Source organism: Syntrophotalea acetylenica (genome assembly GCF_001888165.1).
In the GTDB taxonomy this organism is placed as follows: Bacteria; Desulfobacterota; Desulfuromonadia; order Desulfuromonadales; family Syntrophotaleaceae; genus Syntrophotalea; species Syntrophotalea acetylenica.
In genome coordinates this window covers 519,044-749,262 of sequence record NZ_CP015455.1, presented here as the reverse complement: position 1 = coordinate 749,262, position 230,219 = coordinate 519,044, and the positions used below count along the sequence as shown (strand labels likewise).

The 230,219-nt window shown below is 58.9% G+C and carries 214 protein-coding genes, 1 tRNA gene, 4 pseudogenes and 1 riboswitch (1 of these 220 cut by a window edge); of the genes and pseudogenes, 110 read left to right on the top strand and 109 right to left on the bottom strand.

Annotated features, from left to right (window positions below; translation table 11 throughout):
* Together pgi and ispG are read right to left on the bottom strand one after the other, a co-directional pair.
* A protein-coding gene (gene pgi, locus A6070_RS03475) for a glucose-6-phosphate isomerase (protein ID WP_072287081.1) crosses the window boundary here: on the bottom strand, positions 1 to 479 show its start. 1,195 nt of this gene lie to the left of the window's left edge; 479 of the gene's 1,674 nt are visible here — the first part of the coding sequence; it begins with the start codon at positions 477 to 479; the stop codon falls past the left edge of the window.
* A 175-nt stretch (positions 480 to 654) separates the two neighbouring features.
* Positions 655 to 1,737, bottom strand: coding sequence for a flavodoxin-dependent (E)-4-hydroxy-3-methylbut-2-enyl-diphosphate synthase (ispG, locus tag A6070_RS03470; RefSeq protein ID WP_072287080.1), 1,083 nt, complete (start codon positions 1,735 to 1,737; stop codon positions 655 to 657).
* Between the two features lie 253 nt (positions 1,738 to 1,990).
* Here ispG and rlmD point away from each other — a divergent pair, with 253 nt between their 5' ends.
* Positions 1,991 to 3,406: a 23S rRNA (uracil(1939)-C(5))-methyltransferase RlmD gene (gene rlmD, locus A6070_RS03465; RefSeq protein WP_072287079.1), complete on the top strand. Its 1,416-nt coding sequence runs from the start codon at positions 1,991 to 1,993 to the stop codon at positions 3,404 to 3,406.
* A gap of 82 nt (positions 3,407 to 3,488) precedes the next feature.
* Here the strand turns inward: rlmD and A6070_RS03460 are convergent, their stop codons facing one another.
* Positions 3,489 to 3,689: a cold-shock protein gene (locus A6070_RS03460; RefSeq protein WP_072287078.1), complete on the bottom strand. Its 201-nt coding sequence runs from the start codon at positions 3,687 to 3,689 to the stop codon at positions 3,489 to 3,491.
* Between the two features lie 211 nt (positions 3,690 to 3,900).
* A complete protein-coding gene (locus tag A6070_RS03455; RefSeq protein ID WP_072287077.1) occupies positions 3,901 to 5,598 on the bottom strand; it encodes a DUF6178 family protein in 1,698 nt (565 codons plus the stop codon).
* Between the two features lie 441 nt (positions 5,599 to 6,039).
* On the opposite strand from A6070_RS03455, the gene A6070_RS03445 reads away from it, so the two are divergent.
* Positions 6,040 to 7,323, top strand: coding sequence for an OmpA family protein (locus tag A6070_RS03445; RefSeq protein ID WP_072287075.1), 1,284 nt, complete (start codon positions 6,040 to 6,042; stop codon positions 7,321 to 7,323).
* A gap of 91 nt (positions 7,324 to 7,414) precedes the next feature.
* Here A6070_RS03445 and xthA read toward each other — a convergent pair whose 3' ends face one another.
* From xthA to mnmM, 3 genes are all read right to left on the bottom strand, one after another.
* Positions 7,415 to 8,242, bottom strand: a complete 828-nt coding sequence (xthA, locus tag A6070_RS03440) for an exodeoxyribonuclease III (RefSeq protein ID WP_072287074.1) — start codon at positions 8,240 to 8,242, stop codon at positions 7,415 to 7,417.
* A gap of 65 nt (positions 8,243 to 8,307) precedes the next feature.
* Positions 8,308 to 10,098, bottom strand: a complete 1,791-nt coding sequence (gene recQ, locus A6070_RS03435; RefSeq protein WP_072287073.1) for a DNA helicase RecQ — start codon at positions 10,096 to 10,098, stop codon at positions 8,308 to 8,310.
* 82 nt (positions 10,099 to 10,180) lie between these two features.
* Positions 10,181 to 10,807, bottom strand: a complete 627-nt coding sequence (gene mnmM / locus A6070_RS03430; RefSeq protein WP_158514016.1) for a tRNA 5-(aminomethyl)-2-thiouridylate-methyltransferase MnmM — start codon at positions 10,805 to 10,807, stop codon at positions 10,181 to 10,183.
* 210 nt (positions 10,808 to 11,017) lie between these two features.
* Between mnmM and rpoH the strand changes: the two genes are divergently transcribed.
* From rpoH to A6070_RS03415, 3 genes are all read left to right on the top strand, one after another.
* Positions 11,018 to 11,878 carry an RNA polymerase sigma factor RpoH gene (gene rpoH / locus A6070_RS03425; RefSeq protein ID WP_072287072.1) on the top strand — a complete coding sequence of 287 codons (861 nt, stop codon included), beginning with the start codon at positions 11,018 to 11,020 and terminating at the stop codon, positions 11,876 to 11,878.
* A 226-nt stretch (positions 11,879 to 12,104) separates the two neighbouring features.
* Complete coding sequence (locus tag A6070_RS03420; protein WP_072287071.1) at positions 12,105 to 12,842, top strand: outer membrane protein assembly factor BamD; 738 nt, start codon at positions 12,105 to 12,107, stop codon at positions 12,840 to 12,842.
* A gap of 181 nt (positions 12,843 to 13,023) precedes the next feature.
* A complete protein-coding gene (locus tag A6070_RS03415; RefSeq protein WP_072287070.1) occupies positions 13,024 to 14,583 on the top strand; it encodes an acetyl-CoA hydrolase/transferase C-terminal domain-containing protein in 1,560 nt (519 codons plus the stop codon).
* Positions 14,584 to 14,671: 88 nt separating this feature from the next.
* On the opposite strand, the gene A6070_RS03410 is transcribed toward A6070_RS03415, so the two are convergent.
* Together A6070_RS03410 and A6070_RS03405 are read right to left on the bottom strand one after the other, a co-directional pair.
* Positions 14,672 to 14,881, bottom strand: coding sequence for a hypothetical protein (locus A6070_RS03410; RefSeq protein WP_072287069.1), 210 nt, complete (start codon positions 14,879 to 14,881; stop codon positions 14,672 to 14,674).
* Between the two features lie 105 nt (positions 14,882 to 14,986).
* The gene (locus tag A6070_RS03405) at positions 14,987 to 15,793 is read right to left on the bottom strand and encodes an amino acid kinase family protein (RefSeq protein ID WP_072287068.1); all 807 of its coding nucleotides are present in this window, start codon (positions 15,791 to 15,793) and stop codon (positions 14,987 to 14,989) included.
* Positions 15,794 to 16,974: 1,181 nt separating this feature from the next.
* On the opposite strand from A6070_RS03405, the gene A6070_RS03400 reads away from it, so the two are divergent.
* A complete protein-coding gene (locus A6070_RS03400) occupies positions 16,975 to 18,105 on the top strand; it encodes a KamA family radical SAM protein (protein ID WP_072287067.1) in 1,131 nt (376 codons plus the stop codon).
* 20 nt (positions 18,106 to 18,125) lie between these two features.
* On the opposite strand, the gene A6070_RS03395 is transcribed toward A6070_RS03400, so the two are convergent.
* The 12 genes and pseudogenes from A6070_RS03395 to A6070_RS15935 form a co-directional block, all read right to left on the bottom strand.
* Positions 18,126 to 19,370 (bottom strand): NAD(P)/FAD-dependent oxidoreductase, encoded by a 1,245-nt coding sequence (locus tag A6070_RS03395; RefSeq protein ID WP_072287066.1) that lies wholly within the window; start codon positions 19,368 to 19,370, stop codon positions 18,126 to 18,128.
* A gap of 239 nt (positions 19,371 to 19,609) precedes the next feature.
* Entirely contained in the window at positions 19,610 to 20,380 is a 771-nt protein-coding gene (locus tag A6070_RS03390) for an energy transducer TonB (RefSeq protein ID WP_072287065.1), read from the bottom strand.
* Positions 20,377 to 20,778, bottom strand: coding sequence for an ExbD/TolR family protein (locus tag A6070_RS03385; protein ID WP_072287064.1), 402 nt, complete (start codon positions 20,776 to 20,778; stop codon positions 20,377 to 20,379). Before A6070_RS03385 ends, A6070_RS03390 begins: the two co-directional genes overlap by 4 nt.
* Entirely contained in the window at positions 20,778 to 21,482 is a 705-nt protein-coding gene (locus tag A6070_RS03380) for a MotA/TolQ/ExbB proton channel family protein (protein ID WP_072287063.1), read from the bottom strand. Before A6070_RS03380 ends, A6070_RS03385 begins: the two co-directional genes overlap by 1 nt.
* Before the next feature lie 5 nt (positions 21,483 to 21,487).
* Positions 21,488 to 22,303, bottom strand: a complete 816-nt coding sequence (locus A6070_RS03375) for a hypothetical protein (protein WP_072287062.1) — start codon at positions 22,301 to 22,303, stop codon at positions 21,488 to 21,490.
* A gap of 27 nt (positions 22,304 to 22,330) precedes the next feature.
* Positions 22,331 to 22,537: a hypothetical protein gene (locus tag A6070_RS03370; RefSeq protein WP_072287061.1), complete on the bottom strand. Its 207-nt coding sequence runs from the start codon at positions 22,535 to 22,537 to the stop codon at positions 22,331 to 22,333.
* Between the two features lie 24 nt (positions 22,538 to 22,561).
* A complete protein-coding gene (locus tag A6070_RS03365) occupies positions 22,562 to 23,308 on the bottom strand; it encodes a hypothetical protein (protein WP_072287060.1) in 747 nt (248 codons plus the stop codon).
* Between the two features lie 78 nt (positions 23,309 to 23,386).
* Positions 23,387 to 23,941: a hypothetical protein gene (locus tag A6070_RS03360; protein ID WP_072287059.1), complete on the bottom strand. Its 555-nt coding sequence runs from the start codon at positions 23,939 to 23,941 to the stop codon at positions 23,387 to 23,389.
* A gap of 12 nt (positions 23,942 to 23,953) precedes the next feature.
* Positions 23,954 to 24,655: an energy-coupling factor transporter transmembrane component T family protein gene (locus A6070_RS03355; protein WP_158514015.1), complete on the bottom strand. Its 702-nt coding sequence runs from the start codon at positions 24,653 to 24,655 to the stop codon at positions 23,954 to 23,956.
* On the bottom strand, positions 24,642 to 26,012 hold the full coding sequence (locus tag A6070_RS03350) for an ABC transporter ATP-binding protein (protein ID WP_072287057.1): 1,371 nt from the start codon (positions 26,010 to 26,012) through the stop codon (positions 24,642 to 24,644). The genes A6070_RS03355 and A6070_RS03350 overlap by 14 nt, the downstream gene beginning before the upstream one ends.
* Before the next feature lie 351 nt (positions 26,013 to 26,363).
* Positions 26,364 to 27,146 (bottom strand): TonB-dependent receptor domain-containing protein, encoded by a 783-nt coding sequence (locus tag A6070_RS03345; RefSeq protein WP_236718918.1) that lies wholly within the window; start codon positions 27,144 to 27,146, stop codon positions 26,364 to 26,366.
* A gap of 740 nt (positions 27,147 to 27,886) precedes the next feature.
* A pseudogene (locus A6070_RS15935) lies at positions 27,887 to 28,279 on the bottom strand (TonB-dependent receptor plug domain-containing protein); the annotation flags it as partial.
* Positions 28,280 to 28,651: 372 nt separating this feature from the next.
* Here A6070_RS15935 and A6070_RS03335 point away from each other — a divergent pair.
* The 11 genes from A6070_RS03335 to A6070_RS03285 all read left to right on the top strand — a co-directional run bounded on the left by A6070_RS03335 (position 28,652) and on the right by A6070_RS03285 (position 39,878).
* The gene (locus A6070_RS03335) at positions 28,652 to 29,746 is read left to right on the top strand and encodes an AAA family ATPase (protein ID WP_072287055.1); all 1,095 of its coding nucleotides are present in this window, start codon (positions 28,652 to 28,654) and stop codon (positions 29,744 to 29,746) included.
* 153 nt (positions 29,747 to 29,899) lie between these two features.
* A complete protein-coding gene (gene larB, locus A6070_RS03330; protein WP_072287054.1) occupies positions 29,900 to 30,658 on the top strand; it encodes a nickel pincer cofactor biosynthesis protein LarB in 759 nt (252 codons plus the stop codon).
* Positions 30,655 to 31,839, top strand: a complete 1,185-nt coding sequence (gene larC / locus A6070_RS03325) for a nickel pincer cofactor biosynthesis protein LarC (RefSeq protein ID WP_072287053.1) — start codon at positions 30,655 to 30,657, stop codon at positions 31,837 to 31,839. Before larB ends, larC begins: the two co-directional genes overlap by 4 nt.
* Positions 31,840 to 31,842: 3 nt before the next feature.
* The gene (locus tag A6070_RS03320) at positions 31,843 to 32,295 is read left to right on the top strand and encodes a phosphatidylglycerophosphatase A family protein (RefSeq protein WP_072287052.1); all 453 of its coding nucleotides are present in this window, start codon (positions 31,843 to 31,845) and stop codon (positions 32,293 to 32,295) included.
* Positions 32,296 to 32,362: 67 nt separating this feature from the next.
* Positions 32,363 to 33,595, top strand: coding sequence for a competence/damage-inducible protein A (locus tag A6070_RS03315; RefSeq protein ID WP_072288119.1), 1,233 nt, complete (start codon positions 32,363 to 32,365; stop codon positions 33,593 to 33,595).
* An 8-nt stretch (positions 33,596 to 33,603) separates the two neighbouring features.
* Positions 33,604 to 34,164, top strand: a complete 561-nt coding sequence (thpR, locus tag A6070_RS03310) for an RNA 2',3'-cyclic phosphodiesterase (protein WP_072287051.1) — start codon at positions 33,604 to 33,606, stop codon at positions 34,162 to 34,164.
* A 48-nt stretch (positions 34,165 to 34,212) separates the two neighbouring features.
* Positions 34,213 to 35,238: a recombinase RecA gene (recA, locus tag A6070_RS03305; protein ID WP_072287050.1), complete on the top strand. Its 1,026-nt coding sequence runs from the start codon at positions 34,213 to 34,215 to the stop codon at positions 35,236 to 35,238.
* Position 35,239: 1 nt separating this feature from the next.
* On the top strand, positions 35,240 to 36,406 hold the full coding sequence (locus A6070_RS03300; protein ID WP_072287049.1) for a type IV pilus twitching motility protein PilT: 1,167 nt from the start codon (positions 35,240 to 35,242) through the stop codon (positions 36,404 to 36,406).
* Entirely contained in the window at positions 36,390 to 36,851 is a 462-nt protein-coding gene (locus A6070_RS03295; RefSeq protein WP_072287048.1) for a regulatory protein RecX, read from the top strand. The genes A6070_RS03300 and A6070_RS03295 overlap by 17 nt, the downstream gene beginning before the upstream one ends.
* Before the next feature lie 10 nt (positions 36,852 to 36,861).
* A complete protein-coding gene (alaS, locus tag A6070_RS03290) occupies positions 36,862 to 39,510 on the top strand; it encodes an alanine--tRNA ligase (protein ID WP_072287047.1) in 2,649 nt (882 codons plus the stop codon).
* Positions 39,511 to 39,533: 23 nt separating this feature from the next.
* Positions 39,534 to 39,878 carry a cupin domain-containing protein gene (locus tag A6070_RS03285; protein WP_072287046.1) on the top strand — a complete coding sequence of 115 codons (345 nt, stop codon included), beginning with the start codon at positions 39,534 to 39,536 and terminating at the stop codon, positions 39,876 to 39,878.
* Between the two features lie 116 nt (positions 39,879 to 39,994).
* Here the strand turns inward: A6070_RS03285 and A6070_RS03280 are convergent, their stop codons facing one another.
* From A6070_RS03280 to A6070_RS15535, 4 genes are all read right to left on the bottom strand, one after another.
* The gene (locus A6070_RS03280) at positions 39,995 to 41,809 is read right to left on the bottom strand and encodes an ABC transporter ATP-binding protein (protein ID WP_072287045.1); all 1,815 of its coding nucleotides are present in this window, start codon (positions 41,807 to 41,809) and stop codon (positions 39,995 to 39,997) included.
* Positions 41,810 to 41,919: 110 nt separating this feature from the next.
* Positions 41,920 to 43,053, bottom strand: a complete 1,134-nt coding sequence (locus tag A6070_RS03275) for a CXXX repeat peptide maturase (protein WP_083558694.1) — start codon at positions 43,051 to 43,053, stop codon at positions 41,920 to 41,922.
* Positions 43,044 to 44,207, bottom strand: coding sequence for a radical SAM peptide maturase, CXXX-repeat target family (locus tag A6070_RS03270; RefSeq protein ID WP_072287043.1), 1,164 nt, complete (start codon positions 44,205 to 44,207; stop codon positions 43,044 to 43,046). The genes A6070_RS03275 and A6070_RS03270 overlap by 10 nt, the downstream gene beginning before the upstream one ends.
* A gap of 152 nt (positions 44,208 to 44,359) precedes the next feature.
* Positions 44,360 to 44,530, bottom strand: coding sequence for a hypothetical protein (locus A6070_RS15535; protein ID WP_158515866.1), 171 nt, complete (start codon positions 44,528 to 44,530; stop codon positions 44,360 to 44,362).
* A gap of 346 nt (positions 44,531 to 44,876) precedes the next feature.
* On the opposite strand from A6070_RS15535, the gene hslV reads away from it, so the two are divergent.
* From hslV to A6070_RS03170, 19 genes are all read left to right on the top strand, one after another.
* The gene (gene hslV / locus A6070_RS03265) at positions 44,877 to 45,410 is read left to right on the top strand and encodes an ATP-dependent protease subunit HslV (protein WP_072287041.1); all 534 of its coding nucleotides are present in this window, start codon (positions 44,877 to 44,879) and stop codon (positions 45,408 to 45,410) included.
* Complete coding sequence (gene hslU, locus A6070_RS03260; RefSeq protein WP_072287040.1) at positions 45,407 to 46,744, top strand: ATP-dependent protease ATPase subunit HslU; 1,338 nt, start codon at positions 45,407 to 45,409, stop codon at positions 46,742 to 46,744. Before hslV ends, hslU begins: the two co-directional genes overlap by 4 nt.
* Before the next feature lie 90 nt (positions 46,745 to 46,834).
* Entirely contained in the window at positions 46,835 to 47,725 is an 891-nt protein-coding gene (gene argB, locus A6070_RS03255; protein WP_072287039.1) for an acetylglutamate kinase, read from the top strand.
* On the top strand, positions 47,722 to 48,912 hold the full coding sequence (locus A6070_RS03250) for an acetylornithine transaminase (RefSeq protein WP_072287038.1): 1,191 nt from the start codon (positions 47,722 to 47,724) through the stop codon (positions 48,910 to 48,912). The genes argB and A6070_RS03250 overlap by 4 nt, the downstream gene beginning before the upstream one ends.
* A 51-nt stretch (positions 48,913 to 48,963) precedes the next feature.
* Positions 48,964 to 49,872 carry an ornithine carbamoyltransferase gene (gene argF, locus A6070_RS03245; protein WP_072287037.1) on the top strand — a complete coding sequence of 303 codons (909 nt, stop codon included), beginning with the start codon at positions 48,964 to 48,966 and terminating at the stop codon, positions 49,870 to 49,872.
* 17 nt (positions 49,873 to 49,889) lie between these two features.
* Complete coding sequence (locus A6070_RS15075) at positions 49,890 to 50,618, top strand: RDD family protein (protein WP_158514014.1); 729 nt, start codon at positions 49,890 to 49,892, stop codon at positions 50,616 to 50,618.
* 102 nt (positions 50,619 to 50,720) lie between these two features.
* Positions 50,721 to 51,941, top strand: a complete 1,221-nt coding sequence (locus A6070_RS03230) for an argininosuccinate synthase (protein WP_072287036.1) — start codon at positions 50,721 to 50,723, stop codon at positions 51,939 to 51,941.
* Positions 51,942 to 52,124: 183 nt separating this feature from the next.
* A complete protein-coding gene (argH, locus tag A6070_RS03225) occupies positions 52,125 to 53,510 on the top strand; it encodes an argininosuccinate lyase (protein WP_072287035.1) in 1,386 nt (461 codons plus the stop codon).
* Positions 53,511 to 53,512: 2 nt separating this feature from the next.
* Positions 53,513 to 54,298 carry a fibronectin type III domain-containing protein gene (locus tag A6070_RS03220; protein ID WP_072287034.1) on the top strand — a complete coding sequence of 262 codons (786 nt, stop codon included), beginning with the start codon at positions 53,513 to 53,515 and terminating at the stop codon, positions 54,296 to 54,298.
* Positions 54,299 to 54,391: 93 nt separating this feature from the next.
* Positions 54,392 to 55,645, top strand: a complete 1,254-nt coding sequence (gene lysA, locus A6070_RS03215) for a diaminopimelate decarboxylase (RefSeq protein ID WP_072287033.1) — start codon at positions 54,392 to 54,394, stop codon at positions 55,643 to 55,645.
* A 71-nt stretch (positions 55,646 to 55,716) separates the two neighbouring features.
* Positions 55,717 to 56,598: a 4-hydroxy-tetrahydrodipicolinate synthase gene (dapA, locus tag A6070_RS03210; RefSeq protein ID WP_072288117.1), complete on the top strand. Its 882-nt coding sequence runs from the start codon at positions 55,717 to 55,719 to the stop codon at positions 56,596 to 56,598.
* A 12-nt stretch (positions 56,599 to 56,610) separates the two neighbouring features.
* Positions 56,611 to 57,414 carry a 4-hydroxy-tetrahydrodipicolinate reductase gene (gene dapB / locus A6070_RS03205; protein ID WP_072287032.1) on the top strand — a complete coding sequence of 268 codons (804 nt, stop codon included), beginning with the start codon at positions 56,611 to 56,613 and terminating at the stop codon, positions 57,412 to 57,414.
* A gap of 184 nt (positions 57,415 to 57,598) precedes the next feature.
* On the top strand, positions 57,599 to 58,831 hold the full coding sequence (locus tag A6070_RS03200) for an LL-diaminopimelate aminotransferase (RefSeq protein WP_072287031.1): 1,233 nt from the start codon (positions 57,599 to 57,601) through the stop codon (positions 58,829 to 58,831).
* A 395-nt stretch (positions 58,832 to 59,226) separates the two neighbouring features.
* Entirely contained in the window at positions 59,227 to 60,321 is a 1,095-nt protein-coding gene (gene yedE, locus A6070_RS03195) for a YedE family putative selenium transporter (protein WP_072287030.1), read from the top strand.
* A 10-nt stretch (positions 60,322 to 60,331) separates the two neighbouring features.
* Positions 60,332 to 60,550, top strand: coding sequence for a sulfurtransferase TusA family protein (locus A6070_RS03190; protein ID WP_072287029.1), 219 nt, complete (start codon positions 60,332 to 60,334; stop codon positions 60,548 to 60,550).
* Between the two features lie 4 nt (positions 60,551 to 60,554).
* On the top strand, positions 60,555 to 61,115 hold the full coding sequence (locus tag A6070_RS03185; RefSeq protein WP_072287028.1) for a DUF3343 domain-containing protein: 561 nt from the start codon (positions 60,555 to 60,557) through the stop codon (positions 61,113 to 61,115).
* Complete coding sequence (locus tag A6070_RS03180) at positions 61,103 to 61,972, top strand: NAD(P)H-hydrate dehydratase (RefSeq protein ID WP_072287027.1); 870 nt, start codon at positions 61,103 to 61,105, stop codon at positions 61,970 to 61,972. Before A6070_RS03185 ends, A6070_RS03180 begins: the two co-directional genes overlap by 13 nt.
* Positions 61,972 to 63,039 (top strand): selenide, water dikinase SelD, encoded by a 1,068-nt coding sequence (selD, locus tag A6070_RS03175; RefSeq protein ID WP_083558690.1) that lies wholly within the window; start codon positions 61,972 to 61,974, stop codon positions 63,037 to 63,039. Before A6070_RS03180 ends, selD begins: the two co-directional genes overlap by 1 nt.
* A gap of 121 nt (positions 63,040 to 63,160) precedes the next feature.
* On the top strand, positions 63,161 to 63,502 hold the full coding sequence (locus A6070_RS03170; RefSeq protein WP_072287026.1) for an ArsR/SmtB family transcription factor: 342 nt from the start codon (positions 63,161 to 63,163) through the stop codon (positions 63,500 to 63,502).
* Between the two features lie 60 nt (positions 63,503 to 63,562).
* Here A6070_RS03170 and A6070_RS03165 read toward each other — a convergent pair whose 3' ends face one another.
* Positions 63,563 to 63,949, bottom strand: a complete 387-nt coding sequence (locus tag A6070_RS03165) for a hypothetical protein (RefSeq protein ID WP_072501949.1) — start codon at positions 63,947 to 63,949, stop codon at positions 63,563 to 63,565.
* Positions 63,950 to 64,149: 200 nt separating this feature from the next.
* Between A6070_RS03165 and cysK the strand changes: the two genes are divergently transcribed.
* The 4 genes from cysK (at position 64,150) to A6070_RS15525 (ending at position 66,948) form a co-directional block, all read left to right on the top strand.
* Positions 64,150 to 65,070, top strand: a complete 921-nt coding sequence (cysK, locus tag A6070_RS03160) for a cysteine synthase A (protein ID WP_072287024.1) — start codon at positions 64,150 to 64,152, stop codon at positions 65,068 to 65,070.
* A gap of 15 nt (positions 65,071 to 65,085) precedes the next feature.
* Positions 65,086 to 65,919, top strand: coding sequence for an ATP-dependent sacrificial sulfur transferase LarE (larE, locus tag A6070_RS03155; protein ID WP_072287023.1), 834 nt, complete (start codon positions 65,086 to 65,088; stop codon positions 65,917 to 65,919).
* 94 nt (positions 65,920 to 66,013) lie between these two features.
* Positions 66,014 to 66,442, top strand: a complete 429-nt coding sequence (locus A6070_RS15530) for a hypothetical protein (RefSeq protein ID WP_072287022.1) — start codon at positions 66,014 to 66,016, stop codon at positions 66,440 to 66,442.
* Entirely contained in the window at positions 66,439 to 66,948 is a 510-nt protein-coding gene (locus A6070_RS15525; RefSeq protein ID WP_072287021.1) for a thermonuclease family protein, read from the top strand. Before A6070_RS15530 ends, A6070_RS15525 begins: the two co-directional genes overlap by 4 nt.
* 25 nt (positions 66,949 to 66,973) lie before the next feature.
* Here A6070_RS15525 and A6070_RS03140 read toward each other — a convergent pair whose 3' ends face one another.
* Both A6070_RS03140 and ppsA read right to left on the bottom strand, forming a co-directional pair.
* Complete coding sequence (locus tag A6070_RS03140; protein WP_072287020.1) at positions 66,974 to 67,561, bottom strand: DUF2179 domain-containing protein; 588 nt, start codon at positions 67,559 to 67,561, stop codon at positions 66,974 to 66,976.
* 181 nt (positions 67,562 to 67,742) lie between these two features.
* Positions 67,743 to 70,149 (bottom strand): annotated as a pseudogene (ppsA, locus tag A6070_RS16665) (phosphoenolpyruvate synthase).
* A gap of 288 nt (positions 70,150 to 70,437) precedes the next feature.
* Between ppsA and A6070_RS03130 the strand changes: the two are divergent.
* Positions 70,438 to 71,511: a lytic murein transglycosylase gene (locus tag A6070_RS03130; RefSeq protein WP_072287018.1), complete on the top strand. Its 1,074-nt coding sequence runs from the start codon at positions 70,438 to 70,440 to the stop codon at positions 71,509 to 71,511.
* Positions 71,512 to 71,546: 35 nt separating this feature from the next.
* Here A6070_RS03130 and A6070_RS03125 read toward each other — a convergent pair whose 3' ends face one another.
* The 3 genes from A6070_RS03125 to lat all read right to left on the bottom strand — a co-directional run bounded on the left by A6070_RS03125 (position 71,547) and on the right by lat (position 74,793).
* Entirely contained in the window at positions 71,547 to 72,353 is an 807-nt protein-coding gene (locus A6070_RS03125; RefSeq protein ID WP_072287017.1) for a pyruvate, water dikinase regulatory protein, read from the bottom strand.
* Between the two features lie 26 nt (positions 72,354 to 72,379).
* On the bottom strand, positions 72,380 to 73,168 hold the full coding sequence (locus A6070_RS03120) for an inositol monophosphatase family protein (protein WP_072287016.1): 789 nt from the start codon (positions 73,166 to 73,168) through the stop codon (positions 72,380 to 72,382).
* A gap of 263 nt (positions 73,169 to 73,431) precedes the next feature.
* A complete protein-coding gene (lat, locus tag A6070_RS03115) occupies positions 73,432 to 74,793 on the bottom strand; it encodes an L-lysine 6-transaminase (protein WP_072287015.1) in 1,362 nt (453 codons plus the stop codon).
* 335 nt (positions 74,794 to 75,128) lie between these two features.
* Between lat and A6070_RS03110 the strand changes: the two genes are divergently transcribed.
* A complete protein-coding gene (locus A6070_RS03110) occupies positions 75,129 to 76,268 on the top strand; it encodes a mechanosensitive ion channel family protein (protein WP_072287014.1) in 1,140 nt (379 codons plus the stop codon).
* A gap of 21 nt (positions 76,269 to 76,289) precedes the next feature.
* On the opposite strand, the gene A6070_RS03105 is transcribed toward A6070_RS03110, so the two are convergent.
* A complete protein-coding gene (locus tag A6070_RS03105; protein ID WP_083558685.1) occupies positions 76,290 to 76,628 on the bottom strand; it encodes a DUF4911 domain-containing protein in 339 nt (112 codons plus the stop codon).
* A 306-nt stretch (positions 76,629 to 76,934) separates the two neighbouring features.
* Here A6070_RS03105 and A6070_RS03100 point away from each other — a divergent pair, with 306 nt between their 5' ends.
* Entirely contained in the window at positions 76,935 to 77,549 is a 615-nt protein-coding gene (locus tag A6070_RS03100) for a LysE family translocator (protein ID WP_072287012.1), read from the top strand.
* Between the two features lie 104 nt (positions 77,550 to 77,653).
* On the opposite strand, the gene A6070_RS03095 is transcribed toward A6070_RS03100, so the two are convergent.
* Entirely contained in the window at positions 77,654 to 78,943 is a 1,290-nt protein-coding gene (locus A6070_RS03095; RefSeq protein WP_072287011.1) for a DEAD/DEAH box helicase, read from the bottom strand.
* A 408-nt stretch (positions 78,944 to 79,351) separates the two neighbouring features.
* Between A6070_RS03095 and A6070_RS03090 the strand changes: the two genes are divergently transcribed.
* The 3 genes from A6070_RS03090 to A6070_RS15520 all read left to right on the top strand — a co-directional run bounded on the left by A6070_RS03090 (position 79,352) and on the right by A6070_RS15520 (position 82,756).
* A complete protein-coding gene (locus A6070_RS03090; RefSeq protein ID WP_072287010.1) occupies positions 79,352 to 81,388 on the top strand; it encodes a sensor domain-containing diguanylate cyclase in 2,037 nt (678 codons plus the stop codon).
* A 347-nt stretch (positions 81,389 to 81,735) separates the two neighbouring features.
* Positions 81,736 to 82,116: a hypothetical protein gene (locus A6070_RS03085; protein ID WP_072287009.1), complete on the top strand. Its 381-nt coding sequence runs from the start codon at positions 81,736 to 81,738 to the stop codon at positions 82,114 to 82,116.
* 463 nt (positions 82,117 to 82,579) lie between these two features.
* The gene (locus A6070_RS15520; protein WP_158514013.1) at positions 82,580 to 82,756 is read left to right on the top strand and encodes a hypothetical protein; all 177 of its coding nucleotides are present in this window, start codon (positions 82,580 to 82,582) and stop codon (positions 82,754 to 82,756) included.
* A gap of 188 nt (positions 82,757 to 82,944) precedes the next feature.
* On the opposite strand, the gene A6070_RS03080 is transcribed toward A6070_RS15520, so the two are convergent.
* On the bottom strand, positions 82,945 to 83,421 hold the full coding sequence (locus tag A6070_RS03080; protein ID WP_072287008.1) for a chemotaxis protein CheX: 477 nt from the start codon (positions 83,419 to 83,421) through the stop codon (positions 82,945 to 82,947).
* A gap of 390 nt (positions 83,422 to 83,811) precedes the next feature.
* Here A6070_RS03080 and A6070_RS16660 point away from each other — a divergent pair, with 390 nt between their 5' ends.
* From A6070_RS16660 to malQ, 11 genes are all read left to right on the top strand, one after another.
* Entirely contained in the window at positions 83,812 to 84,084 is a 273-nt protein-coding gene (locus A6070_RS16660) for a DUF3795 domain-containing protein (protein WP_072287007.1), read from the top strand.
* Positions 84,085 to 84,219: 135 nt separating this feature from the next.
* Positions 84,220 to 85,914: a DUF2339 domain-containing protein gene (locus tag A6070_RS03070; RefSeq protein ID WP_072287006.1), complete on the top strand. Its 1,695-nt coding sequence runs from the start codon at positions 84,220 to 84,222 to the stop codon at positions 85,912 to 85,914.
* A gap of 152 nt (positions 85,915 to 86,066) precedes the next feature.
* Positions 86,067 to 86,576, top strand: a complete 510-nt coding sequence (locus A6070_RS03065) for a DUF1847 domain-containing protein (protein WP_072287005.1) — start codon at positions 86,067 to 86,069, stop codon at positions 86,574 to 86,576.
* A 55-nt stretch (positions 86,577 to 86,631) separates the two neighbouring features.
* Positions 86,632 to 87,030 (top strand): hypothetical protein, encoded by a 399-nt coding sequence (locus A6070_RS03060; protein ID WP_072287004.1) that lies wholly within the window; start codon positions 86,632 to 86,634, stop codon positions 87,028 to 87,030.
* Between the two features lie 88 nt (positions 87,031 to 87,118).
* Complete coding sequence (locus tag A6070_RS03055) at positions 87,119 to 87,751, top strand: MBL fold metallo-hydrolase (protein ID WP_072287003.1); 633 nt, start codon at positions 87,119 to 87,121, stop codon at positions 87,749 to 87,751.
* A complete protein-coding gene (locus A6070_RS03050; RefSeq protein WP_083558683.1) occupies positions 87,748 to 88,458 on the top strand; it encodes an HAD family hydrolase in 711 nt (236 codons plus the stop codon). The genes A6070_RS03055 and A6070_RS03050 overlap by 4 nt, the downstream gene beginning before the upstream one ends.
* A 128-nt stretch (positions 88,459 to 88,586) precedes the next feature.
* Positions 88,587 to 90,164, top strand: coding sequence for a bifunctional ADP-dependent NAD(P)H-hydrate dehydratase/NAD(P)H-hydrate epimerase (locus A6070_RS03045; RefSeq protein ID WP_072287002.1), 1,578 nt, complete (start codon positions 88,587 to 88,589; stop codon positions 90,162 to 90,164).
* 62 nt (positions 90,165 to 90,226) lie between these two features.
* Positions 90,227 to 90,442, top strand: a complete 216-nt coding sequence (locus tag A6070_RS03040) for a LapA family protein (protein WP_072287001.1) — start codon at positions 90,227 to 90,229, stop codon at positions 90,440 to 90,442.
* Between the two features lie 90 nt (positions 90,443 to 90,532).
* Positions 90,533 to 91,795: an acetate kinase gene (locus A6070_RS03035; protein ID WP_072287000.1), complete on the top strand. Its 1,263-nt coding sequence runs from the start codon at positions 90,533 to 90,535 to the stop codon at positions 91,793 to 91,795.
* Between the two features lie 149 nt (positions 91,796 to 91,944).
* Entirely contained in the window at positions 91,945 to 92,382 is a 438-nt protein-coding gene (locus A6070_RS03030) for a DUF5661 family protein (RefSeq protein ID WP_072286999.1), read from the top strand.
* Complete coding sequence (gene malQ / locus A6070_RS03025) at positions 92,382 to 93,932, top strand: 4-alpha-glucanotransferase (RefSeq protein WP_235605400.1); 1,551 nt, start codon at positions 92,382 to 92,384, stop codon at positions 93,930 to 93,932. Before A6070_RS03030 ends, malQ begins: the two co-directional genes overlap by 1 nt.
* 5 nt (positions 93,933 to 93,937) lie before the next feature.
* Here malQ and uvrC read toward each other — a convergent pair whose 3' ends face one another.
* Positions 93,938 to 95,770 carry an excinuclease ABC subunit UvrC gene (uvrC, locus tag A6070_RS03020; protein ID WP_072288114.1) on the bottom strand — a complete coding sequence of 611 codons (1,833 nt, stop codon included), beginning with the start codon at positions 95,768 to 95,770 and terminating at the stop codon, positions 93,938 to 93,940.
* 250 nt (positions 95,771 to 96,020) lie between these two features.
* On the opposite strand from uvrC, the gene A6070_RS03015 reads away from it, so the two are divergent.
* Complete coding sequence (locus A6070_RS03015; RefSeq protein ID WP_072286998.1) at positions 96,021 to 96,611, top strand: acetate uptake transporter; 591 nt, start codon at positions 96,021 to 96,023, stop codon at positions 96,609 to 96,611.
* Positions 96,612 to 96,726: 115 nt separating this feature from the next.
* On the opposite strand, the gene A6070_RS03010 is transcribed toward A6070_RS03015, so the two are convergent.
* Positions 96,727 to 97,029, bottom strand: a complete 303-nt coding sequence (locus tag A6070_RS03010; RefSeq protein WP_072286997.1) for a hypothetical protein — start codon at positions 97,027 to 97,029, stop codon at positions 96,727 to 96,729.
* Between the two features lie 42 nt (positions 97,030 to 97,071).
* Positions 97,072 to 97,634, bottom strand: a pseudogene (locus A6070_RS03005) (elongation factor P).
* A gap of 202 nt (positions 97,635 to 97,836) precedes the next feature.
* Here A6070_RS03005 and A6070_RS03000 point away from each other — a divergent pair.
* The 3 genes from A6070_RS03000 (at position 97,837) to A6070_RS02990 (ending at position 101,793) form a co-directional block, all read left to right on the top strand.
* The gene (locus tag A6070_RS03000; RefSeq protein ID WP_072286995.1) at positions 97,837 to 99,738 is read left to right on the top strand and encodes a GIDE domain-containing protein; all 1,902 of its coding nucleotides are present in this window, start codon (positions 97,837 to 97,839) and stop codon (positions 99,736 to 99,738) included.
* A 25-nt stretch (positions 99,739 to 99,763) separates the two neighbouring features.
* The gene (locus A6070_RS02995) at positions 99,764 to 100,333 is read left to right on the top strand and encodes a LemA family protein (protein ID WP_072286994.1); all 570 of its coding nucleotides are present in this window, start codon (positions 99,764 to 99,766) and stop codon (positions 100,331 to 100,333) included.
* A 272-nt stretch (positions 100,334 to 100,605) separates the two neighbouring features.
* Positions 100,606 to 101,793, top strand: a complete 1,188-nt coding sequence (locus A6070_RS02990; protein ID WP_072286993.1) for an OmpA family protein — start codon at positions 100,606 to 100,608, stop codon at positions 101,791 to 101,793.
* 331 nt (positions 101,794 to 102,124) lie between these two features.
* On the opposite strand, the gene A6070_RS02985 is transcribed toward A6070_RS02990, so the two are convergent.
* The 5 genes from A6070_RS02985 to A6070_RS02965 form a co-directional block, all read right to left on the bottom strand.
* On the bottom strand, positions 102,125 to 103,549 hold the full coding sequence (locus A6070_RS02985; protein WP_072286992.1) for a ferredoxin reductase family protein: 1,425 nt from the start codon (positions 103,547 to 103,549) through the stop codon (positions 102,125 to 102,127).
* Positions 103,550 to 103,750: 201 nt separating this feature from the next.
* Entirely contained in the window at positions 103,751 to 105,337 is a 1,587-nt protein-coding gene (locus A6070_RS02980; RefSeq protein WP_072286991.1) for a peptide chain release factor 3, read from the bottom strand.
* A 121-nt stretch (positions 105,338 to 105,458) separates the two neighbouring features.
* The gene (locus tag A6070_RS02975) at positions 105,459 to 106,205 is read right to left on the bottom strand and encodes a DUF4197 domain-containing protein (RefSeq protein ID WP_072286990.1); all 747 of its coding nucleotides are present in this window, start codon (positions 106,203 to 106,205) and stop codon (positions 105,459 to 105,461) included.
* A gap of 99 nt (positions 106,206 to 106,304) precedes the next feature.
* Positions 106,305 to 107,555 carry a diguanylate cyclase gene (locus A6070_RS02970; RefSeq protein ID WP_072286989.1) on the bottom strand — a complete coding sequence of 417 codons (1,251 nt, stop codon included), beginning with the start codon at positions 107,553 to 107,555 and terminating at the stop codon, positions 106,305 to 106,307.
* A 278-nt stretch (positions 107,556 to 107,833) separates the two neighbouring features.
* Positions 107,834 to 108,586, bottom strand: coding sequence for an RNA methyltransferase (locus A6070_RS02965; protein WP_072288113.1), 753 nt, complete (start codon positions 108,584 to 108,586; stop codon positions 107,834 to 107,836).
* 286 nt (positions 108,587 to 108,872) lie between these two features.
* Between A6070_RS02965 and A6070_RS02960 the strand changes: the two genes are divergently transcribed.
* Both A6070_RS02960 and A6070_RS02955 read left to right on the top strand, forming a co-directional pair.
* Positions 108,873 to 109,949: an isocitrate/isopropylmalate family dehydrogenase gene (locus A6070_RS02960; protein ID WP_072286988.1), complete on the top strand. Its 1,077-nt coding sequence runs from the start codon at positions 108,873 to 108,875 to the stop codon at positions 109,947 to 109,949.
* A gap of 75 nt (positions 109,950 to 110,024) precedes the next feature.
* Positions 110,025 to 110,537 carry a peptidylprolyl isomerase gene (locus tag A6070_RS02955; RefSeq protein WP_083558679.1) on the top strand — a complete coding sequence of 171 codons (513 nt, stop codon included), beginning with the start codon at positions 110,025 to 110,027 and terminating at the stop codon, positions 110,535 to 110,537.
* Between the two features lie 53 nt (positions 110,538 to 110,590).
* Here A6070_RS02955 and A6070_RS02950 read toward each other — a convergent pair whose 3' ends face one another.
* The 10 genes from A6070_RS02950 to A6070_RS02900 form a co-directional block, all read right to left on the bottom strand.
* Positions 110,591 to 111,493, bottom strand: a complete 903-nt coding sequence (locus tag A6070_RS02950) for a hypothetical protein (protein ID WP_072286987.1) — start codon at positions 111,491 to 111,493, stop codon at positions 110,591 to 110,593.
* 188 nt (positions 111,494 to 111,681) lie between these two features.
* Positions 111,682 to 112,191, bottom strand: coding sequence for a signal peptidase II (lspA, locus tag A6070_RS02945; RefSeq protein WP_072286986.1), 510 nt, complete (start codon positions 112,189 to 112,191; stop codon positions 111,682 to 111,684).
* Positions 112,188 to 114,971 (bottom strand): isoleucine--tRNA ligase, encoded by a 2,784-nt coding sequence (ileS, locus tag A6070_RS02940; protein WP_072286985.1) that lies wholly within the window; start codon positions 114,969 to 114,971, stop codon positions 112,188 to 112,190. Before ileS ends, lspA begins: the two co-directional genes overlap by 4 nt.
* 293 nt (positions 114,972 to 115,264) lie before the next feature.
* On the bottom strand, positions 115,265 to 115,423 hold the full coding sequence (locus A6070_RS02935) for a plasmid mobilization protein (protein ID WP_072286984.1): 159 nt from the start codon (positions 115,421 to 115,423) through the stop codon (positions 115,265 to 115,267).
* A gap of 523 nt (positions 115,424 to 115,946) precedes the next feature.
* Complete coding sequence (locus tag A6070_RS02930) at positions 115,947 to 117,263, bottom strand: SH3 domain-containing C40 family peptidase (protein WP_158514012.1); 1,317 nt, start codon at positions 117,261 to 117,263, stop codon at positions 115,947 to 115,949.
* Between the two features lie 50 nt (positions 117,264 to 117,313).
* On the bottom strand, positions 117,314 to 118,816 hold the full coding sequence (locus A6070_RS02925; RefSeq protein WP_072286982.1) for an FAD-dependent oxidoreductase: 1,503 nt from the start codon (positions 118,814 to 118,816) through the stop codon (positions 117,314 to 117,316).
* Between the two features lie 608 nt (positions 118,817 to 119,424).
* Positions 119,425 to 120,297: a bifunctional 5,10-methylenetetrahydrofolate dehydrogenase/5,10-methenyltetrahydrofolate cyclohydrolase gene (locus tag A6070_RS02915; protein ID WP_083558677.1), complete on the bottom strand. Its 873-nt coding sequence runs from the start codon at positions 120,295 to 120,297 to the stop codon at positions 119,425 to 119,427.
* A 132-nt stretch (positions 120,298 to 120,429) separates the two neighbouring features.
* Complete coding sequence (locus tag A6070_RS02910) at positions 120,430 to 121,398, bottom strand: D-2-hydroxyacid dehydrogenase (protein ID WP_072286979.1); 969 nt, start codon at positions 121,396 to 121,398, stop codon at positions 120,430 to 120,432.
* Positions 121,395 to 122,042, bottom strand: a complete 648-nt coding sequence (locus A6070_RS02905; RefSeq protein WP_072286978.1) for a flavodoxin family protein — start codon at positions 122,040 to 122,042, stop codon at positions 121,395 to 121,397. The genes A6070_RS02910 and A6070_RS02905 overlap by 4 nt, the downstream gene beginning before the upstream one ends.
* Before the next feature lie 288 nt (positions 122,043 to 122,330).
* On the bottom strand, positions 122,331 to 123,170 hold the full coding sequence (locus tag A6070_RS02900; RefSeq protein WP_072286977.1) for an HAD family hydrolase: 840 nt from the start codon (positions 123,168 to 123,170) through the stop codon (positions 122,331 to 122,333).
* Positions 123,171 to 123,656: 486 nt separating this feature from the next.
* On the opposite strand from A6070_RS02900, the gene A6070_RS02895 reads away from it, so the two are divergent.
* Positions 123,657 to 125,846, top strand: coding sequence for a methyl-accepting chemotaxis protein (locus tag A6070_RS02895; RefSeq protein WP_072286976.1), 2,190 nt, complete (start codon positions 123,657 to 123,659; stop codon positions 125,844 to 125,846).
* Between the two features lie 27 nt (positions 125,847 to 125,873).
* Here the strand turns inward: A6070_RS02895 and A6070_RS02890 are convergent, their stop codons facing one another.
* Entirely contained in the window at positions 125,874 to 127,058 is a 1,185-nt protein-coding gene (locus A6070_RS02890; protein ID WP_072286975.1) for an MFS transporter, read from the bottom strand.
* A gap of 380 nt (positions 127,059 to 127,438) precedes the next feature.
* Here A6070_RS02890 and A6070_RS02885 point away from each other — a divergent pair, with 380 nt between their 5' ends.
* Positions 127,439 to 128,257, top strand: coding sequence for a mechanosensitive ion channel family protein (locus A6070_RS02885; protein WP_145926408.1), 819 nt, complete (start codon positions 127,439 to 127,441; stop codon positions 128,255 to 128,257).
* A 48-nt stretch (positions 128,258 to 128,305) separates the two neighbouring features.
* On the opposite strand, the gene hrpB is transcribed toward A6070_RS02885, so the two are convergent.
* Positions 128,306 to 130,813: an ATP-dependent helicase HrpB gene (gene hrpB, locus A6070_RS02880; protein ID WP_330220598.1), complete on the bottom strand. Its 2,508-nt coding sequence runs from the start codon at positions 130,811 to 130,813 to the stop codon at positions 128,306 to 128,308.
* A gap of 139 nt (positions 130,814 to 130,952) precedes the next feature.
* On the bottom strand, positions 130,953 to 132,095 hold the full coding sequence (locus A6070_RS02875; protein ID WP_235605399.1) for a M20/M25/M40 family metallo-hydrolase: 1,143 nt from the start codon (positions 132,093 to 132,095) through the stop codon (positions 130,953 to 130,955).
* 337 nt (positions 132,096 to 132,432) lie between these two features.
* Between A6070_RS02875 and A6070_RS02870 the strand changes: the two genes are divergently transcribed.
* The 8 genes from A6070_RS02870 (at position 132,433) to A6070_RS02835 (ending at position 139,308) form a co-directional block, all read left to right on the top strand.
* A complete protein-coding gene (locus tag A6070_RS02870; RefSeq protein ID WP_072501948.1) occupies positions 132,433 to 133,695 on the top strand; it encodes a M23 family metallopeptidase in 1,263 nt (420 codons plus the stop codon).
* A gap of 47 nt (positions 133,696 to 133,742) precedes the next feature.
* Entirely contained in the window at positions 133,743 to 134,342 is a 600-nt protein-coding gene (locus A6070_RS02865) for an acyl carrier protein phosphodiesterase (RefSeq protein ID WP_072286972.1), read from the top strand.
* 237 nt (positions 134,343 to 134,579) lie between these two features.
* Positions 134,580 to 135,923: an FIST signal transduction protein gene (locus A6070_RS02860; RefSeq protein ID WP_072286971.1), complete on the top strand. Its 1,344-nt coding sequence runs from the start codon at positions 134,580 to 134,582 to the stop codon at positions 135,921 to 135,923.
* Between the two features lie 65 nt (positions 135,924 to 135,988).
* Positions 135,989 to 136,765, top strand: a complete 777-nt coding sequence (locus A6070_RS02855; protein WP_072286970.1) for a DUF4388 domain-containing protein — start codon at positions 135,989 to 135,991, stop codon at positions 136,763 to 136,765.
* A 9-nt stretch (positions 136,766 to 136,774) separates the two neighbouring features.
* Positions 136,775 to 137,290 (top strand): 4-vinyl reductase, encoded by a 516-nt coding sequence (locus A6070_RS02850; protein WP_072286969.1) that lies wholly within the window; start codon positions 136,775 to 136,777, stop codon positions 137,288 to 137,290.
* Between the two features lie 19 nt (positions 137,291 to 137,309).
* On the top strand, positions 137,310 to 137,888 hold the full coding sequence (locus A6070_RS02845) for a hypothetical protein (protein ID WP_072286968.1): 579 nt from the start codon (positions 137,310 to 137,312) through the stop codon (positions 137,886 to 137,888).
* 39 nt (positions 137,889 to 137,927) lie between these two features.
* Positions 137,928 to 138,743, top strand: coding sequence for a ParA family protein (locus A6070_RS02840; protein WP_072286967.1), 816 nt, complete (start codon positions 137,928 to 137,930; stop codon positions 138,741 to 138,743).
* Complete coding sequence (locus A6070_RS02835) at positions 138,715 to 139,308, top strand: hypothetical protein (RefSeq protein ID WP_072286966.1); 594 nt, start codon at positions 138,715 to 138,717, stop codon at positions 139,306 to 139,308. The genes A6070_RS02840 and A6070_RS02835 overlap by 29 nt, the downstream gene beginning before the upstream one ends.
* A 118-nt stretch (positions 139,309 to 139,426) precedes the next feature.
* Here the strand turns inward: A6070_RS02835 and A6070_RS02830 are convergent, their stop codons facing one another.
* The 5 genes from A6070_RS02830 to A6070_RS02810 form a co-directional block, all read right to left on the bottom strand.
* Positions 139,427 to 141,103 carry a PocR ligand-binding domain-containing protein gene (locus A6070_RS02830; RefSeq protein ID WP_072286965.1) on the bottom strand — a complete coding sequence of 559 codons (1,677 nt, stop codon included), beginning with the start codon at positions 141,101 to 141,103 and terminating at the stop codon, positions 139,427 to 139,429.
* A gap of 96 nt (positions 141,104 to 141,199) precedes the next feature.
* Complete coding sequence (locus tag A6070_RS02825; RefSeq protein WP_072286964.1) at positions 141,200 to 141,622, bottom strand: response regulator; 423 nt, start codon at positions 141,620 to 141,622, stop codon at positions 141,200 to 141,202.
* A 127-nt stretch (positions 141,623 to 141,749) separates the two neighbouring features.
* Positions 141,750 to 142,397: a response regulator gene (locus A6070_RS02820; protein WP_072286963.1), complete on the bottom strand. Its 648-nt coding sequence runs from the start codon at positions 142,395 to 142,397 to the stop codon at positions 141,750 to 141,752.
* 747 nt (positions 142,398 to 143,144) lie between these two features.
* On the bottom strand, positions 143,145 to 144,116 hold the full coding sequence (locus tag A6070_RS02815; RefSeq protein WP_072286962.1) for a glycyl-radical enzyme activating protein: 972 nt from the start codon (positions 144,114 to 144,116) through the stop codon (positions 143,145 to 143,147).
* Positions 144,117 to 144,264: 148 nt separating this feature from the next.
* The gene (locus tag A6070_RS02810) at positions 144,265 to 146,667 is read right to left on the bottom strand and encodes a glycyl radical protein (protein WP_072286961.1); all 2,403 of its coding nucleotides are present in this window, start codon (positions 146,665 to 146,667) and stop codon (positions 144,265 to 144,267) included.
* A 760-nt stretch (positions 146,668 to 147,427) separates the two neighbouring features.
* Between A6070_RS02810 and A6070_RS02800 the strand changes: the two genes are divergently transcribed.
* The 4 genes from A6070_RS02800 to A6070_RS02785 all read left to right on the top strand — a co-directional run bounded on the left by A6070_RS02800 (position 147,428) and on the right by A6070_RS02785 (position 150,184).
* Positions 147,428 to 147,712: a hypothetical protein gene (locus A6070_RS02800; protein ID WP_072286959.1), complete on the top strand. Its 285-nt coding sequence runs from the start codon at positions 147,428 to 147,430 to the stop codon at positions 147,710 to 147,712.
* Positions 147,713 to 147,722: 10 nt separating this feature from the next.
* Positions 147,723 to 148,082 (top strand): sulfite exporter TauE/SafE family protein, encoded by a 360-nt coding sequence (locus A6070_RS02795; protein ID WP_072286958.1) that lies wholly within the window; start codon positions 147,723 to 147,725, stop codon positions 148,080 to 148,082.
* 76 nt (positions 148,083 to 148,158) lie between these two features.
* Positions 148,159 to 149,286 carry a metallophosphoesterase gene (locus A6070_RS02790; protein ID WP_072286957.1) on the top strand — a complete coding sequence of 376 codons (1,128 nt, stop codon included), beginning with the start codon at positions 148,159 to 148,161 and terminating at the stop codon, positions 149,284 to 149,286.
* Positions 149,287 to 149,467: 181 nt separating this feature from the next.
* Positions 149,468 to 150,184: a lytic transglycosylase domain-containing protein gene (locus tag A6070_RS02785; RefSeq protein ID WP_072286956.1), complete on the top strand. Its 717-nt coding sequence runs from the start codon at positions 149,468 to 149,470 to the stop codon at positions 150,182 to 150,184.
* A gap of 9 nt (positions 150,185 to 150,193) precedes the next feature.
* Here the strand turns inward: A6070_RS02785 and A6070_RS02780 are convergent, their stop codons facing one another.
* Entirely contained in the window at positions 150,194 to 151,966 is a 1,773-nt protein-coding gene (locus tag A6070_RS02780) for a B12-binding domain-containing radical SAM protein (RefSeq protein WP_072286955.1), read from the bottom strand.
* A gap of 197 nt (positions 151,967 to 152,163) precedes the next feature.
* Here A6070_RS02780 and mscL point away from each other — a divergent pair, with 197 nt between their 5' ends.
* From mscL to A6070_RS02760, 4 genes are all read left to right on the top strand, one after another.
* Positions 152,164 to 152,568, top strand: coding sequence for a large-conductance mechanosensitive channel protein MscL (mscL, locus tag A6070_RS02775; RefSeq protein WP_072286954.1), 405 nt, complete (start codon positions 152,164 to 152,166; stop codon positions 152,566 to 152,568).
* A gap of 385 nt (positions 152,569 to 152,953) precedes the next feature.
* Positions 152,954 to 153,517: an elongation factor P gene (gene efp, locus A6070_RS02770; protein WP_072286953.1), complete on the top strand. Its 564-nt coding sequence runs from the start codon at positions 152,954 to 152,956 to the stop codon at positions 153,515 to 153,517.
* A gap of 6 nt (positions 153,518 to 153,523) precedes the next feature.
* Entirely contained in the window at positions 153,524 to 154,435 is a 912-nt protein-coding gene (epmA, locus tag A6070_RS02765) for an EF-P lysine aminoacylase EpmA (protein ID WP_072286952.1), read from the top strand.
* A gap of 229 nt (positions 154,436 to 154,664) precedes the next feature.
* Positions 154,665 to 155,405, top strand: coding sequence for a FadR/GntR family transcriptional regulator (locus A6070_RS02760; RefSeq protein WP_072286951.1), 741 nt, complete (start codon positions 154,665 to 154,667; stop codon positions 155,403 to 155,405).
* A 99-nt stretch (positions 155,406 to 155,504) separates the two neighbouring features.
* Here A6070_RS02760 and gltA read toward each other — a convergent pair whose 3' ends face one another.
* The 10 genes from gltA to A6070_RS02720 form a co-directional block, all read right to left on the bottom strand.
* A complete protein-coding gene (gene gltA / locus A6070_RS02755) occupies positions 155,505 to 156,905 on the bottom strand; it encodes an NADPH-dependent glutamate synthase (RefSeq protein WP_072286950.1) in 1,401 nt (466 codons plus the stop codon).
* A 17-nt stretch (positions 156,906 to 156,922) separates the two neighbouring features.
* Positions 156,923 to 157,780 carry a sulfide/dihydroorotate dehydrogenase-like FAD/NAD-binding protein gene (locus tag A6070_RS02750; protein WP_072286949.1) on the bottom strand — a complete coding sequence of 286 codons (858 nt, stop codon included), beginning with the start codon at positions 157,778 to 157,780 and terminating at the stop codon, positions 156,923 to 156,925.
* 141 nt (positions 157,781 to 157,921) lie between these two features.
* Positions 157,922 to 158,089: a hypothetical protein gene (locus A6070_RS15515; RefSeq protein WP_158514011.1), complete on the bottom strand. Its 168-nt coding sequence runs from the start codon at positions 158,087 to 158,089 to the stop codon at positions 157,922 to 157,924.
* Positions 158,090 to 158,188: 99 nt separating this feature from the next.
* On the bottom strand, positions 158,189 to 159,736 hold the full coding sequence (locus A6070_RS02745; protein ID WP_072286948.1) for a CoA-acylating methylmalonate-semialdehyde dehydrogenase: 1,548 nt from the start codon (positions 159,734 to 159,736) through the stop codon (positions 158,189 to 158,191).
* Positions 159,737 to 159,865: 129 nt separating this feature from the next.
* Complete coding sequence (locus A6070_RS02740; RefSeq protein WP_072286947.1) at positions 159,866 to 161,029, bottom strand: iron-containing alcohol dehydrogenase; 1,164 nt, start codon at positions 161,027 to 161,029, stop codon at positions 159,866 to 159,868.
* A 287-nt stretch (positions 161,030 to 161,316) separates the two neighbouring features.
* The gene (locus A6070_RS02735) at positions 161,317 to 161,598 is read right to left on the bottom strand and encodes a carboxymuconolactone decarboxylase family protein (RefSeq protein WP_201257946.1); all 282 of its coding nucleotides are present in this window, start codon (positions 161,596 to 161,598) and stop codon (positions 161,317 to 161,319) included.
* Complete coding sequence (locus A6070_RS02730) at positions 161,585 to 161,923, bottom strand: DUF190 domain-containing protein (protein ID WP_072286946.1); 339 nt, start codon at positions 161,921 to 161,923, stop codon at positions 161,585 to 161,587. Before A6070_RS02730 ends, A6070_RS02735 begins: the two co-directional genes overlap by 14 nt.
* A gap of 56 nt (positions 161,924 to 161,979) precedes the next feature.
* Positions 161,980 to 162,615, bottom strand: a complete 636-nt coding sequence (locus tag A6070_RS15930; RefSeq protein WP_236718906.1) for a hypothetical protein — start codon at positions 162,613 to 162,615, stop codon at positions 161,980 to 161,982.
* A complete protein-coding gene (locus A6070_RS15925; RefSeq protein ID WP_236718905.1) occupies positions 162,594 to 162,971 on the bottom strand; it encodes a hypothetical protein in 378 nt (125 codons plus the stop codon). The genes A6070_RS15930 and A6070_RS15925 overlap by 22 nt, the downstream gene beginning before the upstream one ends.
* A gap of 165 nt (positions 162,972 to 163,136) precedes the next feature.
* Positions 163,137 to 164,288, bottom strand: a complete 1,152-nt coding sequence (locus tag A6070_RS02720; protein ID WP_083558668.1) for an iron-containing alcohol dehydrogenase — start codon at positions 164,286 to 164,288, stop codon at positions 163,137 to 163,139.
* 727 nt (positions 164,289 to 165,015) lie between these two features.
* Between A6070_RS02720 and A6070_RS02715 the strand changes: the two genes are divergently transcribed.
* Entirely contained in the window at positions 165,016 to 166,257 is a 1,242-nt protein-coding gene (locus A6070_RS02715) for a porin family protein (protein WP_072286943.1), read from the top strand.
* Positions 166,258 to 166,546: 289 nt separating this feature from the next.
* On the opposite strand, the gene thiF is transcribed toward A6070_RS02715, so the two are convergent.
* Complete coding sequence (gene thiF / locus A6070_RS02710; RefSeq protein WP_072286942.1) at positions 166,547 to 167,176, bottom strand: sulfur carrier protein ThiS adenylyltransferase ThiF; 630 nt, start codon at positions 167,174 to 167,176, stop codon at positions 166,547 to 166,549.
* Between thiF and A6070_RS15285 the strand changes: the two genes are divergently transcribed.
* Positions 167,171 to 167,641 (top strand): hypothetical protein, encoded by a 471-nt coding sequence (locus tag A6070_RS15285; RefSeq protein ID WP_072286941.1) that lies wholly within the window; start codon positions 167,171 to 167,173, stop codon positions 167,639 to 167,641. The genes thiF and A6070_RS15285 overlap by 6 nt on opposite strands.
* 1 nt (position 167,642) lies before the next feature.
* Here the strand turns inward: A6070_RS15285 and A6070_RS02700 are convergent, their stop codons facing one another.
* Both A6070_RS02700 and A6070_RS02695 read right to left on the bottom strand, forming a co-directional pair.
* Entirely contained in the window at positions 167,643 to 167,846 is a 204-nt protein-coding gene (locus A6070_RS02700) for a ubiquitin family protein (protein WP_072286940.1), read from the bottom strand.
* A gap of 67 nt (positions 167,847 to 167,913) precedes the next feature.
* Positions 167,914 to 169,800 (bottom strand): aldehyde ferredoxin oxidoreductase family protein, encoded by a 1,887-nt coding sequence (locus tag A6070_RS02695; RefSeq protein ID WP_072286939.1) that lies wholly within the window; start codon positions 169,798 to 169,800, stop codon positions 167,914 to 167,916.
* Between the two features lie 31 nt (positions 169,801 to 169,831).
* A riboswitch (molybdenum cofactor riboswitch) is annotated at positions 169,832 to 169,950 on the bottom strand.
* A gap of 231 nt (positions 169,951 to 170,181) precedes the next feature.
* Between A6070_RS02695 and A6070_RS02690 the strand changes: the two genes are divergently transcribed.
* The 3 genes from A6070_RS02690 (at position 170,182) to A6070_RS02680 (ending at position 171,609) form a co-directional block, all read left to right on the top strand.
* A complete protein-coding gene (locus A6070_RS02690) occupies positions 170,182 to 170,652 on the top strand; it encodes an acyl-CoA thioesterase (RefSeq protein WP_072286938.1) in 471 nt (156 codons plus the stop codon).
* 160 nt (positions 170,653 to 170,812) lie between these two features.
* Positions 170,813 to 171,163 (top strand): hypothetical protein, encoded by a 351-nt coding sequence (locus tag A6070_RS15770; protein ID WP_072286937.1) that lies wholly within the window; start codon positions 170,813 to 170,815, stop codon positions 171,161 to 171,163.
* 122 nt (positions 171,164 to 171,285) lie between these two features.
* Positions 171,286 to 171,609 (top strand): RNA recognition motif domain-containing protein, encoded by a 324-nt coding sequence (locus tag A6070_RS02680; RefSeq protein ID WP_072286936.1) that lies wholly within the window; start codon positions 171,286 to 171,288, stop codon positions 171,607 to 171,609.
* Between the two features lie 87 nt (positions 171,610 to 171,696).
* On the opposite strand, the gene ilvC is transcribed toward A6070_RS02680, so the two are convergent.
* Entirely contained in the window at positions 171,697 to 173,169 is a 1,473-nt protein-coding gene (gene ilvC / locus A6070_RS02675) for a ketol-acid reductoisomerase (RefSeq protein WP_072286935.1), read from the bottom strand.
* Between the two features lie 136 nt (positions 173,170 to 173,305).
* Between ilvC and ilvY the strand changes: the two genes are divergently transcribed.
* Positions 173,306 to 174,205, top strand: a complete 900-nt coding sequence (gene ilvY / locus A6070_RS02670; RefSeq protein WP_072286934.1) for an HTH-type transcriptional activator IlvY — start codon at positions 173,306 to 173,308, stop codon at positions 174,203 to 174,205.
* A 6-nt stretch (positions 174,206 to 174,211) separates the two neighbouring features.
* Here the strand turns inward: ilvY and A6070_RS02665 are convergent, their stop codons facing one another.
* The 6 genes from A6070_RS02665 to A6070_RS02640 form a co-directional block, all read right to left on the bottom strand.
* A complete protein-coding gene (locus A6070_RS02665) occupies positions 174,212 to 175,255 on the bottom strand; it encodes a KamA family radical SAM protein (RefSeq protein ID WP_072286933.1) in 1,044 nt (347 codons plus the stop codon).
* 136 nt (positions 175,256 to 175,391) lie between these two features.
* Positions 175,392 to 176,288, bottom strand: a complete 897-nt coding sequence (locus tag A6070_RS15920; RefSeq protein ID WP_236718904.1) for a B12-binding domain-containing radical SAM protein — start codon at positions 176,286 to 176,288, stop codon at positions 175,392 to 175,394.
* Between the two features lie 62 nt (positions 176,289 to 176,350).
* On the bottom strand, positions 176,351 to 176,971 hold the full coding sequence (locus A6070_RS15915; protein ID WP_072501941.1) for a hypothetical protein: 621 nt from the start codon (positions 176,969 to 176,971) through the stop codon (positions 176,351 to 176,353).
* Between the two features lie 3 nt (positions 176,972 to 176,974).
* On the bottom strand, positions 176,975 to 177,397 hold the full coding sequence (locus tag A6070_RS02650) for a MauE/DoxX family redox-associated membrane protein (protein WP_072286931.1): 423 nt from the start codon (positions 177,395 to 177,397) through the stop codon (positions 176,975 to 176,977).
* Positions 177,394 to 177,900, bottom strand: coding sequence for a rhodanese-like domain-containing protein (locus A6070_RS02645; RefSeq protein ID WP_072286930.1), 507 nt, complete (start codon positions 177,898 to 177,900; stop codon positions 177,394 to 177,396). Before A6070_RS02645 ends, A6070_RS02650 begins: the two co-directional genes overlap by 4 nt.
* Positions 177,893 to 178,108: a SlyX family protein gene (locus A6070_RS02640; RefSeq protein ID WP_158514010.1), complete on the bottom strand. Its 216-nt coding sequence runs from the start codon at positions 178,106 to 178,108 to the stop codon at positions 177,893 to 177,895. The genes A6070_RS02645 and A6070_RS02640 overlap by 8 nt, the downstream gene beginning before the upstream one ends.
* 280 nt (positions 178,109 to 178,388) lie before the next feature.
* Between A6070_RS02640 and A6070_RS02635 the strand changes: the two genes are divergently transcribed.
* A complete protein-coding gene (locus tag A6070_RS02635; protein ID WP_072286928.1) occupies positions 178,389 to 179,219 on the top strand; it encodes a potassium channel family protein in 831 nt (276 codons plus the stop codon).
* Between the two features lie 21 nt (positions 179,220 to 179,240).
* Here A6070_RS02635 and A6070_RS02630 read toward each other — a convergent pair whose 3' ends face one another.
* Positions 179,241 to 179,564, bottom strand: coding sequence for a peptide chain release factor family protein (locus tag A6070_RS02630; RefSeq protein WP_072286927.1), 324 nt, complete (start codon positions 179,562 to 179,564; stop codon positions 179,241 to 179,243).
* 63 nt (positions 179,565 to 179,627) lie between these two features.
* On the opposite strand from A6070_RS02630, the gene A6070_RS16425 reads away from it, so the two are divergent.
* From A6070_RS16425 to gcvH, 7 genes are all read left to right on the top strand, one after another.
* Complete coding sequence (locus A6070_RS16425) at positions 179,628 to 179,792, top strand: ACT domain-containing protein (RefSeq protein ID WP_330220597.1); 165 nt, start codon at positions 179,628 to 179,630, stop codon at positions 179,790 to 179,792.
* 116 nt (positions 179,793 to 179,908) lie between these two features.
* Entirely contained in the window at positions 179,909 to 180,166 is a 258-nt protein-coding gene (locus A6070_RS16420; protein ID WP_330220596.1) for an ACT domain-containing protein, read from the top strand.
* 4 nt (positions 180,167 to 180,170) lie between these two features.
* Positions 180,171 to 180,674: a peptide deformylase gene (gene def / locus A6070_RS02620; protein ID WP_072286925.1), complete on the top strand. Its 504-nt coding sequence runs from the start codon at positions 180,171 to 180,173 to the stop codon at positions 180,672 to 180,674.
* A gap of 154 nt (positions 180,675 to 180,828) precedes the next feature.
* On the top strand, positions 180,829 to 181,266 hold the full coding sequence (gene cdd, locus A6070_RS02615; protein ID WP_072286924.1) for a cytidine deaminase: 438 nt from the start codon (positions 180,829 to 180,831) through the stop codon (positions 181,264 to 181,266).
* 8 nt (positions 181,267 to 181,274) lie between these two features.
* Positions 181,275 to 182,066 (top strand): nucleoside phosphorylase, encoded by a 792-nt coding sequence (locus A6070_RS02610; protein ID WP_072286923.1) that lies wholly within the window; start codon positions 181,275 to 181,277, stop codon positions 182,064 to 182,066.
* Positions 182,067 to 182,184: 118 nt separating this feature from the next.
* A complete protein-coding gene (locus A6070_RS02605; RefSeq protein ID WP_072286922.1) occupies positions 182,185 to 182,442 on the top strand; it encodes an FmdB family zinc ribbon protein in 258 nt (85 codons plus the stop codon).
* Between the two features lie 418 nt (positions 182,443 to 182,860).
* Entirely contained in the window at positions 182,861 to 183,247 is a 387-nt protein-coding gene (gene gcvH / locus A6070_RS02600) for a glycine cleavage system protein GcvH (RefSeq protein WP_072286921.1), read from the top strand.
* A 52-nt stretch (positions 183,248 to 183,299) separates the two neighbouring features.
* Here the strand turns inward: gcvH and A6070_RS02595 are convergent, their stop codons facing one another.
* Positions 183,300 to 184,118 carry an energy transducer TonB gene (locus A6070_RS02595; protein WP_072286920.1) on the bottom strand — a complete coding sequence of 273 codons (819 nt, stop codon included), beginning with the start codon at positions 184,116 to 184,118 and terminating at the stop codon, positions 183,300 to 183,302.
* 204 nt (positions 184,119 to 184,322) lie between these two features.
* Between A6070_RS02595 and pta the strand changes: the two genes are divergently transcribed.
* Positions 184,323 to 185,324: a phosphate acetyltransferase gene (gene pta / locus A6070_RS02590; protein WP_072286919.1), complete on the top strand. Its 1,002-nt coding sequence runs from the start codon at positions 184,323 to 184,325 to the stop codon at positions 185,322 to 185,324.
* Positions 185,325 to 185,405: 81 nt separating this feature from the next.
* Here the strand turns inward: pta and A6070_RS02585 are convergent, their stop codons facing one another.
* Positions 185,406 to 186,671 (bottom strand): acetate kinase, encoded by a 1,266-nt coding sequence (locus tag A6070_RS02585; RefSeq protein WP_072286918.1) that lies wholly within the window; start codon positions 186,669 to 186,671, stop codon positions 185,406 to 185,408.
* A gap of 240 nt (positions 186,672 to 186,911) precedes the next feature.
* On the opposite strand from A6070_RS02585, the gene A6070_RS02580 reads away from it, so the two are divergent.
* Both A6070_RS02580 and tatA read left to right on the top strand, forming a co-directional pair.
* Positions 186,912 to 187,082 (top strand): DUF362 domain-containing protein, encoded by a 171-nt coding sequence (locus A6070_RS02580; protein ID WP_072286917.1) that lies wholly within the window; start codon positions 186,912 to 186,914, stop codon positions 187,080 to 187,082.
* Between the two features lie 104 nt (positions 187,083 to 187,186).
* Positions 187,187 to 187,378, top strand: a complete 192-nt coding sequence (gene tatA, locus A6070_RS02575) for a twin-arginine translocase TatA/TatE family subunit (RefSeq protein WP_072286916.1) — start codon at positions 187,187 to 187,189, stop codon at positions 187,376 to 187,378.
* Positions 187,379 to 187,435: 57 nt separating this feature from the next.
* On the opposite strand, the gene A6070_RS15680 is transcribed toward tatA, so the two are convergent.
* On the bottom strand, positions 187,436 to 188,665 hold the full coding sequence (locus A6070_RS15680) for a DUF3426 domain-containing protein (RefSeq protein WP_072286915.1): 1,230 nt from the start codon (positions 188,663 to 188,665) through the stop codon (positions 187,436 to 187,438).
* Positions 188,662 to 189,213, bottom strand: a complete 552-nt coding sequence (gene hpt, locus A6070_RS02565) for a hypoxanthine phosphoribosyltransferase (RefSeq protein ID WP_072286914.1) — start codon at positions 189,211 to 189,213, stop codon at positions 188,662 to 188,664. The genes A6070_RS15680 and hpt overlap by 4 nt, the downstream gene beginning before the upstream one ends.
* Positions 189,214 to 189,434: 221 nt before the next feature.
* On the opposite strand from hpt, the gene A6070_RS02560 reads away from it, so the two are divergent.
* Complete coding sequence (locus tag A6070_RS02560) at positions 189,435 to 190,133, top strand: DUF1573 domain-containing protein (RefSeq protein WP_072286913.1); 699 nt, start codon at positions 189,435 to 189,437, stop codon at positions 190,131 to 190,133.
* Positions 190,134 to 190,263: 130 nt separating this feature from the next.
* Positions 190,264 to 190,340 (top strand) — tRNA-Arg (locus A6070_RS02555).
* 72 nt (positions 190,341 to 190,412) lie between these two features.
* Here the strand turns inward: A6070_RS02555 and A6070_RS02550 are convergent.
* The 3 genes from A6070_RS02550 to mrcB form a co-directional block, all read right to left on the bottom strand.
* On the bottom strand, positions 190,413 to 191,375 hold the full coding sequence (locus A6070_RS02550; RefSeq protein WP_083558659.1) for a damage-control phosphatase ARMT1 family protein: 963 nt from the start codon (positions 191,373 to 191,375) through the stop codon (positions 190,413 to 190,415).
* A gap of 68 nt (positions 191,376 to 191,443) precedes the next feature.
* Positions 191,444 to 191,857: a tetratricopeptide repeat protein gene (locus A6070_RS02545; protein WP_072286912.1), complete on the bottom strand. Its 414-nt coding sequence runs from the start codon at positions 191,855 to 191,857 to the stop codon at positions 191,444 to 191,446.
* Positions 191,854 to 194,151, bottom strand: coding sequence for a penicillin-binding protein 1B (gene mrcB, locus A6070_RS02540; protein WP_072286911.1), 2,298 nt, complete (start codon positions 194,149 to 194,151; stop codon positions 191,854 to 191,856). Before mrcB ends, A6070_RS02545 begins: the two co-directional genes overlap by 4 nt.
* Before the next feature lie 252 nt (positions 194,152 to 194,403).
* Here mrcB and A6070_RS02535 point away from each other — a divergent pair, with 252 nt between their 5' ends.
* The 3 genes from A6070_RS02535 (at position 194,404) to A6070_RS02525 (ending at position 200,509) form a co-directional block, all read left to right on the top strand.
* The gene (locus A6070_RS02535; RefSeq protein WP_072286910.1) at positions 194,404 to 197,961 is read left to right on the top strand and encodes an EAL domain-containing protein; all 3,558 of its coding nucleotides are present in this window, start codon (positions 194,404 to 194,406) and stop codon (positions 197,959 to 197,961) included.
* Positions 197,962 to 198,150: 189 nt separating this feature from the next.
* Entirely contained in the window at positions 198,151 to 199,824 is a 1,674-nt protein-coding gene (locus A6070_RS02530) for a Na/Pi cotransporter family protein (protein ID WP_072286909.1), read from the top strand.
* A 16-nt stretch (positions 199,825 to 199,840) separates the two neighbouring features.
* Positions 199,841 to 200,509, top strand: coding sequence for a Crp/Fnr family transcriptional regulator (locus A6070_RS02525; RefSeq protein WP_072286908.1), 669 nt, complete (start codon positions 199,841 to 199,843; stop codon positions 200,507 to 200,509).
* A gap of 24 nt (positions 200,510 to 200,533) precedes the next feature.
* Here A6070_RS02525 and A6070_RS15510 read toward each other — a convergent pair whose 3' ends face one another.
* The 17 genes from A6070_RS15510 to A6070_RS02450 form a co-directional block, all read right to left on the bottom strand.
* A complete protein-coding gene (locus A6070_RS15510) occupies positions 200,534 to 200,671 on the bottom strand; it encodes a hypothetical protein (RefSeq protein WP_158514009.1) in 138 nt (45 codons plus the stop codon).
* A 73-nt stretch (positions 200,672 to 200,744) separates the two neighbouring features.
* Positions 200,745 to 201,221 carry an EAL domain-containing protein gene (locus tag A6070_RS16265; protein ID WP_083558655.1) on the bottom strand — a complete coding sequence of 159 codons (477 nt, stop codon included), beginning with the start codon at positions 201,219 to 201,221 and terminating at the stop codon, positions 200,745 to 200,747.
* Positions 201,181 to 202,896 carry a putative bifunctional diguanylate cyclase/phosphodiesterase gene (locus A6070_RS16260; RefSeq protein ID WP_083568943.1) on the bottom strand — a complete coding sequence of 572 codons (1,716 nt, stop codon included), beginning with the start codon at positions 202,894 to 202,896 and terminating at the stop codon, positions 201,181 to 201,183. The genes A6070_RS16265 and A6070_RS16260 overlap by 41 nt, the downstream gene beginning before the upstream one ends.
* An 89-nt stretch (positions 202,897 to 202,985) precedes the next feature.
* Positions 202,986 to 203,636: an endonuclease III domain-containing protein gene (locus A6070_RS02515; RefSeq protein ID WP_072286907.1), complete on the bottom strand. Its 651-nt coding sequence runs from the start codon at positions 203,634 to 203,636 to the stop codon at positions 202,986 to 202,988.
* 42 nt (positions 203,637 to 203,678) lie between these two features.
* Positions 203,679 to 204,422 carry a ComF family protein gene (locus A6070_RS02510; RefSeq protein WP_072286906.1) on the bottom strand — a complete coding sequence of 248 codons (744 nt, stop codon included), beginning with the start codon at positions 204,420 to 204,422 and terminating at the stop codon, positions 203,679 to 203,681.
* A gap of 27 nt (positions 204,423 to 204,449) precedes the next feature.
* A complete protein-coding gene (gene gpmI, locus A6070_RS02505) occupies positions 204,450 to 205,979 on the bottom strand; it encodes a 2,3-bisphosphoglycerate-independent phosphoglycerate mutase (protein WP_072288109.1) in 1,530 nt (509 codons plus the stop codon).
* An 8-nt stretch (positions 205,980 to 205,987) separates the two neighbouring features.
* Complete coding sequence (locus tag A6070_RS02500; protein ID WP_072286905.1) at positions 205,988 to 207,343, bottom strand: lipopolysaccharide assembly protein LapA domain-containing protein; 1,356 nt, start codon at positions 207,341 to 207,343, stop codon at positions 205,988 to 205,990.
* A gap of 54 nt (positions 207,344 to 207,397) precedes the next feature.
* Positions 207,398 to 207,868: a 23S rRNA (pseudouridine(1915)-N(3))-methyltransferase RlmH gene (locus A6070_RS02495; RefSeq protein ID WP_072286904.1), complete on the bottom strand. Its 471-nt coding sequence runs from the start codon at positions 207,866 to 207,868 to the stop codon at positions 207,398 to 207,400.
* On the bottom strand, positions 207,865 to 208,224 hold the full coding sequence (gene rsfS, locus A6070_RS02490; RefSeq protein ID WP_072286903.1) for a ribosome silencing factor: 360 nt from the start codon (positions 208,222 to 208,224) through the stop codon (positions 207,865 to 207,867). The genes A6070_RS02495 and rsfS overlap by 4 nt, the downstream gene beginning before the upstream one ends.
* 4 nt (positions 208,225 to 208,228) lie before the next feature.
* On the bottom strand, positions 208,229 to 208,885 hold the full coding sequence (gene nadD, locus A6070_RS02485) for a nicotinate-nucleotide adenylyltransferase (protein WP_072286902.1): 657 nt from the start codon (positions 208,883 to 208,885) through the stop codon (positions 208,229 to 208,231).
* A 137-nt stretch (positions 208,886 to 209,022) separates the two neighbouring features.
* The gene (locus A6070_RS02480; RefSeq protein WP_268807480.1) at positions 209,023 to 210,369 is read right to left on the bottom strand and encodes a glutamate-5-semialdehyde dehydrogenase; all 1,347 of its coding nucleotides are present in this window, start codon (positions 210,367 to 210,369) and stop codon (positions 209,023 to 209,025) included.
* On the bottom strand, positions 210,326 to 211,447 hold the full coding sequence (gene proB, locus A6070_RS02475) for a glutamate 5-kinase (protein WP_072286900.1): 1,122 nt from the start codon (positions 211,445 to 211,447) through the stop codon (positions 210,326 to 210,328). The genes A6070_RS02480 and proB overlap by 44 nt, the downstream gene beginning before the upstream one ends.
* A 145-nt stretch (positions 211,448 to 211,592) precedes the next feature.
* On the bottom strand, positions 211,593 to 212,660 hold the full coding sequence (obgE, locus tag A6070_RS02470) for a GTPase ObgE (protein WP_072286899.1): 1,068 nt from the start codon (positions 212,658 to 212,660) through the stop codon (positions 211,593 to 211,595).
* 221 nt (positions 212,661 to 212,881) lie between these two features.
* On the bottom strand, positions 212,882 to 213,136 hold the full coding sequence (gene rpmA / locus A6070_RS02465; RefSeq protein WP_072286898.1) for a 50S ribosomal protein L27: 255 nt from the start codon (positions 213,134 to 213,136) through the stop codon (positions 212,882 to 212,884).
* 15 nt (positions 213,137 to 213,151) lie between these two features.
* The gene (rplU, locus tag A6070_RS02460; protein WP_072286897.1) at positions 213,152 to 213,460 is read right to left on the bottom strand and encodes a 50S ribosomal protein L21; all 309 of its coding nucleotides are present in this window, start codon (positions 213,458 to 213,460) and stop codon (positions 213,152 to 213,154) included.
* Between the two features lie 98 nt (positions 213,461 to 213,558).
* The gene (locus A6070_RS02455; RefSeq protein WP_072286896.1) at positions 213,559 to 215,070 is read right to left on the bottom strand and encodes an Rne/Rng family ribonuclease; all 1,512 of its coding nucleotides are present in this window, start codon (positions 215,068 to 215,070) and stop codon (positions 213,559 to 213,561) included.
* A 183-nt stretch (positions 215,071 to 215,253) separates the two neighbouring features.
* On the bottom strand, positions 215,254 to 217,785 hold the full coding sequence (locus tag A6070_RS02450; RefSeq protein ID WP_072286895.1) for a TIGR03960 family B12-binding radical SAM protein: 2,532 nt from the start codon (positions 217,783 to 217,785) through the stop codon (positions 215,254 to 215,256).
* A gap of 203 nt (positions 217,786 to 217,988) precedes the next feature.
* Here A6070_RS02450 and A6070_RS02445 point away from each other — a divergent pair, with 203 nt between their 5' ends.
* The 7 genes from A6070_RS02445 (at position 217,989) to A6070_RS02415 (ending at position 227,774) form a co-directional block, all read left to right on the top strand.
* On the top strand, positions 217,989 to 218,711 hold the full coding sequence (locus A6070_RS02445) for a phosphatase (RefSeq protein WP_072286894.1): 723 nt from the start codon (positions 217,989 to 217,991) through the stop codon (positions 218,709 to 218,711).
* Positions 218,712 to 218,835: 124 nt separating this feature from the next.
* Positions 218,836 to 219,900, top strand: a complete 1,065-nt coding sequence (locus A6070_RS02440) for a branched-chain amino acid aminotransferase (protein WP_072286893.1) — start codon at positions 218,836 to 218,838, stop codon at positions 219,898 to 219,900.
* 335 nt (positions 219,901 to 220,235) lie between these two features.
* Positions 220,236 to 221,510: an ammonium transporter gene (locus tag A6070_RS02435; RefSeq protein WP_162493576.1), complete on the top strand. Its 1,275-nt coding sequence runs from the start codon at positions 220,236 to 220,238 to the stop codon at positions 221,508 to 221,510.
* Between the two features lie 316 nt (positions 221,511 to 221,826).
* Positions 221,827 to 222,933, top strand: a complete 1,107-nt coding sequence (locus tag A6070_RS02430) for a class II glutamine amidotransferase (RefSeq protein WP_072286891.1) — start codon at positions 221,827 to 221,829, stop codon at positions 222,931 to 222,933.
* Positions 222,921 to 224,564 (top strand): glutamate synthase-related protein, encoded by a 1,644-nt coding sequence (locus A6070_RS02425; protein WP_072286890.1) that lies wholly within the window; start codon positions 222,921 to 222,923, stop codon positions 224,562 to 224,564. Before A6070_RS02430 ends, A6070_RS02425 begins: the two co-directional genes overlap by 13 nt.
* 14 nt (positions 224,565 to 224,578) lie before the next feature.
* Positions 224,579 to 226,894: an FAD-dependent oxidoreductase gene (locus A6070_RS02420; protein ID WP_072286889.1), complete on the top strand. Its 2,316-nt coding sequence runs from the start codon at positions 224,579 to 224,581 to the stop codon at positions 226,892 to 226,894.
* Between the two features lie 193 nt (positions 226,895 to 227,087).
* A complete protein-coding gene (locus A6070_RS02415; protein WP_072286888.1) occupies positions 227,088 to 227,774 on the top strand; it encodes an FKBP-type peptidyl-prolyl cis-trans isomerase in 687 nt (228 codons plus the stop codon).
* 65 nt (positions 227,775 to 227,839) lie between these two features.
* Here A6070_RS02415 and A6070_RS02410 read toward each other — a convergent pair.
* The 3 genes and pseudogenes from A6070_RS02410 to A6070_RS02400 all read right to left on the bottom strand — a co-directional run bounded on the left by A6070_RS02410 (position 227,840) and on the right by A6070_RS02400 (position 230,163).
* Positions 227,840 to 228,822: pseudogene (locus A6070_RS02410) on the bottom strand (serine/threonine protein kinase).
* Between the two features lie 399 nt (positions 228,823 to 229,221).
* A complete protein-coding gene (locus A6070_RS02405) occupies positions 229,222 to 229,668 on the bottom strand; it encodes a cupin domain-containing protein (RefSeq protein WP_407703134.1) in 447 nt (148 codons plus the stop codon).
* Between the two features lie 60 nt (positions 229,669 to 229,728).
* Positions 229,729 to 230,163 (bottom strand): integrase core domain-containing protein, encoded by a 435-nt coding sequence (locus A6070_RS02400; RefSeq protein WP_072286887.1) that lies wholly within the window; start codon positions 230,161 to 230,163, stop codon positions 229,729 to 229,731.
* Between the last annotated feature and the right edge of the window lie 56 nt (positions 230,164 to 230,219).

Genomic DNA, 230,219 nt, shown 5'->3' with positions numbered 1-230,219 from the left:
ATCATGCGAGGGCCGAGATCCGATCCGCCGATGCCGATATTCACCACGTCACGGATCCGCTCGCCGGAAAAACCGCGCCATGCGCCGCTGTGCACCCCTTCGACGAAGCTTCGCATCTGCGTCAACACCGCGTTGACGGCCGGCATGACATCCTCGCCATCGACCTTCATGGGGCGGTTGGACCGATTGCGCAGCGCCACGTGCAGAGCCGCGCGCCCTTCAGTGCAGTTGACCGCCTCTCCGGCGAACATGCCTTCGATACGGTCCGCGAGTCCACACTCCCGCGCCAGATCGCATAACAGTTCGAGGGTCTGATCGGTGATGCGATTTTTGGAGAAATCGAACAGCAGATCCTCGAACTGCAGCGAAAAACGCTGCATCCGCCGATCGTCGCGGTCAAAAAGATCGCGCATGTGGCTACCGGAAACCTGCCGGTGATGTTCCTGCAAGCGTTGCCATGCCCTGGTCTGGGTCAGCACGGTACCTCCTGTGTCCAAAGTTGATCGGTTTTGCCGCGCAAGGCGTTTCGGCTCGAACCTTCGGCGCATGCCGTTTCGGTTTATCCTTTTGCAGACGATGCCGTCACCTGCTTTCGCCCCAATGAAAACACAAAAAAGGCCGATTTCCAGTCACTGCGAAAATCGGCCCGCGGTTTTATCTTTTTTCCGGTCCTCCCGGTGGCTCCTCCTCGACCAGCTTCCAGGCTTCAGCCACCAGGGCATCGGCCAGCTCGCCTTGGGGAACCTTGCGCAGCACTTTACCACGCCGGAAAAGGATCCCCTGTCCCTTGCCTCCGGCAATGCCGAGATCGGCTTCGCGGGCCTCGCCGGGACCATTGACAACACACCCCATGACCGCCACGGTAATAGCCAGCGGCAGGTCCTTCAGTCGTTGTTCGACTTCTTCCGCCACCGAAATCAGATCGATCTGACACCGCCCGCAGGTGGGGCAGCTGACAAATACCGGGCCGCGCTGCCGCAGCTGGAGGGACTTGAGTATCTCCCAGCCGACGCGCACCTCTTCCACCGGATCACCGGTCAGGGATACGCGCAGGGTATCGCCGATACCGTCGTACAGCAGCGCGCCGAGGCCCACTGCGCTTTTAATGGTTCCGGCCCAGGTGGTGCCGGCTTCGGTGATGCCGATATGCAGAGGATAATCGACCTGCACGGCCAGCAGGCGGTAAGCCTCCACCGTGCGCCGGATATCCGATGCCTTGAGGCTGACCTTGATTTCCCCGTAACCGAGATCTTCCAGAATGCGAATATGTCCCAGAGCGCTTTCCACCATTGCCTCGGCGGTAGGATGACCGTAGCGCTCCAGCAGATCCTTTTCCAGAGAGCCGGCATTGACGCCGATACGAATCGGCACACGGCGCTCGGCGCAGGCCCTGACCACTTCCTCGACCTTCCAGCGCGCTCCGATGTTGCCAGGATTGAGACGCAAACCATCGACGCCTCCCTGCAGGGCCATCATGGCCAGCCGATAATCAAAATGGATATCGGCAATCATCGGCATGGCGCAATCGGCACGGATGGCGGCCAGCGCCAGCGCGGCCTGTTCGTCGGGAACCGCACAGCGCACAATCTCGCAGCCTGCCGCGGCCAGCCTTTCAATCTGCGCCAGGGTCGCGGCAACATCGCTTGTCGGGGTACTGCACATCGACTGAACGGAAACCGGTGCGTCGCCGCCAATGGCGACACTGCCCAGTTGCATCGGCCGGGAAATTCGTCTCATAGGTTCTGCTCCTGGAAAAACGGTATCGGATGGCATCCGGCTGGCTGTTAAAAACCGGCCAGCGGAACCCAAAAAGAAGTGCCCGGAAGCATCGGAGGACAAGCCAGCGCCGGCAGCAACACCGGGTCGCCGCCAGCGAGTTTACGACCCGCCATCAGTGAAGTCAAGCCGCCAAAAGAGACGTTGACAGCGGTGTGGTTACGATTTAAGGTGCCGTCACACTAGATACAAGCATTCTGAAAGCAGGTAAACCATGTCCAGACAAACGGAAAATCAGCCGGCCGCGGGCCGTCAGAGAAGAAAGACTTCCTGCGGGCTCGTTGAAATCGACATCGAGCGTCTCAACAGCGACGGCCTCGGCGTCGCCCGGCGCCAGGGCAAGGAAGTGCTGGTAGCGGGCGCCCTTCCGGGCGAGCGGGTCGCCATAAGCATCGAACATGAAGGCCAGCGCCGTGAGGTCGGCCGCCTGCAACGCATTCTCGAGCCGAGCCCGATGCGTCGGCCATCGCCGTGCAAATCCCTGAGCGCATGCCAGGGATGCTCTCTGATGTCCATGCACTATCCGCAACAGTTGCGGTTCAAGCAGGATAAAGTTCAGGAAGCCTTCGGCAGGGTCCCCGAGCTGAAGGATGTCGCAATCCAGCCGGTGCTCGGTGCCGACCAACCGCTCGGTTATCGCACCAGCGTCAAGCTGGCTCTCGGCCGGCACAAGGGCCGCATCGTCATCGGACTGTACCGGCGCGGCAGCCATGATGTGGTGGACACAGGCGCCTGCCCGCTGCATCATCCCCTGATCAACCGCATTGTCGAAGTGGTGCGGGATGAAATTGCCCGTCAGGATATCTATCTTTACAACCCTGTCAGCCGGCGCGGCCTGTTGCGCTATCTGCTGATCAAGGTCAGTCCCGCAAACGGCAAGGCAATGGTAACCTTCGTAACCTCTCAAAAGGACTTCAAACGCATTCCGATCCTTGCCAAGTGGGTGATGCGCAAGGTTCCGCAAATCGTATCCGTGCAACAGAACGTGAATGCCTCCGGCGGCAACGTCATCCTGGGACGGGAAACCCTGCGCATGATCGGGCAGCCCGATCTGTTCGACCAGGTTGGCGACATCCGTCTGCGCATATCCCCGACCTCCTTTTTCCAGGTCAACCATGCGCAGGCCGCGCGCATTTATTCCCTGGTGCGACAGTGGGCGGCCCTGCGGGATAACGAATACGCCCTCGACCTTTACTGCGGCATCGGAGGCATCGCCCTGCATCTGGCCCGGGATGCCGGACAGGTCGTCGGCATTGAAATGGTCGAGGAAGCCGTCCGCAACGCCCAGCAGAATGCCGTACTGAACCAGCTCGGCAACTGCCGCTTCCTGGCCGGCGATACGGCCCATTTGCTGGAGGACCTGGCCACCAGCATCCCGCAACCGGCGGTCGCCGTTCTCAACCCCCCGCGCGGCGGCTGTCAGACCGAAGTGCTGCAGGCCGTTGCCAGCCTGCAACCCAGGGTCATGATCTACGTTTCGTGCAACCCGGAGACCCTCGCCCGGGACCTTGCCGAGCTGATACGGCTTGGTTACCGCTGTGACGCGGTACAGCCCGTCGACATGTTTCCCCAGACCGCGCATATCGAAACCGTGGTCCGCCTGAGCCGCGGGGGCCATTCACAAAAATAAAAGGGCCAAAAGGCTCCGTGCATTGCCGGCGGAGCCCTTTGGCCCTTTTTAAAAGCAAAAAAGGTTAAAAGCAAAAAAGCCGTTACAGCTTGATCACATTGCTGGCCTGGGGGCCTTTCTGGCTTTCGACAACATCAAACTGGACCTGCTGACCCTGGGAGAGGCTTTTAAAGCCTTCGGCCTGAATAACGGAAAAATGCACGAAAACATCCGGACCGTTTTTCTGTTCGATAAAGCCGAATCCCTTGGCATCATTGAACCACTTCACCACACCTTGAGCCATTGTCGTCTCTCCTTTGATCTAGCGCTTGCGCAGTCTCTCGCCAGATTCCGCCGGCATCGCCACGGAACCGTCATGCCTGCCGCCAGGCCAACCTCACGCAATGGGCAGCATGACCTGAATTTTATTAATACGACTTCACTAACATAACCCCTGCGCAAAATCAAGCTCCCTTTTACCCGCAGGCGGGGCCGCCGAAAATACCGCGGGCACCTCAGGACAGGCGCACCAGCAAGCCGTCGAGAAACCGCGCATCCAGCCTTTCGGGCAGCAACGGGCAAAGAGTATCGTTCCAGCAATGCAGACAGGCTTCCACGAAAGGCCATGCATCCGGCTCCATTTTGCCGATCCAGGTTCGGATCTCCTCCCGCAAAACATTGTTCAAAGTCTTGTCCTTGCACACCTGATAGTGCAGGCCAGCGAGTTCCCTGGCGGGAAGCGGCGTTATGTCAAAGGGCCGTCCCGACAACCGATTGGCCACGGCGGTAAGGAAGAAGTGCCGTAAACCGACCCCCTGAAACTGATCCGGCTGGCAGCCACAAAGGTCGAGGTCATCAGGCGCAGGCAAGCGGAAAGGAAAATGCTCCTCGAACAGACGGCGCGCCGCTTCGATGCTGGCCAGAGTCTCTGCCACACGCTCCACATCGGACAGATCGCGGAAAGATCGTGTCCCTCCCGCGCCAGGAGTATCGAGTGCCAGAGGGTAGAGGGGACGCACCGCTGAAAGAGCCTCCGACAGCATTGCCCATACACCATCCAGCCAGGGGCCGAGGGAGGATGAGCGCAAACGGCGGGCCCGCTGCTGCAAGGACAGCGTGAGGCTGTAACCCAGCTGAAAAAGCGGCTGCAGATAAGAATTTTCGAGAAGTTGGGCCGCCCGCTCCGCATCGTTGTGGCAGAGGTGTTCAAGCGCCAGGTTGAGATAGCCGTAAACCTTGTCCATGGCCGTTTTCAAGGCATCCCGATCACCGCAATCAATTCTGTCGGCCACCATCATCTTGTTGGCCAGATAGACAAGATCCCAACCGGTTGCCGCGCCGATCCCCATGGACAAAACCCGGCCCAGCAAATCCCCGCGCCGCACTATACTTAAAGCAAACCCTGGCGCCGGAGCTGTCCCGTCCACGGTTGCATGGCGGCGATAACTGGCCGCCTCGAAGGTAGCCGGATCAAGGGGAGCGTAAATTTCGGCCGCCTGCAGCGCGTCGGGAAAGCCGAGATCCTGCAGACGCTCACAGCGCCCCTGGTAAGCATTTTCCTCCAGACTGGAAAGCAGCTCCCAGCGCAGGGCCTCCATCAGATGCATGTAAAAGGCCGAGTCGAGTCGATAAAGACAATCAAGAATGCTGGACACCAGGCGCGCGTACTTCTGCTGCAGGAAGTCCACTTCGTAGCTACCGACACATTTGGACAGGTCCGGCGGATTGTCTTCATCGTGAAATGCTTCCGGCCCTCGCAGCACACGCACGAATTTTGCCATAATCAGTACCAGCAATTCAAAATCGATTGCAGCAGCGGCCGTCAGTACGGCTTCCTCGCCTTCGGTCATGGCAAGCGCCAGCCATTGCAAGGCCTCGGGAGCGTCGATGCGATCGCCTTTCCAGCAGTCGAGATCGATAAACGCCGTCAGCTGTTCTCCGGATGACATGGCCACAAGCTCGGGAACCTCGTCGCGCCCCAACTCCTTGATGGTCAAAAACAGATCCTGTGACGCCAGCGAATGTGTCAGGTCGCGACCATCCGCCGCATCGAGAATCATGCGATAACGCATGGAAGCGTCGGCAAGGCGCAGTTGTTCCCGCTGCTGCTCAAGCGACAACGCATGAAAAGCCTGCCCATGCAAATGCAACGCGGAAGACTCGCCCGGTGCCAGATCCTTTTTCCCACCGGCGGGGGGGTGTTTTATGGTCATAAAAACTCCTTGTAACCTGGTTTTCATCCGGAAACAGCACTGAATTCATCCGGAAATGGCGATCAATTTAATGCAGCCCCAGGCTGCGGTCAAGAGATAGAAGGCATGGCAATCCTGGCGCAACCACACCAGGAAACCCCTTGTTGTGTACTCCACCGAAACGCACAACGAAACCTGAACGGATGAACATTTCACTTTCCGGACGCATGGCTTTGATGATATCCTGAGTGCGGTTTACTTGCGCTTGTGCCGCGTCGGACCATCCGCACTGCAGGGATTTTGTCATCCGGGGGAGCCTGACGGCAGTTTCCCATTGAAGGTGCTTGGATTTTCACCGAGTTTCATCCTTGAATTAAAAGCACGAAATGTTAATATGTTGAAATCATTCCATTCATCGTTTCGCGGATTACTTTCCCGTTGCCTGACATCGGGAGGGCTTCTATGAAAAAAACGTTTCTCTACACTCTTTCGGGCCTTCTGTGCGCGGCCCTGCTCTGCTTGCCGCCCCTGTCCGGCCTCGCGGCTGCCCGCGCCAGAAAAACCTTTACCGTCAGTCCCATGCTTGGAGGGTATATATTCGAAGGCGACCAGCCTTATGACGATGCGCTGACCTACAGCCTCGGCTTGGGCTACAACCTGACGAACAGCTGGAGCACCGAGTTTGTGCTCAACTATTTTAACGCCGACCTCGGCCATGATCAAAGCGGCAATGCCGACGGGCTGGCATATCGCCTCGACGCTCTGTACCATTTCATGCCGGAAAGCAGCCTCGTGCCTTATCTTGCCGGAGGCCTTGGCGGCACGACTCTCAATCCGGACCACGGCGGCAGCGAAACCGATTTTCTGCTCAACTACGGCATCGGCCTGAAATATTTCTTTACCGACAGCCTGGCGCTACGGGGCGACCTGCGCCATGTGTTCGCCTTTGGCGACCCGGAAAACAACTTCATCTATTCAGCCGGACTTACCTACCTGTTCGGCAATCAGCAGAAGCCCCCGGTGAGAACCACGCCCAAGGACAGCGACAAAGACGGCGTCATCGATGCCAATGACGCCTGCCCCGACACCCCCCTGGGGGTGCCGGTCGACAGGCTCGGCTGCCCCCTGGACGGCGACGCTGACGGGGTCCCCGATTACCGCGACAAATGCCCCAGGACCCCAAGATCGGCCAGCGTCAACCGGCAGGGCTGCCCATCGGACAAAGATGGCGACGGCGTGCCCGATTCCCTCGACAGATGCCCCGGAACGCCGCAGGGATTGCCCGTCGATGAAAAAGGATGCAGCGCCGACAGCGACGGCGATGGCATCGCCGATGCCAACGATAGATGCCCCGGCACCACGACTGGCCTGATGGTCGACAAACACGGCTGCGCCGCCTCCATGACGCTGGCCATCGAGTTCGAAACCGGCAAAGCCGACATCGCGCCCCGTTACCATGCCGAACTCAAACGCGGCGCCGCATTTATCCGCAAGCACCCCGGTGCGCGCATCCTCATCGCCGGGCACACGGATTCGCGCGCCTCGGCGGCCTACAATCTCACCCTGTCGCAGCGCCGCGCCGACAGCGTACGCAAATACCTGATTGAAAAGTTCAGTGTCCAGCCCTCTCGCCTCGTTGCCAGGGGCTTCGGTGAAAGCCTTCCTGTCGCCGACAACGCCACCGCCAGGGGACGACAACGCAACCGGCGGGTCGAGCTGAGCGTTTACGCAACGACCAAAAAGTAATTCGACCCTTCGGGTTACATGCACTCGCCAGGTATGGCCTGCCCGGCTCTGGGCACCCAGCATTTGCGACAAACAACAGGAACCGGACGGTTCACCCCGCAAGGCTGATATCGATATCGGCCCACACGGGGCAATGATCGGACGGTTTGTCCATGGCGCGGATCTCGTAATCGATGCCGGCGGCACTGCATTTCTCGATCAAACCGCCACCGGCGAGAACCAGATCGATGCGTAACCCCCGTCGCGGATCTCTTTCAAAACCGCGGCTGCGGTAATCGAACCAGCTGAAACAATCCGTCAGCGAGCCATGACAGCTGCGAAAGGTATCAGCCAGCCCAAGGTCGAGCAGGCGCTGCAACCAATCCCGCTCTTCAGGCAGGAAGCTGCATTTACCGGTGCGCAGCCAGCGCCGGACGTTATCCTCGCCGATGCCCACATCAGCATCCGCCGGCGCAACATTGGCGTCTCCCATGAGAATCAGCGCATCGCGCGCTTCAAACCTGTCGTGCAGATACTGGTACAGCTCAAGATAGAATCGCTGCTTGGCAGTGAACTTGACAGCGTTGTGGCGCGACTCTCCCTGGGGAAAATAGGCGCTGAACACCCACACCGGAGCACCGCCACCCGTGTCATAGGCGGCACCGACAAGGCGTCGCTGGCTGTCAGCGGCATCGCCCGGCAAACCCTTGACTACTTCGACCGGAACCTGACGGGACATCAGGGCAACGCCGTAATGGCTCTTCTGCCCATGATATGTTACGTGATAACCCATTTCGCGGATGGCCTCGACGGGGAAATCCCCGTCCGGCACCTTGGTTTCCTGCAGGCCGATAATATCGGGCGCATGTTTTTCGATCACGGCCTGCAACTGGTGAAGGCGGGCGCGAATTCCGTTGACATTGAACGAAACAATTTTCATTTTTCATATCCCTTCAAGCGCCTGCCTTCTCCCAACGCGGAATCCGCCTTGTCCGGCGGCATGCCTCAATAATCGATGAGCAACGCCAGAAAATCCTCGCCATAGCGCTCCAGCTTGCGTTGACCGACACCGTTGACGCTCAGCAACCCTGCCGCATCCCGCGGCCGTCTGGCGGCCATTTCCGCAAGCGTGGCATCCGAAAACACGACGAAAGGGGGCACCTGCTCACGATCGGCCAGCCGCTTGCGCAATGTGCGCAAGGCTTCAAACAAGCCTTCATCGTAGGACCAGCCCGCGGCATTGCGCGGTGCGGCACTGCGGACCGCACGCACCCTGATTCGCGGCCTGGCCAACCGCAGCGAGGTCTCTCCGCGCAGCAACGGCCGTGCTTTTTCAGTCAAACGCAATATGGAGTAATTGCCTACGTCCTGATACAGGTAACCGTGATGCACCAACTGCCGCAGCAGGCTGCCCCAAACGTCCCGGCTGACATCGGCGCCGATGCCGTAGGTCGACAGCCGGTCGTGCCCAAGTCGCTTGATACGATCGCTGTCGGCACCGCGCAGCACGTCGATAACATGCCCGGCACCAAAACGCTGCCCGACGCGGTACACACAGGACAGGGCTTTGCGCGCGTCCTCGGTGGCGTCGTAGGATTCCGGGGGCTGAAGACAAATATCACAGTTGCCGCAATCTTCCGTCGTCTGCTCCCCGAAATACCCCAGCAGCACGCGGCGCCGGCAGGTAAGCGCTTCGGCGAACGCCGCCATGGCGTTGAGCTTGTGCAGTTCGATGCGGTTCTGTTCCTCGTTGCCGCCTTTTTCGATCAGGCCCCGGCACAATGCCACATCCCCGTAACCAAACAACAGCAGAGCCTCCGCCGGCAGGCCATCGCGCCCGGCGCGCCCGGTTTCCTGATAATAGCCTTCGATATTCTTGGGCATGTCGTAATGCACCACGAAGCGAACATTCGATTTGTCGATACCCATGCCAAACGCCACCGTTGCCACCACAACCTGCAGTTCGTCCCGCAGGAACAGCTCCTGCACACGGTTTCTTTCGCCATCCGCCAGGCCGGCATGATATGGCGCTGCCGAGATCCCCGCATCGCATAAACGGGTGGCCACTTCCTCCACCCGCTTGCGGCTCAGCGCGTAGACAATTCCGGCCTCACCGCCGTGCGCGGCAAGAAAGGTCGCCAGTTGCCGGGCCGGCTGGTGCTTTTCCAGCACCGTATATCGAATGTTGGGACGATCGAAGCTGGTGATGAAGCTATCCTCACGGGACAGCCCGAGACCCGCCAGGATATCCTGGCGGGTCTGTGCATCGGCAGTCGCGGTCAGGGCGACGAGAGGAACCTCGGGAAAATGCCGGCGCAGCTGGCCCAGTTGAATATACTCCGGCCTGAAATCGTGCCCCCACTGGGAAATGCAATGCGCCTCGTCGACGGCGAACAGCGCGACATCGATATCCGCCAGTCTCTCCAGAAAACCGGACCCCATCAGGCGCTCCGGGGCGATATACAACAGTTCGAGGCGCCCCCCGTGCAGATCGGCCAGCACCCGGCGGGCCTCCGCGGAGGCAAGGGAGGAGTTGTAGTAGGCGGCGCGGACACCATTAACGCGCAACGCATCGACCTGATCTTTCATCAGGGATATCAGCGGCGACACGACAATGGCGACCCCCTTGCGCATCAACGCCGGCAGCTGGTAGCAGAGAGACTTCCCTCCGCCGGTCGGCATCAGCACAAAGGCATCCCGACCGGCAACGAGCCGGCGGATGATCTCTTCCTGCAGGGGGCGAAAGGACTGAAAACCGAAAACGCGCCTCAAAATATCCAGCGGATCGGGGTACATGGCAAACCTTTGATTTATGAAGTAAGTTCCTTTGTGCAGTGAGCAGGCCGGCCGCTCGTCGTCCAATGCAGGCGCTACGGCATCAGGCGCCGCCGGTTCTTTTTTCAGCCACCAGCAAAAAGGGGGCATGGCAACGGTTGATGTTGCGAAGATTCAGCCCCACCCACCGATGGGGATCGAGGCCGGCGAAAAAATCCTGTACGGCCCGGCTTTCCTCCTCGCCGCCACCATGACCCGGATAAGCGGTCACGACCAGGCGCCCGCCGGCCGCCAGGCATGCTGCCGCCGCTTGCAGGGCCGCCAAGGTGGTTTCCCGGCGGGTCACCAAAGCGTGGTCTCCGCCCGGCAAATAGCCGAGATTGGCAACCACGGCCAGCGGTTCTTCCCGCAATACCGAGGACAGGCGCGAGTGGCAGCCTTCCACCAGAAACACACCGGCCGATGCCCTTTCAACAAGCGTGGCAGGGGTCTGACAGGCCACAAACGCCCCCGCGCTACGTAACCGCCTGGCGGTATTTTCCAGCGCCCGCTTTTGCAGGTCGAATGCCACGACCGTTCCCCCGGGGCCCACTTTTTGCCAGAGATACAGGGTGTCGTGTCCATTGCCGGCGGTAAGATCAACGGCCAACCCGCCCGCAACCAGCGCGGGCTGCAGCAGCAGCCGTGCCCAGCGGGTCATTTCCGTAAATTGTTTTAAAGCGGATTCCATGCTTTTCGCCTTTTCACGTTTCCCTGGCAACCAGACAGGGGCCATTATGGGGCGGCGCCCCCTCCCTGTCAACTCGCTCGGCCCCGACGGCTTTTTCGGCAGGACTTCCCGCACACCGGGCTTGAACCCGAAGCCGGAATCTGTTATAAAATTAGCACTCACAACCTTGGAGTGCTAACAATTGTTCCTGCCTTTCAGGAGATGGATAGCATGAGTAATTTGTCGCTGCCGATCCCTTCAGACAACCTGTCTCTCTATATCGCCCAGATCCGCCAGTTCGATCTGCTGTCCCGGGACGAGGAGTTCCGTCTGGCCTGCGCCTATCGCAAGAATGAGGACATCCAAGCCGCCCAGCGCCTGATTTGCGCCAATCTGCGTTTCGTGGTCAAAATCGCCCACGAATATCGCGGCTACGGACTGAAGCTGCTGGACCTCATCCAGGAAGGCAATATCGGCCTGATGAAAGCCCTGAAGAAATATGAACCGGAACGCGGCCTGCGCTTTATCACCTATGCTGTCTGGTGGATCAGAGCCTACATCCACAACTTCATCATCCGCAACTGGTCGCTGGTCAAAATCGGCACCACCCAGGCACAGAAGAAGCTGTTCTTCAAGCTCAACCAGGCGCGCAGCGCCATACGACGCCTGACCGGCAATGAGGACACTCAAACCATTGCCGAACAGCTCAACGTCCGCGATGAGGAGGTCGAGGAGATGGGCCGCCGCATGGCCGGCCGCGACACCTCCCTGGATGTCAACCTGGTGGAGGGCGAAGATTTCAGCCTGCTCGACGCCCTGGCGGACGATCGGGAAAACCAGGAGGAACAGCTCATCAGATATCAGGAAAACCGCCTCGCAAAGTCCCGGGTACATAACGCCATGGAACTGTTGAACGAAAGGGAACGGCGCATCGTGAAGGAGCGTATCCTCAAGGATGAACCAAGCACCCTGCAGGCACTGGCGGACGACTACGGCATCAGCCGCGAGAGAGTCCGGCAACTGGAAAAAAATGCCCTCGAAAAAATCCGCAAAGCCTTGACGGCAACCGCCCAATGTCTGCAGACCGAGTGAAGGCAATGGTAGCCCGGCAGTCTGGCTTGCCCTGCTGCACGATTGACAAATACGGGCAAATCCCTTACCTTTAGCGGGTTTGATAGCCTGTCAGAAACATCAGGCATCACGCGGGCCATGCCAGGGATACGGCGTCCCGATTTTTAACGCTTGCATATCCACCCCGTATCCCTGTCGTGTCGCGCATTCTATCCCCCGACAGCCCTTAAGGCGGAGGACAACACCCATGAAGTCGCTTATCTTCTCCCTGTCCGCCCTGTGCCTGCTGGCAGCCTGCTCGACGGCCAAGCTGCCCGAACCGCAGACCGCCGAAGAATATTTCCTTCGCGGAGAGCAGGCTTTTGCCGGCAAGGAATATACGGCTGCCATCGAGGCCTATCAAAAGGCCATGGAAATTTACGAAACAGCAGAACTGAACCGGCGCGCCGAACTACGCATAGCCGATGCCCACTTCGCCAGCAAGGACTATGTCGAGGCGTCGGCCGGATACGAAAATTATCTGAAGCGCCACCCCGGAACAGAGCAATCGGCCCGTGTCATGTTCCAGCTTGGAGAATCCTACTTCAACCAGATTCTGGCCATCGACCGCGACCAGACGGCCACACGCAACGCATTGATAACCTTTGAAAGCCTTATCAAGCTATACCCGACGGCTCCCGAAAGCGCTACCGCTCCCGAACGGATCAAGGCCTGTCGCAATCACCTGGCGGCCAACCAGCTGTATATCGGCCTGTTTTACTACAAGACCGACGAGCACCGGGCCGCCATCGGCAGATTCAGCCAGACGCTGGACACCTTCCCCGACAGCCCGGACAAGGACCAGGTCTACTACTACCTGGGGAGCACTTTTCTGAAAAACGGCCACCCCAACCTTGCCGTCACGACTTTCGAACAGCTTATCGCCGAATTTCCGCGCAGCCCCCTGGCTGTGAAGGCGAAAGCCATTTTGCGCGAAAAATTCTGAGAACCGCCGCCCGCTGTCCATCAGGCCAACGCCGCGGCCAAGGCTACCGGAACAGGGCAAATCCCGCCGGCATTGAAGCTTCCACCATGACCAACCCAACGGGCCGGCCAGCATTGCCGGTCCGTTGCAGCGTGGGCCTGCGCCGACACGCCGGCAAAGGCCTTTTATGAAGGAGCCAACCATGTCCATTCTGGATGATCGCATCGCTTGCCCGCATCTGCGCGAGCGCATCAAAACCACCCGGGAAGTCCTGCCGTACTTCAAAGATGGCATGACCCTCGGCTGGTCCGGGTTCACCCCCGTGGGCTACCCCAAGGCCATTCCCAAGGCGCTGGCGGACCATGTCGAAAAAAACGGCCTGCAGGGAAAAATGCGTTTCAACCTGCTTATCGGAGCATCCGTCGGCACCGAAACCGAGGACCGCTGGGCTTCTTTGGACATGATCGCCAGACGCTGGCCCTACCAGAGCGGCAAAAACATCCAGAAAGGGATCAACTCCGGCCGCATCCGCATGCAGGACAAACACCTGTCCATGTTCGCGCAGGATCTGCTCTACGGTTTTTACACCAAGGATTTCGGTGGCAGCCTTGACCTGGGAATTGTCGAAGCAAGCGCCATCAAGGAAGACGGCAGCATCATTCTGGCCGGCTCGGTCGGCATCGCCGGGGAGATCATCCATACCGCAAAGCACCTGATTATCGAGCTGAACACCACCATCCCCTCCTATGAGGGCCTGCACGACATCGTCCTGCCCGAACCGCCGCCCCACCGCCGACCGCACATGATCTGCAAGGTCAACGACCGTATCGGCACCACCTACGTCCCCTGCGACACCGACAAGATTCTCGCCATCGTGGAATCGCGGGAACCCGACAAAGGCCGCGCGCTGGGCGCCACCGACGAGATTTCCGAACGTATCGCCGGACATATCCTCGATTTCTTCCAGGCGGAAGTCAAGGCAGGACGGCTGCCCATCAACCTTTTGCCGCTGCAATCGGGAGTCGGCAACATCGCCAACGCCGTGGTTGGCGGACTGGTCAATGGACCCTTCTGCAACCTTTCGGTCTATACCGAAGTCCTGCAGGATACCATGCTCGACTTTTTCGACTCGGGCAAACTGGAGTATGCTTCGGCAACATCCCTGTCCTTCTCGGCGGAGGGATTTGAGCGGTTTTACAAAAAATGGGACGACTACACCCGCAGGATCGTGCTGCGACCCCAGCAGATCGCCAACAACCCCGAGATGATCCGGCGTTTGGGCGTCATCGCCATGAACACCCCCGTCGAGTTCGATATCTACGCCCACGCCAACTCGACCCTGGTCGGTGGCACGCGCATGATCAACGGCATCGGCGGTTCCGGCGACTTTTTACGCAACGCCTTTTTGTCGATCATGCACTCTCCCTCCGTACGCCCGACCAAAAGCGACCCCACGGGCATTACCTGCGTGGTGCCGATGGTACCCCACGTCGATCATACCGAACACGATCTCGATGTGCTGGTAACCGAACAAGGGCTGGCCGATCTGCGCGGCCTCTGCCCCCGCGATCGCGCACAGCTCATCATCAACAAATGCTCACATCCGGCCTATCGCCCCCTGCTGCAGGAGTATCTCGACCGGGCCACCCATGAATGCCTCGCCCGCGGCGCCGGCCACGAACCGCACCTGCTCGACCGGGTATTCCGCATGCAGCAGCATCTTGCGACCCACGGCAGCATGAAAATCGGCTCCTGGGACTGATCCCTTGCCGATTTTGTGATCAAGCGGAATGAAAAAAGCTCCTGGCCTTGCGGACAGGAGCTTTTTTCATAAGCATTCTATTTCGGGATCATTCATCTTCATCCGTGTGCTTGCTGCCACGGGGCAGCGCCACCAGCTCCGCGCCGGTAGCTTCCGCAATGGCTTTCATCTCACTCATGCGCAGATGCTTGCCGAACACCTTGAGGTTGAGATCCGCCACAGCCACCAGCACATAGCGGGGTTGCTTGGCACCATCGACGACCTTGCGACGCTCACGATAAAAAATCTTGCCACTCATAACTGTCTCCCTTCGTTGGTATACCGCACTCCGATAGCGGTAGATACATGATAGTTCATTGCTACCATAAATTGCAGGCAGACAGCAATAGCCAGCATCCGTTTTTCAGGCGCGAATGACGGTTCCGACCTTTTCGCCGCGCAGGGCCCTGGTTACATTGCCGGGCTTGTGGCCATTGACAATGCGTACTTCCTTGAGACTATTGGCATCGCGCAACAGATAGAGAAGCTTGCTTTCAAGAACCATATCTTCCATTTCCATGGCCAGCAGTTCGTCGACGGTAATATCCTCGATCAGTTCAGCATCGGGATTGACCGTCGGGTTCTCGGTAAACAAACCGTCGACATTTTTAACCAGGATGCAGCTTTTGGCACCGAGAACCTCCGCCATCAAAAACGCGCCCGTATCGGTCCGGTGTGGAGGGATCAAACCACTCTCCGGTGGATGTTCGAACAGGCCATAGGGCGGCGTGCCATGGGTTACGGGTAAAAAGCCGAGCTTAAGCAGCATGGGCAAATCGAGGATATCGTCGCTGTCCACGTGGGTCCCGCCCCATTTTGACAGCAGCAAAGCCACCATCTCCGCATTCTGTTCGCTGATTTTTCCGGCCAGCCTGGCCAGTACGCCGGTAGGCATGCCCAGGTCAATACCCACATCGAGAATGTGCCGTACCCGAACCCCGCCGCCGGTCACCACCAGCATCTTGTGATGACTGGCCTGCTCACCGACCTCTTCCAGCAGAGGCATAACCACCTTGCGACCGAAATCGATGGTACCGTGGCCACCAATTTTTACCACCTGCAGATCCGGAATCAATCGAAGCGGTTTTATGTCGGCATGCTTTTGCATGAGCCCCTTGCGAACCAGCGTCTCCCCCTGCAGTTTGTTATACACTTCGTGGCGACCTGCCATATCTCGTTTCCTCCTTCCAAATGTTTAATTGAAGTAAGTCTTTCCTGCCATCGCCAGGCAATCCTGCCGGCATCCTACTGAACATCGCGCCGCGTGCCGCCCGTATCAAGCCAGTTGAAACACGCGGTATCCGGACTATAACAAGGACCCGCTCAACCAACAATGCTATTCGACCTGCAACTTACCGGTTACTGAACAACTCATCCCTGACGGACGCGATTGGCAGGCAAAAATTACGACCTATGATGGACAGCATTTTTCAAGGCCTTGCCACACATGTCACACATGAGATCCTGAATAAGCACCGGAGCACCGCAGGGTGGATTGTTGGACTGGCCATAAAAAAAGCCAGCGCATCCAATATGCGCTGGCCAGTTGGCCGTAGGCAACGACCGGATACCAGGAGGAGGAGGAGAAAAGGCCACACTCGAAAAGTGGCCAGGGAGGATTAAGAGAAAACAGGCTCACGAAACGCACATCACAGCCTGGCAACTCCAGATGCTGCATATTATCACTTAATGTTTTTTTTGGTCAATTATTTTAAAAAAAATAATTCAAATAACTAATAGTTACCAGAAATAACGATAAATCCTGACTATCATCATTTTTTAAGCGGCCAAACCGTCCTTCCTCTGGTTACCACGCTATTGCCTCCTGAAAAACGCCATGCGATCCGGCAGGATTCCAAAATTACACAACCGCCTTAAAAATAACCCATAATTTTTGTTATAAAACGGCTTTATATCTGCTAAACCAGAGGCTCGAAAAAATATTCTGATTTATCAATATCTATTTCTTAAAATCGTGTTCTATTTTTAGTTTTTCCATAATGATTGCCCAAATCCATAAACCGTGTTATACTGTGTAAAAAACCGTCGATACTCAGCCGCATGTTTTCCGACGCACAATACAGCGAACCAACCGCCACAGGCTGTAAAAAGCCTCTAGAAATACTTCGTTTTCTCTCTTTTAGCAGAGCAGCAGTCCCCCATATGCCGGCCTGCTGTGAACAAAGCTGGGCGAGCAACATCGAGGACTGCTTTACAGGCCTCTGATTTTGCAAATAAGGCGCAAGCGTCTTTTCAGCCACCCGACTACAGAGCCGCATGAACTTCATGTCTCATCGCGCTCAGGGCAAACTTGCCCCACAGCCGCTGGCGAAAGCGGGATAGGAGGACACCATGGGTTACAGAAAATACATCACCCGCATTGACCAGATCCCCGAACTGGACAACCTGAACGAACAACAGAAACAGACGCTCAATTCGGTCGTCAAACGCTATGCGTTCCGCACCAACGAATATTATCAATCCCTTATCGACTGGGAAGATCCCGATGACCCCATCCGCAGGATCGTTATACCCAGCGCCGACGAACTGGAGCCCTGGGGCAAACTCGACGCCTCCGGCGAGTCCCGTTACGCCAGGGCGCCGGGACTCGAACACAAGTATGCCGACACGGCGGTGTTGCTCGTGAGTGACGTCTGCGGCGCCCTGTGCCGTTTCTGCTTTCGCAAGCGACTGTTCATGGACGACAACCAGGAAGTATCCCGAGACGTTTCCGCGGGTCTGGCCTACATACGCCGACACCCGGAAATCAACAACGTTCTCGTCACCGGCGGCGACCCGTTGCTGCTGTCAACCCGCCGCCTCACGGAAATCGTCGAGCAGCTTCGTGCCATCGACCATGTGCGCATCATCCGCATCGGCAGCAAAATGCCCGCCTTTAATCCGTTTCGGATTCTGGACGACCCCGACCTGTTGCGCATGTTCAAAACCCACAGCCGGCCAGATCGGCGCATTTATCTGATGGCGCAGTTCAACCATCCCCGGGAACTGACCGAGGAAGCACGTCGTGCCCTGGACATGGTCCAGCAAAGCGGAGTCTGCATAATGCACCAGACCCCGATGATTCGCGGTGTCAATGACGACCCCACGACCCTGGGCGAACTGTTCAATGAACTGTCCTACCTCGGCGTCGCCCCGTATTACCTTTTTCAATGCCGCCCCACCGAAGGTAACGCCGCTTATACCGTACCAATCGAAGAGGGCTACCAGATTTTCGCCGAAGCCCTGAAAACCTGCTCCGGGCTGGCGCGCCGCTGCCGCTACACCATGTCGCATGCCACCGGCAAGATCGAAGTGGCGGGATTGACCGCAGAGCGCATCTTCTTCCGCTTTCATCGCCCTGCCGACTCCGAACAGAGCCTTTCCAACCTGCTGGTCTGCGCCCGCAACCCCAAAGCCTGCTGGCTGGACGATTACGCGGAAGCAAAATCCCCCCTCCGGCTGGCAAGAAACTCATTTCACTGAAAACACCAGGGGCCGTCGGCTCAGAATCTGAATGATCGCCATACCCCGCGCCAGGAAAAAACCTGCGCGGGGTCGACTTTTTCTTGCAAAATGCCCTGCAATGCGTTGTAGAGATAAGGGCTGTTGTGGATACGGCCGGCAACAAAATCAACCAGGGCAGGAGAAAGAAACCACCTGCGGGTGCGGTTAAAATCCCCGTAGCGCAAACCGGCAAGCTGGCCCAAATAAACGGGCATACGCTGCAAACAGGTGACGTCCCCTCTGAGCAGGCAGCGATGCGCCAGCCTCGCGGCGAGGATTCCGCTCTGCATTGCCTTGCCGATGCCTTCTCCCGTATAAGGTGATGTCGTACCGACCATTTCCCCAATGCCAAGATAAGGCCCCCGGGCCATCGGCAGGACTTGTCTCCAGCCGCTGCGCAGAAGCGCCCCCTGCCATGGAGTTTCAACCTGCCCTTGCGCAAGCAGGCGCCGGGTCAGAGGGAAATCCCGCAAAAAGGATGCGAATACCCTTTTGAGATTAATGCGCTTGTTGCGCCTCCCCTGCATGAACAGGCCGCAACCAACATTGAACAGTCCCTGCCCCACGGGGAAAATCCAGGCATAACCCGGCAGAACCGCTGCTTCGCAAGCAATCACCAGTTGATCGAGGGGCAGCGACGAACGCACATAGCAGCGCAGAGCCGCGCCGGTCAATGCCGCGGCCGTCCCCAACCCGGCCTGCCGCGCCAAATCCAGCCGGGTGCCGGTGGCCAGCAGACAACAAGCGGCGGCATGACGCCGCCCCCCCTCTCGAAACACGACCTCGGCGGCACCGTCGGGCCTGTGTCCCAACAACCGCACGGTACCGCGCACAAAAGTCACCCCTGCGGCCGCCGCTCTGCGCACGAGCAAGGCATCATAGATTTCACGCCGCACCGTGAGGTAGTCTGCAGGCATATCGATGCGCACCCGGGACGGGCTGAAAATACTCAGGCTGGCGCAGCGATGTCCGACGGCTTCAACCTCCTCGCACATCCCGAAACGCCGCAAAAGACGCATCGCTGCCGGTGTCAAGCCGTCTCCGCAGACCTTTTCCCGGGGAAACCACTGCCGGTCGCAAAGCAAAACCCGATGCCCAAGGGAGGCGAGTTCCATGGCGGCGACGCTACCGCCGGGACCGCCTCCGACAACAATCACGTCCCAGTGGCCGTCGGGCAGGTCTTCAACCGCTAACTGTCCGACAGAAAACCTTCCCTGCAAAAAAGCGTCTGCTTCGTTCGCCATGCCCCTCCCCTTGCCTGGACCTCTGGCGGATGCCTTCGGTATGCTGCAAGCATACGGGAAAAATGGCCGGATTGCCTCGAAAAGAGAAAAAAAGTCGCTTGCGTCCCGGTTGCGATCGCAAACGACTGTAGCAGAATTTATTCGTTGCCCGGAGCCATCACGCAGAGGGATTCCAGCCACGATCGCAACGGCAAAACCCGATGCAACCCGCCCGGCACCAGGCCAAACCCTGGTGCCGATTACCGGAGATAAAACTTCACCGGTATTTCAATCGCCCTCATTTCACTCGGATCGAGAGGGAATCGGGGATAGGGAGCGCCCCGTGAAACGGCACGAACCGCAGCATCGTCCAACTGCCGGTAGCCCGAACTTCGGCTGACTACCGGTTCGGCGACCAGTTCTCCTGAAGGAGTCAGCCGGAAGGAGACAACCGCGGTGCCTTCCTGGCGTCGCTGCTGCGCCATCTGCGGATAACGTTTTGCCGCGTCGACCCTGGCCCTGATGGCCTGCAGATATCCGGCCAGAGCCGAGCCGGAGCCGCCCCCCCTGCGTCCCCGACCGCCTCCGGCCAAACCGGCACCGCCACCTCCGGAACCGGAGGCCGAACCAGCTCCGCCATCACCGCCCCCGCCAACTCCGGTCGTCATTGCGACGCTGGGGGGGCCGGGCAAAGCGCCGACTTCCGCTGGTGGAAAATCGCCATCGGCTACCGGAAGGGATGGAGCCGGCGCCTGAGCAGGCATGGCCACGACAGGAGCCGGCCTGGGTAATTTGCGCGGAGCCGCAGCGGGGGTCGGTATAGATGCGAGACTGGGCATTTCCGGCCCGGCAGCAGGCAAAGGGGCGGCAACGTCCGGAGGCATGATCGGCATCGCGACTCCCTCGAGGTCAACCTCGATACGATTGACCCGCCGCACAGGGGTGATCATGCCGATGGCAAGAGCCAGGACCATGCCAACATGCACCCCGACGGAGACCATCATGGCCACCCATGTGCGACTGAATTTCACGATGCCCCCGCCTCTTCGAGGGTAGCCACCACGATACGGTTGGCGCCCGCCTTTTTAACCCGCTCCATTACCGAGACAGCGGTCTGCAGCGGCACATCACGGTCACCGCGGATAACGACGATGGTGTCCGGTTTGAGCCTCCCCCGCAAGGTCTCCTCGACCCTGGCCAGCGGCAGTTGTTGCCCGGCGATGAAATAGCGGCCGTCACGGGTAATGGCCACGGCCACCTCATCCTTTTCGCGAACCGTGGTACTGGCCGCGGAAGGCAGTCGGACTCCGATACCGTCTTCCTCGATAAAGTGGGTGGTCAGAAGAAAAAAAACCAGCAGCAAAAAGACGATGTCGATCAGTGGGGTCAGGTTCAGCCCTGTCGTCTGAGAGCGCACCGGGATCTCCATTACCCGACCTCCCTGCCGCTACCGTTGATGGATTGCACCCGGACGGTGTTCTTATTCTCCCCGGCGGCGAGAATGCCGGCATCTTCAAGAGCGTCGAGGAAAATGCCCGTCTCCTCCTTCATATCGGCCACTGTCGCATGCACCCGGCCCTGCAGATAGTTGTGCGCGACCATGGCAGGGATAGCGACTCCCAACCCCAGGGCGGTGGTCAGCATGGCCTCCCATATCCCGCCGGCCAGAACCGATGCATCGACCTTTCCGCCAAGGTTTTCAATGGCCTTGAAGGCCTTGATCATGCCGGTTACGGTTCCGAGCAGGCCAAGCAAGGGTGAAATGCTGGCGATGAGAAACAGGGTCGGCAGAAAACGCTCCATGCCGCGCACTTCCCGCGCCGCCACATGGCTGAAGGTTTTCTCAAGTTCGGTACGGGTCGAAGCGCCGCCCTTGCCTGCCAGTCGCGCAAGAACCTCGACCATGGCCACTGCCCAGGGATGACGTTCCTGTCTGGCCAACGCCGCGGCCTCGTCAAAACTGCCTTCCTGGGCCCGCTTGCGCAGTCGATGATACAGGCGGCCGTCCCGCAGGCGCAACGAGCGGAAAGCCAGCGCCCTCTCGACAATAATGAACAGGGCGATCACCGAACAGAAGATGATCATGAGTCCGATCGGACCCGCTTTTTCCAGAAAAGCCAACCAGTTCTGCATGACATTCACTCCTTGAGGCGCCCGCTGCGCAGATCGAACTCGCCGTCACCGTCCAGATCTTCTTCACGGCTGACCATCCGCCCGTCGGGCGCGTAACGCTCACGAATTTCAGGCTTTCCATTAAGATCCGCATCCACCGTCTGGATTACGGAGCCATCCTTGCGATAAACACGCAGCCTTTCCATGCGGCCGTCTCCGTCACTGTCCTCTTGCTGCCGAAGCGGCTTGCCGGCCTCATCGAAAAACCATTTACGGTGCACCTTCCCGGAACGCCCCAGATCCTCGGATCGCTCCAGGCGTCCCTGACGGTAATACTCCCGGCGATCGGTACGGCCGTCTTTGTCGGTATCGAGTTCGGCCCGTGCCAGTTTCCCGTTCTGGTAAAACCAGGTCCCGCGATTTTTTTCAACCTGCCGCAACACGCCCTTTTCATAGCGCCAGGTGATTTCGGGCTTGCCGTCGCGATCCTTGTCCCTGGCAACCTTGACAATGACGCCTTTCGGATCAAACCAGGTGGTCTGGATCGGCCCCTTGCCCCGATCCTCCACAAGACGGGCGGAACCATCCTTCTGCCAGTCATAGCGGCGTTCATGAATGCCGTCGCCATCGCGGTCCTCACGGCGGGACAGGCGCCGTCCGGCATACTGCTCTTCGGCCTCGAACCTGCCGTCACGATCGGCATCCAGCAGCACCCGCTTCAGGTTACCGGCGGCGTCGTAATAGGCCTTCTGCCCCGGGCTCTCGCGCGTCCACTCTTCGGCCCGCGCCAGGCCGCCGCCAAAAACCAGGCACAGGACAAGCATCACAAAAATTTTGTTCATTTCCCCCCCATGCGTCTGACGACACGGTCAGGAAGCGGGCGCAAGACACAAAAAGGATGCCCGCGTCCAGCGCCGCAATCGGCAGTTATAACAGGAGCGTTCCTCGTCGGCCGTCCACTCGTCCTCGACATCGGCACAAAAGCGGACGCAGGCCCGCGCTGTGGCGGCAGCCAGCCCGTAGGCCTCATGGCCATGCCGGAATTCCCGTTCACCCTGCGTGTTGATCAACCACATGCTGCCTCCTGCCCTGAGAAATTTTCAGAATTTTTTCAATTGATGCCGCGGCGTGGTGCGCCACCGAACCCCTTCGGCGCAGGTCTCCCGTTCGGGCGAAACCATCAGATAGGTACCACCGTCAATCAGCACAGCCTTGGGTTTGTCATCGACCGCGACCATTTGCTCCGGCCCCAGAATCGCCCCGTCCATGGTGCGAACACCCTGTAGCGGGACCTGACTGAGAATCTCGCCTACCGTCGCCCATCCTTCACGGGTGCGAATATCCAGCCACCCCTTCAGTCGCCCGTCGTTGCCACCGAGCCGCAGGCCGATGCCGGCAAGAGCTCCGACCACTCCCTGTCCGGTGCCGCCATGTTCGGAGAGATGCACGCCCAACTGACCCGCCAGTTCATAGGCCATCTGTTTGTTCAGGACTTCTTCCTTGGCTTTGCGGCCAAACGTCACAACCGCATCCTGGTCCGGCAACTGATCCACAACGGCGACACACAATCCCGGATCGGATCCGGGCGCGCTTTCCCGCTCAAGGTAGTCGCTCGCGTAGTCGATGAGCGGCTGCAGATATTCCGGAGCGATATCCGCCTCGAAACACATGGAACTGTTGTGCGAGGTATAGGGTACATCGGGATGCACCAGCAGTTGGTGCCGGGTCACGAACAGACTCTGTCCCCATCGGCGGTTCTGAAGTTCTTCGGCAAGTTCGGTCGCCAGATCACCGGTACCGCGCGATTCGAGGTTATCGGTATCATCGATACATACCAGAATTTTCATGGTTCACACTCCCCGCGGCTATCAGCCGCCATATCTTCTCTGAAACGTTGCCGTTCGGGCAACGGAACACACAACGGACTAACGCACGACGCCGTAGGCCCTGAGCCGCCGCACGACCATCGGAATCATCAAACCGGCCGCCACGCCAAAAATGATGGCGCCCCCTGCTTCCAGGAGGGAACGCTGCAGATTCACCACGTGGTCCATGCCGATCATCCTGTTGATGGCATACACGGTAAAAAACTTGGTGGATGCCGCGGCGGCCGCTACCAGGGCGCACAGCAGATAACTGCCGAACAGTCCCGGCAGGAGCAGGGCGGCCAGATCGATCACGAGCCCGGCCAGCACATACTTGACGATAATGAAGGGACCGACCTTGGCGAAGCCGAGAAACATGGCCGCGGTTCCGGCCAGCAACCCGGTGAAACTTGCCCCGTAGCGACAGGAAGTGCTGCCGCGACCCAGCATCAGGAAAAAAATCTTGGTAATCATGGCATGCCCGGATACATGCAGGTGCAGTCGCAGGAGCATACGCACCAGTACTGCGAATACGGCACAGAAACCAAGGAACAGCGCATCCTTGAGGGGCAGATGCAAGCTATTGGACAAACGCGCGGCAAGTTGCTTCATCATGCAACAAGACTCCTAGTCCCCGGGCCAGCAGGTGCGCCGGGAGTAAAGCCCGAAATCCCGGGCGCGGGCGGCCAGGGCGATATTCCCTGCCAAAGCCATCCCCTGTACAACGGCCGGCACCACGACACAATGCACCAGATCCGGCCAGTTCCATGGTTTCAGCAGGTCTCGCGGCAAAATCCTGGCGCCGCGCAACACCTGCCCTTCGTAGATATCCCGAAACTCTTCCAGCAAATGCGGGGCGAACTTGAGACAGGTAGCCAGCACGAAGGAAACATGCCCCGGCATGACGCGGTTCATGGCGCGGACGATCTTGGTCTGGGATGTGGTCTTGGCGAATATCATGGTCGGCCAGAAGGCCAGAAAAAGTTGCCAGGAGATCAATAGACCGTCCCAAATGCCCTCCAGGGATCCGAAGCGGATAATATACAAAATGACGATGGTAGAGCTCTGCAAGACAAAATAGCGCCCCTGCCGCCACCATGACACACCCTGCGGGCGAAGCAGTAAAAACACCACGGCGTTGGCGGCAGTAAGAGCGCCGAGAAAAACCCCGCTGCGCGCCACGAAAGCTACACAGGAAAGGGTCAACGCCAGCAGCATCTTGACCCCTACCGGCAGCGAGATCCCCTTGCCAGGCTCAGCGGGTCCATCATCACGGCGATGGCCCTGGGCCAAGGCCGTATGCAATCGGGAGAAACTATCGCCAGCCAATGCGTCCCCCCTCGATATGCAGGTGCCCGTCGGCCAGACCCGGAACCTGCTCCGGATCATGGGAGGTGATCACCAGGGTAACACCGCGTTCCCGGCTCCAGCTGTCCAGAACGTCCATGACATCCCGCTGTCGGGCACCGTCGAGACCGGCGAAGGGATCATCCAGAAAAAGCATCTCTGGAGCGGGCGCCAAAACCGAAGCGATGGCGACCAGGTGTTTCTGCCCATAACTGAGTTTATGCGGCGAAGCATCGATAAGATGTTCGATGCCACACAAGCGCAGGGTTTCCTCGATACGGGCGGCCCGATCCGCCGCCGGCCAGCCAAACCGCTTGAGAGGAAAGGCAATCTCCTCGCGCACGGTATTTTCAAAAATCTGTTTTTGGGGGTTCTGGAACAGGCAGCCAAGTCGCCGGCGCAACAAACGGGGTTCCGGTTCGCCATCGAAGATGCGTATGCTGCCACGACCTGGCTTGAGGAAACCGGCCAGCACCCGCAGCAAGGTGGTCTTGCCCGTGCCGTTCATGCCGGTGACGACCACGCACTGTCCCCGGTGGATATCAAAGCAGACATCTTTCCAGACCGGTACCGTTCCATGTCCCGAAAAAGACAGATCCCGCACCTGCAAAAGAGCCGGCGCATCGGCAAAATCCGTCCCAGCCTGGCCAGCCGAAATCGCGGGCGGCGCTTCAGGCGCCTGCCAGCGCCCCGGGAAGAGCCTTCCGTTGCCGTCCATCTGCCAGAAACGATCCACCACCTCGAGCAACGGACCGGGGCGGTGCTCGCACAACACGACTGCAACCCCGCGGGCCTTCAAATCGGACAGGACCCGGCAAAGAGCCGCCAGACCCTGCGGATCGAGTTGCGCAGCCGGTTCATCGAGTATCAGCAGTTGCGGCTCCATGACCAGCAACGCGGCCACCAGCAAACGGTATTTCTGCCCCATGGACAGCATGGCGACGGGATAATCGAGCGGCTTGCACAGATCGACCAGGGAAAGCGCGGCCTCCACGCGCGCCGGCATAGCTTGCGGATCAACGCAGAGATTCTCCAGACCAAAAGCGACTTCAGCACCAACGGTCGTTGCCAGAAGCTGGGTTTCGGGATTCTGCAGAACCAGTCCGACGCGAACCTCTCTAGTGTCGGGCGTTCCGAAGCGGTCGATCGTCCCGGAACAGTCCACACTGTCCAGCAGTCCCTTCAGCGCCAGCGCCACGGTGGTTTTACCGGACCCGGTCGGTCCGGTCAGGCAATAACAGCACCCGGCTTCGATCTCCAGGTTGACGTCCTGCAAAACAGCTGTGCCGGTGCCTGGATAAGCGTAGGAAAAATTCTGCAACTGCAACAGCACAACCATCCTCGTTGATCCCGCCTTCGAGCCCAAAAAGCGTTTCTTCCGGCACATCGCTACCCGTAGCCCGGGCGGAGGGGGATCTTCAATACGTTATTAATGGCGGACTATATCGAACCTCTAGGAGCAAGTCAAACACTTCCCCACGAACAAGCGCTTACCCGCAAACACAAGCATCCGGACATCAGGTATCCACAGCTGGCGCGAGACGCCCCTCCTATGCCCGGCATGGTTTCATCATAACCGGAAACGGCATTTCAAATCCATCTCGCCCCGAGACAACAGTCGGCCGGCACCCCGAGGGTGCCGGCCGACTGTTGTCACCAACAAATACAGGATTCAAAAACTTCCTGATGATCAGAACTTCCAGGTCACCCCGCCGTACATGGCACGGCCGGCATGGGGAATGCCATAGCTGGTCACGTAATCCGCATCAAAGGCATTGTGGATGCCGAAATACAGATCCAGCGCGTTCGCCACTTTTTTGCTGAGCCGGAAATCGAACACCAGGTATTCCGGTATGCGCTTTTTGATCGTAACATCATCGTTGTAGGTATAGGCGTTGGCCACCCACATGGCGCTGCCGTAAACACTCATGTTCCAGGGCAGCTGGTAGGCCGCTTCCAGCACCACCTTGTGTTCGGGTCTATTCTGAAGCTGGTCGCGGTTGCTGTCGGAACTTTTATCCTCGCTGTGCAGGTAGGAATAACTGGCACGCAGCAACAATTCGTCGAAATAACGGTTTTCGGCCGCCACTTCCACGCCGTAGAATTCGTATTTTTCGTAGTTTTGCACCTGAACTTCGCCATCGGGCCGTTCAATGAAATCCTCAATGTCCATATAAAAACCGGTCAGTGAAACCGTGGTGGCGGCAGGCAGGTCCTGCTCGAAGCCGACTTCGGTGTTCCAGGTCACCTCGGCATCCAGATCCAGATTGCCCCGTTCCGGATCATACAGATCGCGCAGGGTCGGGAAGCGGATCTTGCGGGCATGGGAGGCCTTCAGGCGGGTTCCGTCGAAAAGGTCGTAGCGCAGACCGACAAGGTAGGTGTAGTCCCCATCGGACTTGTCCGCCCGGTCCTGCCAGTGGTAACCGCCCCCAGCACCAGACCGAGTTTGGGCAGCGGAGTGACCTCGTATTCGAATGTCGTGGCATACAGCTGAAAGTTACCGGAAGCATCCACCGTCGAAAGCCTGCCGCGGTTGTTGACGGAAAAACCCAGGGCTTCATAGTCGTTGTTTTCGTACATAACACCCAGGGTCGCGACACCATATCGCTGCATGTCGTAACGCAGCTGGCCATTGATCCCGGAAATCTGGGTTTCGGCATCGGTGCGGGAGGTCCCCGGCGCCCCGGCGCCCTGCGTCTCGTAATCCGAGAGGTAGCGGTTTTCAAGGGTGTTTAGCTTGTTGTAGTAGGCCCAGCCCTTGAAGCTCAGGGGTCCCTTGAAATCGTGATCCAGCGCCAACTGCGCGTTGAACCCTTCGTCCTCCTCACGCTCGTAGCGCAGGTTGGGGGCAAAATCATCCTCCACGGCTACCGGAGGCTTGCCAAAATCACTCTTGAGATAATTTACCGTCATCCCGATCAGGGTGGCGTCGGTGGGAGCGAAACCGATATTGGCGAACAGATTGTCCCGCTCGTAATCGCTGTTTTCCCGCTCACCGCCATCCTCGGTGCTGCTCGGCGAAAAATGATCGGAAAGTTCCCAGTAGTCCCTTTCATAGAGGCTGCCGCTGACAAACACATCATACCGGTCCGCACCGTAGCCAGCGGTGGCGCGCAGCAGTTGCGTATCGCCTTCGGCAAGTTCAACCCCGGCGGAACCATGGGCTCCCCTGGCGCCTTTCTTGGTGATAACATTGATAACCCCGGCGTTGCCGCCGGCGCCGTAGAGGGACGAAGCGCCGCCGGTGGTGACCACGATCTCGGCGATATTTTCCACCGAGATCAGGTTCGGCGCAAACTGGCCATCGGAGGTGGCGTTGAAGGGGGTACCGTTGAGCAGCAACTTGACATGCCGGGTGCGCAATCCGCGGATATCGATGCGCGGCGTACCGTCACCGCCGACACGGACCGTCACCCCCGGCAGCAGATTGATCGCCTCATCCAGGGTGCGCACACCACGCTTCTGGATTTCTTCGGCGGTCACCTTGTGCGTAACACCCACCGATTCGACAACCGAAGCCTCACCGGACACGACAACCTCGCCGAGCCGGTACACCTCTTCGTCAGCTGTCGCGGCCTGTAAATTCGCCGCACCACCGGCCATCATGGCCCCGACCAACATCGCGGCCAACCGTACTTTGATTGACTTCATTTCCGAGTTCCTCCATCTCCAATTAAATGAGTTCTACCCGACATGGTTCGCCAGAAAACAGGGATTAACCCTATAAAAATAAGAACTTTTTCGCGAAACGCTATCGTTTCGGCAATATAGCGAAGCCTCCACAGCGTTGTCAACTCGTTTACCAAACGATTCCTGACAAAAAACCTGTTTTTTGGAGATTGTTACGCTTTATTTGGGAAAAACCGAACATACGTATTTTTAGTTTTTGAAAGCATCCAGTCCGTATCCTATAATGGGTCACCGCGATGACAGCATCAGCATGGCACCCATTCACCGCAGGGTCAGGAGCTCACCGTGACCAAAAAGATTTTCGTTGCCGCCACCGGCCAGGAATGCGGCAAAACCACCACCAGTATTTCCCTGCTGCACATGGCACGTAAAAAATACCGGCGGATCGGTTTCATCAAGCCGCTGGGCCCCAAACCTACCATTTACAAGGGACGCTGGGTCGATCTGGACGCGGCCCTGATCGCGGAAATCTTCAATCTCGATGAGGATCTCGATTTGATGTCGCCGGTCGTGCTGCAGCCCGAATCGACCCGGCATCTGCTGGATGGCAAGATTTCCGCCGACTCTTTGAAAGATAAAATCGTCGAAGCTGCCGCGGAACTTGCTAAGCGTTGCGACTTTCTGGTGATCGAAGGCGCCGGCCATGTCGGCGTCGGTTCCGTCGCGCAACTCAGCAACCCGGACATGGCGCGGCTGCTGGACGCCCCGATGCTGATGGTCACGAATGCCGGCATCGGCAAGGTCATCGACAACGTACATCTCAACCACGCCCTTTGCCTGCAAAAGCAGGCCGACCTGCGCCTGATACTGGTCAACAAGCTGCTTCGCCCCAAACGTGAGACGGCCCTGAAATATCTGAATATCGCCTTCAGGGATATGCCGTTTCAAATCATGGGCGGATTCAACTACTCGCCCATCCTCGCCAATCCGACGGTCAAACACATCGCCAATCTGCTGAACGCATTCCTCAGGGGAAACCAGGACGCCGCCCAGCACATCATCCACCATGTACATCTCGGCGCGGCCTCCACCCAGCGCGTTTCCGACCTGCTGCAGGAATCGACCCTGATCATTGTCACCAGCACCCGCAACGAATTGCTGGTCACCCTGGCGGCCCTTTACAACATACCGGAATACCAATCCAAAATCGTCGCTCTGGTAATTCCCGGCCTCTATCCCATATCCAAAGTCACCCAGCAGATCCTCGACCGCAGCAACATCCCTTACATGCGGGTGGAAAAGCTCAGCAGCGCCGAAGTCTTCTCGGCCATCGCCAACGACACGGCCAAAATCCACCCCGAGGACAAGGAAAAAATCAGCCTGCTGCAGAAACTCGCCGAAACCGCCATTGATTTCGATGCGATCGATGGGTTGTTCTGACTCCTGCTCCAGGCGCTGTGTCACCGAAGCAGCATGGTCGGCCATGCATTTCCAAATCCTTGCGCGACCCCTCACCGAACAACATTTATCCTTTGTTTTTGCGGTCTGAATTGTTATCGTTTGGGTCTTCCATTCGCGCAAGGACAAACACCCATGGATCCCGATCGTCTAAAAACCTGCCTGATGGCCATCCGCTCCGGCGAACTGTCGGTCGCAGATGGCCTTGACCGACTGACCACCCTGCCCTTCGAGGATGTCGGCGATGCCCTTGTCGATCATCACCGGGGGCTGCGTCAGGGAGCGCCGGAGGTTGTTTTCGGCGAGGGGAAAACCTCCGATCAGATCCTGCGCATTGCCGAGGGGCTTCTCAATGCTGGCAGCAATATGCTGGCAACCCGCCTCGATGCCGACAAGGCTTCGGCTCTGATGAAAGTTTTCCCGGACGCCGAATACGATCCACTGGGGCGCACCCTGACCATCGTCCGCCATCCGCCACAGAGCACGGGGCTCGGCACTGTCCTGGTGGTCTGCGCTGGCACTTCCGATCTGCCGGTTGCACGGGAGGCGGCCACCACTGCGCGCATGTTCGGCAATGCGGTGGAAGAGTTGGTCGATGTCGGCGTTGCCGGCCTGCACCGGCTGCTGGCGCACCTCGACCGACTGCGCAGTGCCTCGGTAATCATTGCCGTGGCCGGCATGGAGGGCGCACTGCCCTCGGTGATCGGCGGGCTGGTGGCCGCGCCGGTCATCGCGGTGCCCACATCCGTCGGCTACGGCGCTGCCCTCGGCGGTGTAGCGGCGCTGCTTGGCATGCTCAATTCCTGCGCGGGAGGTATCACCGTGGTCAACATCGACAACGGTTACGGCGCTGCCTGCGCCGCAAACCGCATCAACCGGAGGCCTCAGCCATGAGCGTATTGTTCCTCGACACCTTCGCCGGCATCTCCGGCGACATGTTCCTCGGCATGCTGATCGACCTGGGCGTACCGCTGGAGGTCATTACCGCCGGACTGGAAAAACTCCCCGTTACAGGTTACCGGTTGCGTCAGGAACGCACCGAACGCCAGCACATCGGCGCCTGCAAAATCGTGGTTGAACACGCGGAACAGCATCATCACCGCACCTGGCGGCAAATCGACGCCATGCTCGCCGACTGTCCGCTAAATCCAGCCGTTATCGGCCTCGCACGCCGCATATTCCGCCGCATCGGCGAGGCCGAAGCCAAAATTCATGACCGCCCCCTTGAAGAAGTACATTTCCACGAAGTCGGCGCCGTCGATTCCATCGTCGACATCGTCGGCGCCGCCATCGGCCTGCATCACCTGAGTCCGGCGCGCGTCATCTGTGCCCCGTTGCCCCTGACCCGCGGCACCGTGGATTGCGCCCACGGCAGTTTTCCACTGCCCGCTCCGGCGACCCTGGAGATCCTGCGGGGGCTGCCCACGGTGGGCGATGCAGCCACCGTGGAACTGGTCACGCCGACCGGCGCCGCCATCGCTGCCGAGATCGCCCGCTTCGGCGACCTTCCGGCGATGACCCTCGATCGTGTCGGCTACGGATCCGGCGACCGGCAGTTGAGCGATCGGCCCAACCTGCTGCGCGGCCTGCTGGGCGTTGCCGACGATCCCTGGGAAGGGGAAACGGACCGCGTGGCAACCCTCGAATGTCACCTGGACGACGCCAACCCCGAGTGGCTCGGCGCCCTCATGGAGCGGTTGCTGAAAGCCGGAGCCCTGGATGTGGGCTTCGCGCCGCTGCAAATGAAAAAAAACCGCCCCGGGGTCCGCCTCACGGTGGTGGCCGAACCCCACAGCGCCGCGATGCTTGCCCGCCACATCCTGCGCGAGAGTACCGCTGGAGGGGTCCGCTGCCTGGAAAGCCGCCGTTTCAAGCTGCGCCGCGATATCCGTAGTGTAAACACGCCGCTTGGCGAGGTCCTGGTCAAGCTGTTTTACGATGGGCAGTGCCTGGTGCGGTTGTCTCCCGAATTCGAAAGCTGTCGGGATCTGGCGGACCGCAGCGGCCGGTCCCTGCCCGAGATCTACCGCCTCGCGGAGCGGTCCGCGGAGGACCTTTTCCCCGTGAAAGGCTGAAGCATGCGTCGTTTTATCCTGTTTTTCGCCAGCAATGCCGGTCTCGGCTATGCTCCCGTCGCATCGGGCACCTTTGGCACCCTGGCCGGCGTCCTGGTTTTCTACCTGCTGGCTCCGCTGCCGGCCGCCATCTACCTGATGAGCTGGGCTGCCCTGCTGTTTCTGTCCTTCTGGATCTGCGACGCCGCCGGTATCATTTACGGGCAGGCAGACGACGGCCGCATCGTCATTGACGAGCTCGTCGGGTATCTGGCGACGGTCGCCCTGCTGCCCTTCTCCTGGCGAAACGCATTGCTCGGATTTGTCTTTTTTCGCCTGTTCGATATCGTCAAACCGCCGCCGGCACGGCAGATCGACCGGCACATGAAAAATGGCATCGGCGTGGTGCTGGATGACGTGGTCGCCGGCCTCTACGGCGCTCTGGCGCTACGACTGGCTTTGAACTGGCTGCCCTGAAAGCTTGCCGGCAAGGAATGCCGCTTAACACACCCAACACGCAACCCCTGGAGCAGTTGTCATGAGTCTGAATATCGCGGTACTGACGACCGGCGACGAGCTGGTCAATGGGGAAATGTCCGACACCAACACCGCCCGTATCGCCCAGCTTCTGGGAGCCTGGGGCTACGCGGTCAGGGAATCCCGCGCGGTCGGTGACGACGAGGCGGAAATCGAAGCGGCCCTGCACGACATGACCGCCAGACGCGAAGTGATTATCGGCACCGGCGGTCTGGGCCCCACCGACGATGATCTCACCGCGCGCGTGGCCGCCCGAACCTTCGGACGGCGGCTGGTGCTCAATGAGGAAGCCCTGGCGCAGATCCGCCGTTTTTTCGAGCAGAAAAACAGGGAGATGCATCCGCGCAACGAAAAACAGGCACTGCTGCCGCAAAAATCCGTCATCCTTCCCAACCGCCTCGGCACCGCACCGGGTTTTTACCTGCGCCACGGCAACTGCGACCTGTTTTTCCTGCCCGGGGTGCCCCGCGAGATGATCGCCATGCTCGAGGAGCAGGTGCTGCCCCGCCTGCAGGAGCGCAGCGGCGGCAGCACCCCCCTGCAGGAACGCATCCTGAAGGTTTTTGGCCTGTCCGAGCCAAAGATCGAGGAACTCTTCGTCCAGGCCCCGCTGGCGCAGGGTGTACAACTGGCCTACGGCGTCGACTTCCCCTTCGTGCATGTCAAGTTGCGCGCCAGTGGCAGTGAAGCCGGTGAACAGCTCGACCGGGCCGAACTGCATGCCCGCAAATTACTGGAACCCTTTGTATTCGCCGTTGGCAAGGAAACCCTGGCGGCCAACGTCGCGCGCATGCTGACCGACGCCAACCTTACACTGGCCCTGGCCGAATCCTGCACCGGCGGCCTGGTCAGCCAGATGCTTACCGACATTCCAGGCGCGTCACGCTTTCTGGAGCGGGGTGCGGTGACCTACTCCAACAGCGCCAAACGGGATTGGCTGCAGGTGCCGGACGAGATTCTGCGCCAGGACGGCGCCGTCAGCCGCGCCTGCGCCCGGGCCATGGCCCGGGGCATAAGACACAGCGCCGGCACCGATCTGGGACTGGCCGTTACCGGTATTGCCGGGCCCGATGGCGGCACCCCGGAAAAACCGGTCGGCACGGTTTTCCTGGCCCTGAGCGCTGCGGATCAGGAGCGGGTGCAAGGCTACCGTTTCAGTGGCGACCGCGAGCAGATCCGGCGCATCTCGGCTTGTATGGCCCTGGAATGGCTGCGGCGCTACCTCGCCGGCGAAAGCTGAAATCCGGCATGCAAACGCTTCGCGCCTTTATTGCCATGCCCCTGGAAGGCACGGTTTTCGACAGGATTGTGAATCTGCAGCGGGAACTTGCCACCCGGCTGCCGATGGTGCGTTGGGTGTCGCCCGAAACCCTGCACCTCACACTGGCCTTTCTGGGTGATATCCCCGAAGAATCGCTTGAAAAAATCGGCACGTCTATGCTATCGATAGGAGATATTTTCGCCCCTGCCGAGGTGCGGATCGGCGGGCTCGGAGCTTTCCCGGATCTGAAACGCCCCAGGGTTGTCTGGCTGGGACTGCAAGGCGACGAGGCGCTGCGCAATCTGCATACGGCTGTCACCGGCATGTTAAGCCGGTTGCAGATGCCGCCGGACGACAAGCCCTTCAGGCCTCACCTGACCCTGGGACGCTGCCGTCAGCCTGACCCGGCCATCGGCCGGCAACTGGCTCCCTTCCTGGACAGGCAATGCGGCCAGCTGCGGTTGACCCGCCTGATATTGTACGAAAGCCGCCTGACGCCACGGGGCGCGATACATCTGCCACGCCGCGAAACGCCGCTGCGGGGTTGAAGGCGCCCGCGAAATGCAAACACATCACCCTTGGAGGATATCCGGATCATGACGACCGACAATCGAGAACGTGCCATCGACCTGGCCATGAGCCAGATCGAAAAACAGTTCGGCAAGGGCAGCATCATGCGCCTCGGCGAGGACGCCGTCGTGCCGGACGTCGCCACCATTCCGACCGGAGCCCTGAGTCTCGATATCGCCCTGGGAGTTGGCGGCATACCGCGCGGTCGCGTTATTGAAATCTACGGCCCGGAATCCTCGGGCAAAACCACCCTGGCGCTGCATATCGTGGCCGAGGCACAGAAAAAAGGCGGCATCGCCGCTTTCGTCGATGCCGAGCACGCCCTGGATATCCACTATGCCCGCAAGCTTGGCGTCCGCACCGATGATCTGCTGGTATCCCAGCCAGATACCGGCGAACAGGCGCTGGAGATCACCGAGGTGCTGGTGCGCAGCGGCGCCATCGACGTGCTGGTGATCGACTCCGTAGCCGCCCTGGTGCCGCGCGCCGAAATCGAAGGCGAAATGGGCGACGCCCACGTCGGCCTGCAGGCGCGCCTCATGTCCCAGGCTCTGCGCAAATTGACCGGCACCATCAGCAAATCCAACTGCTGCGTGATCTTCATCAATCAGATTCGCATGAAAATCGGCGTCATGTTCGGCAATCCCGAAACCACCACCGGCGGCAACGCGCTTAAATTCTATTCCTCGGTACGCATGGACATCCGCAAGATCGCCACCCTCAAGCAGGGCCAGGACGTCATCGGCAGCCGCACCCGGGTCAAGGTGGTCAAGAACAAGGTCGCGCCGCCCTTCAAGGAAGCCGAGTTCGATATCATGTACGGTCAGGGCATTTCCCGTGAAGGCGACGTCCTCGACCTCGGCGCCGATGCCGATATCGTCGAAAAAAGCGGCGCCTGGTATTCCTTTTCCGGAGAACGTATCGGACAGGGTCGTGAAAATGCCAAACAGTTTCTGCGTGAACACCCGGAAACCTGCCAGGCCATTGAAGAACGTCTGCTGCAACATTTCGGCCTGAAACCGGCCGACGTCGCCGCCGAAGAGGCCCAATGACATGGAACTGAACAACATACTGGCCGTCGCCCTTAAAGCCAAAGCCTCGGATATCCACATCAAGTCGGGCCTGCCTCCCATCTACCGCATCGATGGCGCCCTGCGGCCGTTGCCCAAGGCCGACCGGCTCGATGCCGATGGCGTGCGCAACATGGCCTACGGCATCATGAACAAGCACCGCCAGGAACACTTCGAAAAGCATCATGAAGTCGACATGGCCTACGGTGTCGCCGGGCTGGGGCGCTTCCGCGTCAACATCTTCTCCCAGCGCGGCAGCATCAGCATGGTGTTCCGCGTCATCCCCTTCTCCTGCCCGGCTATCGACGACCTGTATCTGCCGCCGGTCATCAAGAAGATCGCCATGGAATCGCGCGGCATGGTGCTGGTCACCGGCGCCACCGGTTCGGGCAAGTCGACCACCCTGGCAGCGATGATCGACTATATCAACACCCAGCGCACCGAGCACATCATCACCGTCGAAGACCCCATCGAGTTTCTGCATCGCGACAAGAAGTGCATCGTCAACCAGCGCGAGGTCGGCAGCGATACCGACAGCTTTGCGGCGGCCCTCAAACACGCGCTGCGACAGGATCCCGACGTCATTCTGGTTGGTGAAATGCGCGACCTGGAGACCGTCGAAACCGCCCTGCACGCCGCGGAAACCGGCCACCTGGTACTGGCCACCCTGCACACCATCGACGCGCCGGAGTCAATCAACCGCATCGTGTCGGTCTTTCCGCCTCACCAGCATCGCCAGATCCGGGCCCAGCTTTCGGGAATCCTCAAGGCCGTCATATCCCAGCGCCTGGTGCCGCGCGCCGACGGCAAGGGACGTGTGCCCGCGGTGGAAGTCATGATCTCCACCGCCCGAACCCGCGACCTGATCGACGACAAGGAAAAAACCAAGCTGCTGCGCGACGCCATCCAGCAGGGATTCGTCGCCTACGGCATGCAGACCTTCGACCAGTCCCTGATGTCCCTGTACCGCAATGAACTGATCACCTTCGAGGAAGCGGTGCGTCAGAGTTCCAATCCTGACGACTTCAAGCTCAAGGCTTCCGGGATCTCCTCGGCTTCGGACCTGAGCTGGGACGACTTTGACAAAAAGGAAGAAAAGCAGCAAGAGGACGAGCAGGACATCATTCGCAGCCATGGCAGCTCAACCTGACGCCTGGAGTTGCGCCTTGCGGCTGCTGTCGCGGCGGGAGCTTTCCGAGGCAGGATTGCAGGAGAGATTGCGGCGCAGGGGGTTTGGCGAAGAGGAAATCACGCAGACCCTGACGCGCTGCCGCGAATACAGGTATGTCGACGATGAACGATTTGCGCGCCTGCGCGCCCGCCAGCTGCTGTCCGCCGGACGCGCCGTCGGCCCCGCCCTGCTGATCGACCTGAAACAACAACGTATCGGCGAAACCGTCGCCCGCGAGGTTATCGCCGCATTGGAGGAGGAATTCAGCCAGGCAGAAATACTCCAGGAACTCTGCCAGCGCCGTTTTCCCGATTTCGACTACCGAACAGCCGATGACCGGACCCGCCGCAGGGTCTTCAACTACCTGCGACGGCGCGGCTTCGCTCCGGCGCTGCTGTTTCAATATTTCACCCAGGAGAGGTAGCATCAAGCTCATGACCGGCAACGAAATCCGCACCCGTTTTCTGCAGTTTTTCCAGCAGCGCGGCCACTCGGTGGTCCCTTCCTCGGCGTTGATCCCGCACAACGACCCGACCCTGCTGTTTATCAATGCGGGCATGAACCAGTTCAAGGACGTGTTCCTCGGCCGGGAAAAGCGCGACTACACGCGGGCCACCTCGGCACAGAAATGCGTCCGCGCCGGAGGCAAGCACAACGACCTGGAAAATGTCGGACAAACAGCCCGTCACCACACCTTTTTTGAAATGCTCGGCAACTTCTCCTTTGGCGACTATTTCAAGCATGACGCCATCACCTATGCCTGGCAGTTTCTGACCGAGGAGATGCGCCTGCCCAAGGACAAGCTGTGGGTCACTGTGTTCCGCGAGGATGATGAAGCCTACGGCATCTGGCGCGACCAGATCGGCATCCCCGAAGAGCGGCTGATCCGCATGGGCGAAAAGGACAACTTCTGGTCGATGGGCGATACCGGTCCCTGCGGCCCTTGTTCGGAAATCCTCATCGACCAGGGCGAATCGATGTCCTGCGGCGCCAACTGTGGCATCGGCGACTGCGACTGCGACCGCTACCTGGAGCTGTGGAATCTGGTATTCATGCAGTTCAACCGCGATGCCGACGGCACCATGAGCCCCCTGCCCAAGCCGTCCATCGACACCGGCATGGGCCTGGAGCGCATCTCCGCCGTCATGCAGGGGGTACAGAGCAACTACGACTGCGACCTGCTGCGCGGCATCATCGCCTATGTCGAGGAACTGTCCGGAAAACGCTACGGCGACGACGCAGCCCACGACATGTCCATGCGGGTCATCGCCGACCACAGCCGCGCCACCGCATTCCTGATCGCCGACGGTGTGCTGCCGAGTAACGAAGGGCGCGGTTACGTATTGCGCCGCATCATGCGCCGCGCCGCCCGTCACGCCAAAATGCTCGGCTTCGCCGAACCGGTGCTGTACCGCACCGCCACCTTCGTGCTGCAATCGATGGCCGACGCCTATCCCGAGCCGGCACAGCGCGCCGATTATGTCGCCAGGATCGTCAAGCTCGAAGAAGAGCGATTCATTCAGACTCTCGACAACGGCCTGCGTATCCTCACCGAGGAAGTCGAGCGCCTCAAGGCCGCCGGGGCCAATACGCTGCCGGGCGGCGTCGCCTTCAAGCTTTACGACACCTTCGGCTTCCCCCTCGACCTGACCGCCGACATCCTGCGGAGTGAAAACGTCATCATTGATGAGCAAGGCTTCGAGGCCTGCATGGAAGAGCAGCGCCAGAAAGCCCGCGAACACTGGAAAGGTTCCGGCGAGGAAGCTATCGCCGGCATCTACCGCCAGCTTGCCGAGGAAGGGATCAAAAGTTTCTTCACCGGTTACGATACCCTGTCGGACCGAAGCGATATTCTCGCCATTTTAGTCGATGGGCAAACGGTCGCCAGTGCGCCGGAGGGGGCCAAAGTCGAAATCGTCACGGCCGCCACCCCCTTTTACGGGGAATCGGGCGGCCAGACCGGAGACCATGGCACCATCACCACCGCCGATGCCCGGGTCAGCGTCCGCGACACCAGAAAACCTCTGCCGGAACTGCTGGTACATGTCGGTGAGGTCGCCTCCGGTACGCTGCGTACCGGCGATGCCGCGACACTTGAGGTCGATGCTGAGCGCCGCCGGGCCACGGCCCTCAACCACACTGCCACACATCTGCTGCAGGCAGCCCTCATCGAGGTGCTGGGCGATCACGTCAAACAGGCCGGCTCGCTGGTAACCCCGGAGCGGTTGCGCTTCGATTTCGTCCACTTCTCGGCCATGACCCCGCAGGAACTGGACAAGGTCGAAACCCTGGTCAACTGCCGCATTCGCCAGAACGCCGGGGTTGACACCCGGGAGATGGCCCACGAAGAGGCTGTCGGCGCTGGCGCCACCGCCCTGTTCGGTGAAAAATACGGCGAAAAGGTCCGCGTGGTACGGGTCGGGGACATCAGCATGGAACTGTGTGGCGGCACCCACGCCCAGGCCTCGGGCGATATCGGCCTGTTCAAGATTTTGCAGGAAACCGGCATCGCCGCCGGCGTGCGCCGTATCGAAGCGGTGACCGGCACCAAAGCCCTGGAGGTGATCAAGGATCAGGAGCGCACTCTCGATCACCTTGCAAACCTGATCAAAACCGATCGCCCTCAGCTCGAAACGCGCCTGCGCAAACTGCTGGAGCGGCAGAAGGAGCTGGAACGGGAAGTGGAATCCCTGCAGGGCAGGCTCAACGCCGACCAGGCCGGCGATCTGCTACGGCAGGCCGTCGCAATCGACGGCGTCAGCGTGGTCTGCGGCCGGGTCGACAATCTCGACGGCAAAGCCCTGCGGGAGCTGGCCGACCAGGTCCGTGAACGGATGACCTCCGGCGTACTGGTCCTGGGCAGCGCTCACGACGGCAAGGCCGGGCTGCTGGTAGCCGTCACCAAGGATCTCACCAGGCGCCTGCAGGCCGGCGCGCTGGTCAAGCAACTGGCCGCCATGGTCGGCGGCGGTGGTGGCGGGCGTCCCGATCTGGCTCAGGCCGGCGGCAGCAAACCCGAATTGCTCGGCGAAGCCCTCGCCAGCGTACCGCAGGTAATTACCGAGGCCCTCAACGCCGCCTGAAGGGCCTCTGACCGGGAGCATCCATGAAAAGCACCGTTATACGTACCGCCGAGCAGGAAGAATATCTGCACCCCAGGCACGACCGTTTTTTCCTGCGGGACGTGGTGACTGCCGAACTTAATCCGGCGCTATCACTGCACCGTGGCCGTATCGAGGCGGGGGGGGAGATCCGCCCCCACGTCCATGAAGGGCAGACGGAAACTTTCTACATCCTCGGCGGCGAAGCCATCTGCACCGTCAATGGTGTGGAACACCGCTTCGGCGCCGGCTGTTGCGTCGTAGCGCCTCCGGGTGCAAACCACAGTCTGAAAAACATCGGTGACGAGCCAGTTGATCTGCTGGCCATCTTTACCCCGCCGCTGAAATAAATGCGCAGAACTCAAACAGCCGACGATGCCATATCGTCGGCTGTTTTTTCACATACTTTGCCGTTGCGGCCTGGCCTCCCCACGTTCGACAAAGCCTCGGCACATATCAGGCGCAGCTACGGACTGACGGACTGCAACGTCTTTTCCTCCGTCGGCCCGCCGCCTTCGATATCCACGCTCTGCATAAGTGAAAGCCTCGCGTAGATGCCGCCGCGACCGATCAGCTCCCGGTGTGTGCCCCGTTCGACAATCTCGCCATGGTGCATGACGAGTATCTGGTCGGCGTTGCGGATGGTATTGAGGCGATGAGCGATGACAAAACAGGTGCGATTGGCCATAAGCCGCTGCAAAGCGTCCTGAATCAGAAGTTCCGTCTCCGAATCGACGCTGGCGGTCGCCTCGTCCAGGATCAGGATGGGGGCATCCTTCAAAAGCGCCCGCGCAATACCGACCCGCTGCTTTTCCCCCCCGCTGAGTTTTACGCCACGTTCACCGACGCGGGTATCGTAACCATCATCAAGCGCCGCTATGAAATCGTGGCAATTGGCGGCTCGCGACGCACACAGCATCTCCGCTTCTGTCGCATCGAGCTTTCCGTAAAGAATGTTTTCTCGCACCGTACCGTTGAACAGAAAGGCGTCCTGGCTGACCACCGCGATCCTGGAGCGCAGCGATTCCAGCGAAAGCACTGAAATATCTTGGGAATCGATAAAAATCCGGCCGCCGGTCGGCGGGTAAAACGCCGGCAGAAGATTCACCAGGGTAGACTTTCCTGCGCCGGTCGCCCCGACCAGCGCGACCATCTGGCCCGGCAGGGCATGCAAACAGATATTTTGCAGGGTGGGACGGGTGCCGTCGTAGCTGAAATCGACATTCTCGAACACCACCTCGCCCCGTACCGGCGTTTTAAGCGGCACGACGCCGCGGTGCGCATGCTCTTCGCTTGCCGTATCCAGCAGATCAAACACGCGCTCGGAGGAGGCCCGTGCAGCCTGCAGCATCTGATTCAGACCGTCCAGCCGGCCGACAGGTTCGTAGAACAGGGTGAGATAGAAAAGAAAGCCGACCAGCTCGCCGATGGTCAGGGTTCCATCCATGACCATGGGTCCGCCGAACCACAGCACCAGCACCATGCCGAGCGACCCGGCAAACGTCATCGCCGGGGTATAGGCCGCCCACACCTTCATGACGCTCAAAACGCTGCGGCGTACGCCATCCGCACCCGCGGCAAAACGGCCAACTTCATAAGCCTGCCGACCGAAGCATTTTATCTGACGGATGCCCTGCAGATTGTCCATCAGCAAGGCGTTCATGGCGCCGATGGCCGCCCGTTGCCTGCGGTAGCGCCGATGTGCCGTCGCGGTGTACCAGAGTGTGCCGGCAAGCAGGATGACCAGCGGTACAAGCGCGAACATCGTGAGCAGGGCATTTTTTGCCAGCAGCACGCAGAGAATCACGGCAACGCTTAAAAACGTGGTCACGGCCCGCTCGATGCCGTCCACCAGCACGCGATGCATCGCTGCCGCATCGTCAACGATCCTCGTCAGCAGATCGCCGGAGGCATGCCGATCGAAAAACCGCACCGGCAGCGATTGCACCCTGGCATAAAGTTCCCGGCGCATATCGAAAATAACATTCTGCCCGAATCGGCTGTTGACCAGGATCCTCAGGGCGTTGAACAGGCCACAGCACAAAAAAGCCCCCAGAAGGCACAGGATGGACGGCAACAACAAGGTCATCTGAGCGCCAACCACGACCTCATCGAGGATGAATTGAGTGATGCGGGGAAAAGTGAAGTAGCTGGCCATGGTCAGAATCGCCAGCAGGATATTCAATACCGCACTGATTTTGTAGGGTTTGACATAAACCAGCGTGCGGCGCAGAAACTCTGCGGTGCCGCGGGATTTGATGGTAGCATTTTCCGAATGCATAGGGGTCCGGGGTAACCTTTATGTTTCTGTGCGACCGTTGTTCTTAACCGCCAGAAGAGCTCTCCCCAAGCGGAAAAAGGTCTGCAAGCCTTCCTGCCGCGGCATCCCGGCTATTTTTTGGGCTTCAGATCCAGGGCGAAGGGGGTCATTTGTTTCAATTTGGCCAGCAGCCCGGGGTCCAGCTGATAAATCTGCAAAAGCAGTTGCGACGCGGGCACCGCCTCCAGGGGTCTGGAGAGCAGGGACGCAAAATGCCGATCCTTCGCTCCCCCATCGATATCGCGACGGGTGAGCATCTCGAAGGGATCCGAATAATCGAGTTCCGGAATCGGCACAATTTTTTCGCTGCCATCGATTGCGGACGGCAGCGCGGCCAGCAACTGCCGGGACTGGTCACGCTCCAGATGCGCTATGCGACACTGCTGCCGCGATGGGGTATTGACCTCGCCGGTCAGTTTCCGGTTGAGGTAAATGCAGCGTTTGCAGTGGTAGGCATCGCAGTTGCGGCAAATCGGCGCATAGTCGAGTTCCAGCAATCGGCTGTTTTCAAGGCGGGGTGTCTCCCCGAAGGCTCCCAGACTGTGCTCCGGACCCTCGTGATAGAACGCCGGGCACAAATAATAGCGGCCGTCGGGAGCAACGGTCAGATGCTCAACGCCGGCGCCGCAGTTATTCATGTTGGTCAGAAAAATCCGGTCGGTGAGCGTGCTGATCTCGATGAAGTTTCCCTTCCGGTATTCGGCGGCAACCCGCTTGCCGATAACCACCATCTGTTCCCGGCAGATTTGAAGCTCCGGTTCTTCGAATTGGGCAAGGTCTTTCAGGATAATGTTGAGCCTGCCGAATTTCCCCATCAGTTGCCGGACCATCCCGGAGAGCTGCCGCAGACGGTCCCTGCCGACGCGCAATATGATATTGGCGCAGGGATTCTCGGCCAGTGCAGGTGCATCCTCCAGCCGGTGATCATCGATAACAAGAACGGTTCCCCCTGCGCAGGGGTTCTGCCCGGGCGGCATGATGCTGATATGGTCAGCACTCTCGACCAGTCTTACATATTCCTCCGGCAGGGGCGAGTCGCCATGAACGAAGTTGATATGCAACCCGTTGCGAATCGCATGATCCACGACCCGGCGCAGCAGCTCCAGGGGCATCAGACCGCTCGACGGGACCGGTTTGACGTCGTAATAACAGAACGACGCGGCAGCAGGTTCCAGGATCACTACCAGGTACTTGATCATTGGCATCGCTCAGAGGCAAGCTTTCGCTTCAGCTTGTACCAGTAATAGTTGTTGGCGCGTACCCGCGCCTTGTGCATGTTGCACAAATAGGTAGCCCGCTGAAAAATCGTATCGGTGTCCGCGTAATCGTAGTTGGCACCCTGACACCAGGCGCATCCCGAGGCGACCTCGCAGGTGCGGCATGCTTCAGAACTCTGCGAGAACCTGTCCAGCGACAGAAACGGCCGCAGTTTATTGAAATCGATGCCGTCCCGGCAATTGCCGATGGTGATGGCCTCTTTCCGGGCCAGGGAGAAGGGGGTAAAGCGATGACACGGATAGAAATGCCCCTGGCAATCCACGGTCAGCATTCTGCCGGTGCCGCACCAGTTGTGGTTGTCCTGTACCGGTTGGCCGATGTGTTCCGAAAAAAACGAACAGGTGTGCTCCGCATACAGAGTCCCGTCAATGATGCGGTCGGCCAGTTCCAGCAACTGCTTTTCGAAAATCCGCTCGTCCCCCTCCCGCCAGACGTCTTCAAAAACCACATTGATGCTTACGTGCCGGATGCCCAAGGCGAACAGATGCAGCACGCTGTCGGCGACATGGGGAAGATCGTCGCTGGCGACGGTCACCTTGGTGCTGGCGCCGGGAAACTGCGCCAGCCATAGCGGAATGTTGCGGGCGGTATCCGCGTAAGAACCCTTGCCTGAGGGGTAAACCCGATGCAGATCGTGCTTTTCGGGAGTGCCGTCGATGGTGATGCCGATACTCAGGTGATCCCTGTTTTTGGCGACAAATTGCTGCACCGCCGGCTTGTCGTACAGAATGCCGTTGCTGGTGAGGCTAAAGCGATAACTCTCCGCCCAGGGATGCTCCTGTTGCCGCTGTTTGTACTCGATATACGCGCAGATCCGGTCGATCAGTCCGATTTCCAGCAGAGGTTCGCCGCCGATAAAATCCCAGACTATCGCCTGTTCAGGGAACAGATCCCGATTTTCGACGAGATAGTCGATCGCCTGTCTGGCAACCTCGAAGTCCATTCTGGTATGCGCGTTCTTGCCGACCAGATAACAGTAATGGCATCTCAGCTGGCAATCCTCGGTCACCATGAAGGTCACGGTTTTTGCCGCGGATTTCATCCAGACCGAAGGCGCTTTTGCGATGTTCTGATTCACCATGGGAAGCGGCCTTCAGGAAAGGGGCTGCGCCGGGCAATGACGGCTGCAACGCGGAAAAAGCAAGGCGGAATGATGTGGGTAAGGTAAGCGGTAAAAGCCCGGGGACCACGCAAGGATGTGATCCCCGGGATAAAAGAGACGATCGATGCTTCTTATTTGCTGACGGTGATGCATTCGTCCTTGCAGCCGGACAGGCACTGTCCCCCGCAACCGCCTTCACAGTCGGAGGAGGCAGCCCGCACCTGTTTCGTGGAAGCGCTCAGCGAGGCTCCCATGGCAAGAAAAGAAAACCCGGGAAGGGTTTTTTCCGAAAGATGCCCCATCTTCCCCCAAGACCGCTCACTGCTTCCATAATATTCCTCCCTCGTGAAAGTAACGCCGTTAGCTGGTTTCCATCCGGAAACGGCCCGTTTCCCAGATGCAAACCACGCTGCACCCTTCCGCAGTTTCCGGATGGACACTAGCTGTATTTATATCCGACACAAGGAAATGTCAACATCAATAAACGGCCCCCATGGGACAAGAAAGCCCCCTTGCAGACCCTGAAAAGTGGGCTTGCAATGAATAGGGAAATCTGCCATTTTTCTTTTTTTGCCTGTCAGCGTGTGTTAAAATGCACTCTATTTTTCCAAATTCTCACGCTGACATCAGCTTGCGAAAGACAAGACCATGGAGATTCGCGGAACAACCATCATCTGTGTGCGGCACAATGGTCAGGTCACCATGGCCGGGGACGGTCAGGTCACCCTGGGCAGCACGGTCATGAAACACGGCGCCCGCAAGATTCGGCGTATGTACGAAGGCCGAATCCTGGCCGGGTTTGCCGGCTCAACCGCCGATGCCTTCACACTGTTCGAAAAATTCGAGGCCAAGGTACAGGAATTTCACGGCAATCTGCCCAAAGCCGCCGTCGCACTGGCCAAGGACTGGCGGACCGACCAGATCCTGCGTAAACTCGAAGCGCTGTTGATTGTCGCCGATGCCAGCAACACCCTTGTGCTTTCCGGGGCCGGCGATGTCATCGAGCCTGATGACGGCATTGCCGCTATCGGCTCGGGCGGCTGTTATGCCCTGGCTGCGGCGCGGGCCATGACACGGCATGCAGACCTGGCGGCGGACCGGATCGCCACCGAGGCTTTGCGTATCGCCGGGGAAATCTGCATTTATACCAACGACCACATTTCGTCGGAGAGTCTGCCGTGACCAATTTCACTCCGCGCGAAATCGTCTCCGAACTGGACCGCTACATCATCGGCCAGAAACAGGCCAAGCGCGCCGTCGCTGTAGCGCTGCGCAACCGCTGGCGCCGTCAGCAGGTGCCGGAAGAACTGCGGGACGAAATCGCACCGAAAAACATCATCATGATCGGCCCCACCGGGGTCGGCAAGACCGAAATCGCCCGGCGCCTCGCGCGCCTCGCCCAGGCGCCTTTCATCAAGGTCGAGGCCAGCAAATTCACCGAGGTCGGCTACGTCGGTCGCGATGTTGAAAGCATGGTACGGGACCTGCTGGATCTCGCCATCATCATGGTCCGCGAGGAGGAGGCCCTCAAGGTACGGGTCAAAGCCGAAGATCTGGCCGAGGAACGTCTGCTCGACCTGCTGCTGCCCGGCACTGCGTCCATGGAACCCGAACTGGCCTCCGGTGAGGCCGGAGAAGGTGGCACCCGCGACAAACTGCGCAAACTGCTGCGCAGGGGCACCCTCGATGAACGCATCGTGGAACTCGAAGTGCAGTCGGCCCAGATGCCGATGATGGAAATTTTCACGCCGCAGGGGACCGAGGAGATGGGGATCAACATCAAGGAGATGTTTGGCAACCTTTTCCCCAAAAAAACCAAGCGGCGCAAAATCAAGGTGAGCGAGGCCCGGGAACTGCTCATCGAGCAGGAAGCCGAGCGTCTGGTCGACATGGACAAGGTCAACGGCCTGGCTCGTGAGCGGGTCGAACAGAGCGGCATCATCTTCATCGACGAAATCGACAAAATCGCCGGGCAGGCCGGCCGTCAGGGCCCGGATGTTTCCCGCGAAGGGGTGCAGCGCGACATTCTGCCGATTGTCGAGGGCAGCACCGTCAACACCAAATACGGGCCGGTCAAAACAGACCATATCCTGTTCATCGCCGCCGGAGCTTTCCACGTCTCCAAACCGTCGGACCTGATCCCCGAACTGCAGGGACGCTTCCCGATCCGCGTGGAGCTTGCCAGCCTGGGCGAGGAGGAATTTTTCCGCATCCTCACCGAGCCGAAAAACGCCCTGATCCGCCAGTATGAGGCGCTGATGGCCACCGAAGACATCCTTCTGGATTTCGACAGCGAGGCGATCCGTGAAATCGCCCGCATCGCCACCCAGGTCAACAGCCAGACGGAAAACATCGGCGCGCGCCGGTTGCACACCATCATGGAAAAGCTGCTCGAAGAGCTCTCCTTCGATGCGCCGGAGCATCAGCAACAGCGCGTCCGAATCGATGTCGATTTCGTGCGCCGACAACTGGCCGACATCGCCCGCGACGAGGATCTGTCGCGATATATTTTGTAAGGTTCCAGGCCAAAGGCAAAAGGCCCGAGGTTTCAGGTTTTAAACTTACAGCTTATAGCTTACAGCTATCTTCTCGAAAGAGCCTGTCCTATGGAAGAGTTGATCAGAAAAGCCAACGTGCTGATGGAGGCATTGCCCTACATCCAACGTTTCAACAACAAGACCATCGTCATCAAATACGGCGGACACGCCATGGTCGACGAACGTCTCAAGCACGAGTTCGCCCGTGACGTGGTGCTGTTGAAATTCATCGGGCTCAATCCGGTCATCGTCCACGGCGGCGGCCCCCAGATCGGCCAGGTGCTCAAATCCATGGGCAAGGAGTCGCGCTTCGTACAGGGCATGCGGGTCACCGACCAGGAAACCATGGACGTGGCCGAAATGGTCCTCGGCGGCAAGGTCAACAAGGAGATCGTAGCCAACATCAACCGCCATGACGGACGGGCCGTCGGCCTCAGCGGCAAGGACGGCCGCCTGATCACGGCGCGCAAGCTGGAGCTGACCGCCATCAACCCCGACACCCTGACCCCCGAGATCATCGACGTGGGGCTGGTGGGCGAGGTGGAAAGTGTCAACACCAGCATCATCACCGCCCTTGAGGAAAGCGGCTTCATCCCGGTCATCGCTCCTGTCGGGGCAGGGCTGGGCGGCGAAACCTACAATATCAATGCCGACCTGGTGGCGGGCCGCGTCGCCGGGGCACTGCGCGCGGAAAAGCTGATACTGCTGACCGACGTGGAGGGTGTCAAGGACAAGCAAGGCAAGCTGATCTCCACCATTGACACCCGCCGGGTGCCGGACCTTATCAACGACGGCACCATCACCGGCGGCATGATTCCGAAACTCAACTGTTGCATCGACGCCATCGACGAGGGCGTTCATACCGCACATATCATCGACGGCCGCGTGGAACATGCCTGCCTTCTGGAAATTTTTACCGATCACGGCATCGGCACCGCCGTAGGGAGATTCGCATCATGATATCACAGGAATGGATCGAACGTGGCGAAGCCCACGTGGTAAAAACTTACGGCCGCTATCCGCTGGTCGCCGTCCAGGGAAAAGGGTGCCGTTTGTGGGATGCCGACGGCAAAAGCTACCTGGACTTTCTTGCCGGCGTGGCGGTCAACAATCTTGGTCACTGCCATCCCAGGGTGGTGGCCGCCCTGCAGCAGCAGGCAGCGCGCCTGATCCACTGCTCCAACTATTACCACATCCCCAGCCAGATCGAACTGGCGGAACTGCTGTGCGAGCACTCTTTCGGGGATCGCGTGTTCTTCTGCAACAGCGGCGCCGAAGCCAATGAAGCCGCCATGAAGCTGGTGCGCAAATACAGCGCCGAAAATTTCAACAACGATCGCTTCGAAGTCATCACCGCCCTGGCTTCGTTTCACGGCCGCACCATCGGCACCATCAGCGCCACCGGACAGGACAAGGTCAAGGCCGGCTTCAACCCATTGCTGCCGGGCTTCCATTATGTGCCCTTCGGCGACGTCGAGGCGCTGCGCAAGGCCATCACGCCCCGCATCTGCGCTGTCATGCTGGAACCGGTTCAGGGCGAGGGCGGGGTACGCGTGGCGCCGCCAGGCTACCTGGCCGAAGTGCGCCGCATCTGTGACGAGCACGATCTGCTGCTGGTGTTCGATGAAGTGCAGTGTGGCTGCGGCCGCACCGGCACCCTGTTCGCTTACGAGCAGCACGACGTGGCACCCGACATCATGACCCTGGCCAAGGCCCTGGCCGGAGGGCCGCCCATTGGCGCCATGATCGCCACGGAAAAGGTTGCCGCCTGTTTCGGCCCGGGCTCCCACGGCTCGACTTTCGGCGGCAACCCGCTGATGACCAGCGCCGCCCTCGCCGCCATGCGCACTTTGCTCGAAGATGGCGTGCTCGACAACTGCAGGGCCATGGGCGAGTACCTGCGTGGCCGACTGCTGGAGTTCAAGGAGCGATTCCCCTTTATCTCCGAGGTGCGAGGCCGCGGCCTGATTTTGGGCATGGAATTGACCATCCCCGGCGCCGATATCGTTTCGCGGGCCCTGCAGAAGGGACTGCTGATCAACTGCACCGCCAACACGGTGCTGCGCTTCGTGCCGCCCCTGATCGTGACCCGAGAGGAAATCGACGAGGCGATGGCCATCCTCGGCGACGTTCTGCAGGAATTCTGATTTCAATAGACGGGCCGCTGTCGCAGTCCCGTCCTTTTAGGAGGATCGATCGTGAAAAAAGACTTTCTCTGCCTTACCGACTGGAGCATCGAGGAACTTGAAGGCCTGTTCGCCCTCGCCGCCGATCTGAAAGCCCGGCAGAAGCGTGGCGAGCAACATCACCTGCTCGGGGGCAAGACCCTGGGCATGGTGTTCGAGAAAAGCTCCACCCGCACCCGCATCTCCTTCGAGGTCGGCATGTACCAGCTCGGCGGCCACGCTTTGTTTCTTTCCTCCGGCACCACCCAGATGGGACGGGGGGAACCGATCAAGGATACCGCCCGCGTCATGTCCCGCTACGTGGACGGCATCATGATCCGCACCTTTTCCCAGCAGGGGGTCGAGGAACTGGCCCGATGGTCGAGCATTCCGGTCATCAACGGCCTCACCGACATGTACCACCCGTGTCAGGTTATGGCCGATCTTCTGACCGTCATCGAGCACAAGAAAAATTACCGCGAGCAGATCTACTGCTGGATTGGCGACGGCAACAACATGGCCAACAGCTGGATCAATGCCGCCGTCATGTTCGGTTTTGAACTGCGCGTGGCCACCCCCAGGGGCTATGAACCGCACCCCGTGGTGGTGGAACGCGCCAGACAGCGCGGCGCCCGCATTGTCTATACCAACGATCCGCTGGAAGCCGCCCGGGGCGCCGACATCCTCAACACCGACGTCTGGGCCAGCATGGGCCAGGAGGAGGAACAGGCCAAACGCGTTACCGCCTTCAACGGCTTCCAGATCAACGACAAGGTAATCGCCGCCGCCGCTTCCGATTGCATCCTGATGCACTGCCTGCCGGCACATCGCGGCGAGGAGATCACCGACGAAGCCATCGAAAGCCGGCACTCGGTGGTTTTTGACGAAGCCGAGAACCGCCTGCATATTCAAAAAGCCATCATGGCGACCTTGATGGCCTGAAGATGCCGGAGTGGAGCATGACCATCACCTGCCCATATTGCGGATTCAGCCAGCAAGTCCCGCCGGACCGCATCCCGGCCGAAGCCACCGAAGCGACCTGTCCACGCTGTCAGGCGAGTTTTGCCCTGCCCGTGGCCCCGGCAAAGAGCCTGAATCAGGCCGCGGACAAAATCGTTTCTGAAAATCCTGAAATCACCTGTCCGGCAGCCAGCGGAGATCTCACGGATGGGCAAACGGCCACGCAGGAAGGCCCGGCTGCTTTTGCGGAGCCCCGGAAAAGCTGTCCTACCTGCGGGCAGACGCAGGCGGCTCCTCTTGCCGCCGTATACGCCGGTTTCTGGATACGGGCCGCGGCGGCGGCCATCGATTCGATAGCCGCCTGGATTCTGCAACTGACCCTGAGTCTGCTTCTGGGAGCCGTCCTGCAACTGATCGCGCCCGACATTGAAGCCACCTCGGTGTCTTCCATCGTAATGCTGGCGCTTTTCAGCAGCGCGGTCGGCATGGCCTACTATGTGGTGTTCACCGGCGCCTGCGGTCAGACGCCTGGCAAGATGCTGCTGCGATTGAAAGTGGTTCGCCGGGACGGACAAAACATGACTTACGGGCGCGCCGCGCTGCGGGAAATCCTCGGCAAATTCGTTTCCGGCATCACCCTCGGCATCGGCTACCTGATGGTCGCGTTCGACGCTCACAAACAGGGTCTGCACGACAAAATCGCTGACACCTGCGTGATTCATCTATGAAGCATCCCATAAGGTTTTCGGCACAACGAGAACCTGCCATCGACATCGCCGCCGCACATGCGTGACCGGCGTTGCCATAACATTGTCAGAAGGAGTTTTTCCATGTCCAAGCACGGCACTGTCAAAAAGGCTGTCCTGGCCTATTCGGGCGGACTCGACACCTCCATCATCGTACGCTGGCTCATCGAGGAATACGGCTGTGAAGTCATTGCCTTCTCCGCCGACCTCGGCCAGGGTCAGGAACTCGACGGCATCCCCGAAAAAGCCCGTAAAACCGGCGCCAGCAAATGCTATGTTGAGGATCTGCGCGAAGAGTTCGTCCGTGATTTCGTCTTCCCCATGTTCCGCGCCAACGCCATCTACGAGGGGCGTTATTTCCTTGGCACTTCCATCGCCCGTCCGCTGATCTCCAAAAAGCAGATGGAGATCGCCCTGGCCGAGGAAGCCGATGCCGTCTGCCATGGCGCCACCGGCAAAGGCAACGACCAGGTCCGGTTTGAACTGGCCTACTACCATTTCAACCCCGAGATCAAGATCATCGCTCCCTGGCGGGAATGGGATCTCAACAGCCGCGAAGCCCTCATCGCCTACGCCAACAAGCATGGCATCCCCGTGCCGGTGACCAAGAAACGCCCCTGGAGCAGCGACCGCAACCTGCTGCACATCTCCTTCGAAGGCGGCATTCTTGAGAATCCCTGGGCCGAACCGCCGGAAGAAATGTATCTGTTGTCCGTCGCCCCCGAAGAGGCTCCCGACAAGCCGGAATACGTCGAAATCGAATTCCGCAACGGCGATCCGGTAGCCATCAACGGACAAGCCCTGTCCCCGGCGCAACTGCTCGCCCACCTCAACGAACTGGGCGGCAAGCACGGCATCGGCCGCGCCGACATCATGGAAAACCGCTTCGTCGGCATGAAGAGTCGCGGTGTCTATGAAACCCCCGGAGGCACCATCCTTGAGGAAGCCCATCGCGGCGTCGAGCAGATCACCATGGACCGCGAGGTGCTCAACCTGCGCGATTCCCTGATCCCCCGCTACGCCACCATGGTCTACAACGGCTTCTGGTTCGCTCCCGAGCGTGAAGCGATGCAGGCGCTGACCGACGAAACCCAGAAAACCGTCAACGGCGTGGCCCGCGTCAAACTGTACAAGGGACACTGCCGGGTGGTGGGCCGCAAGTCCGACACCAACAGCCTCTTCGATCCGGAAGTGGCGACCTTCGAAGCCGACGAAGTCTACAATCAGGCCGACGCCGAGGGCTTCATCCGCCTCAATGCCCTGCGCCTGCGCATCCGCAGCGCCATGCAGAAAAAACGCGGTTAACGTCGGTAATTAGTGAATAGTGACTGGTGATTTGTTTTTCTAAACACAAATCATCGGTCACCCCTCACGGATCATTATTTGCAGTGGCTGGTGACTGGTAACTGAATAAGGGCAATCGCGCTTTTCACCAATCACAAATCACCAGTCACTGCCTTTCAGTTTTATCAACGGAGCGATTCAACCATGAGCAAAAAGCCCTGGGCCGGACGATTCACCCAGCCTACCGATGCCTTCGTCGAGGCGTTCACCGCCTCCATCGATTTCGATCAGCGCCTCTACCGTTACGACATCCAGGGGTCCGTGGCCCACGCCCGCATGCTGGCCCGCCAGGGCATCATTACGGCAGGCGAAGCTCAAACCATCATCTCCGGGCTTGAATCGATCCTGACCGATATCGAAAAAGGCGATTTCGAGTTCTCCGTGTCCCTGGAAGACATCCACATGAACATCGAGGCACGCCTGATCGAGCGTGTCGGGGCCGTCGGCGGCAAGCTGCATACCGCCAGGTCCCGCAATGACCAGGTCGCCCTCGACATCCGCCTTTACCTGCGCGACGAAGTCCGGGAGGTGCGCTCCTATCTCGAACAGGTGCAGGAAAGCCTGTTGGAACAGGCTGAACGCAACCTGGGTGTCATCATGCCCGGCTACACGCACTTGCAGACCGCGCAGCCGATTCTGTTTTCGCACCACATGATGGCCTACTATGAGATGTTCCGGCGTGATTCCGAGCGCATGGCCGATCTTCTCAAGCGCATCAACCAGCTCCCTTTGGGGGCCGGCGCACTGGCCGGGACCACCTTCCCCATCGATCGGGAGTTTGTCGCCGAACAGCTCGGTTTTGACGGGGTGACCCGCAACAGCCTCGATTCGGTGTCGGACCGGGATTTCGCCCTCGAATTCTGCGGCGCCGCCAGCATCGCGATGATGCACCTGTCGCGCCTTTCCGAAGAACTGATCCTGTGGTCGAGCGCCGATTTCCATTTCATCGACCTGTCCGATGCCTTCTGCACCGGCAGCTCCATCATGCCACAGAAGAAAAATCCGGATGTGCCGGAACTGGTGCGCGGCAAAACCGGGCGGGTGTATGGCAACCTCATAAGCCTGCTGACCGTGATGAAGGCCTTGCCCCTGGCCTACAACAAGGACATGCAGGAAGACAAGGAGCCGCTGTTCGACACCATCGACACGGTCAAGGGCAGCCTGAAGATTTTCGCCGACATGATCGCCCAGATGAGCATCCGCGCCGACAACATGCGCGAAGCCGCCGCCCGGGGCTTTTCCACGGCAACCGATGTGGCCGACTATGTGGTGCGCAAAGGTATCCCGTTTCGCGAGGCACACGAGATCGTCGGCAAAACGGTGCGCTACTGCATCGAGCACGACAAACCGATCGAGGCACTGAGCCTGGAGGAATTCAAAGCCTTTTCGTCCGCTATCGAAGCGGATATCTACGATTTCATCACCCTTGAGGCTTCTGTCAATTCCCGCCGGGCCACCGGCGGCACGGCACGCGAAACCGTCGCCCGGGAAATCTCCCGTGCCCGCCAGGAACGCCTGCAGAGGATGTAACCATGAAACCTCATCGACTGCAAACATGCCTGCTGCTTGCCGTGCTGGTGGTAATGGCCCTGGGCGCCGGCTGCGGCCGCAAAGGACCGGTGCGCCCCCAACGGCAACCGTTGCCCGCTGCGCCGGAGCACCTCGAACTGCGCCAGCAGGGCGACGGCATGCTGCTGTCCTGGAGCATGCCGCGCCTCAACCAGGACGGTACCGAGCTTACCGACCTGGCGGGTTTCAAGATCATGCGCATGGAATTCGAGCCGAATCAGGACTGTCCCGATTGTCGCGACACCTCCATACTGCTACGTCAGATCGAGCTCGCATACCTGCGTGATGTTCAGCAATCGGACGGCCGCTTTTTCATGGCGGACACCGGATTGCAGCAGGGCCGCGGCTATCAGTATCGCGTTATCCCCTACAATCTCTGGGGCCAGGACGGCACGCCGGCCGAGGCTCGCCAGGTTGTTACCTTCCTGCCGCCGGCGCCGCAACAGGTCGCTGCCGAAACCGCCGATGGTGTATTGACTCTGACCTGGCAAGCCCCTGCGCTGCCCGCCGGTCTCGAACTGGTCGGCTACAATGTCTACCGCCGACGTCCCGGGCGGCCCTTCGCCATCGCTCCGCTAAACCCCCATCCCCTTGCGGAACCGCGTTTCGAGGACCGCTTATTCAAAAGCGGCAGCACCTATCTTTACGCCGTCAGGGCGATTGTGAAGCAGGACAGCCAGGAAATCGAAAGTCTCCTCTCCAAAGCGGAGGTGGCGACGCCCTGGGCTGGCGCCGAGGCACCTTTTTGACATATGGAAAGAGCTATGTTACGGTTTTAGCTTGTTTAGATCTGAAATATTCTTTTCATTAAACTCGCCAATTCAATCAGGAGTCTGTTTTTTATGAACCACTTTCAATACCGCAACAACGATCTCTGCTGCGAAGAAGTCCCCCTGAAGGATATCGCCACCCAGGTCGGCACGCCGTTCTATGTATACTCCCACGCCACCTTGAGCCGACACCTGGAGACCTTTTCCTCCGCCTTTGCCGAGGTACCGCACCTGATCTGCTATTCCATCAAGGCCAACAGCAACCTGGCGGTACTCAAAACCTTCGTCAACCACGGTGCCGGTTTTGACATCGTCTCCGGTGGCGAACTGTTCCGCGCTCAAAAGGTCGGCTGCGATGCCGCCAAAATCGTCTACTCAGGCGTCGGCAAGACCGAAACCGAGATCGCCGATGCGCTGCAGGCCGGCATCCTGATGTTCAACGTCGAGTCGACGCAGGAACTTGACACCATCAATGCAGTGGCGGGCCGCCTCGGCAAAAAAGCCGGCATCGCGCTCCGTGTCAACCCCGACGTCGACCCGCAGACCCATCCGTACATCTCCACCGGCATGAAGAAGGCCAAGTTCGGCATCAACATTTCCCAGGCCCTGGAGGACTATCGCCGCGCTGCGAGCCTGCCGAATCTTGAAGTTATCGGGGTAGACTGCCATATCGGCAGCCAGTTGACCAAGCTGTCGCCTTTTGTCGACGCCATCGCTAAAATCCGCGAACTGGTGGAAAACCTGCAGCAGGAGGGCTTTGCCATCAAGTATCTGGATCTGGGAGGCGGCCTCGGTATCACCTACGACGCGGAACAGCCTCCCAGCCCCGCCGATTACGCCAGGGCCATCATTGAAGGGACCAGGGGCCTTGGTGTCACCCTGATTTTCGAACCGGGCCGCGTCATGGTCGGCAACGCCGGCATGCTAATCACCAGGGTCCTTTACGTCAAAAAGGGCGAAGCCAAAAATTTCGTCATTGTCGACGCCGCCATGAACGATCTGACCCGTCCGGCCCTGTACGGTTCCTACCAGGGCATCCAGGCCGCGGATCGCTCCATCGACGGCACCATCATCGCCGACGTGGTCGGTCCCATCTGTGAATCGGGCGACTTCCTCGCCCAGGACCGCGAGATCCCCGCTTTTTCCCAGGGTGACCTGGTAGCGGTAGCCTCCGCCGGAGCCTACGGATTCACCATGAGCTCCAACTACAACAGTCGTCGCCGGGTTCCCGAAATCATGGTCAAAAACGACAAGGTCATGGTGGTCCGCCAGCGCGAAACCTACGACGACCTGATCAAGGGCGAAACCATTCCGGAAGGGCTGTAATGGCCGATGGCTCCGCCGGGACCCCGAGCCCCGGCAGCACATCCGCTCCCATTGTTTACGGAGGACACCCCATGTTTACAGGATCCATGGTCGCCATCATCACCCCGTTCGACAAGGATGGACGTTTTGATGAAGAGGCCTTCAGACAGCTGATCGAATTTCAGATCGAAAACGGTACGGACGTCATCGTCCCCTGCGGCACCACCGGCGAATCCGCCACACTCGATCACGCCGAACATAAACGCGTGATCAAGTCCTGTATCGAGCAGGTAGACAAGCGGGTTCCGGTGCTGGCCGGTACCGGTTCCAACGCCACCACCGAAGCCATCGAACTGAGCCAGAACGCCAAGACGATGGGTGCCGACGGTGTGCTGCTTATTTCCCCCTACTACAACAAGCCTTCCCAGGAAGGTGTCTACCGGCACTTCAAGGCGATTGCCGACAACGTGGCCATTCCGCAGGTGCTGTACAACGTACCGGGTCGCACCGGCATGAACATGACCGCCGCGACCACCATCCGCCTCGCCGACCATCCCAACGTGGTCGGCATCAAGGAAGCATCCGGCGATCTGACCCAGATCAGCCAGATTATCGCTGCGGCGGGAGATCGCATCCATGTGGTCTCCGGCGACGATTTTCTGACCTTGCCGATGATGGCCTGCGGTGCCAGAGGGGTTATTTCGGTAACCGCCAACATCCTGCCAAGGGAAATCAAGGCCATGGTGACCGCCATCAATGAAAATCGCTATGATGATGCCAGAAAAATGCACCTGCATCTGCTTGAACTGCATCAGGCCATGTTCATCGAAACCAACCCGGTGCCGATAAAAACCGCCGCTTCCCTCATGGGACTGTGCGGGGATCATCTGCGCATGCCGCTGGCCGAACTGCTGCCTGACAATCTGGCCCGGCTTAAAACAATAATGACCCGTTACGGCCTTATCGATGCCTGACAAGGAGTCCTCATGATCAAAGTAGCTGTCAACGGTGCCGCCGGGCGCATGGGCGGCCGTCTCATCACCGCCATCAAGGAAACCGGGGGGCTGCAACTCACCGGTGCCCTCGAGCACACCGAAAACCCGATGCTCGGTCAGGATGCCGGCCTGTCCGCCGGTTGTGGACCTCTGGGCGTGACCATCTGCAGCGATCTGGACAAGGTGCTCAAAGACACCGAGGTCCTTATCGATTTCACCTTTCCGGAAGTTTCCCTGCGGAATCTGGAAGCCTGCGCCCGCCTCGGCAAGAGCCTGGTGATCGGTTCTACCGGCTTTACCCCGGAGCAGCGCGCCCGGGTCGAAGACCTGGCCAGGCACGTGCCCGTGGTGCTGGCGCCCAACATGAGCGTCGGCGTCAACGCCTGCTTCAAGATTCTCAAAGAGGCGGCGCGTATCCTCGGCGAGGGCTTCGACGTCGAAATCGTCGAACTGCATCACAACAAAAAAAAGGATTCCCCCAGCGGCACCGCGGTGCGCATGGGCGAAATCGTCGCCGAAGCCCTGGGCCGCGACTACAACGAATGCGCCGTTTACCACCGCGAGGGAATGTGCGGCGCCCGCACCCAGGAAGAGATCGGCATGCAGACGGTGCGTGGCGGCGACATCGTCGGCGAGCACACCGTCTACTTCATCGGCATGGGTGAACGCATCGAGATCACCCACCGCGCCATGAGCCGCGACATGTTCGCGCGCGGTGCAGTGCGCGCCGCCGCCTGGCTGGCGGATAAGACCCCCGGCCTGTACGATATGCAGGATATCCTTGGATTGAAATAAGTCGGGTTTATATCCACCCCAAAGTCTGGCTCAAACTAAGATAAGGGGATGTATAAGATGAAGACCAACGGCAAATATTCTTGGTTTTAAATCCCCTTTATCCTCTTCATCCCTGTTAATGCGGTTTATTCGGGGTGAGAGCATTACGTATTCTAAAACCTAAACATATATTGGAGAACTACGCATGGCAAAACTTAACGATAACTACCTGAAACTCAAGGCCGGTTACCTGTTCCCTGAGATCGGCCGCCGGGTCAAGGCCTTCAGCCAGGCCAACCCCGACGCCAAAATCATCCGACTGGGTATCGGCGACGTCACCCAGCCTCTGGCTCCGGCGGTTCTCAAGGCCTTTCACGATGCCGTCGAGGATCTGGCCAGCAAGGAAAATTTCATGGGCTACGGCCCCGAGCAGGGCTACGAGTTTCTCATCGACACCCTGATCGAAAAATCCTACAAACCCCTCGGCGTCGAGCTGAAAACCTCCGAGATTTTCATCTCTGACGGCAGCAAGTGTGACTGTGCCAACATCCTCGATATCTTCGCCCTGGACAACAAGGTCGCCATCTGCGACCCTGTCTATCCGGTCTACAACGACACCAACGTCATGATTGGCCGCACCGGCGAGGCGGACGAAAAGGGCTATTACTCAGGACTCACCTACCTGCCCTGCACCGAGGAAAACGGCTTCACCCCTGCCATCCCCTCGGAAAAGGTCGATATCATCTATCTGTGCTACCCCAACAACCCCACCGGCGCGGTGGCAAGCCGGGAAGATCTCAAGAAATGGGTCGATTTTGCCCTGGCCAACGATGCGGTGATCTTTTTCGACGCCGCCTACGAAGCATTCATCACCGAACCGGGCATCCCCCATTCCATCTATGAAATCGAAGGCGCCCGGCGCTGTGCCATAGAATTCCGCAGTTTCTCCAAGACCGCCGGTTTCACAGGCGTACGCTGCGCCCTGACGGTGGTGCCCGAGGAGCTTATGGCCGATACCGGCAGCGGTGAAAAAGCCTCCCTCAACAAGCTCTGGAACCGTCGCCAGTCGACCAAGTTCAACGGCGTCTCCTACCCGGTGCAGAAAGCTGCCGCCGCTGTCTATTCCGACGAAGGCTGGGCCCAGGTCAAGGAGACGATTGACTATTACATGGAAAATGCACGTCTGATCCGCGAAGGCCTTCAGGCCGCCGGCCTGACCGTGTATGGCGGTGTCAACGCCCCCTACATCTGGCTGAAAACCCCGGGCGGCATGAGCAGCTGGGATTTCTTCGACAAACTGCTGTCCGAGTGCCACGTGGTCGGCACCCCCGGCAGCGGCTTCGGCCCCAGCGGCGAGGGTTTCTACCGTCTTTCAGCCTTCGGTGACCGCCAGAATGTCATTGAAGCCATCGAGCGTATCAAAAACAACCTCGCCTGAACCATCGCAATCCCCGCACGGCGACAAGCGCGTTTAAAAAACACCCCCCGGAGGCAATTCCCCGGGGGTGTTTGGCATCCGCCATCCCTGCCGCATTTACGCTGCCAGACCATCCTCAAGTACTTCACTATTTATTTTTTCCATAACAAATACCGTTTATATAAATATTATCAATTAGACTCCACGCCCGGGATTTGTTAGCTTGTGTCCATCCGGAAACTCCGGATGGATACAGCGCAGTTTTTATATGGGAAACGAGCACTTTTCGCATTAGGCCCCGTGCGATACCACGAGGAGCGCTGGACCCCGCGACCATTAACAGCCGCCGCCTGCCTTTCCGGACGGGAAACAGTTGCGGCGTTTTTTCGATGGCATGCACAAACAGGGAGGAGAAGATGGCAAAAATCCGCAATATAATGGCCGGACGATGGGGAATAATCGGCGCTGGAATCTTTATCGGTGCCCTGGCGGCCCTGCTGCAGAAGTTCGGCAATCCCGGCAACATGGGGGTGTGTGTGGCCTGTTTCGAGCGCGACATCGCCGGCGCGCTCGGCCTGCACCGGGCCGAAGTCGTGCAATACCTGCGACCCGAGGTCATGGGTTTCGTTCTTGGGTCATTGCTGGCCGCCTATCTCTTCAGGGAATTTCGGCCACGTCTCGGTTCGGCACCCATCGTCCGGTTTGTGCTGGGTTTTTTCGCAATGATCGGCGCACTGGTTTTTTTGGGATGTCCCTGGCGGGCGGCTTTGCGCCTGGCCGGCGGCGACGGCAGTGCCATTTTTGGCCTGCTCGGCCTTGTCGCCGGCATCTGGCTTGGCACCCTGTTTTTGAAGGGCGGCTACAATCTCGGCCGCTCCCAATCCACCCAGTCCGCTGCCGGCTGGCTGATGCCCCTGTTCATGCTCGGCATGCTGGCGCTGCTGATGATTTTCCCGGCGATTCCCGGCGCGTCGAAAAACGGGGTGCTTTGGTTCAGCGTCAAAGGGCCGGGCGCCATGCATGCCCCACTCCTGGTTTCCCTGGGTGCAGGGCTGGCCATCGGATTTATCGCTCAGCGGAGCCGCTTCTGCACCATGGGCGCCATTCGCGATTTCGTCCTGTTCCGGCAGACACACCTGCTTGGCGGCTTTATCGCTCTCATCGTCACCGCCCTGGTTGTCAACCTGCTTGTCGGTCAGTTTCATCCCGGCTTTGAGGGGCAGCCCGTAGCACACACCATGCAGTTCTGGAACTTTGCCGGCATGCTGCTGTCCGGTCTGGCCTTCTGCCTGGCAGGTGGCTGCCCGGGACGCCAGCTGTTTCTGGCCGGCGAAGGTGACGGGGACGCGGCCGTGTTTGTTCTGGGCATGGTGGCCGGGGCCGCGGTCAGCCACAATTTCGGGCTGGCCAGCTCCCCGGCAGGCATCGGCCCCTACGGCATGCAGGGCGTTGCGGTCGGGCTACTGGCGTGCCTTTTCATTGGCTTCAGCATGCGAAAAAAAATGGCCTGAGGAGGGCAAAATGACAACAACCATCGATGCACGCGGGCTCTCCTGTCCGCAACCTGTGATGCTGACCCTTGCTGCCATCAAGGCTGGCGAGGCGGATGAAATCATCGTTCTGGTAGATAACGAAGCCTCCCGCGAAAATGTCTGCCGAGCGGCCGGCAACCGCGGCTGGACGGTGGCAAACCTGAGCGACCAAGGCGACGAAACACGGATTACCCTCAACAAAGGATAAGGGTGTGGCGCTCTTCAATTTCAGGGAAGAAAAAAAAACCGCACCGGTTTCGGACGCACCCGGCAGCCGGATGGAACGGGGCATGCTGGTATTTGCCAATACCAGTGAAGTGATCCAAGCGGAAACCATGCTCAAAAAAGCCGGCTGGGAAATCCGCGTAATGGGCCCGCCGCCGGAAATCCGACAGGGCTGCGACCTGGTCATCGAATTCCCCCTGATGGAGCAGTTGAACATCACCAGGGTGTTAACGGAGCAAAATCTGCCGCCCTTGAACACCGTGCCGGTCACCGGCCCGCTGCTGCAACCTGTTGACATCTTCCAGGTCAAGGACTTTGGCCGATATCTCATGGTGCGGGCGGCCAACATGAAGCTGACCCTGGACAAGGAGACGGACATCATTGTCAATATATCGGGTGGTGGCTGTCCCGATGTGCCTTTTCTGGCCGCTTCCATGATCGGCAAAACCCTGGCCGAGGCGCCAAGCCCGCTGGCAATAGGCCATACCCTTTGCGGGTACGCACTGCAACTTGCCTACGAGGAAACCAGACGTCAATGCTGTGTATAGTTGGAACGGTTCCGCGGGAGGATTTCCCACTGGTGGAAGGCGAAGTAATGCGCGAGGGGCAGCACCTTTGCATCGGCAGCCAGCGCGTGGACATCAACCGGGGCACGCCCGCCCTGCTGGGGGCGGCCCTGAAGGCAGCGGAGGTGCTGAATCGCCCAGCGCCCCATGCCTGCCTGGTGGGCGACACGGGCACTGGCAAGGGCAGCCGCAAACTGTACCGCCACCTGACCGAAAATTTGCCCGGTTCGGCGTTTAACACCTTGACATTTCATTATCTGCAACCCATTGTCTACTGGCACAATCGCATCCTGACCGCCATTGATAAAATGACGGCGCGCCCCTGCCTTGTCGCCGACGCAGGATTCATGTATCTTGCGAAAATGGCCGGGGAGGCCGGCGCTTATGATCTTTTCACCCCCGATGTCGGTGAACTGGCATTTCTGGCCGATGAAGAGGCTCCGCATCCCTTCTATACACGCGGATTCATGTTGCATGAAGACAATCGCGTGCCCGATCTGATTGCCCGCGCCTATCAGCACGGCAATACCGCGCGCTATCTGCTGGTCAAGGGCGCAACGGATTACCTGGCGGATGCCGATGGCATCATGGCCAGCGTCGACGGTCCATCGGAAGAAGTGCTGGAAGCGATTGGCGGCACAGGAGATACAGTAACCGGGCTGGTCTCCGTTTTAATCGATTCCGGTATGGATATCCGGGAGGCGGCGGTTGCCGCCATGCGGATCAACCGCCTGGCCGGCCATTATGCACAGCCGACGCCGGCAACCCAGGTGGCGGACATCATTGAGCAGATTCCCCGGGCTTGGGAAGAACTGCAGAGCGTTTGGAGCCAATCATAATGACCTCTGAGAAAATCAAGCTGACGCATATGGTGAAAGCGGCCGGCTGAGCTGCCAAACTGGGCCCGGAGGGCCTGGAAGATGCTTTGACCGGCTTGTTTGCCGAGACCGATCCGAATCTTATTGTCGGACCGGAAACCGCCGATGACGCGGGCGTGTATCGCCTCAGCGAGGACTGCGCCCTGGTCGAGACCACCGACATCATCACCCCCCTGGTCGACGACCCCTTTTTGTTCGGCGCTATCGCCGCCGCCAATGCCCTGTCGGATGTCTTCGCCATGGGCGGGCGTCCGCTGACCGCCATGAACCTCGCTTTCATTCCGCCCTGCGGTCTTCCCCGCGAAGCCCTGCGGGAATTGCTGGACGGCGGTGCCCGCAAGATTCGAGAGGCCGGCGCATGCCTGGTTGGCGGCCACACCGTTGAAGATGACGAGCTCAAATACGGCCTGGCCGTAACCGGCGTTGTCCATCCGCAGCGGGTGGTGCGCAATTCAACGGCCCGCCCCGGGGATGTGCTGATCCTCACCAAACCCATTGGCACGGGTATTGTTGCCACCGGCATCAAGGCGGAAATGGTCGCCGATGCCACCGTGGCAGAAGCCTGCCGCTGGATGGCAACCCTCAACGGTCAGGCGGCCGCCATCATGACCGCATGCGGTGCCCATGCCTGCACCGACATCACCGGCTTCGGCCTCATCGGTCACGCCTCGGAGATGGCCCGTGGAGCCGGCGTCACCCTGGCACTGCGTCTGGCGAACGTACCGGTGATCAACGGGGTCGCGGACCTGGTCCGCGACGGGTTGGTGCCCGGAGGCTGTTACCGCAACCGCGCCTATTATGCCCGTATGCTCCTTGATGCCCGGCCCGACCGGGTCGATGCTGACATGCCGGGTTCAAGCGAGGATCTGCTGCCGTTTTTCGATCCCCAGACATCCGGGGGGCTGCTGATCGCCATGGAAGACGGCGCAGCCGATGCGTTTCTGCGCCGAGCGGCCGATGGCGGCTGCTTTGCCGTTGTCGTGGGCGAGGTACTGGAAGGCAGGGACCATGCGGTGGAAATCCGCTGATACCGGCAGCGGCAGTCCCGGGGCAAAACATGAACAACAACCGGTTTTTGGCATCCGCGGCGCAAGCATGGCGTGGAAATTGCGCCTTGACACATCCGCGCCACGGGACTAGCCTGACTGCATGAAAACGACGACCACCCTTTTCAAAGCCCTGGCCCATGATACCCGTCTGCGCATTCTCAATCTGCTGCTAGACGGCGAGGTCTGCGTCTGCCATATCATGGAAATCCTGCAGTTACCCCAATCGACGGCTTCTCGCCATCTGGGCATACTGAAAAATGCGGGACTTGTCATGGACCGCCGCAGCGGCACCTGGGTACATTATTCCCTTGCCCCGCAAATGCCGCCGCCGGCGATGCAGATCCTTGATCTGCTTGGGGCGCACCTGCCGACCCTCAAAACATGTCAGGCCGACCGGGCCCGGTTGGCCGAACCGGAGGTGCGGCGCAAACAGTGTGACTGATTTCCCCATGAGCCATGGCATCGCCCGCCCGGCATCAGGCGTCCGCCCTGTCGGACAGCTTCAGCCACCGCGCAATGTCGAGTTCTCCCGGCAAAAAAGTCCGCCCCCCACAGTGATCCCGGCCAGGCTTCCGTCCAGGGTCCATCCCCCGCAATCGTTGCGTAAACCGGCGTTGCAGCATTTCAGGCGCATCATCGCCGGTTTCGGATCCTCCGCCCTCAATACCGGGCGGCTTATCGAACCGGCCATCCAGAGCAGATCGAAGTCTCCACAAAAACTCTCGGCACCCGGTATCGACACCCCCTCCCGCAGACCGACAAGAAGACGGCATGGCTGGTCGTGCAGACAGCCGATCCAGATGACCGGCAGGCGCACCCTGTCACCGGCAAGCTCGACCCACGCCAGAGGCTTCAAAAGCCACGGAAATTCTTTTTTTGTCTTCATCATGCCTCCGCTCGACTCCTTAAGTAAAACAGGTTGGCACTGCTTGACAAGACACCGCGCGCCATTGCGAGGTCCGGGGAAAAGAACCCTTTTCATCCGTGGGAATGGCTGCTATGGTACTGAACTGACATGAGTTGCAGACTGCTGCCTGCAGCAGACCTTGCAATCCTTATTGCTGTTTTACGCCCACACCGGAGGATGCCATGCCGGCCGTTATCAGCCAGAACCCCCTTGGACAGATTTCTCACACTCCCCTGGTGCGGCTCAGTCGTCTGACACATCCGGACAGCGCCGCTGTCTGGGGCAAAATGGAGAATCTCAACCCTGGCGGCAGCGTCAAGGACCGCATCGCCCTTGCCATGGTCGAAGATGCCGAAAGCCGTGGCTTGATCAAGCCTGGAGCGACCCTGGTGGAACCGACCAGCGGCAATACCGGCATCGGCCTGGCGCTGGTGTGCGCGGTCAAGGGTTACAAACTTATCCTGACCATGCCCGAAACCATGAGTGTCGAACGCCGCAGATTGCTTGCCGCCTACGGCGCCGACCTGGTTTTGACACCGGGAACCCAGGGCATGCGCGGTGCCGTGGCGCGGGCGGAAGAACTCGCCGGCCAGTACGGCTATTTCATCCCCATGCAGTTCAGCAATCCGGCAAATCCCCGCATTCACGAACAGACCACGGGACCGGAAATCATCGCCGCCCTGGATGGCCAGATCGACGCCTTCGTGGCCGGGGTCGGCACCGGTGGCACCATTACCGGCGTGGGGCGGGCTTTGCGCAAAAACAACCCCCAGGTCGATATCGTCGCTGTCGAACCGGCCGCGTCACCGATTTTATCCGGAGGATCACCCGGACCCCATAAAATCCAGGGCATCGGCGCCGGTTTCATTCCGGAGGTTCTCGACACCGGGATCTACCGGGAGGTCATCACCGTCAGGGACGAGGACGCCTTTGCCACGGCGCGCAGGCTGGCAAGGGAGGAAGGATTGTTTGTCGGTATCTCCGCCGGCGCCAACGTATGCGCCGCACTGCGCCTGGCCGAGCGCCTTGGCCCCGGGAAAAACGTGGTAACGGTCCTTTGCGATACCGGAGAGCGCTATCTGTCCGTTGGCGTATTCGACTGAGGAGGCATTCCCTGTATGGGGTCAGCGATGGACGCCGATGCACGCTACGAACGGCTGCTGCAATTGCTGAACAGCCTGGGACCCGCCGCCGTGGCGTTTTCCGGAGGCGTGGATTCGACCCTGCTGCTGCGCGCCGCGCTGGACGCCCTCGGTGCGCGGCAGGTGCTGGCCGTCACCGCCGTTTCGGTGTTTTTCCCTGCCTGGGAGCAACAATACAGCCGTGATCTTGCGCATCAGATCGGCGCGCGCCAGCTGCTGGTACCATGCGATCTGCTGGCCCTGCCGGCCGTGGTCCGCAACGATCCGCTGCGCTGTTATCATTGCAAAAAAGCCCTGTTCGGTGATTGTGCCGAAATGGCGCGGCAAACCGGATTTTCCCTGATGCTGGACGGCACCAACCTCGACGATGGCAGGGATTACCGCCCTGGCAGCCGGGCCGCCCGGGAACTGGGCGTGCGATCCCCGCTGGCCGAGGCCGGCCTTGGCAAACAGGACATCCGCGACCTGAGCCGACGGCTCGGGCTGCCAACCTGGAAGCGCCCGGCCTTCGCCTGCCTGGCGTCGCGCATCCCTTACGGTTCGCCCATCAGTGCTCACGCACTGCGGCAGGTGGATCGATGCGAATCGGCGCTGCGCAGCCTTGGTTTCGACGGATCCCGCGCCCGGCATCATGGCGCCAGCGTCCGCATTGAAATTCCGCTGCCCTTGTTGTCGCAAATACTGGCGGAGCCGACACGGCGAGCGGTTATCCGGGCGGCGAAAGAGGCCGGGTTTACCTATGTCTGTCTCGATCTGGAAGGCTACCGCAGCGGCAGCCTCAACGAAATCCTGACCGAGGCAGAGGGATGATTTTTCTCCGCACCATCGTACCGCCACGGAATTGTTCCCGCTTCGTTTCGCGGGGGTATTCACAAAAATCATTTCAACCGATGGACGTAATGCGATGAATAATTCCCGCTGCCTGTTGTGCATCTGTTTCTGCGCCGGTGTGTTCGCCGCCCTGATCAGCAGCGGAGCTGCCTGGATGGCAGGCAACGCCGGACTGCCCCAATGGCTCGGCGTTAAGCTTGTCCCCGCCTGGAGCGGCGCGTGGATTCACCCTCGCCTGGTATGGGGCGGGCTGTGGGGACTGTTCTATTACACAACGGTCAGTTCTCCCCGGGGTCGTATCCAATGGATGCGCAAGGGGCTGTGGGTCAGCCTGCTGCCTTGCGCCTGGCAGTTGTTTTTTGTCTTTCCCAATCGCACGGACGCGGGCATGCTCGGCCTCGGCCTTGGCACTCTCACCCCCTTGTTCATCCTTTTCTACAACCTCATCTGGGGCGCTACCACCGGCATTTTCGCCCGCGCCTTCTACGGCCGCAGCCGATGATCGCGGTCTTTTCTCGGGGAGCTTGCGTTGCATTCGCCCTGGTTCTGTGCCTTGTCTCCTGCGCCTCGCATGCCCTCGCCGCCTCAAGCCTGCGGGGTCGCGTCACACATATCTACGATGGCGACACCATCCGGGTTGCCGGCATCGGCAAGGTCAGACTGCTGGGCATCGACGTGCCGGAAAAGGAAGCTTCATACCGGGATCGCTATTTGCGGCAACGAGGCATCGCGCCGGACAGGCTGCGCCGCATCCACCACCGCGCCCACGCCTATGTCCGTGCAAAAAGCCTCGGACGGATCGTAGTCCTGCGAACAGAGCCGCCAACGCGCGACACCTACGGGCGACTTCTCGCCTATGTCACCCTGCCCGACGGACACATGCTCAACAGACTGCTTCTGCAACAGGGCCTCGCCGCGGTCTACCGACGCTTCGATTTTTCTCTGAAAGGGGATTTTATCGAAAAGGAAGAAGACGCCCGCCTGGCTAAACGGGGCATGTGGCAATAAAAACCTTGATCCCCGGGCTTCAGGTTCATTTCCGGTTGCGCAGCGCCAGCCGTGACATGACGCCGCGGCGGCGGGGGTTGGGCGGCAGGTTGTCCTGCACGAAACGCACATCCTCGATGGTGTAAAAGGCGCGGGGATTGAAGCGTTTGACCAACGTCAGCACATCCTGCAGATTGCGACGTCGGCAGACGGTGAAAATCAGCTGCACCGGGCCGGTTTCACCCCGCGCCCGCAGATTGGTGACGCCGTAGCCGGCTTTCCACAAATGTTCCGTCAGCACAGTGGCATCCTTGCGGGTAATGATGCGCACAATCAGGCTGCCCAGCGCGATACGTTCTTCGATCAGCACGCCGACATAATTGCCGGTGGCGAAGCCGAGGGCAAAGGCCAGATAGGTAAGAACATTGGTCAGGTTCTGCATCACCTGGCTGATGGCCAATACCCATATCAGCGACTCGAAAAATCCCAGCACCGCAGCCCACCCTTTCAGCGACCGGGACACGAAAATGATCCGCAGCGTTCCGATGCTGACATCGATAATCCTGGCAAAAAACACCAGCAGCGGCAACAAAACCAGGCCGAGAGCCCCGCTATCGGGCAGAACTGAACTCACGTGCAGACTCCCTTGTGTGAAAGCGATACATCCGCTTGCAGCTGATCCTCTGCGCCGCCCAATAGGCAGGCCAGTTTGGCTTTGGACCGCTTTTCATCGTCCGCCTGCGTATCCATCCGGAAATTCCGGATGAATACGCATTGAGCGCGACGGCCTGGCGCAAGACGATTTTGCCGGCCGATCATCCCCCTGCCGGCCGACCAGTATCCAGCTGCTGCTCCAGTGCCAGAATACTCAGAGTGGTCGCCAGCACCGTGTCCGGATTAAGGGAGATGCTGTCGATGCCGCATTCCACCAGAAACGCGGCAAATTCGGGGTAATCACTTGGCGCCTGACCGCAGATGCCGATCTTGCATCCACAGGCCTTGACCCGTCTTATGACATCCGAGATCATGCGGGTTACCGCCTCATTGCGTTCGTCGTAAAGATGCGCAACAATCTCGGAATCGCGGTCCAGCCCCAGCAACAGCTGGGTCAGGTCGTTGGACCCGATGGAGAAACCATCGAACAGCGCAGCGAACTCTTCGGCCAGCACCACGTTGGAAGGGATCTCACACATCACATACAGCTCCAGACCGTCCCTGCCCCGTTGCAAACCGGCGCCGGCCATGACCTCGATCACCCGTCGCCCTTCTTCCACGGTGCGGCAGAAGGGGATCATGAGCTTGACGTTTTTCAGTCCCATATCCTCCCGCACCCGCTTCATGGCACGGCATTCGAGCAGGAAACCTTCGCGGTAGCGGTCATCGTAATAGCGCGAGGCCCCCCGGAATCCGATCATGGGGTTCGATTCGTCCGGCTCGAAATAGCTCCCCCCAGCAGGTTGGCGTACTCGTTGCTCTTGAAATCGCTCATGCGCACGATGACGTCGTTGGGGTAGAAAGCCGCGGCCAGGGTGGCGACCCCCTGCGAAAGCTGATCGACAAAAAATTCACCGCCGTCGGAATAACCGGCAATCAGATCGGCGATTTTTTCCCGTGTCTCGCGGTCCTCGACCCTCTCCGGATGCAACAGGGCGATGGGATGCGCCTGAATGGCCGTATTAATGATGAATTCAAGACGCGCCAGCCCCACCCCGTCGTTGGGGATGCGGCGCAGTCCGAACGCCTGCTGCGGATTACCAATGTTCATCATGATACGGGTGCGCGGGCGGTGCAATTCCGCGAGATTGGTCTTTTTGATCTCGAAGGGCAGCTTGCCGGCATACACAAAGCCGGTTTCCCCCTCCGCGCAGCACACCGTCACCGGATGCTCGTCGGCAATAACGGAGGTCGCGTCGCCGGTGCCGATCACGCAGGGAATGCCAAGCTCGCGGCTGACAATGGCGGCATGGCATGTCCGGCCACCGCGATTGGTAACGATGGCGGCGGCTTTTTTCATGACCGGCTCCCAGTCGGGGTCGGTCATGTCCGTCACCAGCACGGCTCCGGGCTGAAAGCGGCCGATCTCCGCTGCGTCCTTGATGACCATGGCCCGGCCGACGCCGATTTTGCTGCCGACCGCCCGGCCCGTTGTGATAATTTCCCCGCGCTGCTGCAGCTGGTATTCCTCCAGCACGTTGCCGGTCAGGGCCGACTGCACCGTTTCCGGCCGCGCCTGCACAATGAACAGTTCGCCGGTTTCACCATCCTTGGCCCATTCGATATCCATGGGGCGGCGATAATGTTCCTCGATGGTGCAGGCCATCCGCGCCAGGGTCAGCACCTCGTCGTCGTCCAGGCAGAAGCGCTCGCGGTCTTCCGGTGCCACGGAAATCTCGCGCGTTGCTTGCGGACCATTATTGAGGCTGTAAACGATCTTTTTTTCTTGCTTCCCAGACGCCGGCTGATGATGGGGCGAAATCCCTGTTTGAGGGTCGGTTTGAAGACAAAAAACTCGTCGGGATTGACCGCACCGCGCACTACGTTTTCGCCCAGCCCCCAGGCCCCGTTGATCAGCACCACCTCGCGAAATCCAGTTTCCGTGGAAATGGTGAACATGACACCGGCGCTGGCCAGGTCGGAGCGCACCATTTTCTGCACGCCGACGGACAGCGCCACGCTCATGTGGTCGAAACCATGATGCTCCCGGTAGGAAATGGCGCGATTGGTAAACAGCGAGGCGAAGCAGTTGCGGCAGGCGGCGAGCAATTCGTCGGCACCGCGGATGTTGAGATAGGTTTCCTGCTGACCGGCAAAAGAGGCGTCCGGCAAATCCTCGGCGGTGGCGCTGGAACGCACCGCCACATCGCAGTCGGCCCCGTACTGCTGCTCCATCCGGGCATAGGCGGTACGGATCGCCTGTTCAAGGGCATCCGGCAATTCGGCATGGCGGATGGCCCGGCGCACCTGGTGGCCGACGGAGGTCAGGCTGTCAATGCTGTCGGCATCGAGATCGGTCAGCAGGCGACTTATCTGCTCATCGAGCCCGGTTTCGCGCAGAAAGAACCGATAAGCCTCGGCGGTCACGGCAAAACCGCCCGGCACCTTGATACCGAGATCCGTCAGGTTGCCTATCATTTCCCCCAGCGAGGCATTTTTCCCTCCCACCAGAGGCAGATCGTCAAGAGCGATATCCTCGAACCACATGATGTGCGCAAACTCTGTCATCGGTTCCTCCCTTTCCAAGCCGGCATGCAAAACGGTACGCTACCTTGCCATCGCCCGCAAATCCCGGGCGTTTCTGTCACCGTAAATTCTAACAGATATCCCTGCGTTCGCCGCCCCGCTCGACCTGTTCACAAGCCGAGATCAACGGACGCCGACGGCAGGCTTGCGAAGCACAGTCCGCGGGACCACCATATTGATTGAAAAATATCGGGCACTGATGCTTTAATGGTTGCGGTCGCAGCCTGGCCACGCTTCGCCAGACCAATTTACCCCGCAACGGAGACATGTATGCCGTTTGATTGCCGTAGCCTTTTTTTAGCCACCGTTTTGCTGGGCTTGTGTTCCGCCTGCACACCGAAACCTCAGGCTCCGCCCCCTCTGCCGGGGTCCGCGCCGGATCCGGGCCAGCCGGCAGCGGCCCTTGACGATCAGGATCTGCAATGGCGCACCTGGCTGGAAGATCTCGGCGAGGAAGCCCTGGCGCAGGGTATCAGCAAAGAGGTACTGCACGACGCGCTGGCGGACCTGCAGCCGGCTCCGGAACTGCTCATGCCCCGCCATAAACAGGCCGAGTTCGCTCTCTCCAAACAGGAATACGTGCAGCGTCTCGCCTCCGAGCAGCGTTTTCAGGCAGGGCTGAAACGAAAGGACGAACTGCGGGATCTGCTGCAAAAGATAGAGTGGCGCTATGGCGTTCCGGAAGCCTACCTGCTGGCCCTGTGGGCGATTGAAAGCGACTTCGGCAAGGGTGCAAACCGCCACCCGGTGATCCGTGCCCTGGCCACACAGGCGTGGCGTAGCCAACGGCCGGCCTTTTTCCGCAAGCAATTGCTGGCCGCGTTGCAGATCCTCGATCAGGAGCGCATGCCAAGCGAGCAGCTGCGCGGTTCCTGGGCCGGCGCCATGGGACATTTCCAGTTCATCCCCACCACCTATCTCGACTATGCGGTCGATTTCAACGACGATGGGAAACGGGATATCTGGACCGATGTGGAGGATGCACTGGCCTCCGCGGCCAGCTACCTGGTCCGGGCGGGGTGGCAAAGACAAACAGCCTGGGGGTGGAGAATCGACCTGCCGGCGGCCTTCGATCGCACCCTGGCCGATCCGGGGGTCAAAAAGAGCCTGGCCGACTGGCGCGCGCTGGGCCTGCCTGCCGTGGCCGGCAGCGACGAGGTGCAGGCCGCACTGCTATTGCCCGACGGACCGCAGGGACCGGCCTTCCTGGTCACCGACAACCTGCGGGTGCTGATGCGCTGGAACCGCTCCGTTGCCTTCGCGCTGGCGGTCGGACATCTGGCGGATCGCTTCGAGCAGGCCGACCGGAACATTCCGGTCGAGGGACCCGCCTCGCCGCTTTAACCGCTACATTGCACCGACCTCCTGATGCGGAAGGGTCATTTCAGATTCATTTTGACCAGCACCTCGTTGGCAGTTTCCTCCAGTGCCTTGCCGGAAACATTGACAGTAGGCCACCCCTGGCGTCGGAACAGAATTTTGGCATAGCGAATTTCCTCCTCGATCTCCCCCAGATCGGCGTAGGCGGCACGCGGATCCTGACCCAGATGTTTAAGGCGGGCGACACGCAGCTCCACCAGCCGCTGGGGGTCGATATACAACCCGACGACCCGCTTCGGATCGACCTGAAACAGCTCCTTGGGCGGTTCGATCCCCAGCACCAGCGGCACATTGGCGACCTTCCAGCCGAGGTGGGCCAGGTAGGTTGAAAGGGGCGTTTTGCTGGTCCGGGAAACCCCGACCAGCACGATATCCGCCTGCAACAGGTGCCGCACCTCCTGCCCGTCGTCGTGCTTGACGGTGAATTCCACCGCTTCGATGCGACGAAAATAGTCATCATCCATATCGTGCAGCAAGCCCGGCGTTTGCCCGGGCGAACGCCCGAAAAACTTGGAAAACTGGGAAAGCAGGGGCGTCACCAGGTCAAAAGCCAGAATCCCCCGGTTTTCACAGGTCTCCTGGATAAACTGCGCCAGCGCCCGGTTGACGACCGTATAGACGACCATGCCCTTGTGTTGCATGACCTCACCGATACCCTGCAGCACGGCGGTTTCATTGCGCACATTGCTGATGCGCCGCAACCGCACCGGCTTGTCCCGGAACTGGGTCAGGACCGCATTGACAATCTTCTCGGCGGTTTCGCCGGTGGCGTCGGACATCAGATAAATGACTTGGGGCGTGGTCATGCAACCTCCGGAAACGGATGCGGGATTCAGGGCGGATCAGACGGCAGAGCCCGGAGCACATCGAGCATGGCATCATGAATAGCGCCATTGCTGGCCACCAGCTGCCGGCCATCGATCGCGGCAGGGCGGCCAGCGAAGTCCGTCACCCTGCCACCGGCTTCGGTCACCAGCAACAGGCCGGCGGCCACGTTCCAGGGCTTGAGATCGAATTCCCAGAAACCGTCAAACCGCCCCGCCGCCACATAACACAGATCAAGCGCCGCGGCACCGTCGCGACGCACGCCGTGGGTCCGATAATAAAACAGCTTGAAATAATCCATCGAGCGGTGCCAGCGGTCGCCAAGCTCGTAAGGAAACCCCGTCGCCAGCAGCGTCCTGGACAGGTCGTCGGCCCGCGACACCTGCAACGGCGCACCATTGAGGAACGCCCCACCGCCGCGCACGGCGGTGAACATTTCGTCATGCACGGGGTCGTACACCACCGCCACCTCCGTCCGCAGGCGCTGCTGCACAGCGATGGATACGCAGAAGAAGGGATAGCCATGCACGAAATTGGTGGTGCCGTCGATGGGGTCGATAACCCACCGCCAATCGCTGCCGGCCTGGCTGGCGCCGCTCTCCTCGGCCAGAATCGCGTGCTGCGGCCAGTCCCGGCGGATACAGGCGAGGATAAGGGCCTCCGAGCCGCGATCGACATCGGTGACCATGTCGACACGCCCCTTGTAATCGACGCGGCGCGAACCGCGCATGGCTTCCAGAATATAGGCGCCGGCACGGCGGGCAGCGGTTTCGGCGGTATTGAGGATTTCCTGCATGGCGGGTAACGTAGCTTTCGTCGGGGCCAAAATTGCGGGACATGAAAACCGCCCCCCCGGTAATTGGCGATCAGTGATTGGTTGTACATAGCACATCCAGCCTGGCTCGTCTCCCGGAAAAAGCGTACCCTGACGTTTACATCCGTCAATGGGTTGAGAGAATCATGGCGCGGCTGCTCCTGTGCTGTTCGGCATGGCCGGACAGCACCTGGCCGGCAGGCCGGTTCCGAAACCTTCCCGCATAAAGCGCCGACAGGGTTTCGTCATGTACCGCTCCAATGGCAGGGATCGCGGGCGATCTCCAGGCTCAGGTAATCACCTTCGCGCAACACGCTGCGGATAATCCCGATGCCGTGAAGGATCTCCTCCTCCGTCACGATAAGGTGGGCGCGGAAACGGATGCTGCAGCCGCCGCAACCGATCAGCAACAATCTGCGGCGGAAAAATGCCCTTACCAGCTGATCCCTTGTATGGTTATCCGGTACGTCAAAGGCGCACATCAGACCGCGCCCCCGAGGATTGGACACCACGCGCGGGAATTCCGCAGCCAGCTGGCACAGCTCCGCCAACAGCAGTTCGCCCTGCCTCCGGGCATTTTCAACCAGCCCTTCCTCCTCGATGATGCGCAGAATATGGGTACAGCGCGCCATGTCGACCAGGTTTCCGCCGAAGGTCGAATTGATGCGACTGCGTTCCTGGAACACGTGGCAACTGACCTCGTCGATACGGCGCGAGGCGAGCATCCCGCACACCTGGGTCTTCTTGCCAAAAGCCAACAGGTCGGGCTGCACGCCGAAATGCTCAAACGCCCAGAACCGTCCCGTCAGCCCGACACCGGTCTGTACTTCGTCGAAGATCAGCAGGATATCGTGACGGTCGCACAACTGCCGCAGGGCCTGCAAAAATTCCGCGCGGAAATGGTTGTCGCCCCCCTCCCCCTGAATCGGCTCGATGATGATCGCGGCGACATCCTCCCCTTGCTCGTCAATGATCCGGCCGATGGTTCCCAGTGCCTCGTTCTCCAGATGGCAAACCGAAGCCAGGTTCTCTTCGGTGATGGGGAAGGTCAGTTTCGGATTGACGATTCGCGGCCAGTCGAATTTGGGGAAAAAGCGCGTCTTGCGCGGATCATAGGTATTGGTCAGCGACAGGGTGTAGCCGGAACGGCCATGGAAGGCCTGGCGGAAATGAATCACCTGCCTGCCGATGTCTTCTTTGTATCCGGCGACCAGATTCTTCCTTACCTTCCAGTCAAAGGCGGTTTTCATGGCATTCTCCACCGCCAGCGCACCGCCGTCGATGAAAAACACATGCGGCATCGCCGAGGGCATGGCGACACGGGCGAAGGTATCGACGAACTCGGCCATGGCCGTGGTATAGACGTCCGAGTTGGAAGGCTTGTTCACCGCCAACCGGCCCAGCCGCGCCCGCTCCTTCAGCAACCGGGGATGGTTGTAGCCCACCGCCATGGAAGCGTACATGGAAAAGAAATCGAGGAACCGTTCCCCCGTGCGCTGATCGACAAACCAGCTCCCCAGGGAACGATCCAGATCGAGAATAATATCGTACCCTTCGGTCAGCATATAGCGGCCCAGGGTCCGCTTTACATCGTGGGGATGAATCACAGGCACCTCCGCTTTCGACAAAACAGGTCAGCATTTGGCCGGGTTTCCGGATAAACACAGTTTAGCAGCACGGAGGGTTTGGGCAACGAGACGTGCAGGGGCGGATCGCGAACCGCCCCTGTCCAAAGAATAGGCAATGAGGAAATTAGCCTGATAAATCAGGGCTCAGCACACTGTCTATCAGACTTTTACGGGGGGTTTTACACAGCGCCTGTGGATAGCTGGAGTATTGATACGCTCCGTGCCGGTCCTTGCAAACCTGCGCCCCGATAGCCTTGCAATGAAAAATGGCATCTGTTAAGACTCATGTATAAAAATTCCAAGGAGAACCCGACATGAGTGATTTTCTGGAAGCCCTCGATGCCCTCTTTCACGAAACCTTTCTCGGCATCGGCGTCGGCCGTTTTGCCGCCGCATTCGGTATCATCGTTGCTTTCCTTATCCTGAAAAAAGTTTTCGGCCATGTATTCGTCAACGTCATCTTCCCACTGGCCACCCGGACGCAGAGCCGCTATGACGACGAATTTTTGAACTGCATCCGCAAACCGGCCGAACTGCTGGTGATCATCATCGGTCTGTTCATCGCCGTGCAGGTCCTGCAACTGCCCACCGCTCCGGTCGACATCCGGCGCGGTGCCCACGCTCTGCTCAAGGTGCTGGTCACCTTCGATATCGGCTGGGCCCTGTTCAATCTGGTCAGCCTCCTCGACATCTTTTTGTCCGGATGGGTCAGCAAAACCGAATCACCCCTCGATGACCACCTGCTGCCGTTTATCCGCAAGAGCCTGCGGGCGTTTATCATCTTTCTGGCGGTGATCATGACCATCCAGAACCTCGGCTACTCCATCTCGGGACTGCTGGCTTCCCTCGGCATCGGCGGCCTGGCCGTGGCCCTGGCGGCCAAGGACACCCTGTCGAATGTGTTCGGCTCGTTCATGATCATCCTCGACCGGCCGTTTCATATCGGCGACTGGGTCAAGGCCGGCGACATGGAAGGCGTGGTCGAAGAGGTCGGCTTCCGCTCCACCAAGATCCGCACCTTCGCCAAAACCCTGATCACCGTCCCCAACAACATAATAGCCAATCTGGCCGTGGACAATTTCAGCCGCATGCCCAAACGGCGCATCAAGCTGAACGTCGGCGTGACCTACGAAACAGGCCCGGCACAAATGCGCCGGGCCGTGTCCCGAATCCGCGACATGCTGGCCAGCCATCCAGCCATTCAGCAGGACTTTTTCCTGGTCAATTTCAACGACTTCGGCGCATCGTCCCTGGACATCATGGTCTATTGCTTCACCACAACCACCGTCTGGGAGGAATATCTGGCAGCCCGCCAGGACATCTGCCTGAAAATCATGGACATCCTGGATGAACTGGGCCTGGAGATCGCTTTCCCCAGCCATTCGGTGTACCTGCGCGGACGGGAAGGGGAAAAAGACGGGGCAGCATCGGCATCGCCGGCGCTGCCCGCCTGAGGCGGGCCGAGCCAGGGAAAATCAGACAACCGGCGGGTCGGTGAGTCGTGGCGGATCGGCCGGCGCAAGACCGACCTCGTCGCTCAGGGCGTGGAGAAGGGCCAGGGCATCCTGGCGCCGGGAAGGATGGAAGCCGACTTCGATGGTGCCCGTGGCGGCATCGACGGTGCGCATGAAAAGCAATCCGTCATAACTTTCCAGAATGAACCGCAGATAACCAATGTCTCTGCGGGATACGACGTACCAGCGTTTATCCAGCATAGCCGATTTCACACTCCTTCTGTCTACGCGATCCTGCTTTCCGGTGCCGTCCGGGTTGGGTACACGACGTGACGGACTGCTGCGCAGCCCCTTGTCCATCCGCGGACTCCGGATGAACACTACCGCAGCCGCCGTACCGAATCAACATCTTTGCATGCGGGCCGCCGCATGCCAAAACGGTGCGAAAAGGACAGGCTTGCGAACCGCCGGACAAAGTTTTAGTATCCCTGCACGCCACACCATGCGCAGGATAGCCAGATGGACAGCCTCCGGCTGCCCGAAGGGCGAGGGCCAGGGATGGCCCGAGTTACAAGCAAGCCTGCGGATTGACGCCGCCACGGCGGAAAATGGCCGTTTCCGGATAAAAACCAGCCAGCATGGCACAGCTTCAGGAGGACGTTCAACATGGAATCTTATATTCTGCTCTCCGGCATTACCCTGGTCGCCATGGCCAGTCCCGGCCCGGATATGTTGCTGCTGATGCGCAACGGCCTCACCGGAGGACGCGCTGCCGGCTTTGCCACGGTGCTCGGTATCTGCGCAGGGTTGCTGGTGCATGTCTCCCTGTCCGTGGCCGGTCTGGCCTGGCTGATCACGCGCAATGTCTATATCCACGATGCCGTGCGCCTGCTTGGAGCCGCCTACCTGCTGTTTATCGGCATCAGGGCCTTGCGGTTTCGTGGCGCGCTGAATCTCGAAAACCTGGCCTTTCAGAACCGCCGTTCAGCATGCCAGGGGCTGCGCGACGGCTTTTTATGCAATCTGCTCAATCCCAAGGTCACCATCTATATTTTCAGCATTTTCACCCAGTTCATCGCACCGGGAGACTCCCTCTGGGTAAAAACCGGCTACGGCATGACCATCGTGCTGACCTCCCTGTGCGGATGGTCGCTGTTCATACTGCTGGTCCAGCACAGATTCGTCCGTCTGGGCCTGGCGCGGTTCAATACCCTTATCAACCGTATTTTCGGAGGCGTCATGATCGCCCTGGGGCTGCGCATCGCCCTGGTTCGCGACTGAAACGCGGGTTTTTTAAAACAAAATCCCAAACACAAAGAGCCGGGTGCATGCACCCGGCTCTTTGTGTTTCAACATGATCGGCATTCCGGATATTCCGGCTGCCATCAATCAGCGTTGCGCCGCCCCCTGACGCCGGAACTGGCGTCCCTGGAAGTCCCGGCATAATTTCTGTTCCGTTTGGGCGCCGCACCGCGCCCAACGGGGCGTTTGCTCCGGGGTTGCCGACTGGCCCCAGGGTTTGCTTTGACAGGCGGCGCATCGGATACAGCCGGGTCCTCGTAGGCAAATCCCTGGACAGTGCGCCGCTCCAGCGGAGCTTTCAGCATCTTTTCAATGGCCCGGATCATGGCGGTATCCTCGCCGGAGACCAGGGTAAAAGCTTCGCCCTGGCGCGAAGCCCGGCCGGTACGACCGATGCGATGCACGTAGGTTTCAGCGGTAGCGGGCATGTCGTAATTTATAACATGGGAAACACGAGACACATCGATGCCCCGCGCTGCGATATCCGTCGCGACCAGAATCCGGTATTTACCCTTCCGGAATCCCTCAAGCGCTTCCTGACGGCGCGCCTGGGAGAGGTTCCCCTGCAGGGAGCAGGCCTGGAATCCTGCTTTATCGAGTTGCAGGCCCAACCGCTTGGCGCGATGCTTGGTTCGGGTAAATACAAGCACCGACCCCATGTCGCCGGCTCCGAGAAGTTCCAGCAACATGGCGGTTTTCTGCTGCTGGGCAACAGGATACAAGGCATGGGTGACAGTTTCGGCCGGCGCGGTATTTCCTATCCGCACCGTTATCGGCGTCGCCAGAATTTCACCGGACAGGCGCCGGATTTCATCCGGCATGGTGGCGGAAAACAACAGGGTCTGGCGCCGTTTCGGCAGGTGGCCCAGAATACGCCGGATGGCAGGGAAAAACCCCATGTCGAACATCTGATCGGCTTCGTCGAGCACCAGAGCTTCAACAGCGGACAGATCGATGTGCTTGTTTTCAATATGATCGAGCAGCCGCCCCGGGCAAGCCACCACGATATCGACACCTCGTTTGAGCGCGGTGATCTGCGGCCGGATGCTCACGCCGCCGTAAACAGTCAGGCTTTTAAGTCCCGTATGGGCGCCAAGGCTGCAAAAGGCCTGATGAATCTGTTCCGCCAGTTCGCGCGTAGGCGCCACTACCAGCGCCCGCACCCGGCCACCGCGCGACTTCATGAGGCGCTGCAGTACCGGCAGGGCAAACGCAGCGGTTTTCCCTGTGCCGGTCTGGGCCAGCCCCATGACATCCTGCCCGGCAAGAATGGGCGGAATGGCCTGTGCCTGGATGGGAGTGGGCGAAACATAACCGGCGGCAGTGATGCCCTGGCGAATCTGCGGGTGAAAATCGAATGTACTGAATTCCATAGTGTCCTTTAAAAGCCGTAAAAAATAAAAGCCCCGGAAGCATTCCGGGGCCTACGAAGTCTTTTCGTTTTTGCAAGGAAAGCGGCTTTAATCGAAGCAGCCTATCAGCCTGCCCCACTCTTGTCAACCAAATTCCTGGAAATCATGACGTAGGCCGGGGCCAGGGGTCCCCGGACCGCCCGGCAAACATGTCGGCGTAAAGACTGTCATGCCGCTCGTTGCAGTGTCAGGTGCAAATCCCGCCAAAGACTCCGGCCAAAAAAGGGGTGCCTCCGGTCGGACCGGTATGGTATGCTTCGCCCCATGAGCGGGCATCGGTCGCACGGTGGATTTTTTCATCGCTTGATGTGACAGGCACTTCTTGCACACAGATTTCTTTTTCCCAAACACCCTCCCCAGAGGCTCTGAATGGACCCCAAGAGCGCGTTTTCGGTGCGTTGGCATAACAGTCTTCTGTTTCGCACCCCTTTGCTGTTTCTGCTGCTGCTTGCCGTGCTGGTAGCCAGCCTGACCATTATCATGGATACCGTCGCCCGGCCACGCCTGGAGGAGCAGTCCTTCCGCATGGTCAACCAGGTAGGCAGTACCATGGTCGCCCAACTGGGCGAGCGACTGGCCGTTGCCGAAACGCTGGCCCGCGCCCTTTCCACGACCAGCGCCGTACTGCCCTTGCGGGCAGATGACCACATGCGGATAATCCCGCGCCTGATTGACAAGCTGGGTCCGTCATCCTATATCATCGGCGGCGGGGTCTGGTACGAACCCTTCAGCTTTGAGCCGGACCATGAGCGACGCAGTTTTTTCTGGGGGCGCAACGCCGAAGGCCTCCTTGATTTTGTCAAGGACTATGACGACCCCGACAGCCCCGGCTATCATCGGGAGGAATGGTATGTACCGGGCAGGTATCTCAAACCCGGCAAGGTTTTCTGGTCCCGATCCTATGTCGATCCCCACACCTATGTCCCCATGGTGACCTGCACCGCGCCGATCTACCGCGACGGCCGGTTTACCGGCGTGGTAACCGTCGACCTCAAACTGGAAGGACTGGAGGCCTTTTTTGATGCGCAGGCCAAAAAAATCAGCGGCTATGCCTTCGCCGTCGACCGCAACGGTAAGTTTCTGTCGTTTCCCGATGTAACCCTTACCCGCCTCAGCCGCACGGACAGGCTGGGGCGCAAACAGATCGAATATATCCAGGCCCGCGACCTCGCCGCCCAGAAACCGCAATTCGCGCCCCTGGCGTCGGCTGTTTACGCCAGCAGCAAGGAACTGCTGGAAAAATCCCGCCAGTCCGACAGTTTCGACCCCGACATGGCCGCGACAATCGCCCGCCAGGGTGCGGACATATCGCCGGATGAAGCCGCGCTTATCACGGCCGTGCTGCAGGAACCCCGACTCGGCAGCCAGGACGGCGGTCTGCTGCTCCGGCATTTCACCACCGACGGCGACCTGCTCCTGGAAGAGCCATGCAGCGTGGCGATTTTTCATGTGCCCGGAACCTACTGGAAAATCGTCACCGTCACGCCGGTAAGCCATGCCATGTCGACGGCCAAGGCCATCTATCGTGCGTTGCTGATCGCTCTGATCATGAGCGTATCGGCGGCAGTCCTCGGGGCCTTTCTGACTCTGAACACCATGCTGATGCGCCCCCTGGCCCGCCTGACCCACCAGCTCAGAAGCGCCATCGACATCAATGCTGAAGAAATGTTGTGCCTCGACGAAACCTTCCACAACGAATTCGGAACCTTCGCCTACTGGTTCAACGTCAGGACGCGAAAGCTGGCCGATACTCTGGAGCAGCTGCGCATCATCCGTGGCGAACTGGAACAGAGGGTCGCGGAGAGGACCGAGAAACTGGCGCAGACCAACATCAAGCTTGAACTGGAAGTTCAGCAGCGGCGACGCGCCCAGCAGTTTCTGCGGCGGCTGGCCATGCTGGATCCGCTGACGGATGTCGCCAACCGGCGCAGTTTCGATGCCGCCCTGCCGTCCTTCTGGCAGCGAGCCCGGCAAAAAGAGACCCCTTTGGCACTGGTGCTGGTCGATATGGACCGGTTCAAACCGTTCAACGATACCTACGGCTACCAGGCCGGCGACCAGTGCCTCAAAAAGATCGCGCAGACCATGGCGGCGTGCATTCAGGGCGACGAAGAGCGCATCGCCCGATTCGGTGGCGAGCAATTCGCCGTAATCGTTCCCGACAGCGACAGCGAGGCAGCTAATTCCCTGGCTGAAAAAATCCGAAGTCAAATCGAAGCCCTGCACATCCCCCATCAGGGAGAAGGGGCTTTCGGCGTGGTCACGGTCAGCGTCGGCGTCGCCAGCATGCAACCAACGCGGGACAACACTTACGAGCAGCTCATCGCCCGCGCCAACCGGGCACTCTTCGCAGCAAAAAAAGGTGGCCGCAACCGGGTGGTTCTCGATACGACATTGCCGGGATGAGACTCGAAAAGACAACCCGCGGCCTCGATACATTGCGTCCCAGACTGTCCCAATTTTAAATTTCTGTTTCACAAAATAGCACGACGCTCAAATCGTCAATGCGCCGGTAAAGAACGACCAGATCGGCCCCGCAAACAAAACGACGCGTCTGGCCAGCCAGTAACCCCTCAGAATACCACCATATATCACTTCATCGATGTTACCGGGGCGCAAGGTGCCTTCAAGCTGGCCCCGGTTTTGCGTTAAGGCTGCCCATCTTCCAGGCAGACCACCATCCGCAAAAGCCGGATGGAAAACCTGCTGTTGCACCGAGCAATCAATTAATACAACCCGGATCGAGTTGCACCATGACCCATACAGGATGGCAGATTTCCACCCTCCAGAACCCCGAGATCATCCAACTGGAGATCTACGGTCCATTCTCCGAACAGAACACGATCAGCGCCTTGTCGGAAACCCTGGCCCTGGCCCGCACCCAGAAAATAGACAAGGTGCTCATTGATAAACGGCGGACCGTCAAACTGTCACTGCACGACCAAGGCAATCCCCTTGACGGACTGATCTATCAACTCGTCTGCGGCCAATCGAAAAGAACCGCTCTGCTGTTTTCGGTCCAGCAGCGCGGCAGCGATTCCGTTCTGGGCCTGATGCAGGATCAGATGGCCCAACCCGAACGCCTCCACTGTTTTTTTGACCGGGACCAGGCCCTTCGCTGGCTCGCTGAATAACCGTTTCATTGCGGCAACATGTGGCACACCCCAAATCTGCGGACCTGCCTGCGGACCAACTGCCACACCGCCAGGCCCTGATCGGTGCGCTTATTGGCCAGGACCACATTGCGCTGCCACCAAAAAACGCGAAACAAGGAATTTCCCTGCCCTTTCGCATAGCCGGAAAATTCACGCGAACGCTCTATTCAATCTGCTGAAACAAGCTGTTTACGGACAACTCCAATGCGTTTTTCGGCTCCGCCGGTTATCCGGCGGCGTCCGTCGTCCGGTGGTGGGAAAGACACTGGCATGAGGGTTGCTAACAGAACATCATTGCCAGCACATTGATGTGCGTCGCAAAAAGTCCCGCCGCAGCGTTGAGGCGTTTTTGCGAATCCACCACCCTTACCCGCGTTGAATATCCGCTAACCGCCGAGGATGGTCCCATGCCTCCTGGCATGCATCGCCATGAAGGATTGACGTGTCATCAATCAATTGCGCCAATCGACTGTGCCCACTGGTCAAGGAAGAGTACGAAGACTGCTATTTCATGAAGATGACCAGCAGCGACATCCAGAAAACCGTCCTTTTTTGCGCCGGGAATTACCAGGACTGCGAAATTTTCAAACGGATCAGCTCCGGACGGCAACGCCTCTGACAGGCAGGCCTTTGACGCCCCTTGTCCCGCGTCCCGCTCCGTGCCGTAAAAAAGGCGGCCATACGACCACCCCGATGCCGGTACCGATGGCGTCACCAGAACGCGCCAGCGGCCGCGTTGCCACTTGTGCCCGGCCAAGCAATTTCAGTCTTTTTGCAAACATCGGCATGGCGAGCGCCTGCCGGGCATTACACCCGTTTCAGAACCCCGGCGGAATCCTTGATCTGCATCTCCACCATGAACCGTCCCGCTTCCAACTCGAACACCACCGTGGTTCGGTCGAAACGGCCGGTCGCCTCGCAGCTATAGCCCTGTCCGCAGACCACCGACGGGATCGCCAGTCCCACATCCTGCCCTTTTTGCGGAAGCAGATATTTGATACCGCCGGCCACCATGTTTGCCAACTCGCCGATGGCATCCTTGACATCATCGTCCACACCGTCGATTTCCAGACCCAGAAAAGCGCCGGTGATGGCAACCGCCACCGGCGCGGGCAGATGAATCAGAACACTGCCCTGAAGATCGCCTGCCAGACCTATCATGGACGTCAGCATGGGCCCTTCCATGGGTTCGGGTTCGACATCGGGCCGGGGCACGATATCGAGAAACACCATGCTTGCGAAAATCTCCTGGACCGTCTGCTCTATTATCTGATGATAAGCCATGATTCCTGAATGTCTCCATGCTGGAAGGTGGAAGAGCCATGCCCGGCAATCCGGCAAAAATTCGCCACCCCGGACCCGATGCACCCGCTTCGTTCATACCAGCAAAATAAATGCCGCATTTCTGCAAAAACTGCGGCATGTGGATTCAGGCTGTATCCATCCGGAGACAACGAACGAAAACCAGGTTATTTCCGCAGCAAGGTCGACGTCAGAGAACTCTTTGTGTGACCTGCCAGGCGACCCGCAACGGACGCAATGGACTTTCCGTGAGTTGCCGCAAACAAAATATTGATTTTTTCTAAAGACCTAATTAAACTTTCGTCAAATATTCACACTTCTTTAAGCAGATTGGTTCCAGAATTCTTTTTCCTTATCCAGGAGGCTTTGGCAATGCTGGCTTATTGTGGCAAAGACTGTGAGCAATGCGAGGCCTATGCGCCGCTCGTCGAGGACGCCTCGTTTTGCAGCGGTTGCCGCTCGGAAGGGCCCGGTTGCAATATTCTCGGCCGGAATTGCGCTATCCGCCTCTGCGCCCGCACAAACCGGCAAGCCATCTGCGCGACCTGCTCCGTTTTCCCCTGCGCCAAACTCAAAGAGCTGTTTTTGCTGCATCCGGACGCAGAAACCCAGCTTAACCGGTTATCGGGGATTTCCTGCCGATAAAATTTAATCGTTGTCCGGAACGCAGACTTGTGTTATGGGCATCCCGGGCATCATGTCGGCGTTTCCCGGCGTTCATACTTTGTTTCCGAATGAACGCCATCTCGATAGTCCTTCGTCCCGGGGAAAATTCATAGCATGGAAAATCTGGAAAAACGTCTGGATCGCCTGGAGTCGCGTCTCGAAAGAATCGAGCAGCACCTGAATCTGGCGCCGTCAGCTCCCGCTGAAGAAACCTTTGCCTTTCACACAATACCTCCGGCACAGGAATCAAATCTCCCGCCTCGACAAAACACCGCGACACATCCCCTCCCGGAGGCAAAGCACGATGCCAGCCGCTCGCCAGGCGGAGCCATCACCCGCCTGCTGGGCTGGGGAGGCGCCCTGGCGCTGGTCATGGCAGCCGCGTACCTGATAAAACTGGCATACGACAGCGGATGGCTGATGCTTTCGGCACCGATGCGCGTCGGGATTGCCTTTGTCTGCGGCTGGGCCCTCATCGCCACCGGCCTGCACCTGCGGCACAAGGATCGGCATTACGCCAGCCTGTTGCCGGCCGCGGGAGTCGTCATCCTGTTTCTGGCCATCTACGGCGCACACCTGCATTATCGGCTGATCGGCAGCGCGACGGCCGCCTCCGGCATTATCCTGACCTGTGGCGCCTCCCTGTGGCTGTGCCGAACATTTGCCAGCGACCTCTACGGCCTGTTTGCCATTGCCGGCTCCTATTCGGCGCCGTTTCTGCTCGACATCCCCTCCCAGCCCGTAGGACGCCTGACACTTTACTATTCGGCCTGGAGCATTGGCTTCTGCCTGTACTCGCTGCTGGCAGGGCGGCGGCGCTATTACCTGCTGGCCTTCTACCTCGCCGTGGTCGGCTTCGACCTGCTCTGGCGGCAAACAGCCCGGCAGCAATGGCAGGTGGCCCTGATTTACCAGTTTTTGCAGTTGTCCGTATTCCTGGCCTGCACGGTGCTGTTCAGCCTTCGGCACAAACGTCCTCTCGACCAACGCGCGGCCACCCTGCACCTGCCGATCCTGCTGATTTTTTATCTCCTGCACTACAGCCTGCTGCATCGCCACCTTCCGAACCTGGCACCATGGGTTGCCCTGGCCGTCGCCACCGCTATCGGATTCAGCGGCCAACTGGCGGACAGGCTGTCGAAACACACTTCGGCAGGCGGCCGTTTGATCCTGACCTGCTTTGCAGGTCTGGCGCTGGTGCATATCGGCTATCTGGAACTGACCCCGCCTTTGCTGCGACCCTGGCTGGCCCTGTTGACACTCCCTGCATTGCTTGCCTGGACGGCGACCCGACATCGCCAGCTTAACACCGACTGGCCATTGCTGGCCGCCATCGGAATGTTATGGCTGGTAAACTTCAGTCAGGTTCTCGGCAAGGAATTGCCAACCCGCATCAGCGGACAACCAATTCTCACCCTGCTGCATGCCGTTGAACTGTATGCCGGATATGCCCTGTTGCGCAATCGGGCGACCGTTCATCGCCTGCTGCAGGGGAGCCTGATTTACCTTGGTCACCTGGCGGCCATGGCCGCCGCCTGGCAGCTGCTGCACAGCAGCCTGGGCGTCTCATTCGCCTGGGGCCTGCTGGCCCTGACCTGCCTGGGGCTCTGCCTGAAACTGCACGATCGCGTACTGGGTCACTCATCCCTGCTGCTGTTCGGGTTTTCGGCCCTCAAGGTACTGCTGCACGATCTTGCCGGAGCCGCGCCTCTGGTCCGCATCGGCTGTCTGCTGGTGGTTGGCGTCACCTTTTATGCGGGTGGCTGGCTGTACCGTTATATCGAGAAGATGCCGCCACGAAGGCCATGATGCAGCGTCTTTTACTGACGGAGCGTGGCCATTCTCACCGGCTTTGCCCTTGACAGCCCGCCCCCGATCAAGCAAGCTTGCAGCTTAACGTCCGATGCCGCGACCTGGAAGCCAAGATCGCCGCGGATCATCTGTCTGGAGGATTGTCTGGAATGGAAGCAGCACTACAAATGCGGGAGTCGGTCCCGCTGACGGAAGAACAGCAACGCTGTATGGATCTTTACGACGCGGAGGATCTTCTGGTTATGGCCCTGGCCGATGCGGCCAAGGGCAAGGGATTGAGCCGGATTGACGAAATCGCGCGCTTTGCCCGGGCGGCGGGGTATTCCCGGCTGGGCATCGCCCACTGCGTCGCGGTCCGGGAGGCCGCGCAGAGACTGGAAGAACGCCTTGCCCTGGAAGGATTCGAGGTGAGCCGGGTCGACTGCAAGGTCTGCAAGCTGCCGGCCGCCGCCCTGAGCCCGGGCGGCCGCGGAATCTCCTGCAACCCCATCGGACAGGCGCGACAACTGGCTCAGGCCGACACCCAGCTGAACATATCCCTCGGCCTGTGTCTGGGACACGACCTGCTCTTTGCCAAACACTCACGGGCACCGGTCACCACGCTCATCGTCAAGGACCGGAGCAACGGGCACAATCCGCTGCTGGCCCTGATCTCCTGAGCGTAACCATGGTGTCGGGTTTGTCTGACACCTGCCTTATCCCCCTGGAGTCGTCATGCATTGCATAAAAACCTCGATCTGCATGCTGTTGTTGTGTCTGGTTTGCTCGACGTCCCTGGCTGACTCTTCCTACGGCAGCAAACTGTTCGGATGTTTTGAAATGGAATGGGACGTGACCCCCGATCATCAGGTCAACGTGCGCTTTGTCATCAACGACGAAACCCTGTCCCGGTTCACGCTGAGCCCGGATGAACCCTTCCGGCAGTTCTACCTTTCATCGGAAACCAACACGGCCGAGGGACGCCTGCGGGTGCGCTACAAGCCCTCGAAAGGCAAGGCCTATCTGAAAATGGACAGCTTCATATACCGCTGTTCCTCACCCAACGAGCGAAGCTATTCCGGTATTCTGGCGGAATTCGCCATCCCTGCATCGCAACCGGTCGGGCAGAAGTGAGTCCTGCGCAAACCGCAGCCTTTGTGCCGAATCTGCTATAATAGAGCCATCTGCGATTTTCCGGCTTCTCTCGGCAAGGAGGAACGCCATGTTTCACGGTATCCATTGGCTCGGTCACGACAGTTTTCGTATCGAAGGCAGCGGTCTGGTGATCTACATCGATCCATGGCAGATCCCGCAAGGACCGCCCGCCGATCTGATCCTTGTCACCCATGACCATCACGACCATTGTTCGCCGGAAGACGTGGCCCGCATCCGCACAGCGCGAACCGTCGTCATGGCTCCGGCCGCAGCAGCGGCAAAACTGCCGGAACCGGTACGCGTGGTGCGAGCCGGCGAGCGCAGGGAAGTGGGCGAGGTGTGTGTCGAAATCGTCCCGGCTTACAATATCGATAAATTCCGGGCGCCAGGGATTGTTTTCCACCCGCGAGAAGCGGGTATGGTGGGATTTGTCCTGACGGTAGACGACCGCCGCATCTACCATGCAGGCGACACGGATCTTATCCCGGAGATGGAAACCATCGCCTGCGACATCGCCCTGCTGCCGGTCAGCGGCACCTACGTCATGACCGCCGCGGAAGCGGCTGCAGCAGCCAGGGTGCTTCGGCCCAAACTGGCTATTCCGATGCACTTTGGCCGTGGCATCGGCTCCGAGGCTGATGCGCGGCATTTCGAAGCGGCCTGTGAAACACCGGTAAAGAGACTCACCATGGAAGGATGACGGTCGCAAAAAGGGAAAACGCCATGCTCAAGGGCATATTCTGGGACAACGATGGCATACTGGTCGACACCGAACCGCTTTACTATCGGGCCATGCAGGAAACCCTGGCCGAGGTCGGCATTCCCCTGCCAATGGACCTGTATCGCCGCATCACCCTGGAGGAAGGCCGCAGCAGCCTGTGCCTGGCACAGGAAGCGGGATTTTCGGACGCGGACCTGAGCCGGCTGCGCGATGCCAAGAACGCCCGCTACAGCCGCATGCTGCAAGCCGGGATCACCCCTCTTGCCGGCGCCGTCGAGGCGGTCGCGGCCCTGCGTCCTTACGTCGGCATGGCCATCGTCACCAGCTCACTGCGGGATCATTTCGAACTGATGCATCGTCACAGCGGATTGCCGCAACAGTTCGATTTTATCCTTACCCGCGAGGACTTCCACAACACCAAGCCCCACCCCGAACCCTATCTGAAGGCACTGGCCCGCAGTGGATTGCGTCCTGAAGAGTGCATTGTCATCGAAGACACCCGTCGCGGCCTCGAAGCGGCACGGGCCGCCGGCCTGCGCTGTCTGGTCATTCCCGGCGGCCTGGCGCCGGATGCTGCTTATCCGGGCGCCTGGAAGGTTGCGGCCAACCTGGATATGGCACGGCGGCTTCTGGAGGGGGAGTTGGCCGCGGAAACCTCTTTTACAGAAAGCAGCTTTCCGATTTAGCCGGTGTGCCGGCTCCGTTACCGGCACGGGCCCATCCTGTTCGACAGGCACCCGCGAGCCTGACATGTCACAGGATTTCCAACCGGGTTCCCGCAGCCGGGCATGTTGCAAAAGGGAGGGAAAAACCGATGAAAGTCAGCACGGTAGCGCAGATGCGCGCCATGGATCGTGCCGCCATCGACTGTTACGGCATCGCCGAGGAACTGCTGATGGAAAATGCCGGACAGGCCGCCTTCTCCGTCCTTGCGCAGATCGGCCCTGTCGCGGATCAGCGCTTCGTAGTTTTCTGCGGCCTGGGCAACAACGGCGGCGACGGGTTTGTCGTCGCCCGCAAAATTCACTCGGCGGGAGGTACGGTCAAGGTGCTGATTCTTGGCGATCCGGACCGACTTGCCGGTGCCGCGCGCCTCAACCTGGAGATCATCCGCCGCTTGCCGCTGGAGGTCCGCCAGCTTGAAAACAGCGCCGGGCTGGCTGCTGAACTGGCCGCCTGCGCCGCCGTCATCGATGGCATTTTCGGTACCGGCCTGACCCGCGAAGTCGGCGGCCTGCACCGTGCGGTGATCGAGGCCATCAACGCATGCGGCAAGCCGGTGCTGAGCATCGACATCCCGTCCGGGGTGGAGGGCGATACCGGGCAGGCGCTGGGCTGCGCGGTGCGCGCCGACCACACGGTCACCTTCGGCCTTCCCAAAATAGGCAATCTGCTGTATCCGGGCTTTGCCCTGGGCGGATGTCTGCATGTCAGCCACATTTCCTTTCCACCAGCCTTGTACCGTGACGCGGCCCTGAAAATCGCACTCAATGTGCCGCCGCCGCTGCCGCCCCGCGACCACACCGGCCACAAGGGCAGCTTCGGCCAGGCGCTGTTCATCGCCGGTGCCGCCGGTTATCTGGGTGCGCCCTGCTTTGCCGCGCTTTCCTACCTGAAGGCCGGCGGCGGGTACAGCCGCCTCGCCGCACCCCAGGCCATCACGCCGTTTATCGCCATGAAGGCCAGTGAGGTCGTGTTTCTGCCCCAGGTTTCCACGGCGGAAGGCAGCCTTGCGCTTTGCAATCGCGACGCCCTGCTGGCGTTGGCCAACAGCCTCGACATGACGGTCCTCGGTCCCGGATTGTCGCTGCAGACACAGACCCAGCAACTGGCGCGAGAACTGATCGCCGCCATCGAACGTCCCCTGCTCATCGACGGCGACGGCATCACCGCTATCTGCCAAAACCCGGAACAGTTGCGCCAACGGCGTGCCCCCACGGTGCTGACCCCGCACCCGGGGGAAATGTCCCGCCTGACAGGCATCGGCATCCCTGATTTGGAAAAAGACCGCATCCGCACCGTACAGCGGGCCGCTGGCGAACTCGGGGCGATCATCGTTCTGAAAGGCGCCCATTCGCTGATCGGTTTTCCAGACGGTCGCGTTTTCATCAATCCCAGCGGCAACAGCGGCATGGCCTCCGCCGGTTCGGGGGACGTTCTGACCGGAACCATCGCCGCCATGCACGGTCTCGGCCTGAGCATCGAGGATGCGGTGTGCAAGGGAGTGTTCCTGCACGGTGCGGCGGGAGACCTGGCCGCCATGCAGCTGGGCGAAGACGGCATGACCGCCCAGGATATTCTCGACCACCTGCCCCAATCCCTGAAACAAGAGCGGGAAGGATGGCCGGCATCGTTGGCGCAACGCTATGCGGGACCACACATCGTTGCCTGAACGCGCCGGGGTTTCCAACCATAACGGCGACCTGACGGGCCTTTTACCGGGAGACACCCCCCATGAGAAACCTGAAACTCACCTGTTTTATTGTTCTTGCCGTGCTGGCGCTGCTGGTTATTCTGCAGAACACCGTCACGGTACAGGTGCGAATCCTCACGCTGACCATGAGCGCGCCGCTGGCGTTTCTGCTGTTCATGACCCTGCTGGTGGGCATGGTTCTTGGCGTGCTTGTCGCCTATCTCCTCGACCGGCGGGCCAAAAAGCGCCATGCATGAAACCTGCAGGCGTAAAGCCGCCGCCTGCGTTGCATTTCCCCGGATTGTTGTTAGAAATTAAAGACACGCCAGCGACGCAGGGAGTGCGAAATGATCATTCTGGCCCTGAATTGCGGAAGCTCGTCGGTCAAGTACAGCCTTTTTGACTGGGCACGAAAGCAGACCCTCGCCATGGGCCTGGTCGAGCGGGTTATCGCCGGCGGTTCTTTCATCGTGCAGAGCGTGCCGGGGCGCGAAGATTTCCGCCTGGAAAAGGAATGTCCGGACCATGAAACCGCCATCGACCTGATCATCCGCACCATGACCGAAGGTCCCGCCGCGGTGATCCCCGATATAAGCGCCATTGCGGCCGTCGGCCATCGGGTTGTGCATGGCGGAGAGCGTTTTACCTGTTCGGTACGCATCGACGCGGAAGTGCTGGAAGCCATTCGCGAGGTACAACACCTGGCCCCCCTGCACAACCCTCCCAACATCGCCGGCATCGAAGCGGTGTCAAGTGTGTTGCCGCAGGTGCCCAACATCGCGATCTTCGACACGGCCTTCCATCAGACCATGCCCCGCCACGCCTATCTCTACGCCCTGCCCTACAACTGGTATGAGCGCTACAGGGTGCGCCGGTACGGTTTTCACGGCACCTCCCACCTTTACGTTTCGAAACGGGCGGCGGCGCTGCTCGGCAAGGCATCGTGTGACTGCAACCTGATCACCATGCACATCGGCAACGGCGTTTCCCACTGCGCCATCCGCAATGGCATATCCATCGACACCAGCATGGGCCTTACCCCCCTCGAAGGGGCGGTCATGGGCACCCGCTGCGGCGACATCGATCCGGCGATCCCCCATTTCATGATGAAGATGGAAAATCTGACCCCCGACGAGATGGACAATCTGCTCAACAAGAAAAGCGGAGTGCTTGGCATTACCGGACGCTTTACCGACCGCCGCGACATCATTCAGGCAGCGCGACAGGGGGATGAACGCTGCCGGCTTTGCCTGGAGATCGAAAGCTACCGCCTGCGCAAATATATCGGCGCCTACCTGGCTGCCGCAGGTCCGCTCGACGCCGTGGTCTTCACCGCCGGCGTCGGCGAAAATTCCTGGCTTATCCGGCAGATGGCCCTGCAGCAACTGCAGCACCTCGGCATCCATCTCGATGAGCAGCGCAACCGTGAAGCGGTCGGGGGCGGTGAAAAAATCATCACCGGCGACGGCTCCCCCATCAAGGCCTTCGTCATTCCCACCGACGAAGAGCTGGTTTTCATCGAGGACGTGGCGGCTATCCTCGACGGTCGCTACGCCCATCACATGGAATTCACCTACTCCTTTGCCCGGCCCGATTTCGTGCCCCGCTGACGACGCCAGCCCTGTCGTCAGCGGCGCATAGGGGGACGCGAAAATAAAACGCCGACTTCGGATTCCGCCGGCATGCTAGTCACTGAAAACAATCCAGGCGGGTTTTTAGAACCCGGCCCCGACTTCAACTCCAACCAAAGGTTATTGCCATGCAACTGCCTGTCTATATCACCGAGGAAGAAGTGCGCAGGGTGTGCAGGGAACTGGACATCCGGGACTGGACGACCATGGAAAAGGCCGAGGTAACGGAAGAGGAAGCCGCCATGATACTGGCCAATACCGACACCGCCGGTCTGCGGATCCCGCTGGAGGATTTTCGCGTGGGGCTGGAGGTCGAACTGGAACATGGCACCCGGTATCCGGCAGCCAATGTCACCAACAACCACCCCCTGCTGACGGCCCGCATCGTCGTCGCCCACCTGCTGGAAACCCTCGACTATTACAAGCGGCTGGAAGTGGCGGAACTGGAGGGAGATCTGCACAAGGCGATGCTCGGCAACAATCCGCAGAAGGCCGCCGACTATTACCGGCGTCTGGCGGCGGCGCGCCTGGCTCTGGACGCCTCGCAAACCGACGACCTCGGTTGATGGCGGCCATGCTGCCGGAAGGGCGCCGCGCAAGCGGCATCCTGCTGCATCCGACCTGTCTGCCCGGTCCCTTTGGTCTTGGTGATCTGGGGCGTGAAGCGTGGCGCTTCGTTGACTTTCTGGCCGGCGCGGAACAAACCCTGTGGCAGATCCTGCCGCTGGGGCCAACGGGTTACGGCCATTCGCCCTACAGCGCCCTGTCGGCCTTTGCCGGCAACCCGCTGCTGGTGTCCCTGGAACGCCTGGCGGAGGAGGGCGATCTGGATGTCGAAGATCTGGCGGGCATAGGCCGGGAGGAGGGACGAGCCGATTTCGATTTTGTCGAACCGTACAAGGCGCGCCTGCTGAGCAAGGCAGCCAGACGTTTTCAGGCGGCAGCCTCGGCCAGGCGCAAAGCGGACTTTGAGGTCTTCTGCGAAAAACACGCAAACTGGCTGGAGGATTTTGCTCTGTTCTGCGCCCTGCGCCGGCAATTCGAGGGCCGTTCATGGCAGCAGTGGCCGGAACCGTTGCGCTACAGACAAGCGGAGGCCCTGGCGCAGGCGCGCCGGGATCTGTCTGACAGCCTGCACTATTTCCGCTACATGCAGTTCGTGTTCTTCGACCAGTGGCTGGCGCTGCGCAACTACGCCAACCAGCAGGGAATACGCATTCTCGGCGACCTGCCGATTTTCATCGCCTTTGACTCGGTGGATGTCTGGGCCCGGCCGGACCTGTTTCATCTCGATGCACAACGGCAACCGACGGTGGTCGCCGGCGTGCCACCCGACTACTTCAGTGCAACCGGCCAGCGCTGGGGCAATCCCCTGTACCGCTGGGAGCGGCACCGGCAGGAACAGTTCGCCTGGTGGCAGACCCGCCTGGACTGGAACCTCGCACAATGCGATCTGCTGCGCATCGACCATTTCCGCGGGTTCGTGGAATGCTGGGCCATCCCGGCCGGCGACCCGACCGCGGTCAACGGCCACTGGTGGCCAGGCCCCGGCGAAGATCTTTTCTCCGCATTGCGGCACAGACATCCCCACCTGCCGCTGGTGGCCGAAGACCTCGGTGTCATCACCCCGGAAGTCGAACACCTGCGCGACGCCCTCGGCTTGCCGGGCATGAAAATTCTGCAGTTCGCCTTTGATTCCGGGCCGGACAATCCGTACCTGCCCCACAACCTGACGTCGCGCTGCGTGATCTACACCGGAACCCACGACAACGATACTACCCTGGGCTGGTGGCGGCAATTGGAGGGGAATCTGCGCGACGAAGTGCTGGGCTACCTTGGCCGCAATGACGCCGACATGCCATGGGACCTGATCCGCCTGGCCTGGGCCAGCGTCGCCCGGGTTGCCATATGCCCGCTGCAGGATGTTTTGCCACTCGGCACGGAAGGACGCATGAACCACCCCGGCCAGCCCGACGGCAACTGGGGATGGCGGCTTCGCCCCGGCGAACTTACGGCCAACAGCCAACGGCGACTGGCACAACTGACCCGGCGCTACGGACGAGCGCCGAAAAAGCTACAGACCGTCAGAGACGCGGCGGACAGCCGGGACCGATAAGTCAATCAGGACGGTTTTTGCTGATGCAGGGCCGCATGGAGGCGCTCCGCCAGGGCGGCAGGCAGGCCCGGCAGCGCACGCAGTTCGTCAAGACTCGCGGCCCGCAGCGCCTTGAGGCTGCCGAAATGCCGCAGCAGGGCCTTGCGACGCTTCTCGCCGATTCCCGGGACATCCTCGAGCACGGAACCGAGGCTGCTGCGACGTCGCAGCTTGCGATGATGGGTGATGGCGAAACGGTGCGCCTCGTCGCGCAGTCGTTCGAGCATGAACAAGGCTGGCGAACCCTGGCGAAGAACCACGGGATTCTTGCGTCCCGGCAGAAAGAACCGCTCCTCGCTGCGCTCGACCATCTTGCCGCGCACGTTGGCCAAAACCCGGCTTTTGGCAATGCCGGCCGCGTCGATACGTGCTTCGAGGTTCAATTCCCTCAGCACGGCATCAAGTACGCCCAACTGCCCCTTGCCGCCATCCATGAGGATGAAATCCGGCAGCATCTCTTCCCGCAGGCCGCGCTGCAGGCGGCGCTTGAGCACTTCCCGCAGAGACGCGTAATCGTCACTGCCGGTCACGCTGCGAATGCGAAAATGCCGATAGGCCGCCTTGTCCGGCTCTCCGTCGGTCAGCACCACCATACTGCCGACGCTGAACCGCCCCTGCACATTGGAGATATCGAAACACTCGATGCGCCGGGGGAACCGGCTCAGGTGCAGCCGCGCGGCGATCTCCCGCAACACCTCCTGCCGAGCTTCCCGGCGCGATCCGCGCTCCCGGAAGCTTTCCGCCGCGTTACGCTCGGCCAAAGCCACCAGTTCCCTGCGGCTGCCGCGAAGCGGCGCCAGCACCTGTACCCTGCGGCCCCGCTGCTCGCTCAGCCAGTCGGCCAGCACCGCGGCATCCTCGGGCACAAAGGGCAGCAACACCCTGTCGGGAATACACACCTCGCGGCCGTAGAAACGCTGCAAAAAGGAGGATAGCAGTTCATCCTCGTCCAGCCGCCATTCGAGGCTGTAGCTGCGGCGGCCGATGACCTTGCCTTCCCGCACGAACAAAATGGCGATCTCCACCTCGCCACCCTCACGATGCAGGCCGACAACGTCCTGATCCCCGCCGCCCGCGTCCACCACCTTCTGCCGTTCGACGGTCTGTTCGATGGCACGAACCTGATCGCGCAGACGCGCCGCTTCTTCGAAGGCCATGCGCTGCGCCGCCGCCCCCATCTGACGGCGCAGTGTTTCGAGAACTTCCGTCTCCCGACCGCTGAGCAGCGCCACGGCGCCCTGGACCAGACGCCGGTATTCGGCCGGGCTGATTCTGCCGTGACAGGGACCGCTGCACTGCCCTATCTGGTAATAGAGGCAAGGCCGGCTGCGGTTGCGGCAGGTTTCCCATGGGTGGCGGCGCAGTGGAAAGATCCTGTAGATTTCCTTGAGCGTGGCGCGCACCGCCGTCGATGAGGCATACGGACCAAAATACAGGGCGCCATCGCGTTTTACCCGCCGCACCAGCTGCAGCATGGGAAACTCTTCACGGGGATCAAGACGCAGCGACAGATAGGTCTTGTCGTCGCGCAGGTTGATATTGTAACGGGGACGGTGCTTCTTGATCAGGGTGTTTTCCAGGATCAGCGCTTCTTTTTCCGTATCGGTGACAATGGTTTCTATATCCCGCACACGCTTGAGCAAAAATCGGATCTGCGGCCGGTTGTCCCCCTGCTCCGAAAAATAGCTGCGCAGCCGGTTGCGCAGGTTTTTGGCCTTGCCGACATAAAAGACCTCCCCCTGGCTGCCCTTCATGAGATATACGCCGCAGGTCGCGGGATATTTTCCGGAGTCAAAAATGAACATATCTGATCCCACCCTAACAAGGTGTAAAAAAGTTCACGACATCAAGCCATTGAATCCTGTCGGTGGCACAAAACGTATACCTCGGAACAGGTCGGTTGGGGCCACTCAAGGCTTGACTTCATGTCACAATCCAAATAATAATTCCGAAATTTCTTGAAACAGGGTTCTAAACAGATTCAGTCAGGAATCATTCGTGCCGGCGCCACTGCCGGCAAAACCTTTATTTTATTTTGGAGGAAATACAATGGCAGACCAGCTCTCGATCGTCGACACCACCGCCAATCCCGCGCCTTTGGGGCTGATGGGCTTCGGCATGACCACCGTTCTGCTCAACCTGCGCAACGCCGGCATCATCGAACTCAGTGCCATGATCCTGGCCATGGGCATTTTCTACGGTGGCATCGCCCAGATTATCGCCGGCTGCATGGAGTGGAAAAAGAAAAACACCTTCGCCACCACCGCCTTCACCTCTTACGGCCTGTTCTGGCTGACTCTCGTTGGCCTGTGGATCATGCCGGACATGGGTTTCGGCAAAGCCGCCGCGCCTTCCGACGCGAGCATGACCGCCTACCTGTTCATGTGGGGTCTGTTCACCCTGGTGCTTTTCATCGGCACCTTGAAACTGACTCGCGCCCTGCAGGTGGTATTCGGCACCCTGGTCATCCTGTTCTTCCTGCTGGCTTTCGAGCACACCATCCCCGGCGACAACCCGATGCGCCACACCATCGGCCACATTGCCGGCTATGAAGGCATTTTCTGCGGACTCAGCGCCATCTACGCCGGCCTGGCCCAGGTCATCAACGAAGTCTATGGCAAAAAACTGATGCCGCTGTAAAAAGCGTTCAGCATCGCATCGCAAAAGAGGCCGTTCCCCGGGGAACGGCCTCTTTTGTATCTGGCAGACACATCCACCCCGCCTGCAGCTAACAAGAACCGGCGCGCCGTATCGATCAAGGCTCGGTATGCGGCGCCTTGCGGTAAAGGTAGAGGAATTTCCCCTGCGCTTCATCGCGGGCGTCATCGCTGTCAATGCCGTGGTCCTCGACAAGACGCGTCTTGATGGCCCTCGCCTCTTCCGGAGTAAAGGCCTCGCGGCAAAACCAGCGATCATGACCGAACCGGACCTTGTGATAATCGGGCAGACGATCGCTAGGATCGACGCTTATCCCCACATACCAGCCAGGCCAGTCTTCACCGTGAGCGGCGATGAACTCCCTTGTCTCCCGCACGATGCGGGGCGCGGAAACAGGCACGATACCCTCCCTTCGGCATCATTCATGACATAATTGGCGTTCTCAGGCCCTGGAGATAAAACGGCTCTCGCGGGTATCGACCTTGATGCGCTCCCCCGTCTCGAGATAGGGAGGCACCTGAATGCGCAGGCCGGTTTCCAGAACCGCCTCCTTGGTCTGCGCGGTGGCGGTGGCGTTTTTCAGCGCCGGAGCGGTCTCGGCAACAGTCAATTCAACGGTCTGGGGCAGATCGATGCTGACCACCTGCCCCTGGAAAACGCCAAGCTGCAGATCCATGCCCTCGGTCAGATAGCCGCGGGCATTTTCATACATATCGCCGCCCAGTTCGTACTGGTCGTAACTCTCCAGATCCATGAACACGCCGTGATCGTCAACGGCATACAGAAACTGGCCCTTGCGCCGCTCGAAATCGGCATCCTCGATACGTTCGCCGCCCTTGAAGGCCTTTTCCAGCACCTGGCCGGTGAGCAGATTGCGGTATTTGGTTTTGATCAGGGTGCTGCCTCCCCGCGCCGAGGGCGTCTGGGTCGTGACATCGAGCACCAGGCAGGGGCATTGTCGATCTGGATCACCAGATTGCGTTTCAAATCGGCTGTTGTCGCCATACATCAAGCTCCTGAAAAATAGTATACAAGCGGTCCAAGCCTACCATAAAAAGACCCGGCCTGACAATTGCCGCAGCCGGCATGGCAAGTTGCGCGGGGTCACTGCCGGGATGCCAGCCGCCGGGGTCTTTGAAAACCCTTGATCCCGCGACCTGCGAAAGGCTATAACAGGGTCCTGCCACCACCGAAAAAATGAGGCCGCATGTCATCAGCAGAGCCGACATACCTGCTCATCGTCCAAAGTATCGCCGCCGACAATGCGTCGCTGGCCCGGCTGCGCCCGCTTCTGGCACGCGAATACGGACTCGATGCCTATATCCTGAGGCAGCGACTCATCGGGCGCGGCCCCAACCTTATTGCCGAAGGGCCGCGGCAGCGGCTGGGTCTGATCGCCGCCCGGCTGGCGGAAACGGGCATCCACTGCCGGGTGATCGAGGTGCGGCCGCCGCGTTTTGTGCCGCTGAGACTGCGCGCATTGCGCATCCAGGACAGTGAAATGGCTCTGCTGACCGATGAGCGCAGCGTCGCTCTCGGGCCGAACCACAGGGTGCTGGCGGTTTTGGCTGACATCTCGGGGCAGGCCGCCGCCAGGAATCTCAAATTTCTCATGGCCCAGCGGGTCTACAACGGCCGCCGCGAGATTCTGCCCCTTGACGACGAGGAATTCACCAGAGCCATCCTGCAAGGCAGCCCCATCCTGGACCTGTACCGTTTCGGTGGGCAGGGCCGCATTGATGCCGGCGTGCGCATCTTTCCCGGCCGCTTCGATCCAGGCGGTCTCGGCGAACAAGCCTCCCTCAGCGCTGTCGGCAACCTCAAAACCGTCCTTGAAAAAATCCGGGAACAGGTGGCCGATTGCCGCCTGGTGCTGGATTTCGGACTCGCCAATCTGCCCGGATGCCGACTCAAAACCCCGGAAGACGGGCTTCACTGGGAACGGGACAACCTCGCGGCCCTGACCTGCTTCGGCTGGCTGATGGCGGATTTTGAAACCGCTCCGGCACCAGGCGGAATTACGGCATCCGCTGCCGCGCCGCTGCCTGAAACCATGCCGCAGGAATTGCCGGAGGGCAACGCGGGCCGCCTGGAATTGCAGCCGGCTGGCGACAGCCTCCCGCCACCCCCTATGCGTAATGTGTCAAACGGCAAAAACCTGCGCTTGCCTATCGGCATGGCCACGGCCGCCGGATTTGGTCTATTGACAGTCATCGAAAACGATCTGGCCACAACCTGCCTCGATTGGGCCATGCGTACCGCCGTACTTCCCGCCATGGTGACCGGATTGTGCCTGTGGGGCGGTTTTCACTTTCTGCGCCTGAAGCGGCAGATCGAAAACACCCCTACGAGCAAAACCCGCTCCCTCTCCATGGGACTGGTCGAGCTGCAGGGGCGGGCGATACGCAAATATGCACTGGTGTCTCCCTTGAGCCAGACATCGTGCGTCTATTACCGTCTGCGCAAATATCGCCGCGACAGCAAGAACAATTGGCGACTGGCCAGCACCAGCGATAGCGGACACGTGCCCTTTTATCTGGAAGACGACACCGGCAGGGTCACCATCGATCCCCGGGGCGCCACCGTTTCGGCAGGCAACCGACAGGAATCCCGCGGCGCAGCGGCCGCCTCCCTGTTCGGCGCCTTCGTCGGCAGCGACCAGGAAAAATGGGTGGAAGAAACCGTTGCCGAGGGCGCCAGCCTTTTCGTTCTTGGCCAGGCCCGGGAAAACCGCACACCCGTCAAGCCACTGAGGGAACGCATCGCCATGGCGCTCCGTGAACTCAAACGCGATCCCCAGGCGCTGCAACGCTACGACACCAACGGCGACGGGCGGCTTTCTGAAAGGGAATGGGAACAGGCCCGCGCCGGCATCGAGCGACAGGTTCTGGAACAAAGCCTGTCGAGCGCGCCGGAACGCCCTGCACCGGGCGACCGGGCGGTGGTCGGTCGACCACGCAAGCGCGGCATCCCTTTCGTCATCACGGAAACCACCTCGGAAAAGCATCTGTTGCGCAACTATGCCCTGCTGACCATGCCCCTGTTCGCCGGCGCACTGGCCGGCCTGATCTGGACAGGTCTAATACTGCGGAATTTCATGCAACCGTAAATCGGCTGCAGACAAGGAGAAAACCATGGCTTTTGTAATCTTTCTGGGGATATTGGGATTGCTGCTGCTGATTCCGGCCGTTTATGGCGTCACCATCTACAACGGCCTGGTCAGCCTGCGAAACAATATCGATCGCGCCTGGAGCAATATCGATGTGCTGCTCAAGCAGCGTTTCGACGAACTGCCCAAACTCATCAAGGTCTGCGAAGGCTACATGCAGCATGAGCAGAAAACCCTGGAGGCGGTCATCAAGGCACGCTCCATGGTACAGGGTGCGCGCGGCCCGCAGGAAAAACTCGAAGCGCAGAACCTGCTCACCGACACCCTGAAATCCCTGTTCATGGTGGTGGAACGCTATCCCGAACTCAAGGCCGATACCCTGTTTCGCAGCCTGGGAAGCCGCATCTCCGAAATCGAGGACCAGATCGCCGACCGGCGTGAATTTTTCAACGACTCGGTCAACCTGTACAATATCCGCATCGAGCAGTTCCCCGATGTGATCATTGCCCGGGGGTTCAACTTCGCGCGCCGCTCCCTGTGGAAAATCGACCCCGCCCACCGCCAGGATGTCGAGGTCATATTCCAGCACACATGAGTTTCGATCCGTCGATGCTGCAGACCGCCCCGGTGTCCCCGCCGGGGTTTTTTTGCGTGGGGTAGTGTCCATAAGGCACATTTGCCGCTGGACGAAGCAAAAAAGATTGCTAACATTAAAATATTGATTTAGTCGGCGTTTCCGCCGGGCCGGTGCCATTGAGTCGCTGCATCGATCGGCCTTGAACCCCTGAAGGCCGTGTGATAACATCACTCAAAGTTCCTCAATGAGCCTCGGCTCAGCTCTCTGTTATCTAACCATGGAGGTCCATCATGAAAATCACTTCCTTGATTGCAGCGGCATGCATCCTGGCCTGCTGTACCCTGCCGGCGGTTTCCCAGGCGGAAATCAAAACCGGCGTTCTGACCCTGTCGCCGATGCTCGGCGGCATCACCATGGAAGGTGACCAGCCCGTCGACAGCAGCGGCCTTGCCTACAGTCTGGGACTCGGCTACAACTTCACCCCTAATTTCGGACTTGAAGCGGTGCTCGGCGGCGCCAATCTCGACAAAAAAGGTGGCGGCGATGCCGACTTCTGGAACTATCGCCTCGACGCCCTGTATCATTTCATGCCGGAAAACAGGCTGGTTCCCTACCTGGCGGCCGGTGCCGGCGGCTACACTCTCGACAGCGACGATGAGTTCATGGCCAATTACGGCGCGGGCCTGCTGTACTTCCTCGGCGAAAACGTCGCCCTGCGTGCCGATGTGCGCCACATGATGGGATTCAACGAAAGCAATCTCGAACACAACCTCATCTATACCGCCGGCTTTAAATTCCAGTTTGCCGGCACCCAAGCGCCGGTCAAAAAAGAAGAGCCGGTGGCGGCAGCGCCCGTGGACAGTGACGGCGACGGCGTAACCGACGATCTCGACCAGTGCCCCGACACCCCCAAAGGCGCTCCGGTCGATGCCAAAGGCTGTCCCCTCGACAGTGACGGTGACGGCGTTTACGACTACCTCGACCAATGCCCCGGCACCCCCGAAGGCGCACCTGTCGATGCCAAAGGCTGCCCCCTCGATAGCGACGGTGACGGCGTTTACGACTACCTCGACCAGTGCCCCGACACCCCCAAAGGCATGAGCGTCGATGAAAAAGGCTGTGAGCTCAAACTTACCCTGCGCATCAACTTCGATTTCGACCAGGCTGTCATCAAGCCTGAATACAAGGGAGAGCTCGACAAGGCGGCGGCTTTTGTACGCGCCAATGCCAACGTCCCCTATATCCTGCTGACCGGGCATACCGACAGCAAAGGCAAGGACGCCTACAATCAGCGCCTCTCCGAGCGGCGCGCCGAGGCGGTTCGCCAGGCCCTGATCAACAATTACGGGCTGGATCCCGCCAAACTCAAATCCCGCGGTTATGGCGAAACCCGGCCGGTTGCCAGCAATGACACCGAAGAAGGCCGCTACATGAACCGCCGGGTGGAACTGGTCTGCTGCACGGTTGTTCCCGAATAGCACCGCAGCCAAAACAGACTCATGCAAAACGGACAGGACCGGCTACCCCGGTCCTGTCCGTTTATGTACCGCCTGGTTTTCCCTCTTCCTGACCATCGGGCACATCCTTGTAACACCTGGCGTCCCCTTCAAATCATTGCTTTCCACGAACCCTGCCTTTTGAGCCCGCTAGCCTGAATTGATAAAAACCCCTCTATTTTCCGGCCACAGCGGGCACGTATGGATATGCCCTGACACCCTGCAGCCTTGACATTGCACATAGCAGCTCAGTAACGTGATTGGTCCTTAACCTGCAGCAACACGATGGAGAGACCTGTTGAAAACAGCCTGACTAAAAAAGATTGAAGTCCTCCAGGATGATATGTTCTTCGGACACGCCAAGGGTCTTGAACTGAGCGACCAGGGCCGAAACCATGGGTGTCGGTCCGCACAGGAAAATATTTTTGTCCCGCACTCCCTCTCTTACCCGGCTGTCGATGTATTCCGCGGTAATCAAACCCTGCCGGTCGGCAAGATACAGTTCATAGTAATGACCGCGCTCCTCAAAGGCTTTAAATCCGTGAAAATGGCTCTGAATCACCTCATGTTTTATATCATTGTCAAAGCAGGCCTGGTCTTCGGTGATGCAGACGTAGAAAAGGGAAACGAGGGGGCTTTTCCAGTTTCGGATGCATTCCGGATGCATTTCCATGAGCTTCTCGCCGGCTTCGTCCAAAGACAAACGCTCTTCGGAATGCAGGGCGACATGCCACATGCCGAGGAAAGGCGTGATGCCGATGCCGCCGCCGATAAACACGCAATCCCGATCGGCAGCCAGGAACCGGTCGCTAAAGCGACCGTAGGGACCGTAAACACTCACGGCATCGTTTTTTTCAAGCCGATCGAGACTGCGGGTGTGGTCCCCGACTTGCTTGATCCCGAGCTTGAAGCGGGAGTCCCGGTTGTACCCGCAAGCGATGGAATAGGGATGCGGCTCAGCGGCAATGCCCTGCTTATGAACCACCAGATAGATGAACTGGCTTGGCTTGAAGTCCATCCTCTGCCCTTCAGGAGCAAAGGTGATTTGCAGAATATCGCCATGTTTCTCTATATCGTCGACGCAGTAGGCATAACGGGGCCCGTACCTGGCATAGAAAAACCGGATATAAAGATACGCCAGCGCCGCCAGGCCGAGCAGGGCATACATCCATAGACCGAGCAAGGGGTAACGGGCAATGTCCCGATCCACAACGATGACGTGCGCCATGACCGCCAGCAGAACCAGGCCGAACCACTCGTGACTTCTCTTCCAGCGATGGTAGGGGATCCTGATCCACAGGGTAACCGCCAGCAGCCCCGCCATCAGCAGCAAGGAGGCAACCCCCAGGTTGTGCCCCGCAAGATACCGGTCACCGCCCGGCGCAAGAAACCACAAACGTCGCAGAAATGCCGGGACGTCGGGCATCCGGTCCAGAGCCAGAAAGAGTGGATGCGCCAGGATCAGAAAAAACGCCGCTTTTCCAAGGCGCTTGTGAACCTGATAAACCTTGTCGAGTCCGCCGAAATAGTCTTCGAAAAACGCCATCCGGGCCGACAGCACGATGCACCAGCACATAAGCACCGTCGCCAGCAGGGAGGCAGCCTTGGCCGGATATTTGTAGAAGTTGTCGAACCCCTCGTTGAAGTACCACTTGCTGCCCAGCCAGAGGGCCAGGGTCAAAACAAGGGAGAAAATTACCGGACCCAGATTCTGGTGCGAGCGGGAGGTGGTCAGCATAAGTGTCGGCCTCCTGTAAGTGACTGCAAATGATTATCAAGGCAAAAAAGAACCGTTTCCGGTTGGTAACCCGTAACAATTCTACCCTGTTTTTCAATCTTTGCCTTAAATATCGCGGATGCCGCACCCATCCGGACGTTTCATACGCCCCGCTGCTGTCTGCCCTGTTTTCAGTATTCATCCGGAAATTCAGGATGAATACTAATTGTGCTCCCGCGTCTTGTGAAAAACGATTCCGGGCCACTGCTCCATGGTGTGCCCGAGGCGCCATTCGCTCGATGCGAGGTAGGCCAGCTTGCCCTCGGCATCGCGGGCGAGGTTGACCTGATTTTTCTTTTCAAAATCATCCAGCAGCTTGCGGTCGTCACATTCCACCCAGCGGGCGGTGGCGTATTCCACCCCTTCATAGATGGCGTCGACGCCGTATTCAGTCTTGAGCCGCGCCATGATTACGTCGAACTGCAGCACCCCTACCGCGCCGAGAATGTAATCGGTGTTGAACAGCGGGCGGAACAGCTGCACGGCGCCTTCCTCGGCCAGCTGCAGCAGACCCTTTTCCAGCTGTTTGCTCTTGAGGGGATTTTTCAGCCGCACGCGACGGAAATGTTCCGGTGCGAAGTTGGGAATGCCGGTGAACTTGAGGGGTTCCTTGTCGGTAAAGGTGTCACCGATCTTGATGGTGCCGTGATTGTGGATGCCGATGATGTCGCCGGGATAGGCCTCTTCGACGTTGGTGCGGTCCTGCGCCATGAAAATGGTGGCATTGGCAATGTTCACATCCTTGCCGATGCGATGATGCCGTACCTTCATGCCGCGATGGAAGGTGCCGGAGCAGACGCGGAAGAAGGCGATGCGGTCGCGGTGCGCCGGATCCATGTTTGCCTGGATCTTGAATACGAAGCCGGAAAAATCCTCCTCGTAGGGGGATACCTCGCGGGTGGTGGTCGCGGCGGGGCGCGGCGGCGGCGCCTGCTCGACGAAGGCATCGAGCATTTCCTGGACACCGAAATTATTGATGGCGCTGCCAAAAAACACCGGCGTCTGGTTGCCCTTGAGGTATTCGGCAGGCTCGAAGGGGTTCGCGGCTCCTTCCAGCAGCGCGATGTCCTCGCGCAGCTGATCGCCCTGGCTGCCCAGCAGCTCGTCGACGCGCGGATCGTCGAGATCCTCGATCACCACCAGATCCTGGGGCCGCGTCTCCTGGCCGGCGGTAAACAGACACAGCTGCTTGCGATAGAGGTTATAGGTGCCGCGAAAACGCTTGCCCATGCCGATAGGCCAGGACAGCGGCGCGCATTCGACCTGCAGGGTTTCTTCGATATCGGCCAGCAGATCGAGGGGCTCGCGCCCTTCGCGGTCGAGTTTGTTGATGAAGGTCATGATGGGGGTGTTGCGCATGCGGCAGACCTCCATCAGCTTCTGCGTCTGGGTCTCGACCCCCTTGGCACTGTCGATAACCATCAGCGCGCTGTCCACCGCGGTCAGAACACGATAGGTGTCTTCGGAAAAGTCCTGGTGGCCGGGCGTATCGAGCAGATTGATCTCGTAGTCGCGATAATTGAATTTCATCACCGACGACGTCACCGAGATGCCGCGCTCCTGCTCCATGGCCATCCAGTCGCTGGTGGCGTGACGCGCAGCCTTGCGCGCCTTGACGGCGCCGGCCATCTGGATCGCGCCGCCGAACAGCAGCAGTTTTTCGGTCAGGGTGGTTTTGCCGGCATCGGGATGACTGATGATACCGAATGTGCGCCGGCGGTCGACTTCCTTGCGGTGGTTCCTGTTCACAGTGATTCCTCATGCCTTGAATGAAAAAAAACCGGGCCTTAAGGCCCGATGGACGAAGAATCATAGCGTAATTCGCAACAAAAGGTCAATGCCGGCGCCATCGGCGCCCGTCATGGCACACTCAGCGCGCGGCGCCGAATACTTTCTTGAGCAACTCCGTGGTCCGGGCAGCGGGATTTTCCCGGATCTTGCGCTCTTCCTCGCCGACCACGTAAAACAGCCCGTTCAGGGCCTGATCCGTTACATAGCTGTCGAGATCCAGCCCCAGGCTTTCACCGAAGGGCAGGGCCTTCAGCCTGGCGTCCAGATCCTGGAAATAGCGGGTTGCGCCGACACCGGCGAGGGAGTCGTGTACCACCGGACCGAACAGTTCCTGCAGCCTGCCGCTGGTTTTGTTCTTGAAATAATCGGTCGCCGCCGTGTCACCGCCGCCGAGAATCTGCCGGGCGTCCTCGATACTCATATCCCCTATCGCCTGCCAGAAAATCTCCTTGGCCTGAGGAGCCGCCGCTTCGGCGGCGCGGTTCATGCTCTGCGAAAAAGCATCGACCTGCGCACCGTAGCCGGCCAGGCGCAGCAATTTCTCCGATTTTTGCAGAGGACCGGGCAACGGGATGCGGATTTCGGGATTGTTGAAATAGCCCCCTTCCCGGCCGACATCGGCGACGGCGTTCTGGGTGCCGATCACCAGGGCCTCCTTGAGTCCGGAGGCGATATCGCCCTCGGAAAGCGACGCCCCTCCACTAAAGACATCCTTCACCCCCTTGAAAAAATCCTCGAATCCGGCCAGGGCAGGAACTGAAAAAAGCATCAACAACATACCCGCCGCGCTGATTCTGCCTGCCAGCCTTTTACCGATGCACGTCATGACCTGTCTCCTCTTTTAAGACGGGAAAAGTCTCCGGGGAAAATTGCCGTTCACGTTCAAGACTAGCCATGTCCTGCATGCTTTGCAAGCAGAGGCGCGTTAAAAAACGACGCGATCCCGGCCCTCCTTTTTGGCCTGGTAAAGATAGGCATCGGCCCGGCTGAGCATATCGAGCAGATTGCGCCCCGGCTCGGAACTGATGCCGATGGAAACCGTGATCCGGATCGATTCGCTGTCGCTCGCCATGCACAGAGGCAGATCGGCGATGGCACAACGTATCCCTTCGAACAGGGGCACCACCTCTTCCTTGCCGCCCGGCACCAGAGCGCAGAACTCCTCGCCACCGATACGCGCCACGACACTCGAAACAGGCAGTTCCTCCTGCAACAGCTTCGCCACCTTTTTCAGAGCGAGGTCGCCTGCCTGGTGGCCAAAGGTGTCGTTGACCTTCTTGAAGTGGTCGATATCGAGCACGGCACAGCAAAGCGCCTGGCAGGAACCCATCATCTGATTGTAAATACGGTCGCCATGCTCGAACAAAAAGCGCCGGTTGGATATGCCGGTAAGGAAATCGGTAGTCGCCGCGGTGCGAATGGCCTGAATGTTTTCCAGATTTTCGATACTCTGGGAAATGCGGCAGTAGAACTCCTCGGTGAGAAAATGCTGCTTTATGATAAAATCATTGGCGCCGCATTTCAGAAAACGGGCCGCCATGACGTTGTCACCCAGAGCCGAGATGCCAATAATGGCCAGGTTCTCCTGGGAATGGGTCTTGCGGATGGTCTGGGTCAGTTCGAAACCATCCATATGGGGCATGTGAAAATCACAAACCACCAGTTTGATATCGGGATGCCGGGCCAGGTGCTCAAGCGCTTCACCGCCGTCGGCGGCCTCCAGCACCTGGTAACGGTGCACCCGCAGCAGATCGGCCATGACCTGTCGCTGCAGGGGCGAATCGTCCACCACCATGACCTTGATTGCGTCGTTGCGGTCCAGGCGGTTGAGCAGCGTCACCAGATAATCCAGGCTTTGAGCGCCCTCTTTGTACACATAATCCACAACCTTCTGTTCCCATATACGGTCGCGAATTTCTTTGTTGACAACACTGGTAAAAACAATGACCGGGATATGCTTCTGACGAAGCCTGGCGACAATTTCGCCTCCCGGCGCATCCGGAAGGTTGAAATTCACGATGCCAGCGGCAAAGCCCCCGGGCGTTTCTTCAATAAATTGACAGGCTTCCTGCATGGTGCGGGCCCAGCAGACCTGCCGGCCGGTTTCCGCCTCCAGCTTTTTTTTGAGCATGCGCCCGAAAAACCCCGAATCCTCCGCAACCAGCACTTTTTTCATTACCACGTCCCTCCTCGAAAAACCTGGCAAACGCCCGTCGGCGTCAACATAACATTCCACTTTCAAACCCGGTTTTTAAAAGCAAGAAAAATGCCTATCCTTCCAAAAGCAGGGATGCGAAACGGCGTCGGACTCTTTTGCGGCAAACGGCCCGCCAATGATCCTCGGAAGGCCGCACAGAAGCGAAGAGAAGCGTGGCCCTGGCGGCGGGATTCCATAGGTCCGTTGACGATTTCGCAGTCCCCGGCTGGCGGGCAGCACTGCGGCGGCTTCGCGCCTCATTCCCCGCGCTTGCGCCCCCGCCAATCGTTGATGCTCCACGACAACTGGGTCCACATACCACGCAGCAGCAACAGATCTTCCCTGTCGATAGCGGCCTGATGCAGCATGCGGCGCAGGCGGTTCATGACGGCGGCCGGGCGGGCGGGATTGAGAAAAGCGATCCGCGTGAGAACGCTTTCCATCTGCGCAAACAGCGCCTCGCATTCCGCGGCTGCCGGCCGCTGCCCGGCAGGCTGTGGGGCTGCAGGCAGAACACGGGGCGAGCGAGTGAACTCATACAGGAACAGCAGCACCGCCTGGGCCAGATTCATGGATCCGACCTGCTCGGCGGTGGCGATGGCGGCGCTATGGGTGCACAGGGAAACTTCCGCGCTGGTCAGGCCCGAATCCTCGCGGCCGAAAACCAGCCCGAGCCGCTCATCCCCCGGAAGGGAAAGCGCCAGATTGGCGGCCTCCGCCACATCTAGCAACTCGCCGCGCAGCTTTCCGGGGCGGCGGGTCGCCGCTATCGCCAGGGGCAGGTCCGCCAATGCCGTGTTCAGGTCGGCATACAGGCGGGCGCGGCCAAGCAAAGGGGCGGCACCCACGGCAAACTTGCGGGCCTCGGGATGCAAATGTGGGCACGGGTTGACCAGACGCAGATCGCCAACCCCGAAATTGCCCATGGCGCGGGCCACCATACCGATATTGCCCGGATTCTGCGGCTCCACGAGGATCACACTGATCCTTTCAGAAACATCTGTATTCATGCCTGGCAGCATAACCCAGACCTCTCGCCCCTGAAAGAGCCTTTTCGTGCCGCGTCAAAAATGGCCGGGATTTCCGGCGGTGGCCCATCTGCCTGCGAACAGGCATGACATTTCTTGCCGGGTGTATTAAATTGGTGCCCCGAGAATTTCCTGCATGGGGCAGATTCGCAAGCCGCGGGCAGGAACTCTCGGTGCTACGCAAAAAGTATAATCGCAGCCGGTCGACGCTAACCGGCTGCCACAAAGTGAAAAGCATTTTGCCGCATCATCCCAACTGAGAGGTCCCATGACACCAACCATCACCGTTCTCGACGGCGACCAGACCGGCCAGGAACTGCTCATTGAAGCCCTGCGCGTACTCGCTCCCGACGTAACGGGAGTCCCGGTAATGTTTGAGCATTTCGATCTGAGCCTGGAAAACCGCCGCAAAACCAAAAACCGGGTTGTCCATGAAGCTGCCGCAGCCATGAAGCAAACCGGTTTGGGGCTCAAGGCCGCCACCATCACACCGGCCGTGAAGGGCGACGTCGGCAGCCCCAACGCCATTCTTCGCGACGAGGTAAACGGCACCGTCATCGTTCGCACCGGGCGCCGCATTCCTGGCGTGCGCCCCGCCGGCGGCGCCTACGCACCGATATCGGTGGTGCGCATGGCTGTCGGAGATGCCTATGGTGCCGAGGAGTCCCGGCAGGGCGACGGCCTCGATGAGGTCGCTTTCCGTACCGAGCGCATCACCCGCCGCCACTGTCACGCGGTTGCCGAATTTTCTTTCCGCCACGCGCGCAAACTCGGGGTCAAGGTGTTCGGCGGCCCCAAATTCACCGTCAGCCCGATTTACGAAGGCATGCTCAAGGAAGAAATGGACGCCGCGGCACAACGCTATCCGGACGTCACCTACGAGCCACAGCTTATCGATGCAACCTATGCCCTGCTGCTGATCAACGGCGGTGACGGCATGGTGATACCGGCCTTGAACCGGGATGGCGACTGCCTGAGCGACTTTGTCCTGCAGATGTTCGGCTCTATCGCCGGCGCCGAATCCCTGCTGCTGTCCTTTGATGAAAACTGGGAGCCGGCCGTGGTGATGGCCGAAGCGCCCCACGGTACCGCACCGTCCCTCGAAGGGAAAAATATCGCCAATCCCATGGCGATGATACTGGCTGGCGGCGCGCTGCTCCGCTACATCGACCACCGCAACGCCCACCGGGCGGCCCGCGCCATTTATGAATCGGTCTTCGAAGCGGTGCATCGGGGCGTCAGCACACCGGATCTCGGCGGCAGCTGCACCACGACCGAATTCACCGAGGAAGTGATCCGCCGCGTCAAATCGAAACTGGAAGTCTGGGAGGCGCTGGGCAACTGAGCGGGCGTACGCCAGAGCGATGCGATACCTGTCCCACCAGCCATCTCATCCCGACATGATCGGAGGTACCAATTCATGAGCGTCTCCAACCCCCTGATCCAGATGGAAACGAGCTTCGGCGAAATCCTGTTCGAACTGGACAGAGCCAAAGCGCCCGTCAGCGTGGAGAACTTCCTGCGCTATGCCCGTGCCGGTCACTATGACGGCACCATTTTTCACCGGGTCATCAAGGGCTTTATGATCCAGGGCGGGGGACTGACCCCCGAGATGAAGGAAAAGCCAACCGACGAACCGATTGTCAACGAAGCCCGCAACAAGCTGAAGAACAAATCCGGCACCATTGCCATGGCCCGCAGCGAGGAGATCGACAGCGCCCGTGCCCAGTTCTTTATCAACACGGAAAACAACCGCGACCTGGATCATGCCGGGCTCAACCCGGCGGTGTTCGGCTACGCCGTGTTCGGCCAGGTGGTGGACGGCATGGATGTTGTGTATGAAATTGAGCGGGTGGCGGTCGCCAGCAAAGGGGGATACGCAGACGTTCCTCTTGAGCCGGTCATCATCACCAGGGTCACGGTCATCGATTGAGCACTGGCAGGCTCCGCACCCCGGAAACAAGACGGAGCCTGCCTGTACGGGTATCAGTCCAGACCGGCGATGTTTCTCAGAAACAGCAGCTGCAGAAAAAACGGAACACTGTAAGTCGCGGCAAAAGTGGCCTCTACCGGACCGAAAAAAGCGCAACTGAAAGCAAGAATCAGGATGTAATTCGGAAACAGCAGGCACACCAGCGACGTGGCCCGCAACGCCGGAGGCAGGCGCCGGCAGGCTACCCCGAACAGCACCATCAGTCCGGCCACCATAGCCCCGCCGGCAGCCATGGCCTCCAGCGCCAGACCGGGCTGTTCAAGGAAAAATCCCGAATAGCGGGAAAAAACCCCCACATTGGTGATGCCGACGGCGAACAGGGACAAAGGGTAGCTGCAACGCAACAGTCGCTCCGTGGTACGCGGCAGCCATCTGGCGCAGATCCGTCCAAGCAGGGCTGGCACGAAGATCATCACCGCCAGCATCCGCACCATCGGCGCCAGGCCGACCTGCATGGTTTGCCCGGCAAGTGTGGCCACCAGAGGCGGCAGTGTGAAGGGCAGCACCAGGGAAGAAAGGATCACCACGGCCGCCGCCACGAAGATATCGGCGCCGAACAGGTTGGCAAAAAAGGGGGCCAATACGGCCGTCGAGGCGCCGGCCACCAGCAGCCCCGCCAGTTCGTAACCGGGCCAGAACACATGGAAGAGAGCATAGACCAGCAGGGGCATCAGAACGGTCTTGACCAACAGCACCGCCGCGGTGGCCAGGGGCGCTTTCAGCGTGTGTCTGAGCAACCCGCGCATATCGATGCCCAGAAACGACAACAGCAGCAGCACCATGACAAAGATCGACGGCGCATGCCACAGCGGTTTTGCCAGCTGTGGCAGAAATATCCCCAGCGCCATGGTGGCGTAGCTGATCAGCAGCAAAATCGCATCTTTTTTTCGTAACATACGAACCACTTATACAGAGAACCACGACACCGGTGCCTTGTCCCCAAACATCCGGGAAACGGGCGCAGCGCCTGTTCAGCGATGTGGCCCTCCTCCCCCGGGGGTGGTGTCGTCCGCCTGCCGTACCATGCAAAAAGCCGGCGCGGTAAAACTACCGGACCGGCTTGGTTATGGTTGTTGAGAATGACTTATTTTCGATCCGAACAGGGTGCCGCGCTCTGTTGGCGGCGCCCTTCCCGCCACTGAGCCAGCAACAGCAGCCCCACGCCGACACAGATGGCCGTATCGGCGATATTGAAAGCTGGCCAGTGGTACTGGTGCCAGTGAACATCGAGAAAATCGACCACTTCTCCATACCGCACGCGGTCGACAAGATTCCCGACCGCACCGCCGAGCACAAGACTGACCGCCCAACGTGCCAAAACCTGATCGCATCGGTACTGACGGTAAAACCACACCAGAAATATCACCGCGATCAGGGTAGTGGTAAGCAGGAAAGGCACCCGGAATCCGCTGTCGGCCAGCATGCCGAAAGCCGCCCCCTTGTTGCGCACATAAACCAGGTCAAAAAAACCCGGCACCAGCGGACGCGCCTCGTGCAGGTGAAAGTTTTGCACCACGAGCCATTTACTGAACTGGTCCAGCCCGGCGACCAGTGACGCGATCAACAGCAGCAGGCGATATCGGGTATGTTTCATTGGCGGCTGAGAACCTCGACGCAGCGCTGGCAAAGATTCGGATGTTCGGCGCTGTCGCCGACCGTGGTTGAATAATTCCAGCAACGCTCACATTTATCGCCCAGGGCTTTTTCCACCCGGATCCCGAGGCCGGGCAGGGATTCGCACTGCAGGCCGCCCTGCAGATCATCGAGCAGTTCGACCTGGGAGACGATGAACAAGGCCGCCAGGTGCTGTCGGTAGCTGTTGAGCAGTTCGTGCAATCCGCTGTCCGCACTGCTCAACAGCACGCGTGCATCGAGGGAATGGCCGACCACCTTGTCGTTGCGGGCCAGTTCCAGTGCCTTGGAAACCTCCGACCGGATGGCGAGCAAACGATCGTAGCGATCTTCCATGAGTTTGTCGCGCGAATTTCCGGAGAAGCGAACAAAATCGGCCAGATGCACACTTTCGGGGCGCGGCCCCGGCAAAAATCCCCAGATCTCCTCGGCGGTAAACGACAGTACCGGAGCGATCAGGCGCGTCACGCACTCCAGTATCCGGAACATGGCGGTCTGGGCGCTGCGCCGTTCAAGGCTTTCGGCGCCAGAGGCATACAGCCTGTCCTTGAGCACATCCAGATAAAAGGAACTCATCTCGACGCTGCAGAAATTGTGCACCGCGTGATAAATGATGTGGAATTCATAACTTTCATAGGCCTTCTCGACTTTCCCGGCCAGATCTTCCAGTTTGGCCAGGGCCCAACGGTCGAGTTCCAGCAACTGATCGTCGGAAACCATGTCGCGGGACGGGTCGAACCCTGCCAGATTACCGAGCATGTAGCGGGCGGTATTGCGGATGCGGCGGTAGGCATCGGAAAGCCGCTGCAGGATCTCATCGCTGATGCGGACATCATCGCGGTAATCCTGGGCCGCCACCCACAGGCGCAGAATTTCCGCGCCGTACTTCTTGATCACCTCCTCGGGCGCAACCACGTTGCCGACGGACTTGGACATCTTCTTGCCCTTGCCGTCGACGACGAACCCGTGCGTCAGCACCGCCTTGTACGGTGTGTGTTCGCGGGTGCCGACCGAGGCGAGCAGACTGGAATGAAACCATCCGCGATGCTGATCGCTGCCTTCCAGGTAAAGATCGGCAGGCCACTGCAGGTAATCACGGTTTTCCAGAACCGCGGCATGGGACACTCCGGAGTCGAACCAGACATCGAGGATATCGGTTTCCTTGATGAAATCGTCGTGGCCGCAGGATGCGCAGACCGTGCCGGCCGGCATCAGGTCACGGGCTTCCTTTTCGAACCACAGGTCGCTGCCGCCCTGCTCGAACAGATCGGCCACATGGTGCATCACCCTGCTGTCCTCGAGGGCCTCGCCACATTTCGCACAATAGAAAATTGTGATGGGGACCCCCCAGCTGCGCTGGCGGCTGATACACCAATCGGGGCGGTTTTCGACCATGTTGTAGATCCGGTCGCGCCCCCAGCGCGGGATCCAGGTCACGTCGTTGATGTGTTGCAGGGCCTTTGCACGCAGGCCATTGGCCTCCATGGAAATGAACCATTGCTCGGTGGCGCGGAAAATGATCGGCTTTTTGCAACGCCAGCAGTGGGGATAGCTGTGGCTGATATTGCTTTCCTGCAGCAACGCCCCGACCTCGCTCAGCTTGGCATTCACCGCGGCATTGGCCTCGCTGACCTTCATGCCGCCGAAAAATTCGACATTCTCGTAATAGCGCCCATAATCGTCCACCGGGTTGTAGACCTCCAGCCCGTAGGCGAGGCCGACCACGTAGTCGTCCTGACCGTGGCCTGGAGCGATGTGTACGCAACCGGTGCCGGCTTCAAGGGTAACATGATCCCCGAGAATAATCAGGGACGCACGGTCGTACAGGGGATGGCGGCAGGTTTTGCGTTCGAAAATCGCCGCGTTGAAGGTTCTAACCACCCGATACGCTTCCACGCCGATCTGCTGCATGACCGACGACACCAGATCTTCCGCCATCACCAGCAGCTCGCCGCCGGCTTCGACAATGGCATAAGACAGGGCCGGATTCAGACACACCGCCAAATTGGCGGGAATGGTCCAGGGCGTTGTGGTCCAGATGACAAAGGACAGCTCGCGACCGGCCAGCTCCGCCAGCTCCAACGGCAGTTCGTCGGCATAAGCAAATTTGACGTAGATGGAAGGCGACGTATGGTCGGCGTATTCCACTTCGGCTTCCGCCAGCGCCGTTACGCAGGACGAGCACCAGTGGATCGGCTTTTTACCTTTGAACAGCCCTCCCCTCTCCACAAAACGCGCCAATTCCCTGGCCGTGACCGCCTCGTAATGGTGAGTCATGGTCAGATAGGGGCGATTCCACTCACCCAGCACGCCCAGTCGTTCGAATTCCGCGCTTTGTATTTTCACCCAGGTATCGGCATAGGTGCGGCACTCTTTGCGGATCTCGGCCTTGCTCATCTCGCGCTTTTTGTTTCCCAGCTGTTTATCCACCATCAGTTCGATGGGCAGACCGTGACAGTCCCAACCAGGCACGTAAGGGGCATAATAGCCCTGCATGCGGCGGCTTTTGAGTACGATGTCCTTGAGAATCTTGTTCAGGGCGTGGCCGATATGGATGTGGCCGTTGGCATAGGGGGGGCCATCGTGCAGGGTGAAATTGGGCCGCTTGCGGCCGGCTTCCTCCATTTTTTCATAAAGCCCCATGCCCTGCCATTGCTCCAGAATTTCGGGTTCCCGCCTGGGCAGATTGCCGCGCATGGGGAACTCGGTTTCCGGCAGATTAAGGGTCTGTTTGTAGTCCATCGCACTCCTCCCGAGAGTCTGCTGGGTGGCAAAAAACAAGTCTGATAAATTAGCAAAACCCCCATATAAGTCAAGAGAAAAGGGGACTTTTGGAACGACAAAGGGCCGCCCACTGCGTTTCGGCACGCATTGGACGGCCCTTTGTCGCCTCCCCAGGAATGCTTGCGCCTTGCGATGCCGGCACAATGGCCAGAAGCCACCCGGCAACCACGAATCAGACGCGCAAAGCTGTACGACCGCCGGTCGGTACCGGGGTTACCCTCAAGGGAAAACCACAGCCCCGACCTGCAGCCTCAGCCATGATTCTGCGCCAGAGACAGAATGCTCTGACGCACCAGGTCGGAGATATTGGTACCGGCTTTTTTGGCCAGATTCTGCAGAACCTGCATTTCCCGATCGTTGACACGGCAGGAAATAATGTTCTTTTTCGGATTTTCCACGCTCTTACCCATTGTTGTGTCTCCTTTGCGAGTCCCTGACTTCATTGCAACAGCAAACAACCGCTATCCACGTGAAAGCACCCGAACAACGCTGGGTGCTGTATACAGCATTGCAAATGCTCTGCCAGCTTTCCATTTTTTGAAAAACCGGAATTGTTCTTGTGAATTCAGTCAGTTGCAATTTTCTTGCGAATTTATGGAGTCGCTGTTTAAAAATCGGAAGGTGATCCAAAAGAGGACAGAGAGACACGTACCGCAACAAATCGCCGCCCTCTCCCAGGCGGCAAACCCGATCTTTCATGTTTGCCGGAGGGAGGATGGCACTTCTTGCCGGTTATTAGTTGGTATCCATCCGGAAACTCCGGATGGATACACCCTGGTTTTCATATGGGAAACGAGCAATTTTTCGTTTTGGCAAGGAAATCAAGGGGTTGCGCGGAAGCGTACATCGGTACGCCGCACAAGCAAGCCTGCGGATTGACGCCGCCACGGCGGAAAAGGGCCGTTTCCGGATGAAAACTGCTGGAGAACCGATTCATTCTCCCGCCTCTTGATCCAGCAGCACCAGGGTTTGTATCCGATTCAGCAAAACCCCCTCCGGACGCAGCAGGCTGTCCAGTTCGTCGCCAGGACGCCACCCGGTAATCACTGTGCGCCCGACCGGATAGCGCCCCTCGACGCCACCGCGCTCACGGATTCTGAGCCCCCACAGGGTGTGCAGAAAGGCCGGCTGCCCGTTGAACTCCCCCACATACAACATGATGTGCCCAGGCATGTGAACCAGGGTCAGCCAGGGTACGGCACGAAGACGGATAACCGACGCCTTTTCCGTAGCCGTCAGAGAGGCAAGTTCAAGACGCACCCCCTGTCTGGCCTGGGCCGCCGAATTCCGGGGCAGGTAGAGGCCGAAGCAGGCAAACAGATCGCGCAGGGTCGCGGAGCAGTCCCGACTACCGAACTGGCCTCCCCAGTCGTAGGGGTTGCCGAGCAGGCGCTCGCCAAGATCGGCGATGCTGGCCGGGGTCAGGGACAAGGGGAAGACCGGACCGTCGACCTCCCGCAAACCGGCGGAGCGCAGTTCGGCACGTCCCCCTTCGCCGCGAACCGGCACCAGCACCTGTCCGGGTTGCGCCTGCGGCCACACACTGCCGAGGCTGGCGACCGCAAGCACCTCTCCGTACTCATCGCGCAGCGGCACCCCATCAGCTATCACCACGCGCCACGGAGCCGCCGCATACATATCGATGCAGGCTTCATCAACCGGCGCAACGTCGGGAGCGGGAATCCAGCCGAACATGGCCTCGGTTTCCACCAGCAGCCAGCAACCATCCGCCGAACGATGCCGAACCCGAACCGGGGTACCAGCGGGCAGGGAAGAATATTGCAGATAATCGAAGGGGAAGCCCTCGCCCGGCAGCGCCGGGTTGTAGAAGACAGGCTGTCGGGCAGGTACGCCCCGAAGGTTGGCGGCATGAACGGTTATGGCGGGATAGTCGGCGGACGGAAAAGCCTGCTCGTCACACAAGAACAGCCACTGCCGGCGCAGGGACATGGGCAGCGGCTCCCTGTTGCTGCCATAAACCGGGGCGTCGAGCAACCATTTGCCGATGGCAAAAAAATCCTTCCCTTGCCACTTGGACCATCCAGGTTGCCAGGGCGCCAGAAAACGACGTCGGAATCCGAGCTGCATCCGCTCCTGACGGTCTGTTGGCAGCAACGGCCGGTGTGCCGTATCCGCCTGCACGTAAGCCGAAAGATGTTGGGGAAAAAACAGCAGGTCACCCAGCCGACGCTCTTTGGCCACCGGGCTGCAAGCCGCAAGGAGCAGGGCTGCAATGCTCGCCGCCAGCATCCGGAGCCGCCAGCATATGATGCTCTCCCCAAACAGCCCGCGCATACTATTTACGACCGCCCCGCGGACAATAATCGCCGTCGAAGTTCGGCCCCGTTTCTGACCCCATGCAGAATCGTCGAACAACTGGTGCGGTTTTCGATCAACTCCTTGAGCCGGGCCGACAGAGATGTATCCCCAAGCAGAACAGCCCCGGCCAATGTGCTGTTGCGGAACACAAACAGAGCGTAATGTTCGTCGGCACTGTCTTCGAAAACCTGATAACTGCCATCGGCGGGATGAACATTGCCGATGCTGAACAGATCGACATCCAGAACCTTGAGAATATTGGACCGCGGCAAGCCGGGAAAACGGGAACTACCCCCCGCGGCATTGACGCCGGCAACCTTGCCCTGTTGCTGCGCCGGCAGCCAGGCACCGTAGAGCACGCCCTGATGTTCGGCCACGTCGCCGGCCGCGAAAATATCGTCAATGGAAGTCTGCATGCGATTGTCGACCAGAATGCCGTCATGAACCTCCAGATTTGCCTGCCTGGCCAGAGCATTGTTGCAACGAACCCCTGCGGCAAAAATCACCAGATCCGCGGGCAGGGTTTCCCCGGTCTCCAGAACAACCCCGGACACCTTGTTTTCGCCCGCGAGTTTTTGCAGCCGGACACCGCAGAGCAAACGGATGCCGAGCTTTTCGACATACGTGGCGAGCCGTTTTCCGGCGGCGGGATTCAGCTGCCGGGGCAACAACCAGTCAAAGCTTTCGATAACGGTCACCCTGGCACCCCGCCCGGCAAGGGCCGCCGCGGTTTCCAGGCCAAGCACGCCGCCGCCGATCACCACGCACCCCGCCCCGCGCCCGGCCTTTTCCAGAAGGGCACAGGCATCCCGGTAGGTGCGCAGCGTCATGACCCCGGCCTTGTCGATTCCAGCCACAGGCGGCACAAAGGAGTGCGCACCCAGGGTCAGAATCAGCCGATCGTAGGAAACGGTCTCGCCCGTGCCTAGCCGGATCGACCTGGCTGCAGCATTGATCGCCGTCACTTCAACAGAGGGTCTGAGTTCGATGCGCCGCTCTTCATACCAGCCGGCAGGGTGAAGACTCAGCTGTTCGGAAGTCAGCTCGCCGGCCAGGTAACGGGTCAGATTGATGCGGTAATAAGGCAGTTCCGGTTCCCGGCCAACAACAAGAATTCTGGCTGCGGGGTTGGTCTCACGAGCGGCGGCGGCTGCCGATATACCGGCGATGCCGGCTCCGACAATGACAATGGTTGCCCCCGAATCGGCCGTCTCCGGTTCGCCACCCTGCCCGTAAACAGCCTCGAACTGATCGGGTCCAGCGCCGCACACCGGGCAGGCTTCGGGCGGGGCGGCGCCTTCGTGGAGATAATCACATACCAGGCAGCGCCAGGCTCGCGCAGGAGAACCTGGTACCGCAACGGAAGAAACTTCCTCCGCCTCAAACAACTCCTGGCCCACACCACAAACCGGACAGCAAGCCGGCAGTTCGCCTCCCACATGAACATATCCGCAAACGGTACATCGCATCGATTCGCCAGCCATAAAGCGATTCCTCCTTATGAAAACACCCGACCACTACGGAGACAATAATTAAACGCGACTATAGCAGAAATTATCAGAAAGTGCAGACAGAGATTGGTTGTGCAAACCAATCCCCCATGAAAATTCGCTTATACCAAAAGACCTCACATGCAGCCAAAAAATTTTTAGTTGGAGGCGCCCAATTTCCTGAAACATGAACCGGATTTTATGAATGGTCTGCATAAAATCGGTGAAAATTTGAGAAAGATAACTAATGCGCGCGAAAAAACGCGTATTTTTTTGCACAGGCTAATTTTGCGGCCAAAAAACAACATGTTAAATGAAACGAGCATCATCTTTTTTCGCAATCCTGTGACAGGGATCATGAGTTTTTAGATAGTATATAAAAATATGGCATAACTCTAATCGTCATTAGATTGTTTCACTGCACGATCCGGTTCTTCTCACAAAGAGATCTGTTGCTGTGCCCACTCGGAAACGACGGATGGACACTGCATCAGCGGCGGGAAATGGATGGGATTTAAAAAGGGCGCTGCCCTTTACGGCCAGCGCCCTCGAAAGATGTCAACCGGTCATTCCGCAAGCATACCAGCGGATGGCAGAAAAACTTACAGCTTGCCCGCCTGACGGGCACGCTGCTCGGCCGCCAGCACGGTATTCTGCAGCAACATGGCGACCGTGGTCGGACCGACGCCGCCAAGGCGGGGGGTAATCCAGCCGGCGACATCGGCCACGGATTCGTCGACGTCGGGCAGCAGCTTACGCCCCTCCCAGCTGATGCCGCCGCTGATCACCACAGCGCCGGGCCGGATCATATCCGGTTGCACGATACCGGGGCTGCCGGCGGCGGCGATGACAATATCGGCACGGCGGGTATAAGCGCCAAGATCGCGAATCCCGGAATGAACCACCGTAACCGCGGCATTGGCGAAGGGCTGTTTGAGAGTCAGCAGCAGGGACAGAGGACGACCAAGGGTCGGACCGCGTCCGATAACCACTACTTCCCGGCCCTCGACGGGAATGTCATAATGCTTGAGCATGGCGCGGATGCCGGCCGGGGTGCAGGGTACCGGCCCGGGCTCCTGCAGAACCAGTCGGCCCAGATTGACCGGATGCAGGCCATCGGCATCCTTGTCCGGATCCATCAGCATCAAAGCCTGGTTGAAATCAAAACCTTTGGGCAGGGGATACTGAATGATATAGGCATCGACATGCGGACTGTCGTTAAAGTCCCGCACGGCGGTCAGCAGATCGGCCTGGGTTGCAGTAGCCGGTATCTCTATATGGAAAGAGGCGATGTCCACTTCCTTGCAGGTTTCGTGCTTTTTGTTGACATAGCTGATGCTGGGACCGTCTTCCCCGACCAGAATGGTGCCGAGTCCGGGTTGAATGCCTTTTTCCTTGAGGGCCACCACGCGCCGGGCCACATCTTCCAGCACCGCTGCAGCCACCACTTTGCCTTCGAGCAGATTTGCAGACATCAAAACTCCTTTTATAAAAAATATTGTCAGTCTTCCGTTGTCAATTGCTGGCACTCAGCACTCGAAAAACGCTCCATCATAAAATGTCACTCGACAATGTCAAGTCATTAAGCAGATGACCGCCCGCCACATTCAACTGACCACATTCTGCGGTTGTCCCGCAAGAAACGCTCGCACGTTGTCAACCACGATATCCATGAGCCGCTGCCGGGCTTCGCGGGTTGCCCAGGCAATATGCGGGGTGATAAAGGTATTCGGCGCGCAAAGCAGGGGATTTTCGACATCCGGAGGTTCGCAGGACAAAACATCGACGCCGAGCCCGCCGAGCCGGCCATCGGCCAGGGCCCGGCCCACGGCCGCTTCATCGAGCAGAGCGCCCCTTGCGGTGTTGATCAGCAGTGCCGAGGGTTTCACGAGGGACAGGCGGGAAGCATCGACCAGTGAACGGGTACGTTCGGTCAAGGGGCAATGCAGGCTGATCACGTCGCTGCGACGGAACACCTCATCCAGAGACACAAAGGTCACCTCACCGCGCTGCTCATGCTCGGCATAGTTGCCCGGGTGGGCTGTATGCACCAGCACCTGCATGCCGAAGGCCCGGCCGATGCAGGCGACCTGACGACCGATCTGCCCGAACCCGACCAGACCCAGAACCCGACCATCCAATTCGTGAAGAGGGCGATCCCAGAAACAAAAATCGGGGCTGCCGCTCCAGCGGCTTTCCTCCCGGACCATACGGCTGTGATGCCCGACCTGCTGTGTCATCTCAAGCAGCAGCGCAAAAACCATCTGTGCCACGGAACGGGTGCTGTACGCCGGCACATTGGTTACCACAACCCCATGTTTGCGGGCTGCGCGTATATCAACGATGTTGTAGCCGGTGGCCGTCACCCCCAGATATTGCAGATCCCCAAGTCGGGCAAACCGTGCCTCGTCAAACACAACCTTGTTGACAAGAACAATTTGCGCCCCCCTGGCGCGCGGTAACTCCTGCCCGGGCTCGCAGCGGTCATACACCGTCAATTCCCCCAGCGCGGCCAGGGCTTCCCAGCTCAGATCGCCGGGATTCAGAGCATGGCCATCAAGCACCACAATCCTCATCGTTCGCCTCCTTTATTCCCCATGTTGGCGTCCACCTGCTGCCTGACAAGCTTGCAGCCCAGCCTTCGGGCCTGCCGGCGAGCCCGATCAGGCAGGGGTTGATGTTCCTGCTGCGCGACTCCGCCAATAATCAGCAAACCGGCGCAGCGGGCGCCTAGCACCGTTGCCGCCGACTTCAGCACCCGCGGCGCCCCGCAGAACACCCGCGCCATGAATGCGGGCATGGCGCAGGACAGCAACAACACCGCCCGGCGCGGCCGGCGGGTGGTGCGCCGCCTGGGAACCCGCGCCCCCCATGGCCACCAGGCATAGCAGACCAGGCGCTCGACAAAGCGCTTGGTCAGGGCAGTGACACAGAAAAAATTGATTGGCGAGCCCAGCACGATAGCGTCAGCACCCTCCAGAGTGTCGAGCAGGGCGGCCATATCGTCCTTTATGACGCAAGCCCCCCGGCGATCGCCTGGTTGCTGGGTACATTCGCGACAGTTGGTGCAAAACGCAATATGCTTGTCCAGCAGGTAGATCTTGTTGACACGGGCGCCGCATTCCGCCGCCGCCGAAAGCACCTCATCCACCGCTGAATCGATGATGCCGCCTTTACGATAACTGCCGACCACACCAATAATCGTGCTGGAGCGCTGCATACCAACCTCCGGGGCTTGCAATCAGCAAAAGAGACCTTAGTTAGTGTCCGTCCGGAAACTCCGGATGGATACAGCGTAGTTTTCATATGGGAAACGAGCAATTTTTCGTTGTGGCAAGGAAATCAAGGGGTTGCGCGGAGGCGTACATCGGTACGCCGCACAAGCAAGCCTGCGGATTGACGCCGCCACGGCGGAAAAGGGCCGTTTCCGGATGAAAACTAGTTATGGCCGACAGCAACGCCAACTATGCCACGACCCGTTCATAACCAGAATATCGCGAGAACAATCTTATCCCTGGTAAGTCTGTGCCCGCAACCGGAGCTTGCGCGCCAGATTTTCAACGGCCATCATCAAGGACAGGGACAGTGCCGAATTTTTCCCGAAATCGGCCGGTACCAGGTTCGAGACCCTGCCATCCTCGATAAAACCCCAGGCCCGCCCCCACTTGGCTTTATTCGCCCGGTCGAAAACCCCGATGGCGTATCCGCCGCTACGGCGGATCAGGGAAAAACAGGGGATATCGGTGAGACCATCTCCAACCACGATCATCTGATCAAATGGAACGCGCAGCTGCTGGCTCCCGACCTTGCGATTGACGGCAAATGGCTGGCTGCGACACTCGGGGCCGGTAATGCCCTTGGCTATCTGGAAAAGAAAGCGGGTTTTGTCGGTAAAACTGACGATGTTTTTAGGATAGACGATGCCGCCCTCGTCATCATAATGAAAATCGCAACACCAGATGTCGTTGAAATGCCGGGCCAGCCGGGTGTGGCGCAGAATATCGCCGATGCCGCTGCTGATCAGGTAAAATTCGACCGCAACCCGCTCGTTGATGGACTCGGCATGACGACGCACCCGTTCGAAAATACGCGTGGCTCCGGAAAAAGGTTTGATGCGCTTGCCCCAGCGGATCAGATCGTCACGCCGGATGGGCGGCCCGTTATGTGACAAGGCTATCATTTCGTAAAGATACGCCGGCACGGGATCCCAGCCATCCTCGATGCGCGGCGACACCCGGTCCTGCCAGAAATGCGGCACATCCACCCCGCGACAGTCGAGGAAACTCGACGTGCTGTCCGGCGCCAGAGTATCATCAAAATCGAATATGACAGCTATGGTTTCCTGCATGCAATCCTCTCGCATCCTTTGGGGGAAGCCGTTCCGCGCACGACACCTTCGGCACGGCTTCCAGGGCCGCGATGCAAACCGTCCGGCAACGATAACATTCTATCATCCTTACCATAAATCAGCTGACAAAAACACTGCCGTTACCTTTTCCAGCCGACCAGAGCATCGCCTGCCGCCGTCGAGGACAGCATGACAGCCGAGAAGAATCGTTCGGGGCCAGACATCTCACCTATTTTAATCACCGGCAATCGATGCTATATTTTCACACGAAGTTCAGATCATAGAATAATGTTGTCGAAAAAACATTTTCCTCCAACTCTGGACCGGTCTCCACTTTTCCCGTGTAATACCCGCCCATCTGACTGTAGCCGCTGAGCGCCCGAGGCTCTGGTGCGGAACGGCCGGCAAGGGTGCCAGCCAGAGGACGGCCGCTCGGCCGGGAACCGACGGGCCGGTAAGCGGTTTAATTCTCCGAAGAGGATCGTGATGAAAATCCAGGGAAAAATCATCGCCATGGGGGTTGCCCTCGTGGTGTTGACCGCCGCAGCAATTGTCGGCATTACCCATTTTCAGGAAAAGCGCATCGGCCAGCGAGTAACCGGCATCATCGAAAACCAGGCACGCCAGGAAACCGCCAAGGTAGCTCGCAGCATTCACCTGATGTGCGAGGTCATGCGCGAATCGGTGACCGAAACGGTGCTCAACAACCTCAAGGTCGCCGACACCCTGCTGCATCGGGAAGGAGGCATTTCCTTCGCCCCCACGACGATCCGATGGGTCGCGGTAAACCAGTTCACCAAGGAAACCAGATCCCTTGTTCTGCCTAAAATGCTCATCGGCAACCGGTGGTTCGGGCAGAATCGCGATGCCGCCCACCCGACGCCCCTGATCGATGAAGTACATCAACTCGTTGGCGGCACCACCAGTGTCTTCCAGCGCATCAACGAAGATGGCGACATGCTGCGCATCGCCACCAACGTTATTCAAACCAACGGCATGCGGGCCATCGGCACCTATATCCCGGCCCTCAATCCCGATGGCACCCCCAACGAAGTTGTCAAGGCGGTGCTGCGCGGCGAAACCTTCCTGGGACGGGCCTTTGTGGTCAACGCGTGGTATATCACGGCCTATCAGCCAATCTGGGATAAAGGCCACAAAGAGGTGGTCGGAGTACTTTACCATGGCGCCAAGCAGGAGAATGTCGCCAGCTTGCGGCAGGGCATCAAAGCCATGCAGGTCGGACAGACCGGGGAAGTCTTTATCCTGGGAGGCAAGAACGAACATCGTGGGGTGGTGCAGATAAGTCGCCAGGGCAAGCTGGAAGGTACCAGCCTGCTGGATCTGCAGGACCACCGGGATGGCCGGTTCTTCATCCGCAGCCTGATCGACAAGGCCCTGGCCCTGCATACCGACAACGAATCGGATATCCCGGTGGCTTTCGAACAGTTTGCCTTCCGCGGAAAGGGCGAGAAAAACCCCCGCTTGCGCACCGCTGCAGTCGCCTATTTCGAGCCGTCGGACTGGATCATCCTCGCCGTGTTCAACGAAGACGACCTGCAGGCCGCACAGGACTCGGTCAAGGCCGGGCTGTTTTCCATCATCCGTTCGGCTACTGCTGTCGCTGCCATGGTGCTGGTGCTGGCGGTTGTCATTGGCCTGCTGATGGCGCGCAACATCAGCAGGCCGCTCAAGCAGACCCTTGACATGATTCTGAACCTGGAGGAAGGCAAACTTGACCAGAGGCTGAACATGACGCGGAGGGATGAAATCGGTGAGATCGCCGGCGCGGTCGATCACTTTGCCGACAATTTGCAAGAAGAAATCCATACCGCCTTTGACAGACTCGCCCAGGGCGACTTCACCTTTAAAGCCAAAGGCCTGATCGCCAAACCGCTGGCCCGGGCCAACGTTGCACTGAATGAACTGGTGCAGGAAATTCAGGACATAGCGGATCAGGTCGCCAACTGCGCGACCCACGTATCGGCAAGCCAGGAAGCACCGACCGCCGAATCGCCTCACACGACGGACAGCGAAACCCTGCAAGAGGAAATGGCGCATACCGTTGCGGAAATGAACGCCTCGGCTGAAGACATATCCAAAATCATCAAGCTCATCGACGAGATCACCTTTCAGACCAACCTGCTGACGCTCAATGCAGCCATGGGAGCGACACGCGGCGGTCAGCGGACCAAAGGTTTTGCTGTCGTCGCCGAGGAAGTGCGCAATCTCGCCGCACGCAGTGGGCGGGCGGCCAAGGAAACCGCCGACCTTCTCGAAAACACTGCGGATGGCAGCGGATCCGATTCCGAACTGGCCGATCACACTGCCCAGACCCTGCGCAAAATCGTTGCCGGCATCGGAAAAATCACCGATCTGGCTTCCGAAATTGCCGTGGCCAGCAGGGAACAATCCCTCGGCGTCAACCATGAACCGGAACCGGTAACCGAATCAGAAGATTTGCAAAAAGGGTCAGCCTCTGATCTGGAAAGCACCGTGCCCACCGAAACTCTCGCCCAACAGGCACAGCGGCTCAAGGAGTTGCTTTCCAACTTCAAGGTCATGCAGAAAAACAACCTGGCTGCCTGGACCGAACTGCAAACCCAGGCCATCGCACGCAAGGCCCAGAATCAATCGAAACGCCTGACCAATGGCAGGGAACCGACAAAGCCCGGATAGCACCCCCACCACAACCGATGCCGGTCATCAGCGCTGCATCCCGCCCCCCGGACGGTCCACCGCCCGGGGGAGCACCATCAATCCGCAGACAAGTACCAGGCCGGCAACCACAAACAGAACCTGCAGCCCCAGGTACTCGCCGATATAACCCAGCAGGATGGAACCGGCGAAATTGCCGCCGTCAAGGGCACCGGTATAGATGCCGGTGATCTTGCCGCGAATTTGCGACGGTTCGCCGCGCACCGCCAGAGAGTTGAGTGAGGGAAACAGCAGCCCGTGGCCACAACCGGTGACAGCCCCGAGCATGGCAAGGGTGAGACCGTGTTGAACAAGGGAGATGCCCGCCAGACCTGCTCCTGTAAGGACAAGGGCGTAAGGAATAACGCGCAGTTCGCCGACCCGGTCGGCCAGACGGCCTCCCGACAGCCGCACTGCCGCCGCAGCCAGGGAATAGGCGACAAAAAACCACGAAACATGAGCAATACCCCGCGCCGCCGCCAACGGCGCAACAAAATTACCGGCGCCGGCCTGCCCGACACCGAACATGACCGCAAGCAGCGCGACGGTCAATATCTTGGTGCGCTTCAATATGCCAAAAAAAGTCGCCTCGCCATCTGCCCGAAGGCTTTCGGCCAAAGGCTCGGCCAGCGGCAGGTGGGCGACCAGCCCGATACAGGCAAGCAGCGATGCAGCTCCGAACATGGCGGTAAAGCCGTAATGATTGAGAGCAAATTCAGCCAGGGCGGGGCCGACCGCCATGCCAATCAACCCGGAAATGCCGAACATGCCGATCCCCTCGTTGAGGCGTTCCGGAGGCACGATATCAGCCACATAGGTAAAGGCTGCGGTAAAACAGGTTGCCATGCCGATGCCGTGCAAAATGCGCAAGACCAGCAGGTAAGGATAAACCCCTGCAAGAGGACCGGACAGCAACATATAGCCGACCGGCAGAACAACCATCATTAAAGATCCGATGGTGAAACTGCGCCGTCGCCCGGCGCGATCGACCAGATTCGAAACCCAGGGACGGCACAGCGTTGCCGCGAGGCCGAACAGGCCCATGATAATGCCGATGTCGGCCTCCGACCCTCCGCGATCCTCGATAAACAGGGGGAAAAGAAAGAACACCCCGAAACCGGCGGCCGTGGAAAAGTTGGCCAACGACATGGCCCAGAAGGCGCGGCTGTATAATCGCGGAGCGGCATCCGTCATGTTGGCTCCTCGTGCTTTCCGCCGGGGCTGGTGGAACTTAAAAGGGTTGCATTCAGCCGACCTGCCCGATATTTTTGTAGTGTCCATCCGGAAACTCCGGATGGATAAAGCGTAGTTTTCATATGGGAAACGAGCCTTTTTTCGTTGTGGCAAGGGAATCGAGGGATTGCGCGAAGGCGTACATCGGTACACCGCATCACGCGCAGCATAGCAAAGTGCACAGCCTCCGGCTGCCCGAAGGGCGAGGGGCAGGGAAGGCCCGAGTCACAAGCGCAAGCCTGCGGATTGACGACGCCACGTCGGGAAAGAGCCGTTTCCCGATGATTATTTTGCAGCATCGATATTTCACCCGGAACCGTCAACATCGTAAAGGAGGAGACATGCAACAGATTAAACCCTGGCTGACTGTTTACGGCCTCAACCTGCTGGGAGCCCTGCTGATTCTGGCCGTCGGTCTTTGGCTGAGCAAATTACTGTCCAGGATCGTGCGCAAAATGATGACCAGCCGAAATGTCGACCCGACCCTGGTGTCCTTTATCAGCACCCTGGTTTACGTCGCGCTGGTCAGCTTCGTCGCTATTGCCGCGTTGAACCGTATCGGCGTCCAGACGACCTCTCTGATCGCGGTAATCGGGGCCGCCGGCCTGGCTGTCGGCCTGGCCCTGCAGAACTCGCTGTCCAATTTCGCCGCCGGCATCATGATGATCCTGCTGCGGCCCTTCCGGGCCGGAGATTTTATCGAAGGAGCCGGCGTCATGGGCACGGTGGAACTGGTGCATATTTTCAATACCCGCCTGCAGACCCCGGACAACCGGACCATTGTCATCCCCAATGCCAAACTGCTTAACGACAACATTATCAACTACACCGAGCGCGGCACAAGACGCATGGATCTTGTCATCGGCGTCAGCTACGATGACGATATCCACAAAGTCAAACAGATCCTGCAGGATATCATCACCGAGGACAGCCGGTTCCTCAAGGAACCGCAGCCTGTCGTGGCGCTGAATGAATTCGCCGACAGCAGCCTGAACTTTGTCATGCGTCCGTGGATCGGCACTGCCGATTACTGGCCGGCCTACTTCGATACCATGGAAAAGATCAAGCTGCGCTTTGACGAAAACGGCATTTCCATCCCCTTTCCGCAGCAGGATGTACATCTTGTCCAATCCGCTGCATCGACGGAAAATGCCGCCTGAAAATCCGGTCGGACCACCCATCGCCCATGCCCTGGAAAGCCTGGCTTTTCAGGGCATGGCTTTTTTTGTAGAACGGGTCGGCACAGCCTTCCAGGGATCCGCGGGCCAGGGATGCTTCGGGTAGCGCCCCGCCAGTTCCCGCTTGACCTCGGGGTAGCCCTCCTCCCAGAAACTGCGCAGATCCTGGGTAACGGCAACCGGTCGTCGCGCCGGGGACAAGAGCTGCAATTGTACCGCCAGACGCCCGCCCGCCACGCACGGCGTTTCTGCCAGACCGAATAATTCCTGCAATTTGACCGCCAGCACCGGCGGGCCTTCCGATCGGTACTCCAGGGCCACCCGATGGCCGCTCGGGACCGCCAACTGGGTCGGAGCCTCCTTTTCGAGCGCTTGCTGCAGGCGCCAATCGAGGCGGGCCAGCAGAACCGTCGAAAGATTCAGTCGGGAAACATCCTCCAGACAGCGCATCCCGTCCAGCCAGGGAGCGAGCCAATCGTCCAGTTCGGCAAGCAGGGCCCCTTCGGACCAGTCCGGCCAGGGCAACTCTGGAAAAATCCGCGCCAGGGTCATCACCCGCCAGCGTAATTGGACAGCGGCGGGACTCCAGGGAAGCGCCGCCAGACCAAGCTGACGCAGGCCGTCAAGCAGCGCGGCCGACACCTGCGCAGGGTCGGCCTGAGCAGGACGTTCGTCAAGCAGTAACGCACCGAATCCATATTCTTTACGAGCCACCACCTTGTTCTGCCCGGCATCCCAGAAAACCCGCTGCCTCCAGACCAGGTGTCCCGCGCATTCCGTTTCAAGGCGGGAGCGCGTAACGGTACTGGCCAGGCGGATCATGGCGTCTGCGCCACGCCCTCCCCCCACATCGACCGCCACGATGAATTCCGCATCCCCCACCCCGCTGCGCGGAGACAGGCAGCCGCCCTGCCCGTTGACCATCAGATAGCGTCGGCAATCGGCCGGACGACGCCGCGCCACACGATCCGGATAAGCCGCCAGCAACAGGATCGCCAGCGTATCACTGTCGCCCTGCAGCGCATCGCAGTCTGTCCGCAGGCGCTGCCGCCAGGCCCTGGCGGTGCGATCCACAACGCGACAGGTTGCCTTATCGACGCCGTTTTCCAGGGGTTGACCGGCGCGAAAAGCGTACAGCGCATCCAGCCGGGGCTGCAGATCGCTGTCCACGACCTGCGCGGCGGGTGACAGCCCCTTCAGCAAATCCCGCTCTTCGAGAAGAGCCGCAAGATCACAGGCCAGAGGCAGGCTGGCGATTTCCATACCGCGCAACAGTAGCGCGGCGATGCGGGGATGGGCAGGAAGCCTCGCCATGGCTTCGCCTCTGGCGGTCAGGCGATGTTTTTTGTCAAGTGCGCCAAGCAGCCTCAGCAAATCCCTGGCATTGCCCAGCGCCCCGGCCGGCGGTGCATCCAGCCAGCACAGACTGGCGGCCTGCGTCACACCCCAGCAGGCCAGCTCCAATGCCAGCGGCGCCAGATCGGCCGTGCGAATTTCCGCAGGCATGAACGGCAGCATGGCCCCTTGCGTCGCTTCGCTCCAGAGACGGTAACACCGCCCCGGCCCCAGACGGCCGGCGCGTCCGGCGCGCTGATCGGCATTGGCGGCGGCGATACGCACAGTGGTCAGGCGTGGCAGACCGGATCCTGCATGGAACCGGGCCTGCCGCATGAAGCCACTGTCGACAACCCCCCGCACACCTTCGATGGTCAGGCTTGTCTCGGCAATGTTGGTTGCCAGCACCACTTTGCGCTGCCTTCCCGGCAGCAACGCTCTTTCCTGTTCGGCAAAGGGCAATTCGCCGTACAGAGGCAGGACCAGCAATTCGCCAGCAGCCGGCTCCTTCCGGAGTATTTCCTGGCAGCGGCGAATTTCGCCGGCCCCCGGCAGAAACACCAGGATGTCGCCTTCGATTTCCCCCAAGGCCCGCCGCACCGCCCGCGCCACTACCTCCGGCAGAGGCCCTGCGGGGTCCCTGGGCATGTAACAGATTTCGACCGGATGGCAACGCCCGGGGCATCGCAGCACCGGCGCGTTGCCCAGTAGACGGGAAACCGGATCGACATCAAGGGTCGCCGACATGATCAGCAGCTTCAGATCGTCACGCAGCCCCAATTGCGCATCCCGACACAGGGCCAGCGCCAGATCGGCATGCAGATTCCGTTCGTGAAATTCGTCAAAGATCACCAGCCCTACGCCATCCAGCGTCGGATCGGACTGCAACCGACGGGTAAGAATACCTTCGGTAACAACTTCGATGCGCGTGGCGGCCGAAACACGCCGGTCGAAGCGAATGGCATAGCCGACCGTGTTGCCAACCGCTTCGCCCAGGCACGCCGCCATATAACGGGCGGCGTTGCTGGCGGCCAGGCGCCGGGGTTCCAGCATGAGAATCCGCTTGTTTTGCAGCCAGGGCTCATCCAGCAGCGCCAGAGGCACGCGGGTGGTTTTTCCGGCCCCCGGTTCGGCCTGCAGAACCACTGCGGGCGCTTTTTGAAGGGCCTTTCGCAATTCATCGACAACACTGTCGATAGGCAATAAACGACGATTTGCATTCATAGCAGATGAGGATTATGCGCAATGAACAGGTGAAACAACGGTTTTACACAAGGCGGGCTTTTCTGCCGAAAAGAAACCGGAAAGGCTGCTGCCGGTCTGTTGTCGCAATTGCCGGTCATCATGCCAGACGAATAATTTCGACCAGCAATTCGGTCACCCTTACCATGTCGGCTACATGCACCGATTCGGCGACGGTATGCACATCGGTCATACCGGTGCCGATAATGACCGTCTCGATGCCATGTGCGTTGAAGATATTGGCATCGCTGCCCCCACCGCCATCGCACAACGCCACCACGCGATCCAGCTGTCTGGCCGCCCTTTCCACAAGTTGTAGAATGTCCGCATCCGGCGACACCGCCATACAGGGATAATCGCTCACGATCTGCGTCTCGACAGACACGGAAACCTGCTCCCCGCCGATACTGCGCGCGGACGCCTGTGCCGCATCCCGCAAGCATGCCAGCATATGCTCCGTCTGGGTCTGAAGTTTGGCGGGGTCGTGGCTGCGCGCCTCGCCTTCGAGAACAACTTGCCGTGGAATGATATTAGTCGCCGACCCACCCTGGATGGTGCCGATATTGGCGGTGGTTTCATAATCGATGCGCCCCAGGCGCATCGCCGCAATCCCTGTGGCGGCGGCAACAATCGCCGACACTCCCTTTTCCGGATCAATGCCGGCATGGGATTCGCGCCCGGTGATAACAAAACGCATTTTGTTGGCAGCCGGAGCGGTGTTGATGACCCTGTCGGTCCCGGAAGTGTCGAGAGCCAGTCCGCGCCGCGAGACGACCTTGGAGTAGTCAAGATGCTTGGCGCCGAGCAACCCTTTTTCCTCACACACGGTTACAACGACCTCGATGATGCCATGAGGGACGCCCTGCTCCTTCACGATTTCCAGAGCCTCGACGATCTCGGCCAGACCGGCCTTGTCGTCCGCACCGAGAACAGTATCGCCGGCGCTTCGGAAAATGCCGTCGACCAATACCGGGCGCACCCCGTCGGCCGGCACCACCGTATCCATGTGCGCCGACAGCAGCAATGGTTCACAATCCTTGCCGCTGGCCGGCAACCTGGCGATAATATTGCCGCTCTCACTGCCGATGGCGCTTCCGGCATCGTCCATGACAACCGACATTCCCAGGCTGCGAAAGCGTTCGACCAGATACCTGGAAATCTCCCCTTCCCGAAAAGACGGACTGGCAATGCCGGCCTGCCGCGCAAATTCCTTTTTCAAACGTTCCACATTCACCATGACCATGTCCCTGCCTTCGATGGAGTCAGCAACCGCGCAGGCCGGACAGGAAACTCTCCCGGCAGCCTGCAAATCGCCCGTTTACATAAATAGACCATTGGCCAAATTTTGGCAACGGCCTTGCACTTCTTCCTGCTTGCTGTCGAATTTCTGGACAACGATGTGCAGAACCTGTTAGCATGCCATGTGATTCTGGCCGGGCCATGGATGCACTGCATCGGCGGCCCCTCCACCATCCCGAGCAAAACAAAACCAAAGAGAGTGACATGTTGCATGATATTCAACCACCACGACGTTTCCCGAAACTGAAAACCAACCGTTTCACAACTAAAAAAGCGCTCCTGTGGGGGGGGTCGTTGCCGGCCTTCTCGGCGGCCTCTGGTTCGGCGCAACCGGTTCTAACCGGCAGACCAGCAACGGGGAGCAGGCTGCCAGGACCGCGAACGAGCAGACTCGGGTCATTGCGCAAAAAACCGTCAAGGGCGTCATCCAGCCCGGGGACACCATCACGTCGCTGCTTGCCGACATCTTCACTCCGCAGCAGATTCACATACTCAACCAGGCAACCAAGCCGGTTTTTCCCTTGTCCCGACTGACCGCCGGACAATCCTACGCGCTGCGCCTTGCCGACGGCAAATTCATAAGTTTCACTTACGATATCGACCGCGAGGATCAGCTTGTGGTTTGCCGGGAGGGCGGCAGTTTCGTAGCCCGGAAGATACCCATCGAATACGAGGTTATCACCGACCTGGTCACCGGCGTCATCGACTCGAGCCTTTTCGGATCGATCGTTCAAAGCGGCGAGAATGAGGTTCTCGCCATATCCCTGGCCGACATCTTTGCCTGGGACATCGACTTCATCCGCGACATCCAGCCAGGCGACGCGTTTGAGGCTCTGGTGGAAAAACGCTTCCGCGAAGGCACTCCGGCCGGCTACGGCCGCATTCTCGCGGCCCGGTTCACCAATCAGGGGCAACCCTACAGCGCCTACCTTTTCAAGGACGGAAATCAACCGGCGGCCTATTACGACGAAAACGGGCGCAGCCTGCGCAAAGCCTTTTTGAAGGCACCGCTGTCGTTCTCCCGCATCTCCTCAGGATTCAACATGCGTCGGCGGCACCCGATCACCAAAAAAGTACGCCCCCACCCGGCCATCGACTATGCGGCGCCGACCGGCACCCCCATAAAAACCGTGGGAGACGGCACGGTAACCTTTGCCGCCTTCAAACGCTACAACGGCAATTGTGTCAAGGTTCGCCACCCTGGCGGATGGGAGACCATGTACAACCATATGAGCCGCTTCGGCCGCGGCATCAAAAGAGGGGTAAAAGTCAGGCAGGGACAAGTGATCGGCTATGTCGGCACGACCGGCCTTTCCACCGGTCCGCACCTTGACTTCCGCATGTATAAAAACGGCGTGGCGCTGAATCCGCTCAAGATCAAAACACCGCCATCGGCACCGGTATCGGCTCAGCACCTGCCGGACTTCAAACGGACCGTCGCACAGTTGACCGCCCGCCTGGAAGGCAGTCAGCCGGTACAAACCGCTGCGCTGGTCGGTAATCACCACTCCGGCCTCGAAGCAGATTTGCTGCGTACCAATTAAAGCCTGCTGCTGTCCTCGGAAATGCATGAATAAAACGGAAAGACAGCGTGAACCATCTTTTGCACCTTTACCTGGTTGATCCGCTTCCCGACGCGCGCCTGGGGGCCCTGATCGGTGACTACATCAAGGGACGCCTCGACCGGAATCTGCCGGCGGGCGTCCTTCAGGGCATCATCCACCATCGCAGACTCGACAGTTTTGCTCAGACTTCTGCCGCCTTTCGGCGCAGCAAGCAGCGATTGAACCCGGACCTCGGGCTTTGCCGCGGCATTCTGGTCGACATTGCCTACGATCATTTCCTGGCACAAAACTGGCGAATCTATCACCCCCAGCCCCTTGAACAGTTTGCCGCATCCATTTACCGCCTGGTAAAGGACAACCCCAACCTCCTGCCGAACGCCCTGCGCAGGCAGCTGCCACGCATGCTGGCCGCAAACTGGCTGGTGTCGTTACGCCATCTCGACCACATTGAAATCATCCTGCAACGCCTCTCCCGTCGCCTGAGCCGCGCCAATCTGCTGGCCGATGGCACCAAGCAGCTGATGCGCCATCGACAGGGGCTCGAAGCCGATTTCTCCGCCTTCATGATGGAAACGCAACTGTTTTTTCATCCCGTCCCAATCTCCCATCCTGGCATTTTACACTGAGTCCAGCGGAACACCCTAATTCATAGTTTTTATTTAGAAAACTATTTAATCTATTGACACAAACCTTTAATTTAATATATTAACGATAAAACATTGTCTTAAAATCAGCATGCGGCAGTTTCCGCAGCGTTTCCCTGCACCGTTCAAAAGGACCAGCCCTGCGTTTTTTCGTCAGCGCCGCAACATACTTGTTTAACAAGGCTTTATGAAAAGCATACCTTTATAAGGAGGCGTTTCATGGCAGGAAAAATTCAAAAAATGATCCATTCCATTCTTGAGCAAAACGCAAGCAACAATCCCATGCTCGCACGCGTGATCAAAACCAAAATGATCCTCAAAGGCATCAATCCGGCCAGGTTCTCCGCCGATTCACCGGACGATCCCGCGATCATCGCCAAACTCGAAAGCATGATGAGATCCTTCGCTCCGGCCGGCCCCCCGCAAACCGGTGCGATCCGGCCGGCATCCGCCAACGGGAAGATACGTACCGGGTTTTCCACCCACCCGGACACCGCCGATTGCGTGCGGGACCTACGAAAACAGCTCGCGCCGGCATCCCCCCGCCTGGTGATTTTCTTCGCCGCAATGAAACATGCGCCGGAAACCGTGTCGCTTTATATGCAGGAGGCGTTTCCCGGCGCGCAGGTCTTCGGTTGTTCCACCGCCGGCGAAATCACCAGCGGCCAAATGCTTTCGGACGCGATCGTGGCGATGGCCTTCTCCACCGACATGCTTCAGGATTTCAAAATCGAGGTTGTCAGGAATCTCGGCGACCCAAATGCCATTCAACAGGCCGTGGCCTGCTTCGATGCCCACTTCGGGCAACCGCTTTCAGCGATGGACCCGGCGCGCCATGTCGGCATTCTGCTGATCGACGGTCTGACAGGCATGGAAGAAACCCTGATGGAAACTCTCGGCGATTTGACCAATGTCCCCTTTATCGGCGGATCGGCGGGCGACGATCTGCAATTTTCCGGAACCTACGTCTACGCCAACGGTCATGCCTACAAAAATGCCGCGCTGCTGGCCCTGCTCAAACCAAGCGTTGATTTTTCCTTTGTCAAAACCCAGAGTTTCCGTCTTCTGGGAAAAACCCTCAGGGTCTCCAAAGCCAACGAATCGCGCCGAGAAGTCCTGCAGTTCAACGACCGGCCGGCAATCGAGGCTTACGCCGAAGCAGTCGGGGTATCCAGCGACAGGATCAGTCAATGCTTCATGCGCCATCCGGTCGGTCTCATCGTTCAAGGCGAGCCGTTCGTACGCAGCCCGCAACGCATCCAGGGCGACTCCATGTACTTTTATTGCAGCATCAAGGAAGACATGGAACTGTCCCTGCTGGAATCCGCCGACATGCTCGGGGACACCGCGCGGGCCATTGCCGAAGCCCGCCAAAAACTTGGCCGCATTTCCGGGATCCTCGACTTCGACTGCATCCTCCGCACCCTCGATCTGCGCCAGCAGAACCTGACCGACGCCTACGGCAAACTGTTTGAAGGCATCCCGACTGCCGGTTTCAGCACCTATGGCGAGCAATACATCGGACATATCAATCAGACAGCGACCATGCTGGTATTCGGATAATATCCGGAGCCGGTTTTTGCCAAAGCCAGTACCGATGCTTCCCTTATAGCAAGGAGGGATTTTCCATGACAGCTTCCGATAGCTTGACTCTTGCCGGAGGTTCCGATGACAAGAGCCTGCACGGCGACCTTTCGGTAACCACGATATCCGACCTGTTGCAGTTTCTGGCGGCAAGCTCCAGAAGCGGTGCGATTCGCGTCATGCGCGATCCGGAAAATGACGAGGGGATGATCTATTTCGCCAAAGGGGAAATCCTTTCGGCGCGGGCCGGAGAAAAAACCGGGCTCGACGGCATCGCCGCCCTGCTCGACTGGAAACGGGGAACCTTTTATTACCTGCCTGGAATCGCCCCCCTGGAAACGACCATCGGCCTGCCCGTTCAGCACGCTATCCTCGAAGCCATTGTGCGTCTGGATAACCGTGGCGGCGATTCCGTGCACAACTACGCATCCGCGTCTGAAGAAGGGAGTACATCCATGGAACAAACAACGAGAGAATCGACGGATGTCATGAACGATCTGCTGACGATTCCCGGCATCGATGCCGTGGTTGTCGTGGGCCGCGACGGTTTTGTCATCGAATCGGCGGGCAGCAGCGCGCGCATCAATATCGACGAGCTTGGCGCTTCCCTCGCACATGCCATCAATGGCATCGAGGAAATGGGGAGCGAACTCAACATCAGTTGCTATCAGGACATGTTCATCGAATATGGCCGTGCTGTCATCATGTGCAGACCGGTCGGCGATGCCGTCGCCGCGATAGTCACTCCGGATGCTTCCAGTCTGGGCATCATCCGCCACAAAACCAAAAAGCTGTTCCAGGAACTCGGATTGTCATTCTAGGAGGGACCCATGCCGCTCAAGCTCGATTTCACCCTTGCTCCAGATACCTACCGCCACTCTCTCAACGGCCACCCGGTTGTCATGCACAGCCACCATTACCTTACCCTGGTCACCAAGCTGGCCGAGGATCTGGACGATGTCGGTGGCCCGCAGATCCTGGCCGATGCGGTGGAGGATGCCATGCGCGTCATGTTCGATGACTATTTCCAGAAAAACGGCATCTCCGACATCCAGGAAAAGCAGGAGATATGCACCGGTTACTTTTCCGCTTTCGGCCTGGGCAAAATAACCATCAGCGGCACCGCGCAATCCGGAGAAGCATGTCTGCTCCGATCCCACATAGACGAAGGATGGCTCATGAAGTGGGGCGAATACCATAAGCCGATAAATCATTTCACCCGTGGGTATGTCGCAGCCGTGTTTGGTGCCCTTTTCGAACGTCCCGCCCGCGGTTACAAGGTCACCGAACTCCAGGGCATGGTTACCGGCGAACAGCAAAGCGTCTTCACCGTTGAGGCGGCCTGAACAAGGAGAATCCATTATTATGACGGTCATGCGAAACGATGTGGTCAAGGCTTTGGCCAAGGTTAACGTGCAGAGCAACGAACAGGGTCTGATCCCCGAATACGAAGTCCTGGTCAACCTGTTGCCGGTGGCATTGCTGAACAGCCTGACGGAAAGATTGCTCGCCGCCGCCCCGGAACGCAAGGAAGAAGTCGAAGCGGGACTGGTCAGGGCTGCCTACGAATGCGGCTATCACACAGGTTGCGGAATCATCACCTCGGAGATTTTCAGCGAAGTGGTGATGCCGATGGTCACCGAAGGAGAAAAAGATATCCTGCGAGGGGCGTTTGCCGCTTTCACCGCCTGGGGATGGGCCAAGTCGGGTATAGTGCAACTTAAGGAAGGTCAGCGGATGATTGTCCGGGCTTTCGATTATTACGAAGCGGACAGTCCGGGGGCAGGATTGCGCGCCTACATGCTGCGCGGACTGAACCAGGCATTTTTCGAACTGGCCTACGCCGATCCGTACCCTGACGGCATGAATACCTTTGTCTGCAAGCAGACCAAGGGCCTGGAAGCGGGCGATTCCTTCGGAGAATTCATCGTCACCAGGAAATAACAACCGGCCGGCCCGATCCGGCGGACATGTGGTGAAAAAATGGCAAATACGATTTCCATCGTCAGCTCCAAAGGCGGCACAGGCAAGACCACGGTCGCCTTGAACCTGGCCGTTGCCCTGGCGGAATCGGGGGAGCGCACCCTGCTGTTGGACCTTGATCCCCTGGGCGCCATCGGCTTTTCCCTGGCACGCAACGATACCGACTGGCGCGGGCTGGCGGAACATATCGTGGATGAAGCGCCACTGAACGAGGTCATGCTTCAAACCCGGCTGCCGCAGCTGTCGATTCTGCCAAGAGGCCGGCTGGATCCCCTGGACATCGATATTTACGAAAATGTCCTGCGCTGCTCCGATGCCTTGCAGAACATTATCGCCGAAGTGGATGCGGAATTCCGCTACATCATCGTCGACACACCGTCCGGCCTTGGGTCCGTCACGCGCGCCGCATTGGCATCAAGCACACATGCGCTGCTCCCGTTGCAGGCGGAGCCTCTGGCATTGCGTGCCATCTCCCAGACGTTGCATGTCCTTCAGCACATCAGGGAAAACGAAAACCGGAGACTGCACCTGATCGGCATCCTGGCAGTCATGGTTCAGCTGCAGAAGGACGTTTCCTTCAACATCATGAGCACGGCATGGTCATCCCTGCACGGGGTTCTGGAAACCTACATACCGCGAACCGATATTTTTCATCTTGCCAGCGAAAAAGGCCTGCCCGTGGCATTCCTGCAGGGGCGCTGCCCTCCGGAAGCCAAAAGATTCGAGATGCTGGCCACGGAAATCAAAACCATCATCCAGAACCTGGGTGGCGATATGGGAGCCGACGATGAAAGACCGCAACGTGAACTCATATAATCTGTCCTACGCCCGGCAACTGCTCGACGCCATGGCGCCGACCAGAAAGCCGGCTTCCAAAATAGACCAGCCAACCGACACCCGACCTTACGTGCGGCTGATGCCGGTTCAGAAACCCGGAAATGGCGAGCAAGCAACCAGGCCGACCGAAACCGTTTCGGCCGAAAAGACCCGACCGGCGCTTACCGAGCCATCGGAAAATTTTCCCGACTGGGAAAGCTGCATCGCCTGGTGCATCGGCATCACCAGCGCCGAAGCCGCCTTCGTGGTCGATTCCCAGGGTTTCATTATCGCCACCCGCGGAAGGATTCCCAGTCACGGTTTCGAATGCACCGGCGCCGAACTGGTCTTCACCATGGATCAACTGGAACGCATCGATCCGGAGGCGGGCAAGCTTTTATGGATCGATCTCGATTTCAACCAACGTCGACTGGTCGGTTTCATCACACCGGTTCAGAATAATGAATATTTCATTGTCGGGCTGGTGGCTCCGGACCCCGCCTACAACATCTTGAAACCATCCATATCCAAGCATATTGTCAAAAGCCTGCCCTCCATGAATTGATTCTTCCGGCTCCGAAAACAGCCCGCCAGGCCTCCGACTGAAAAAGGCCTTTGTCACCTGCAACGCGCGACAAAGCCCGACTCCATACACAAAATCAAAGCCGGTGTTGCGGTCTTTTCTAAGCCGATGCCGGCAACACCAGATGAAATTCGCAACCGGGCGTTTTCTGGGTCAAGGGTTTGCTTGTAGGAGTCCGGGAAAAAATTACGCCACCATGAGATTCGGTAACCAGTTTGCAAAAGGCCAGCCCCAGGCCGATTCCACGCCGCCCCAACCCTTCCTTGCTTTCCACGGTAAAAAACTTTTCAAAAATCGCATCCTGAAATTCTTCAGGCACACCATATCCCTGGTCCTTCACCATTATCCAGAGATATTTGTGATTGGCCGAAACGCGATCCACCACGCTGGGCTTCAGGATCCTGCAAAGATCCCGATTCCTGCCTAACACCTTCCTGCTCCTGACGCTGATCAGACCGCCGGTGACACTGTAATTGATGGCATTGGAAAGGAGATTGGTAATGGTCCGCTTCATGCGAATCAGGTCGAGGGATGCAGGCAGGCATTCCCGGTCGGTCGCGTGGCGCACCTTGAGCTGCTTATCGGCCAGCAACAGGGATTGTTCTTCGATACAGTCGTTGATGACGGCATTCAGATCGAACTCGGTCCTGTTGAGTTGAAAATTGGTGTTTTCTTCCCGAAAGATATCCAGAAAAGAGTTCACCATACTGCACAGCTGGTCGTTGGTATTGGAGGCCAGACGAATCACATGTTCCTGTTTATGGTTAATCGTGCCGATGCGTTCCGTGGAAAGCAGTTCAAGGGTTTTGTTGATGGCAGAGATGGGGTTGCGCATGTCATGGCTGAGCATGGCCACCAAATCCTGCTTCATTTTTTCATGCCGTTTCTCTTCGGTAATATTGCGCAGAATGGCCACGTAGCCGGCAACCTCACCACCTTCATCATTGATCCGGGAGATCGAGACCTGAGCGGGAAACTTGCTGCCGTCACCACTGACGCCTTCCATCTCCACACGGAAATTATCTTCTTCACCCTGATCCAGTTTGCTTTTGCATTCCAGAATCTTTTCCGGCGGGTCCAGAAGATCACAGAAGTTTTTGCCGTAAAGCCGCCCGTCTTCAAAACCGAAGGCATCGTGACAAATCTTGTTGACCATGGTGATGCGGAAATTGACATCGATGGCAAAAATACAGTCGGAGACGCTGTCGACCAGTTTATTGAGGTATTCCTTGGACTGTTTGGCCAGCAGATATTTCTGCATGGCCATATCGCTCAGGGTACGCGTGATAACGGCCATGAATTTTACGATTTTCTGCAACTTGGGTTTGGTAACAAAAGGGATCCTGTCCAATTCCTCCAGATAGCCGTCGATGTCCTCGATGCCGATGGCCTTGGCTCGCGCGATGGCGACCTCCTTCGGTATCGGCTCTTCCAGTACCTGGCCGCCGTTCAGGTTGGCGAGGTGGTAGCCTTCTACAATAATCGGCGTTGCACAATCGACCAGCCCCGAATTAAGGCAATTATAAACGTACGGCTCCTGTTGCTTAAGGGACATCTCGCCACCGAAAGCGTCGCTGGCATAGCACTTTTTGCGGCCATCTTCCGTACCGCGGCAATATTTAGCACAGAACCTTGTAAAATTCTGTTCCCCCGACAAGGGCCGCCCTTCGACATCGGCGATTACCGAACCGATACCACAGACCTCGTTAAAGGCATCGAGAATTTCGTCCAGCGTCTCTTTATCCACCAAATCGAGAAGGTTAAGGGTTTTTTTCATCCGATCCTCTGCAAAACGATCTTTTCCTGTGTTTTAACGACACTGAGTTGCAAACAATAAAAAAATCAAATTTAGTTTCATTCGTCATTCCATCGATTATCTGTCTCTGTTCAGATAAAGAAGGTACGGCGAGCTCACTTCCTTGTTATCCGAAATGTCGACAATCAGATTCGCCAACGATTCTATCCCGATGGTTTTTAAAAGATATCCATTGGCCCCCGCGTCCAGGGAGTCCTCCAGGTAGCTGCGATCATTATAGGTTGAAAGAATCAGAAACAGCATGGCAGGGAACTTTTCCCGCAAGGCTTTTATGGCCGATATGCCCGATATGCCTGGCATATCGATGTCCATCAGAACGATATCCGGCCGCAGTTTTTCGATTTTTGCCACGGCATCGCAGCCGTTATCGGCGGTCCCGATGATGGCAACCTTGTGATCATCCTCAAAAGCCAACGACAAACCGGTGCGAATCAAAGGGTGATCATCGGCCAGAAAAACCCTTATCCTTGTCTCAGCCATACACATCCTTTCCGACACTGCCGGCCCAAAGCACCCATCAAACGCGACTTTTTGAATCAACCACACGAACGCCCAAAATATCCACGATCATGATCCCCCAAAAAGGGTCGCCCGCTGGTTTGGTGATTTACTCAATGATTTTAAGGTTCCGGGCCACGGCCACGGCCTCCAGTCGGCTTTTAACCTCCAGCTTGGTGAATATCTTTTTGATATGGGTTTTGACCGTCTCAATGCTCAAAAAAAGCTCGCTGGAAATTTGCTTGTTGCTTTTCCCTCCGGCAATGAGGTTGAGAATCTGCTCTTCCCTCGGGGTTATATGAACCGGTTCCGATTCCTCCTCGACACCGGCGGACCCCGCCATATCGAGCAAATAGGGCGAAACGGGGTTTTCCCCCCGCGCAAATTCCCTGAGAAAATCGACCAGCGCCGTGATGCTGATGGCCTTGAGCATGTATCCATCGGCTCCCGCCTCCATGGCACCGCTCACGTAGCTTTTTTCCGAGTATGAAGAAAGCGCGATGATCTTGATATTGCGAAGCTTTTTTTTAACCATTTCGATTACGGTAATCCCGGAAATGCCCGGCAGGTCAATATCGATCAACGCGATGTCCGGTGGATCCTTCAGAATCTTTTCAACCCCTTCAAATCCGTCGGAAGCTTCCCCGATCAGATCGAGATCCTGCATGCCATCAAGGGTAAACCGCAACCCTGTGCGCAGCAGAGGATGATCGTCCACCAAAAATACCTTTACGGGCTCATGCACAGCCGATTTCATATGAACTCCCCGGCAAAAAACAATTGTACGAATGGAAGGATGTTCCGCAGCGTTCACGACAGGAGTACGACAAAATAAAAAAGGCCACTATCGTGACCTTGCCTCTTCAGTAATATTTAACCATGCAAATAAAATCAGGGCCAAGATCAAAAAACGCGGAACTTCCGGCGCAGAGAAACGAGATTACAATGTCAATTCCGAAAAATTGCCTCATCCGTTTGCAGCCTCAAAAAAACCTGCCCTTGCCTGCCTGCTTACCGCGTATACACCACTATAAAGTATTTTCTCTCAAGGCTCAAGCCCGCCACTCCGACGCCGCAGTCCGCCAGCTTCCATTGCCACACCCGACGGCAGAACAAGCCGCGCTCAAAACACACTGTGTTTGCGCCAGGGCATGCCGTTCGGGAGACTGTTTGTTTTCCTATATAGCTGAATTTATACTTTTTTTCCAAATCCGTTTCCCGTCATGCACGGGCACAAACGGGGAAGAAAGGGATATGTGCCAGATTTTCCATGCAGCTTTTCCCGCGCATAAAAAAAAAGGCCTGCGAACCCGCAAGCCCAAAACGGCAACTGAAACCCTGAAATAAACTCAGTTCAACTGAAAGCGGCCATACGCCAAAGCTTGCCGCGCCCTAACCCTGATTTAAAGAGGTGCTATCCAAATAGCGTCCGATCTGCCCCCTGGACACCGTTTTGTCCTTTCGCAGGCGGACGCCTTGGCGTTTTGCGAAGGGCAATATTTTCCTACATACCCCCGATGGTAACATCATCGATCACGCTGCGGAAAAACCCGGCGACTTTCTCGACCGTTTCCCGTCGCGGTGGCGCCAGGTCCGCCAGCTGATATTCACAGCCGAGCTGCCGACATTTGCTTATGCCAAGCCTGTTGTAAGGAAGGACATCCACTCCCAGAACATTTTTGCAGGAGGCGATCAGATCAGCCGTCTGCTGCAGACTCTCCAAGCTATCGTTAAGGCCACTGATCAGGGGAATGCGTACCCGAACCGGGATATTCAACTGTGAGATGTGCCTGAAATTCTTCAGAACAAGATCGTTGGGCATGCCGGTCAATTCCCGGTGAACATCCGCATCCATGTGCTTGATATCGGTCAGCAACAGATCCACATGGGATAAAATCGGCTCCAGTTGTTCCGGGGCCACATGCAGGCAGGTCTCCACCGCCGTGTGCAATCCGAGCTGCTGCATGGCTTGCAAAGCCGCCAGAAGAAACTTGGGTTGCCCTGTCGGTTCGCCGCCGCTGAAGGTCACGCCACCGCCGGAAGCGATGTAAAAATCCCGGTCCCTGCTCACCATCGCCACCAGGTCGTCGACGCTGACCCATCGGCCGATGATGTTGATGGCCCCGGCGTAGCAGGTTTTGAAGCAGGCCCCGCAGAGTGTGCATTTCCCGGTATCGATGCCCGTGACACGTTGCCCCGTTTCATCGGTCTTGATGGCCGATACCGGGCAGACCTCGATGCACTTCCGACATTGGATGCAATGGGTTTCAATAAAGCTGATGTCCTGTTCCCAGCGGATCGATTCCGGATTCTGACACCACAGGCAATGCAGGGGACAGCCTTTCATGAACACATTCGTGCGAATGCCTCCCCCGTCATGGATAGCGAACCGTTGCACGTCGAAAACCAGTCCGCGGGGCTCCCATCCGGGTTCCTGCAATGCATCGAAATCGTACAGTTTGTCTGTCCAGTTCATAGTCTGACCATCTTTCCGCTAATAGTCCCCATCCGGAAACTCCAGATGGATCCAGCGTAATTTTCATATGGAAAACGAGCTATTTTTCGTTGTGGCAAAGAAATCAAGAGATTGCGGGGAGGGTAACCCTCCCCGCGGTTTTCGGGCATCAGGCTACCTGCTCGGTACGACTGATGATGTCATTCTGGATCGACTTGTCCAGAACCGTGAAGAAGGCGCTGTAGCCGGCGACACGCACCACCAGTCCGCGATAATTTTCGGGATTGGCCTGCGCATCCTCCAGCACCTGGCGCGACACGACATTGTACTGTACGTGGAATCCGCCCCGTTTGAAGAAAGTGTCGGTAACGGCGATCAGTTTTTGCAGACCGTCGTCGCCGGCCAGTGAATCGGGGGAGAATTTCTGATTCAGCAGCGTGCCGTTGGATGCCACGATATGGTCCAGCTTGGCCACGGAGCACACGGTGGCCGTCGGACCGGAGATGTCGAAACCGCCCTGTGGCGAAACACCATCAGCCAGCGGATGGCCACATTTGCGTCCGTCGGGCGTGGCCGCAACCACCGCGCCCAGAGGCACGTTCGCCGATACCGGATAAAGACCCGGCTGGAAAATGCCGTTGCGCGGATTGCGGTATTTCTGTACTTCGGCGCAGTAGACATCAGTAGCCATGACCGCAATTTCGTCGGCATAGTCGTCATCGTTGCCGTATTTCGGTGCGCGGTTCACCAGCATCTGGCGCAGTTCTTCGGCGCCTTCGAAATCCTTGTCCATGGCCGCCTTGAGTTCAGGCAGAGAAATGATCTGCTCATCGAAACAGAACTTTTTGATCGCGGCCAGGGAATCGCCGACGTTGGCCACGCCGACCCCCTGGGGACCGGTGAAATTGTAGATGGCGCCGCCTTCCTGAACCGCTTTGCCGCGGCCGATGCAATCCTCTACCATCCCGGAGAGGAATGGCAGGGGTACGTTTTTACCGTGGGCCAGATCGACGGCGTTATCGGAATGGCACAGCAGTTTGACGAAATAGGCCATCTGCTTCTTGTAGGCGCCGACCACATCGTCAAAGCTCTTGAAATCCTGGATCGAACCGGTTTGCGGACCCAACTGTACCTTGCCCATGGGATCGTAACCGTTGTTCAGGGCCAGCTCCAGAACCTTGGCCATGCTGAAAAACGCGGCATCGTGCCAACCTTCGGTTTTGCCGCCGACCTGCGGCTCGACACAACCGATGATGCCATAATCGCGAGCATCCTCAAGGGTGAGGCCGCGGGACAGCAAACCGGGAATGACGACCCGGTCGTTATACCAGGCGGGCATGCCGAGACCCAGGCGTGACACCTCGGCGGCTTTTTTCCAGAACAGCGTCGGCGTCCCTTCATGAATTCGTACCGAAAGCGAAGGGCCATACAGAGCGGTGTTGGCGGTTGCCTGCATCATAATGAGGGACAGCTCGTTGGTGGCATCCTCGCCGTGACGATTGACACCGCCGACGATGATGTTCTGGAACATGGGATACCCGCCGAAGGCCTGAGTGGAACCTTCGTCGCGCACCTTGTTGATACCGGCCATCTTGATCCACAGCAGGTCGACCAGTTCCTGAACCTTTTCGGCGCCGAGGTTTGCCTTATCGGCGGCATAGAAGGGATAGAGGTACTGGTCCATACGCATCGGCGAAATGGAGTGGCCGTTACTCTCGATCTGGATCACCAGCTGGATAAACCAGAAGGACTGCAGAGCTTCGTAGAAGCTTTCCGCCGGCTGCGCCGGAACCTTGCGGCAGATCCGGGCAATTTCAAGCAACTCGGCCTTGCGGGCGGCATCGGCACCGGCGGCCAGGCGCTCGGCCTCGGCGGCAAACCGGTTGGCAAAGGCAATGACCGCTTTGTTGCTGATAATCACGGCATCGAGAAACTGCCCTTTTTTCATATCTTCCGGATCGGCAAAATCAAGCTTCGCCTTGGCCGCTTCGGCTTCGGCGATAATCTCGTTGAGGCCGTTGTGGAGAACCTTTTTATAATCGACGGAGATGTGGCCGACGCCGTTGAAATAATAGTTGCCCACGGTGAACACCCCGGCGGTCTGGGCGGCAAGCGCCTCGGCAGTCATCAGGGACGTGGCGTATTCCTGGTTGGTTTTACCGGCCCAGTAGGGAAAAATCTCATCCCGCAGGACGGCCTTGGTATCTTCGCTGATCAGGAAGACATCCGCCTTGCGTTTGGCCAGACGATCGAGTTCGTCTTCCAGCCACTTACAGGAAAATTCCGGGAAAATCGGGGTCGAACGAGGCTTGCTGCACTGATTGCCGACGATCAGCTCATCGTCTTCAATAAAAATCGACATGCCGGCCAGAATCTTTTCCAGAGCCTTGGCACGACGCAGATGCATCGGCAGGGCCTCGGTTTCCTTGTAGGATTGGGTAATCAAACGGGCTCGTTCGGGGCAGATTTCAGGAGTTTGGGTAAGGAAGCGGGCCTTGACCTGCTCCACACGGTTTGACGGCCCATGTTCGGCCACGGCGGAATTGATCTGAACAGTTTGCTTTTGGGACATGACTTTCTCCTTTGACAAAAAGAGATCGGACGGACAACGCCACGTGCATTTTGCGCCCCGTTTGGACGCCGGGTTTTACAGGAAAGCGGCCATTCTGTGTTGGAACCGCCAGCACCACGGCCGCCTCAAAGGGGGCTTGGCGACGGCAAATAAACAAATGTTTCATTTCGGATGCCAAAAATCTGTTTTTTTTGCGCGCAGGTTATTTGTAACAAAGCTTTTATGCGATGAAAATCGCTCAAAGGGGGCCTTTGGCATCCCTCATAGGGGGCTTTTTCGAGGGATGGGTGATCACCCTGTGATGCCGCAAGAAACAAACCGGACTGAATTGCACCGTGCTTTCAACATGTTGACAGCAGCTTGCGTCCATCCATGGTTTCCGGATGGATACGAGCCAGGGAACCACAACAGTATAACAGAGTTTTATCTCGAAAGAGAGGGAAAGGGGGGGCTGGCCGCGGCGCATGGCAGCTTGCCCCTGATGCCTGTCACCTCACCGGCCCGCCAAGCGCCACTGACCTGCTTGCCCGGCACGGGGTAGGTCCCGGCCAGTGGAAGCATTGTCACCGGAATATATCCTTTGAGCCATTCCATGTGTCATCCCTTTGTTCGGGATGGACCTTTTCCGCCAGCAGGATGTAATATGCCAGCTTCAGGGGAAGCGGATTTTCAGGCAGGGCCACACCGGCTGCAAACCTGGCGATCCGCTACGGCAAAAAATGTTCACTGAAAATGCATCGGGAAAAGGGAGGAAAAAATCGTGAATAAACTTATTCTGCTGTTGCTGGCTGCTGGTCTGGGCTATGCCGCCTATACCAATCCGGATATCAACGACCATCGGGAGGCGATCTCCGGCCAGTGGCCCGAACAAGCCTTTTACACTGACGAGCAGCAGGAGGAGCGTTTCGGCGATCTCGACTACACCAACTTCATCGTCGGCTCCGCCACCAAGGACACCGTCAAGATGACCATGGTAAGCTACGGGTTTCTCGGCCGGGTGACCGTGGTGGACGAAGAATGGCAAACTCGCCCGGTACATGATTAAGGAGCGTGCCATGACTGCTCAACATTTTGTCCTGGCAGGGCTCGGCGTTCTGGTGGGCATCGGTGCATCTTTTACAGGGCTGGGCGGCGGCTTCCTGATGGTGCCGCTGCTGCTGTTTCTGGGATATCCCGCGCAAAAGGCGGTGGGCACCTCGTTTCTGGCCATCCTGATTATTTCCCTGTCGGCCCTGGCGGCGCACAACAGACTGGCCAATGTCGACTATCGGATCGGTATTCTGCTTGGCGTAGGCGGGGTGCTCGGCGCCCAACTGGGCGCGCGCCTGCTGGAACATGTATCGACGGCCAGCTTCAAGCGGATCTTCGCCTGCGTGCTTCTCGGTCTGGCCATTTATCTGTTTTTCAAGAAATAGCTCCAGGCGCTATCGGCGGTTCGGCAGCAGCAAAGACCAGGGCCGCATGGCAGCAGGGTTCGTTGCGGAGGTGAACATGTCCTGGTTCATTATGGTTTTTCTGGGAATTTACGGCGCCATGCACGCACTGTTTTTGTGGGGAATGGCACCGCTGCTGTCCCGCAGGCCCGGCACCGCCTGGCTGCTGCGCGGCTGGATGCTGCCGATGCTCGTCGCGCCGATCGCAGTGCGTATGCTGGACCGTGCCGGCTATTTCGACATGGCCCGTATCCTGGCCTGGATCGCCTACAGCTGGATGGGCTTGCTGTTCATCGCCTGCTGTCTGTTGTTGCCCCTCCTCTGCTGGCGGCTGCCGGGGATGACCCTGAGCCGCACGCGACGCACCAGCCGGCATAAGATACCGCGCAGCCCGACCAGCGCAGCGATCATCCTGCTGGCCACCCTCGGCGCAGGCATGTACGGTTTTTATGAAGCCGCCGGTTTGCGCGTCGAACCGGTCACCCTGGTGTCCGACAAGCTACCGCCCGGCACGCCGCCAGTGCGCCTGGCACAGATTTCCGACCTGCACCTGGGGTTGATGCATCGGGAAAAGGCCCTTAGCCCGATCATCGCCCGTTTACACGAACTCAAACCCGATCTGCTGGTCGTCACCGGCGACATGGTGGACGCGCAAATGGACCATCTTGACGGCCTCAGCGACCTGTGGCGCACCATCGATCCCCCGCTGGGGAAATTTGCGGTGACCGGCAACCACGAAGTCTATGCCGGCCTGCAACAATCCCTCGACTTTCTGCAACGCAGCGGCTTCACCCTGCTGCGCAACCGTTTTGTGCTGATCGGCAACCGTCTGCTGCTGGCCGGCGAGGATGATCCGGCCGTGGGGTCGGCCGCCGCCAGGCTGCGCATTCCGGAATCCGCCGTCAAGCAGCGATTCGGCATTCTGCTGAAGCACCGACCTGTTGTATCCGCGGCAACGGCCGACCTGTTCGATCTGCAACTCTCAGGGCATGCGCATCGCGGCCAGATCTTCCCCTTCAACTATCTCACCGGCCTTGTCTACCCCATGCAGAGCGGCTTGCACCGCCTGGCCGGGGGCGGCCTGCTCTACACAAGTCGCGGCACCGGAAGCTGGGGGCCTCCCATGCGCATCGGCGCACCTCCGGAAATCACCCTGATCGAGATCGTCCCCGCCGCCCGTCCTTGAATCGGGATGGCAGCGAAAGCCCCGTCCAGTCCAGTACAAGCGGCAAACCCGGCATGCATGCTGCATGGATTGCCTGCAGGATTTCGGCAGATTGCGCACAGGATCAACCATCAACGCAGCAGATCTTGTTTCGACAACCTGTCCGCCGTACCCTGTCATGCCTTTGCTTCAGGAGATCGCCATGAGCTTGAAAATTGGGCCCGCTGTCACTGCAACGCCCCACCGGCCAGCCAATGACCGGAAAGCAACCCGGGCATTCGAAACCCGGCTGCGGACTTTTCTGGAACAACAATCCGAACAAGCCCGGCAGATGCAGGAGGCAAGTCTGCAGATACACTGCTGTCAGCTGAAACTGGCACGAAGCCTTTTTGCCGAGGAGGACGCCGACCAGGATGTCCTTCCGGCTATGGAATTTCCCAAAGCGGAATTTCCGGCCGGCGCGGGACATTGGCGGATTTTTGACAGTTCGCCAGCCCCGGGCGGTCCGTTGACAGAATCTGGCGCCCCGCCATCGAATCGCAGCCATAGCCGCACCGACATGGAGCACCTCATCGAGCGTGCGGCCGCCCGTCATGGCCTTGCTCCCGATCTGATCCGTTCGGTAATCCGTACCGAAAGTGCCTTCGACCCGCGGGCCATGTCCCCCGCGGGCGCCCGGGGACTGATGCAGTTGATGCCGGCAACGGCGGCGGAACTCGGGGTAACCGACCCGTTCGACCCGGAACAGAACATCATGGCCGGCACCCGTTACCTGCGGCAACTACTCGACCGATACAACGGTGATCTCGACCATGCTCTGGCCGCCTACAACTGGGGCATGGGCAACGTCGACCGCCATGGACTGGCACGCTTGCCCGAGGAAACCCGCAACTATCTGCTGCGGATCAAACAGGCCTGACCCACCGTTTCAGGATTTCCGGACCACGCCTTCGGCCAGGGCCGCATCGCAAAACTCCGCCAGCGCATCATCTTGCGGACGGCAACCGCCGTCGGCCAGACTCTGCAACCATGCGCATTCCCGCGGCGTGAATACCCCCAGGGCCACCTCCCCCTGATGCAGATAAAGCAACGCCTCACAGGGCTGTTCCGGCACCAGCATGGCCACCACATCGAAATCCGTCACCCCCATTTCCAGCTTCTCCAGCAATGCCTCGGGGTCCCGTCCGAAGCGGACAAAGCGGCCTTCGGGGATCAAATAAAGCCGCCCCGGATCATCCGGCACGGGGCCAGGCACAAGCTCCTGACACTGCAATGCCGCCGCAAAGCCGAACCAGGCCACCACATCGGCGGCCAGATCGGCAGCGAGCGGTTTATCCTGGGACAGGAACATCTCTCTCAGAACCTGTTGTTGCCAGGCAATGAGCGCCTCGCCGACGGGTTCCTCTTCGGGAAGCTCGTCGGCCAGCCGTTCGAAAAACCGCGCCGCGTTGATTTCGAGGTTTTCCAGTATCAGATCGAACCATGGCACTGCCCGGCCGCGATTGTAAAACAGATCACAGACGCCTGCTATATAGCCGGCACGCGCCATATCCCCGGCGCTGAAGGTCGGGGAAGAAACCAGGCGATACGGGGGACAGGTCTGGTATTCGAGACCAAGGTTCCGCGCATTATCGGCCAGACGCGTGCCGGGGAGCACCGCCAGAGGAAAAATATCGAGATGGTTGGGACGCAGACCAAGGGCAAAATCGAGGCTGGACAAAAACCCCTGCAGACTGTCGCCAGGCAAGCCATAGATCAGATCAAAGCCATAAACCACCCCGGCTTCATGCAGCAGCAGGATGCGCTCGGCAAAATCGGCCGGATCGATGTGCCTGTGAACCCTGGCGAGCACCGCAGGATCAGCGCTTTGCAGTCCGATCTGCAATGCGCAGTTGATGTCAGCGAACAGGCCAGCCATTTCCTCATCGATAAATTCGGCGCGCACCTCCAGGGTGTAATGGATATGCGGAGCGACCTGTGCCATCATGCGCAACAGGTTTTTGGCCCGCTGCGCATCGAAGTTGAAGGTTGGATCGAGGACGAAAAGCTGTTGCACGCCGGCTGTGGCGAACAGCTCCAGCTCGGCCCGCAGACGCTGTTCGGGAAAACGCCGCACCCGATCACTGCCGCGGGATTCAAAACAGAAATCACAATGAAATGGACAGCCTCGCGACAACTCCCACAACAGGCCGGGGTATCGCTCCGGCGGCAGAACTCCGGTCAGAAAAGGAGATGGCAGGGAAGCGAGATCCTCCACCGTACCGGCATCCGGCCATTCGCCGACCTGAAGAGGCTCTTCCCCTTGCTGCAGCAGGTGAAGGACCTCCACGACCCGCCGCTCACCTTCCCCCGGCAGTACGAAATCAATCGCCGGGTGCCCCGCAATGACCGATGGATCCGCCGTCACCTCGGGCCCGCCGGCGAAAATGACCACCCCCGGCTGAAAGGTTTTCAGCGCTCCGGCCAGTTCCAGCAATTTGTCGCGATTCCATGTGTAAACCGAAAGGCCAACCACATCGGGGGCTTGCTCCAGAACCAGCTCTGCGCACTCGGCAGACTCCTGCATCAGGAAAAAATCGATGAGACAAGTTGTCAATCCCAACGGAAAGGCCTGCCTGAGTGCGGCAGCCAGCATCCCCGATGCCAGGGGCACGGCACGCGACGACGGTTCGATGTGCATGGAAACAAGAGTAAGGTTCATCAGCAATGCGCTTTCGAAAAATGGGCCGCACGGAATTTGAAATCACCTGTCAGCTTGGCTCATGTTTAAGATATCTTCAATAAACAGATGTTCTTCTGTCGCCAAACAGGAAAAACTCTGCTACGCTGTATCGCAATAATTTTTATGTCGTCAGACAGCCCGGCCCTGTGCCGGCAATCAGAACAGGAGGTTATCACATGGGCATGATGCAGGAGTTCAAAACCTTTGCCGTCAAGGGCAACATGGTCGACATGGCGGTCGGCATCATCATCGGCGGAGCCTTCGGCAAAATCGTCTCGTCCCTGGTGGCCGAGGTGATCATGCCACCCCTGGGTCTGCTGCTGGGCGGCATGGACTTCAAGGATTTCTCCTTCACACTGAAAGACGCCACCGACGCCGCCCCGGCCGTGACCCTCAACTACGGCCTGTTTCTCCAGGCCCTGTTCGACTTTGTGATCATCGCCTTTGCCATTTTCATGCTGGTCAAAGCCATCAATGCTCTGCGCAAAAAAGAGGAGGCAAAACCGGCCGAACCGCCCGCGCCCAGCAAGGAAGAAACCCTGCTCGGCGAAATCAGGGACCTGCTCAAACAGCAGAAATAAACGCCTTTCCAAGCATATGAAAGCCAGGGCCCGGGGCAAAGGCCAAGCCCCATCCCTGGCTTTTACCACATCTACACCGCAAAAGTCTTCGTCCACGGCCCGGGCCTGTTGATTTTGCTGTTTCCAACCATCGGACCGATGCCAGGCCCCGGCCATCCTTTCTCATGTCCAGTTCCAGTCCCCGCAACTCGCCGCACAAGCCAGGCAAACCGTGCGTATCCAGATTCCCTTTGCGTTTTGCCGGCGCCCCGGACAGCTTGGGCGCCCCGGAATCCCGGTCACTTTTTTCATGACAACGGTCGTTTTCCTGTGCTTTAATGCCAGATTCCGATAATTCGCCGCTGACACGGCTTATATATTTTAAAGATTCAGAGGAGAAAAAACCATGCTGACCTGTTCCGACCTGCGCAAAGGCACCAAGCTGATGATCGATGGCGAACCGCACGTCATCGTCCAGTTCGATTTCACCAAGCCCGGCAAAGGCCAGGCGCTATACAAATGCAAGCTGCGCAACATGATCACCGGCTCCTTGTTCGACCGCACCTACCGTTCCGGCGAATCCTTCGAGCCTGCCGCCCTGGAGGAACGCGACATGCAGTACCTCTACCAGGACGAAACCGGCTACGTATTCATGGACCAGAAAAACTACGAGCAGACCACACTTACCGAAGAAGCACTGGGCGATCAGAAGTACTTTCTGATCGACAACATGGAAGTCAGTATTCTGATGTTCGGTTCCCGGGCCATCGGCATCACCCTGCCCAATTTTGTCAATTTGCGTGTGACCATGGCCGAGCCCTGGGTCAAGGGCGATACAGCCGCTGGAAATAACAAGCCGGCGACCGTGGAAACCGGCTACAACCTGCAAGTTCCCTCCTTTGTCGAAGAAGGCACCCTGATTCAGATCGACACCCGTACCGGCGAATACGTCACCCGGGTCAAGGAGTAGACAACCATGCAAGGCAACTGGGCGCTGGCGAAAAAGCGCGCCAGACTCGAACAGAGGGCCCGGATCGTCCAGACGATCCGGTCCTTTTTCATTGAGCGGGATTTTCTGGAGGTCGAAACGCCGCACCGGATTCCCGGCAATGCCCCCGAAGCGCATATCGACGCGGTGCCGAGCGACGGCTGGTTTCTGCACACCAGCCCCGAACTGTGTATGAAGCGCCTGCTGGCCGCCGGCTATCCGCGCCTGTTCCAGCTGTGCCGCTGCTGGCGCGCCGCCGAACGCGGTGCCCGGCATCTGCCGGAATTCGCCATGCTCGAATGGTACGTTGCCCATTGCGACTACCACCTGCTCATGCAGCAGTGTGAAGCGCTGCTGGGCGCCTTGCTTCCCGAGGAGATCCTGACTTATCAGGGCCGCGCCATCGACCTGGGTTCGCCCTGGGAGCGGTTGACCGTTGCCGAGGCCTTCGACCGCTTTGGTTCCCGTTCCCTGCAGCAGGCCCTGCGTGAAGACCGCTTCGACGAAATCATCTCGCTGGAAATCGAACCCCGCCTCGGCATCCAGCGGCCGACCTTTCTGATCGAATACCCCAGCGAGCTTGCCGCCCTCGCACGCAGGCATCCCCAGCGGCCCGGTGTCGCGGAGCGATTTGAACTCTATATCGCCGGGCTGGAGGTGGCCAATGCCTTTTCCGAATTGACCGATCCGGTCGAACAGCGGCAGCGTTTTGCCGCCGAAGAAGCGCTGCGTCGCAAGTCCGGCAAGCCCCCCTATCCCTCCCCGGAGCCATTCCTCCTGGAACTCGACGCCATGCCCGAAGCTGCCGGGATCGCCCTGGGCCTGGACCGGTTGGTGATGCTGCTGACCGACGCCGCAACCATCGACGATGTGGTGGCTTTCACCCCGGAACTGCTGTAATTATCCGCTCCGCCAGTAGGCGCCCCTTTTGGGAGACTGCATTCCCATGTGTTGACCGATTCTGCACAAATTCTATGCCATGTAACGTCCCGGCATGGCGGCGCAACCCGCATCCATGGAAAAAGCATGCTAATCTCCTTGATTATCTTGTGAAAATCCGCTATTCTAGACCAAAAGAACGAATCTTTAAACTATTTGGCTATATAAATGTCACCATGTCGAGGTCAGTATGTTTCATTCCGCAAGTCATGACAAGATGTCCACCCATATCATCCGTCAGGTCAGGGAAGCCATCCTGAAAGGACAGCTTCTGCCCGGGCAAAGCCTGCCGCCTGAAAAGGACTTGATCACCCAATTTGGCGTCAGCAAGCATACCCTGCGTGAGGCGCTGCGCAGCCTGGAAGCCATGGGCTTCATTGAAATCAAGCGCGGCGCCGGCGGCGGGCCGGTGGTCAGCGAGGTCGATATGGAAACGACCCGCGATAGCATCGCCAACTTTCTTCATTTTCAGAATGTTTCCGTGCGGGACCTGTCGGAAATCCGAAAAATCATGGAGCCATACCTTGCGCGACTCGCGGCGGAGCGGTTCAGCGCCCAGGAAATTGAAAAACTGGAGGAAATCGACCGGAAATGCCGGAAAATTTTTGAAAAAAAGAAAAGCGTCGTGGGCGCCAAAGAGGAAATCGATTTTCACATTTTCCTGGCGCAGGCCAGCCGCAATCCGGTCATGGTGATGGTTCTCGATTTTGTCAACAGCATGCTCACCGACCTCAAGACCAACATCAAGCCGGATATGGAATTTTCGCAGCACGTACTGGATTCGCATCAGAAAATCTTCGAAGCCATCAAGGCCGGTGACGGAGACAAGGCGCAGGAGTGTATGCTGGCGCACATCTGCGATGTCGAGAGAGAGCTGGAAGCCCTGCGGGAAAGGGACGAGAAACAGGCCAAGATCAAACAGGCCGTCTGACGATAAAAAAATTCCTGAAAGAAAGGGCGAAGCCTGAGGCTTCGCCCTTTCCTGTTTGTGCCTTTGTGCCGCGGTTCCATGGAAATTCCGCGGTGGTCATCAACGCCTGAGATAATCATCGATGGCGGCAGCGGACCTTTTACCGTCACCCATCGCCAGAATCACAGTGGCTCCGCCGCGCACAATATCGCCGCCGGCAAACACGCCCTGCAGGCTGGTCGCACCGCTGTCATCTGCGACTATATTCCCCCATTTGTTAAGCTCAAGCTGAGAAGCCGTCGCCGTCAGCAAGGGATTGGCCTGGGTGCCGACCGCGTTGACCACCACGTCCACCGCAAGTTCGAAGGTCTGTCCTGCGACGGGAACCGGCCGGCGGCGTCCCGAAGCATCCGGCTCGCCAAGTTTCATTTTCTGGCAGCGAACCCCTTTTACCCACCCCGATGCGTCGCCGATAATTTCAAGCGGTGCTGTCAGCAGGATAAATTCGATGCCTTCCTGTTTGGCATGGTGGATTTCCTCCACGCGGGCCGGCATTTCCGCTTCACTGCGGCGGTAAACGATAATTGAACGTTCCGCGCCAAGTCTTGCCCCGGTGCGAACCGCGTCCATGGCGGTATTCCCGCCGCCTATCACCATCACCCTTTTACCCCGCATGATCGGAGTGGCCGCATCATCACGCCAGGCTGCCATCAGATTGACGCGCGTGAGATATTCGTTGGCCGAATAGACGCCTTTAAGATTCTCTCCGGGAATGCCGAGCATGGTCGGCAGCCCCGCGCCGTTGCCGATAAACACGGCATCGTAACCCGTCTGCAATTCTTCGAGACTTACGGTCTTGCCGACAATGACATTGCATTCGATACTGACACCCATATGCCGCAAACGCTGCACTTCGATATCCACGATCTGCTTCGGCAGACGGAATTCCGGAATGCCATAGCGCAAAACACCGCCGGTGTCGTGCAAAGCCTCGAATATGGTAACGTCATGCCCCTTGCATGCCAGTTCCTTGGAGACGGTAATGCCGGCTGGGCCGCAGCCGACCACGGCAACGGTTTTTCCGGTTGGGGCAACGGCCGTTTCAGGCTCCAGCAAGTCCGGATGCCGCATAGCCCAATCGGCCACAAAACGCTCCAGATAGCCGATAGCTACGGGTTCACCTTTCTTGCCAAGGACACATTTGGCCTCGCACTGTTCCTCCTGGGGACAGACGCGGCCGCATACCGCAGGCAAAGAGTTGTCAGCCAGGAGAATGTGTGCCGCCTGCGCAACGTTGCCGCAAGCCAGGGCGGTAATGAATTCCGGGATTCTGACCCGTACCGGACAACCGGCCACGCAGGGCCTGGTTTTACAGCCAAGACAGCGTTGCGCCTCCTGCACCGCCTCAGCCTCGGAAAGCCCCAGATTGACTTCTTTGAAATTGCACCTGCGCACCTGCGGATCCTGCTCGGGCATTCTCACCCGCGCCATTTTGACTTGTGGCTCCATGGAAAACTTCATCCGGATATCCTCCCCCCTCACCTTTTTACCTGAACGATCCTGGCACGCAGTTCATCGGGGAGCTGCTCCAGCATTCTGCATTCATCTTCGCGATACATGGCCAGCCGATTACTCAACAGATCGAAGTCCACCAGATGGCCATCAAATTCGGGGCCATCAACACAGGCAAAACGGGTTTCCCCTCCGACCACGACCCGGCAGCCGCCGCACATGCCGGTGCCGTCGATCATGATCGGGTTGAGGCTGACAATGGTCTCAATGCCGTATGGCCGGGTCAGTTCCGCCACGGCCCGCATCATCGGTACCGGACCGATGGCGATCACCGCCTGCGGGCACCGCTGCGGATCGTCGATCAATTCCCGCAGGGCATCGGTGACAAACCCCTTGCGGCCAAGACTGCCATCCTCGGTGGTTACCAGCACCTGTCTGGAAAAAACGGAAAGCTCCTGTTCCAGGATAATGAAGGGCGCGGAGCGACCGCCGATTATCGTGGTTACTTCATTGCCGGCCGCCGGCAAAGCCCTGGCCATGGGATAAAGCACCGCGGTGCCAAGCCCGCCTCCGATACAGACCACGCGTCCCCATTTGCGTATATGCGTCGGCTGTCCCAAAGGCCCGGCCACATCCCTGAGGTGATTGCCAACCGGCGTGCCGACGAGCTTTAAGGACGTCAGCCCCACGGCCTGGATAAACAGGGTAATGGTGCCCTTCGCAATGTCCGCGTCGCCAATGGTCAGTGGAATCCGCTCTCCGCCTTCCTCGACGCGCACAATCACGAATTGTCCGGGTTTCCGAACCCTGGCGATCCGCGGCGCGCGGATCACCATGCGATGGACATTCGGCGCCAGAATATCGTTGCTGAGTACTTCAAACATAGAGTTACCTGCATCCTTCAGTTTCAAGGTCTTGAGAAACGAGGCCTTCGCAAAAACCCGTTGAATGGCTAGGCCAAAATTCCGTTCTGCAAAGCCTGTTTTTGCAGAGCCAACGGCAGATACATTTCTTGAATTGCCGATTTATTCGAAGATTTTCGGAGCGTTGGCCAAAAAATATTTTCTCCAGACCGTATAATGTTCTTCCCTTATGTTGTATTCCTCACATATTTCCGCCAGCGGCCTGCCAGACAAGCCCTCGAGGACAATAATGGTCTTGGTCAGGGGATCGATCAATCTGCAAGGAATCATCGCGCAGCTCCTTACCGGGTTTCAGGCCCGTCGGCCCGCCTCCTGAAAAAGAAGCGGGCCGACGGATCCTCACTGCCATATGGTCCAGCCGTCAGCAGGCTAGAGTTCCCGGTTGATGGTACCTTCCCAGGTCGAAACCTTATCCTGTTCGCCAGCCTCCTCCGGGGATACCCATTTGGTGGTCACCGATTTGGTCTGGGTATAGAATTTGAGCCCGTCCCGCCCGAGGCAGTGCAAATCGCCAAAAAAGGAACGCTTGTGACCGGAGAAGGGGAAGAATGCCAGAGGCACCGGAATTCCCACGTTGATACCCACCATGCCGCCGTCGGTGCGGCGAGCGAATTCCCTGGAATAATAACCGCTGCGGGTAAAGATGGATGAGCCGTTGGCAAACTCATTGGCATTCATGACCGCTATGCCTTCCTCGAAATCCTTGACCCGCTTGACGCAAACCACCGGTCCGAAGATTTCCTGATCACCGATAACCATATCTTTCTTGACATGGTCGAAGATGGTAGGACCGACGAAATAGCCCTTTTCGCATCCCTCGACAACCGCGTCCCGGCCATCAAGCACCAGCGTGGCGCCTTCTTCGACCCCTTTGTTGATCATGTCGATGACAAATTTTTTCTGCCCGGCACTGACCAGGGGGCCAAGCTGTGTGGTCTCTTCGTAGGCAGGGCCCATCTTCAGCTGTTGGGCGTATTTTTTCAGCAGGCCAACAAACTCATCGGCAATGCACTCTTCTACAACCACCACCGGCAGAGCCATGCAACGCTGGCCGGCGCAACCGAATGCCGAATTGATGAGCCTCCGGGCAGACCAGTCCAGAGCCGCGTCACGCAGAATCAGAGAGTGGTTCTTGGCTTCCGTCAGGGCCTGCACCCGCTTACCGGCAGCAGCCCCTGTCGAATAGATCTTCAGGCCAACAGATGTGCTGCCGACAAAGGAAATTCCGCGAATGTCCGGATGCGACAGCAAATCCGTCAGCTCGTTGCGGCTGCAGGTGATCAGATTGACGACTCCCTTGGGCAGACCGGCCTCGATCAGCAGCTCCAGCAGGCGCATACTGGTCATGGGAACCAGACTGGCGGACTTGAGCACCACCGTATTGCCGGCTGCAATGGCCAGGGGAATAAACCATCCAAAGGGGATCATCGCCGGGAAGTTGTAAGGGGCAATCCCGAGAAAAACACCAACGGATTCCCGATACAGCACCGTGTCGTGGCCGCGGGTCACCTCCATGGTCGAATGTCCCTGCATTTCCAGGGGCGCCGCAACAGCCACTTCGCAAGCCTCGACAACCTTGTGCACATCGCCTCGCGCTTCATTCAGGTTCTTGCCCATTTCCGTGGCAAGGATCAGCGCCAGTTCCTCGAAGTGGCTGTTGACCAGGTCGCGGAACGCAAAGAGTACCTGGGTGCGGATAGCGGCCGGCTTCGCTGACCACTCCGGGAAAGCCGCCTTGGCGGCCTGCACCGCTGCCTCGACCTCCACGGCCGTACAGCAGGGCGTTTCGGCAATTTGCTCGCCGGTGCTGGGGTTCATCACCGCCATGTATTTATCGGTTTTAGATGTCACCCACTCGTTGTTGATGCAGTATTTCAAACGCTTTATTTCCGGCACCAGTTCTTTTGCTTCACCCATGACAGTCTCCTTCGATTGTGTGATTTTGCCGCTGCGCCGCGAATCCCTTCCACAAACATCTTCGAACAGCTCAGCCGCTTTTTAAATATGATATTTGAATGTTTGGCTATTTTTGCACCGCAGGCGACGTCACAGCGCCGCGTAATACAGATTTACGATCTCCTCGGCCGTCGCCTGCCGCGGATTATTTCCCGGGCTGCCGCTGGCCAGAGCATCTTCCGCCATTTTTTTCACCACCGGCTCAAGCTTCTCCCGTGTCACGCCAAGCGCGGTAAGAGACGGCACTTCAAGCATTTTGATCAGGCCCTTGACTTTCTCGGCGCCTGCCTTGGCCACACCCATGGCATCCTGGCCGCCGTTGCCGACCCCCATGGCCCTGGCGATATCCGCATAGCGCCCGGGATTACCCGACAGAGAAAAATCCATAATGATACCCAGCAGCACGGCATTGGACACGCCGTGCGCAATATGGAAATTGGCGCCGATAGGCCGTGACATGCCATGCACCAGGGCTACCGACGCATTGGAAAAAGCGATCCCTGCCTGCAGGGCGCCCAGCATGGTGTTGGCGCGGGCCTCGCGATTATCCGGGCTGCCCCAGGCAAGAGGCAGGTAGGTGCTGATCAGCTTGATGGCGGAAATGGCCAGCACATCCGTCATCGGCTGTGCCTTCAACGACACATAGGCCTCGATGGCATGGGTGAGAGCGTCCAGACCGGTCGCCGCGGTCAGCCCACGGGGGAGCTTGAGGGTCATGAGCGGATCGACGATAGCGACCTTCGGCATCAACAAAGGGCTGCCGATGAGCATCTTAACGTCGTTGTCCGTATCGGTGATGATGCTGAACATGGTCGCTTCGCTGCCGGTCCCCGCAGTCGTCGGCACGGCAATCACCGGTACGCCGGCGGTCTTGAACTTATCCAGCCCCATGTAATCCTTGATCTGCCCCTGATTGGTCGCCATGATGCCAATGGCCTTGGCCGCATCGATCGGACTGCCGCCGCCGCAGGCAACCAGCACATCGCACTGTTTTTCCTCCAGCAATGCCAGGCCTTCATTGACATGACGCAACACCGGTTCACAATTTACCTCATCAAAAACCACTACATCCACACCGTGGTTTTTAAGCGAGTCGACAATTGGATCGATGGCCCCAACCTTGGCCAGCACCGCATCGGTAACGAGCAAGGCTTTGCGGGCTCCGAGCCGCTTGACTTCTTCACCGGTACGAGCGGTGGCTTGTTCGCCAAAATGGATGGTGGGCGGAACGCGAAATGGTCGAGAGGAAATCATGGTCGAGCCTCCTTGTATTTGTAGCCTGTCCACCGGGCAGGCTTGGTCCTGGAAAAAACAGGGGGGAAATGACTCCCTGTGCTTTTATTGTTTACCCGATCCCCCGTCCGCCGTCAATCAAAAAATCAAATATTTGGCTATTTATTTTTAGTTGCTAACATTTTTACGTATTTTCGATAAGTTGCGAGATGGTTTTGTTTGCCGAATTGATAAAGGAATTTAAAAAAAAGGCGGATGAGGGAATGTCTTGCGAGGTTCCCCATCCGCCAGGCTCTGGCCGCAACCGGTTATGCCGGGCATCCGCAGGCCATATTGCCCGCGACAATTTCCTGCCAGTCCGACAAAACATCATGCGTCCAGCAATCGTCCGCTCCGGCTGCCTCACGCATGACCAGAGCCAGAATGTATGCCAGTTCCTGCACCGTGGCGCCGGCATCGAGTGCCCCCCTGAAGTGTTTCAGCACGCAGGGTTTGGAACGCGCCTTGATGGATACGGCAGAGGCTGCGCTGCCCCCATGCCTTGGTGGCGAGATAGAGGATCCGCCCTCCGCAGTTCTATTCGCAGACATTATGCACAATCTCAGCATCCAGCACGACCATGGCGCCTGCGGTGATCATCTCCTTGAGACGGGGAATCAGGACCTTCATCTTCTCTTCAGCGCCGATGAATTCAATCACCATCGGCTGACATTTTGACAGCGTCAAACCCGGAGCCTGGGTTCTGCATACCTTACAGCAGAAACCGGAACCTTCTATCCCCCTGAATACCATGCTTCCGGCCAATCCGTGCTGATAGGCTGTTTCCACAATGGCATCATACAGAAGTTTATCGCCATAGCGCCTGGTCTCATTAAGATAGATGCGCAACAGCTGGTTTTTGCCTTCGGAGCCCATTTCCCTCCTCCTTTCTCAAGCATTCCTTCTGAAAAATTCATCCTGACGTTATCCGCTTAAAAATTAAAAAATCCGCCAAGATTCAAAAACTCGGGTTTGAACAAAATATTCATGACAAATGTCGACAGGGCAATCCCCGCAGCGGGGGGATCGAGATGGTTGCTGCCATGGTTGTAGAACATGCGGGCCGTCAATTCTTCGATGAAGGCGCCGCCGATGCCAAAAACCATGGCCACAACCAGCGAGCCGCTCTGCAGGTATCCCCAGGCCCCCATGATGGCCATGCAGTGCGTAACGGGAGCTTTCTGGATGGTGGCCTGTCCGAAATTGAGCATGGTCAGCATCACGGCCGAGAACCCCCAGCAGAAGATCAGTGGCGCCACAAACGCCGCCGATTCACTGACCATTCCCTGTGCGGCCAGCGGTGCCAGATACTCACGGAACCCCATGGCCACACCGCCGGACAGCAAACCCATCCCGGCGCCTATGGCAAGCAGGCGCGACGGAGGCGACATCCACCCGACCCATGAAATGGCATAGCCGTCGGTTCCCAGCCAGCCGTGTTGACGTATGGAATCCATGTTGCCCCAGGGCATTTCTTTCTGGAACAACAGCCGGGCCAGCCAGATGTTGATGCAGATGGACAGGGCCAGCAGATCAAATTCCCTAATCAGGGGAACTCTGCCCAACAACGGAACAATAAGCAGACCGAAAACGGCTGAAAGCCCCCGACAACCAGTACATCCCAGGATGTATCGACCAGAGGCGACAGAATGTCCTTGGCGGCCCCCGAAGGATGGTTCTTTCTCAAGGCTGCCGCATAGGTTGCAGCGACCACCCCGGCTACGAACCCTCCGGTGTGGGGACCGAAAATCGGCCCCAGGCCGACCTGCAGCAACAGAAAATCACTGCCTCCGCCCAGCACGACCAGACAGCCCAGCATGGTTAACAAACCGCAAAGGCAGAAAGACCACAGGGCGCCGAGGCTGGCGCCAAACATGCCTCCGCCAAAAGCCAGCAAGATCGCATTAACGCTCCAGGCTTCCATTTATTATCCTCCCCTCAGTAAACAGGCATGCCTTCGAAACCCCTTATTGCAATTCGCGCCACCGAGGCCCCGGATTGGGACTCGAAGGCGCGAAGGATTCCGAAGCAGCATAAAAAAAGGCGGCACCTACGCCAGAACGGAAGGTGCCGCCTTTCAGCCAGTAAGCTACATGGCGTTTTTAAACAGCTGGATGATGTCTTCCAATTTGCCGACACGCGGATTGGTTCCGGCGTTACCGTCCTGCATGGCCAGCTTGGCCATCGGCTCGATATCGGACTCCTTGACACCCAGTTGCGACAGCCCCTGAGGAATGCCAACATCCTTGGACAGGCGCACAATGGCATCGATCGCTTTTTCGGCGGCTTCCATTTTGCCGAGGCCGTCGATATTTTCCCCGAGCGCCACAGCGATATCCGCAAATTTCTCGGGATTGACCATCAGGTTGTAACGCTCGACGTGCGGCAACAGTACGGCATTGGCAATGCCATGAGGCATGTCGAGCAGGCCACCCAATTGATGCGCCATGGCATGGACATAACCGAGGCCGGCATTGTTGAACGCCATGCCGGCCAGCAACGATCCGTAAGCCATACCTTCACGAGCCTCGATATCCGCACCATTGGCAACAGCCCGGCGCAGGTACTTGCCGATAAGTTTGACAGAGTGAATTGCAACGGCATCGGTCGCCGGATTGGCATCCTTGGTCACGTAGCATTCCACAGCGTGGGTCAAGGCATCCATGCCGGTGGCTGCGGTAAGCCCGGCAGGCTTGGCCACCATCAGCTCAGGATCGTTGATGGAAACCTTCGGCAGGTTACGCCAGCTGACAATAACAAACTTGACCTTCTTGGCCGTGTTGGTAATAACGCAGTGACGTGTAACCTCACTGGCCGTACCGGCTGTCGTATTGACAGAGATAATGGGAGGCAGTTCGTTGGTCAGCAGTTCGATTCCCGCATAGTTTTCGTAAAGATCTCCGTCATGTGTTGCGGAAATACCGATGCCTTTTCCGCAATCATGGGAGCTGCCGCCACCAACCGTAACGATCATGTCGCAATTCTCAGCCTTGTAAACCTTCAGGCCTGCAGCGACATTGGTGTCTTTGGGGTTAGGCTCGACGCCGTCATAAACAGCAAATTTGATCCCGGAGGAAGTCAAGGCGTCTTTTACCTTGGCAACCGGACCACCCTCGAGCTTTGCAAGAAAACCATCACAAACAATCAGTGCCTTGGTGCCAAACATGGCAGCCCTGGGACCAACCTCGGCAACCGTACCCCTACCAATAAAGTTTACGCTGGGACACAAAAAGTCAGCCATTTTTTCCTCCTTCGCTGGTTGTCGTCTCTGGCCACCAACCATAGGTGGCCCCTCCTCACATGCGCTCCAGGAAAGCTTTTCTCATGTTCCCCCGAACATTGACGCCCCTTCCCCGCAAGCCGGAAAAGTTCCCCGGAACGCCTGAAACCTGTAATATTTTGAATATTTGGCTATTTTTGCTGGCGTCAAAAGTGCAATTTACGGAACACCCGGCTACCCATGCATGCGCCGCAACGCACCTTTTTCCTCTGTGGTGCCCTTGCGATGTCTCGTATACAAATACATACAATAAGACAAACGCTATTTCAACCAAATTTTTGAATGATTTGGCTATTTATTTAAAAGCCGCTGTTTTTGTTATGGTTTTAAAGCTAATTTTTTTATTTTTAAACGGCGTTTGCCATCACCGTTAAAGGGAAACTGCGCCTTTCCGCGGATTTTGCAGGGCACCCCGCCAGGCATGCAGTCCTGGCCAGACCGCCAGTATGACAAGGATAAAGAACTCCAGCATGACCGAAACATCCAAAACCTGAAACCCGTCATAATTGACCATATATATGATTTTTTCTTGACCGGGTCCATTGAAATCGATATCTTTGCCTTACCCCCGCGCAACACCGTTCTATTCCCTGCTTTCCAATGTTTTTGCGGCCGCTGGGTTACAACCCGGCGAAAGCCCGCAAAGCCCGTCTTGATCCCTGTTTTTGATTCTTTCTGGAGGTTGGAAATGAAAAGAATGTCACTTCTGCTGTGCAGTCTGGTGGCCGGATTTATTCTGTACGGCACACCCGCTCATGCGGCCGTTGTCATCGGTACGGACAATGGCTGGTCCTTCAGCACCGACGGCCTGGTAAACATGTTTGCCGCCTATGAAACCGGGGACGCCAAACCCGGTTTCGGCACTGGAATCCGCCGAGGCGGCACCATTGTTGACGACCAGGAAGGCTACCGGGAACGTATCGGCCTGGTACCCGGAATTATCGCTTTCAACATCAAGGCGCCAACCATCGGAGGACTCGACATGGCGGCTCGCATCGGGTTCTACCCGACCTACGATGCCAAGGACGTCGGCAAGTCGAAAAACTCTTTCGGCAATCAGATCGATCTGCGTGAAATCTTTTTTACCGTCGATGGCAACTTCGGACAGATGCTGGTCGGAAAAACCCTCAGCCAATTCCAGGGACAAAACCTTTTGACGGACATGACCGTCTGGGGGTATGGCGCCCAGGGCGCGCTCGACGGAGGCGGTACGCCTCTGGGCCGCATCGGCTACGGTTACGTTTATCCGCAATTCAATGCGCAGATCCGCTATACGTCGCCGGCCTATAATGGTGTCAAGGTGTCGTTGGGACTTTATGACCCGAGCGTCATTGCCGGCGCCACGGCAAAAGCGGAGGAAACCAAGCTGCCTCGCTTCGAAGGGGAATTGTCCTATGCCGGCACCTTCGAGGGCGGTTCATTCAAAGCCTGGCTGTCCGGCGTATGGCAGGAAGCCGAATTTTCCTCCGGCAGCGGCTTTGACGGTACTGTGGAAGCCAGCGGCATTGCCGGCGGAGTGCAGATTCTTTATCGGGGCTTCGATCTGGTGTTGTCAGGCTTCGACAATACGGCCATCGGCTCGGTTCTCATGCTGGACACGGACGCGCTGGATGCCGCGGGCAAGGAACGGGACAGCCAGGGCTTTATCGCCCAGTTGATGTACGGCTTCGACAACCGTTTCGGCAAAACCAAATTCGGAGTGAGCTACGGCGGCAACTACATGGATGAAACCTCGAGGGACAAGGCGGATCGCCTCGCCGGCACCGAGGTTCAGATTGAAGAACAGACCCTGTGGGTATTTGGCGTCTACCACGACATCAACCCCAACCTCAAGGTCATGGCGGAAGTCATGCTGACGGAAAACTCCTGGTTCGACAACGAGGATCAGAATACCGAACTGTTCACGGTCGGCACCTTTTTCGTCTGGTAGCCCGCCACACCACTGAACCACATGCCAAAACAAAAGCCCCTGCTTTCTGAGAGGGGCTTTTGCATAACCAAAGAAAAAAATTCACCCCTCACACTGCTAGGAGGTACAGTGCAAGGGGTGAAGAGGGAGTGGTTGGCTCCCGCATCCGTAATTCTTTCCCTTTGAATTACCCATTCACAGGGACAAAAATACGGCGATGCCACCTACCCGGAAAGGTGGCATCGCCGGAGAGAAAGCATGGCCTTTCGGCCTGCGCTTCCCTCTCTACCATTGCCCTTGCGCATCGAATTCAGACTATCACCTCGCCATCGAGCAGCCATTCCAGCGCCATGTTGGCCTGCATGGCCGCCACGATCATGACTTTCGGCGCCATCGGCGGGAAGACGGCCACATCGGTTTTTTCATCACCACAGACATAAACCTTGTCAAACAGCCGTTTCGACACCATACCGTTATTGCCGCCATACCCTCCCATGCCGCTGCCCATCACCAGCGGTTGCTGCGGAAAGGCAGCAATCCAGCTCTGCAGAAGCATGAGCTTGGCATCAACGCTGTCCAGAGCTTCCAGCAGGATATCGACATTACCGAAAATCCGCGGGATGTTCTCTTTGTCGAGGAGCCTGTTGTGCATTTCATATTCTGAAAACGGATTGACGCGCTCCAGGTTGCTTTTCAGTGCGTCAACCTTGTACATGCCTATCTGATCGCGAAAATAATATTGACGGTTGAGATTGTGCGGTTCAACCCGGTCATAATCGGCGACCACCAGCTTGCCGACTCCTGAGCGGGCCAGGGCAACGGCGATATTTGATCCCAGCCCGCCGGCGCCGGCAACCCCGACGGTGGCTTTTTTTAACACCGGCACTACCCCCAGGGCATGCCTGGAAAAAAATTCTTTTTCCTGAAGATCCCGATGCAACAGCCTGACCTTTCCGGACACGTCATCAAAAAGGGGAATACACTATTTTGGCGCTACAGCCGGGGACAACGTCCTTCCTGGCCGATGCACGGCCTCAGAGACAAAACGTGCCTGCTCTGCCGCCATGCAACAAATCTCCATCATAGCCCGCCGCAACGGGCCATGATGGAGCAACACAAAGAAAGATCTTTTACCCGTTGTGAAAACAGCATAAACGGCCTCGCGTCGCGTGTCAATGAATATTTCAAATATATGGCTATTTCTCAGATAAAAAAAGTCGCCTCCTTGATGCCGCTTCGACAAGAGTACGTTTTGCAGGCGTTTGATAAAAAAGTGGCGAAGATGCGCACGGGGCAACACCTTCGCCAAGGAGGCAAGGGGCATGAAATCTCGCAAATCCCCTCCCCTTGCTTCAAAACCAAGAAACTCTCACCGCCAATGCCAAAATGGCGGCGCTGGCGCTGAATCAGCCGCCGCCAACAAAAAGATATGCTTTGACGGCTGTCCCCCTGGCGACCTGCAGGGTTTCGAGCTGCTGCTTTTGAATCACCTTCCCATCCACCCTTACCATGACGGTCGCGGGACTCAGATCATGGGCTCGCAGCAACGCGACCAGCGACATGGTTTCCCCTTCAGGGATGGCGTCGGTGCTGATAACAAACATCGACATGATGTTCTTCCTTTCCGGTTCTCGACATCTTTACCAGGGGCCCTGTCGCCCTGGGGCCCGCCAGGATTCAGCGCTGATTTTCGGTGGTGCGCTTGCCCTTGCGGTAATCATACTGGTCAAGGCCGAGCCGCTTGAGGGTTTCCGGAGTGGGGATACCCCACTCGTCCCAGTTGCGGGCGCGGTAGTAATCCCGCAGCTGGTAGCCCAGGTCGGGCACGTAATCGCCGGAGCCGCCCTGGCGGGGGCTGGCAAGGATACGCGGCGGCAGGGTGTCGTCCTTGCGGCTGACCCCCTCGCGGGTGTTGAACAGACGTTTCATATTGAAAATCCGCTCGCCGCACTCGATCCATTGCTCGTTGGTGAGGTCCCAGCCGACGATATGGTTGAGAAACTGCGTCATGGGCCCGACAGTCATACCGCCGAACACGGAGAATTTGCAGAGTTTCAGCGAATCCATCATGCTCATGAAATTCTGCATGTCGGCAACGAACTTGCCCTTTCCTTCATTGGTATAGGGGGGCATCGGGGCGTCGTAGCCGAGGTCCGCGATATTCAGGCAGCCTTCTCCCTCGAAGTCCTGGTTATAGGCCTGCATGTGGCAGGCACCCCGGTTGGAGGTGGCATAGGCAACGCCGAGACCGCCGCGGCCGCGGGGGTCATGCGCGGGGAAGTCCATGCCCTTGACGTGAACGGCGAATTCCGCACTGGCGGGGCCAACCCGCTTGATGGCTTCCAGGATGCCCTGGGAGCAGGGATCCCCGATGCCTTCGCGCAGGGCGATCTTCCTGATCATCTCGACCATGGCCAAGCCGTTGCCCCAGGTCATCTCCAGGCCATCCGTGTCGCTCTCGTCGATCATGCCATGCTCCCAGGCTTCCATAAGGAAACTGATGAGAGCGGAGGCGGAGATGGTATCGATGCCATAATCGTTGCAGAATTCCGCACCCTTGGAGATGGCTTCCACATCATCAATCAGACAGTTGGAACCGAGCATGCCAAGGGTTTCGTATTCGGGACCGCCCCCCTTCTCCATCTTGAACGCACCAGAAGGGATTTCCACGGTACGGCCGCAACCAATCAAGCAGTTGCCGCAATGGTAACGCTTTTTGAGAATGGTCTTGGCCAGGTGCTGGCCGGAAACCTTTTCAGCCTTGTCCCAATGGCCCCACAGCCAGTTCTTGATCGGCAGGTCACCGACATCGTTGAAAATTTCCACGGCGCAGGATGTACCGTAGGTGCCAAGCGGTCCATCGTAGACATCCTTGAAGTTTTCGCGGAATTTCTGAATCATTTCTTCATAAGGCTCGGGCCTGGCAATGGGGACATTCTTGCTGCCCTTGCAAGCGATCGCCTTGAGATTTTTGGAACCCATGACGGCGCCGCCGCCGCCGCGCCCCGCGGTGCGGCCCTCGCGACCATCGGTCATGATGGAGGCTATCTTGACCAATTTTTCTCCGGCCTGTCCGATGGAAATGGCCTGGGAACCTTTGCCCAGCTCTTCCTTGAGAAGCCTGTCGGTTTCAAAGGTGCCTTTACCCCACAGCTGGTCGGCTTTTTTGATCTGGATATCGTCGTCGACGATGGTGATATACACTGGCTGTTTGGCCTTGCCCTTGACCATAAGACCGTCAAGGCCGCAGGCTTTAAGGGCGCCGCCCCATTTCCCCCCGCAGTCGGATTCGAGGTAAATGCCGGTCAGGGGTCCCTTGGTAATCAGCTCCCAGCGTCCCGCCTGAGCCACCTTGGTCCCGTTGTACGGCCCGGTCATGCAGATCAGTACATTTTCCGGTCCCAGCGGATCGATACCCGCCCTGGTGTTTTCGTACAGAAGCTTGGCGCCAAGTCCGCTGCCGCCAATAAATTTTTTCAGGTCTTCTTCACTGGGCCTGAGATATTCCACTGTTTCCGTGGTCAAATCGATTACCGCGATTTTCTGCCAGTACCCACCTAACATGATTTCTCTCCCTTACTCCGATGAGTTTGCGCAATTTCGACGCATCTCCTTTCCACAAGGGAGGCCCCGCCGTTTCCAGCGAAACCCTGCCGGCCCGCCATCCTTGAGGTACACCCTTTTAGGGTGACGGGCTCGGAGACCGATAACGGTATGAAGCTTCAGGGGAGGGGGAACGTTTAGTGACCGGGGGAGTCCTGAATCAGATCCTTATACATTCCGGAAAACATTTCAAGATAATTTTTATATTATTTGGCTATTTTTTTTAACCACAACGCATTTTTATTCTGGAACTCATGGATTTCAGCCTGTTCCGGCCTCACGGATTTTTCATGGTTGAGGTATACTGCTTTCGTGCATCCTTATTCACGCAGGGGGTCGACAATGCCTCATCAACCAAAAAAAGTTTCCCAGTCACGCGTCGTGCTGGCCCAGGTCGCCATGCCGGGCGATGCGAACCCGGCCGGCAACGTCCATGGCGGCTCGATCATGAAGCTGATCGACAATGCCGCCGGGGTGGTTGCCATGCGCCACACCCGCCGCAACATCGTCACGGCATCCATTGACAGGCTCGATTTTCACTGCCCGGTGTTCGTTGGCAATCTGATCGTTCTCAAAGCCAGCATGAACCGGGTCGGGAACACATCCATGGAAGTCGGCGTCCGGGTTGAAGCCGAAAATGTCATGACCGGCGAAGTAAGGCATACGGCGTCAGCCTACCTGACCTTTGTGGCGCTGGACAGTAATGGTTGTCCAACCAAGGTGCCTGACCTGATCGTAGAGACGCAGGAAGATGAGCGCCGCCTGGCCGAGGCCCTGGCCCGCTACGCACACCGAAAACGGGACAAGCGATAAAAACGCACCGGCATATGCCCCGCGGCACCGCCGGAGATCGGCTTCCGCGGCAAGGGACAGGCCACGCAGATCAAAAAAAACTGGCATTTGGGCGCGTTTAGGCTCATGATGCCGCGGGAGCACTGCCCTAATCGAAATTTACCATCCGGAGCGCACCACCATGGAAGACATCGATCTCGACCTTCTCCATTACCTGATTTACATCGACACAGATTACATAAAAGCCGTCGTGGCCGACACGACCTATCTACCCCGAACCGTCCTCGGAGTAGGTACTTTTCTCCTGGACAACGATGGCGATATCGACCTGTTAACAGCCAAACAACAGGTAACTTTCGATAAATTCATCCGTCCGCTGCTGTTTGATGTAGCATGCCAGGGGCTTGCCGGGCCGGAAACCTGCATGGGCAACGGGCGCATCGAATCGAATCTGCTAATGCCCTGCTATCGGGACAATATCTTCCGATGCCGTGCCTGCCGCGCTGCCATCGCCTCATCCACCGCGCCATGAACCGACGGACGGCATGCCGTAACCAACACCGGGCGTTCAAACAATCGCGAGGGGCATGAAAACCGGTAGTCAATGGGACAAACACCCACGCAATCTAGGACTTTTACTCAGGAAAGCACATCATGAGCAAAGATCTGTATGTCAAAAACCTACCCGCCGAAATGACCGAGGAAGAATTGCGTAAACTGTTTTCGGTGGCAGGCAAGGTTTCCTATATCCATATGGGAACGGATACCCGAAGCGGCCAGGACCGCGTCTATGCCTATATCAAAATGGCCAGTGAAACCGAAGCCAAAGAGGCTGTTTTATGCCTTGACGAAGCCCGCATCGGCAACCGCCAGATCTCGGTGAGTATTGCCAGGGCACAAAATTCCGCGCCAGAAAAAGATACAGCCGCCCCCCAAAAAAAGGTTCCGTTCAAACCACGGGGGAAGCCCCGCAAATAAATTTTTGTCAGACACCAGTTGCAAAAAAGGGCGGGCTGCGCAGATGCGCGGCCCGCCCTTTTTACGACATTCCAGGAGAATATCCGTTTAAACGATGGCTTTCATGCCCTGCATGGCGGCACGCAGTTCCTCGCCCACTTCCTCGATGAGATGAGCACGGATCTCGGCATTGACGTCCACCAGGGTGCGGTTATCGACGCTGTTGTCCTTAACGGACAGCCCCTTGCCGATAACATCGGTGCCAACCTTGGCCATGAAATCCTGCAGCAGGGGCACACAGGCATGGCTGAAAAGGTAGCAGCCATATTCGGCAGTGTCGGAAATGACGCGGTTCATCTCGTAAAGTTTCTTGCGGGCAATGGTGTTGGCGATAAGCGGCGTTTCGTGCAGCGACTCGTAGTAAGCCGACTCGGGCTCGATGCCGGAAGAGACCATGGTTTCAAAGGCCAGCTCGACGCCGGCCTTGACCATGGCCACCATCAGGATCCCCTTGTCGAAATATTCCTGCTCGGAGATTTCACCGGCACCTTCGGTCTGCTCGAAGGCGGTCTTGCCGGTCTCCTCGCGCCAGGTCAGCAGCTTGACGTCGTCGTTGGCCCAGTCCTCCATCATGGTGCGGGAAAACTCACCGGACAGGATGTCGTCCATATGCTTCTCGAACAAGGAACGCATGATGTCCTTGAGTTCGGCGGCCAGCTCAAAGGCTACCAGCTTGGCCGGATTGGAGAGCCGGTCCATCATGGTGGTGATGCCGCCATGCTTGAGTGCCTCGGTGACGGTTTCCCAGCCATACTGAATAAGTTTGGCGGCGTAGGGTGCATCGATACCTTCGGCGACCATTTTGTCGAAGCACAGCAGGCTGCCGGCCTGCAGCATGCCGCAAAGGATGGTCTGCTCACCCATCAGGTCGGATTTGACCTCGGCAACAAAAGAGGATTCCAGTACTCCGGCGCGATCGCCACCCTGGGCGGAGCACAGGGCCTTGGCGATCTCCAGGCCGTCGCCGTTGGGATCATTCTCGCCGTGCACCGCGATCAGGGTCGGCACGCCAAAACCGCGTTTGTACTCTTCGCGCACTTCAGTGCCGGGGCATTTGGGAGCGACCATGATAACGGTCAGGTCCTTGCGAATCCGGGTCCCTTCCTCAACTATATTGAAACCGTGAGCATAACTGAACACCGCGCCCTGCTTCATCATCGGCACGACGGTGTTGACCACGCTGGTGTGCTGCTTGTCGGGGGTCAGATTCATGACGATGTCGGCGGTGGGAAGCATTTCTTCGTAGGTGCCGACGGCAAAACCGTTTTCGCTGGCGTTCAGATAGGACTGACGCTTCTGCTCGATGGCGCCTTTGCGCAGGGCATAGGAGACATCCAGACCGCTGTCGCGCATGTTGAGGCCCTGGTTGAGGCCCTGGGCACCGCAACCGACGATGACGATCTTTTTGCCTTTGACGTATTCGCAACCGTTAGTGAATTCAGAGGCTTCCATGAAACGGCAGGTGCCGAGTTCCTGCAGCTGACGACGCAGCGGCAGCGAGTTGAAATAATTCTGTCCCATCGTTGTTCTCCTTTATCCGGTGGTTTGCATGCAGGTCAAAATCGCCAGAGTCTACGGAAAAATACCTGATTTTGCCTATTGCGTAAATTGATTTGTTATGAATACAGTATTGCATATCACGCAATCTGGAGAGAGAATGGACATCCGTGAACTGGAAATTTTTCTGACGGTGGCCGACCTGCTTCATTTTGGGCGCGCCAGCCAGGCCTGCAACCTCAGTCCCTCCGCCCTGACACGCACCATCCAGCGACTTGAAGATGAAATCGAACAGCCCCTGTTCGTGCGTGACAACCGCCGTGTCGCCCTCACACCGGCAGGTGAGCGCTTCCGTGATTACGCGCGCCGGTCGGTACAGGAATGGAAGTCCTTTCGCGGCGCCGTCAAGGGCACGGAAGCCATCAGCGGCACCCTCTCTATCTACGCTTCCGTCACCGCCGTCTACAGCCTGCTGCCGCGGCTGCTCGAAGCGTTCCGCAGCGCTCACCGCGATGTGCAGCTGGAACTGAGCACCGGCGCCGCCGAGCGGGCCGTGGCGCAAGTGCAAAACGGCGAGATCGACCTGGCCGTCGCCGCCCTGCCCGATCGTCAGCAGGCACATCTCGAATTTCTGCCCATCATCAGCACGCCACTGCTGTTTATCGCCCCCAGGCAGAAGGAAGGACTGCCGCTGCCGCTGCGCGACGGTCAACTCGACCTGCGCCGCACGCCACTGGTGGTGCCCCAGAAAGGCTTGTCGCGACGGCGCCTCGACCAATGGCTCAGGACGCGGCGCATCCTGCCCAACATCACGTCGGAAGTGTCCGGCAACGAGGCCCTCATCGCCATGGTGCGTCTTGGCTGCGGCATCGGCATCGTGCCGGAGCTGGTGCTGGCGCGCAGCCCGTTCCGCGACGAAGTGCGCATCCTCGAAACGGCACCACAGCTGTCTCCCTATGTGGTGGGATTGTGCTCCACCCGCCGCAACCTGCAACGCCCGGTGGTAAGAGCCTTCTGGCAACTGGCGGAAAAACGCTCGGGGGTCAAGGTCGATTTCTAAGCGCTTTCACCCCTCGCGATTGGGAAACCTGATGATTTCTCCGGAGGGGGTTCGCAGTACGGCACTATCGCCCAGCCGCACCAGATACTCCGGCAGCAGGGGAATCTTGCCCTTGCCGCCCGGCGCATCAATGACATAATGGGGCACAGCGAGTCCCGACACCGGCCCGCGCAATGCCGCCACGATATTCAGGCCAGTCTCGATACGGGTACGAAAGTGCCCGGTGCCCGCCGCAAGGTCCATATGATGCAGATAGTAGGGGCGCACCCTTATTTTAAGCAGTCCCGCGACCAGATCGCGCATGATCTCCGGACGATCGTTGACCCCCCGCAGCAAGACCGTCTGGTTGCCCAGGGGCACGCCGGCATCGGCCAGCCGCCGGCAGGCTTCCGCCGACAATGCCGTCAATTCGCGCGGATGATTGAAATGGGTGTTGAAATACAAGGGATGGTAGCGGCGCAGCATATTGCACAGCCCTTCGGTAATTCGCTGCGGCAACGTTACGGGTACCCGACTGCCGATGCGGATGATCTCCACATGGGGGATGGCGCGCAACCGCCGCAACAGCCTTTCCAGCCGGTCATCTTCCAGCAGCAAAGGGTCGCCGCCGGACAGAATCACGTCACGGATGGCAGGGGTACGGGCGATGTATTCAAGCGCCACATCGAGAGCTTCGTCCGTTACCGTCATGGCAGCGCAACCGACCTTGCGCTTGCGGGTACAGAAGCGGCAGTATACGGCGCACTGGCCGCAGGCCAGCAGCAATACCCGGTCCGGGTAGCGGTGCACCACCAGCGGCACCGGAGACAGCCGCTCCTCGTGCAGTGGATCGGGATCGTCCAGGCAGGGCAGCAGCTCCCGCCGGTCGGGAATACACTGCAACCAGATGGCGTCTCCCGGATGGGCGATCAGCCCCAGATAATAAGGAGTGATGCGCATGGGATAGCGCTGCGCCACTTCATCAAGCGCGCCGTGCTCCACACCAAAGCGATCCCTTAAAACAGCGGGCACGGTCAAGCTTTCGATCAATTGTTTTTGCCAGATGTCCATATATGCCAAACGCCTCCACCGGCGCAGATTTACCACAGGGCGCACAGCATGTCCATGCGCCAAACCCCGAGCCGGAAACCTCACGCCTTCTCGCCTTAACCCGGTATCCATCCGCCGTTTCCGGATGGACAGCAACCTAAAACCTGTGGAATGGCGGTTGCGGGCGGAAGAAAAACGCGTGATTGGAGGTAAACAGGGGCGGCGTCCGGTTGACGATGGCCTTGATGGCCGGCGATGCCAGCAGCTCCTGCTGCAAAAACCGCCGGGCCGCCCTACGCACCGTGGCGTTTTCATCAACGGGCAGATAAAGGTCCAACGGCGGAATGTTTTCCGTCGCGCCGGCGAGGGCCGAATGCCGCGGCATGTTCATGATGGCCAGATTGAGAAAATCGATACAGTCGGCGTGGCTTTCCAGAAAATCTCTGGTAAGCCTGGCATCCTCCCGCGTTTCGCCGGGTGTTCCCAGCAACACATAGACATAGGTGGCGATGCCCGCCTGCCTGAGTTTTCGAAGTATTGCGGAAGCCGTCGCGACGCGGGTTCCCTTGCGCAGCCGGTCGAGCACCGCCTGGCTGCCGCTTTCCAGACCCAGCTGCAGCAAGCGGCAACCGCCCAGGGCGAGTCGGTCGATGAGGTCGCCCTGCAGCAGCGCCGGCTCAAAGCGCACAAAACCGTGCCATGACAGATCCTGCAATTGCTCCGCCTGAACGGCCATCGCCTGCAGTGCTGCCGGAGGGATGGCATCGTCCGTCAGATGAAAATGCCGCACCTTCCATCGTTCGGCAAGTTCGAGCAGCAGTTGAGGCAGGGCCTGTCCCGAAAAGGACCGGAAAGGATGAGTCGGGCTGGCGGCTTCGGGACAAAACAGGCAGTGCGCCCAGTAGCAGCCGCGCGACGCACTGATTGGCAGCACCGGATGCGGGGACATATATCCCGCGGGATCGAGTCCGTCGAAATCGGGAGCAAGCGCCAGTTGCGCCGGATTCGAAACGACATAGGGCTGGCCCGCCGGATTCTCAAACAGATCGCACAAGGGCTGTTCGCCGGGGCCGGTCACCAGGTGATCGAACCCCGGGAGTTGCAGGTCATTGTCTCTTAAGGCCCCCCCCAGGAACTGATCATGCCGCCACCGGCCACCAGCGGCACGCCTGGAAAACGCTTTCGCAACAGGCCGGCCAGCTCGAAAGCCGGCAACACCTGGTGACGATAGTTGATGGACAGCGCCAGCAAAGACGGCTTATGCCGCGCCAGAGCCACCAGCAGGCTGTCGCGGAAATAATCGTGAAACAAGGTGCGGGCCTGTCCGCTCGCCAGTGTTTCCAGATCCGGCAGGGAAAATTCGGACAGCTGCCCGTGACGGTAATCACCCAGGGTGAGACGTTCATCGCCGGCAGATCCGCCATACAGGCTCAGGGCATCGTTGAGATAGCGGACCGCGGTGGCATAACGCGCGGGACTGGCGACGGCATCCGGAGAACCAAGCAGTTGCAATGCTCCGTCGGCATGGCGCAACGCCCGTTGAAGACGCGTCGAAAGATCCCGGCTGACGACAGTGGCCAGGGTGCGCGGATGCAGCAGGTAATGGTAAGCATCGCGATTGGCGTCAAAAACCCCAACCGTTATGCCCCGGGCGCGCAGGTAGGCCTGCAGGACCGCCACACCCAGCGGCGGCTCGCCAGCCTTGGCTGCGGGAGGATGAATGAGCAGCAGGGACATGGCTCAGACGCGCCGCCATCCCCGGCCGAAAAAGGTCACGGCGGCCAGCACCATCAGGCCGGCGTCGCGCCACAGGGCCGCCTGAACGGAAGTCTGAGCACCGGGCCGAAAGCAGCCGCAATCGATATCGAGGCCGCGCACCAGCAGGGATGTCAGGGCCACCATGAAAACCAGGTTCAACCCCCCGATCACCAGGGTCGCGGGCCGGAGTTTGTGCTGCACCACCAGCAACAGGCCGGCCAGCATTTCCACGTATGGCAAGGTGGACGCTACCAGAAAATTCAGCCGATACGGCAGGATTTTATAGTTGGCGATTTCGCCGGCAAATCCAGCCGGATCGAGGGCCTTGACCACGCCGGCGTATAGAAACAAGCCGCCAAGCAGCAGCCGGCAGAAATGATACAGAATCGGCCTGCGATAATTCATGGTTGTCCCTTTTCCACCGGCAGGCCGGCATCCTGCCACTCGGGCAGCCCCCCCTCGTACACCCGCACGTCCCGGTAACCGGCCGCCATCAGGCGCTGGGCCAGCAGAAAAGAATCCTCACAGCTGTAGCCGCTGCAATAGGCAACCAGCGGACGATCGAAAGGCTGTTCCCCGAGGAAGGCTTCAAGCCGCGCATTGATTTCCCCCCAGGGCAAACTGCGCGCCCCCGGAAGACGCCCCTGCAGATAAAGATCGACGTTGCGCGCATCAATCAGCAGCACCGTATCGACATCCAATTCCCGCAATTCCCCGAGGGCTATCGGCATCGGCAGCAGCTCCTGATCCGGCAGGGAACGCGCGGAAACGGCGGCAGGTGGTTGCCCGAACCATACATGCCAGAGCAACCGGCCGTTGACCGCCATGCCGACCAGGACACCGGTAGCCACGATCAGCGCGGCATCACGCAACCATTGCGCCAGATTTTCACGCGAGGGATTATTCATCGGGAGACTCGGGAAGTTCGGGCGAAAGGGCTCTGAGCATCTGCCGGAACATGTCGTTCTGCTTGCGCAGCACAGCGATGGTAGCGGCGCTTTCGGTCAACACCTCGTTCAGCTCGTCGATCTGACGCGCCTGATGGGTAAAACGAATTTCCAACCCGATCATGCGCTCTTCCAATTCCGCCAGGCGGTTCAAAAAGGTTTCATTCATGCGGATCATGCTAGCAAAACCCCCGCCATGAAGCAATACGCCTTATGACGGGAGGTGGCGACGCAACCGCCGGCATGCGCCATTTATTCTGATATGGACTTTGGCGCCGCGGACCGCTATCCTGATGTTGCCTTCACGACGTCGACAACATCGGCGGCGTGTGGGATGGTTGGATTAACCGTTGAGGTTCCACGCGCTTTTTATAGCAGCGCGGCGCCACCAAGCTCCCTTGCCGCAGAGTCTGGGATAAGATCACAAAATCCGGAGAGGAACCGCCATCATGCACGCAGCCAAGGAGCGCATGCGCCTGCGCATTTACCTGGCTATTTTCGTTTTTGTCCTGGTTTCAGGTACCATCGGCTTCATGCTTGCCGAGCACCTGTCGGCCGTCGATGCGATCTATTTCACCATCGTGACCATCGCCACGGTCGGCTACGGTGATATTTCTCCCGTAACGCCCCTTGGCAAAACCCTTGCCGTGCTGCTGATCATCACCGGGGTAGGGACGTTCCTCAGCACCCTGGCCGCCGCCACCGAGGTTTTTCTCAGTCGCCGCGACCATCAACTGCGGCAACGCAAACTGCAGATGGTGATGGGCCTGTTTTTCAGCGAAGTGGGATGCGAGTTGTTGCGCCATTGCGCCAAAGCCGACAAACATGGCGCAGGGCTGGCCCAGAGCCTGGCGATCAGTGGCTCCTGGGCAGCACGGGATTTCGAGCAGGCGCATCGGGGACTTTCGGACCACGTCTTCGAAATCTTGCACGAGCGCCTCGATCTGCCTTCCCTGCGGACCCTGCTCCAGGCGCAGGGCCCGCTGCTGGTGCGGCTGCTGGAAAGCCCCTACCTGCTGGAACATGAAAGGTTCACCGATCTGCTCATCGCCACCCTGCACCTCAAAGAGGAACTGCAGCATCGCCAGCACTTTGAGGATCTGCCGGACAGCGACCTGCAGCACCTGGCAGGCGACGTTTGCCGTTACTACCGGCTGGCTGCCGCGCAATGGCTCGATTACGCGCAGCGACTGCTGATCCATTACCCGTTTCTGTATTCGCTGGCAGTGCGCGCCAATCCTTTTGTGCCCGAGGCAAATGCGGTGGTGCGCAGCGTGTGAAGCTGCCAATCGACTGAGAGATTACGCATCGGGCAATGACCGGCGCTGCCGCTTGCGTTCGGAATGTTGCCGCTTGGCTTGCAAACGCCTCTCTTTTGCCGCCTTGCCGGGCCTGGTGGCGATACGGCGAGGCGCTTTTCGCTGCAGAGCCGCCAGTCTTGCTGCCATCCGTTGCAGGGCCTTTTCCAGATTGGCCTGTCGGGAACGCTGTTCGGAGGCGGTAACGGTTATGCCGCTGGGCCGGTGATGGATGCGCACCGCCGTCTCGGTCTTGTTCCTGTGCTGCCCGCCCGGACCGCCGGCCTTGTAATACGTGATTTCCAGGTCATGCTTGTGCAGGGACATGTTGCCTCCGGGAATGTCTCTCCCATGTATCAACGTGCGCTTTCGAACAGGAGGACGTTCGCAATGAATCATTTTGCTCTGACAATTATAGGCCGGGATCACCCCGGCATCGTGGCCAGTGTTACGGAAATTCTTTTCCGGCTCGGATGCAATATCGCCGATTCGAGCTGTACCATTCTCGGGGGGCAGTTCGCCATGATCCTGATTCTGTCCCCCCTGAAGGGATAGGGCCTCCGGCCTTCGAAGCGGCCTTTGATGGTCTTGAAAAAGAGGGGTTGTCGGTATTTGTTCGCAAGCTGCAACCCGGTGGCGAAACCGCGCCCCGAATCGAAGGGGAGCTTTGCATGATTTCCGTTTACGGATCGGACAAACCGGGCATTGTCTTTCCCGTAGCGAAGGCCCTGGGGGATCGACGGATCAACATCACCGATCTTAACACCAAACTGATCGGTACGGCGGATAATCCGGTGTATGTCATGATGATCGAGGCGGTGCTGCCACCCGGGTTTTCCTTCGAAGATCTTGCGGTGCTGCTCGACAAACTGAAGAAAGAGCTGCTGGTCGATATTTCCTTGAGATCCATAACCCCCGTGGAGCTGTGAGGCCATGGCGGTCAAGGATATTCTTGTCTATCCCCACCCTTTGCTCAAAACCATCTGCACCCCCGTGGAGCACAGGGATACGTCGGTCGATATCCTGATCCAGGATCTCATCGATACCATGATGGCCGCCGGCCACTCGGTCGGCGTGGCCGCGCCACAGATCGGCGTCACGCGACGCGTGCTGGTTGTCGACGTATCCCGCAGCAAGCTCGGAAAAAACGACAGCCACGGCCTGCTGACAATGATCAACCCCGAAATTCTCGAAACAGAAGGCCTCCGCTCTTCCAGGGAGGGTTGCATGAGCGTGCCCGATTATACCGGCAACGTTGAACGTGCCGAAAGCGTGGTGGTGCAGTATCGTGATCGCGATGGGCACGGACGCGCCATCCGGGCCAACGGCTTTGAAGCCACGGCGTTGCAGCATGAAATCGACCACCTCGACGGCCTGTTGTTTCTCGACCGCGTCACAAGCCTGAAAACCGACCTGTTCCGCCGCAAGAAACGCTGACTGGGCCGGCTGGAAGCCTGCGCCAGCCTCCGTCGCCCGTTACCGTACCGCCGAACCCGATAAACCCGTATTGGATCTCGGAGGTTATCCACAAACGGCACCTTTATTCCACAAGTTATTCACAATTGCTGTGGCTCTCGGGAGATATCACATCATGCCATCGGACCGTTTGCCTTCCTGTTACGAACTCGAGCAGGCCGCGCGCCTGGCCGTGCAGAATAGCTACTGCCCCTATAGCGGTTTCGCCGTAGGGGCCGCACTGCTCACCGGGCAAGGCCTTATTGTCACCGGTTGTAACATCGAAAACGCCTCCTACGGGCTGACTCTTTGCGCCGAGCGGGTCGCCCTGGCGCGAGCGGTGGCGGACGGGCACCGCCATTTCACCGAACTGCTGCTGTTTACCCCCACGATGACGCCGGTTCCGCCTTGCGGCGCCTGCCTGCAGATGCTTGCGGAGTTCGCGCCGCAACTGCGCATCACCGCCCTGTGCGATGGCGGAACAAGGCTTGTCGGGTCCCTGCCCGACTTCTTGCCGCACGCTTTCGTGTCATCGAAGGGACCCTGGCCACAGCCATCTTCTCAAGGGAGATAAAACACGTCATGCCTGCTTCTTTGACCTGCTACCATCTCGGTTTTGGCCTCGCGGATCTCGGCACCGCGCCACCGACCACCGCCCTGCTATGCGGCGCCCCGGAGCGTGCCAGACAGATCGCCCTGGCAACCGACGGCGTTTTCTGCATCAAGCCGTTGTCGGAAAATCGCGGCCTGCACAGCTATCTGGCCACCCTCGACAAGCGCCTGCCCCTGCTGGTCGCCACCAGCGGCATGGGCGCGCCGTCCCTGAGCATCGTCGTCAACGAACTGTTCGCTCTCGGCGTGCGACGCATAATTCGGGTCGGCACCTGCGGATCCATCCAGGACCATGTCAAGACGGGCAGCATCGTTATTTCTCAGGCCGCGCTTTGCCGGCAGGGCGCCGCCGACGACATCGCGCCGCCGGAATACCCGGCGACCGCGGATCCTTTCCTTACCGTGGAACTGGTCACGGCGGCGCGCAGGCTCGGACTTGACCATCATCTGGGCCTGACCGCCTCCGTGGACACCTTTTACGAAGGGCAGGAACGCTGCAACACCTCGGCCAACCCACACCTGCTGCGACGTCTGCAGGGCATCACCGAAGAATACCGCCGACTTAACATCCTCAATTACGAAATGGAGGCCGGCACCCTGTTCAAAATGGCCGGGGTTTACGGTTTTTCGGCCGGTTGTGTCTGCGGCGTGCTCGCCGATCGCGTCGCCGGCGAATCCATCGTCCCTGGTCGGAAGGACATGGCGCAGAAAAATGCCATACGCGTGGCACTGGAAGCCCTGCGCACCCCGGTCTGCTCCTGAGCCGAAACCACAGGCCGTGGGCAAAGCCGCTCCGGCGAAATACGATCCGCCCCTTGACAAACGGGGACGCGAGTGACTAAATTGAGCGCGAATTCTGATCTATGGAGGTCTTTTCGCTATGCCCATGTACGAATATCGCTGCGACGCCTGCGGTCTGGTCTTCGAGGCGCGCCAGAAATTTTCCGATGCACCGCTCAGTCAATGCCCCGAGTGCAAGGGGCCCGTGCACAAGCTCATCTCCCAATCGGCCTTCGCCCTCAAGGGCGGCGGCTGGTACAACCAGGGCTACTCATCCTCCGGCAAGCCCGCCGCCTGCAGTGCAGGGGGTACGGAAGCAAGCTGCGCCGGCTGCCCCAAAGCCGCCAGCAATGCCTGATAATCCCGCGGCCCCCGATCCTTACGGGGGCCATTTTTTATCGGCCGGCCACCTGGTTTTCATCCGGAAACGGCCCTTTTCCGCCGTGGCGGCGCCAATCCGCGGGCTTGCTTGTGATACGGGCCATCCATAGCAGTGGCAAACCGTGGTCCTTTGCCCTCCCGCAAGCGGTCAACGGACACGCCAATCCACCCTCCCGATCAAACAGCTGCCGAAGCAGGTCCGAAAAACGATTGCCCGCCGCGGTTCTTGCCTTTACATCGCCTGCCCTTTTCCGTATATTTTCGCACGAAATCAGCCAGAATCCCGGTTGAAGGCCGGCACAGGCTTGTGTATCTTTGAATCGACAATACCACAGATAAAAATCACCATAAGCGGAATGCCTCTGTTCCGGATCAGGGTTATGAAGGGAGATCCCATGCTTTTTCCCGAGGAATTGTATTACAACGAAGACCACGTCTGGATTGAGGAAGACGGCGGACAGGCAACCATCGGCGTCACCGAATATCTGCAGGACGAGCTGGCTGAAGCCCTCTCCATCGAATTGCCCGAGGTGGGCACCGAACTTGAGATGGGTGACACCCTCGCCACCATCGAACTGCGGCAGGGCACGCTGGAAATCTATTCGCCACTGTCCGGCGAAGTGCTGGAGGCCAACCAGGACCTCACCGATTCCCCTGACTGGCTCAGTTCTTCTCCTTATGAGGATGGCTGGATCGTGCGCCTGAAGCTGGTGGAGGCAGATGAACTGGAAGACCTGATGGACGCCGACAATTATACCGAGTTTGTCCAGGGGGAGAACTGAGCCGGTTTTCCGCTGTTCTCCACCGGCGGGGACATGCGCCCGGATTCCTGCATCAGCGCCCGAAAATGTCGCGGCCCATTTCGCCCCGGGAGAGGCGGTACTGAAAATAGGCCATAATGGTGAGTTGGTCCTTGGGGAAGGATGAAGGCAGATTGCCATAGGACGCACCGCGATATACGGCGGCCACCGCTTCACGATCGAGGGTCGGATATCCGGAACTTTCCAGCACATCCGCCGTTTCGACGCTGCCATCCCTGTTGATGACGATGCGTAGCAGGCAAACCCCCGACTCCCCGCGTTCGGCCGCCTGGCGCGGGTAGTTCCAGACCTGGTAAATGTTGTCGCGGAACCGTTTGAAGAAGGACGCCAGCAGATCCTTTTCCGTATCGAGCCAGACAGCCTCGCCTTCCTGTACATCCTTGCGATATTTGTTGGCCCACCCTTTCTGCAAGCGTTCCTGCGTGGTTTTGGAAAGGCCCAGATCCAGAGCCTCGGGACTCGGGGCCGGCCCCGCGTCACCGACCGGACGCTGCGCCGGCGTGGCGGCGGGCCGGGAATCGGCGGGAGGCACAGGCCGGCGATCTTCCGGGGCATCTCCCCGCGGGGCCGTCTCCCTTGGCGCCACCCGATCCACCGGCGCCTGTCTTTGCGCCGGTTTTTGGCGGGGTTCGGCAGGCGCCGCCGGCGGGACATCGAGTTCACGCAGGCTTGGTTGCGGCGGGCGCACCTCGACCACAACGGGTTTCCGGGGGGCTGACACCCTCACCAGCCTGTCGGCCGGCACGACATACAGCAGCAGCAGATGCAGCAGCAGAGACAGGATAATGAAAACGGCCAGAAGGAGATCGTGACGGGAAGAGGAACGCATCATCGCCTTTATTTTCCCCACGCGCCGGTGGGAAAGTTGTGTTTTGCCGGGCATTATACATGAATCGCCCACCCTTTGACCAGCCGAGAATCCCGGCACGAGACACCGCGCAAGGGCCCTGCGCAGTCCTTAAAAGAGGTTGACCCCCCAGGGGGCATCAAGTATAAATGAGGCGCTCGTAACTTCTACATTCGAAGGAGGAACCCTATGCACTTAGTTGATCAGATCAAAGCTACGGCCCGCCAGAACCGCCAGGTGGTGGTTCTGCCCGAAGGTTACGACGACCGCATGATTCAGGCGGCCGGCCCGATCGTAAAAGACAACCTGGCTGATGTCGTTCTGCTTGGCGACCCCGGCGGGCTGCAGGCCAAAGCGGCCGAACTCGGCGCTTCCCTGGAAGGCGTTACCCTGCTCGACCCGAAAAATGCCCCCCAGCTCGACGCCTATGTCGATGAACTGGTAGAATTGCGCAAGAAAAAAGGCCTGACCCGAGAAGAGGCTCTTAAACTTATGACCGCCGATGACAATCTTTTCTTTGGCGCCATGATGGTACGCAAAGGCGATGCCGGCGGCTGCGTTGCCGGCGCCTTCAATACCACCGGCAACGTTTTGCGCGCCGCATTTCAGGTCATCGGTCCCGCACCTGGCATGAAAACCGTTTCTTCCTGTTTCATCATGGTCACCAAAACCCCCGAGTTTGGCGAAAACGGTTCCCTGATCTTTGCTGACTGTGCCGTCAATCCCAACCCCGACGCACGCGCACTGGCCGAAATCGCCGTCGCCACGGCACGCAGCTGCAAAAGCTTTCTTGGCGTCGATGCCCGGGTGGCCATGCTGTCCTTCTCCACCAAAGGCAGCGCCAAACATGAAGACCCGGACAAAGTCATCGAAGCGCTGGCCATTGCCAGGGAAATGGCGCCGGAACTGCAGATTGATGGGGAACTGCAGGCCGACGCCGCCCTGGTGCCCAAAGTCGGAGCCAGCAAAGCCCCCGGCTCCACCGTCGCCGGCAAGGCTAACACCCTTGTCTTCCCCGACCTCGACGCCGGCAACATCGGCTACAAGCTGGTTCAGCGCCTGGCCGGCGCCGAAGCCGTGGGTCCCATTATCCAGGGACTGGCCAAGCCGGTCAACGACCTGTCACGCGGCTGCTCGGTGGATGACATCATCAGCGTCACCGCCATCACCGCCGTGCAGGCCCAGGGCTGAGCATCGACGAACATCGCGCATAAAAAAAGGCCGGCGAATCAATCCGCCGGCCTTTTTTTGTCCGCATCCTTCAAGCACAGATTACTTGCGCACGTAATCCCTGGATTTGAAGGTGTAATCGAAGCTCATGTGATCGCTGTAGGTGTTTTCCAGAATACCGACCACGTCTTCGGTAAAAACAAGTTCTTCATCGGTAGGTATGACGAACACCTTGACCGGCGAGTCGGAAGTGGAGATTTCCACTTCGGCTTTTTTGGTGCGGGTCTTGAGGTTCTTTTCCTTGTCGATCTTGACCCCCAGCGCCTCGAGGCCTTCCAGCGCCTGCTGGCGGATTTCGGCTCCCATCTCGCCGACACCGGCAGTAAAGACAATGGCATCGACCTTGCCGAGCACTGCCATGTAGGAACCGACATATTTTTTAATGCGATAAGCTTCGATATCGTGCGCCAGTTTGCAGCGCTTGTCTCCAGCCTTGATCCCTTCGCCGATATCGCGGCGATCGGTATACTTGCCGGTAATGCCGAGCAAGCCGGACTTTTTGTTCAGAATGCTGTCCATCTCCTTGGCGGTGTAGCCCTCGCGCTCCATGATGAAGGTAGGGATGGCGGGATCGATATCGCCGCAACGGGTACCCATGACAGCGCCTTCGAGAGGTGTAAGGCCCATGCTGGTATCGACGCAGACGCCACCGCGAATCGCAGCGTGGGAAGCGCCGTTGCCGATGTGCAGGGTAATGATGTTGCAGTCCTTGGCATCTTTCCCGAGCAGCACGGCAGCCCGTTTGGATACATACAGATGGGACGTGCCGTGGAAACCGTAGCGGCGCACGCTGTGTTTTTCATACCACTCATAGGGCAGCGGGTAGATATAGGCTTCCTGTGGCATGGTCTGGTGAAAGGCCGTATCGAAAATCGCCACGTGCGGAACCTCGGGCAAAACTTTTTGGGCGGCCACAATGCCCATGATGTTGGGCGGATTGTGCAGCGGAGCAAGGTGCTGAACATCCTTGATCCCCTGGAGAACCTCTTCGTCGATAAGTACCGAACTGGCGAATTTTTCGCCGCCATGCACGACGCGATGACCCACGGCGGATATTTCGCTCATCGATTTAACCACGCCAGTCTTATCACCGGTCAGGGTCTTGATGATCAGCTCGATAGCGACGGTGTGGTTGGGGCAATCGTGTTCGCTCTTGTAATCCTCCCGACCGGGAACCTCGTGCGAGATAAAGGAATCGCCGATACCGACCCGTTCGACGACGCCCTTGGCGATAATCTCCTTCTTGTTCCAGTTGTAGAGCTGGTATTTTACCGATGAACTGCCGCAATTGAGTGCGAGGATATCCATAGAACCTGCTTACCTCCTATTAAAGTGTTACGGGCGGAAAAGCCGGCACCTTTCCGCCCATCGGATGGACTGGACAAACGGATAAATACTATAAGATGGCAATTGCAAATGCAAGGTCTTTGTCGGCGACGTCTTTTGCATCATTTAGGGTGGACAACCAGTAAAAAGGTGTTGTAGAATCCGCCCGAAGTATCGAGAATAAAAGCAGCAAGTGATTCTAAAGCAAAGGAGGTGAATACCTTGGCTCATACCATCACTGACGATTGCATTAACTGCGGTGCTTGTGACGACAGCTGCCCCATCGGCGCTATCGAAGAAAAAGGCGACAAACGCGTTATCGACGCTGACGCCTGCACCGACTGTGGCGCCTGTGTCGACGCATGCCCCGTTGACGCCATCAAGGCCGACTAAGCAGTCAAAAACATGACGGGCGGGAGCATCCGGACAACAGGAAGCTCCCGCCTTTCTTGTACCTTCCCGCACCCGTCATCCCGAGACAAGAAAGGGACGGCACTATGCCCGGTTTCTGGGAACTGACCCTGATCCTGATCATCATTGTGCTGTTGTTCGGCGCACGCAAGTTGCCGGAGATAGGTGCCAGCCTGGGAAAAGGGCTTACCGCCTTCCAGAAAAGCCTGCGCGGCACCCCCGACGACGACCCTGACAACGACCACACCGACAATCTCCCCCCGGAAGATCGGCATTGAAAAAGCCCCGGCTGCCTGAATTCGGCAAGACAGGGATCGCGCCCGCCAGGCCGGCCCCTACCGGGAAGCCGGTTTGGAATCGATGACCTCCACCGAAAACTCACTCAGCCCTTCCGGCAGGTTGCGGAACACGATGGTGAAGGGAACGGCCTTGCCGGCGGGAACATTAAGGTTGCTCAGAGAATCCCCGAACTGATTGTTCATCCGCTCGGCAATCCTGTCAAACGGCAAAGTTTCCAGCTCGCCGGCATCGATGGGATTGCCACAGAACACCGTCTGCTGCTGCAGCGGTGCCCCCTTGGCATCGAACAGAACCCCCTTGACGGCGATTGCCGAGCGTGATTCCCGATAATCGTTAACCGCCTCGCCCTGAATCACGAACAGCCGCCCAGCCCGCCGGTTCTGCAAAAAACCGCCATTCAATCCCAGCGTGCGGATCTGGCCGCTTTCCGTTGCCTCCGGCTGTGATCGCATCAGGGCATGCAGCCGCTCCAGCCGCATCAAAGAACCGAGCAGATCCTTCTTCCAGGCAAAGTAGCCGCCGGCTGCCCCCCCGACCAACAACAATAAAAAAAGCAGGGACAACCCTGTGCCTTTTGATTTTCGCCGGACCGGAACCCTGGCGGGAGGTGGCAGCGAGGGTTTGCCCTCCGAGCTTGCAGGAGGAGCGAACAGCCCGGCGTCACCGTCTTCCACCTCATGATCCGCCGCCCCCGCATGGAGCCCGGCCAAAGGCGACCTTGCAGCCCCTCCCGCAGCAACGGAATCCGGTGATAATTCAGAAGACGGATCCTCAACCGGCGCCTTGGTGGGTTCTGCAAAATAATCCTGCGAGTCGCCACCTTCCTCGTCCAGGGGAAAACTACCGTCCTCAAAAGAAAATGCCTCCCCTTCATCTGCTGCCGTTTCGAACAGCGCATCGGACTTCAATTCACCGTCCTCGTCGAAAGCAGCAAAATCGAAGGCTGAATCCTCCGAAAACTCGTTCTCCAAGGTCGGATCTCCGGACAGGGAGCTGACATCGTCCCAGGATTCGCCAAAGTCGAATTCATGAAAGGCAGAGCCGCCCGTTTCAGAAAGCGCCTGGTCCCATTCTTTGTCCGCGGAAGCGGCGGAAGGCATGGCGACATCACCAGGCCCGGTGGCGGCAGCCGAGGTTTCGTCCAACTCGGGCATAACCGTAAAAACCTTCTGACACCTGGAACAGCGGACTTTGGTGCCGGAAGGTTTCAATTTGTCATCCGCCAGCCGAAAACGGCTGACACATTCGGGACACTCCACAATCATAACGGCCTCCCCTCACCCGCAGATGACGGATCTTCAAAAATATACAGTTCAGGCAGTTCGCGATAGCGCTCCTGATAATCGAGCCCGTAACCGACCACAAACCCCTCCTCCAACGTCATGCCGACATAATCCGCTTCAATGGGGACTTTTCGATCGATGCGCTTGTCCAGCAACGTACAAACCTTCAGGGAGCGCGGCTGACGCTCCAGCAGGCGATGAAACAGCGACTGCAGGGTATATCCCGTATCGATGATATCCTCGACAATAAGGACCTCACGATCGGTTACGGAAAACTCCAGATCCTTGCGCATCTCGACAATGCCGGATGAAACCGTTTCGCAGCCATAACTGGCCATGCGCACGAAATCGACCAGCAGCGGGCAGGAAATGGCACGCACCAGATCGGCAAAAAACAGAAAAGAGCCTTTCAGAACGCAAACCAGCAGAATTTCCCGATTCTGGTAATCCCGGTCGATCTCTCCCCCAAGCCTGCACACCTGCTCGGCGATCTGGTCCCGGGTGTAGAGAGTTTTAAAGTTTTTACGCATGAACTATTCCCAATGAGTTGAAAACCCTTTTCAAGTCCGCATGTTATAGCAACACTCAAAGGGGCTGTCAATCCCAATGCAACCGCCGGCAAGCGCCTGCAAACCAGTATCCCCCGTGGAGGGGGCTGGTTTGAAACTTCAAATAGTGCTATAAAGAACAGTCGGCGCCAACCGCATCTTGGGGCCGGCTGGAACTTTCAAATCTGCTCAGGAGATTTTTTATGAAAACACCGCACACGTTTTTTCTGGCCATTTTTTGTCTGGCTCTTCTCCCGGCGCCGGCACTGGCCGCTCCGCAGATCTTCATCTCCGACCCCGCTTTCCAGTTCGGAACGATCGCCGAAGGCGACAGATTGGAGCATGTTTTTACTTTTGCCAACCGCGGCGACCAGACCCTGTCCATTGAACGCGTGCGATCAACGTGCGGATGCACCGGCACATTGCTGTCCAGCAGGGAAATCCTCCCCGGAAAATCGGGAGAGGTAAGAATCACTTTCAATTCCAACGGCATGCGGGGCCCGATTACCAAATGGGTGTACATCTACAGCAACGATCCCGCCACCCCGAAAGCGGCACTGCGGATTGCGGGGTTGGTCAAACCCGAAATCGACATACAACCCGACCGGTTGCAGCTTACCAACATGCGACCCGGCGAAAAACGCCAGGCAGACATCACCCTTACCAACAACGGCGAACGCACCATTTTTCTGTCCAACCTTGCCACCATGCCCGCTTCGTTATCGGCAAGTCTCAGCCAGACCAGGCTGGCACCCGGCGCTTCGGCCCGCATCCGGGCAACCCTGACACTGCCTGCCGAAAAAAGCCGCCAAAACGGCTACATCACCCTCTCGACAAGCAGTCCCCGCAGCCCGAAACTGCGCATTTCAGTGTTTGGCGTCGGACGCGAACGGACGCCCTGACCAACAGGCGAGCACCCTGCAAACCACTGCTTCGCAGGGAGTAAAACACACACTCCTGCGCCTGGCGGACAAAAAGGCTGCAAATTGACGTTGCATTTCCTCGAAGGATGAGTTATATAGTTGAGTCCGCGCGCGATTAGCTCAGCTGGATAGAGCGTTGGCCTCCGGAGCCAAAGGTCACAAGTTCGAATCTTGTATCGCGCGCCATAATAAAAAACAAAGGGTTACGTCAAAGGCGTAACCCTTTTTTGTTATCCACCGGCCAGGTGAAACCGCCCGTCAATCGACCGTCGGCTGTGGCGGCGGGGTCCGTGACGAATCCGGGCATCTGCCGGAAGGGAGGGGGCTACCCTGTATCAGCACCAGGCCGCCTTTCACCACGCTTGCCAGGTTGGCCATGTAATCGCATTTGATGCGCAGCAGGAAAAACAACCTTTCGTCAGCCAGCGGATGCAACGTCTCGAAATTGCCCTGTCCCTTGGACAGGATCACATCGGCCTCTGCGAACAATGTCTGGAATTCCGTGGTTGTTTCATCAAGGATGGTCCCCGGGTAAACACTGCCACTGGAAATAGTCCGGACCAGACGGTCCAGCCCCACGGCCCTGGCATCCTCCAGGGTAGCGTCGTTGATGATCGGCCGGGCGCGAAGCGCCGCCGTTATGCGCAGACGGGGAAACTGGCGCATGAGTTCTTCCAGAAACAGCCTGTCGAAGACAATCTCTCCGCTGTTATCACAGATATAGAGAAGGTTCGAGGCCTTGTGCAATGCCTGCCGGAAAGGCCGGATGTCATAACGGGCAAAGCTGGTCTGATCCAGATTGCGGATTTCATGCTCCAGATCGATGTCGTCATGGGGCTTGACGCCAAAATCGATGATGTTGCCGGCCGCGGCGAGATGCAATCCCATCTCGATCGGTTCCGGGCTACAGGCCAGCATTTTCTGAAACATCGGGACGTGAGCCAGGGACAGCGCGTTTGAGCGTTGTTTGACCTCGGCATAGATATCGAATTCGGGCGATTCGCCCCGTTCCTGAATGACGGCATCCGCAACCTGGCGGACAACGTGCTGAACCAGCAGCGGCTTGACCTTCGAGTCTTCGATGGCCTGCCGCGCCACGGCGAGGATGCGTGCTGTCTGCCCTTCTTCAAGCTGGGCGAAGCGCGCCGTGGAAAGGCACTGTTTCAGGACACAGGGAATGCATTCCTGCGCGATACCATAATGCCGCATCGACTTTTCCATATGGGTTCTCCCTCACCGCATAAGGCGCGCGCAAACCTGCCCGCGTCCAGAACGGCAATTTCTCCGAGCTACTCGGCCCTTTCAAACGCCTGGCGGGCTCCCTGCAGATCGCCAAGGTCGGTACGGGCCCGACCGATGATGATCCAGTTTTCACGACGCAGAACATGACCAGCGGGAACCAGGGAATTGGACTTGGCGGCGAGATTTTCGGCTTGCATGAGCTGTCCCTGCGCCAGGCGCACGCGGGCCAGTTCATGCCAGAGCAGTGCATTGCGGGGCTCGATCCGCAAGGCACGTTCCAGCGAAACACTGGCATCGGACAGGCGACCCGCCGCGGTTTGCGACCTGGCCTTGCCAAGCAGGGAAGTCACCGCCAGGTTGCCCGATGGCGCCGGCGCAGTTTGTTTCTGAGGTGGCACCGCACACCCCGCGATCAGCAGCAGAATCGCCGGAACCAGCCATTTTATCAGTGTCTTGTTCACTCGAATAACCCTTTAAACCAGGTTTTGATCCGATGGCCCACCGAATGTGGACCACAATCGGCGCTGCGGGTTGGGGCCGAACCGGAGATAAAAGGCAGTTCCACGGCACCCGGGCAGTTTGCGGCACTGCGCAATCCCGATGCGGGATCAATCCATACCCACTCCACATTGTCCGGCGGCACAAGGGCCAAGGGTTCGGGATCAAGTCCGACCATAATATCGCCCCAGATGCCCATGGCGGCGCCAGCGCCGCTGAATCCGGCAGGTTCGTTATCGTCCCGCCCCACCCATACCACACCGAGACGGTCACCGGTAAATCCCGCAAACCAGCTATCCCGGTAGTCGTCGGTGGTACCGGTCTTGCCGGCAATACCCAGATCAGGCGACAGCCGGTTGTACAACTTTTGAGCGGTCCCTTCGCGGACCACGGACTGCAGTGCGGTGGTTACCAGATAAACAGGGGCCGGCCTGATGACCTGCTCCACATTCAGGGGATATCGTTGCAGCGGTTCGCCTTCGGCCGTAAGTACCTCCCGAATGGCCCGCAGCGGCGTACGGAAACCGCCTCCGGCGAGGGTCTGGTAGAGCTGCGCGACTTCAAGGGGGGACAGGGCATCCGCCCCCAGCAGGCTGGCGGCAAAACCGGTCAGTTCACGCTCCACGCCGAGCTGCCGGATATTGGCCATCACCGAATCCACCCCCACCGACAACCCGAGCCGGACCGTGGCCACGTTATAGGAATGAATCAGGGCCTCGCGCATCGACACCTTGCCGTGATGCTGCTTGTCATAGTTCTGCGGAATCCAGTCTTCAGCTCCGGCCTGCCGATAAACCAGCGGACCGTCGTCCAGCAGGGTTGCAAGAGTGTATCGGGAAGGATGCTGCAGTGCGGTCAGAAAAACAACCGGCTTGATCAGCGATCCGACAGGCCGCCTGGCATCGACAACCCGGTTGAACCCCTCGAAACGCGGCTCCCGCCCGCCCACACAAGCCTGCACCTCGGCACTTTGCGTGTCGGTGAAGATAGCCGCCCCCTGCAGGGTGCCGGATTTAATGCCACGTATCGCTTCCAGATGCGCCAGATGTTTTTGCACCGCTTCTTCCGCCATGCGCTGCACCCGGGGATCAAGCGTGGTAAAAATCAACAACCCCTCTGATCGCAGATCCTCGTCTCGATAATCACGCTGCAACTGGCGATGCACCAGCTTCAGAAATGCCGGGTAGGGAGAGGTGCCACGGGGAGGCCGTTCAACCACTCCCAGGGGCATCGCTCTGGCTTCCGCGGCCTGTTGTTCGGGCAGAAATCCGGCCTCGACCATCTGAGACAAAACCAGGTTGCGTCTGTCCAGAGCCCGCCGGGGGTGGTTGCGCGGGCTGTAGTAGGCCGGACCTTTCAGCAGGCCTACCAGCAGCGCGGCTTCGGCGGGACGAAGACGGGACAGGGGTTTGTCAAAAAAATGGACACTGGCAAGGCCAAACCCGTGAATGGCCCGGTTGCCGTCCTGACCTAAATAAACCTCATTGAGATAGGTTTCGAGAATTTCCTCCTTGCTGTAATGCATCTCCAGCAGCACGGCCATGATCATTTCCGTGAACTTGCGCCGCAGGGTGCGCTCCGCCGTCAGGTAGAAATTTTTCACCAGTTGCTGGGTGATGGTGCTGCCACCCTGAACGCTTTTGCCACTGAGGGTCATGAGCAGCGCGCGGGCCATCCCCCGGGGATCGATGCCATGGTGCCGGTAATAGCGGCGATCCTCGACGGCCAATAGCGCATCCACCACCAGCCGGGGCACGGTCCGCAGTTCAATCAGCACCCGGTCCTCGTTCTTGCCGGGGAAAATGCCGCCGATAAGGGCCGGATCGAGGCGCACCAGCTGCTGGGCCGAACGCCGTTTGCGGTCGGTCAGGGATACGATACGTCCTTCGGAGAAAGCCACGCTGCATAAAATCGGCGGCTGAGGGCCGTCGCCATACACGAACGACCGGGTAACCAGGTCCAACTGTCGACCTTCCCATCGGTAGGTCGCCGGCTCCAGTGGAGATTTCACCTGCCGGTATCCGAGCAGGGCCAACTCGGCGGCCAGATCGGCAGGGGTGAGCTTCAGTCCCGGGTACAATTCGAGCGGCCGCGCATAAACCCGCGCGGGCAAGGCGAAACGCTTGCCTTCAAACCGCTCCCTTACGGCAAAATCGAGATAAATCGCATAAAGACCGAAGGTCAGCAGGCTGACCATCATGCCATACAGAAAAACCCGCTTGCCAACGCTGCGTGCGGACACCTTGCGAACTGCCATGGTCCAGCCATACCTCCTTGTCGGGGATAAAACAGGTTGCCACCCATAGTACCTGTTTTACCGCCATGCAACAAGGCTGGATTAAAACCCTGCAACGCCTGCGTTTCACGATATGGCCCGTCTGTTGCTTGTTCTCGGGGAGTCTGCACAAAACAAACGGCACACAAAGTCTGACCGGGTGACAGGATGCCGCAAAATTGCTATGCTTGGCCCCGGCAATCCACGGACAGGCATTGCGAAGGATCTAACCCCATGGAAAATGTTTTCCTCGCCCTTGTAAAAAATGCCGCCTTGCTGCTGGCCATGGCCTTCATCTACGACGTGACGACCAGCCGCTGCCGCTTCAAACACCGACTGGCGGTACAGGTCTTCGTCGGCATCACCCTCGGCCTGTTGGGCATTGTCCTCATGAGCTCCCCCTGGCAATACGTGCCGGGCATCGTTTTCGACACCCGCTCGGTACTGCTGGGAGTGTCCGGCCTGTTTTTCGGCATGTTACCCACTTCCCTGGCCATGATTATCACCGCCGTTTTTCGTTTTGCCCAGGGCGGCACGGCGACACAAGCCGGAGTCTGCGTCATCTTGACCTCGGGCCTGCTGGGGATGCTCTGGAAGAACCGCACCCGCCACAGCGACACCGAGATATCCTGGTGGCAACTCTATCTGTTCGGCATGGTGCTACATATCGTCATGCTGGCCTGCATGCTGCTGCTGCCATGGGATACCGCCTTGCGCGTCCTGAGCCGCATCAGCCTGCCGGTATTGCTCATCTACCCTGTGGCCACCGCCATGCTCGGCACGCTGATGGTCGCCCGCCAGCGACGCGACCGGCTGTCACTGGCGTTGCAGGCCAGCGAGGAGCGGCTGCGCATGGCCCTCAAGGCCTCGCGCCAGGGCCTTTACGATCTGAACGTACAGACCGGCGCAATCATCGTCAATGCGGATTACGCACGGATGCTGGGCTATGAACCGGAGACGTTCCGCGAAACCAATGCGGCGTGGATGGCGCGCATGCACTCCGATGACCGGCCAGCGGTGCTGGCCGCCTATCGGGACTATGTCGCCGGCAGGATCGATGAATTCCGTGCCGAGTTCCGTCAACGCACCCGCTGCGGAACCTGGAAATGGTTCCGCTCCATGGGCAAACTGCTGGAAACGGACGCCGACGGTCAGCCCCTGCGCATCCTGGGCACCTTCTCCGATATCACCGAGCGCCGTCAGGCGGACCAGAAAACCCTCGATGCGGAACGCGAAAAGGCGCGCCTTCTTGAAGAAGCCCAGCAGGCGCGACTGACCCTGCAGCGCCTGTTCGAAGAGCAGAAAGCCGCAACGGCGGAAATCGAACGCACTTCACGATTGCTGGCCGGTGTGCTCAGCGCCGCCTCCGAAGTATCCATCATTGCCACCGACCCCCAGGGCTTCATCACGGTGTTCAATCGGGGTGCCGAAAAAATGCTGGGATACGCGGCCGAGGAAGTCGTCGGCCGGCAGACCCCGGCCCAGTTCCATCTCCCATCGGAACTGCAGGCCCGCTATGCGGAGTTGAACAGTGGCGACATACCTGCCGTGAAAACCATCGGGGAGTTCATGGCACAAGTGACCCGGACCGACGCCGATCACCGGGAGTGGACCTACGTTCACAAAAACGGCCAGAGACTGTCCGTATCGCTGGTGATTACAGCCATGCGCGCCCCCTGCGGCGAGATCGTCGGGTTTCTCGGCATTGCCCAGGATATCACCGCCAGCAAAATGGCACAGTCCGGATGGCGCTTGGCCCAGTCCTGCATCGATCACGCCGCCATCGGCATTTTCCGCATTGACGAGCAGGGTCGCATTCTTGAAGTTAACAAACAGGGCAGCAAAACGCTCGGTTACACTCCCGAAGAGCTGGAAGAACTGACGATTTTCGACATCGATCCGACGGTTACCCCCGAACGCTGGGTACGGCACCGGGAAATCATGCTTTCCGAGCGTTCCACAACCATTGAGACCCTGCACCGGAGAAAGGACGCCAGCGTGTTCCCGGTGGAAGTCACCATCAACTATTTCGATTACGATGGCCAGACTGTCTGCTATTCATTCGTCCGCGACATCAGCGAACGCAAACGGCACGAAAACGAATTGCGAAAACTCTCCCAGGCGGTGGAGCAAAGCCCGACCGCCGTGGTGCTGACCGATCCGCATGGAAACATCGAATACGTCAACCCCAAGTTCACCCAAACTTCCGGCTACACCTTTGAAGAGGTGCGCGGCAAGAATCCGCGTCTTTTGAAATCAGGGGAAACTTCTCCGGAGGAATACAAAAAGCTCTGGGAGACCATCTCCTCCGGCAGGGAGTGGCACGGCGAGTTTCATAACAGGCGCAAAGACGGCAGCTTTTTCTGGGAGCACATATCCATCTCCGCGGTACGCAGTTCTGCCGGCACCATCAGCCAGTTTCTGGCCATCAAGGAGGACATCACCGAGCGCAAACGCTATCAGGACCAGCTGCAGCACCTTGCCACCCACGATGATTTGACCGGTTTGGCCAACCGGGCATTGCTGCAGGACCGCCTTGAGCAATCGATCCTGTTCGCCAGGCGTTCAAAGCGGCTGGTAGCGGCGTTGCTGCTGGATCTGGACCGTTTCAAGATCATCAACGACAGCCTCGGTCACAGTTTCGGTGACCGGCTGCTGCAGATTGTCGCCGAGCGGCTGCGTCAATCGGTACGGGACGCGGATACGGTTGCCCGGCTGGGAGGTGACGAATTCGTCATTCTGCTTGCCGAAGTGGCCAATGAAGAAGACGTCGGCAAGGTCGCCAAAAAGATCCTCGAACGCCTCGCCGCCCCTTTTCATATCGACGACCGGGAAATTACCGTCACCGCGAGCCTCGGCATCAGCATCTACCCGCGAGACGGCGAAGACGAGGAAACCCTTATCCGTAACGCCGATATCGCCATGTACCGTGCCAAGGAAGAAGGCAACAGCTTCTGTCTTTACGCCCCGGAAATGAACCTGGTGGTTCATGAAGCCATGGAAATGGAGTCGGATCTGCGGCGCGCTCTGGACCGCTGCGAGCTGCTGTTGCACTACCAGCCCAAAATCGATTTGCACGACGGCTCCATCATCGGAGCCGAAGCCCTGCTGCGCTGGCTCCATCCAACCCGCGGCTTGATCCCTCCCGACCTTTTCATCCCTCTGGCCGAAGAGACCGGCCTGATCCTCCCTATTGGCGAATGGGTCCTGCAACAGATCTGCCGACAGATCAGACAATGGCAGACGCGGGGGCTGTCGGTGGTTCCGATTGCCGCCAACCTTTCCGCCCGACAGTTTCGCAACGAAAATCTGGCACAGACCGTGCGACAGATCCTGCAAAAACAAGGGGTCCGTCCGCAACTGCTGGAACTCGAACTGACCGAAAGCATGATCATGCGCGAACCACAGGCGTCGGCGGAAACCATGCAGCAGCTCAGCGATCTGGGCGTCAGCATGGCTCTGGATGATTTCGGAACCGGGTACTCCTCCCTCAACTACCTGCGCCGTTTTCCGGTCAACGGTCTGAAGATCGACCGCAGCTTCATCTGTGACGTGGGTCAGGATCCCAGCGCTTCGGCGGTTGTTACCAGTATCGTGGCCATCGCTCGAAGCCTGGGCCTGCAGTCCATCGCCGAAGGCGTCGAAACGCAGCAGCAACTGGAGTTTCTCCGCAATTGCGGCTGCGACTGCTGCCAGGGGTATCTGTTCTGGGCACCGCTTGACGTCGATGATTTTACGGCGCTGCTTGCCAGCCCGACTTCGGGCACGAGCATCGTAACGACGTCTTCGTAGCACGGCGCCGCGGCTGCCACACAAGTGCAAACTCTGCTTCAAAACGCCACGCCTTTTTGTTACCATTGAGCGGTTTGCCCGCAAAACCCATCCAGGCTGATGCCCGCAGGGGCACCGCCGTCATGCGGAAAGCTGTTGCGCGAGACTGGCTTGCCTTCAGGCAACCGCTTCCGACAAGGAGGCCGCGTTTTGCATTTTATCGGGATTTTCATCGAAACCATCGGCGGGCTGGGGTTGTTTGTCCTGGGAATGAAGACCATGACCGAAGGCCTGCAAATGGCGGCCGGTCCCCGCATCAAGAAAATTCTCTGCGCCATCTCCGCCAACCGGGTCATCGGTTGCGCCACCGGCGCGCTGGTGACCGCCATGGTGCAATCCTCCTCGGCCACCACTGTCATGCTGATCGGTTTTGTCAGTGCCGGTCTGCTGACCCTGCAGCAGGCGGTCGGTGTCATCCTCGGCGCCAATATCGGCACCACCATGACCTCACAGCTGATCGCTTTCAAGCTGTCGAGCCTGTCCCTGCCGGCCGTCGCCCTCGGCGTCTCCATGCGTTTTTTTTCCAAGCAGAAAAAATACCGGTATGCCGGCGAGGTGATTCTCGGCTTCGGCCTGCTGTTTCTGGGCATGGAAACCATGAAGCATGGACTGCAGCCTTTGCGAAGCGATCCAAACTTCCTGTCCTTTTTCACCCGCTTCGATCCCGCCAGCCTGGGCGGACTGCTGCTGTGCGTTCTGACCGGAGCCCTGCTGACCATGGCAGTGCAGAGCTCCTCGGCCACCGTCGGGCTCACCATGACCATGGCGACCCAGGGGCTGTTGAGCTTCCCCGCTGCCATGGCGCTGGTGCTGGGCGAGAATATCGGCACTACCATCACCGCCGAACTCGCCACCCTCGGCACCGCCAACATCGAGGCTCATCGCACGGCACGCGCCCACACCATGTTCAACGTCATCGGCGTAGGCATTATGGTGCTGGTTTTTCCGCAATTTGTCGCTTTTGTCGAAAAAATCACCCGGCTATCCGGGGTTGGCGCACCCGATGCCCTGTTACATGGCGAGCACCTGTACGTGGGCCGCTACCTGGCCAACGGACACACCTTGTTCAACATTACCAACGCTTTGTTTTTCCTACTCTTTTTACCGGTTCTTGTAAAAGCGGCGATCATGCTGTCGCCCAAGGACAAAACGGCACCGCCCCCGGAAGCCATTCCCGAGTTCAACGATTTTTATGACGAATCCCCCATTGCGGCTCTGGCCCAGGTACGAGCCGAAATCCTCCGAATGGCCAAAACCGCCCGCCAGACGCTGGAAAACGTCATCCCCGCCATCAAGCAGCGCAACCCAGAGATGATGAGCGGATGGAAAGAGCAGGAAAAATGGATCGATCAGGCCCGCAAGGAAATCACCCATTACCTCATCAAGATCTATCAACTTGAAATCAACGAGGATTCGGCGCGGGAAATTCACAGTTTCTTCCGTATGGCCAACAACATCGAAAAAATAGGCGATGCAGTGGAACAGCTGGCCCACCTGTCGGAGAAGCTGTTTGAAAACAGGCTGCTGTTATCCGACCATTCCCTGAAGGACCTGGAGCAGATGTCGCATCGGGTGCTGGCCTTCCTCGACCTTGTCATCGTCCAGATCAACGCGCCCGATGCCACCTTCATGCAGGAAGCCTACAAACACGAAACCGGCATCAACCTGCAATTCAATAAAATGCGCGTACAAAAAATCCAGCGCCTCCAGGAACGGGACTGTTCCATCGAACCGGGGCTCTGGTACATCGACATCATGGCCTATCTTGAACGTATCGGCGGCTATTGCTTCAACATTGCCCAGGCGATTACCGGTCAGAAATAGGCAGGAGGAAACCGATATGGAACAGCAGAAAGCCATCGAACAGTTTCTGGAGCGCTTTTTCGGATCCAGCGACGCCGATCTTTACACCCTGATCGAGGAGATCAGCTTTTTTCAGAAACGCCGCCGCAAGGAAGTTTTATTTTTTGAAGGGGAGGACGGACACGCCGTGCATTTCCTGCTGCGCGGCCGGGTTAAACTCTACCGGGCCAACGAAGACGGCAAGGAAGCCGTCATCCGCTTCGTACAACCGGGAGAGTTTTTTGCGGAAATCCTGCTCGACTTGCGCAACCGCTACCCGGTCAACGCCATTGCGCTGGAAGATTGCTCCCTGCTTCTGATCGACGTAGGTAAACTCTTCGCCCGCCTGCAACAGACCCCGCAGCTGGCCATGCACCTGGTCGGCATTCTCTCCCAGCGCCTGATGTTCATGCTCAAGCGTGTTGAACAGCTCGCCATCGCCGACATCCGCCAACGTTTTATGGGCTACCTGCGCGCCCTGGATCAGAAACATCGCACCGGCGTGGTTCAGCTTCCGGCCCCCAAAAGGGAAATCGCGCTGCTGCTCGGCACCACCCCGGAAACCTTTTCGCGACTGCTCAAAAAACTCTCCGAGGAAGAAATGATCCGGGTCAGCGGCAAATCGATCCAGCTGCTGGCGGCCTTCGAAAACGGCACGGATGTGTAACGGTTTATCCGTTGGCCGGCAATCCTACCCGAATATCACCCCGGAGAAATTGGCCAGGATTTTTGCGCTGGCTGGCGTTTCTCTCACGCCAGCCTTTAACTTCTCGATATCCAGCCCCCGTTTTTTCAGAGAAGCAGCCTCCTCGACAAGATAGGCCCGCATGATGCTTGCGTCCAATCAGGGGGGAAAACCGTGTCGTCGGCAGGTAGCTCATCTGCTTGCCTGGCCATAATGGCTAGCCGCCTTCGAGCAGATTGCGGCAGCGAAACCGACCGGACAGGAATTCAGCCGCGGCATCGGCCGGCATGGGCCGGGAAAAATAATAACCCTGCCCCTCCTGGCAGCCGCGATCCTTCAGGAAGGCCAGCTGCTCGCAGGTCTCTACCCCTTCGGCAATGACCTTGATCCGCAGGCTGCGCGCCATGGCGAGGATGGCCTCGGTAATCGCCGCATCGTCAGCATACATCGGGATGTCCTGCACGAAGCTGCGATCGATCTTGAGACGGTCGATGGGAAAGTGCTTGAGATAGCTGAGCATGCTGTACCCGGTACCAAAATCATCGATAGCGAGTTTGATGCCACGCGCCTTGATATCGATCAGGGTCAGGAGCGTCTCCTCGGATTTTTCCATGACCAGGTTTTCGGTCAGTTCCAGTTCCAGCAGACCGGGATCAAATCCGCTCCGCCGCAGTACGCCGTCGAGACGCGCCACAAAATCCCTCTGGCGGGAACTGCCGCGGGGAAATGTTGACCGCCATGCGCAAGCTGGAGAACCCCTGACGGTGCCAGGCCGCGCCCTGCATGCAGGCCGTCTCCAGTACCCAGTCACCGATGGGCAGGATCAGTCCTGTCTCTTCTGCAAGAGGGACAAAACGTAAAGGACTGATCCTGCCGAGTTCCGGTGATTCCCAGCGCAGCAGCGCCTCCATGGCCACGACCCTGCCGGTTTTCAGATCGATCTTGGGTTGATAGTGAAGCGCGAGCTGGCCAAGGTCCAGCGAACGACGCAATCCGGCCTCGACTTCGAGCCTTTCCCGGGCCATGCGATTCATGCCTTTTGAAAAAAACTGGTAATTTTTCGGCCCCCTTTGTTTGGCCTGATGCATGGCGGTCGCAGCGTTTTTCAGCAGCACATCGACCTCGACACCGTCCAGAGGGAACAGCGCGATACCGATACACACCGAACAGTAAACCCTCTGGCCATCCAGAGCAATGGGCTCCGACAAACTGTTGAGAAGCTTCTGGGCAAGTACCGAATATTCATCCTGGGACCTGGCGTGGGAAACCACGACAGCGAATTCATCGCTGCCCAACCGCGCCAGAACGTCTTGGCGGGCCAGGCAATCCTGCAGACGCTGGCTGACCGTTTTGAGCATGGCATCCCCCGACTCGTAACCGAAGGAATTGTTAACCCCCTTGAAACGGTCGATATCTATGGTCAGCACCCCCAGGGAGGTCCGCTCGCGGCGAGCCTGAATCAGGCATCCATGACGGTGCTCACAGAACAGCTGCCTGTTGGGCAATCCGGTCAAACTGTCGAAGTAGGCCAACTGATGGGCTTTTTGACGGGCTTGATGATGGGGGGTGATATCGGTGACCAGCAGGACGAGGCAACTCAAGGTCCCGTCTTCATGAGAAATACAGGAGGTCGCGACATGTGCCCAGAGGACTTCGCCATTGCGGCAGATATAACGCTTTTCATAATCCCGGGAAATTTGGCCACCACTCCGCATTTCCCTGATCAGATCGCGGGTAAAGGCAACATCGGCGGCATGGGTGATTTCAAGGACGGATTTCTCCAGCAATATATCTTCACTGTAACCGAGCATCCGGCACAAGGCCGGGTTCACCTGTAAAAAACGGCCCTCGGGAGATACGGTGGCCATGCCGGCAAGGGCATTCTGAAAAATGGAACGAAACAACCCATCGTTGTTACGCCCGTCCCGTTCCGCGCTGCAGCGTCGCCCCGCGGCATGCTGCAGTTGCTTTTCGATGACGGCGGGCAAAGAAGCCAGGTTGTCTTTGCTGACATAGCCATGAGCAGCGCCGCCCATGACTTCGTCGGCGGTTTCGTCCTCGGTACCCCCGCGAAGGATGATAAAAGGCAAATCCTGCCCGCTGGATTGCAGAATCTCGAAGGCCGCCCGCAGGCGGAGACGCTGCTGGGACCAGTCGCAGATAACCACATCCCAACTGCCCCGGGCAAGGGCGGCCTGCAAGGCTTCGGCCGTGTCGACTCTTTCCCAGGCGAGGGCGTAGCCGTGGCGGCTCAGTTCCCGCACCAGCGACAGAGCTTCATCCTCGGAATCTTCCAGCAGCAGTAAATGAAGGGGGAGGACATGCTTAACCTTGTACCACAGCTGATGTGGTCTGCAAGGTTTGTCCATGCCATTAAAACCTGCTCAGCGACAGTTATACGGAGCGTGTCCGCGGTTATTCGTGGCGACTGCCGGCCTTGACCGGATCGGTACAGATATCAGAGCCGCGCGGCGCAGCGGGATTGCAGAGGACAGGATTCGCACAGCGGCCGCTTGCGGCAGAAGGTCTTGCATTGTTCGACAACCAGGGCATGAAACTCGTTGAACAACGCGGCCTGATGCGGGAGGTGGTCCATGAAAAGAGCGCGGATCTCTTCATGATTTTCAATGCCCCGCAATAGCCCGTAACGCTGCAGCAGGCGCCGGGTATAGGCATCCACAACAAAGCTCGGGCGCTGCGCCGCGTACAGCAGAATGGAATCCGCGGTTTCCGGCCCGATGCCCTTGAAAGCAAGCAGCTCCTGCCGCACCCGCGGCAGCGGGCCGGACAGCATGGCATCCAGATCACCCTGATAACGCTCCTGCAGCACCTGGGCGAAAAGCTGCAGGCGCTGTGCTTTCTGACGGAAAAATCCCGCCGGCCGAATCAGGGCTTCCAGCGTTTCCTTCGGCAGCGCGCAAAGCGCCGCGGGAGTCAGAGGGATGTGCTGTTTGAGGGCCGCAATCGCCTGTTCCACGTTGCGCCAGGCCGTGTTCTGGGTCAAAAACGCCCCGATTACGACCTCAAACGGGCTGTCGGCCGGCCACCAATGCAACGGCCCGAAATGCCGTACCAACCGATGGTACATAAACATCAATGAATTTTTCATGGGCAACCTTATGGACCCCGGACGGGAAGGAGACTGGATCCGTCACAGCAATTGATGCAAACGGGCGCGCGCCAGCACCGCCACCGCGACCCGGGACGCACCGCCGGCAAGCAGCGTCGCGGCACATTCCCTGGCAGTGGCCCCGGTGGTAAGAACATCGTCCACCAGCAAAATCCGTTCGCCTTCGAGTGGGCGGGTCAGCGCAAACGCGCCCCTGAGATTGCGCCGCCGCAGCTTCGCCGACAGCCCCTGCTGCGGCAGGGTTGGCCGGACCCGGCGCAACAACCGACCCGGCGCGGGAATTTTCCAGAGCCGTCCCAGTTCACGCGCCAGCAGCAACGAATGATTGTAGGTACGGGCCTGCAGACGCCGCCGGTGCAGAGGAACCGCAACCAGCACATCGGGCCGGAAACCGCGGGGAACATCTTCGAGGCTGGCCGCCAGCAACCTGGCGAGAGGGCGGTCCAGATGCACGGCATTCTGAAATTTGAAGCGGTGCACCGCTGCGCGTAGCGTCTGTTCGTAAAGGCCCAGACAACGTGTCCAGACAAAGGGGGGATCCTGACGTAGACAGCTTTCACACAAATGATTGCTGCCCGACGGCGCGGGATAAGGCAGGGCACAGCGCGGACAGTGGGACCGGTCAAGAGGCCGGAAGCCTTCAAGGCAGTCCGGGCAGAACCCCTGGCTTGCGCCGCCGGCAAGCAGGACGCCGCACAACGGACAGCAGGCCGGCAGCAGCAGATCGAACAGTCCTTTCAATCCGGTGCACAAATCCGCCAGCATTTGTCCTCGCCTGTGGTTGATTGCAGACTATTTTTCCAGCAGGCTGCGACCCGTCATGGCGGCCGGTTTATCCAGCCCCAGCATTGCCAGCAGCGTAGGAGCCAGATCGGCCAGAATGCCGTCGCGCAACGTCGCATCGCGCCACTGCGGATCGATCAGAATGACCGGCACCGGGTTGGTGGTGTGGGCGGTATGGGGTGCGCCCTTGTCGTCCAGCATCTGTTCGCAGTTGCCATGGTCGGATGTAATGACCAGGCTTCCGCCGGCGGCGAGCACCGCATCCGCCACCCGACCGACACACCGATCGACGGTCTCCATGGCGGTGATGGCAGCGCTTTCCACGCCGGTATGCCCGACCATGTCGGGATTGGCAAAATTGAGAACGATAAAATCGTATCGCCCGGCGGCCACTTTTTCGAGCATGGCGTCGGTCACCGCCACAGCGCTCATCTGCGGTTTGAGATCGTAGGTTGGAACATCCTTGGGAGAGGGGATCAGGACCCTTTCCTCGCCGTCAAAAGGTTCTTCGCGTCCGCCGTTGAAAAAAAACGTGACATGCGCGTATTTTTCGGTTTCAGCGATCCTCAATTGACGCAGTCCGGCCCTGGAGACCACTTCTCCGAGCAGGTCCGGACAGGTCTGCGGCGGAAAGGCCACCGGCAGATTGAAGGTTGCGTCGTACTCGGTAAGGCAGACGTAATCGCAAAGCCGCGGTGTTCTGCCCCGGTCAAAACCATGAAAGCCGGTCTCCGTGAAAGCCCGGGTGATTTGCCGGGCCCGGTCCGCGCGGAAATTGAAGAAGATCATGCCGTCGCCGTCGGCCACCGTGCAGGGGTTATCCCTTGTTATAACGCACGGTTCGACAAACTCGTCGGTCTGGCCGCCGGCATAGGCAGCGTTGATTGCCGCCGCGCTATCGCAATAGCTGGAGCCAAGGCCTTCGGTCATGGCCCGGTAGGCCCGCGCCACCCGCTCCCAGCGATTGTCCCGATCCATGGCCCAGTAGCGGCCTATCACGGTAGCGATCTGTCCGGCGCCAATTTCCGCAAGTTTTTCCTCGAGCTGGGCAAGGTATGCTGCCCCGCTCTTCGGTGGCGTGTCGCGCCCGTCCATAAAGGCATGAATGCAGATCTGCCTGATCCCCACCCGATGCGCCATATCGACCAGGGCATAGAGATGAGTGTTATGCGAATGTACCCCGCCATCCGACAACAGTCCCATAAGGTGCAGCTTGCCACCGGACTGAAACACCGCCTGCATGACCCGCAGCAATTCAGAATTCTGGTAAAATTCCCCGGTTTCGATACTGAGACTGATGCGGGTCAGATCCTGGTAGACGATGCGGCCGGCACCGATATTCAGATGCCCGACCTCCGAATTGCCCATCTGCCCGTCAGGCAGTCCGACATCCAGACCGGAAGCGCCAAGCTTTGCCCGGGGCCAATCACGCAGCAGGGCATCGAGGCGCGGCGTATCGGCCTGGCACACGGCGTTGTGCGCACAAACGGGATTGATGCCCCAGCCATCAAGGATGACAAGGGTTACCGGACGGCGGATCGGCGCGGTCATACGGTTTGCTCCCCATGATGAATGGCGCGCAATTCGCCGGCGGGGGGATTTTTGATCAGCTCACGGCCCGCCAGATGGCAGCTGCCCCAGGCGCCACATCCTTCGCAACGACCATTCCACTCCACCGAAGCGGTTTTGCAAACGCTGCAGGCATAGCCAAAATTCAGAGCGCCCTCGAAACCGACAACTTTCCGGTATTCGCGGATCGATTCTTCCAGACGACGCCGACGCATATGCGCTTCCGCCAGCAGCAGGTGCATTTGCGGAAAATCCGCCCCGTTTTTTTCGATCTCGGCCAACTGCTCGAGTGCCTCCTCGACCATCTCCAGCCGCAGGCAGAACTTGCCGTAAAACAGCCGCAGCAGAAGGTCGTCGGCACGATTGAGCGCGGTAGTGCGATAAAAGTCAAGCAGCCCGGCGGGATCCTCGTTGGCCATGGCCAGATCCTCCAGCCGCGCCAGAAAAACAGCTTCTGCGAAACGCCGGTATCCCTCCTGCCAGACCGAAGCAGCTTCCGCCGGGCGGGCGGAGACTTCGTAAGCATCGCCAAGCAGCACCCGCGCAGGCACAAAGTCCGGCTGATCCTTGACCAACGCCTTGAGATCCGACACCGCCGAATCGGCCCGGCCGGCTTCCAGGCTCACCCGTGCCGTTTCAAGCCGCAGTCCAGCCTGAATGCGCAAATCCTCGTCCTGGGGCGTACCGCCAAGCTTGCGTTGCAGTCGTTTCTGAAGATCGAGGGCTTCGTTCCAGAGTTCCGCCCGCATATGCAGATCCCGCAGCCGACGCAACGCTTCGAGGTTGTCCGGCTCTACCGCCAGAATCGAGCGGTAAACCGCTATCGCCTCGTCGCCCTGTCCGGCGGCCAGATAGGTTTCGGCCAGGACAAAAAGAACCTGCAGGCTGTCCGAGGACTGCCGGCGGGCCCGAAGCAGATATTCCAGCGCTTCGGAAAGATTCCCCTCCTCCCGGCATACCCGTGCCAGAGCCAGCAGCACATCGACCTGTCCCCCATCCTGGGCATGGGCTTTGAGCAGCCGCCGTCGAGCCTTTTTAAGATCCCCCGAGACCAGCCGCCCCATGCCCTGATGATAGAGGTCCATGACGCTGCGGCTGCGCTTCTCCAGCCGCCGGCGGCGCCAGTCGCGCAGCAAATGCCCGGTAGCGCCGTAAATGTAGAGCAGGTAGCCAATCAGCAGCCCCGAAAGGACCGAAGCCGCAACAACCACCGCGAGCGAGGCCGTAACTTCGTTGCCGAACCAGTAAAACACCGCGATGGTCTGAGGGTTGAGAATATAGAACAGCAGAAAGAAGATGATCAGCAATAGGAAAATGAACGCCATCAGAATCATGATTTTCTCCTGCTTCGGTATGGCCGCAAGGCTTGCCGATGGCCAGACGGAACGTCAACGGTTATGATACGGTTCGTTTCGGACAATGGTGAAGCCACGATATAGCTGCTCCATGAGCAACAGCCGGGCCATCTGATGAGTCAGGGTCATGGCTGACAGGGACAGCACCAGATCGGCACGCTGCCTGACCGCGTCGCAAAGACCATAAGCGCCGCCGATGACCAGCATCAGCTCGGGGGTGCCCTGCAGCATGTGGCGTTCGAGCATTCCGGCCAGGTCCTCGGACGACAGGGAGCTTCCGCGCTCGTCCAGCGCGATGACAAACGCCCCCTCCGGAATTTTTTCCAGAATGCGCCGCCCTTCCTGACGACGAATAAAAGTCGGATCGTTTTTCCCGCCCTTCTCCTCTTTCAGCTCCAGGACCCGCAAGGGCGCATAACGCTTCAGCCTCGCTTCATAGTCCGCGACCCCCTCCCGCAAAAACCCGATCGAAAGGCGGCCGACACAGACCAGGCTGAGCTTCATGCCTCCTCGATTTCCTCGACAGGCACTTCGGGCGCATCGGGCCACAGGCCCTCGAGATCATAATACTGGCGAACCGGTTGCTGGAAAACGTGCACCATGACATCACCGTAATCGAGCAGCACCCAGCGGCCCTCCTGCTTGCCTTCGACGGCCAGCGGCAACACATTGTGCTCCTTTTTCATGCCCAGTTCGACAGCCTCGGCAATCGCCTGTACCTGACGGTCCGAACCGCCGGAAACAATCAGCAGAAAATCAGTCAGCGACGACTGGCCGCCGACATCCAGCAGGCGCACATTAAAAGCTTTCTTGTCCAGAGCGTATGCGGCGCACAGCAGCGCCTGATGTTTGGCTTGCAAAATATCAGAACCTTTCGTCGTTATGATAGAGGCCGTGTCGGTAAATATAATGTTCGACCGCGGTCGGCAGCAGATAACGGATGGAGCGCCCTTCCGACACCAGTCGCCGTATCTGCGTCGAAGAAATATCGAGATAGGTTTCCTCGAAGAAAACCACTATATTGCCGCTGCGATGCCGCAGCATGTGAGCGCTTTCATGGTAACAGAACTGATCCCGGATGACAACGGGCAGCAATGCCAGCGGATCCTTGCAGGGGATCCCCGGACGCGCCGCAACCACCAGATTGGCAAGCTCGAAAAGGCGCGGGAAGTCCTTCCAGATGCCAAGAGATCGATAGGAATCCATGCCGATGATAAAATAAAACGTATCCTGCGGATATTCTTCGTGCAACAGTTCCAGGGTGTGAACCGAATAACTTTTCCCCGCGCGCCGGTTTTCCAGATCGGTGGCCACAAAATCCGGATTGTCGGCAATGGCCGCGGCCACCATGGCATATCGGTCGGCAAACGGAATCGCCCCGGCCAATTCCTTGTGCGGCGGTGTCGCTGCCGGGACAAACAGAATCCGGTCGAGCCCGCAGCGCTCCCGCACCTCCTCGGCGATGCGCAGATGCGCCGTATGGACAGGGTTGAAAGTGCCGCCGAGGATACCGAGCTTCATCGATTCGTCCGTCTTTCGTTGCGCTTCGCTTCAGTGCTGAGTGCTGAGTGCTGAGTGCTGAGTGCTGAGTGCTGAGTGCTGAGCAAAGTGTAACAGGCTTTCGATTTGACTCGGCACTCGACGCTGGGTACTCAGCGTTACTCCCTGACCTGCCCGTCGCCGAACACGATAAACTTCCGGGTGGTCAGATCTTCCAGTCCCATCGGTCCGAAGGAGTGCAGCTTGGTGGTGGAAATCCCGATCTCGGCGCCAAGGCCGAACTGGTTGCCATCGGAAAACCGCGATGAAGCATTGATCATCACCACGCTCGAATTGATTTCCCGCAAAAAGCGCTGTGAATTCGGATAATCGCGAGTAACAATGACCTCGGTATGCAGGGAGCTGTATTCCTGGATATGCGAAATGGCCGCATCCAGGCTGTCGACCACCCGCACCGCGAGAATCAGGTCGAGATATTCCGCACCCCAGTCCTCCTCCTGCGCCGGGGTTGCCGCGGGCGCCAGCCGGCAGGTTTCGGCACAGCCCCGCAGCTCGACACCCAGAGCACCGAGAACCCGGGCGATGCGCGGCACGAAAGCTTCGGCACAATCCCGGTGAATGAGCAGGGTTTCCATGGCGTTGCATACGCCGGGTCGCTGCACCTTGGCATTGATGCAGATTTTTTCCGCCATGTCCAGATCGGCATCGGCATCAACGAAGGTATGACAGACCCCTTTATAATGTTTGATGACCGGGATCCGGGAATTTTCACTGACAAAGCGGATCAACCCTTCACCGCCACGGGGTATGATCAGGTCGATGAACTGTTCCTGCTTGAGCAGTTCGGTCACCGCCGCGCGGTCGGTGGTAGAGACCAGTTGCAATGCGCCGGCGGGCAGTCCCATGGCGGCGAGCTCCTTTTTGAGGATCGCGGCAATGGCCCGGTTGGAGTGAATCGCCTCTGACCCTCCGCGCAACACCACCGCGTTGCCGCTTTTCAGGCACAAACCAGCGGCATCGGCAGTTACGTTGGGGCGTGATTCGTAGATGATGCCGATGACCCCGAGGGGGATGCGCATGCGTCCGACCTGGATACCGTTGGGGCGCCGCCACATGCCCGTCACCTCTCCGACCGGATCGGGCAGTTCGGCCACTTCGTGCAGACCGTCAGCCATGCCGCGAATGCGTCCTTCGTCCAGCCGCAAGCGATCGATCATGGCCTCGGACAGGCCTTTCTCGCGTCCGGTGGCAAGATCCCTGGCATTTTCCTCGATCAAGGCGGCACCGGACGCCACCAGGGCGTCGGCCATCTGCTGCAACAGATGATTTTTAACCGTGGTCGGAACCTGGGCCATGATCCGCGATGCGTCCCGGGCGTCTTTTGCCAGTTGTTGGATCTGATCCTGTAGCGTCATCGGTATCTCCTGTAAAAGGCATGCGGCTGGCGCGATGGGCGGGACATCATTTCTTGACCACCAGGTTGTCGCGATGCACCGCTTCGTCACCGTACTTGTAGCCGAGAATTGTTTCGATTTCCGAAGAATTATGCCCCAGGATGCGCTCAAGCTCCTGCCGTGAGTAGCTGGCGATTCCCTTGGCGAACTCCTTGCCTTCGGCATCGCAGATGCGCACCGCGTCACCGCGCTCGAAGGTTCCTTCAATGGCGAACACTCCCGAAGGCAAAAGGCTCTTGCCTTTATCGGTGAGGGCCCGCCGCGCGCCCTCGTCGACCAGCAGCTTGCCGCGACTGGCCTTGCTGAAAGAGATCCAGTGCTTGCGGGCGGACATGTGCTGGCGTACCGGCAGAAAAAAGGTGCCCAGCTCCTCGCCGGCCATCAATCCGGGCAACACGCCGGGCCGCCGCCCGTCAACGATGACGGTGCCGACGCCATAAAGGGTGGCACGCTTGGCGGCTTCGACTTTGGTGGACATACCGCCGGTACCAACCACGGATCCGGCCCCGCCGGCCATATTTTCAATCTCTTCGGTAATGCGCTCGACCACGGAAAAATGCCGTGCGGCCGGGTTGATTTTGGGATTGCTGTCGTAAAGACCGTCCACATCCGACAGGATCACCAGCAGGTCGGCCTCCGCCAGAGAGGTGATCAGGGCGGAGAGGTTGTCGTTATCACCGAAACGGATCTCCTCGACAACGACCGTATCATTTTCATTGATGATCGGTACCACGCCGTATTCGAGAAGCGTCATCAAGGTGTTGCGGGCATTGAGAAATCGCCGCCGATTGGCAAGATCGTCCCGGGTAAGCAGAATCTGCGCCACGCAGCGGCCGCAGGGCCGGAAGGCGTCCTTCCAGGCCCGCATCAGGCGGCTCTGGCCTATGGCGGCGGCGGCCTGTTTCAGGGGGATGGTCTGCGGACGCCCGACAATACCGAGTTCTCCCTTGCCGGTGGCGACGGCCCCGGACGAGACCAGAACAACTTCGTAGCCGCGGGAAAGCAACCCGCAGATATCTTGGGACAAAGCCCCGATCACATCGTAATCGAGACCGTCCTGGCCGAAGATCACGCCGCTGCCGACTTTAACAACGATCCTTTTAACCTGGGCCAGAAGATCCTTGCGCATGGCTGTCCACTTTCCAGAAAAAGCCCTTCACTCCGAAAGATATGCCGCCGGAAACCGGATCTGTCGGCCGCGGAATCACGTCCGTGGAACAACATTAAATGACGGCACAAAAAAGTGGAATTCTAACTATCCCTGAAGCCCCTTGTCAAGACAGGTCAGGTTGCCAGGGCTCGCGGCCTTCGCCATTGTCGATGCAGGGTTCCGACGCGGAGCGCAAGGTTTCCAGTTCGCGAGCCACCGCGGCCACCAGCTCCTTGAGGCCTTCCCCGGTAACCGCAGAAATGGCCAGCGTTGGTATGTTCCTGGCGGCGAAGGCGGCGCGCACCCCGTCCAGACGTTCCCGCACTTCGGAAATGTCGATCTTGGTCAACACAACCAGTTGCGGTTTGCGCAGCAACTCCGGGTTGTGCCGCGCCAGCTCGCTATTGATCAGGGCGAAACGCTCCAGGGGGTCGCCTTCCTGCAGATCGGAGAGATCGACCAGATGCAAAAACAGGTCGGTGCGCTCCACATGCCGCAAAAACCGCGTGCCAAGGCCGTGTCCCTCGCTGGCTCCCTCGATCAGCCCGGGAATATCGGCCATGACGAAGGTCTTAAACCCGCCACAACGCACCACGCCCAGATTCGGCACCAGGGTGGTGAAGGGATAGTCGGCGATTTTTGGACGGGCCGCCGAGACTGCCGAGACAAGCGTCGATTTGCCGGCATTGGGCAACCCCAGAAGTCCCACGTCCGCCAGCAGTTTCAGTTCCAGACGCAACCACAACTCTTCCCCTTCCATGCCCGGTTGCACATGCCGTGGCGCCCGGTTGGTCGAGGTAGCGAACCGTGCGTTGCCACGCCCGCCCATGCCGCCGCGAACCACAATCAGCTCCTGATCGTTTTGTTTGAGGTCGGCCAGCAGCTCGCCCGTTTCGTCATTGTAAACCAGAACCCCGGGCGGCACGCGGATCTCCAGATCCTCACCGTTTTTGCCGTGGCAGTTTTTTCCCATGCCGTGGCCGCCGCGACCGGCCTTGTAATGCACCTGGTAACGAAGATCCAGCAGAGTGCCGAGACCTTCGTCAACCCGCACCACGACATTGCCCCCGCGACCGCCGTCGCCACCGTCCGGCCCGCCCTTCGGAATAAATTTCTCACGCCGGAAGGACAAGCAGCCGCGACCGCCGTCACCAGCCTTGACATGAATTTTTACTTCATCGATGAATTTCATAATGTTCCGGGATTTCCGTTCCGTGCCGGGGGTGAACACCCTTTACGCCGCGGCGGAGCGCCGCTGGCCGTTTGTGAAAAGCTTACCGCACAACCGTGCCCATGCCCAGCATAGGGGGCGAAGCCGAGCGGCAAAAACAAAAGCCCGAAGCTCTCCTGCAGGGGAACCCGGGCCTTGTGCTTTGTCGCATCGGCTTGAAACAACCAGCCGGTCCGCGCATGTTACTGTGCGTAGACGCTGACCTTTTTCTTGTCCTTGCCTTTGCGTTCGAACGACACGACGCCGTCGATCAGGGCGAACAGGGTATAGTCCTTGCCGCAACCGACATTGGCGCCAGGATGGATGGTCGTGCCGCGCTGCCGTACCAGAATCGAGCCCGCAGTCACCTGCTGACCGCCGAAGCGCTTGACTCCAAGGCGCTTACCGGCACTATCACGACCGTTTTTTGAACTACCACCGGCTTTCTTGTGAGCCATGGATAAACCTCCTCCTTAAGCCTCGATACCTGTAATCTGCAGGCGGGTAATGGGCTGACGGTGTCCGTAGGTCTTGCGATAGCCTTTGCGCCGCTTGCTGTGAAATACCAGCACCTTCTTGTCTTTGCCCTGCTGTACAATGCGGGCTGTGACTTTCGCTCCAGGCAATAGAGGTGTTCCGATCTTTACCTCTTCTCCGCCGACCATGAGGACCTCGTTCAGCTCGATGGTGTCACCCACCACGCCTTCGATTTTTTCGACCTTCAGCAGGTCGCCTTCGGAAACTTTATACTGTTTTCCCCCGGTCTTGATCACCGCATACATCCCGTTTCACCTCGCTTTTTTGGGTATTTCGGTATAAACCGAAAGCGCAATATAGCCCTGACATTTCCGGACTGTCAAGGAAAAACCTCGATGCCGGTTCAGTTGCAGAGAATCTCGAACTGCTCCTGATGAAAATCGAAGCGGGCGGTAATGGCAATCTGCTTGCCGTAAGCCTGCTCCAGATCATCGATTTCCCAGCGCTCCTCGTCACAGATCAGCGAAGCTATGCTTGGGTGCACCAGCAGGGTAACCTGGGATCCGGACAGATTGCGGATCTCGCGGCGCAATTCCCGGAAAATCTCGTAAACCATGGTCGTCCGGCTTTTGACATAGCCTTTGCCCTCACAATACGGGCAGGGTACGCACAGAGTGCGGGTCAGGTTCTCGCGCACCCGCTTGCGGGTCATCTCCACCAGCCCCAGTTCCGAGATCTTGAGAATATTGGTTTTGGCGCGGTCCCCTTTCAGGGCTTCCTCAAGGGCAACGAAAACCTTCTCCCGATGGGCCTCTTTTTCCATGTCGATAAAATCGATAATGATAAGCCCGCCGATATTACGCAGCCGCAACTGATAGGCAACCTCCCGGACCGCCTCGAGGTTGGTCTTGAGGATGGTGTCCTCCAGATTGTGCTTGCCGACAAAGCGACCGGTATTGACGTCAATGGCGGTCAGGGCCTCGGTCTGCTCGATAATGATATAGCCGCCGCTCTTGAGCCAGACCTTGCGCCCCAGAGCCCGGTCGATTTCTACTTCCAGGCCAAAAGCGTCAAACACCGGCTCCTCGCCTTCATACAACTCGATGACATAAGTGAGCTTCGGCATGAAGGTTTCAATAAAACGGACGATTTTTTCGTATTCCCGCGGCGAGTCGACAACGATGCGCCGCACATCCTCGGTCAGAATATCCCGCAGGACCTTGCTGGTCACATCGAGATCGGAATAAATCAGGCACGGCGCTCCCTTGCGTTCCCTCAGCGCACAGATACCATTCCACAATCCTGCAAGAAACTCCATGTCGGCGCTCAGATCCTCGGCGTTCTTGCCCTCCGCGGCGGTGCGCACGATAAAGCCGGACCCTGGCGATCGAATCTCTTCAATCAGGCTGCGCAGGCGTTCTTTTTCTTCCTCGTTTTCAATGCGGCGGGAAATGCCGACATGGTCGACGGTAGGCATGTAGACCAAATGCCTGCCGGGCAGAGAGATATGGGCGGTAATGCGGGCCCCCTTGGTGCCGATTGGCTCCTTGGAAACCTGCACCAGCACCTCCTGCCCCTCTTTGAGAAGCTCCTCGATCGGCGGCAGAGCGGTCGTCTCCCGCCCATCCTCCTCGGGCAGACCGGCCTCGTTTTCCCCCTCGTCAATATAGCGCTCCAGGGCCTGCATCTGCCCCAGAACGTCGGCCACGTAAAGAAATGCCGCTTTTTCCAGGCCGATATCGACAAAAGCGGCCTGCATGCCCGGCAGCACCCGCAGCACCTTGCCTTTGTAAATATTGCCGACGATACCCCGCTCACGGGTTCTCTCGATATACAATTCGGCGATGTGCCCGTTTTCAAGCAGAGCGACGCGGGTTTCATGGGATGTAGTATTAATGACCAGGTCTTTGGTCATGGCTCCTCCTGGCACGAGTTCTCTCTGTTGGGCCGGCCCGGGACCAACAGCGGCAGTCCGGCGTTGCTTGAACGCATTCATTCCACGGGCCTGGCAGCTGTCAGGATCGAAGGACACGGCAACGGCCGCTGGCGCCAACAATCACGGTTGCGACGGAATCTGTTTGCTTTCCGCGAAAACCGTTCAAATGTATCCGGAATCGGCTTCCCCGTCCAGCACCACCGCCACCTTGCGAACCGGCAGGCGGGCCGCTTGCGCGGCCGGAATGTCGAGAAGCCAGGCGAGCAGCGGCATCGGACTGCCTTTTGTCAGTCGCAACCACAAGCTGCCGTCTTCGATGCGCAGATCTTCGACAGCCGCCCGCAGATCGAGGATCTGCTCGCGCCCCTTTTTCAGTCGCGCGACCTCCAGCACTTCCCGCTCCAGGAAAGCGGCGACACGCTCCGGCAGAGCATCAGACGCGCCCGCCGGCAAAAGCACCCGATAAACGGAACTGCGAATGGCAACGGCGGGAGCTGCGGCTTTCCAGGCAACGGTCTGTGCGGCCAGCACCTCCACCCCGCGAGGGAGTTGCGCATTGATGGCCGCAAGAACCTCTTCGGGTTCCCGGTGCCGGCAGAGTTTCAAATCGACAATCTCCGCATCGCTTTCCACTCCGGTAGGCAGCGCATCGGGAAAAGAAATCTGCGGGGAGGGATGGAACCCCCCGGAAAAACGCACTGGCAAACCGGCGCGCCGCACCGCGCGGTGAATCAGGGACATGAAATCGAGATGCCCGACAAACCGCACCCGCCCCTGCTTCCGCACCCGCAACCGGACCCTGCAGAGTTCTTCCGGACTGTCCGGTGCGGAGTTCTCCGGCACGCCTCGCTCGACAGGCTCCGGCACCAGGTCGGCTGCGGCAACCCGCGGCCTGATGCTGGCAAAATCGCAGACACCGCAACCGGAACACTGTCCCGAACGGCAATCGGGCGTGTAGCCCAGGCGCAATGCCCGATGCCTTTCCGCCAGCAGAAAACCTTCGGAAAACCCGCAGTCGATATGCGACCAGGGCAGAATCTCGTCCTCATCGCGTGCGCGCAGATACCATTGCGGATCGATCCCGCAATCGTCAAAAGCCTGCCGCCAGAGGTCAAAACGAAAATGCTCCCGCCAGCCGTCAAACCGGCAGCCCAGCGCCACCGCCCGCTCCAGAACCCGGCCAAGGCGCCGGTCGCCGCGGGCAAACACCCCCTCCATGAAGGACATCTGCGCTTCGTGCCACTTGAGCCGCAGTTTTTTGCTGCGCAGCGCATCGCGCAGCCAGGCCTGTTTGTCGAGCGTTTCCTGCAACCCCAATTGCGCTTCCCACTGAAAAGGCGTGTGCGGCTTGGGCACGAAGGTCGAAACCGATACATTGACATCCGCACCACCCTGGGTCCCCTTGCCGGCGCGCTTGACCCGCGCCGCAAGAGTGACCATGGCGGCAAGATCTTCTTCCGTTTCCGTCGGCAGCCCCATCATGAAATAAAGCTTGATGATTCGCCAGCCGAGACCGAAAGCCTGCTGCGCCGTCTGCAGCAGGTCCTCTTCGGTGATCCCCTTGTTGATCACCTGGCGCAGACGTTCGCTGCCGGCCTCCGGAGCCAGGGTAAAACCGGTCTTGCGCACCTTGCGGATTTCTTCCATCAACTCGCCGGTGAGCGAACCGACGCGCAGGCTCGGCAGCGACATGGCCACCCGCTGCTGGTGATAGCGATCCATCAGCCCCTTGAGCAGGGGGCCGATCTGACTGTAATCCCCCGCCGACAGCGACAACAGGGAAACCTCCTCATACCCGGAGCAGGCCAGAGCGTCGGCAACATGATCGACAATCCGCCGGGGATCGCGCTCGCGCACCGGCCGGGTGATGAAGCCGGCCTGGCAGAAGCGGCAGCCGCGGGTGCAACCTCGCGCAATCTCAACTGTAACCCGATCGTGCACGGCATTCATGAACGGAACCAGCGGTCGCGCTTGCACACCGTCGACGTTGAGATCAGGCAGGATCCTGCGCCGCACCCGGGCGGGAGCGCCCCCGAGGGAACGGACAGAGGCCACGCGCCCGACATCGTCATACTGGACATCATACAGAGAAGGGACATAAACGCCTTCAATGGCGGCAAGCCGCAACAGCAAAGCCGTCCGGTCCTCACCTGCCCGGCGCGAAGCCCGCACCGCTTCACACAGCTCCACAATGGCTTCTTCGCCGTCGCCGATCACCGCACAGTCGACAAAATCCGCCAGAGGCTCGCAATTGAACGCCCCCGGCCCGCCGACCACCACCAGCGGGAAAGAGGCATCCCGCTGCTCCCGCCGCAACGGAATTCCGGCCAGGTCAAGCATGTTCAGAACATTGCTGTACGACAATTCATACTGCAGGGTAAAACCGATGATATGAAAATCCGCCAGCCCGCGCTGTGACTCCAGGGAAGCCAACGGCCTACCGGCGGAGCGCATCAGCGCTTCGAGATCGGGCCAGGGGGCATACACCCGCTCGGCCAGAACCCAGTCGAGATCATTGACCACCCGATAGAGAAGAGGCAGGCCTATGTGACTCATCCCGACTTCGTAAACATCGGGAAAAGCAAGGGCGACGCTGACGTCGACCTTCTGCCAGTCCTTGCGCACGCTGCCGAGTTCATCGCCCAGATAGCGGGCGGGGCGGCTCACCTCGTGCAGTAAATCTTCCAGACTCATATGCAAATAACCCCGTTCGGGATGAATGTTTTTTCTTGAAAGGCCAAAAGAAGGGTTGTTATAACACGAACCTGCGCCGGGAAACAACAAAAGGGGGAGGCACCCGCGATCGGAGCAGGGTAATTGTGCCCACAAAGGCGAAATGCTAACATGTCGCTTCGCATCCCGTCCCAAAAACAGCTTGCAACAGCCAAAGGATTCCCATGACGGCAACGATAAACGCCGAAGTCGATCTCCACGTTCACAGCCTGGCTTCCGGACACGCCTACAGCACCATCGGCGAAATCGCCACCGCAGCCGCGGCACGCGGCCTGCGCGGCGTCGCCATGACCGATCACGGACCGGCCATGCCGGCAGCCCCCCATCCTTATCATTTCGAATGCCTGTACATGATTCCCGACTATCTGTCAGGGGTACGCATCATCAAAGGCGTGGAAGCCAACATCGTCGGCCCCGACCGGGTGGATCTCTGCGACCGCCTGCTGGACAAAATGGATGTGGTGCTGGCCGGGTTCCACCACGACTGCGGTTTCGGACCCAGCGATTGCAAAGCCAACACGCGGGCAGTTCTGGCCCTGATGGAAAACCCTCGCATCCACATCATCTGCCACCCGGGCAATCCGGGTTTTCCACTCGATTACGAAACCGTGGCGCGTCAGGCCGCGGCTACCGGCACGGCTCTGGAAATCAACAACTCGTCATTCATCACCAGCCGCCTTGGCAGTGCCGACAACTGCCGACTGATCGCGCGCCTGTGCGCCCGCTTCGGTTGCCCCGTGGCCATCGGCAGTGATTCACATGTTGCCCAGAACGTCGGGAATTTTACGCAGGCCATTGCGATCCTCGCCGAAGCAGGCGTGGACAGCGAGCAGATCGTCAACCGGACACTGGAATCAACCCTCGCTTTTCTCGGGCTGAAAAACTGACCCCCGCCGATCCGGCCCAACACCATTTTGACGCCACGAAACTCCTTGCCAGCAACAGTTTAAATATGCTAAAGCAACGAGGTGCTTTGGCATAAGATTTTCCACCGGATCGGAGACGCGCATCATGGATATCGAAATTCAGCCTGTCACTCAGCCGAAACCCCGCATCGAAGACGAATCCAAGCTGGTGTTCGGCCGCCAATTCACCGATCGTATGTTCGTCATGGAATACGATGCCGGACGCGGCTGGCACTCGGCCCGTATCCAGCCCTATGCGCCGTTTACGCTCGATCCGGCTGCACTGGTATTTCATTACGCCCAGGAAATCTTCGAAGGGCTCAAGGCCTTTCGACGGCAGGACGGCAGTATCGCCCTGTTCCGCCCGAAAGACAACATCCGGCGTTTCAATCAGAGTGCCAGCCGCCTCTGCATGCCTCCCGTCGACGAAGAGTTCTTTTTTGAAGCCATCAGGAAGCTGATCCGACTGGAAGCCGACTGGGTTCCCCACAGCGAGGGCACCAGCCTGTATATCCGCCCCACCATGATCGCCACGGAAGCGGTCCTGGGTGTCAAGCCATCGGAAAAATACCTCTGCTACATCATCCTCTGCCCGGTGGGTGCCTACTACAAAGGCGGATTCAAACCGGTCAGGATCTGGATTTCCGACCAGTTCGTCCGCAGCGCCCCGGGCGGTACCGGCGAAGTAAAATGCGGTGGCAACTACGCAGCCAGCCTGCTCGCCGCCAAAGAGGCTGCCACCAAGGGCTTTGACCAGGTATTGTGGCTCGATGCCGTGGAACGCCGATATGTCGAGGAAGTCGGCAGCATGAACATCTGCTTTCTGTACGACGGAAAAATCGTCACGTCGCCGCTGCACGGCACCATCCTCAACGGCGTCACCCGCCGCTCCATCCTGCAGCTTGGCGCCGAAATGGGCTACACTGTGGAAGAACGGGCCATGAGTGTTGACGAACTGCTCGACGGCGCCGAATCGGGACGCCTCGCCGAAGCCTTCGGCACCGGCACCGCAGCGGTGGTCAGCCCCGTCGGGCAACTGACATACAGGGACCGCACCGTAACCATCGGCGACGGCCAGATGGGGCCCTTGACCATGAAGCTCTACAAGGCTTTGACCGGCATACAATACGGCCACGAACCCGACACTCACAACTGGATCGAAATGCTCTGATTCGCACCCTTTTCATAGACACGCAAGCCGAAGCCCCCGTTTCAACGGGGGCTTTTTTCATGACACCTGCCATCGCCCGCTAATGCGGCACGCACGCCTGTTTTTTAGGCATCCCCTCTTTCATTTCCTCTTCAGAAAACATACAAGTCATTGTTTTTACGCTAATTTAAAAGTTGGTTCAAGGTTTGCTAAGTCTCTAGAACAAAGCGGCGGGACAACGTCCGCCCCGCCAGATCCGGATACCCTCCCAACGGCGCCGACGCCGTTGACGACCGCGCAGCCATCAACGCCAGGTATTCGGGCCGCACATCCCTGCAACGAAGCAATGGAGGAAAATGATGTTTCGCAGCCCCCTGTTTCTAACCACCGCACTGTACCTGACGGCACTTCCGGTTGCTGCCCATGCAGCGGAAAGGGCCGATCCCGGCGACACCGCCTGGATGCTCATTTCCACTGCCCTGGTACTGGTGATGCTGCCCGGGCTGGCACTTTTTTACGCCGGGATGGTCCGCGCAAAAAACGTCCTTTCGACCAGCATGCATACTTTTGCGGCAATGGCCATCATTGGCGTGCAATGGGTGGTGATCGGCTACAGTCTGGCCTTCGGTGGCTCCGGCCGCTTTATCGGCGGACTTGGCAATATGTTTCTGGCCGGCATTGGCCCCGACAGCGTAACCGGCACCATTCCAACCTATGTCTTTGCCATGTTCCAGGGCATGTTCGCCATTATCACCCCGGCCCTCATTTCCGGCGCCGTAGCCGGACGCATGAAATTTTCGAGTTACTGCATTTTCATATTGCTGTGGGCCACCCTGGTATACGATCCGCTGGCCCACTGGGTCTGGGGTGAAGGCGGCTGGCTTCTGGAGATGGGCGCGCTCGATTTCGCGGGCGGCACTGTCGTCCACCTGTCCTCGGGTCTGTCGGCATTGATCCTGGCGATTGCCCTCGGCAAACGCCATGGCTTCCCTCACGAGCGGATGGCCCCCCACAATCTGCCCATGACCCTGCTTGGGGCCGGCCTGCTGTGGTTCGGCTGGTTCGGATTCAATGCCGGGAGCGCCCTGTCCGCCGGCGGCAGCGCCGCCCTGGCATTTACCACCACCCAGACCGCCGCCGCGGCCGGCGCCCTGTCCTGGCTGTTGATCGAATGGCGCCTGGCGGGCAAGCCAAGCGCCCTTGGCGCAGCCTCCGGCATCGTGGCCGGACTGGTCGTGATCACGCCGGCGGCCGGCTTCGTAACCCCAGGCTGGGCTCTGGTGATGGGCCTGATGGCCGGAGCCGTCTGCTACAGCGGCGTGATGCTCAAACACAAACTCGGCTACGACGACTCCCTTGACGCCTTCGGCGTGCATGGCGTCGGCGGCGCTTTTGGTGCCCTGGCGACCGGCATCTTCGCGACTGTCGGCGCGAGCAGCCTGCTGACCGGCGATCCGCACCAGCTCTGGGTGCAGATCCTCGGCGTGCTGGCCGCCGGAGCCTACGCCGCCATCGTCACCATCATACTGCTCTGGATCATCGACAAAACCCTCGGATTGCGGGTCAGCAAAGAAGAAGAGATCATCGGCCTCGACCAGACCCTGCACTCTGAAAGCGCTTACGACATTTAACCCAGCCTCGGTTTCGTGGCCCGACGCCTCTCCTCGCGGAGGCGTCGGGCAATTTTTGAGTAAATAAAATACTCTTTTGGTGTTAAGTAGCGCCTCCTGAAATACCTCTCCCGGTTCCGGAAAACTCCTGCTACAACTTCTGCATAAATCAGCTAATGCGCCGTTTGTACTAATGTTTTTCTCAATTTAATTCTTGTCCGGATGCCTGCAATTGTCGTTATCTGTTTTATGGCATTCAATTTGCAAATGTGTAATATGTCACACCGAGAAGCCATCTGTGGTTATTCGCGTACTCACCATCCGGAGGTTGAATAGAATGTGTCGTATTGGAGCTATCAAGAGCCGCCATTATGTGCACCCCAGCCAAGCCCTGCTGCTCATGCAGTCCCAACAGAAGGGACATGACAATTCCGGCTTCGCCATGGTCATGCAGGATCTGGGGGGCATCTTCGAAAACTACAAGCATCTGCCCACCCTGTCGCTGGCCTGCACCGACGAAGGCCTGCGGATCGCCAAGACCATCATGGACACCCGCGGGTTCCGCCTGGTCCATGAATGGGAGCCACGGACCAACCGGCAGCCGGGCCTGGACATTCAGGCCATGCCGCACTATGTCTTCCAGACCTTCGACTATCCCGCGGATTATGCCGCCGCCGACCAGAAGGCCAAACAGGAACTGCTGCTCGATACGCGCCTGGAATTGCGCCGTGAAATGGAAGACAATTGCATAGGCTTCGCCTACTCTTTCTGGCCCGACGTGATCACCCTGAAAGAGATCGGCGACCCTCGCGATATCGGCACTTTCTTCAACATCTGGGACACGGACGACAAATTCACTGCCAGGGTCATCACCGCCCAGTGCCGCCAGAACACCAACTACGCCATCGTGCGCTACGCCGCCCACCCCTTCTTCTGCCAGGGTTACACGGCGCTGGCCAATGGCGAAAACACCTTTTATCAGAAAAACAGGGAATTCCAGCAGAGCCTGCACCGCGGCTATATCGGCTTCGAGTCCGACTCCCAGTGCTTCCTCTACACGCTGCACCACATTCACCGCCAACTGGGCTGGCCGCTGTCTTACTACAAGCACGTCATCACGCCGCTGCCCTTCGAGGAAATGGTCAGGCGTGAAGACCAGGACCAGCTGCTGGCCATGCGCCAGTCCCTGGCACACCTGGAAATCAACGGCCCCAACACCATCATCGGCGTACTGCCCGACAACACCCTGTTCACCTGCTGCGATGCCAAGAAACTGCGGCCGGTGGTGGTCGGCAGGGACGCGGATACCGTGGTTCTGTCCTCGGAAGTCTGCGGCATCAACGAGATCCTGCCTGACCGCAACTGGGAGACCGATATCTACCCCAACGAACGTGAAATCGTGGTCATCGACAACAATCTGGAGGTCCAGCGATGGAAACAGTAAAAATAAACGACATCGCCTGCAACGATCTTCCCTGGAAGATCAAATACCACCCCGAGCGCTGCACCCTCTGCGGAGCCTGCATCGCAGCCTGCACCTTTGACGCCATCGGCCCCAAAATGGAGCGCCGCCGCGTCACCTACACCGACAGCACCACCCCCGAGCCCAAAACCCGCTTCTGCGCCCAGCCGGTAATCGCCCAGCAGAACAGCATCAAGAATTACTGCCGCGGCTGCGGCGTCTGTGAACGGGTGTGTCCCAACAATGCCATCAGCTCGGAACGCAATCCCGACTCGCGGTTCAGCGTGGCTTATGCCACCGTTACCGCCAGCGGCCCCAAGCGGGGCGGCCGCAACAATCTCGAAGTGCAGGCCCGCACCCTCGACACCCTGCGCGTCGGCCGCATTTCGCAAATGACCGACCCGAGCCTCGATGCCCAGCGGCATACCTTCGACTGCCTGGCGCCGTTGGGCCGCATCCTGCCGGCCGGCAACCTGCCGCTCAAACAGACCGCCGACGGCAAGCTGATCAAGGACGGCCACACCCCGCCGGTGCGCTGGATCTACCCGGTCATTATCGGCGACATGTCCATCGGTGCCTTGTCCTGGCGCATGTGGGAAGCCGTCGCCATGGCGGTCGCCTACCTCAACGAAGAATGCAGCCTGCCGGTGCGCATGTGCTCCGGAGAAGGCGGCATGCCGGTGCGCCTGCTGAAAAGCAAGTACCTGAAGTACATGATCCTGCAGATCGCTTCGGGGCATTTCGGCTGGAACCGTATCATCCAGGCCATGCCGCACATGGTGGAAGACCCGGCCGGCGTACTGATCAAAATCGGCCAGGGCGCCAAGCCCGGTGACGGCGGCTTGCTGATGGCAGCCAAAGTGGCCGAGCACATCCAGGCAATCCGCGGCGTGCCCAAGGCGGACCTGCTGTCGCCTCCCAACCATCAGGGCTTGTACTCCATCGAGGAGAGCGTGCAGAAGATGTTCCTGTCTTTCAATGCCGCGTTCAAATTCCGCGTGCCGGTAGCCATCAAGGTTGCCGCCAGCGCCACCTCGGTTTCGGTGTTCAACAACCTGGTGCGCGACCCCTACAACATCGTCGGCGGCTTCTTCCTTGACGGTATCGACGGCGGCACCGGCGCGGCGCACGACATCAGCCTCGACCATACCGGTCATCCGGTGGTCAGCAAGCTGCGGGACTGTTACCTCGCCGCCGTGGCCCAGGGACGCCAGGGCCAGATTCCGCTGTGGGCGGCCGGGGGCATGGGCAAAACCGGCAACCTGGCGGCCGATGCTTTCAAAATGTTCTGTCTCGGAGCCAACGGCGTGTTCACCGGCAAGCTCATCCTGCAGATGGCCGGCTGTCTCGGCAACGACCACAGCCGCTGCAACGCCTGCAACACCGGCCTGTGTCCGGTCGGCATCACCACCCAGCAACCGGTGCTGGTCAAACGCCTCAACCCGGAGCGGGTGGCACAGAACATCGTTAACTACTTTTTGGCCATGGACGGTGAATTGCGCAAGCTCATGGCCCCCATCGGCAACTCCTCCCTGCCCGTCGGCCGCTCCGACTGCCTGGTCTCTTCCGACAAGGCCGTTGCCGATCGTTTGCAGGTTCAGTACGTCTGTTAAGGAGGTTTCAATCAATGGCAGCCTTTATCAACGGCTTTGATGAAAACAACCGGCGCATTTCCACGCAGCAGCTGTTGCAGAAGATCTATGCCGCCCTGGAAGCCGGAGAGACCGAATTCGAAATCCTCTCCTCCGGCCATCATGACATCGGCGGACCGCTCTGGACCAGGGACGGCATCCCGCTGAAATTCACGGTCAAAAATCCCGGCCAGCGTGTCGGCGCCTTCGGTCTGGCCGGCACCGAGATCGTCATCAACGGTCCGGCTCCGGCCGATGTCGGCTGGCTCAACGCCGGCGCTACCGTGATCCTCAAGGGCGACGGCGGCGACACCACCGCCCACTGCGCCGCCAGCGGCAAGATCTATGTAGCCGGACGCGCCGGAACCCGTACCGGCTCGCTGATGAAACGCGACCCGGCACATGAAGCCCCCGAGCTGTGGGTGCTGAAAAACGTCGGGTCCTTCTCCTTCGAGTTCATGGGCGGCGGCATCGCCGTGGTCTGCGGCTACGACAGCGATGCCTTCGAATCGGTGCTCGGGGACCGCGCCTGCGTCGGCATGGTCGGTGGCACCATCTACGTGCGCGGTCCGATCAAGGGCCTGTCCAAAGACGTCTGGCTGATGGAACTGGACGATTTCGACAAACAGTTCCTGCTTGACAACATGCCTGTGTTTCTCGGCAAAATCGACAAGCCGCAGCTATTTGCGGAACTCACCGATCTGTCCCAGTGGCAAAAGATCGTCGCCAAGACCTACGAGGAACGTCAGGCCGCCGAGCGCCCAACCCTGCATGAATTCCGCCTCGGTAAATGGGTGGAGGGTGGCATTTTCGGCGATGTCGTGGAAGACGACTACGACCATGTCGCCGACCTGATCAATACCGGCGACATGCGCCTTAAAATTCCGCACTGGCAGGACAAGGCCTACGCCGCCCCCTGCCAGGCAGCATGCCCCACCGGCATACCGACCCAGGACCGCATCCGCCTGCTGCGGGAAAACAAGACCAGGGAAGCGCTGGAACTGGTCCTCAGGTATTCGCCGTTTCCGGCCAGCGTCTGCGGGCAGGTGTGTCCGAATCTCTGCATGGATGCCTGCAGCCGTCGCCACCTTGACCACCCGGTGGCCATGAAGGAACTCGGCCGCCTGTCCCAGACCGTCGCAGCCCCCGATATGCAGCCCGCTACCGGCAAAAAGGTCGCGGTTCTCGGCGGTGGTCCCGCCGGACTGTCCGTGGCCTGGCAGCTGGCCCTGCGCGGGCACAGCGTGGTGCTTCATGAAGCGGATAAGGAAGTCGGCGGCAAACTGCGTCAGGCGATTCCCTCCGAGCGTCTGCCGCGCGCAGTCCTCAATGATGAAATAAACCGTATCAAGAACATCGGCGTCGATATCCGCACCAACAGCAAGATCGACAAGCAGTCCTTCGAAGCCATTCGAGGCGACGTCGATGCGGTCGTGGTCGCGACCGGTGCCCACAATCCGGTGGTCATCCCCTTCCCCGGCCATGAGCGCCTGGTCAAAGGCCTAGATTTCCTCAAGGAGATCAACAACGGCGGCAAGCCCGGGGTGGGCCGCAAGGTCGTGGTTATCGGCGCCGGCAATGCCGGCATGGACGTCGCCATCGGCGCTTACCGCATGGGCGCCGGGCAGGTGACCGCCATCGACGTACAGCGTCCCGCCGCCTACCAGAAAGAGATCGACCAGTTCGAGGCCCTCGGCGGCAGGATTGAATGGCCGGTCTTCACCGAACGCATCGACGCGGAGGGCCTGCACACCAAAGACGGCCGTTTGATCGAGGCCGATACCGTAATCATCGCCATCGGTGAACGCCCCGACCTGTCCTACGTACCCCGCGAATGGCTCACCGACCGCGGCATGATGGAAACCAACGACTGCTGGCAGGTCAAGAAAGCTTCTGATGTCTTCGCTCTGGGCGATACCATCAAACCCGGCCTTCTGACTCATGCCATCGGCAGCGGCCGCGAAGTTGCCGACTACATCGACGATTACCTCTGCGGTCGCGAACTGATCGCCAAGCCGGCGCCGGTGATGATTCCCCAGGCCAAGCTCCACAAGGAATCGTTCATGCCACAGAACCGCGGCCGCTTCCGGGTGGAAGACGCCTGCAGTGAAGTACACCGCTGCATCAGCTGCGGCACCTGCCGCGATTGCAGCCTGTGTCTGGAGACCTGCCCCGAGGGTGCCATCGTACGCCGTGAAAAACCGGACGGAACCTTCGAGTACGTCTCCGACGAAACATACTGCATCGGCTGCGGCCTGTGTTCCGGCATCTGCCCCTGCGGCATCTGGCAGATGGAAAAAGTCGTATTCTGATTGACCTTGCCGCAAAGCATGGAGAAACAGAAGGCGGAGCCTCACGGTTCCGCCTTCTGTTTTCGTCCCGCAAAGACCCTCCCGATACAATAATCGCAAATTGACATTGCCCTGCCGGTCTTTTAAGGTAGCGGAACCGTTTCCCACAAAAACCATCCACCCCCGGATAATCCAAAACAGAAAAGGGCCAGACATGAAACACCTTCTCTACGCCGTGCTCGCAATGGCATGCATGCCGGCAATCGTTTCGGCACAGAATGCAGCTGATCTGCAAACCCCTGCAGCCAGGGCAAGCTACAGCCTCGGGCACAAAATCGGAGCGGATTTCAAAACCCAGGGGATCGTGATCGATCCCGAGCTGCTGGTACGGGGCATCGAGGATGCCCTGGCGGAAAGGCCGCCGGTTCTTGACGAGAAGCAGCGGCATGAAGCCCTGAGTGAATTACAGAAGCAGGCTGCCGGGCATCAGCAGATGATGAAAAACCAGATGGCGGATAAAAACCTGTGGGAAGGCAGGAAGTTTCTGAACAAAAACCGGCAGCAGCCGGGGATTATCAGCAGCGCCAGCGGCCTGCAGTACAAAATACTGGAGCCCGGGGCGGGAAGGCGGCCCGGCCCGCAGGACCGTGTCACGGTGCACTACCGCGGCTGTTTGCTCGACGGTACCGAGTTCGACAGCTCCTACAAACGCGGAAAACCGGCCACCTTCGCGGTGCAGGGGGTCATCCCCGGCTGGACGGAAGCCCTGCAGATGATGAAACCGGGCGCGAAATGGCAGCTTTTCATTCCATCGGAACTCGCCTACGGGACCCGGGGAACTCCGACCATCGGTCCGAACGCGACGCTGATCTTCGATGTGGAGTTGCTCGGGATCAAATAACGGCAAGACCGCCATTTGTCATTGGCGCAGGCCCTTTGTTCCTTGCGACAAAGGGCCTTTGTTCCTCACACCTGCAACGCCGGTTCCTGCAGAGCCGCAATCTGCTCACGCAGTTCCAGGATATGGTCACCCCAGTAGCGGGGGGTGTTAAACCAGGGAAAGCTCGGCGGGAAAGCGGGATCTTCCCATCGCTGCGCCAGCCACGCGGTGAAATGCAGAATACGCAGACTGCGCAAGGCTTCGATAAGCCGCAGTTCGCGCATATCGAAATCGTTGAATTCGGCATAGCCCGCGAGAATTTCCGCGAGCTGCGCAGTTTTGCTGGGGCGGTCGCCAGACAACATCATCCACAGATCCTGCACCGCGGGAGCCATGCGGGCATCGTCGAAATCGACAAAATGCGGCCCTCCGTCACGCCACAGAATGTTGCCGACATGGCAATCGCCGTGGGTACGGATATAGCGCACCGCGCCGGCGTCTGCCATGGCCTGCGCGATGCCCTGCAGCAGGTCGCCCACCAGCGCATCGTAATTTGCCTTGAATTCCGGGGGATGTAACGCTCGCTGACGAGGGCGGCGGCTTCATGGCCGAAACTGTGGATGTCCAGTCGCGGTCGGGCCTTGAAGGGGCTCAAGGCACCGACGCTATGAATCCGCGCCATGAGGCGTCCCAGAACCAGCAGGTTATCGAGGCTGTCCAGCTCCGGCGCATGCCCCCCTTTGCGTGGATAAAGAGCGAAGCGGAATCCCCGAAAATGAAACAGGCTTTGCCCCTGTGCGTTGCGCAGCGGCGCGACCACCGGCAGTTCGTGTTCCCCAAGTTCGAAACAGAAACGGTGCTCCTCCAGTATCTGGGCGTCGCTCCAGCGTTTTGGGCGATAGAACTTCGCCACCAGCGGACTCTGCCCTTCGATGCCGACCTGGTATACCCGGTTTTCGTAACTGTTCAGGGCCAGGGTCCGGCAATCGCACAGATAACCACAGCTTTCCACGGCATCCATGATGAACCCAGGGGTCAGGGCCTGGAAAGGGTGCGGATTGATGGGCATACAGGCCTCCATGGCGCAACGCCGGGGCATAAGGCCGAAAAAAATTATCCGGCGATTCAATGTATCAGAGACAGCCTCCGGACTCAACCGGCACAGTGCCTTGTTGCGTCTGCCGACAAAAAAGGCGACGGCCTCCGGCATCTGCCGGGCGGTATCCGTCGCCTTTTTATCAGAAACAGTCTGCATCACCAAACCGGCAAATCGCCGGTGGATGACAGAACTGGCACTAAAATTTTGGGCAGTGTATTAAGGTGGCGAGCCACGCACTGACGAAAGCGAGGAATCAATGAGCAAAATGATACACAAACGCTATTTCTTCGAGTTCAGAACCAACCTCGCCTGAAGGCGGGACAGTAGCGACTTGCAGGTTTTTGTCAATAACTGTCCCTTCCTCTGCAATCAATGACCATGGGCGGCTTCCGATTCCTTGATAGTTTTGTGCAAAGTTCCCGCAGGGTGCTCGGGTGGAGCGTAAATAACGTAAACCTTGAGCGACTGATCCCCTTCGTTGATAATATTGTGCCAGAAACCACCCGGGATAAAGATGGCCCAGTCATCTGAAACTTTTTTGTCGAAAGTCATTTTATCCTTCGACGCGCCCATCACAACACGGGCAGTGCCTTTTTCAACACGTATGAACTGATCGCCCTCGTCATGTATCTCCAGGCCTATCTCCTCCCCTGGCTTAAGCGACATCACGGTCATCTGAAGGTCCTGACCCGTCCACTTCGTGGTACGGAAATTTTCATTTTTCACTGTCAGATCTTCGATGTCGACCACCCACGGCTGCTTGCCGTAATCCTGCCCGACGGCATCTTCCGCCATCGTTAAGCCCGCGGAAAGCATGACAAACAAAACGACCATAGCGACTTTTTTCAACATGTCTTGACTCCTTTTTGTTTTGCCTCAGCCGGAAATAAAGAGTTGCCCCTGTTGAGTTAGTGAGTTGAAGATCTCCCCGGCTGCCGGCGCAGGATGATGGAGGGCGAGGCGCTGTTTCCCCTCCTGCCGCTTTTGCTTTCTGACCTCTCGGGCCACTTCCAGTTTTTTGTCGCGCTCTGTGAAAATTTGTTTGTCCCGGCCTTCCAGTTTGTTCTTGGGGGCAACGTAGCCGAGAGAGCTGTGCAGCCGCTCTTCGTTGTAGTAGCGGATGTAGTCCGCGATCTGGGCTCTGGCCTCTTCGAGCGAAAGGGCCACCTTGGGGCGAATGCACTCGCTCTTGATGGTTTTGTGATAACGCTCCAGTTGATAACAACCGCCATACTTTTCAACAATTGGAGAGACTCGATCAATGTATTGATTATATTTCTCTGCATCCTTAACCGTTGATTGAATAATCATGTATACTGACGTATTTTTCCTCATTGTGATGCCGAACGACTTGGGTCAGCGGACGG

What these genes read in the sequence shown, in the direction of transcription:
- A6070_RS03035 (WP_072287000.1), top strand. Translation starts at nt 90,533, where the DNA reads ATGATCATTCTGGCCCTGAATTGCGGAAGCTCGTCGGTCAAGTACAGC.
- A6070_RS02640 (WP_158514010.1), bottom strand. Translation starts at nt 178,108, where the DNA reads ATGAATGAAACCTTTTTGAACCGCCTGGCGGAATTGGAAGAGCGCATG.
- A6070_RS02885 (WP_145926408.1), top strand. Translation starts at nt 127,439, where the DNA reads ATGCAACAGATTAAACCCTGGCTGACTGTTTACGGCCTCAACCTGCTG.
- A6070_RS03030 (WP_072286999.1), top strand. Translation starts at nt 91,945, where the DNA reads ATGCAACTGCCTGTCTATATCACCGAGGAAGAAGTGCGCAGGGTGTGC.
- A6070_RS03445 (WP_072287075.1), top strand. Translation starts at nt 6,040, where the DNA reads ATGAAAAAAACGTTTCTCTACACTCTTTCGGGCCTTCTGTGCGCGGCC.
- ispG (WP_072287080.1), bottom strand. Translation starts at nt 1,737, where the DNA reads ATGAGACGAATTTCCCGGCCGATGCAACTGGGCAGTGTCGCCATTGGC.
- dapB (WP_072287032.1), top strand. Translation starts at nt 56,611, where the DNA reads ATGATCAAAGTAGCTGTCAACGGTGCCGCCGGGCGCATGGGCGGCCGT.
- cdd (WP_072286924.1), top strand. Translation starts at nt 180,829, where the DNA reads ATGCCATCGGACCGTTTGCCTTCCTGTTACGAACTCGAGCAGGCCGCG.
- A6070_RS02905 (WP_072286978.1), bottom strand. Translation starts at nt 122,042, where the DNA reads ATGCAGCGCTCCAGCACGATTATTGGTGTGGTCGGCAGTTATCGTAAA.
- A6070_RS02750 (WP_072286949.1), bottom strand. Translation starts at nt 157,780, where the DNA reads ATGTTTGAAGTACTCAGCAACGATATTCTGGCGCCGAATGTCCATCGC.
- tatA (WP_072286916.1), top strand. Translation starts at nt 187,187, where the DNA reads ATGCCCGGTTTCTGGGAACTGACCCTGATCCTGATCATCATTGTGCTG.
- rplU (WP_072286897.1), bottom strand. Translation starts at nt 213,460, where the DNA reads ATGTATGCGGTGATCAAGACCGGGGGAAAACAGTATAAAGTTTCCGAA.
- A6070_RS02820 (WP_072286963.1), bottom strand. Translation starts at nt 142,397, where the DNA reads ATGAAATCGGCTGTGCATGAGCCCGTAAAGGTATTTTTGGTGGACGAT.
- A6070_RS03110 (WP_072287014.1), top strand. Translation starts at nt 75,129, where the DNA reads ATGAGTGATTTTCTGGAAGCCCTCGATGCCCTCTTTCACGAAACCTTT.
- A6070_RS02995 (WP_072286994.1), top strand. Translation starts at nt 99,764, where the DNA reads ATGGCTTTTGTAATCTTTCTGGGGATATTGGGATTGCTGCTGCTGATT.
- A6070_RS02415 (WP_072286888.1), top strand. Translation starts at nt 227,088, where the DNA reads ATGAAACACCTTCTCTACGCCGTGCTCGCAATGGCATGCATGCCGGCA.
- A6070_RS02840 (WP_072286967.1), top strand. Translation starts at nt 137,928, where the DNA reads ATGGCAAATACGATTTCCATCGTCAGCTCCAAAGGCGGCACAGGCAAG.
- A6070_RS02745 (WP_072286948.1), bottom strand. Translation starts at nt 159,736, where the DNA reads ATGGGTGAAGCAAAAGAACTGGTGCCGGAAATAAAGCGTTTGAAATAC.
- A6070_RS02835 (WP_072286966.1), top strand. Translation starts at nt 138,715, where the DNA reads ATGAAAGACCGCAACGTGAACTCATATAATCTGTCCTACGCCCGGCAA.
- A6070_RS02535 (WP_072286910.1), top strand. Translation starts at nt 194,404, where the DNA reads ATGGAAAATGTTTTCCTCGCCCTTGTAAAAAATGCCGCCTTGCTGCTG.
- A6070_RS03085 (WP_072287009.1), top strand. Translation starts at nt 81,736, where the DNA reads ATGACCCATACAGGATGGCAGATTTCCACCCTCCAGAACCCCGAGATC.
- A6070_RS03125 (WP_072287017.1), bottom strand. Translation starts at nt 72,353, where the DNA reads ATGACCACGCCCCAAGTCATTTATCTGATGTCCGACGCCACCGGCGAA.
- A6070_RS02875 (WP_235605399.1), bottom strand. Translation starts at nt 132,095, where the DNA reads ATGGTCATGGTGAATGTGGAACGTTTGAAAAAGGAATTTGCGCGGCAG.
- A6070_RS02930 (WP_158514012.1), bottom strand. Translation starts at nt 117,263, where the DNA reads ATGCTGGCGGCGAGCATTGCAGCCCTGCTCCTTGCGGCTTGCAGCCCG.
- A6070_RS03360 (WP_072287059.1), bottom strand. Translation starts at nt 23,941, where the DNA reads ATGATGAAGCAACTTGCCGCGCGTTTGTCCAATAGCTTGCATCTGCCC.
- ilvC (WP_072286935.1), bottom strand. Translation starts at nt 173,169, where the DNA reads ATGGGACAGAATTATTTCAACTCGCTGCCGCTGCGTCGTCAGCTGCAG.
- A6070_RS02890 (WP_072286975.1), bottom strand. Translation starts at nt 127,058, where the DNA reads ATGACGGATGCCGCTCCGCGATTATACAGCCGCGCCTTCTGGGCCATG.
- A6070_RS03270 (WP_072287043.1), bottom strand. Translation starts at nt 44,207, where the DNA reads ATGGTGAATCAGAACATCGCAAAAGCGCCTTCGGTCTGGATGAAATCC.
- A6070_RS02435 (WP_162493576.1), top strand. Translation starts at nt 220,236, where the DNA reads ATGATGTTTCGCAGCCCCCTGTTTCTAACCACCGCACTGTACCTGACG.
- mrcB (WP_072286911.1), bottom strand. Translation starts at nt 194,151, where the DNA reads ATGGCAGTTCGCAAGGTGTCCGCACGCAGCGTTGGCAAGCGGGTTTTT.
- obgE (WP_072286899.1), bottom strand. Translation starts at nt 212,660, where the DNA reads ATGAAATTCATCGATGAAGTAAAAATTCATGTCAAGGCTGGTGACGGC.
- A6070_RS02760 (WP_072286951.1), top strand. Translation starts at nt 154,665, where the DNA reads ATGTTTCATTCCGCAAGTCATGACAAGATGTCCACCCATATCATCCGT.
- A6070_RS03105 (WP_083558685.1), bottom strand. Translation starts at nt 76,628, where the DNA reads ATGGACAAGGGGCTGCGCAGCAGTCCGTCACGTCGTGTACCCAACCCG.
- A6070_RS03130 (WP_072287018.1), top strand. Translation starts at nt 70,438, where the DNA reads ATGCCGTTTGATTGCCGTAGCCTTTTTTTAGCCACCGTTTTGCTGGGC.
- A6070_RS02810 (WP_072286961.1), bottom strand. Translation starts at nt 146,667, where the DNA reads ATGTCCCAAAAGCAAACTGTTCAGATCAATTCCGCCGTGGCCGAACAT.
- A6070_RS02425 (WP_072286890.1), top strand. Translation starts at nt 222,921, where the DNA reads ATGGAAACAGTAAAAATAAACGACATCGCCTGCAACGATCTTCCCTGG.
- A6070_RS03165 (WP_072501949.1), bottom strand. Translation starts at nt 63,949, where the DNA reads ATGATGAAGACAAAAAAAGAATTTCCGTGGCTTTTGAAGCCTCTGGCG.
- dapA (WP_072288117.1), top strand. Translation starts at nt 55,717, where the DNA reads ATGTTTACAGGATCCATGGTCGCCATCATCACCCCGTTCGACAAGGAT.
- malQ (WP_235605400.1), top strand. Translation starts at nt 92,382, where the DNA reads ATGGCGGCCATGCTGCCGGAAGGGCGCCGCGCAAGCGGCATCCTGCTG.
- A6070_RS03095 (WP_072287011.1), bottom strand. Translation starts at nt 78,943, where the DNA reads ATGGAATTCAGTACATTCGATTTTCACCCGCAGATTCGCCAGGGCATC.
- A6070_RS03070 (WP_072287006.1), top strand. Translation starts at nt 84,220, where the DNA reads ATGGAAAATCTGGAAAAACGTCTGGATCGCCTGGAGTCGCGTCTCGAA.
- A6070_RS16425 (WP_330220597.1), top strand. Translation starts at nt 179,628, where the DNA reads ATGAATCATTTTGCTCTGACAATTATAGGCCGGGATCACCCCGGCATC.
- A6070_RS03285 (WP_072287046.1), top strand. Translation starts at nt 39,534, where the DNA reads ATGAAAAGCACCGTTATACGTACCGCCGAGCAGGAAGAATATCTGCAC.
- rpoH (WP_072287072.1), top strand. Translation starts at nt 11,018, where the DNA reads ATGAGTAATTTGTCGCTGCCGATCCCTTCAGACAACCTGTCTCTCTAT.
- A6070_RS02445 (WP_072286894.1), top strand. Translation starts at nt 217,989, where the DNA reads ATGACGGCAACGATAAACGCCGAAGTCGATCTCCACGTTCACAGCCTG.
- A6070_RS03395 (WP_072287066.1), bottom strand. Translation starts at nt 19,370, where the DNA reads ATGGCGAACGAAGCAGACGCTTTTTTGCAGGGAAGGTTTTCTGTCGGA.
- A6070_RS02825 (WP_072286964.1), bottom strand. Translation starts at nt 141,622, where the DNA reads ATGGCTGAGACAAGGATAAGGGTTTTTCTGGCCGATGATCACCCTTTG.
- A6070_RS03320 (WP_072287052.1), top strand. Translation starts at nt 31,843, where the DNA reads ATGCGTCGTTTTATCCTGTTTTTCGCCAGCAATGCCGGTCTCGGCTAT.
- lysA (WP_072287033.1), top strand. Translation starts at nt 54,392, where the DNA reads ATGAACCACTTTCAATACCGCAACAACGATCTCTGCTGCGAAGAAGTC.
- A6070_RS15770 (WP_072286937.1), top strand. Translation starts at nt 170,813, where the DNA reads ATGGAAGACATCGATCTCGACCTTCTCCATTACCTGATTTACATCGAC.
- A6070_RS15510 (WP_158514009.1), bottom strand. Translation starts at nt 200,671, where the DNA reads ATGCGGGCCTATCTTGTCGAGGAGGCTGCTTCTCTGAAAAAACGGGGG.
- A6070_RS15515 (WP_158514011.1), bottom strand. Translation starts at nt 158,089, where the DNA reads ATGATTCCTTGCAGATTGATCGATCCCCTGACCAAGACCATTATTGTC.
- A6070_RS15530 (WP_072287022.1), top strand. Translation starts at nt 66,014, where the DNA reads ATGAATAATTCCCGCTGCCTGTTGTGCATCTGTTTCTGCGCCGGTGTG.
- A6070_RS15915 (WP_072501941.1), bottom strand. Translation starts at nt 176,971, where the DNA reads ATGTCCCTGCTGCTCATTCATCCTCCCGCAGCCAAGGCTGGCGAGCCG.
- A6070_RS02680 (WP_072286936.1), top strand. Translation starts at nt 171,286, where the DNA reads ATGAGCAAAGATCTGTATGTCAAAAACCTACCCGCCGAAATGACCGAG.
- A6070_RS02815 (WP_072286962.1), bottom strand. Translation starts at nt 144,116, where the DNA reads ATGAACTGGACAGACAAACTGTACGATTTCGATGCATTGCAGGAACCC.
- A6070_RS03400 (WP_072287067.1), top strand. Translation starts at nt 16,975, where the DNA reads ATGGGTTACAGAAAATACATCACCCGCATTGACCAGATCCCCGAACTG.
- A6070_RS03045 (WP_072287002.1), top strand. Translation starts at nt 88,587, where the DNA reads ATGAAAGTCAGCACGGTAGCGCAGATGCGCGCCATGGATCGTGCCGCC.
- gltA (WP_072286950.1), bottom strand. Translation starts at nt 156,905, where the DNA reads ATGAAGTTTTCCATGGAGCCACAAGTCAAAATGGCGCGGGTGAGAATG.
- cysK (WP_072287024.1), top strand. Translation starts at nt 64,150, where the DNA reads ATGCCGGCCGTTATCAGCCAGAACCCCCTTGGACAGATTTCTCACACT.
- A6070_RS02550 (WP_083558659.1), bottom strand. Translation starts at nt 191,375, where the DNA reads ATGGAAAAGTCGATGCGGCATTATGGTATCGCGCAGGAATGCATTCCC.
- A6070_RS02960 (WP_072286988.1), top strand. Translation starts at nt 108,873, where the DNA reads ATGACACCAACCATCACCGTTCTCGACGGCGACCAGACCGGCCAGGAA.
- thpR (WP_072287051.1), top strand. Translation starts at nt 33,604, where the DNA reads ATGCAAACGCTTCGCGCCTTTATTGCCATGCCCCTGGAAGGCACGGTT.
- A6070_RS02495 (WP_072286904.1), bottom strand. Translation starts at nt 207,868, where the DNA reads ATGAAGCTCAGCCTGGTCTGTGTCGGCCGCCTTTCGATCGGGTTTTTG.
- A6070_RS02430 (WP_072286891.1), top strand. Translation starts at nt 221,827, where the DNA reads ATGTGTCGTATTGGAGCTATCAAGAGCCGCCATTATGTGCACCCCAGC.
- A6070_RS16260 (WP_083568943.1), bottom strand. Translation starts at nt 202,896, where the DNA reads ATGGACAAACCTTGCAGACCACATCAGCTGTGGTACAAGGTTAAGCAT.
- A6070_RS02700 (WP_072286940.1), bottom strand. Translation starts at nt 167,846, where the DNA reads ATGTCGATGTTTGTTATCAGCACCGACGCCATCCCTGAAGGGGAAACC.
- A6070_RS03100 (WP_072287012.1), top strand. Translation starts at nt 76,935, where the DNA reads ATGGAATCTTATATTCTGCTCTCCGGCATTACCCTGGTCGCCATGGCC.
- yedE (WP_072287030.1), top strand. Translation starts at nt 59,227, where the DNA reads ATGGCAAAAATCCGCAATATAATGGCCGGACGATGGGGAATAATCGGC.
- A6070_RS02935 (WP_072286984.1), bottom strand. Translation starts at nt 115,423, where the DNA reads ATGGGTAAGAGCGTGGAAAATCCGAAAAAGAACATTATTTCCTGCCGT.
- hslV (WP_072287041.1), top strand. Translation starts at nt 44,877, where the DNA reads ATGGAGATTCGCGGAACAACCATCATCTGTGTGCGGCACAATGGTCAG.
- A6070_RS15285 (WP_072286941.1), top strand. Translation starts at nt 167,171, where the DNA reads ATGCAACAGCCTGACCTTTCCGGACACGTCATCAAAAAGGGGAATACA.
- A6070_RS15535 (WP_158515866.1), bottom strand. Translation starts at nt 44,530, where the DNA reads ATGGGGCATCTTTCGGAAAAAACCCTTCCCGGGTTTTCTTTTCTTGCC.
- larE (WP_072287023.1), top strand. Translation starts at nt 65,086, where the DNA reads ATGGGGTCAGCGATGGACGCCGATGCACGCTACGAACGGCTGCTGCAA.
- A6070_RS03385 (WP_072287064.1), bottom strand. Translation starts at nt 20,778, where the DNA reads ATGGAGATCCCGGTGCGCTCTCAGACGACAGGGCTGAACCTGACCCCA.
- A6070_RS03405 (WP_072287068.1), bottom strand. Translation starts at nt 15,793, where the DNA reads ATGGCAGGTCGCCACGAAGTGTATAACAAACTGCAGGGGGAGACGCTG.
- A6070_RS03200 (WP_072287031.1), top strand. Translation starts at nt 57,599, where the DNA reads ATGGCAAAACTTAACGATAACTACCTGAAACTCAAGGCCGGTTACCTG.
- A6070_RS16660 (WP_072287007.1), top strand. Translation starts at nt 83,812, where the DNA reads ATGCTGGCTTATTGTGGCAAAGACTGTGAGCAATGCGAGGCCTATGCG.
- A6070_RS03060 (WP_072287004.1), top strand. Translation starts at nt 86,632, where the DNA reads ATGCATTGCATAAAAACCTCGATCTGCATGCTGTTGTTGTGTCTGGTT.
- recA (WP_072287050.1), top strand. Translation starts at nt 34,213, where the DNA reads ATGACGACCGACAATCGAGAACGTGCCATCGACCTGGCCATGAGCCAG.
- ileS (WP_072286985.1), bottom strand. Translation starts at nt 114,971, where the DNA reads ATGGACTACAAACAGACCCTTAATCTGCCGGAAACCGAGTTCCCCATG.
- A6070_RS02895 (WP_072286976.1), top strand. Translation starts at nt 123,657, where the DNA reads ATGAAAATCCAGGGAAAAATCATCGCCATGGGGGTTGCCCTCGTGGTG.
- A6070_RS02795 (WP_072286958.1), top strand. Translation starts at nt 147,723, where the DNA reads ATGACTGCTCAACATTTTGTCCTGGCAGGGCTCGGCGTTCTGGTGGGC.
- recQ (WP_072287073.1), bottom strand. Translation starts at nt 10,098, where the DNA reads ATGTACCCCGATCCGCTGGATATTTTGAGGCGCGTTTTCGGTTTTCAG.
- A6070_RS03190 (WP_072287029.1), top strand. Translation starts at nt 60,332, where the DNA reads ATGACAACAACCATCGATGCACGCGGGCTCTCCTGTCCGCAACCTGTG.
- A6070_RS02910 (WP_072286979.1), bottom strand. Translation starts at nt 121,398, where the DNA reads ATGAGGATTGTGGTGCTTGATGGCCATGCTCTGAATCCCGGCGATCTG.
- A6070_RS02950 (WP_072286987.1), bottom strand. Translation starts at nt 111,493, where the DNA reads ATGTTACGAAAAAAAGATGCGATTTTGCTGCTGATCAGCTACGCCACC.
- A6070_RS02785 (WP_072286956.1), top strand. Translation starts at nt 149,468, where the DNA reads ATGAGCTTGAAAATTGGGCCCGCTGTCACTGCAACGCCCCACCGGCCA.
- A6070_RS03170 (WP_072287026.1), top strand. Translation starts at nt 63,161, where the DNA reads ATGAAAACGACGACCACCCTTTTCAAAGCCCTGGCCCATGATACCCGT.
- A6070_RS02915 (WP_083558677.1), bottom strand. Translation starts at nt 120,297, where the DNA reads ATGTCTGCAAATCTGCTCGAAGGCAAAGTGGTGGCTGCAGCGGTGCTG.
- proB (WP_072286900.1), bottom strand. Translation starts at nt 211,447, where the DNA reads ATGCGCAAGGATCTTCTGGCCCAGGTTAAAAGGATCGTTGTTAAAGTC.
- A6070_RS02850 (WP_072286969.1), top strand. Translation starts at nt 136,775, where the DNA reads ATGCCGCTCAAGCTCGATTTCACCCTTGCTCCAGATACCTACCGCCAC.
- A6070_RS02780 (WP_072286955.1), bottom strand. Translation starts at nt 151,966, where the DNA reads ATGAACCTTACTCTTGTTTCCATGCACATCGAACCGTCGTCGCGTGCC.
- A6070_RS03415 (WP_072287070.1), top strand. Translation starts at nt 13,024, where the DNA reads ATGTCCATTCTGGATGATCGCATCGCTTGCCCGCATCTGCGCGAGCGC.
- pta (WP_072286919.1), top strand. Translation starts at nt 184,323, where the DNA reads ATGCACTTAGTTGATCAGATCAAAGCTACGGCCCGCCAGAACCGCCAG.
- A6070_RS02610 (WP_072286923.1), top strand. Translation starts at nt 181,275, where the DNA reads ATGCCTGCTTCTTTGACCTGCTACCATCTCGGTTTTGGCCTCGCGGAT.
- A6070_RS03280 (WP_072287045.1), bottom strand. Translation starts at nt 41,809, where the DNA reads ATGCATTCGGAAAATGCTACCATCAAATCCCGCGGCACCGCAGAGTTT.
- A6070_RS02645 (WP_072286930.1), bottom strand. Translation starts at nt 177,900, where the DNA reads ATGAATAATCCCTCGCGTGAAAATCTGGCGCAATGGTTGCGTGATGCC.
- A6070_RS03410 (WP_072287069.1), bottom strand. Translation starts at nt 14,881, where the DNA reads ATGAGTGGCAAGATTTTTTATCGTGAGCGTCGCAAGGTCGTCGATGGT.
- A6070_RS03380 (WP_072287063.1), bottom strand. Translation starts at nt 21,482, where the DNA reads ATGCAGAACTGGTTGGCTTTTCTGGAAAAAGCGGGTCCGATCGGACTC.
- A6070_RS02630 (WP_072286927.1), bottom strand. Translation starts at nt 179,564, where the DNA reads ATGTCCCTGCACAAGCATGACCTGGAAATCACGTATTACAAGGCCGGC.
- A6070_RS03250 (WP_072287038.1), top strand. Translation starts at nt 47,722, where the DNA reads ATGATATCACAGGAATGGATCGAACGTGGCGAAGCCCACGTGGTAAAA.
- A6070_RS02975 (WP_072286990.1), bottom strand. Translation starts at nt 106,205, where the DNA reads ATGACGTGCATCGGTAAAAGGCTGGCAGGCAGAATCAGCGCGGCGGGT.
- A6070_RS02440 (WP_072286893.1), top strand. Translation starts at nt 218,836, where the DNA reads ATGGATATCGAAATTCAGCCTGTCACTCAGCCGAAACCCCGCATCGAA.
- A6070_RS03370 (WP_072287061.1), bottom strand. Translation starts at nt 22,537, where the DNA reads ATGTGGTTGATCAACACGCAGGGTGAACGGGAATTCCGGCATGGCCAT.
- larC (WP_072287053.1), top strand. Translation starts at nt 30,655, where the DNA reads ATGAGCGTATTGTTCCTCGACACCTTCGCCGGCATCTCCGGCGACATG.
- A6070_RS02695 (WP_072286939.1), bottom strand. Translation starts at nt 169,800, where the DNA reads ATGTTAGGTGGGTACTGGCAGAAAATCGCGGTAATCGATTTGACCACG.
- A6070_RS02450 (WP_072286895.1), bottom strand. Translation starts at nt 217,785, where the DNA reads ATGAGTCTGGAAGATTTACTGCACGAGGTGAGCCGCCCCGCCCGCTAT.
- A6070_RS02690 (WP_072286938.1), top strand. Translation starts at nt 170,182, where the DNA reads ATGCCTCATCAACCAAAAAAAGTTTCCCAGTCACGCGTCGTGCTGGCC.
- A6070_RS02510 (WP_072286906.1), bottom strand. Translation starts at nt 204,422, where the DNA reads ATGCTGGCGGATTTGTGCACCGGATTGAAAGGACTGTTCGATCTGCTG.
- A6070_RS02790 (WP_072286957.1), top strand. Translation starts at nt 148,159, where the DNA reads ATGTCCTGGTTCATTATGGTTTTTCTGGGAATTTACGGCGCCATGCAC.
- A6070_RS03275 (WP_083558694.1), bottom strand. Translation starts at nt 43,053, where the DNA reads ATGCCAATGATCAAGTACCTGGTAGTGATCCTGGAACCTGCTGCCGCG.
- A6070_RS02830 (WP_072286965.1), bottom strand. Translation starts at nt 141,103, where the DNA reads ATGAAAAAAACCCTTAACCTTCTCGATTTGGTGGATAAAGAGACGCTG.
- def (WP_072286925.1), top strand. Translation starts at nt 180,171, where the DNA reads ATGGCGGTCAAGGATATTCTTGTCTATCCCCACCCTTTGCTCAAAACC.
- argH (WP_072287035.1), top strand. Translation starts at nt 52,125, where the DNA reads ATGAGCAAAAAGCCCTGGGCCGGACGATTCACCCAGCCTACCGATGCC.
- mscL (WP_072286954.1), top strand. Translation starts at nt 152,164, where the DNA reads ATGGGCATGATGCAGGAGTTCAAAACCTTTGCCGTCAAGGGCAACATG.
- A6070_RS02560 (WP_072286913.1), top strand. Translation starts at nt 189,435, where the DNA reads ATGAAAACACCGCACACGTTTTTTCTGGCCATTTTTTGTCTGGCTCTT.
- A6070_RS02420 (WP_072286889.1), top strand. Translation starts at nt 224,579, where the DNA reads ATGGCAGCCTTTATCAACGGCTTTGATGAAAACAACCGGCGCATTTCC.
- A6070_RS02525 (WP_072286908.1), top strand. Translation starts at nt 199,841, where the DNA reads ATGGAACAGCAGAAAGCCATCGAACAGTTTCTGGAGCGCTTTTTCGGA.
- A6070_RS02730 (WP_072286946.1), bottom strand. Translation starts at nt 161,923, where the DNA reads ATGGGCTCCGAAGGCAAAAACCAGCTGTTGCGCATCTATCTTAATGAG.
- A6070_RS03055 (WP_072287003.1), top strand. Translation starts at nt 87,119, where the DNA reads ATGTTTCACGGTATCCATTGGCTCGGTCACGACAGTTTTCGTATCGAA.
- A6070_RS02605 (WP_072286922.1), top strand. Translation starts at nt 182,185, where the DNA reads ATGCCCATGTACGAATATCGCTGCGACGCCTGCGGTCTGGTCTTCGAG.
- A6070_RS03365 (WP_072287060.1), bottom strand. Translation starts at nt 23,308, where the DNA reads ATGAAAATTCTGGTATGTATCGATGATACCGATAACCTCGAATCGCGC.
- A6070_RS15680 (WP_072286915.1), bottom strand. Translation starts at nt 188,665, where the DNA reads ATGATTGTGGAGTGTCCCGAATGTGTCAGCCGTTTTCGGCTGGCGGAT.
- lspA (WP_072286986.1), bottom strand. Translation starts at nt 112,191, where the DNA reads ATGAAACATACCCGATATCGCCTGCTGCTGTTGATCGCGTCACTGGTC.
- A6070_RS02500 (WP_072286905.1), bottom strand. Translation starts at nt 207,343, where the DNA reads ATGATTCTGATGGCGTTCATTTTCCTATTGCTGATCATCTTCTTTCTG.
- A6070_RS03050 (WP_083558683.1), top strand. Translation starts at nt 87,748, where the DNA reads ATGACGGTCGCAAAAAGGGAAAACGCCATGCTCAAGGGCATATTCTGG.
- A6070_RS03065 (WP_072287005.1), top strand. Translation starts at nt 86,067, where the DNA reads ATGGAAGCAGCACTACAAATGCGGGAGTCGGTCCCGCTGACGGAAGAA.
- rpmA (WP_072286898.1), bottom strand. Translation starts at nt 213,136, where the DNA reads ATGGCTCACAAGAAAGCCGGTGGTAGTTCAAAAAACGGTCGTGATAGT.
- A6070_RS02965 (WP_072288113.1), bottom strand. Translation starts at nt 108,586, where the DNA reads ATGAATACAGATGTTTCTGAAAGGATCAGTGTGATCCTCGTGGAGCCG.
- A6070_RS03090 (WP_072287010.1), top strand. Translation starts at nt 79,352, where the DNA reads ATGGACCCCAAGAGCGCGTTTTCGGTGCGTTGGCATAACAGTCTTCTG.
- A6070_RS03015 (WP_072286998.1), top strand. Translation starts at nt 96,021, where the DNA reads ATGGCAGACCAGCTCTCGATCGTCGACACCACCGCCAATCCCGCGCCT.
- A6070_RS15525 (WP_072287021.1), top strand. Translation starts at nt 66,439, where the DNA reads ATGATCGCGGTCTTTTCTCGGGGAGCTTGCGTTGCATTCGCCCTGGTT.
- A6070_RS03460 (WP_072287078.1), bottom strand. Translation starts at nt 3,689, where the DNA reads ATGGCTCAAGGTGTGGTGAAGTGGTTCAATGATGCCAAGGGATTCGGC.
- A6070_RS02455 (WP_072286896.1), bottom strand. Translation starts at nt 215,070, where the DNA reads ATGACCAAAGACCTGGTCATTAATACTACATCCCATGAAACCCGCGTC.
- A6070_RS02860 (WP_072286971.1), top strand. Translation starts at nt 134,580, where the DNA reads ATGGCAGGAAAAATTCAAAAAATGATCCATTCCATTCTTGAGCAAAAC.
- alaS (WP_072287047.1), top strand. Translation starts at nt 36,862, where the DNA reads ATGACCGGCAACGAAATCCGCACCCGTTTTCTGCAGTTTTTCCAGCAG.
- A6070_RS02740 (WP_072286947.1), bottom strand. Translation starts at nt 161,029, where the DNA reads ATGATTTCCTCTCGACCATTTCGCGTTCCGCCCACCATCCATTTTGGC.
- A6070_RS15075 (WP_158514014.1), top strand. Translation starts at nt 49,890, where the DNA reads ATGACCATCACCTGCCCATATTGCGGATTCAGCCAGCAAGTCCCGCCG.
- A6070_RS02635 (WP_072286928.1), top strand. Translation starts at nt 178,389, where the DNA reads ATGCACGCAGCCAAGGAGCGCATGCGCCTGCGCATTTACCTGGCTATT.
- gcvH (WP_072286921.1), top strand. Translation starts at nt 182,861, where the DNA reads ATGCTTTTTCCCGAGGAATTGTATTACAACGAAGACCACGTCTGGATT.
- A6070_RS02720 (WP_083558668.1), bottom strand. Translation starts at nt 164,288, where the DNA reads ATGGCTGACTTTTTGTGTCCCAGCGTAAACTTTATTGGTAGGGGTACG.
- A6070_RS02855 (WP_072286970.1), top strand. Translation starts at nt 135,989, where the DNA reads ATGACAGCTTCCGATAGCTTGACTCTTGCCGGAGGTTCCGATGACAAG.
- A6070_RS03350 (WP_072287057.1), bottom strand. Translation starts at nt 26,012, where the DNA reads ATGGTTGTGCTGTTGCAGTTGCAGAATTTTTCCTACGCTTATCCAGGC.
- A6070_RS03375 (WP_072287062.1), bottom strand. Translation starts at nt 22,303, where the DNA reads ATGAACAAAATTTTTGTGATGCTTGTCCTGTGCCTGGTTTTTGGCGGC.
- A6070_RS02985 (WP_072286992.1), bottom strand. Translation starts at nt 103,549, where the DNA reads ATGCTGACCACCTCCCGCTCGCACCAGAATCTGGGTCCGGTAATTTTC.
- hpt (WP_072286914.1), bottom strand. Translation starts at nt 189,213, where the DNA reads ATGCGTAAAAACTTTAAAACTCTCTACACCCGGGACCAGATCGCCGAG.
- A6070_RS03295 (WP_072287048.1), top strand. Translation starts at nt 36,390, where the DNA reads ATGGCAGCTCAACCTGACGCCTGGAGTTGCGCCTTGCGGCTGCTGTCG.
- A6070_RS03080 (WP_072287008.1), bottom strand. Translation starts at nt 83,421, where the DNA reads ATGGCTTATCATCAGATAATAGAGCAGACGGTCCAGGAGATTTTCGCA.
- A6070_RS02970 (WP_072286989.1), bottom strand. Translation starts at nt 107,555, where the DNA reads ATGAAAAAAGTGCTGGTTGCGGAGGATTCGGGGTTTTTCGGGCGCATG.
- A6070_RS02400 (WP_072286887.1), bottom strand. Translation starts at nt 230,163, where the DNA reads ATGATTATTCAATCAACGGTTAAGGATGCAGAGAAATATAATCAATAC.
- A6070_RS03420 (WP_072287071.1), top strand. Translation starts at nt 12,105, where the DNA reads ATGAAGTCGCTTATCTTCTCCCTGTCCGCCCTGTGCCTGCTGGCAGCC.
- A6070_RS02925 (WP_072286982.1), bottom strand. Translation starts at nt 118,816, where the DNA reads ATGGCTGGCGAATCGATGCGATGTACCGTTTGCGGATATGTTCATGTG.
- epmA (WP_072286952.1), top strand. Translation starts at nt 153,524, where the DNA reads ATGCAAGGCAACTGGGCGCTGGCGAAAAAGCGCGCCAGACTCGAACAG.
- mnmM (WP_158514016.1), bottom strand. Translation starts at nt 10,807, where the DNA reads ATGGAATCCGCTTTAAAACAATTTACGGAAATGACCCGCTGGGCACGG.
- larB (WP_072287054.1), top strand. Translation starts at nt 29,900, where the DNA reads ATGGATCCCGATCGTCTAAAAACCTGCCTGATGGCCATCCGCTCCGGC.
- nadD (WP_072286902.1), bottom strand. Translation starts at nt 208,885, where the DNA reads ATGAAGCTCGGTATCCTCGGCGGCACTTTCAACCCTGTCCATACGGCG.
- ilvY (WP_072286934.1), top strand. Translation starts at nt 173,306, where the DNA reads ATGGACATCCGTGAACTGGAAATTTTTCTGACGGTGGCCGACCTGCTT.
- A6070_RS03000 (WP_072286995.1), top strand. Translation starts at nt 97,837, where the DNA reads ATGTCATCAGCAGAGCCGACATACCTGCTCATCGTCCAAAGTATCGCC.
- xthA (WP_072287074.1), bottom strand. Translation starts at nt 8,242, where the DNA reads ATGAAAATTGTTTCGTTCAATGTCAACGGAATTCGCGCCCGCCTTCAC.
- A6070_RS02595 (WP_072286920.1), bottom strand. Translation starts at nt 184,118, where the DNA reads ATGATGCGTTCCTCTTCCCGTCACGATCTCCTTCTGGCCGTTTTCATT.
- A6070_RS03120 (WP_072287016.1), bottom strand. Translation starts at nt 73,168, where the DNA reads ATGCAGGAAATCCTCAATACCGCCGAAACCGCTGCCCGCCGTGCCGGC.
- A6070_RS02715 (WP_072286943.1), top strand. Translation starts at nt 165,016, where the DNA reads ATGAAAAGAATGTCACTTCTGCTGTGCAGTCTGGTGGCCGGATTTATT.
- A6070_RS15925 (WP_236718905.1), bottom strand. Translation starts at nt 162,971, where the DNA reads ATGGAAGCCTGGAGCGTTAATGCGATCTTGCTGGCTTTTGGCGGAGGC.
- A6070_RS02665 (WP_072286933.1), bottom strand. Translation starts at nt 175,255, where the DNA reads ATGGACATCTGGCAAAAACAATTGATCGAAAGCTTGACCGTGCCCGCT.
- A6070_RS02990 (WP_072286993.1), top strand. Translation starts at nt 100,606, where the DNA reads ATGAAAATCACTTCCTTGATTGCAGCGGCATGCATCCTGGCCTGCTGT.
- A6070_RS03300 (WP_072287049.1), top strand. Translation starts at nt 35,240, where the DNA reads ATGGAACTGAACAACATACTGGCCGTCGCCCTTAAAGCCAAAGCCTCG.
- A6070_RS02735 (WP_201257946.1), bottom strand. Translation starts at nt 161,598, where the DNA reads ATGTCTGCGAATAGAACTGCGGAGGGCGGATCCTCTATCTCGCCACCA.
- A6070_RS02515 (WP_072286907.1), bottom strand. Translation starts at nt 203,636, where the DNA reads ATGAAAAATTCATTGATGTTTATGTACCATCGGTTGGTACGGCATTTC.
- A6070_RS03220 (WP_072287034.1), top strand. Translation starts at nt 53,513, where the DNA reads ATGAAACCTCATCGACTGCAAACATGCCTGCTGCTTGCCGTGCTGGTG.
- A6070_RS03455 (WP_072287077.1), bottom strand. Translation starts at nt 5,598, where the DNA reads ATGACCATAAAACACCCCCCCGCCGGTGGGAAAAAGGATCTGGCACCG.
- A6070_RS03180 (WP_072287027.1), top strand. Translation starts at nt 61,103, where the DNA reads ATGCTGTGTATAGTTGGAACGGTTCCGCGGGAGGATTTCCCACTGGTG.
- A6070_RS03230 (WP_072287036.1), top strand. Translation starts at nt 50,721, where the DNA reads ATGTCCAAGCACGGCACTGTCAAAAAGGCTGTCCTGGCCTATTCGGGC.
- rlmD (WP_072287079.1), top strand. Translation starts at nt 1,991, where the DNA reads ATGTCCAGACAAACGGAAAATCAGCCGGCCGCGGGCCGTCAGAGAAGA.
- argB (WP_072287039.1), top strand. Translation starts at nt 46,835, where the DNA reads ATGGAAGAGTTGATCAGAAAAGCCAACGTGCTGATGGAGGCATTGCCC.
- A6070_RS16420 (WP_330220596.1), top strand. Translation starts at nt 179,909, where the DNA reads ATGATTTCCGTTTACGGATCGGACAAACCGGGCATTGTCTTTCCCGTA.
- A6070_RS02845 (WP_072286968.1), top strand. Translation starts at nt 137,310, where the DNA reads ATGACGGTCATGCGAAACGATGTGGTCAAGGCTTTGGCCAAGGTTAAC.
- A6070_RS02955 (WP_083558679.1), top strand. Translation starts at nt 110,025, where the DNA reads ATGAGCGTCTCCAACCCCCTGATCCAGATGGAAACGAGCTTCGGCGAA.
- efp (WP_072286953.1), top strand. Translation starts at nt 152,954, where the DNA reads ATGCTGACCTGTTCCGACCTGCGCAAAGGCACCAAGCTGATGATCGAT.
- A6070_RS02585 (WP_072286918.1), bottom strand. Translation starts at nt 186,671, where the DNA reads ATGGATATCCTCGCACTCAATTGCGGCAGTTCATCGGTAAAATACCAG.
- A6070_RS02405 (WP_407703134.1), bottom strand. Translation starts at nt 229,668, where the DNA reads ATGCTTTCCGCGGGCTTAACGATGGCGGAAGATGCCGTCGGGCAGGAT.
- A6070_RS03040 (WP_072287001.1), top strand. Translation starts at nt 90,227, where the DNA reads ATGAGAAACCTGAAACTCACCTGTTTTATTGTTCTTGCCGTGCTGGCG.
- A6070_RS02900 (WP_072286977.1), bottom strand. Translation starts at nt 123,170, where the DNA reads ATGCAGGAAACCATAGCTGTCATATTCGATTTTGATGATACTCTGGCG.
- A6070_RS02650 (WP_072286931.1), bottom strand. Translation starts at nt 177,397, where the DNA reads ATGAATTATCGCAGGCCGATTCTGTATCATTTCTGCCGGCTGCTGCTT.